This window comes from Massilia sp. MP_M2 (genome assembly GCF_039123635.1).
GTDB lineage: Bacteria > Pseudomonadota > Gammaproteobacteria > Burkholderiales > Burkholderiaceae_D > Telluria.
The window spans coordinates 910,582-1,083,982 of the sequence record NZ_JBCHJF010000001.1 but is presented as its reverse complement, the minus strand read 5'-3'; the positions used below and the strand labels follow the sequence as shown (position 1 = coordinate 1,083,982).

At 62.4% G+C, this 173,401-nt stretch carries 153 protein-coding genes, 2 rRNA genes, 5 pseudogenes and 1 riboswitch (1 of these 161 cut by a window edge); of the genes and pseudogenes, 91 read left to right on the top strand and 69 right to left on the bottom strand.

The genetic code is table 11. From position 1 onward, the window contains the following. A 23S ribosomal RNA gene (locus tag RCH14_RS04885) occupies positions 1-81 on the top strand; the annotation flags it as partial. 154 nt (positions 82-235) lie between these two features. Continuing rightward, positions 236-348: ribosomal RNA gene (rrf, locus tag RCH14_RS04880) — 5S ribosomal RNA — on the top strand. Between the two features lie 174 nt (positions 349-522). Here the strand turns inward: rrf and RCH14_RS04875 are convergent. The 5 genes from RCH14_RS04875 to RCH14_RS04855 form a co-directional block, all read right to left on the bottom strand. Continuing rightward, entirely contained in the window at positions 523-864 is a 342-nt protein-coding gene (locus RCH14_RS04875) for a DUF1840 domain-containing protein (RefSeq protein ID WP_343025009.1), read from the bottom strand. A 69-nt stretch (positions 865-933) separates the two neighbouring features. Further along, a complete protein-coding gene (locus RCH14_RS04870; protein ID WP_343025008.1) occupies positions 934-2,475 on the bottom strand; it encodes a putative ABC transporter permease subunit in 1,542 nt (513 codons plus the stop codon). Further along, positions 2,472-3,206: an ABC transporter ATP-binding protein gene (locus RCH14_RS04865; RefSeq protein WP_343025007.1), complete on the bottom strand. Its 735-nt coding sequence runs from the start codon at positions 3,204-3,206 to the stop codon at positions 2,472-2,474. The genes RCH14_RS04870 and RCH14_RS04865 overlap by 4 nt, the downstream gene beginning before the upstream one ends. Before the next feature lie 8 nt (positions 3,207-3,214). Next, positions 3,215-3,721 carry a hypothetical protein gene (locus tag RCH14_RS04860; protein WP_343025006.1) on the bottom strand — a complete coding sequence of 169 codons (507 nt, stop codon included), beginning with the start codon at positions 3,719-3,721 and terminating at the stop codon, positions 3,215-3,217. A gap of 40 nt (positions 3,722-3,761) precedes the next feature. Next, positions 3,762-4,355 carry an ATP-binding protein gene (locus RCH14_RS04855; RefSeq protein ID WP_343025005.1) on the bottom strand — a complete coding sequence of 198 codons (594 nt, stop codon included), beginning with the start codon at positions 4,353-4,355 and terminating at the stop codon, positions 3,762-3,764. A gap of 116 nt (positions 4,356-4,471) precedes the next feature. Between RCH14_RS04855 and RCH14_RS04850 the strand changes: the two genes are divergently transcribed. The 5 genes from RCH14_RS04850 to RCH14_RS04830 all read left to right on the top strand — a co-directional run bounded on the left by RCH14_RS04850 (position 4,472) and on the right by RCH14_RS04830 (position 9,498). Continuing rightward, on the top strand, positions 4,472-5,623 hold the full coding sequence (locus RCH14_RS04850; protein ID WP_343025004.1) for a tyrosine-type recombinase/integrase: 1,152 nt from the start codon (positions 4,472-4,474) through the stop codon (positions 5,621-5,623). 20 nt (positions 5,624-5,643) lie between these two features. Further along, entirely contained in the window at positions 5,644-6,699 is a 1,056-nt protein-coding gene (locus RCH14_RS04845) for a hypothetical protein (RefSeq protein ID WP_343025003.1), read from the top strand. 72 nt (positions 6,700-6,771) lie between these two features. Further along, positions 6,772-7,305, top strand: a complete 534-nt coding sequence (locus tag RCH14_RS04840; RefSeq protein ID WP_343025002.1) for a hypothetical protein — start codon at positions 6,772-6,774, stop codon at positions 7,303-7,305. A gap of 10 nt (positions 7,306-7,315) precedes the next feature. Further along, a complete protein-coding gene (locus RCH14_RS04835; RefSeq protein ID WP_343025001.1) occupies positions 7,316-9,103 on the top strand; it encodes a tyrosine-type recombinase/integrase in 1,788 nt (595 codons plus the stop codon). A 2-nt stretch (positions 9,104-9,105) separates the two neighbouring features. Next, positions 9,106-9,498, top strand: coding sequence for a hypothetical protein (locus tag RCH14_RS04830; protein ID WP_343025000.1), 393 nt, complete (start codon positions 9,106-9,108; stop codon positions 9,496-9,498). Positions 9,499-9,582: 84 nt separating this feature from the next. Here RCH14_RS04830 and RCH14_RS04825 read toward each other — a convergent pair whose 3' ends face one another. Beyond that, positions 9,583-10,050, bottom strand: coding sequence for a hypothetical protein (locus tag RCH14_RS04825; protein ID WP_343024999.1), 468 nt, complete (start codon positions 10,048-10,050; stop codon positions 9,583-9,585). A gap of 156 nt (positions 10,051-10,206) precedes the next feature. Between RCH14_RS04825 and RCH14_RS04820 the strand changes: the two genes are divergently transcribed. Then, positions 10,207-10,701, top strand: a complete 495-nt coding sequence (locus RCH14_RS04820) for a helix-turn-helix transcriptional regulator (RefSeq protein WP_343024998.1) — start codon at positions 10,207-10,209, stop codon at positions 10,699-10,701. A 233-nt stretch (positions 10,702-10,934) separates the two neighbouring features. Here the strand turns inward: RCH14_RS04820 and RCH14_RS24035 are convergent. Together RCH14_RS24035 and RCH14_RS24030 are read right to left on the bottom strand one after the other, a co-directional pair. Beyond that, positions 10,935-11,252, bottom strand: a pseudogene (locus tag RCH14_RS24035) (transposase); the annotation flags it as partial. A 442-nt stretch (positions 11,253-11,694) separates the two neighbouring features. Next, positions 11,695-12,348: a hypothetical protein gene (locus RCH14_RS24030; protein ID WP_407070055.1), complete on the bottom strand. Its 654-nt coding sequence runs from the start codon at positions 12,346-12,348 to the stop codon at positions 11,695-11,697. A gap of 1,345 nt (positions 12,349-13,693) precedes the next feature. Between RCH14_RS24030 and RCH14_RS04815 the strand changes: the two genes are divergently transcribed. Genes RCH14_RS04815 through RCH14_RS04800 form a run of 4 tightly spaced genes read left to right on the top strand, consistent with a single transcriptional unit; the run spans position 13,694 to position 19,115 of the window. Beyond that, positions 13,694-15,622 (top strand): S8 family peptidase, encoded by a 1,929-nt coding sequence (locus RCH14_RS04815; protein ID WP_343024997.1) that lies wholly within the window; start codon positions 13,694-13,696, stop codon positions 15,620-15,622. A gap of 19 nt (positions 15,623-15,641) precedes the next feature. Further along, a complete protein-coding gene (locus tag RCH14_RS04810) occupies positions 15,642-16,934 on the top strand; it encodes a hypothetical protein (RefSeq protein ID WP_343024996.1) in 1,293 nt (430 codons plus the stop codon). 50 nt (positions 16,935-16,984) lie between these two features. After that, positions 16,985-17,527: a hypothetical protein gene (locus tag RCH14_RS04805; RefSeq protein WP_343024995.1), complete on the top strand. Its 543-nt coding sequence runs from the start codon at positions 16,985-16,987 to the stop codon at positions 17,525-17,527. A 25-nt stretch (positions 17,528-17,552) separates the two neighbouring features. Next, the gene (locus RCH14_RS04800) at positions 17,553-19,115 is read left to right on the top strand and encodes a hypothetical protein (protein ID WP_343024994.1); all 1,563 of its coding nucleotides are present in this window, start codon (positions 17,553-17,555) and stop codon (positions 19,113-19,115) included. 106 nt (positions 19,116-19,221) lie between these two features. Here the strand turns inward: RCH14_RS04800 and RCH14_RS04795 are convergent, their stop codons facing one another. The 6 genes from RCH14_RS04795 to RCH14_RS04770 all read right to left on the bottom strand — a co-directional run bounded on the left by RCH14_RS04795 (position 19,222) and on the right by RCH14_RS04770 (position 26,048). Beyond that, positions 19,222-19,848, bottom strand: a complete 627-nt coding sequence (locus tag RCH14_RS04795) for a hypothetical protein (RefSeq protein ID WP_343024993.1) — start codon at positions 19,846-19,848, stop codon at positions 19,222-19,224. A gap of 757 nt (positions 19,849-20,605) precedes the next feature. After that, positions 20,606-20,986 (bottom strand): hypothetical protein, encoded by a 381-nt coding sequence (locus RCH14_RS04790; protein WP_343024992.1) that lies wholly within the window; start codon positions 20,984-20,986, stop codon positions 20,606-20,608. A gap of 535 nt (positions 20,987-21,521) precedes the next feature. After that, on the bottom strand, positions 21,522-22,289 hold the full coding sequence (locus RCH14_RS04785) for a hypothetical protein (protein ID WP_343024991.1): 768 nt from the start codon (positions 22,287-22,289) through the stop codon (positions 21,522-21,524). 536 nt (positions 22,290-22,825) lie between these two features. Beyond that, a complete protein-coding gene (locus RCH14_RS04780) occupies positions 22,826-23,413 on the bottom strand; it encodes a hypothetical protein (RefSeq protein WP_343024990.1) in 588 nt (195 codons plus the stop codon). Between the two features lie 507 nt (positions 23,414-23,920). Beyond that, the gene (locus RCH14_RS04775) at positions 23,921-24,934 is read right to left on the bottom strand and encodes a hypothetical protein (protein ID WP_343024989.1); all 1,014 of its coding nucleotides are present in this window, start codon (positions 24,932-24,934) and stop codon (positions 23,921-23,923) included. A gap of 124 nt (positions 24,935-25,058) precedes the next feature. Then, the gene (locus tag RCH14_RS04770) at positions 25,059-26,048 is read right to left on the bottom strand and encodes a hypothetical protein (RefSeq protein ID WP_343024988.1); all 990 of its coding nucleotides are present in this window, start codon (positions 26,046-26,048) and stop codon (positions 25,059-25,061) included. Positions 26,049-26,251: 203 nt separating this feature from the next. Between RCH14_RS04770 and RCH14_RS04765 the strand changes: the two genes are divergently transcribed. Next, positions 26,252-26,641, top strand: coding sequence for a hypothetical protein (locus tag RCH14_RS04765; RefSeq protein ID WP_343024987.1), 390 nt, complete (start codon positions 26,252-26,254; stop codon positions 26,639-26,641). 343 nt (positions 26,642-26,984) lie between these two features. Here the strand turns inward: RCH14_RS04765 and RCH14_RS04760 are convergent, their stop codons facing one another. The 8 genes and pseudogenes from RCH14_RS04760 to RCH14_RS04725 all read right to left on the bottom strand — a co-directional run bounded on the left by RCH14_RS04760 (position 26,985) and on the right by RCH14_RS04725 (position 34,991). Continuing rightward, positions 26,985-27,314 carry an H-NS histone family protein gene (locus RCH14_RS04760; RefSeq protein ID WP_343024986.1) on the bottom strand — a complete coding sequence of 110 codons (330 nt, stop codon included), beginning with the start codon at positions 27,312-27,314 and terminating at the stop codon, positions 26,985-26,987. Between the two features lie 205 nt (positions 27,315-27,519). Continuing rightward, positions 27,520-28,141 (bottom strand): annotated as a pseudogene (locus tag RCH14_RS04755) (tyrosine-type recombinase/integrase). Between the two features lie 851 nt (positions 28,142-28,992). Beyond that, a complete protein-coding gene (locus RCH14_RS04750) occupies positions 28,993-29,562 on the bottom strand; it encodes a hypothetical protein (protein WP_343024985.1) in 570 nt (189 codons plus the stop codon). Positions 29,563-30,081: 519 nt separating this feature from the next. Further along, positions 30,082-30,972, bottom strand: a complete 891-nt coding sequence (locus RCH14_RS04745) for a YDG/SRA domain-containing protein (RefSeq protein WP_343024984.1) — start codon at positions 30,970-30,972, stop codon at positions 30,082-30,084. Positions 30,973-31,103: 131 nt separating this feature from the next. Continuing rightward, entirely contained in the window at positions 31,104-31,703 is a 600-nt protein-coding gene (locus tag RCH14_RS04740; protein ID WP_343024983.1) for a hypothetical protein, read from the bottom strand. A 178-nt stretch (positions 31,704-31,881) separates the two neighbouring features. Continuing rightward, positions 31,882-32,685, bottom strand: coding sequence for a hypothetical protein (locus RCH14_RS04735; RefSeq protein WP_343024982.1), 804 nt, complete (start codon positions 32,683-32,685; stop codon positions 31,882-31,884). A 504-nt stretch (positions 32,686-33,189) separates the two neighbouring features. After that, entirely contained in the window at positions 33,190-34,152 is a 963-nt protein-coding gene (locus tag RCH14_RS04730; RefSeq protein WP_343024981.1) for a deaminase domain-containing protein, read from the bottom strand. 152 nt (positions 34,153-34,304) lie between these two features. Continuing rightward, positions 34,305-34,991: an ankyrin repeat domain-containing protein gene (locus RCH14_RS04725; protein WP_343024980.1), complete on the bottom strand. Its 687-nt coding sequence runs from the start codon at positions 34,989-34,991 to the stop codon at positions 34,305-34,307. A gap of 19 nt (positions 34,992-35,010) precedes the next feature. Here RCH14_RS04725 and RCH14_RS04720 point away from each other — a divergent pair, with 19 nt between their 5' ends. Next, the gene (locus tag RCH14_RS04720) at positions 35,011-35,751 is read left to right on the top strand and encodes a hypothetical protein (RefSeq protein ID WP_343024979.1); all 741 of its coding nucleotides are present in this window, start codon (positions 35,011-35,013) and stop codon (positions 35,749-35,751) included. A gap of 74 nt (positions 35,752-35,825) precedes the next feature. On the opposite strand, the pseudogene RCH14_RS04715 reads toward RCH14_RS04720, so the two are convergent. Further along, a pseudogene (locus RCH14_RS04715) lies at positions 35,826-36,779 on the bottom strand (YifB family Mg chelatase-like AAA ATPase); the annotation flags it as partial. Between the two features lie 236 nt (positions 36,780-37,015). Here RCH14_RS04715 and RCH14_RS04710 point away from each other — a divergent pair. After that, a complete protein-coding gene (locus tag RCH14_RS04710; RefSeq protein ID WP_343024978.1) occupies positions 37,016-37,954 on the top strand; it encodes an ABC transporter ATP-binding protein in 939 nt (312 codons plus the stop codon). A 9-nt stretch (positions 37,955-37,963) separates the two neighbouring features. Further along, positions 37,964-41,545 (top strand): M1 family aminopeptidase, encoded by a 3,582-nt coding sequence (locus tag RCH14_RS04705; RefSeq protein WP_343024977.1) that lies wholly within the window; start codon positions 37,964-37,966, stop codon positions 41,543-41,545. Positions 41,546-41,775: 230 nt separating this feature from the next. Here the strand turns inward: RCH14_RS04705 and RCH14_RS04700 are convergent. Continuing rightward, positions 41,776-42,009 (bottom strand): annotated as a pseudogene (locus RCH14_RS04700) (accessory factor UbiK family protein); the annotation flags it as partial. A gap of 261 nt (positions 42,010-42,270) precedes the next feature. Here RCH14_RS04700 and RCH14_RS04695 point away from each other — a divergent pair. The 12 genes from RCH14_RS04695 (at position 42,271) to RCH14_RS04640 (ending at position 53,646) form a co-directional block, all read left to right on the top strand. After that, positions 42,271-43,005, top strand: a complete 735-nt coding sequence (locus RCH14_RS04695) for a TorF family putative porin (protein WP_343024976.1) — start codon at positions 42,271-42,273, stop codon at positions 43,003-43,005. Between the two features lie 19 nt (positions 43,006-43,024). After that, the gene (glnK, locus tag RCH14_RS04690; RefSeq protein ID WP_292030538.1) at positions 43,025-43,363 is read left to right on the top strand and encodes a P-II family nitrogen regulator; all 339 of its coding nucleotides are present in this window, start codon (positions 43,025-43,027) and stop codon (positions 43,361-43,363) included. Positions 43,364-43,377: 14 nt separating this feature from the next. Then, positions 43,378-44,778: an ammonium transporter gene (locus RCH14_RS04685; RefSeq protein ID WP_343024975.1), complete on the top strand. Its 1,401-nt coding sequence runs from the start codon at positions 43,378-43,380 to the stop codon at positions 44,776-44,778. A 160-nt stretch (positions 44,779-44,938) separates the two neighbouring features. Next, the gene (gene gshA / locus RCH14_RS04680) at positions 44,939-46,240 is read left to right on the top strand and encodes a glutamate--cysteine ligase (RefSeq protein ID WP_343024974.1); all 1,302 of its coding nucleotides are present in this window, start codon (positions 44,939-44,941) and stop codon (positions 46,238-46,240) included. Between the two features lie 87 nt (positions 46,241-46,327). Further along, complete coding sequence (gshB, locus tag RCH14_RS04675; protein ID WP_343024973.1) at positions 46,328-47,272, top strand: glutathione synthase; 945 nt, start codon at positions 46,328-46,330, stop codon at positions 47,270-47,272. Between the two features lie 4 nt (positions 47,273-47,276). Further along, the gene (locus tag RCH14_RS04670) at positions 47,277-47,678 is read left to right on the top strand and encodes a PTS fructose transporter subunit IIA (protein WP_343024972.1); all 402 of its coding nucleotides are present in this window, start codon (positions 47,277-47,279) and stop codon (positions 47,676-47,678) included. Positions 47,679-47,754: 76 nt separating this feature from the next. Further along, entirely contained in the window at positions 47,755-48,024 is a 270-nt protein-coding gene (locus tag RCH14_RS04665; RefSeq protein ID WP_343024971.1) for an HPr family phosphocarrier protein, read from the top strand. Between the two features lie 41 nt (positions 48,025-48,065). Further along, entirely contained in the window at positions 48,066-49,820 is a 1,755-nt protein-coding gene (gene ptsP / locus RCH14_RS04660) for a phosphoenolpyruvate--protein phosphotransferase (RefSeq protein ID WP_343024970.1), read from the top strand. 16 nt (positions 49,821-49,836) lie between these two features. Then, on the top strand, positions 49,837-51,057 hold the full coding sequence (locus RCH14_RS04655; protein ID WP_343024969.1) for a homoserine O-acetyltransferase: 1,221 nt from the start codon (positions 49,837-49,839) through the stop codon (positions 51,055-51,057). Further along, positions 51,054-51,671: a methionine biosynthesis protein MetW gene (gene metW / locus RCH14_RS04650; RefSeq protein ID WP_343024968.1), complete on the top strand. Its 618-nt coding sequence runs from the start codon at positions 51,054-51,056 to the stop codon at positions 51,669-51,671. Before RCH14_RS04655 ends, metW begins: the two co-directional genes overlap by 4 nt. Positions 51,672-51,815: 144 nt before the next feature. After that, the gene (locus RCH14_RS04645) at positions 51,816-52,700 is read left to right on the top strand and encodes a M48 family metallopeptidase (protein ID WP_343024967.1); all 885 of its coding nucleotides are present in this window, start codon (positions 51,816-51,818) and stop codon (positions 52,698-52,700) included. A gap of 7 nt (positions 52,701-52,707) precedes the next feature. Continuing rightward, the gene (locus tag RCH14_RS04640; RefSeq protein WP_343024966.1) at positions 52,708-53,646 is read left to right on the top strand and encodes a pseudouridine synthase; all 939 of its coding nucleotides are present in this window, start codon (positions 52,708-52,710) and stop codon (positions 53,644-53,646) included. Here the strand turns inward: RCH14_RS04640 and RCH14_RS04635 are convergent, their stop codons facing one another. Next, positions 53,647-54,417, bottom strand: coding sequence for an exodeoxyribonuclease III (locus tag RCH14_RS04635; RefSeq protein ID WP_183556665.1), 771 nt, complete (start codon positions 54,415-54,417; stop codon positions 53,647-53,649). Positions 54,418-54,684: 267 nt separating this feature from the next. Here RCH14_RS04635 and pyrE point away from each other — a divergent pair, with 267 nt between their 5' ends. Next, positions 54,685-55,356, top strand: a complete 672-nt coding sequence (gene pyrE, locus RCH14_RS04630) for an orotate phosphoribosyltransferase (RefSeq protein ID WP_343024965.1) — start codon at positions 54,685-54,687, stop codon at positions 55,354-55,356. A gap of 281 nt (positions 55,357-55,637) precedes the next feature. On the opposite strand, the gene gatB is transcribed toward pyrE, so the two are convergent. From gatB to gatC, 3 genes are read right to left on the bottom strand one after another with little or no spacing between them, the layout of a single operon-like run. Next, a complete protein-coding gene (gene gatB / locus RCH14_RS04625; protein ID WP_343024964.1) occupies positions 55,638-57,098 on the bottom strand; it encodes an Asp-tRNA(Asn)/Glu-tRNA(Gln) amidotransferase subunit GatB in 1,461 nt (486 codons plus the stop codon). A gap of 32 nt (positions 57,099-57,130) precedes the next feature. Further along, the gene (gatA, locus tag RCH14_RS04620; RefSeq protein WP_343024963.1) at positions 57,131-58,606 is read right to left on the bottom strand and encodes an Asp-tRNA(Asn)/Glu-tRNA(Gln) amidotransferase subunit GatA; all 1,476 of its coding nucleotides are present in this window, start codon (positions 58,604-58,606) and stop codon (positions 57,131-57,133) included. A 49-nt stretch (positions 58,607-58,655) separates the two neighbouring features. Continuing rightward, complete coding sequence (gene gatC, locus RCH14_RS04615) at positions 58,656-58,955, bottom strand: Asp-tRNA(Asn)/Glu-tRNA(Gln) amidotransferase subunit GatC (protein ID WP_343024962.1); 300 nt, start codon at positions 58,953-58,955, stop codon at positions 58,656-58,658. Between the two features lie 317 nt (positions 58,956-59,272). On the opposite strand from gatC, the gene RCH14_RS04610 reads away from it, so the two are divergent. The 6 genes from RCH14_RS04610 (at position 59,273) to RCH14_RS04585 (ending at position 66,305) form a co-directional block, all read left to right on the top strand. Next, the gene (locus tag RCH14_RS04610) at positions 59,273-60,316 is read left to right on the top strand and encodes a rod shape-determining protein (protein ID WP_183556678.1); all 1,044 of its coding nucleotides are present in this window, start codon (positions 59,273-59,275) and stop codon (positions 60,314-60,316) included. 99 nt (positions 60,317-60,415) lie between these two features. Continuing rightward, positions 60,416-61,597 (top strand): rod shape-determining protein MreC, encoded by a 1,182-nt coding sequence (gene mreC / locus RCH14_RS04605; protein ID WP_343024961.1) that lies wholly within the window; start codon positions 60,416-60,418, stop codon positions 61,595-61,597. Positions 61,598-61,603: 6 nt separating this feature from the next. Then, positions 61,604-62,122 (top strand): rod shape-determining protein MreD, encoded by a 519-nt coding sequence (gene mreD, locus RCH14_RS04600; protein ID WP_343024960.1) that lies wholly within the window; start codon positions 61,604-61,606, stop codon positions 62,120-62,122. A gap of 34 nt (positions 62,123-62,156) precedes the next feature. Beyond that, entirely contained in the window at positions 62,157-64,145 is a 1,989-nt protein-coding gene (gene mrdA, locus RCH14_RS04595; protein ID WP_343024959.1) for a penicillin-binding protein 2, read from the top strand. A 3-nt stretch (positions 64,146-64,148) separates the two neighbouring features. After that, positions 64,149-65,267, top strand: coding sequence for a rod shape-determining protein RodA (gene rodA / locus RCH14_RS04590; RefSeq protein WP_343024958.1), 1,119 nt, complete (start codon positions 64,149-64,151; stop codon positions 65,265-65,267). A gap of 18 nt (positions 65,268-65,285) precedes the next feature. Next, positions 65,286-66,305 carry a septal ring lytic transglycosylase RlpA family protein gene (locus RCH14_RS04585; protein WP_343024957.1) on the top strand — a complete coding sequence of 340 codons (1,020 nt, stop codon included), beginning with the start codon at positions 65,286-65,288 and terminating at the stop codon, positions 66,303-66,305. Between the two features lie 26 nt (positions 66,306-66,331). On the opposite strand, the gene RCH14_RS04580 is transcribed toward RCH14_RS04585, so the two are convergent. The 7 genes from RCH14_RS04580 to argS form a co-directional block, all read right to left on the bottom strand. Next, on the bottom strand, positions 66,332-67,105 hold the full coding sequence (locus tag RCH14_RS04580; protein ID WP_343024956.1) for a PEP-CTERM sorting domain-containing protein: 774 nt from the start codon (positions 67,103-67,105) through the stop codon (positions 66,332-66,334). Positions 67,106-67,310: 205 nt separating this feature from the next. Then, a complete protein-coding gene (locus RCH14_RS04575) occupies positions 67,311-68,036 on the bottom strand; it encodes an SPOR domain-containing protein (protein ID WP_343024955.1) in 726 nt (241 codons plus the stop codon). Next, positions 68,030-68,767: a type III pantothenate kinase gene (locus RCH14_RS04570; protein WP_343024954.1), complete on the bottom strand. Its 738-nt coding sequence runs from the start codon at positions 68,765-68,767 to the stop codon at positions 68,030-68,032. Before RCH14_RS04570 ends, RCH14_RS04575 begins: the two co-directional genes overlap by 7 nt. After that, positions 68,764-69,528, bottom strand: a complete 765-nt coding sequence (locus tag RCH14_RS04565) for a biotin--[acetyl-CoA-carboxylase] ligase (protein ID WP_343024953.1) — start codon at positions 69,526-69,528, stop codon at positions 68,764-68,766. The genes RCH14_RS04570 and RCH14_RS04565 overlap by 4 nt, the downstream gene beginning before the upstream one ends. Next, positions 69,525-70,322: an SDR family oxidoreductase gene (locus RCH14_RS04560; protein ID WP_343024952.1), complete on the bottom strand. Its 798-nt coding sequence runs from the start codon at positions 70,320-70,322 to the stop codon at positions 69,525-69,527. The genes RCH14_RS04565 and RCH14_RS04560 overlap by 4 nt, the downstream gene beginning before the upstream one ends. Positions 70,323-70,328: 6 nt before the next feature. Beyond that, positions 70,329-71,003 carry an SPOR domain-containing protein gene (locus RCH14_RS04555; protein ID WP_343024951.1) on the bottom strand — a complete coding sequence of 225 codons (675 nt, stop codon included), beginning with the start codon at positions 71,001-71,003 and terminating at the stop codon, positions 70,329-70,331. Positions 71,004-71,034: 31 nt separating this feature from the next. Further along, entirely contained in the window at positions 71,035-72,747 is a 1,713-nt protein-coding gene (gene argS / locus RCH14_RS04550; protein ID WP_343024950.1) for an arginine--tRNA ligase, read from the bottom strand. Positions 72,748-72,956: 209 nt separating this feature from the next. On the opposite strand from argS, the gene rsmB reads away from it, so the two are divergent. From rsmB to RCH14_RS04510, 8 genes are all read left to right on the top strand, one after another. After that, positions 72,957-74,558, top strand: coding sequence for a 16S rRNA (cytosine(967)-C(5))-methyltransferase RsmB (gene rsmB / locus RCH14_RS04545; protein ID WP_343024949.1), 1,602 nt, complete (start codon positions 72,957-72,959; stop codon positions 74,556-74,558). Positions 74,559-74,601: 43 nt separating this feature from the next. Next, entirely contained in the window at positions 74,602-75,177 is a 576-nt protein-coding gene (locus tag RCH14_RS04540) for a DUF4390 domain-containing protein (protein WP_343024948.1), read from the top strand. A 4-nt stretch (positions 75,178-75,181) separates the two neighbouring features. After that, positions 75,182-77,482, top strand: a complete 2,301-nt coding sequence (locus RCH14_RS04535) for an ATP-binding protein (RefSeq protein WP_343025046.1) — start codon at positions 75,182-75,184, stop codon at positions 77,480-77,482. A gap of 196 nt (positions 77,483-77,678) precedes the next feature. Then, entirely contained in the window at positions 77,679-78,449 is a 771-nt protein-coding gene (locus RCH14_RS04530; protein ID WP_343024947.1) for a response regulator, read from the top strand. After that, a complete protein-coding gene (locus RCH14_RS04525) occupies positions 78,449-78,907 on the top strand; it encodes a GTPase (protein WP_343024946.1) in 459 nt (152 codons plus the stop codon). The genes RCH14_RS04530 and RCH14_RS04525 overlap by 1 nt, the downstream gene beginning before the upstream one ends. A gap of 121 nt (positions 78,908-79,028) precedes the next feature. Then, positions 79,029-79,286 (top strand): DUF3567 domain-containing protein, encoded by a 258-nt coding sequence (locus RCH14_RS04520; RefSeq protein WP_343024945.1) that lies wholly within the window; start codon positions 79,029-79,031, stop codon positions 79,284-79,286. 80 nt (positions 79,287-79,366) lie between these two features. Continuing rightward, entirely contained in the window at positions 79,367-80,155 is a 789-nt protein-coding gene (locus RCH14_RS04515) for a class II glutamine amidotransferase (RefSeq protein ID WP_343024944.1), read from the top strand. A 97-nt stretch (positions 80,156-80,252) separates the two neighbouring features. Continuing rightward, entirely contained in the window at positions 80,253-81,533 is a 1,281-nt protein-coding gene (locus RCH14_RS04510) for an HDOD domain-containing protein (protein WP_343024943.1), read from the top strand. Positions 81,534-81,792: 259 nt separating this feature from the next. Here RCH14_RS04510 and metH read toward each other — a convergent pair whose 3' ends face one another. Then, positions 81,793-85,563, bottom strand: a complete 3,771-nt coding sequence (gene metH, locus RCH14_RS04505; protein WP_343024942.1) for a methionine synthase — start codon at positions 85,561-85,563, stop codon at positions 81,793-81,795. A 271-nt stretch (positions 85,564-85,834) separates the two neighbouring features. Here metH and RCH14_RS04500 point away from each other — a divergent pair, with 271 nt between their 5' ends. Further along, the gene (locus RCH14_RS04500; RefSeq protein WP_407070054.1) at positions 85,835-86,029 is read left to right on the top strand and encodes a BrnA antitoxin family protein; all 195 of its coding nucleotides are present in this window, start codon (positions 85,835-85,837) and stop codon (positions 86,027-86,029) included. 97 nt (positions 86,030-86,126) lie between these two features. On the opposite strand, the gene fmt is transcribed toward RCH14_RS04500, so the two are convergent. Further along, complete coding sequence (gene fmt / locus RCH14_RS04495) at positions 86,127-87,074, bottom strand: methionyl-tRNA formyltransferase (protein WP_343024940.1); 948 nt, start codon at positions 87,072-87,074, stop codon at positions 86,127-86,129. Next, complete coding sequence (gene def, locus RCH14_RS04490; RefSeq protein WP_343024939.1) at positions 87,074-87,613, bottom strand: peptide deformylase; 540 nt, start codon at positions 87,611-87,613, stop codon at positions 87,074-87,076. Before def ends, fmt begins: the two co-directional genes overlap by 1 nt. Positions 87,614-87,896: 283 nt before the next feature. On the opposite strand from def, the gene RCH14_RS04485 reads away from it, so the two are divergent. The 4 genes from RCH14_RS04485 to RCH14_RS04470 all read left to right on the top strand — a co-directional run bounded on the left by RCH14_RS04485 (position 87,897) and on the right by RCH14_RS04470 (position 93,768). After that, the gene (locus RCH14_RS04485) at positions 87,897-89,018 is read left to right on the top strand and encodes a LysM peptidoglycan-binding domain-containing protein (RefSeq protein ID WP_343024938.1); all 1,122 of its coding nucleotides are present in this window, start codon (positions 87,897-87,899) and stop codon (positions 89,016-89,018) included. Positions 89,019-89,025: 7 nt separating this feature from the next. Beyond that, positions 89,026-90,165, top strand: a complete 1,140-nt coding sequence (gene dprA / locus RCH14_RS04480; RefSeq protein ID WP_343024937.1) for a DNA-processing protein DprA — start codon at positions 89,026-89,028, stop codon at positions 90,163-90,165. Between the two features lie 213 nt (positions 90,166-90,378). Continuing rightward, positions 90,379-90,837: a DUF494 domain-containing protein gene (locus RCH14_RS04475; protein ID WP_343024936.1), complete on the top strand. Its 459-nt coding sequence runs from the start codon at positions 90,379-90,381 to the stop codon at positions 90,835-90,837. A 243-nt stretch (positions 90,838-91,080) separates the two neighbouring features. Continuing rightward, entirely contained in the window at positions 91,081-93,768 is a 2,688-nt protein-coding gene (locus RCH14_RS04470) for a DNA topoisomerase III (RefSeq protein WP_343024935.1), read from the top strand. Positions 93,769-93,839: 71 nt separating this feature from the next. On the opposite strand, the gene RCH14_RS04465 is transcribed toward RCH14_RS04470, so the two are convergent. Genes RCH14_RS04465 through RCH14_RS04455 form a run of 3 tightly spaced genes read right to left on the bottom strand, consistent with a single transcriptional unit; the run spans position 93,840 to position 98,591 of the window. Beyond that, positions 93,840-94,046: an addiction module protein gene (locus tag RCH14_RS04465; RefSeq protein WP_332532557.1), complete on the bottom strand. Its 207-nt coding sequence runs from the start codon at positions 94,044-94,046 to the stop codon at positions 93,840-93,842. Between the two features lie 43 nt (positions 94,047-94,089). Next, positions 94,090-97,695, bottom strand: a complete 3,606-nt coding sequence (locus tag RCH14_RS04460) for a M1 family aminopeptidase (RefSeq protein WP_343024934.1) — start codon at positions 97,693-97,695, stop codon at positions 94,090-94,092. Between the two features lie 2 nt (positions 97,696-97,697). Next, positions 97,698-98,591: an ABC transporter ATP-binding protein gene (locus RCH14_RS04455; RefSeq protein WP_343024933.1), complete on the bottom strand. Its 894-nt coding sequence runs from the start codon at positions 98,589-98,591 to the stop codon at positions 97,698-97,700. A 230-nt stretch (positions 98,592-98,821) separates the two neighbouring features. Here RCH14_RS04455 and RCH14_RS04450 point away from each other — a divergent pair, with 230 nt between their 5' ends. Continuing rightward, complete coding sequence (locus tag RCH14_RS04450; RefSeq protein WP_343024932.1) at positions 98,822-99,253, top strand: hypothetical protein; 432 nt, start codon at positions 98,822-98,824, stop codon at positions 99,251-99,253. Between the two features lie 15 nt (positions 99,254-99,268). Then, positions 99,269-99,913: a 2-polyprenyl-3-methyl-6-methoxy-1,4-benzoquinone monooxygenase gene (gene coq7 / locus RCH14_RS04445; RefSeq protein WP_343024931.1), complete on the top strand. Its 645-nt coding sequence runs from the start codon at positions 99,269-99,271 to the stop codon at positions 99,911-99,913. A 9-nt stretch (positions 99,914-99,922) separates the two neighbouring features. Here the strand turns inward: coq7 and RCH14_RS04440 are convergent, their stop codons facing one another. The 4 genes from RCH14_RS04440 to RCH14_RS04425 form a co-directional block, all read right to left on the bottom strand. Further along, positions 99,923-100,345 (bottom strand): OsmC family protein, encoded by a 423-nt coding sequence (locus RCH14_RS04440; RefSeq protein ID WP_343024930.1) that lies wholly within the window; start codon positions 100,343-100,345, stop codon positions 99,923-99,925. 61 nt (positions 100,346-100,406) lie between these two features. Then, positions 100,407-101,591 (bottom strand): ABC transporter permease, encoded by a 1,185-nt coding sequence (locus tag RCH14_RS04435; protein ID WP_343024929.1) that lies wholly within the window; start codon positions 101,589-101,591, stop codon positions 100,407-100,409. Next, positions 101,588-102,319 (bottom strand): ATP-binding cassette domain-containing protein, encoded by a 732-nt coding sequence (locus tag RCH14_RS04430; RefSeq protein WP_343024928.1) that lies wholly within the window; start codon positions 102,317-102,319, stop codon positions 101,588-101,590. Before RCH14_RS04430 ends, RCH14_RS04435 begins: the two co-directional genes overlap by 4 nt. 14 nt (positions 102,320-102,333) lie before the next feature. Further along, positions 102,334-103,773 (bottom strand): alpha/beta fold hydrolase, encoded by a 1,440-nt coding sequence (locus RCH14_RS04425; protein WP_343024927.1) that lies wholly within the window; start codon positions 103,771-103,773, stop codon positions 102,334-102,336. A 108-nt stretch (positions 103,774-103,881) separates the two neighbouring features. Between RCH14_RS04425 and RCH14_RS04420 the strand changes: the two genes are divergently transcribed. The 5 genes from RCH14_RS04420 to erpA all read left to right on the top strand — a co-directional run bounded on the left by RCH14_RS04420 (position 103,882) and on the right by erpA (position 106,714). Then, a complete protein-coding gene (locus RCH14_RS04420) occupies positions 103,882-104,013 on the top strand; it encodes a hypothetical protein (protein ID WP_343024926.1) in 132 nt (43 codons plus the stop codon). A 24-nt stretch (positions 104,014-104,037) separates the two neighbouring features. Continuing rightward, entirely contained in the window at positions 104,038-104,466 is a 429-nt protein-coding gene (gene rplM / locus RCH14_RS04415) for a 50S ribosomal protein L13 (RefSeq protein ID WP_183556744.1), read from the top strand. A gap of 9 nt (positions 104,467-104,475) precedes the next feature. Next, positions 104,476-104,868: a 30S ribosomal protein S9 gene (rpsI, locus tag RCH14_RS04410; RefSeq protein WP_183556746.1), complete on the top strand. Its 393-nt coding sequence runs from the start codon at positions 104,476-104,478 to the stop codon at positions 104,866-104,868. Between the two features lie 164 nt (positions 104,869-105,032). Further along, complete coding sequence (gene argC, locus RCH14_RS04405) at positions 105,033-106,070, top strand: N-acetyl-gamma-glutamyl-phosphate reductase (protein ID WP_343024925.1); 1,038 nt, start codon at positions 105,033-105,035, stop codon at positions 106,068-106,070. Positions 106,071-106,345: 275 nt separating this feature from the next. Further along, on the top strand, positions 106,346-106,714 hold the full coding sequence (erpA, locus tag RCH14_RS04400) for an iron-sulfur cluster insertion protein ErpA (protein WP_183556750.1): 369 nt from the start codon (positions 106,346-106,348) through the stop codon (positions 106,712-106,714). Positions 106,715-106,813: 99 nt separating this feature from the next. Here erpA and RCH14_RS04395 read toward each other — a convergent pair whose 3' ends face one another. Beyond that, positions 106,814-107,911 carry an anhydro-N-acetylmuramic acid kinase gene (locus RCH14_RS04395; protein WP_343024924.1) on the bottom strand — a complete coding sequence of 366 codons (1,098 nt, stop codon included), beginning with the start codon at positions 107,909-107,911 and terminating at the stop codon, positions 106,814-106,816. Positions 107,912-108,000: 89 nt separating this feature from the next. Next, positions 108,001-109,365 carry a M23 family metallopeptidase gene (locus RCH14_RS04390; RefSeq protein WP_343024923.1) on the bottom strand — a complete coding sequence of 455 codons (1,365 nt, stop codon included), beginning with the start codon at positions 109,363-109,365 and terminating at the stop codon, positions 108,001-108,003. 180 nt (positions 109,366-109,545) lie between these two features. Between RCH14_RS04390 and tyrS the strand changes: the two genes are divergently transcribed. The 13 genes from tyrS to RCH14_RS04325 all read left to right on the top strand — a co-directional run bounded on the left by tyrS (position 109,546) and on the right by RCH14_RS04325 (position 123,035). Next, positions 109,546-110,775, top strand: coding sequence for a tyrosine--tRNA ligase (gene tyrS / locus RCH14_RS04385; protein ID WP_407070049.1), 1,230 nt, complete (start codon positions 109,546-109,548; stop codon positions 110,773-110,775). Then, positions 110,772-111,230 (top strand): D-aminoacyl-tRNA deacylase, encoded by a 459-nt coding sequence (dtd, locus tag RCH14_RS04380; protein ID WP_343024921.1) that lies wholly within the window; start codon positions 110,772-110,774, stop codon positions 111,228-111,230. The genes tyrS and dtd overlap by 4 nt, the downstream gene beginning before the upstream one ends. A gap of 46 nt (positions 111,231-111,276) precedes the next feature. After that, entirely contained in the window at positions 111,277-111,942 is a 666-nt protein-coding gene (locus RCH14_RS04375) for a YbhB/YbcL family Raf kinase inhibitor-like protein (RefSeq protein WP_343024920.1), read from the top strand. 42 nt (positions 111,943-111,984) lie between these two features. Next, on the top strand, positions 111,985-112,659 hold the full coding sequence (locus RCH14_RS04370; RefSeq protein WP_343024919.1) for a histidine phosphatase family protein: 675 nt from the start codon (positions 111,985-111,987) through the stop codon (positions 112,657-112,659). A gap of 321 nt (positions 112,660-112,980) precedes the next feature. Further along, the gene (dusB, locus tag RCH14_RS04365) at positions 112,981-114,006 is read left to right on the top strand and encodes a tRNA dihydrouridine synthase DusB (protein ID WP_343024918.1); all 1,026 of its coding nucleotides are present in this window, start codon (positions 112,981-112,983) and stop codon (positions 114,004-114,006) included. Positions 114,007-114,122: 116 nt separating this feature from the next. Then, on the top strand, positions 114,123-114,356 hold the full coding sequence (locus RCH14_RS04360) for a helix-turn-helix domain-containing protein (protein ID WP_005667930.1): 234 nt from the start codon (positions 114,123-114,125) through the stop codon (positions 114,354-114,356). A 91-nt stretch (positions 114,357-114,447) separates the two neighbouring features. After that, positions 114,448-116,034: a bifunctional phosphoribosylaminoimidazolecarboxamide formyltransferase/IMP cyclohydrolase gene (gene purH, locus RCH14_RS04355; RefSeq protein WP_183556791.1), complete on the top strand. Its 1,587-nt coding sequence runs from the start codon at positions 114,448-114,450 to the stop codon at positions 116,032-116,034. Positions 116,035-116,191: 157 nt separating this feature from the next. After that, positions 116,192-116,731 carry a crossover junction endodeoxyribonuclease RuvC gene (gene ruvC / locus RCH14_RS04350; protein WP_343024917.1) on the top strand — a complete coding sequence of 180 codons (540 nt, stop codon included), beginning with the start codon at positions 116,192-116,194 and terminating at the stop codon, positions 116,729-116,731. A gap of 16 nt (positions 116,732-116,747) precedes the next feature. Beyond that, a complete protein-coding gene (gene ruvA / locus RCH14_RS04345) occupies positions 116,748-117,326 on the top strand; it encodes a Holliday junction branch migration protein RuvA (RefSeq protein ID WP_343024916.1) in 579 nt (192 codons plus the stop codon). A gap of 13 nt (positions 117,327-117,339) precedes the next feature. Further along, a complete protein-coding gene (gene ruvB / locus RCH14_RS04340; protein ID WP_343024915.1) occupies positions 117,340-118,416 on the top strand; it encodes a Holliday junction branch migration DNA helicase RuvB in 1,077 nt (358 codons plus the stop codon). A gap of 131 nt (positions 118,417-118,547) precedes the next feature. Continuing rightward, on the top strand, positions 118,548-120,872 hold the full coding sequence (locus tag RCH14_RS04335) for an ATP-binding protein (RefSeq protein WP_343024914.1): 2,325 nt from the start codon (positions 118,548-118,550) through the stop codon (positions 120,870-120,872). Positions 120,873-120,876: 4 nt separating this feature from the next. Further along, the gene (locus RCH14_RS04330; protein ID WP_343024913.1) at positions 120,877-121,344 is read left to right on the top strand and encodes a response regulator; all 468 of its coding nucleotides are present in this window, start codon (positions 120,877-120,879) and stop codon (positions 121,342-121,344) included. After that, on the top strand, positions 121,335-123,035 hold the full coding sequence (locus RCH14_RS04325) for a response regulator (RefSeq protein ID WP_343024912.1): 1,701 nt from the start codon (positions 121,335-121,337) through the stop codon (positions 123,033-123,035). Before RCH14_RS04330 ends, RCH14_RS04325 begins: the two co-directional genes overlap by 10 nt. A gap of 17 nt (positions 123,036-123,052) precedes the next feature. Here the strand turns inward: RCH14_RS04325 and RCH14_RS04320 are convergent, their stop codons facing one another. The 7 genes from RCH14_RS04320 to RCH14_RS04290 all read right to left on the bottom strand — a co-directional run bounded on the left by RCH14_RS04320 (position 123,053) and on the right by RCH14_RS04290 (position 130,477). Next, on the bottom strand, positions 123,053-123,427 hold the full coding sequence (locus RCH14_RS04320; protein ID WP_343024911.1) for a hypothetical protein: 375 nt from the start codon (positions 123,425-123,427) through the stop codon (positions 123,053-123,055). A 59-nt stretch (positions 123,428-123,486) separates the two neighbouring features. Then, complete coding sequence (locus RCH14_RS04315) at positions 123,487-126,585, bottom strand: efflux RND transporter permease subunit (RefSeq protein ID WP_343024910.1); 3,099 nt, start codon at positions 126,583-126,585, stop codon at positions 123,487-123,489. 6 nt (positions 126,586-126,591) lie between these two features. Then, entirely contained in the window at positions 126,592-127,719 is a 1,128-nt protein-coding gene (locus RCH14_RS04310; protein WP_343024909.1) for an HlyD family efflux transporter periplasmic adaptor subunit, read from the bottom strand. A 1-nt stretch (position 127,720) separates the two neighbouring features. Then, positions 127,721-128,281: a hypothetical protein gene (locus RCH14_RS04305; RefSeq protein WP_343024908.1), complete on the bottom strand. Its 561-nt coding sequence runs from the start codon at positions 128,279-128,281 to the stop codon at positions 127,721-127,723. Continuing rightward, positions 128,278-129,522: a TolC family protein gene (locus tag RCH14_RS04300; RefSeq protein ID WP_343024907.1), complete on the bottom strand. Its 1,245-nt coding sequence runs from the start codon at positions 129,520-129,522 to the stop codon at positions 128,278-128,280. Before RCH14_RS04300 ends, RCH14_RS04305 begins: the two co-directional genes overlap by 4 nt. A 79-nt stretch (positions 129,523-129,601) precedes the next feature. Continuing rightward, the gene (locus RCH14_RS04295; protein WP_343024906.1) at positions 129,602-129,988 is read right to left on the bottom strand and encodes a hypothetical protein; all 387 of its coding nucleotides are present in this window, start codon (positions 129,986-129,988) and stop codon (positions 129,602-129,604) included. A gap of 81 nt (positions 129,989-130,069) precedes the next feature. Then, positions 130,070-130,477, bottom strand: a complete 408-nt coding sequence (locus RCH14_RS04290; protein WP_343024905.1) for a hypothetical protein — start codon at positions 130,475-130,477, stop codon at positions 130,070-130,072. Positions 130,478-130,773: 296 nt separating this feature from the next. Between RCH14_RS04290 and RCH14_RS04285 the strand changes: the two genes are divergently transcribed. From RCH14_RS04285 to RCH14_RS04275, 3 genes are read left to right on the top strand one after another with little or no spacing between them, the layout of a single operon-like run. Next, positions 130,774-132,585 (top strand): CIA30 family protein, encoded by a 1,812-nt coding sequence (locus RCH14_RS04285; RefSeq protein WP_343024904.1) that lies wholly within the window; start codon positions 130,774-130,776, stop codon positions 132,583-132,585. Between the two features lie 16 nt (positions 132,586-132,601). Then, complete coding sequence (locus tag RCH14_RS04280) at positions 132,602-133,723, top strand: sensor histidine kinase (RefSeq protein ID WP_343024903.1); 1,122 nt, start codon at positions 132,602-132,604, stop codon at positions 133,721-133,723. Beyond that, a complete protein-coding gene (locus RCH14_RS04275; RefSeq protein ID WP_343024902.1) occupies positions 133,720-134,325 on the top strand; it encodes a response regulator transcription factor in 606 nt (201 codons plus the stop codon). Before RCH14_RS04280 ends, RCH14_RS04275 begins: the two co-directional genes overlap by 4 nt. Here RCH14_RS04275 and RCH14_RS04270 read toward each other — a convergent pair. From RCH14_RS04270 to RCH14_RS04255, 4 genes are all read right to left on the bottom strand, one after another. After that, a complete protein-coding gene (locus RCH14_RS04270) occupies positions 134,292-134,816 on the bottom strand; it encodes a hypothetical protein (RefSeq protein ID WP_343024901.1) in 525 nt (174 codons plus the stop codon). The genes RCH14_RS04275 and RCH14_RS04270 overlap by 34 nt on opposite strands. Before the next feature lie 61 nt (positions 134,817-134,877). Then, positions 134,878-135,219 (bottom strand): SMR family transporter, encoded by a 342-nt coding sequence (locus RCH14_RS04265; protein WP_407070048.1) that lies wholly within the window; start codon positions 135,217-135,219, stop codon positions 134,878-134,880. A 39-nt stretch (positions 135,220-135,258) separates the two neighbouring features. Next, the gene (locus RCH14_RS04260; RefSeq protein ID WP_343024900.1) at positions 135,259-135,711 is read right to left on the bottom strand and encodes a DUF2147 domain-containing protein; all 453 of its coding nucleotides are present in this window, start codon (positions 135,709-135,711) and stop codon (positions 135,259-135,261) included. A gap of 269 nt (positions 135,712-135,980) precedes the next feature. Further along, positions 135,981-136,175: a hypothetical protein gene (locus RCH14_RS04255; protein WP_183556826.1), complete on the bottom strand. Its 195-nt coding sequence runs from the start codon at positions 136,173-136,175 to the stop codon at positions 135,981-135,983. Between the two features lie 232 nt (positions 136,176-136,407). On the opposite strand from RCH14_RS04255, the gene RCH14_RS04250 reads away from it, so the two are divergent. After that, a complete protein-coding gene (locus RCH14_RS04250) occupies positions 136,408-137,889 on the top strand; it encodes an alanine/glycine:cation symporter family protein (RefSeq protein WP_343024899.1) in 1,482 nt (493 codons plus the stop codon). Positions 137,890-138,011: 122 nt separating this feature from the next. Further along, positions 138,012-139,082 carry an MBL fold metallo-hydrolase gene (locus RCH14_RS04245; protein ID WP_343024898.1) on the top strand — a complete coding sequence of 357 codons (1,071 nt, stop codon included), beginning with the start codon at positions 138,012-138,014 and terminating at the stop codon, positions 139,080-139,082. Here the strand turns inward: RCH14_RS04245 and RCH14_RS04240 are convergent, their stop codons facing one another. The 6 genes from RCH14_RS04240 to RCH14_RS04215 all read right to left on the bottom strand — a co-directional run bounded on the left by RCH14_RS04240 (position 139,083) and on the right by RCH14_RS04215 (position 146,974). Beyond that, positions 139,083-139,766, bottom strand: coding sequence for a transglycosylase domain-containing protein (locus RCH14_RS04240; protein WP_343024897.1), 684 nt, complete (start codon positions 139,764-139,766; stop codon positions 139,083-139,085). It abuts the gene before it with no gap. After that, positions 139,766-139,918 (bottom strand): hypothetical protein, encoded by a 153-nt coding sequence (locus tag RCH14_RS04235; protein ID WP_343024896.1) that lies wholly within the window; start codon positions 139,916-139,918, stop codon positions 139,766-139,768. Before RCH14_RS04235 ends, RCH14_RS04240 begins: the two co-directional genes overlap by 1 nt. A gap of 32 nt (positions 139,919-139,950) precedes the next feature. Beyond that, on the bottom strand, positions 139,951-142,080 hold the full coding sequence (locus tag RCH14_RS04230; protein WP_343024895.1) for a TonB-dependent receptor: 2,130 nt from the start codon (positions 142,078-142,080) through the stop codon (positions 139,951-139,953). A gap of 8 nt (positions 142,081-142,088) precedes the next feature. Then, complete coding sequence (locus tag RCH14_RS04225; protein ID WP_343024894.1) at positions 142,089-143,651, bottom strand: M23/M56 family metallopeptidase; 1,563 nt, start codon at positions 143,649-143,651, stop codon at positions 142,089-142,091. After that, the gene (locus RCH14_RS04220; protein ID WP_343024893.1) at positions 143,648-144,028 is read right to left on the bottom strand and encodes a BlaI/MecI/CopY family transcriptional regulator; all 381 of its coding nucleotides are present in this window, start codon (positions 144,026-144,028) and stop codon (positions 143,648-143,650) included. Before RCH14_RS04220 ends, RCH14_RS04225 begins: the two co-directional genes overlap by 4 nt. A gap of 147 nt (positions 144,029-144,175) precedes the next feature. After that, positions 144,176-146,974, bottom strand: a complete 2,799-nt coding sequence (locus tag RCH14_RS04215; protein WP_343024892.1) for a valine--tRNA ligase — start codon at positions 146,972-146,974, stop codon at positions 144,176-144,178. 246 nt (positions 146,975-147,220) lie between these two features. Here RCH14_RS04215 and RCH14_RS04210 point away from each other — a divergent pair, with 246 nt between their 5' ends. From RCH14_RS04210 to RCH14_RS04170, 9 genes and pseudogenes are all read left to right on the top strand, one after another. Beyond that, complete coding sequence (locus RCH14_RS04210; RefSeq protein WP_343024891.1) at positions 147,221-149,335, top strand: hypothetical protein; 2,115 nt, start codon at positions 147,221-147,223, stop codon at positions 149,333-149,335. 134 nt (positions 149,336-149,469) lie between these two features. Further along, the gene (locus RCH14_RS04205) at positions 149,470-149,763 is read left to right on the top strand and encodes a hypothetical protein (protein ID WP_343024890.1); all 294 of its coding nucleotides are present in this window, start codon (positions 149,470-149,472) and stop codon (positions 149,761-149,763) included. A 57-nt stretch (positions 149,764-149,820) separates the two neighbouring features. Beyond that, a riboswitch (TPP riboswitch) is annotated at positions 149,821-149,933 on the top strand. A 77-nt stretch (positions 149,934-150,010) separates the two neighbouring features. Further along, on the top strand, positions 150,011-151,936 hold the full coding sequence (gene thiC / locus RCH14_RS04200) for a phosphomethylpyrimidine synthase ThiC (protein WP_343024889.1): 1,926 nt from the start codon (positions 150,011-150,013) through the stop codon (positions 151,934-151,936). Next, the gene (thiS, locus tag RCH14_RS04195) at positions 151,937-152,140 is read left to right on the top strand and encodes a sulfur carrier protein ThiS (RefSeq protein WP_183556875.1); all 204 of its coding nucleotides are present in this window, start codon (positions 151,937-151,939) and stop codon (positions 152,138-152,140) included. 80 nt (positions 152,141-152,220) lie between these two features. After that, positions 152,221-152,997: pseudogene (locus RCH14_RS04190) on the top strand (thiazole synthase); the annotation flags it as partial. Positions 152,998-153,062: 65 nt separating this feature from the next. Continuing rightward, positions 153,063-153,803: a bifunctional hydroxymethylpyrimidine kinase/phosphomethylpyrimidine kinase gene (locus RCH14_RS04185; RefSeq protein WP_343024888.1), complete on the top strand. Its 741-nt coding sequence runs from the start codon at positions 153,063-153,065 to the stop codon at positions 153,801-153,803. Between the two features lie 15 nt (positions 153,804-153,818). Beyond that, positions 153,819-154,433: a thiamine phosphate synthase gene (thiE, locus tag RCH14_RS04180; RefSeq protein ID WP_343024887.1), complete on the top strand. Its 615-nt coding sequence runs from the start codon at positions 153,819-153,821 to the stop codon at positions 154,431-154,433. A gap of 38 nt (positions 154,434-154,471) precedes the next feature. Beyond that, complete coding sequence (locus RCH14_RS04175) at positions 154,472-155,185, top strand: potassium channel family protein (RefSeq protein WP_343024886.1); 714 nt, start codon at positions 154,472-154,474, stop codon at positions 155,183-155,185. A gap of 59 nt (positions 155,186-155,244) precedes the next feature. Further along, positions 155,245-155,769, top strand: coding sequence for a GNAT family N-acetyltransferase (locus tag RCH14_RS04170; protein ID WP_343024885.1), 525 nt, complete (start codon positions 155,245-155,247; stop codon positions 155,767-155,769). Here the strand turns inward: RCH14_RS04170 and RCH14_RS04165 are convergent. Next, positions 155,764-156,891, bottom strand: a complete 1,128-nt coding sequence (locus RCH14_RS04165) for a metallophosphoesterase (RefSeq protein ID WP_343024884.1) — start codon at positions 156,889-156,891, stop codon at positions 155,764-155,766. The genes RCH14_RS04170 and RCH14_RS04165 overlap by 6 nt on opposite strands. A 254-nt stretch (positions 156,892-157,145) precedes the next feature. Here RCH14_RS04165 and RCH14_RS04160 point away from each other — a divergent pair, with 254 nt between their 5' ends. The 4 genes from RCH14_RS04160 (at position 157,146) to hpaR (ending at position 160,482) form a co-directional block, all read left to right on the top strand. Next, on the top strand, positions 157,146-157,532 hold the full coding sequence (locus RCH14_RS04160; RefSeq protein ID WP_343024883.1) for a hypothetical protein: 387 nt from the start codon (positions 157,146-157,148) through the stop codon (positions 157,530-157,532). Between the two features lie 75 nt (positions 157,533-157,607). After that, a complete protein-coding gene (locus tag RCH14_RS04155) occupies positions 157,608-158,714 on the top strand; it encodes an S-(hydroxymethyl)glutathione dehydrogenase/class III alcohol dehydrogenase (protein ID WP_343024882.1) in 1,107 nt (368 codons plus the stop codon). A 209-nt stretch (positions 158,715-158,923) separates the two neighbouring features. Next, positions 158,924-159,769 (top strand): hypothetical protein, encoded by an 846-nt coding sequence (locus tag RCH14_RS04150; protein WP_343024881.1) that lies wholly within the window; start codon positions 158,924-158,926, stop codon positions 159,767-159,769. 224 nt (positions 159,770-159,993) lie between these two features. Next, positions 159,994-160,482 (top strand): homoprotocatechuate degradation operon regulator HpaR, encoded by a 489-nt coding sequence (gene hpaR, locus RCH14_RS04145; RefSeq protein WP_343024880.1) that lies wholly within the window; start codon positions 159,994-159,996, stop codon positions 160,480-160,482. Between the two features lie 30 nt (positions 160,483-160,512). Here the strand turns inward: hpaR and RCH14_RS04140 are convergent, their stop codons facing one another. Next, positions 160,513-161,058, bottom strand: coding sequence for an SRPBCC family protein (locus RCH14_RS04140; RefSeq protein ID WP_343024879.1), 546 nt, complete (start codon positions 161,056-161,058; stop codon positions 160,513-160,515). Between the two features lie 248 nt (positions 161,059-161,306). On the opposite strand from RCH14_RS04140, the gene RCH14_RS04135 reads away from it, so the two are divergent. Further along, entirely contained in the window at positions 161,307-161,735 is a 429-nt protein-coding gene (locus RCH14_RS04135) for a hypothetical protein (protein WP_343024878.1), read from the top strand. A 72-nt stretch (positions 161,736-161,807) separates the two neighbouring features. Then, positions 161,808-164,120, top strand: a complete 2,313-nt coding sequence (locus RCH14_RS04130; protein ID WP_343024877.1) for a UvrD-helicase domain-containing protein — start codon at positions 161,808-161,810, stop codon at positions 164,118-164,120. A 50-nt stretch (positions 164,121-164,170) separates the two neighbouring features. Here RCH14_RS04130 and RCH14_RS04125 read toward each other — a convergent pair whose 3' ends face one another. The 3 genes from RCH14_RS04125 to RCH14_RS04115 form a co-directional block, all read right to left on the bottom strand. Continuing rightward, complete coding sequence (locus tag RCH14_RS04125; protein ID WP_343024876.1) at positions 164,171-164,956, bottom strand: BPSS1780 family membrane protein; 786 nt, start codon at positions 164,954-164,956, stop codon at positions 164,171-164,173. Beyond that, on the bottom strand, positions 164,953-165,936 hold the full coding sequence (locus RCH14_RS04120) for a homoserine kinase (protein WP_343024875.1): 984 nt from the start codon (positions 165,934-165,936) through the stop codon (positions 164,953-164,955). The genes RCH14_RS04125 and RCH14_RS04120 overlap by 4 nt, the downstream gene beginning before the upstream one ends. Positions 165,937-166,003: 67 nt before the next feature. Then, the gene (locus RCH14_RS04115) at positions 166,004-166,543 is read right to left on the bottom strand and encodes a hypothetical protein (RefSeq protein ID WP_343025045.1); all 540 of its coding nucleotides are present in this window, start codon (positions 166,541-166,543) and stop codon (positions 166,004-166,006) included. 194 nt (positions 166,544-166,737) lie between these two features. On the opposite strand from RCH14_RS04115, the gene polA reads away from it, so the two are divergent. From polA to RCH14_RS04100, 3 genes are all read left to right on the top strand, one after another. Next, a complete protein-coding gene (gene polA / locus RCH14_RS04110; protein WP_343024874.1) occupies positions 166,738-169,512 on the top strand; it encodes a DNA polymerase I in 2,775 nt (924 codons plus the stop codon). A gap of 193 nt (positions 169,513-169,705) precedes the next feature. Beyond that, entirely contained in the window at positions 169,706-172,642 is a 2,937-nt protein-coding gene (locus tag RCH14_RS04105; protein WP_343024873.1) for a PAS domain-containing protein, read from the top strand. A gap of 78 nt (positions 172,643-172,720) precedes the next feature. Further along, positions 172,721-173,401, top strand: partial view of a dienelactone hydrolase family protein gene (locus RCH14_RS04100; RefSeq protein WP_343024872.1) — the 5' portion only. Its footprint extends 204 nt past the window's final position; the window shows 681 of its 885 coding nt (coding positions 1-681); its start codon is at positions 172,721-172,723; the stop codon falls past the right edge of the window.

The window sequence follows — 173,401 nt, the reverse complement described above, 5'->3', positions numbered from 1 at the left end:
CCAGGACGTTGATAGGCTGGGTGTGGAAGTGCAGTAATGCATTAAGCTAACCAGTACTAATTGCCCGTACGGCTTGTCCCTATAACCTTGGTAGTCCAGGGTTGCAAGAGTTCAGCTGTTGTTGATACAAATACGACCCCACAAAAAACTACTTCTTCCAGATTCAGAATGTCACCTGACGCAGGGTGGATGGCTATGCCGTCCACGCGTTCAAGCGACATTCGTACAAGTTATGCCTGATGACCATAGCAAGTCGGTCCCACCCCTTCCCATCCCGAACAGGACCGTGAAACGACTTTGCGCCGATGATAGTGCTGCAACCAGTGTGAAAGTAGGTTATCGTCAGGCTAGTTATATAGAAAAGCCCCACTCAGTGATCTGAGTGGGGCTTTTCGCTTTGGGGGGACAGTATTCAACCGGTTGGAAGATCACTGCCCCTCAAGTGACCCGACGTATAAAAAAAGCCCGCTGACTCACATCAGCGGGCTTTTTGCAGACAGTCAAAAATAAGCCTGAGTCTGCTTACACACCCCAAAGGATATCGGTCTTGTTGTCACGCGCCGAACGCAGCATTTCCAGTAATGGATACATGCGGGTCGAGAAACTGACGACCTCGATTGCCTGATGCTCATGGTCGTCTTCGTCGCGGTGGTGCGCATGCACGTCGTGCGCCACCTGATCCGATACCTGATGCTTGCGTGACTCTTCGATCTCATCCTCGACCAGCGAAATCACCTGCGTGGCTTCGGCTGAAGTGATTACGCCGCGTTCAGGCTCCTTGTGCAGCAGCTCAAGGATACGTTTGGCATGTTCCTGATACATCAGAACTTCTGGATACGTTTTGCATTTAAATGTAATCAACATAGCGATCTCTTGGTTTTGTTAGTAATTAAACGATATCACGACTCAGACACCTTCACAGTGCGCTCACGCTCACATCGGCCTGGGCCGCAACATCCAGGCCATGCAGGGTACCGCAACAGCGAGAAAAGCAGCCCCTGCTGCTGCGAGCATGCGCAGGTCGTCCAATGGTTCAAGCGTAGCAGAGGACAGCAGCCATCCCAACGCGCCCCATGCCAGGCTGTTGCACAATTCGAGCACGTTCATGACGAAACCACCCTTGCCGCGCCCCTTGAAATTGCTGCGCACGCCAGGCCGCCCACACCAGAACACGACAAGGCCAGCGCCCACGACGGCGCCGCACACCACGAGGCAGCCCACCAGCCCGGCCGCCGGCAGCCGCACTGTCAGCCATAGCAGGGGAACAGCCACCAACCCCAGGACTGGCAGCATCGCCGCTGCCAGCTTGGCGCGCCGCACGGTGTGCTGGGACGCAGGCGATGCCAGCAACAGATCCGGTGCATCCTCGGCCGACAAGGCAATCCATGCCAGCGCGCCGGTCAGTGAGCTGCACAGCAGCGCCAAGCCTGCACCGATGGCTTGCACCTGCACGTCGGCGCGCTTGAATATCAGGAAGAATAACGGCAGCAGGAACAGCACTTGCAGCATCACCTGCGACAGCAATTGCGGATCGCGCACGATCAGGCGCCATTCCTTGATGACCACCGTGCGGAACAAGCTGCGTCCGAAGCGGGGCCGCGCCGGCGTCGCCGAAGCCTTCCCCGTGGCGGCAGCCGGTGCCGAAGCGGCCAGTTGCAGCCCGCGTGCAAAAAAACGGTGCGTGCCCCACGACGTCAGCATGAACATGCCGCCGGCGAGTGCGCCGAGCAGCAGCACCGGCAACGGCTCGCCCAGCATCGCCCGCGCCGGCAGCCAGAGCGGGTTGTCCGCTGCGCCCTCCGTCTGCACCACTCCGAGCACGGTATCGCGGATGCGCTCCTGCGTTTGCCGGGATGCGAGCGCATGAAGCTGTGACGCGATGACCAGCAATGCACCTGCCAGCGCCCCGACGATCTGCGCCACGACGCGCGTGCGGCGCGCACCTAGCATGCGCACGAGACCAAGTGTGAGCAGCATGGCGCCACAGCTGCACAGGACCGCAAGAGCGATCACGCCGGGATAGATCCCGAGCCAGCGCCATTGGCCCTGCAGCAGTCCCGCATGCGCGAACGGCGCCAGGAAAAACAGGTACAGCGCTGCCGTGCTTGCGCACACGCCAAGCAGCCGCACCGTGAAAATGCTGCGCGAGGGCAGGGGCGACGACAGCAGCAGATCGAGGTCGCTGCGTTCGAACAGCACCAGCACGCAGGCCTTGATCGCCGACGACAGCATGAACGTCGTCGCCACGATCAGCAGTGCGGAAACCACCAGCAGGATGCGCGGATCATCGCCCGGCACCCCGGCCAGCTGGCGCACGGCAAACCAGCCCAGGACATGCATGGCGATGCAGCCGGCAATCGCCAGACCGAGCGCCATATTGCCTGGCCGGCGCCGTCCACCGGCGTCCTCATTGAACCAGGCAAGCCGCAGTTCGTGCCGCAGCAGCCAGCCAACACTGCCCGGCGCCAGCATCATGGCGCGGCCATCAGATGCAGGAACATGTCTTCCAGGCTGCCGCCCTGCGTGCGCTCGCGCAGCTGTGCCAGCGTCCCTTCGGCAATCAGCCGGCCCTGGCGAATGATGCCGATGCGGTGCGCCAGGCGCTCGGCCACTTCCAGGATGTGCGTCGTGAGGATAACGGTGCCGCCATTGGCCACGTGCGCCAGCAGCAGGTCTTTCACCTGGCGCGCTGCTGCTGCGTCCAGACCCGTCAGTGGCTCGTCGAGGATCAAGAGTTCCGGGTCGTGGATCAGCGCGCCGGCCAGCGCGAGCTTCTGCTTCATCCCACGCGAAAAACCTTCGGTCAGCTCGTTTGCATGCTGGCTCAGGTCAAGCCAGTCGAGCAGTTCGCGCGCGCGCGGTTCGGCGTCCTGCGCCGTCACGCCCCACAGGCCCGCGACAAATTCCAGGTACTCGAACGGCTTGAGCTTCCCGTACAACATCGGCTCGTCCGGCAGGTAAGCCAGCTTCGCTTTGGCCGCCGCGGGTGCGGCAGCCAGGTCGATGCCCAGCACCTCGATCGTGCCAGCGTCCGGGGCCAGCAGGCCCGTGACCAGGCGCAGCGTCGTCGTCTTGCCAGCGCCATTCGGCCCGAGCAGCGCATAGAACTCGCCGCGCCGGACCAGAAGGTCGAGGCCATCGACGGCAGGACGGCCGAACTGCTTGCGCAGTCCGACCAGGCGCAGGGCAGGGAGCTGGTCATCCATCGGCGACCTCACAAGCGCGTGAAGGAGGTGAGGAACTGCTCGACCTGTTCCGGCGGCGTCTTGCCTGCGGGGCCAAGCACGATCACCTGGTAGAAGCGGTTGCCGTTCGCCGCGAAGCGCCCGCTCAGGTGCATCGGCGCGCCCTGGCCAGCGCCCGTGATGTCCACGTTCAGGTCATCGGTGGCCGCAGCGTCGGGCGCGCCGATATTGCGCAGCAGCGCCAGGCGCATGGCCGGCAGCGCCGCCTGCGCGCGCGCGGGATCGGGCGCTACGCCTGTGCCCACGGCGAAGGTGGTGTTGTCGACCTTGGCCGCCGTCATTGTCATCTCGACGTGCAGGCCGTTCAGGTCCACCGTGCGGGTCAGGGTAGCGGGTTTGGCTGGAAACAGCACCTTGAAGCGGCCATCCTCGCTCGTGTAGTCACGCCAGTTATAGGCCGGATTGCAAGCGGCCAGCAGCGCGCTGGCCAGAAGGATAGGGACAATCTGCAGGGCACGCACGATAGAGGGTCGCATGCGTCGATGGTACCAGCAGCGCCGCAGAACGCAAGACCTGCTAATCGCCCTGCAGCGCGCGCCGGTACCCGATCGCCTCGGCCACGTGTCGGGCCGCCACGTGCTCGCTGCCAGCCAGGTCGGCCACCGTGCGCGCCACCTTGAGCACGCGGTGATACGCACGCGCCGACCAGTGCAGGTGCTGCGCTGTCGCGTGCAACAGGCGCCCTCCGGCGTCGTCAGGCGTGCAGTAGCGGTCGATGTCACCCGGGCCGAGGTGGCTGTTGGGCCAGCCCTGGCGCGCCACCTGCACCCCACGCGCCTGCGCGACCCGCACTGCGATCACGCTACTCGGTTCCCCGTCTGCGCGTGCACCCATGCTGTCCGGCCCCAGCGCCGCTACCGGCAACTGGATATCGATGCGGTCGAGCAGGGGCCCCGAGATACGGCTTTGATAGCGCAGCACGGCGGCCTCGAGGCAGCGGCACTTGCCGCTGACATGACCGAGCCAGCCGCACGGGCACGGATTCATCGCCGCAATGAGCTGGAAGCGTGCCGGAAAATCGGCCTGGTGCGCGGCGCGCGAGATCGTGATCTGGCCCGACTCGAGCGGCTCGCGCAGCACCTCGAGCACGCGCCGGTCGAACTCGGGCATTAGGTAAGTCTAGTTGTCTGTCCGTTTTAGACACTCAAATTGTGGTGTATTCTCTAATCGATTTTGACAGATGAGCAACGTGTAGCCGAAAGCGAGACCACGCCGGAGAGACCACCATGCGCAGACCTACCTATTTTTCATCAAAGATTTTAAAAAACATTGAACCCTACTCATTTGCTGATTTATGTAAGATTGCAGGAGTCGAAAGAGAAATTGATATAAGCGTCGATCGCCGTTTCATAGATATCCCGGTATTGGCGGTCGTACTCAATGAACTAGGCCTTCCTATGTATGCGGCAACAATGTTTCTTGCCGAGCGCGCGGTAATGGCAAGAAGCATGACTGGCGCAACTGTCATAACGTATGCCGAGGGATTAGTATGCTGGCTACACTTTCTCAAAAATAAGACCTTAGAGCCGGAACAAGCAACTGAAGAGACACTCGGACTATTTCGCGCATCGCTCGCAAACGGAAAACAGCGTAACAACAGTATGCGCTATGCTAGCAGTACTGCTAATTTACGAGTTGTGATCGTCGCGATATTTCATGAATGGGCTCAGAAGACGGGAATATTAACTTCTCCGCTTGGGATGCACCTGATAACGTACGGAACAAGTTCTACATATAAGCGCAATTTTGTTCGAATTGTTCGACGTCATCCGAGAGTGCTTAGTCAAGAGGAAATATCGGCAATCCTTGCGATTGCAAGACAACCATATCGGTTGATGTTTCAGTGGGCACTTACAACCGGAGCCAGGCGTTTTGAAATATGCAATCTTACGCTCGATCAGTTGCCCGCTAGTGAAACGCTTGGATATGCACCAAACGATTTAATTTCTATTCCGATATTACGTAAAGGTGGGCGAGATCTTCCTTTAATTGTTCCCGTCCACTTGCTAGAGCGCACGCACTGGTATTGTCTCACGGAACGGCCTCAACAGAATAGCGTCACGCCGCAGAATATATTCGTTAATAATCGGCGAAAAAAAATTCAGCCTGTAGCGTTTACGAACGAATTTCGACGTTGCGCGAGGTTGGCTGGATCAGATGCAACACTTCATTTTCTCCGGCATACATATGCAACAAAAGTTTTAGATTTCTTGCAGCGCTCGGAGCAGGACGGAAACGTTAGCAATCCTCTTAAAACGTTGCAAGTATTGTTAGGCCACGCAAAAAGCGAAACGACGCAAATTTACGTTCACTCGCTTTCTATTAATAGCCCAGCAGTGTATGGGGCCTTGTCATTTCTATATGGGATGGCAGAGTGAGAACATCGATAACGCAAATAATGAATGAAGGTGTGCTTCAGCTTTGCACGCCTAGCGGCCGAGTGCTTTCCGAATTTAATTTCAATACGCTAGGTTTAAGTAGCAACCAGACTGAGCTACTTTCAAAAGCATTTATTCCACTTGCAGGTCATACATCGTTAGAGTCGCAGCGGCAATACTGGCGGTCGATAAGGAAATTCGCTCAATGCAGGGTCCGATTAGGACATGCGAGCGACTTGAGCTTTGCAAAAAACGTGGTCGCAGAATTTGCTGATTTTCTAATTGCAGAAGACCTATCTGCAAGTACGTGCCAATCACATTTTAATACTGTAAAGAACCTGCTGGCGTGGGGACAGCGCAACTATCCCGGATTATTCAAGAACGGCATAAGTGTAGTTGCTAGAAAGTTCAATAGAGACGAGCCAAAACCGCGCAACTATCTTGATGAGATTCAACAAAAAATTGTACTACGCGCCTGTTACGCCGAAATGAAAGAGGTTGAGGCTAGGCTGCAAGGCGGCGCGCGGTTTTTTTCTGATGCCGAGTTACTCGGTTCTGAAAAAGAGCTGGCTCGACTAATAAAAGAATTAACTGTAATCGGAAATGGTTTTCTCCCGACGCAGAAAACTCTTAACGCGACAGGGAATTATTTACAAAGACAGCTTGCTAAAGTTGGAGGTCTACGTCATTTGAATAGACTATTGTGGATGACACCGGAAGCTATGTTTCCATACTATTTGGCGATTGTAATTCAAACAAGTGGCAACCCTATGGCTATTAAGGATTTAAGTGTGTCTTGCATTAGATCCCATCCTTTGCGTGACGATATTGAGCGTCTTGTATGGGAAAAGCCTAGGGCGCGATCTGAACAAATCATAGATTTTCCTAAGGGTAAGGAGCGGACTGCGCCGAACCTAGTTCGGCGCTATGCGAACCTTGTCCTGAATCTACGTGGTCACTGTGCCGAAGGAGAAATAGACCGTCTGTTTATATGCTTACAGTTGACCCCTAGGAAAGTAGCAGTGCCATGTATGCAGTTGATGCACTTGATGCTAGATTCCTTTATTAAAAAGTAAGATCTGCCAAACTTTGATTTTCGTGACATTCGTATAAGTGGAGCCAGATCTCATCATCGTGCTGGGCGCAGTTTGGAATCTGCACGCCTGAGGCTGAATCACAAAGACGCTCGTACTACCCAGATATATACCCCATTAAGTGATCGAGCCGACGAACACGCAAAAGTTATCCGTAAATACCAAGGCCAGCTAATAAAGATGAGTCTAGAGTACGGTAAGAAAGATGATGGGCCTCATAATAAAAACTCCGAAGATAAGCCAGCACAAACCGTCTTTGGATTTGGGTGTAAAGATCCGTTTGCCGGTATTGCGAGAGAAAGTGCTAAAGGAAAATTGTGCATGAATTTTGCTGGTTGCGCGACTTGCCCAGGTGCAATAGTTGTACTTGACGATGTTAATTCAGTAGCGCGACTTCTGGCGTCGCAACAAGCCTTGATCAATGCACGTATAAGAGCACTCAACCAGGGGTGGTGGCCCCGGTATAAAAGCCTTTACGCCGACACCCTCAGAATTATTGAGAGCGATTTACTCCCGCGGATTCATCCGGATATAGTTGAGCTGGCGTCAAAAATCTCAAAAAATACTAGCTTGCCACATCTCGATTAATTAATTCATCATGAAAATTAAGAGTGCGAACCGAAGTAAATGGGTCTTTGAGTCCACTGCATTATATGATAATCAGGATAGCACTATTGTCTGGGCCAATCTCATTCCATTATCAATGGGGACTAAACATCAACGAAACTATCTCATGAAAAGCATGAAGGGATTCTTCGTTGCATCATCTATTTCGATGGTAACTGGTGCGCAATACGATCAATCTACCCTACAGGTAAGGTATCGATACATCGTTACCTTAGTCCGCTGGATGGTTGCTAAAAATCTGTGGAGGCTCTCTGCGCTAACGACGAGCGACTTTGTGGATTTTATGCAGGGGCGCCGCGGAAAGTTTCACACGCATCGACCTGCAGAATCAAGCATCGAAAACTGGCTAACGGTGGCAGAATTAATGTGGCTTCACCGTCAACAATATGTGGGATCGATTCGCTTTTATCCGACAATACTAAGGGGCGAAATCTATGCTAGATGTAGGCCTACTACTCCCAGACCCTTCAAGGCAATTCCAGAAGAAGCTGCTCTTCCGTTGATTCAGGATGCGCTAGTGTGGATTGAAAGATATGGTCCGTATGTGACGAGCTTAACTGCTCAATTCTGGGAGGCTAAATACGCGCAAGTTGGCCTATCCCGTAAAGAAAAATATACACGTTCCAAAGAATTTTTTGACAGTTTAGAGAGTGATAAAAACTTCATTTCCATCAAAAATATGCTAGCGCCGGATATGGTGAAGGGCTATGACATATTAACAAAAGCAGTCATGCATACGCAGGGCGCGACGATAGTTGTTTTGCTCTTCGTCCTTGGACTTCGTAACCGAGAATTGGTTAGACTGGACAGTAACTGCATAAGCGTCGAGCACGAACTGAGTGGAGATGCTTATTATATTCACGGTATTGCGGCAAAGAAAGGTGGGCAGGCAAGAAAGTGGGCCATTTTTGAACCAATCGTCCAAATCGTGCGAAACATAATAGAGCAGTCTGCTCTGCTAAGAAAGTATAGCGGTAGCAAAGCGCTGTTTTTGCACGGAAGTAGGCCTTTATCTTCCCCAAGATTGAAGGGAAAGCGGATTGAGCCTTTGTCAGTAGCTAAGCGGATGCGGCTTTTCGCGATCGCGCCGTATCGTAGCGAACGGCCCATAATTTCACGGCTTCATCCTCATGCAGCGCGAAAGACTTTCAGTCGGTTTGCTGTAAAGCGAGATAAAAACGCGCTAGAGCCAATGGCCTGGCAATACGGACATGCTTACGCTCAGTTCACTGATGGCGTGTATGTTGGTTCCGATATCGAGCTCGTTGAGATGATGCATGAGGATGATCGCGCTGAATTAGCTCGCTCGCTTGAGTCATTATTGCGTTCGGAAAGAATTGGAGGAAAAGCTGGTGTGGCTCTTGAAAAAGCTCGTGATGAGTTCTGCCAACATCTTAGATTTAAGGGGAAGGCTGCACTGCGTACGTTAGTGAAGCGTTTGATCGCCGAAAAAGTACAGATAGCACCGTGTGACTGGGGATTCTGCGTGTACTCGATGCCATTATCGGCGTGTGAGGGGAGTGAAACGGGACCAAATATTGCTAAACGATCGCCAGAGATATGTGCAGGATGCACGAATTTTGTTGTATCCGAGAAAAATGCATTTTGGTGGAATTCTCGCATCGTGAGGGATGAGCGATATCTAAATGAGTCGAATCTCCCGGAACAAAGCGTGGCTTTAGTATCGCGTCGCCTATCGATAAGCCGCCGTGTGCTCGCCTCGATCCAAACATCTCAGCACGTGAAGGAGGAAAAATAATCTTGACTGCTACGCCAAGTAATTCATTAATGATTAAAACGCGGGTTGCAGCTGCGATTTTAGCTCATAAGGAGGAACATCAATGTGCCCGGATGAGCGTAAGCGCAATATGCCGAGCTGCAGGTATAAGTCGCGCAAATCTTTATGTAAATCACCCCGATCTGGTGCGAGAGATCCTTGATTGGGGATTAAATGATTCTCCTGCTTGTAATGAGAAAGTAGCGCGAAGCGACCGGCTAGAATCCGCTGTACGCGGAAAAAAAGATCTGCAGGAACGTTTCAACGCTTTGTTGACAATATGTGTCGAGTTGCAAGCAGAAGTACGTATGTTGAGAACACAAATTGAAAGAGAGGCTAAACGTAGGCGCCTGCCCCGTAATCGACAAGATGTGTAGCATTAGCTAATTATATTTGTTTAATTGATGCCATTTTTTTATGAAGTAGCCGTTGCTAACACCCCTATGCTGAGAGAGGCTCAATTAATCTGTGCTTTCACGGAAAGCATACGCATTTGCTCTGGCATCATATAAAGCATGGTGTTCCGGCAAGCCTTGTTCCCTAAAAAAATTTTCATGTAACAATAATGATATCCGGTATTCTATATTTCGCAGATCAATCCAAGTCGGTATATTTTTCATAACTTTCTTGAAAAGTATTATATCTGTATTATGATCCGCGCAAAGTTCAATAATCTGATCTTTTGCTTTAACAATTTTTAGCCAAGAAATTATGGTAAGTGGTAAGGTATCCCTGTCGATCAGAGCATGAACATCTTTCCCGACCAACGGGATTACGGTATGTCTTACGAAATCACTGCATCGATGTAAATCAAAATCGGTTTCAAAGTAAGCTTCTTCCCCTGTTTCTGCTACTAGTCCTATGCTTATTAGGTCGGGAGACTCGAAATTTGTAAATTCGACGTCAAAAAATACCCTTAACGGTTTCATCTGGATTTGGGCCGGTTGGGACGTGCGTTAAAACAGGAACGGACAATTCTGCACAGCGGCGAATTCGGTGAGAACAGTCATACAGAGGCTTGCCAAGACGTTTCTTACCGGAGTCGATCAGCGGATCTCGATAGCCTAGTTATTTTGGCATCAAGCATGTCGTCAAGAATTTGCACAATTAAGCAAGGAACGCTCACATTTTTACGATTGACGAGTGTTGCCGCTGCCGACAAGTTCAACAGGTCGTCGTACATCTTAACTGGCATACGGATGAAGACGCCTTTTTTCGTTGTTTCGCCGCTCAAGGTCTCTCCTTATAAAAAAATCAATTTAGGGGTGCTGACACCAAGGCTGAAATGGGCCGCAAATGCCGTGGCCTATTGTGCACGAAGATTAGACGATGCTGCAATGAAAAACGCATCGCTAGTTGACGACGCTGCAACCCTCCGCTCCTTGGGTGTGGCAATACGAGCGCTGAGGGCAGAGCGAGAGCTTTCCCAGGAGGAGTTAGCTTATTTGTGTTCGCTTGACCGGAGCCACATGGGGCGCATCGAGAGAGGCGAACGTAACGTAAGTATCCTTAACCTTGTACGCATAGCGCACGGCTTAACATGCTGTCCTTCTGAAATTTTGATACGAGCAGGCCTATGAAGTGCTCGCGTGTCAAAGCCTATAGTGATGCTGAGAAAAATCACCGTTTTCCCCCTGTAGCGTGCCCCGCGTCATACGTCGATAATTGCGCTAATCCGTGCGTCACTTAGAGCTCCTAACAAAACCGCTCGACATAGTCGCCAACATATGAGCGAGCAAGCGAGCGGAAGGAATGTCTAGTGGAAGTCTGCTCGCCGTTCGGGTCGAATGCGCAGTCTGCGAAAGCAGTATAGCTATACTGAGGTGCGCTCAACGAGCCAACACCATCGACCGATTCTCTCAACGGACTCCGCGCCGTATCGTGTGATACGTGCTGCGATACCGCGTCGGCGTAGCCAAGTGCGATGTGCTTTTGAAGCGTACGCTCGATCATCGTGCAGCTTCCTGGACATCACGCGCACGGCTGTAAAGCCCTCTACCGCAGGGATAGCCTCCACGAGTGGAATAAGAAAACCCGAATCATGCACTTCGGCCCCAGAGATTTTGGCGACCAGCGGCAAGCCACGTTGATCTACGAGCAACTGGTGTTTGAGGCCGAGCTTGCCACGACCGGTTGGTTTTGGCCCATATGTTCGGCACCTGCAGGGGTAGGCATACTAGTAGCGTCAACGCAGAGGACTGCCTCGTGGACGCGCTGCTAAACGCCAGTTTTCATCCATTCGTGGAGCCGGCGCCAACAACAGGCCATTGCCGCAGCCGAGTTCGCGCGGCAAATATTCCTACGGTATCCTGGTCGTGAGCACAACCGGATCCAGGTTAGGGTTCCGAGATCGTTGATCCGCGGCCGTCCGCCCGCGGTGATCTGCTATGGGTCGGGATGTGAGCTGCTACGAGCAACCAAAAGTCGTTGGGGAGAAGTACTTGGACCATGGCATCAGTCCGTCTTAGACACGGCCGCCATCTTAGCTGCCGAACCACGGCCGTCCACGTAGACTATCGACCCAAGCGGAAGTTTGCCGTCGCTTCGCATTCAGGCTGCAACACCTGAACCCATCAGTCGCACACCTTGCGGCATATTGCCGCCTTCCGCGTCCTAATGCATTCAGCCTCTCCGCATGGCTGCGAGGGCATGCAATGAGACCCGGCACCGGGAACACTCCGCTGGCGAATCGCCTCAACGTGGGCTGCCGACAACGGAGAGCAGGCCTCGCCGTGCCTTCCAGGTTCAAACGTTCTCTCGAACCAGCTAACGAGTTCCTGCAAAAGAGGGCTCGGTAGATCCGACCGAAATCCGGGACCGCGCTTCTCCAGGCTAGCACTGCGCAAGCTCGAGGGAAGCTTAGATAGTCCAACGGCTTCACGTCCGAAGTAGAAAAAGTGGCGCGAGACCAGGGCAAACTTGTTGCCTTGCCCCTCATTAGAATGATCCAACCTCCCGGTGAAGCGCGTATCCCGCAGATAGTGACCAAAGTCCAGCTTCTCGTCCACACGCATCAAGTAAATGATGCGGCCGTTGCCCGCGCTGTCTGAGCTTTGCCCCCCGGTTCCTAGAACCCAATCGCCCACGTTAGCCATCTCGACCAAATTCCGTTTGTTGCCGGGCTTAGCAAACTTGCAATGCACCAACGTACAGTACATCCCGTACGGGTTGGGCGCGAAACCGTGATCGTGGTCGATAACGTATGAGTAGAGCTTTGACGTGTTCATGATGCCTAACGTAAAAATTAACCGACTGCCAGAACGCAGAGCGGTCCAACGTTTTTTACGACAAGAGAGCTTCCGATCTATTATGCGGTCGATGGCCGCTTTTGGACGAATCCTGACGCGATCTCGCGGCATGGCCATGCAATAAGGTTTTTGCTCTGTGGATTTGATTTGAGTCATGGCAGTTACTCATCGGTCTTCTAGCATGAACTGATGACTACTCAATATGACGCAAATCTCTTCCGCAATGCAAGGTTACTTGCAGCGGCTGTGCAGCTAAGGAGCACGCACGGCTTGCTCTATGCAATGAGATTTCTTGAAGAGCACAATTTTAGTGTTGAGGTCATTTGGGAAGTGCTGAATCTCATTCCTCCTATCGTGTGTCTCGCATCTGTAGATTGCTGAACACGTCCTGTTTTGCCGCAGTTGATAGGAACGAACAAGCAAGCGTCGCTGACTAGTCTACGAACTGAATCGCCACGACTCTAATAGACACTCGCAACACCGCTTTCTACGTTTTTGTTGGCTCGCCGATCTCGTTCTGGGCCGTGCCCTAACGGATGACGTCCGGCTGCTGGTCGAGCGCGCCCAAGCCAAGGCGGCACGAGTGAAAGTCGGCGGCGCAAGTCGCCGCGTCTGGCCAAGCCGGGCGGCGCGGGCCGCACGCTCAGCCCCACTGCCATCGGGGCAGGCCGCGACAGCTGAGCGGAGAGCTCACTGCGCAGTTGCGCAGGCGCGCTTCCCGGCATGCAGCGCCCATGTCAGAAAGGGCGGGTCTTTCGCATTCCGATTCTGTAGTGGATCCGCCAGTGTGTATCCGTTGCCGCTGCACCGGGTTGCCGGCCATCATCCCGGGATGCATGCCAGCGTGAAAACCACGTACAAGTTGAGCCGGTAGCTGTCGGGGTCGGCGAGCGGCAGCAGGGAATCGATCAGTGCGGCAACCATGCGCGGGCCATCGGGCGGGTAGAGCTTGATCAGTGCGTTGCCGACGTCGCGCCGCTGTGCATGTCATTGAGGCGTTCTGCGCGTGCCAGCGCCTTGTCCGCTGGTCCGGGGAGAGACGCTCCGCGTCGATGGCATAACGTTAGAGATCCATGACCAGCTTGGTGATCGACCTACTCCTTGGTCACTACGTTTCCGATCAAGTAGATATCGACAAACGGCCAAAGGCTGGCGCTCCATCGTAAGTCACGGTTAGTCAAAACCCCAAGCGCCCTCTCTTCGGTGTGCTTATTCGGCAACAGTTATGCAAAAAGAAATCCAACGGTGGTAGTTGGTATAGGATTACATCACGTAGGAGATTTCCGAAAAAAAGCACGGACATTCTTTAGGGAGCTCGATTCTTATGGACATCGATATCAGCGATACTCCTGGTGCCCGGTCGCTGGGATCGGCCATGCTGCGCTCGGTCATTGCGAGGCCGCTGCAGGAGCGCATTCAATGTGAGCTCGAGCTCGGCAAGCGACTCGAAAAACTCCCTGCGGCTTTCAGGAAGCCCGACCGCACTGTCATCCTTCTCAACGACAAGTTCGAGGGCGGTATCACGGCAGCGCGCCGCACGGTTGAGCGGATGCTGGCGCAGGAATCGCGGCGCGGCGGGAGCGACGGCAAGGCGGCATTCGCCGCTGCCCATCAGCAGAAAGCCCCTGATCTCATGCTCAGTTCCCTTGAGCAGGACATGGTCGAGTATCTGCAAGCGCTCAACGCCAACTTCGCCGGTCCGATCCGCTGCATCCTGCCGTCGCGCTGGGATGTCATCATCGACATCAACCTGAAATTTCGCGCTTTGCCTGATCCAAATGCCCCGGCTCCCCGCGTCAGCACGGACGGGGCCAAACGCAGCAATCCTTTCAGTTCCGATCCGCGCCAGGCAGCCAAGGAAGTGATCAGGGAATATATTGACACGGCAAAAAGCAACTGCGTGGTGACAGACCCCGAGCAGGGCATTCAGGAATACAAGACCAGCCTGTCGAACCAGTACGTGTTTGCCCGGCTGGAAGGCAAGGTGCTGGTCGAGTTGGCCCGCATCGACCACAACAGCAGCCTAGAATACTCCCGCCGTGACCGGAACGCGCACAAAGACGCGCGGATCTACCGCGTGATCCATCAGATCTGGCCGGATTTCGAGCTGCGCAACTGCACCCATCGTTCGGTGCGCACAGTCAAAGCGGACGCCGCGCAGAACGCATTTAGCGCTTATGGCGAGGGCATTACCTGGGCCGTGATCGACTCCGGCATCGACAGCCGCCACCCGCACTTCGCCATGCATGCCAACATCGACCCGGCATCGCCCTATCATTGCGACTTCACCGACGCGATCAATCCCGATCCGCTGATCGACCAGAAGGGCCATGGCACCCATGTGGCGGGCATCATCGCGGGCCAGCAGCTGGAGACGCAGGCGCCGGCGGCCGCCGATGTGCCGCCGTATGAGACCGCATGGCGCATGGCCGGCGCCCAGCATGAGCGTGCCTCCGGCAGCATCGACGATTCGGTCGTCTCGGTGGTCGAGACGCAGCTGACGGCCATTGCCGGGATCGCACCGAAGTGCAAGCTGGTCAGCTTGAAAGTGCTCGACAAGTTCGGGCATGGCAAGGCCAGCAACGTGATTGCCGCCATTGCCCACATCCAGCTGATCAATGGACACGGACGCGACCTGAAGATCCACGGAGTCAACCTGAGTCTGGGCCACGACTTCGATGCCGAGTGGTTTGCCTGCGGCCACAGCCCGCTGTGCGTGGAAGTCAATCGTTTGGTCAAGTCGGGCGTCGTCGTGGTGATCGCCGCGGGCAACTCTGGCTACGGCAGGCTGAAAGCGGCTGGTGGCGACCGCGATACCGGGCTGGGACTGTCGATCAACGACCCTGGCAATGCCGAGCTGGCCATCACTGTCGGCGCCACCCACCGCGACGCCCCGCACATGTATGGCGTATCGTATTTTTCGTCGAAAGGCCCGACCGGTGACGGCCGCTGCAAGCCCGATCTGATCGCCCCTGGCGAGCGCATTATCTCCGCAGCGGCGGCCGACAGCCGCATGGTGACGGAATTCGGCCGCGGCGCCCGGTTCGCCTATTTTGAATCGACCGGCACCAGCATGGCCGCGCCGCACGTGAGCGGCGCCGTGGCCGCCTTCCTATCGATCCGCAGCGAATTCATCGGTGAAGCCGAGAAGGTCAAGAAAATCTTTACCTCGACCGCGACCGATCTCGGTCGCGAGCGGTATTTCCAGGGCGCGGGACTGGTCGATCTGCTGCGCGCCATTCAATCGGTGTGATCCCCTAACAGGAGGCGACATGGACAGCATTGCAGGCATTCCCTACAGCACGGTGGAATTCAATCAGGATGGTGATCGAATCAAGGAACCCGATATCCCGGTCGACGCGCGCCAGGTGCTGATCGTGTCCCATGGCTGGAAGAACGACCGGGGCGAAGCCGATCACATGTACCGCGACCTGTTCAAGAACTTCGCTGCCGTGCATGCGGAAGGCACCGACGGCTTGGCCATTATCGGCGTCATCTGGCCGTCGAAAAAATTCGATTTCGACGGCGATGGTATGGCCGCGCGTGAGGAGGGTGATGAGGGCAAGGATGGAGACATGCGCGCGGCCGGTCTGGACGATGGCAGTGCGGCCGCCGTCAACGCGGAAATCGAGCGCGAATTCAGCCGCTTCGAAGAGTTTTACGCCGATGCCGGCAAGGAAAAGCAACTGGCTGCGCTGCGTGAAGCATTGCCACAACTTGAGCAGCCTGCCGCCAAGAAAGCGTTTGTGATCGGCCTGCGCGAGCTGCTCGGCACGCCCGATGAAACATCGAGACTGGACGGTTCGGAATTCTTCTTCGAACTCGACGATCCGCAGGCCATCTTCACCAATGCCAGTGGGGAGTCAGCCGAAGTGGACGATGCCCCCAATGGTGGTGTGGGCGACGTCACCGGGCAGGGGCTCGGCAGTGCGTTCAAGAAGATCGGCAATGCGGTCAGCTCGCTATTGAACGTGACCACGTATTACGAAATGAAAAAGCGCGCCGGGACCGTCGGCACACTCGGTCTGGCGCCGTTGATCATGGAACTGGCGCAGCGCGCATCGATCGAGCGCATCCACCTGATCGGCCACAGCTTCGGTGCCCGCCTGGTCAGCGCAGCAGCGATGCATGTGGAAACGCCCAAGCTGCACAGCCTGTTCCTGCTGCAGGCAGCCTTTTCGCACAGCGGCTTTGCACCGTTTGGCTACTTCAAGGACGTGGTGGAAAAAAGCCGCGTCTCCGGACCGATCGTAATTACCCATACCCCGAACGACAAGGCGGTCGGCAAGGCGTATGCGATTGCTTCGCGCATCGTCAAGGATTTCGCCAATGAGCTCGGCGACGCCAACGACAAGTACGGCGGCCTGGGACGCAACGGCGCCGTCAACGTGGATAGCAAGTACGTAGCGCCGGCCTGCAAAGCCCTGTTGGCATCTGGATCCGCCTACGACCTGCAAATGGGATTGATACACAATCTCGAGAGCTCGGCGTTCATCCGCAATCACGGCGATGTGGAAGGCAGGGAAGTGGCCTGGGCGATCAGCCGGGGCGTCGCGCTGGCCTGATTTTTTGACGAGGAGCGCCGGAAGCGTCGGCGCGCAAGTGGAGGGGCAGTGTGAGTCAACATCAGTTTTCCGAGAAGATCTTGAACGTTGGCTTCATTGCTGCCCTGGTACTGGCGGGCGTGGCGTTTTGCCTGGCTGGCTTTTATCTGATCGAGTTTGCTGCGAGCACCCAGCAAGCTGTGGCGCTGGTGCTAAAGGCGGCCCAGGGTAAGCAGAGTATGGGCGTTGCCAATGTCGAGTTGATGCAGAACGCCCTCGGCGTGCTTGCGTATGTGGCCAGGGTGCTGCTGATCTCGTGCGGCATGTTCGTGGGGCTGGCCTTCGGATTCCTCGGCTTCGCTCTGTTTTTGGTGGGAGCCGGCGGCAGTTCGGATATCAGTGGCGAATTCAGAGGAGTCAAAGCCACCATCAGTGCCCTGGCCCCGGGGACGCTGGCACTGCTGGCCGCCACGGTTCTGGTGGTCGTTTGTGTGAATAGGCCCCTGCCGGCCGAAATTTCGCTAGGTGGTGCGACGCCGACGCATTCTATGGTCTCCGATACAGTAACCGAGCCTGCGGAAGGTGATCCGCTGCTGCGACCGCAACAGGAGTAGACCCTTGCGATCCCACACGTCTTCCATGCGTATTTTTTCCTCCACAGTCGCCTTGCTGATTTCAATCGTGTTGGCTAATGATGCGTGGCCGGGTGCCCCGCAGGAGGATGCCGGTGGAGCCCATCTGGCAGTGTCGCTCAAGCAGGACGTGGAACTACAGGTGGCCAAAGCGTTCGCGCTCTATGCGCGCGAGCGAGCCGAGCCGAAGGCGGCCTTGAAAGCCGATTTGCGCAGGCAGCGGGCAGAGGCGTTCGCGCTGGCGGCGCTCTGGCAACACCGCGATATCAGCGAATCATTCGACAGCGATCAGCGCCTGTCGAACCTGTATGCGCTTGAGCTGTTCAAGTATGCGCTATACCTCGAATACGCGGCCGATGTGTGGAAAGCCCGGGCGTATTTTTCGCACACGAGGGAGATCCTGATCGAAAACGTCAAGTCGACCGATGCGGTCCCGCCCAAATACAACGGCGTGTCCATCCTGCGGCTATGCGATCGCGAGCTTCAGCGCTTGAGGCTGCAAGGCCATGCCCTGGGACCGCGACCGACAAGGGTCAGCATCCTCCAATCCTTCGATGAGCTCGGTCCGGCGGAGTTCCTGCACAGTATCGACCGAGCCGGGGTGCAGCAACTGGTCGAGGCGCGAGATATCGAAGCGTATTATGCGTATCTGCAGGCGCTCGACATCGCTACCGACAAGGGGGCGCGCCCACGAAGGAAGGACATCGGCCTGGACGTGATCGGCGCGCTGGCGCGCCGTCGTTCCTTGCGCGTCACGCAAGCCGACGCTGGAGGTCCGCTGGTGATCGGGATAGGAGCCTCGCCGGAATTGGTCTATTTCATGGCCGCCCAGGTGCGCGCCTATCTCGGCTTGATCGCGCGCTGGTATGGCCGGTCGCAGGTGCAACGGGGCTTGCCGATACTTGTGCTGCGTGATGGCGGCACCCCGGCCGATTGGGCGTTTCTGACCGCGGCGTTGAACGAGGGCGCCGCCGTTCCCGGCCAGCGTCCGTTCGCGGCGAAGGAGATCGGCGTCTATCTCGCTCCCGAAAGAAGCGAGACGGCGGACGGTGGACTTGCGCTCGTCGACAGTTACATCGTCTTCACCAGTAGTTTCGCTGTCCCGGACGATGGGCCCGAATGGCTCAACTGGACTTTCATGGCGAACGATGGCGAGGGGGCATATGCGCTGCGCCGGCTGCGGCGCTTGCTCGCCGCGGGACGCCAGGGATGGAGCTCCTTGCCTAGTGTTCCGCTCTACCCGATGCCGCGCGAGCTCAGCGCGGCGCGCGTCTACCTGCTGCAGGCGGGGGCGTTCCTACGCTTCCTAAACGGCTTGCCGGCACCAGGCAAGCCCGCACGCAGTGTGCTGGCGGCGCTCATGCAAGGTCGGCAGAGTTTGAGTGGGGGCGATCTGGAGCAGAACTGGCAGGCTCTGGAAGCGGCCAGCGGGCTGCAGCGCCCCGAGCTGCAGGCCGCATTTGACAGCTTCATCGTGCGGCTGGAACACGCCGGCCCGGCCGATGGGCAGGGCTCGGTCGAGATCGATGCGGCCGTGGCCGCCGCATTCAGAAAGGCTTACGCGAATTAGACGGTGTGGCTTGAGCCGGTAAGCGCGCCGACTCGGGCTACCGCACAACGCTGCGGGCGGGGCGCCGGTGTACATCGATGCCTCCGCCTGCTGATCCGATCGGAAATTAATCCGCAACTTGGCCGAATAACGCGGTCCCGAAGCAAACCAGGCCCGCCCCTTCATGCCGATATGCTGCTGCATGGTCTGCTTGAAGATGGGATCGGTCATGTTGGTGCCGTCCAAGCCCCAGGTCATGTTCTGGTTGATCTTGTAGAACAGGGAGACATCGACCGGGCCATACTTGTCCGTCCATACGGGCAGGCTCCAGTTTAGGTTGCTTGCCGAAGGTGGCGCTGGCCGGGGTGGTGTCGAGCGCATCGCCTCCGCGCGTGCCGCCGGGCGACAACAAGCTCTTCGATCGCCACGAATATGCCAGGCGTGCCGAACATGGCCCCTTGTCGTACATGAACGCCAGGTTGGCCGCCTGGCGCGACAAGCCTTCCAATGGCAGGTTGCCGAAGGTGCGGCCATCGGTGTCGCAGCCGTTGATGGCCAGGTTCAGGTTGGCCTGCGTGCTGTCGCTCGAGCAATACTCCGGGTAGACCGGGTTGTACAGGGTCTTGTTGCTGTCGACGAACGTGAAGTTGGCCTGCACGCCGAAGCCAGACAGCCAGCCGGGCAGCTTATCGAAGTGCTGCTGGTACGCCACTTCGAAACCGCGCGCATTGCCTTGCGCGCCGCTGATACGCAAAGCAACGCGATCAAGCTTTTAAAGTTATAGACGAACACGTGCAGGCTCATCTCGGCCTTCACACGCTCGAGTCCCTTTATCAGGAAGTGCATCGCCCCTTTCCAGGACTTGATGGTCCCGAACGGATGCTCGACTGAGCAACGCCGGATTCGCATGGCGTCACGATTGTTTTCAAGATACAGCTGCATGTCGTCAAGCACGTCCTGATGCTCCCAGCGTGTCATAGGCGCCCGCCGGAAAGTTCAGCTGGACCGCGATCTCAATCCGTTGGGAGGTCCCGAGATCGGCGCAGAGTATGAAATTGAGCAACTTGTCCGACGCCACATGCGGTGACCAGGCCCGGACATTGGTGCCGCCCGGGTCAGCGAAGAACACCGCCCCAGTATGGTGGCCTGCAGGATATGTGACTTTCTGAAATAGATGCGACGAAAGGTGGTGCTGCACCGGGCTGCGCCCACGAGATTTTGCTAATAGCTGCGACGAATTTTCGCTGAATAGCTGCGACTGACCTGTAGGGATATCGAAATAGCTGCGACCCACTCCGTCCATGACCTCACAACGCTGTAACGCCACCAACAGAGGTAGGGACCGGGACCGGCTGCTTCCGACCCAATGCAGACGTTAGAAATATTGAGCAAATGGTGAAATCGCAACAATAAATCTTTCAACTTTGACTTTTTTAAGTATCCTCAGAATCGCGAATAACTCGCAAACTGCGTCACAGAGACTGGTGTTAAATGTTTTAAGTGGTCTCCCATCATTGCGTGGGCAGTGTTGAACCTATTGTGCCGTCGTCCTGTACAACCCACGTATTCAGGAGCCGTTCTGCGGCTGGCATTGCCAGATGCAGTTTCTGCAATACCTTACCACTGCCCAAGTCGAACATACCGGCGGCGCCCGGGCGCCAGTACCAGTAACCTCGGCAGGAGTATTTCACTTCAGCTTCATGCACGTTATCGACGCCGACCTTGGCGAAGTAGTCGGGATTGCATGTGACCGAATAAGGAGGATGCTTCTCGTTGACGACTTCAAAGCGCGGTTTATACGGCAAGGTACGCAGAGGCTGGTGATTAGCGGAGACCTTAAATTGGGGACACATGCGCAGCTCGAACTCAGGATAATTGAACTGCGGATGCATGCCTTGCAATATTCCCAATTGTCTGGACTGACCATATCCTTCGGGGGCTTGAAATCGAGCATGATGACGAGTGAGTCGTACTGTTCAGGCACTTTGAACTCGGGCGGCGCGAGGAATTCTCCACCTTGCTGAACTGGGATAAGCCTGCCGGCATCCCACGCAAACACGAGTCGGATGTTTGTCAGTTTGCAATCCTGATCATACTGGTCCGGTCGGAGTGACCCGCTCGCCCACTTCGGAACGACGATGCTAAACCCAGCTGCCGTGCGGTAAACAAAATTTTTCCCAGAGCTTTTCCTGCAGTCGTAATTGAGTCGTGTAGCACGGGCTTCAAGCTCAGCGACCGTTTCACGTTTATGGCACCCGGTGGAGAAACCGAGCAGCAAGGCAATCGAAACGAGACACAAGGAATTGGTTAGCATATGTATTCAGGAGGAGCACTCATGACCGGAAACGACCCATAGCAGACGGACGGTATGGCTCAGTGTACGAGTATGTTGACTCCATATCGAATAACAGGCTTTGCCATGCGTTGCTACTCTGGCCAGTGTGACGGAAGTTCGTAGAGAGTCGCCAAATCGGTCCCAGGTATACTCACCAACCTTTCGTCTTCGATCTTCTTAGTGGGCATACCTTGCAGCCGAGTTGGTGGGGGAAAGTTCGCCCAAGGGTTCACATATAAAGCGTTTTTACACTTTGCAAGGGTATAGGGGCCTAGATTATTGAAAAACCAAACTGCAGAGATTCGACAGTTTTCTGGGCCGTTGGGGCCATACCATGCGCCATTTGGTCTGCGATGCATTTCACCTGCTCCTTGGCCGCCGGTCATTTTGACAGAGTAGTATTCTTCGCCGTAGAGGGCCTGGACTTCGTCAATTTCATCCAGATGGAATACATCGGCATTTACTGCGACGACATAAGGCTTTGTCACGTTGCCATAGCGAGTTGCCTTTTTCTTCACTGCGCGCCGGAGGGGTTCCCATGTGTTTATTATTCGAGCTCCGCTTTCTGACATTCCGATGAGGCGGGAAGATCGTCCCCTCCGTTCTTCAGAAAGTGGAATAGCCCTAATTGTCAGCTCCCAATCCTCGTGAATCCAGATCATCGACGGCATGGCATGAAACCCCACGACCACCAGGTGTTCTCTCAACGTCTGCGGGTCGAGCGTGTCGAGCCACCTATGCACGCACCTGATTAGGTCCTTACTAGAGGGTTGTGTACACGGGTCGCCTTCGCTAGAAATATCGAGCATAAACCCCTGATGCGACGCAGCGTCAAGGCGTCCAAGCGTAGCTTCTTTCATGGCCTCAGCAGCTGGATAGCTGCCGTCTTCTTCGGATGCGAGGACAGCCTCAAGGAAGAATTCTTCGCCGGCCGAATGGCTAACTAGGAAGTCAGGGCGCTTAGTTGATCCCGTACCTGGATCGGGATGGCAAGAAACTTGATATCCGAGCCGTACTAAGCCTTCGTGCAGAAATAGCTCAAATGTCGAAGACCTGAAGTGCTGCTCGTTGCCTGATCGCAGGCGTGAAATAAGCTCAGCTCGATCACTCGCTGGATAGCGGCGAAGCGCGTCGGCGAGATAAGATCGGACGCGCTCAATTTCAGGTCGCGACGATCGATCCAGAAATTGATAACTTGACTCTCCTGCGCGCTTATAAGCTGCATCGGTACGTTCTCCTTCTCGGAATGGAATGAAAATTCCTTAGTGGCCCGGCTTGCCAGGCTTTGTACGTATTACGACTTCCGCTTTCAGCACGCTGAACAGAATTGCCATATTCTAGAGCTTCGATTGGATGTATGGTGGCGCGGACGCTAATTAGAGAAAATTGCGCAAAACTAGACAATCAAAAGCGATTTATGTGCATGTGCTCGGCGTAGCGCTTTTCCCAGAGGTGTCATGTCGTAATGGATTTCGCCGTCGGTATTGTAAGTGGTTCCGCCCGCAGGGCGAGATAATCCTGCTATGGATATTGCTTCCATCCATGGTGCGCTTCGATCATCGAAGTCCGCTTCAAGGAACGTCCTCAAATCGTCAACAAAAGAGAGATTAACCGCTTGGCACAGCCGACGCAGTTCGACATCCGAAATCACATTGTCAGCGTAACTAATAAGGAGACGCGCGAGCATTGCTGGCTTGTCCATGTCAGTTACCTGCTCAAGAATTAAAATCAATGTTTCCCCGACTTTGGACGCTTCTTGAGGAGACTTCCTCACCTTGGAGCGGATTACCTGCTTCTCTCGATCCGTTGCCTCGTTCAGATTAGATATGAACCGAGCTAGTTTTGCCGCAAATATCGTTTGCCGTACCTCGTCTGCAGCACGGCACAGCTTTAGCGCGGTGCCGATTACTGGTACATCAGCCCAGATAGCGCCGTCGGAAAGGACGTCGATGATGACTTCGCTCGTCTCGAGGCCGGCTTCCATTGGAGTGCTGCTGTCTTTTCTAGGCATGAGAGGATAGGAGTAAGTGGCTCTTTGCATCTAATAATAAACAGATCTGCGTTCTAGCGGAAGTTGAATTTTTAAGAAATCAGCTATCGGGATCTTATTGGCTTAAATATGCGATATGTAGAAATCGAACGTGCGCTTCTGGCCAAGCTCGGCCGTTTGCCGCAGCTTAGTAGGTCGCCGAGCTGAAAAGTCACTGACTATCTCGACCGGCAGCTGTCGACCCGAACCGGACGTTGCCTTGTCAATCGACCTAAAGCGGACGGAGTGGAGACGATGCTACTTCTAATTTTTGTTGCCGTCATCTGTCCCGTCCGCGTTAGTTGTGCGGGCATCTAGGATGCTACTACGCTGTTGCAGAGTGTTATCGATAGGGGAAAAGCATCTTTCACCGCCAGTCTTAAGCAACAGCTGTACAGGCTAGTCAATTCTGCGAGAAACACAGTAGGTTTCGTTAAGCGTTCGTATTTGCTCATTCAATGGCTATAAAATTTTTATTTTATGTAAGGATACACTCTTGAACAATAGAGGCGAGAGCGAAGCAAGCCGATCAATGGCGCGCGCCTGATGATATTTGAGCTTATCGCCGCGTTTAACTTCGACGAGCGCTAGGCCCTCTGGACCGAACATTGTCAGGTCAGGCCACCCATCAATAGGAATTGTCCCTGACATCATGCCGTCCGCGATTTTTACTAAAGTACCTATGTCCATGTATTGAAGGAGTTTCCGCTCCTGATCAATGCCGGCAAGAGTGTTGGGGCCACCGTTGCCGCGACTTTCGACTTCCTCACAGTAGATGGCGTAGCCGGTTTCCAGTCGCGCAGGCGTGAGTCGGGAGACAAGGTCGAGTAACACCGCCTTACTAGCTGGGCTGTATGCCATTTCACCATCTACCACGCAATCAGCATACCCCATCATGAATAGGCTGCCAGGCATGAAGTAGCGGCCTTCCCTCATGAATGGTTTGCGATACAGTAGCTCCTTAAGCAAGGGAACATCATTCATCCATGACATGAGAATCAGGCGGTGAATCGCACTACCTTCATCGTGTAAACCAGACCATCCGTTTCGCTTGAGATGAGATAGCGCGTGCATCTCCGTCGTCATGCCGTCGCAACGATCCGCTATGGATGTGGTCAACTGCACGTCAAGCATGGCAACTTGTTGCTCGAAACGCGAAGCCTCCACTAACTTATAAAATGCCGCACGAGTAAATTGGTGCAACTGATCTACTAATCCGAGCCGTGCCAGAACTGCAAGGATCTTTGTTTCGATGGAGCGGCCATAATAAAGATCTTCGAGGTACCCAATCCATTTGCTACCGAGTTTAGTGCGATAAAGGAAGAGGTCTGTTCCCGCAGGGGTCAATGTATCGTCACGTAGGTACGGTACGTGATCATCGCTACCTGGAAACGGCTCGGAACCTCTGCTGAACCATTGCGTGAATGCAGAGTCGTCTCCTAGAAGGAGCTGGTCAGGAATATCTTTAAACGTCATTTTCTCTTGATTGTGTAATGATATAGATTACTTATGTGGATATTAGCGAAAGTCTCTACGGCTCAGCACAACCGGATATTTCCTCTAAAGTAACCAACCCGCTGTGTTGCGCAGAACAAGATGTTCATTCCTTGTCCAGATAGCCCGGCATGGTTTCAATCGACAGTGGGATGTCAACGCTCACCCGTCCATCATCGTGCTGTTGAAAGTACACTCCGCCGTCTGACACTAAATCCTCTGCAAGCTGTCGCAGTTCGTCGAACGGTTCGCTGCTGCCCCAAGCGCCAAAATCAGCGGCGATCGCTTTGCAAGCTTTATTGAGACGCTCAAAGTACGGAAGGAACCAATGATCTGCTAGTGCATTTGCCGTACTCGGTACCGTACGCCAGTCCACTCCCAGCCCATGCAAATTCCCCAAGTGATACGCAGAATACTTAAGCAGATCGCTATATAGCCGGGTTGCCTCATGCAATACTTTTCGGATGTCTTCGTCAGTTCGATATGCGATGATCGCCGCGTTCGCGGCGACCCGGTTCTGCTCTAGTGCCGGAAGGAACCCGGATTCGTAGGCTAGAAGCTCTGAAGGCCCGAATTCTGCGCTGCGCCAGCATGCACCAAACTCAGTCCAACACGCTAGCATGCATTGTGTCCGAAATCCGTCGAGAAAGTTTTCTTGCGCTCGGAGTAAGTATCCAGGAAACGCTGCTTCGTATAGCTGGTCAAGCTCCACATGGGCGCATTCATGAGCCACTGTGTTCACGACTAGGTCTCCGCGCTTCGCCTTTAACATGGAGAAGATCGAATTCGCACTTAGGACGATATGGGTTTTGAGTTCACCATCGCGTAATACCCTAGTAGACATCGCAATACCAACGCCATGATCATCCGAAGGTGTCAACTTGTAATCTGTTTTACACCCCCTGTCCAGATCGAGCAGCGCTTGATGATAGTCGGCCGCAAACGTGACCCCATCCAAAGTTGCAAGATTTATTTTCGCGCCGGCCGTCCTCAGTATGGAGTGTAGAAATTCCCGCACCTCTTCAGCGAGCTCTTCATCTATACCGATGGTCACAACGTTTACGTTTTCTAGTACAGACGCGGGCGTTGCGGTCATGCTTTCGTCCTCAGTGATGTAATGATCGGCAGTGGGTAATCTGCTGGTACCGTAGGCGAGTGATGCAGTTCCACAGTGACCAACTTAACTTGACAAAGCCCAAGCTTGGAAATTGACACAATTTTTGCGCGACCATCCACAACTGCTGGAAGTCCGCTCCTGGCCGAACCCGGCCGTTTGGCTGAGCATATCAGGTCACCGAGATGGAAAAGTCGCGGACTGTCACGATAGGCCGCTACCGACCCGAAGCGGACGGTGCCAGCGATGAACTCACGTTCGCATCAGTTGGAAAGCAGAACCTTGATCGCTGCATTGAATTGACCAGCGAGCAAAGCTATCTCAGCGGGGATGACAACCTCGCTCCAAGACAATTTCGCTTCGACGGACACCACCAAATAAAGCTCGTGATAGCGCCCGTCCAATTCGGTCCTGACCCAAGCAAGGGTTCTTCCAATGGCATCAAGGGTTACTGGGATAGAGATATACCTGCTTCCGTCAGTGGGGCGCATGCCGCCACGACGACATTCGAAGTGGACGGCCATTTGTTCGAAGGTCTGAACGTCAATTCCATGCACGACAACGAAACAGGCTAGTCGATCATCTTGGTTGACCGTAGTAATCATGGGTTGAAGTCCAGTGCATAGGCAATCCGTCATTAATGTTAGAGCAGATAAGGTCCGCTGTTGGCCGACTCCTGCCTGTCACGCCCGGCAGCTTTCGTCCCAGGCCGTGTAAAAACGCAAGTTAGGCGTCGGCTTGACGACAATCGACCCCTTAAATCGCTCGCTACGGCGTTTTCTCGTGGTCGGGAATGGTATAGGGACCCCTGAAAACACGCCGATCGCGCGTTTTTACACAGCCTGGTCCGAAAGCTGCCTATTTGGCAACTGCTGCCAGTTGAGCCAGCTTGAACAGTACACCTATGAACCTTTGAAATTAGATCCTAAAGTCTGCCAGTTGCTTACCGCCAGCAATGCCTTCCGCTATCCATTTTGGCTGGCGCCCACGGCCGGTCCAAGTTTGACCTTTATCAGCTGGATTGTGGTACTGCGGCTCTACCTTCTGCCCTTTGCCCTTCGACGACTTTTTCGAATTTACCGTGAGCAATTCCTCGACTGTCACGCCTACGTCCTGTGCAATCGAGAGAATTTGCTGACGTGCTTTTGCTAAGTCGCCTTGTTGGCGGTTCTTGATCTCCTGGTCGATGCCATGCTGGAGTTCCTTTAGTTCGCTAAGGTTGTAGCTTGACAGGTCGATCTTCGTCATTTTGTTTCCTTTTCAATGAGTTATAACGTTCTGGTGCCGATTCTACTATGTGCTCATCAATTTACATGTCTTACGAAGCACCGTCAGCGATCTTCTAAAGGGCCTGAACAAAGAATGCGGGACGATTTGAGCTATCTGCCCTACTACGTGGAGCAAAAAGAGCAGGCCGACAGAATACCCCCGACATCAGCCGGCGGAAGTAGGTCTAAGCCTCAGTTTGCTCGGAAATTTCTAATGCGTCATCAACTTCGATGCCTAGGTATCGAACTGTGCTTTCGAGCTTGGTATGCCCTAGCAGAAGTTGAACCGCACGAAGGTTCTTGGTCCTTCGATAGATGAGTGTTGCTTTCGTTCGGCGCATGGTGTGGGTACCGTATGCTGCGACATCAAGCCCTATTGAAGTGACCCACCGTCTGACAATGCGAGCGTACTGGCGCGTGGACAAATGGGGCGAACGCGTGACTCTGCTTGGGAAGAGGAACGCGTTGTTAGAAAGTTTGGCTTGCTCAATCCATGCCAACAGTGACTGCCTTGTCATGTCAGTAACTTCAAACTGTACAGGACGCTGCGTTTTACGTTGCATGACTATCGCACGATGCACGATGCACGATGCTGCGCCCATGTGCGATGTCGCTGACTTTCAAGCTCAGCAGGTCACAGCCACGCAATTTGCTATCGATCGCCAAGTTGAATAGGGCAAGATCTCTGACTTGTTCAGTCAACTGAAGGCGAATTCGGATAGACCATATCTCTTTCAACTTCAAAGGACTTTTCTGGCCAACAAGCTTCCCCTTATTCCAGGCAGCTTGATAAGCCGACGTCTGCATGCACGGTTTCATGAGGTCCTCCTTAGGAATCGGACCTTATTTTGGCGTACTCATGCTGTAGTAATAGACGGAGTCGGACGTCACCCGACCCAACGCGGTCTTCGCATTAGCGACCTGCTACCGCGCGAGCTGACTGGCTCTCCCTGGCAGGATCATGCGACCGGCAATAGCCGGTGTGATGTACGACACCAGCGAGCCTACCTTCCGCGTTAATGGTTACGGTCAGGGTGAACTGATCACCCCATTGCGGCTTGCAATAGATGATCCTAGGCCAAGGTGGAGGTGCGAAGTCGAGTGTGATGTGTGCTGACGTGATTTCCTCAAGTCGGACACGCGAGACGTCTGCCAACTTTGCAAGGAGGCGGCGATAGTGAGCCAATACAGGCGCGAACTCAGACGACGACGGCTGAATGGATGATGTCAACAAGTCGAGTAACACCGTGGTCCGACCATTCCATTCGCCCAGCGAACGTAGTTTGCCGATTGACCAGTAACCATCCAAATCGTTGTTCCGGCTAGCGAATGAGCCGCACAAACCGCTGGCGATATTTGTCAGGCGCGTCCCTCTAGGCATACGTCAGTCCCTGTTCACTTAGCTTGGTCCACAATGTCGAGCCGCGACCGAGCCATTTCTGCCAAACTCGGCCGTTCGCGTCAGCGTCGCAGGTTGCCGGGCTAAAAATTCACCGACTGTCTCGACAGGCCGGATTCGACCCGAAGCGGACAGTCACTTTTCCGGCAATTGTGGCAGCGGTTGGACTTGCTTGAACTTCCTCGCCGGACGACACGGATTCTCGCAAACGTTCCGTTCAAGCGAACTGGTATAGGGGCGCGACAACTTAGAGCTGCAATTAACCCAGAGGCTGCCAGCCTTGCTCCGTCTTATGTAGGGTCATTTCGCCCTGCAAGTCGATCTCAGTGCGTTTGAAGAAGTCTGCTTGGTTTGCGACCCCTTTGAAAATTCCACCAATCAGGCGGACCACTTGGTAAGGGCAGCCCTTGATGTAGAAAGCGCCCATTTCTTTACCGATGTCGTGCGGATCGCGGAAGGTTCGCTGCGCGGGACGCCCATGGGTATCAAACCAGTTTGCTTGGAGTTGGGCCAGTTCGGCCTTAGGTTGCCCGATCAGTGTCTCAAGCTCTGCCTCCCAGCCTTGCCGCGCTGCCTCGTATGACGCCTCTTGTTCGTAGGAAAGCGACAGGCCACGGCCTCCGCTGAAATCTTGCATACTTGGTCGTGGCGTGGAGTCATTTAACTGCCGCCGCAAGTCTTCAATCCTTCGCTTTAGTTCATCGCTCTTTTGATTGAACGCGGTGTACTCCGTATTGAACTTTTCATAAGCCGCGCTTTCTTGCGTGTAGAGGTTGCCCAGTTCTTCAAGCTTGTCCGGATCGACCTTGACCGTGAAGCTATATGACACGTGATATCCGTCGGTTTTGCCGTGTCCATTTGTCTTGTTGACCCCGTCCAAACTCATGTTGCTGCAAGAAGTAAAAGAAGATGCGAGTGCTCGTTCGATATCGCTGTCACTTGGACTGGAACTGCAGCCAACTAGGCTAAACATAACGCACAGAATTAACGGTATCTTCATACGACAAATGTTCTTTCAGAAATTTTTGCTCAATAAAAAAGGTTGCATCACATAAATATCTGACGCAGTTCGATCAGCATTTGAACGGCTGCTTCTGGCCGAAAGCCGACTTGGCTGAACGTCTGCAATCGACCCTAAGCGGATTTCAGCTTTTCCATCCGTCCAGAAGAAACGTACCCGACCTTGCTTCCCGGAAGTTCCTGGGCAAGACGGTCGCATAGTTCTCCGCCTCCGGCCGAACGCGGCCGTTCGCCGCAGACAAGCAGAGAAGCAGATAAGCAGAGAAGCAGAGAAGCAGACAGTTCACTATGTTTTCGGTTAAAAGCGAATCGTTAATAGCAACTGTAACTATTTTACCTCATAAAAACGGTCTCGATGGTATTCGAGGTGTGCCGGCCTAATGCTGTGCTTATCGTGTACGTGTAAGGTTCCGTCGATACCAATTAAAGTAAAGTCATTAGCAATCGCGAATATCCCCAAGTCGAACATCGTATGGTGATTTGGGCACAAACAGATAATATTGTCAGCCGTGTCGGGGCCGTCGTGTGGCGCGCCTAGTGGACGTATGTGCGCGGCTTCGGCATATGGCCCGGAGTTAGTCGATATCCGCAGGCTGCAGACCTGGCACGAGTAGTCGTACTGCTTCTTCACTTTCCGGGCTAACGCAGTGTCGCGGACGACCCGCTGGACGGTTACAGTCGTACGCTTTGTCGGCCCTTTATCTGGACCATTTGGCCCTCCGGGTTCAGGCTCATCGGGTGTGCCAGGCGAATCTGGAGGCACCACCACATCTTGTATAAGCTTAAATCGCCAAACCTTGAAGCCCGCGGCACCGATTTCATGCCAGTGGCTTTCAATTCGGAAGAGCCCGTCGTAGCGATATCCTGATGTTGGAGCGAACGTGTTTCGTCTATCTGCACCTCGCACGACTCGCACAGGTAGCCCATCTAGCTGGCTTCGAACGAGTGCAAGGTTGCCTTTCAAAAGCTCCTGATCTTTAACGTGCCGGCCATTTTTATCACGGCCCCCATGCCCGGTATAGATGATCACCTTGCCTTGGTCAATGTCATCTTTATAGCCACCGGATACTACTATCGAGTCTGCCCCGTCTTCCGGCGTTCCTGCAATACCTGCTTGCGTATGTCGATGTACTCCGGCAAGGTACAGCTCATACCTGTCCGGGTAAGTTGCTCCCGTCGCCACGCCAGGTATCTCTCCAAAAATTCGTTCCTTGGCCATCTTTTTCACTCAAATTTAACGATGGCTGTAGTGTAGCGACAAAAAGTTAATACACCTATACTGCCGCGTGTTTTTTGCTCGACCGACACGCCTAGACTCTGTACAGCCCTGATAGGGAAAACCTTCATTCACTACTCGCCATCATCCTCTGGTGCGTCAATAACGGCGGCACTTCCCGATAAAGCTGCCCACTTTGTGCCTTTCACATGCCACGGCAGTGCGGGCTGTCTTCTCACTTTTACATGGCGACCATTTTTGATGTAATGACTTTGTACGTGGTCAAAGTGGCGCCGGCGACTATGGAAGGAATACGTGACAAGGATTGCGATTAGTGGTTTGTTGAGTGCTCCCCAAGTTTGAGTAATCTTGGCGAGGTTCTCCTCATGATGCTCGGCACTGCTGTAGCCAATGAAAATGAAAGCGTCAGCCTCGTGATGGGCGCTGGCCAACTTATGAATTTCGTTGACTCTATCTTGCTTCGGCTGATACCACTCCCACTCAACCTTCGCCCAAGCTTGGCGATTAGAATTCTGGATTACTGCATCAGTTCTTCCGCCGCTTTCAAAGCAAGTGAACAGGCCCATTAGGTCACTACATTGCTTTACAGTAGAAGCGATATGCGTCGTCCAAACAGCACGCTTTCCAAGGTCCTCATGGCCAGGAATCACAGGGAAATCTTGATACCAAAGTGCGTTGAACAGAGCAATAAAGTCGCGCTCGCGTCGTTTCATATAATTTTTCGGATTCTAATGTATGTCTGCTTGTTGCCGAACCCGGCCGTTCAAGCCAGCATAGCAGGTTGCCAGGCTGAAAATCCAGCGGTGGCCGCGACAGGCCGGAATCGACCCAAAGAGGACCTTCACTGACGTAGAGTAGAGGTAAGGTAGGTACGATCTAGTCAAGTAAGCGTTACTCACAGGCAGGGATGCGTTCGCCAGATTTCTCAACGAATTCGTACACGAAAAAGCGACCGCTATCATCCGATTTGAACTTTGTCCTTGCGGTGTAAAGCGCAGGCAAGAAATCAGTAGCTGGGCTTCGTTTGTAAGTCGGAGGCTCGACTAAAGAAACGCGCATTTTAGGAGTGTCTCCATGGACAGGGAAAATCGGTAACATTCCACCGCGCGTAAGCGAAAAACTTGGATGAGGGCTGTAGCCGGGCGGGATCATCGAAATTGGAGCAAGCCAACCACTAAAAACTCCGACTGGAATTTCCTTAGGCAATGTGTACCAATACTGCGTAGCTTCGTCAGCCTTTGTCTCCTTGCCCCGTATGAGGACAGCGAAGGCGACGAGTTCACTGACCGGCTGTGTGAAGCCTTCTTCGAACACCGGTTGATCCGCTATAGTCGAATCTTCCAGACTGATTAGTCGCCTGCCAATGCTGAATCCAGAACGCTTTCGAACTTGCTCGTACGGAAGCAGGGGGCTATCGATGGCGCGAGGACTCTCAACAGGTACCATGCGACGGACTGTCTTCGGCGCGATCTCAAGTTCAGCCTGGGAATAAGGACGCTGTGGTGACGTAGGATGATTCTCTAATCGATTAAGTACCAAGTCCTCAAACTTGACGACTTTGGTTGGAAGACATACCTGAATCCTGACATGCTTAGTGCTGCTGGCTTTCCATGGGTTTGCCTGCTCCGCGGTGTTGCATCCTTGTAAGATCAAAATGCCGCACAACCCAACGACTAGTGAAGCGGATTTAAACATCTTGTGCTTCTCTTTCCCAGACTATTAAATTCAAAAATATAGAGTGCTTTTTCGCAGTCGTTTGTCCGGTGCACACTGCGCAAGTTGATGAATTCCGAGTGATATTCGACTTTGGATTCCGTCACATACGAGGGATCGCAGTTTTACCGAGTCGATTGCACAGTCGCCTCTACGGAACTAACTGTTCGACGACCTTCACGAATCAGCGCTGTCGGAGGCGGCCCAAGATCCGCTTTTGGCCGATCTCGGCCGTTCAGCTCAGCATAGCAGGGCCCCAGGTGCCAGAATTCGCAAACTGGCCGATAGCGAAAGTTCAGCCAGTATATGGCAGTGTTGCTTCTTTGCAATAAACTGCTTGCGATCTGCTCCTTGTCGACAGATTAGACTGCGAACCCGGTGGAGTGGCTGGCAAAGCGTCGGCAACTACCGCCGCCACCGGCTAGGGATAGCATGGACTGAAGGCCAGGCGTCACCAATCCTCATGACGAAAAGATTATGCCGTGCCTATCCACTTGGTGTAACAGAGGTTCCTCTGGCGCGGCCGAAAACATGCGCACTTGCATCCATGCTCTCGGCCATCTTCCGTACATGGTCCGATAGAGCGTGATGAGGTGTATCGCTTCCGATCCGGGTAAGGTCGGCGCCAGTCTTATGCATTGCTCCCTTATAGAGACGGATATTGGCAGGTAGGTTGGGATTAATCAGCGAGGCGGGATTACGCTTGAACGTTTCGTAGAAATACACCACGTTGCAGCGGAAGCGGCGATAGGTCGCCGCGAATTGTCGAAGGACCTCGAAGCAGTACTTGCATGGAATCCTCTCGGTCAGCAGAATCAATTCGCCCTCGATATTGTTCCCGTAATGCGGCAAGATCTGTGCGAGGAGATTTAGCAGTAGAAATTCCGAGTCATGTCGACGCCCGCCCGCGTCAAAGGTCGGTTTCAAGTTGGGATACACAATTCCATCCCGGGTAAGCCGGATGTCTCCGTCTATTTCGTGCCAAGACAGGATGATGGTGCCATCAGCACGGGCCAGCGCATCTTTCAAGGCGTGGGGCAGCGCCTTGAACGATGGAGCAATGCACTCGAGTCCGAGGAGAGGCGGTAATCCTCCGAGCGTGAATGCCATCCGCCCCAGGTTGCCGATGTCCGTCAGGCAGTGTGCGATGTGCAGCAAGTCGGTTTGACTGATGTTCCTAGAAGAATTATGCATCCCGGGTGGTCGGTCAGCGTGCACCTGACCACCCAGTAAGATGACCGCGTCGACAAACGCCTGCGAGACCGTTGTCGTAAGATCGGGATCGTAAATGTTCACCGATAAACCGGTCGGTACCGATGGGACCCAATTTTTTGGACGCCATGGCGCCCTATCGTCATCTATCACTATGGTTTCGCCGAACAAGTTATTAAGAGCGTCCAACAAGATTCTGTAATTGCTCATCAGGCAACAGCCGAGCGCACTGAGCATTACCGATCGTCCGCTATTGGCCGAACCCGGCCGTTCAAGCCAGCATAGCAGGTTGCCAGGCTGAAAATCCAGCTGTGGCCGCGACAGGCCGGAATCGACCCATACCGGACGTTCGCTAGTAAGCGTGTATCGACCGAAAATGGCTACCAAGACTAGTCAAAATTGATGTCTGGATAGTAATTTTCAAGAATTTTTCGCATCTCGAGCTTTCCCGAACAGCGTGCTCTATCGCGGGCCTCATGAATGATGTTTCGACCACGCCAATCCGTCACGATCACGTCTGCCTTGTAGCGGCAAAGCACGTCGAGTACTTCCAAGTCGGCGGGCTCTGCTTTAAAGGTGCACATGATTGCCGTAGTACCGTCAGCGCCCACCCCGTTGACATCAGCTCCTGCTTCAAGTAGCGCCTGGACAATTGGAACGAACCTTCGATTCGCTGCCCATGTGAGAGGCGTGTAGCGATTGTCATGTGTGTCGGCAGGAGGAAGGGGCTCGTTTGGATCCTTGTTGGCAGCAAGCAGCATCCGGACGACCGCAAGATCTCCCGCCATTGATGCATGGGCGAGCGAGCCGTCACCTGGTCGCATTCCTCCACGCCGGATGAATTCACGTACTAGCATTGGTCTGCGTTTGTTGATCGCGGCTACGAGTGGACTCCCGCCCCATTCGTCGCGTGCTCGCACCAGAACACGCTGACTACTAAGGCGAAGCGCTTCTTCATCAGTTCCACTTTCTATCGCGGTAAAAATCGTGTGGCGAAAAATTCGCCTGAATCGCTCCCGTAGCCGATAACCGATCTTCCCCCAACGATATGGGTCTTTTAGTAGCACGAATGGCATTATTTACTCGACTTGTAAGATGTCCGCTCTTGGCCGAAACCGGAAGTTGGTCGCGGCCAGTGTAACTCAGCAAAAAGCTGTGGAGTTCGCTACTTCACGCTCAGTGGTCGCAGTGATTTTCAAAACGTCGCATCTATTTCGGAAAGTCACAGTTGAAGTTGATGACAAATTTATGCCAACTGGCGTAGTTCTGAAGGGCTACTGGTGGTGGGCATTTGATTGGAAAAACTTTCGACTAAGTTCAATGCACTCTAATCAGAGGCGAGTTGACATCACGACTGTAGGTGGGAAGGCAGACTACTTCCCGGTCGTAGGTGCGCGAGCAGTAGAGCTTACCGAATATGATTTCTGTGAAGAAGAAATCTTGCCGTTAGATCCGTGTAGGCGGGCAGATACCAACTTACTCTGGTTTGATTCGGACGGGGTGCCGTCCTGTTCTAACTGGTGCAGAAAGACGACGCTTGAGGACGAATTACGAGTACGCACTTCAGTGTGGTTGTACCACTTAGACAAGCAAGAAATCGTATCACGCCGCAGGGCTTATATGGAAGAGATGCGCGTGTTACTTCGAACTGCTGACATTAGTTACAAGTTTTGGAAGCGAAAAGGCAGCGTCGCGCATTCAAATCAATTTGCAAGACAAATCGCTGATATCGAACGCAGGTTGGCGGAAACTGAGCGTTTTTCAAGAGCGAAACGAGCTGCTGTTTGTGCTGCAGCTGCCGAGTATTCCTGGATCGTCGAAGAAGGGTTGGTATGATCGATGTTGACCGTGTGGCGAACCGAGTCCTTTTTGTTCGCTTAGCCGAGCAGACAAGATGAAACTTACCTAACGGGGAGCTCGTCCAGGAACAATACCCCATGATGCGCGAGCGAGACCTCACCGGGCCGCGGCACGCTGCCGCCGCCCACCAGGGCCACGCCGGATGTCGTGTGATGCGGGCTGCGAAACGGCCGCTGGCGCCAGCGCTGTGGCGAGAAGCCGCCGGCCAGGGATTGCACGGCGGCCGATTCGAGCGCTTCGGCGTCGCTCATCAACGGCAGCAGGCCTGGCAGGCGCGCCGCCAGCATGCTCTTGCCCGCGCCGGGCGGGCCGACCAGCAAACACGAATGCGCGCCGGCCGCAGCCACCTCGAGCGCGCGCTTGGCATGCTGCTGGCCCTTGACCTCGGCGAAATCGGGATAGCACACCGCCTGCGCAAGGGCCGGCCCCGCATGCCGAACGAGCTTGGGCGCATCGGGCGCGTTGGCGAAGTGCGCGCAGACCTCGAGCAGCGTGCGCGCCGGCAGGATCTCGGCGGCTTCGACCAGCGCCGCCTCGTCGGCATTGGCCAGCGGCAGGATGAAGGCGCGCGGCTGCAGGTCGGTCTGTAAAGCAGATTGTGCAGAATCCGTGCGCACCATCGCAAACGCCATCGCCAATGCGCCGCGGATCGGCCGCAGCTCGCCCGACAGCGACAGCTCGCCGGCGAACTCATAGCGCTCCAGCGCATCCCCCCGAATCTGGTGCGATGCGGCCAGGATGCCCAGCGCGATCGGCAGATCGAAGCGGCCGGATTCCTTGGGCAGATCGGCTGGCGCCAGGTTGATCGTGATGCGGCGAGCGGGGATATCGAAGCCCGAATTCTGCAGCGCGGCGCGCACGCGGTCCTTGGCTTCGCGCACTTCGGTGTCGGGCAGGCCGACGATCGTCCAGCCGGGCAGGCCATTGGCCAGATGGACTTCGACATTGACGGGCGGCGCTGCCATGCCGGCCAGCGCGCGGCTTTTCAAGACGGCGAGACTCATTGGATTCCTTCCGCATGACGCCAGGGTGCCCCATCCTAAAGCGCAGATCGCACCACCGTTTGAGAGCGGACAGGCGTGCGCGCCTGCCCGTTCATGACAGGTGCATATACCGGTCATTTTGTCGTTCATGCCGGGATTCATACCGTCTGTCACAAAATGCTGACATTGCTTTTTATTAACGCTACATTGATCGTGAACAACAACGACAACCGCAACCGTCCCCGGAGAATCAGTCCATGCTATCGATCAAGCAGCTCAACAAGACCTATGCCAACGGCGTCAAGGCGATCAATAACGTCAGTCTCGAGATCCCGAACGGCATGTTCGGCCTGCTCGGCCCGAACGGGGCCGGCAAGTCGTCGCTGATGCGCACCATCGCCACGCTGCAGGACCCCGACAGCGGCAGCATCGATTTCAACGGCCTGGATGTGTTGAAGGATAAAGAAGGCCTGCGCCGCCAGCTCGGCTACCTGCCGCAGGATTTCGGCGTCTACCCGAAGGTGAGCGCCGAAAAACTGCTGAACCACTTCGCCGTGCTCAAGGGCCTGACTGCCAAGGGCGAGCGCAAGGAGATGGTCGAGGCATTGCTGCACCAGACCAATCTGTGGGAAGCGCGCTCGCGCGGCCTGGGTACGTTTTCGGGCGGCATGCGCCAGCGCTTCGGCATTGCGCAGGCGCTGCTTGGCGCGCCGCGCCTCGTCATCGTCGACGAACCGACCGCTGGCCTGGACCCCGATGAACGCAATCGTTTTCTGAACCTGCTGGCCAAGATCGGCGAGAAGGTGGTCGTGATCCTGTCGACCCACATCGTCGAAGACGTCACCGACCTGTGCCCGCGCATGGCGATGATCGCGAAGGGCACGGTGCTGCTGCAGGGCGAGCCACAGGCCGCGATCGACACCCTCAAGAGTCGCGTGTGGCGGCGCACCGTCAGCCAGGACGCGCTGGCCGACTACCAGCGCGATTTCAATGTGCTCTCCACGCGCCTGGTGGCGGGGCGCCCGCAGATCAACGTATTTGCCGAGTCGCAGCCGGACGACGGTTTCGTCAGCGTCGAGCCCGACCTGGAAGACGTCTACTTCCTTCAGATCCGAAACGCCAACCGCGCGGCCGCTTCGGCGACCGGTGCGGCGACTGGCGCGACGCCCGCATCCACCGCACCGGTCGTGGCGTAAGGAGCCGGCATGCTACGCGAATTCTTCAAGTTCGAGCTGGGCATCCAGCTGCGCCAGCCGCTGTTGTGGGTATGCGCGCTGATCTTCGGCGCGCTGGCCTTTGGTGCGACCACGACCGATGCGATCCAGATCGGCGGCAGCATCGGCAACGTGAATCGCAATGCGCCGGTCGTCGTCGCGCAGCTGCTCGGCGTCTTCAGCCTGATGTCGATGTTCGTCGTCACGATCTTCATCGCCGGCTCGGTGCTGCGCGATGGCGACGTCGGCATCTCCGACATGCTGTTTGCCACGCCGATGAAAAAGCACGACTACCTCGTCGGCCGCTTCCTGGCAGGCCTGGTGGCCTGCATGGTGATCTTCGCGGTGATCGTGGCGGGCATGATGCTCGGTCCCCTGATGCCGTGGATCGACGCCGAGCGCATCGGCCCGTTCCCCGGTGCGGCCTACCTGTGGGCGTTGTGCGTGCTGGTCGCGCCGAACCTGCTGTTCATCGGCGCCTTGCTGATGCTGCTGGCCGCGACCACGCGCTCGATCATGATGGTGTATGTCGGCGTGATGGCATTCTTCGTGCTGTGGATCCTCGCCGGCAGCTTCACCAGCAATATCGACAACGAGTGGATCGCCGTGCTGGTCGACCCGTTCGGCCTGCGCGCCCTTGGCCGCGCCACGCGCTACTTCTCGACTGCCCAATCGAATGCCGGCCTGCCCGACATCGGTGGCTATATGCTGGCCAACCGCCTGTTGTGGAGCGTGGTCGGGCTGGCGCTGCTTGGCCTTACGCTGGCCCTGTTCAAGCCGCAGCGCGCCGGCACCGGCAAGCGCCTGTTTGGCAAGGCCAGGGCGGCAGTGCCGGCAGCCGCGATGCCGGCGCACATCGCCCTGCTGCGGATCGCACCGCGCTTTACACGCGCCACGCGCTGGCGCCAGTGCTGGCATATCTTCGCCTTCGACGCCGTGGCCGTGTTCAAGAGCGTGCCGTTCCTGGTCATGCTGCTGTTCGGCGTGCTCAATATGGTGGGCAGCTCGAGTCAACTGGGCCAACTGTTCGGCACCGACGTCTACCCGCGCACCCACCTGATGATCGAGCTGCTCAAGGGCAGCTACAACTTCCTGCTGCTCATCATCGTGATCTTCTACGCCGGTGAACTGATCTTCAAGGAGCGCCAGGCCGGCATCGCCGACGTGAACGATGCGATGCCGATGCCAAACTGGGCGCCGCTGGTGGCGAAAAGCCTGGCCCTGGTTGGCGTGGTGCTCGCCTTCTTGTTTGCCGGGATCGTGACCGCGATCGCCATCCAGTTGTACAAGGGCGGCGCGCCGATCGAACCAATGGTGTACCTGCAGGGCGTGTTCATGGCGGGCACCCCGTACATCCTGATGGCGCTGATCGCCGTCGCGCTGCAGGTTGTGACGAACAACAAGTTTCTGGGTTACCTGCTCATGATCGTGCTGATGGTGGCGCAAATCGTCCTGTCGGTGATGCACTTCGATCACAACCTGTACAACATCGGCCTGCTGCCCGAGACGCCGTACTCGGACATGAACGGCTTCGGCCACTTCGTCGCGGGCTGGTCGTGGTTCGCGCTGTACTGGACCCTGTTTGCCGTGGCGGGCCTGATCGTGGCCCAGGCATTCTGGGTACGCGGCCTGTCGGTCGAGTGGCGCACGCGCACCCGCGAAGCAACGCGGCGCCTGCGGAGTGCTTCTGGCGTTGCGCTGGCCGCCTGCACGATCGCGTTTGCGCTGGTGGGTGGCTGGATCTTTCACAATACCGTCACGCTCGGCCGCTACGAAGCGCAGAACGTGGCGATGGACAAGCAGGCCAGGTACGAAACGACCTACCGCAAGTACAAGGACCTGCCGCACGCGAAAATCGTCGACGTGCGCGCGGCGGTGGACATCTATCCGGCAGAGCGGCGCGTTATGGTCAAGGGCCGCTACGTCTTCGAGAACAAAACCAGCGGGCCACTCGACACGCTGCGCCTGCAAGTCAATCCCGATGTCGTGACCACCTTCGCCGGCCTGCCCGCGCACACGGTCGTCCTGGACGACAAGGTGGCGGGCTTCCGGATTCTCAAGCTCGCGCAGCCGACGGCGCCGGGTGCCCGCCTGGCGCTGGACTTCACGGTCGACGTGCGCCGCCCCGGTTTTTCCAACGCCGGCAAGGGAGACACGCTCAACCTGAACGGCACGTTCTTCAACAACCGCGAGTTCTTCCCGCTGGTTGGCTACCAGAGCGAGTTCGAACTGCTGGACCGCAACGAGCGCCGCAAGCGCGGCCTGGGCGAACCGGAGCGCATGGCCAAGCTCGAAAACCAGGCCGCGCGCGCCAACACGATGTTCGGGGACGACGCCGACTGGATCAGTTTCGACACCACCGTCTCCACCAGCGGCGACCAGATCGCCCTGGCGCCGGGCTACCTGCAACAGGCATGGAAGGAAAACGGCCGCAACTACTATCGCTACAAGATGGACCAGAAGATGATGCCGTTCTTTGCCTACCTGTCGGCCAACTGGCAAGTGAAAAAGAGCGACTGGCGCGGCATTGCTATCGAGATCTATCACGATCCGAAGCATGCCTACAACGTGGACCGGATGATCGCCGGGACGCAAAAGTCGCTCGACTACTTCACGACCCAGTTCACGCCCTACCAGCACAAGCAGGTGCGCATCCTGGAATTCCCAAATTACCAGAGCTTCGCGCAATCGTTCGCCAACACGATCCCGTTCGCGGAGTCGATAGGCTTCATCGCCGACCTGCGCGACAAGGAAGACATCGACTACGTCTTCTACGTGACCGCGCACGAGATGGCGCACCAGTGGTGGGGCCACCAGGTCACGGCCGCGAACGTGCAGGGCGCGAGCATGCTGATCGAGTCGCTGGCGCAGTACTCGGCGCTGATGGTAATGGAGAAGGAATACGGGCCGCACAAAATGCGCCGTTTCCTGCGCTATGAACTGGATCGCTACCTGAGCTCGCGCGGCGCCGAAAAGATCGAGGAACTGCCGCTGGTGCGCGTCGAAAACCAGGATTACATCCACTACCGCAAGGGCAGCCTGGTGTTCTATCGCCTGCGCGACGAGATCGGCGAAGCGGGGCTCAACCGCGCCCTCAAGCGCTTCCTGCAAGACAAGGGTTACCAGGAGGCGCCGTTTGCGACATCCGCCGAACTGGTGGACTACATCCGCGCCGAAGCCCCTGTCGCCAAGCACGCGCTGATCGCCGACCTGTTCGAGCGCATCGTGTTCTACGATAACCGCGTGACCGAAGCAAAGGCCGTCAAGCGCCCGGACGGGCAGTGGGACGTGACGATGAAGCTCCATCTGGCCAAGATGCAGGCCGACGGCAAGGGGCAGGAAACACCACGCACCTATGATGAGGCGGTGGAAATCGGCGTGTTCGCGCGCGCGAAGGATGCCAAGGAATCGGACGAGCGCGTGCTGTTATTGGAGAAGCGGGTACTGCGGGGCGAGAATCCGACCGTGACAGTGACGGTCAAGGAGCAGCCATTCGATGTGGGCGTCGACCCGTACAACAAGCTGATCGACCGCGTGGCGCGTGACAACCGGAAGGAAGTCAGCATCGATTGAGGCCCGGGCAGTAGCGTGGGCGGGTTTCCCGCCCACGCGTTCAAGCAGAAGCTGGTGACTGTTTAATGCTTGTCGAGCGTTGGCGGCACAACAATCGTCGGATCTTCCGGTGCAGCCGGGAACGGCGCGGTGGCCGACGGTGCGGCGCCCGGCATCGGAATCGCCGAGCTACCTGATGTCGCCGATGCTGCTGCCGCCGACGTTGCCGACGGTGCCGTGCTGCCGCCTGCACCCAGCTTCGCTTCCAGTTCACTCACGCGCAGTTCGAGCGCCTCGAGCTTGGTGCGGGTCTTGGCCAGCACCTGGGCCTGGATATCGAATTCCTCGCGCGTGACCAGATCGAGCTTGGAAAAGCCCGACGTCATGGCTGCTTTCACATTGCGTTCGATGTCCTTGGCCGGACCACTCTCGAGCGCCTGGTTGATCTTGCCCTGCAAGTCACTGAAGAAGTTGCTGTTACTCATATCCATTTCCCTTTCTGCCGAGGCCGCACGCTCCATGTTGGTGCAATGTGACCTGATGTAGTGCGCCGAACGGCCGTCTGGGTGCCGTATGCGGTCCGTTGTGATAGTGCAAGACCGATGTGGGGCGTGTTTACCAAAAAAACAAGGACCTTTTTCCCGTTTATGGGCTGGCACGCATCCTGCTAAATAAAGCGTAGGTAAAGAACATCACAAGGATTCACTAGCAGTCATTTTTCATGTTGTTCATCAAGGGGGTTTGTCATGAAGTGCAAAGCAAAATTCAGCGCAATTGTTCTGGCAGTTCTGGCAGTCGCCAGCGTGCCGGGCATGGCACAGGAACAACCCGCCGAACATCAGGTGAGCTACAACGCGAGCATCACCAGCGACTACCGTTACCGCGGTCTGTCGCAAACAGCCCTCGACCCGGCCCTCCAGGGCGGCGTCGACTATGTACATGGCCCATCCGGCTTCTACGTAGGCACCTGGCTTTCCACCATCAAATGGACGAAAGACCTGGGCGGCGACGGCAATCTCGAATGGGACGTCTATGGCGGCAAGCGCGGCCAGTTGATCGACGCGGTCAGCTATGACGTTGGCGGCCTGTATTACTACTATCCGGATAACGGGTTGAACCCGAGCGCGAACACGTTCGAGCTGTACGGCAAACTCGGCTACGGCCCGGCCTATATCAAGTACTCGCACTCGACGACCAATCTGTTCGGCACCGCCGACAGCAAGCAAAGCGGCTACCTGGACCTGGGCGCCGACATCGACGTCAGCAACGGCTTCATCCTGAACCTGCACGTCGGGCGCCAGAAACTGAAGAACAACAGCGCGTTTTCGTACACCGACTACAAGGTCGGCGTCACCAAGGACTTCGGCGTCGCCACCGTGGCGCTGGCGTGGCACAAGGCGAATACCGACGCCTACCTGAGCCCGGAAGGCAAGAACCTCGGCAAGTCCGCCGCCGTGCTGTCCGTCTCAAAAACTTTCTGATCGCAAAAGAGGCAATACCATGAAAATGATCACCGCCATCATCAAGCCCTTCAAGCTCGACGAGGTGCGAGAGGCGCTGTCGGAAATCAACGTGCAAGGCATGACGGTGACCGAAGTGAAGGGTTTCGGTCGCCAGAAAGGCCACACCGAGCTGTACCGTGGCGCCGAGTACGTCGTCGACTTCCTGCCCAAGATCAAGATCGAAGCCGCGGTCGACGATGCCATCGTCGATCAGGTCATCGATGCGATCCAGGGCGCTGCCCGCACCGGCAAGATTGGTGACGGCAAGATCTTCGTGGCCGACCTGAGCCAGGTCATCCGTATCCGTACCGGCGAGACCGGCAACGACGCACTGTAAGAGGGAATGTTTTCATGAAGCGTATAACTACAACGATACTGACCGCCTTGCTGGGCCTGGGCGTCGCCCTGCCGGCCATGGCGGCGCCGTCCATCAACAAGGGTGATACGGCCTGGATGTTCGTCGCCACGCTGCTGGTGATCCTGATGACCATTCCTGGCCTGGCGCTGTTCTACGGCGGCCTGGTGCGCGCCAAGAACATGCTGTCGGTGCTGATGCAGGTGATGATGGTATTTGCCCTCGTCATCGTGCTGTGGTGCCTGTACGGCTACTCGCTGGCCTTCACGCAGGGCAACGCCTTCATCGGCGGCTTCGACCGCGCCTTCCTGCAAGGCATCTGGGATCCGGTCGCCGGCAAGTTTGCGATGGCCGCGACCTTCAGCAAAGAGACGATGATCCCCGAATTCATCTTCGTCGCCTTCCAGGGCACTTTTGCGGCGATTACCTGCGCGCTGATCGTTGGCGCCTTCGCCGAGCGCGCCAAGTTCGCGGCCGTGCTGGTGTTCGTCGTGCTGTGGTTCACCTTCGGCTACCTGCCGGTGGCGCACATGGTCTGGTTCTGGGCCGGCCCTGACGCCATCACCGACGCTGCGTCGCTGCAAACCGTCACCGCAGCTGCCGGCTATCTGTGGCAGCAGGGCGCGCTCGACTTCGCGGGCGGCACCGTGGTGCACATCAACTCGGCCGTGGCCGGCCTGGTGGGTGCCTACGTGATCGGCAAGCGGATCGGTTATGGCCGTGAATCGATGGCGCCACACTCGCTGCCGATGACGATGGTCGGTGCATCGCTGCTGTGGGTCGGCTGGTTTGGCTTTAATGCCGGCTCGGCGCTCGAAGCAGGCGACGTGGCGGCACTGGCGTTCCTGAACACGCTGCTGGCCACCGCCGGCGCGGTGCTGACCTGGGTGCTGGGCGAGTGGATCTTCAAGCACAAGCCATCGATGCTGGGCGCTGCATCGGGCGCCGTATCGGGCCTGGTGGCGATTACCCCGGGCGCCGGTTTTGTCGGCCCGATGGGCGCACTGGTCATCGGCCTGCTGGCCGGCATCGTCTGCCTGTGGGGCGTGACGGGTCTGAAGCGCCTGCTGCGCGCTGACGATTCGCTCGACGTGTTCGGCGTGCACGGCGTGGGCGGTATCCTGGGCGCGATGCTGACCGGCGTATTTGCGTCGCCGGCACTGGGCGGGCAGGGCGTGTGGGATTACACGACCAATGCCATGAACACGAGCTACTCGATCGTCGGCCAGCTGTGGATCCAGGCCCATGCGATCGGCGTGACCGTCATCTGGTCGGCGGTCGTCGCCTTCATCGCCTTCAAGCTGGTCGATATCGTGATCGGTCTGCGGGTGCCCGAAGAAGAAGAGCGCGAAGGTCTGGACATCACGAGCCACGGCGAGTCGGCCTACCGTTACTGATCCGTTCAGTCGTCGCTAGTCCTTGAAAACGTCGTCTCCGCGCAAGCGGGGACGGCGTTTTTTGCATTCTGCGCATTGCCCTTTAAAATAGCCGGACCAACCCCATATGCGACTCCCAACTTATTAACAACAAGAAGCGCACAACAAGGACGTCCAATCAATGGTTCCGCACCTCGTCACCGCCCAGACCGGTCCCTTGCTGGACCTGGAAAAGAAAATCCTCGAAGCCACGCCCGCCATCGAGCGCTGGTTCCGCCTCGAGTGGCAGGAGCACACGCCGCCATTTTATTGCTCGGTCGATCTGCGCAACGCCGGCTACAAGCTTGCGCCGGTGGACACCAACCTGTTCCCGGGCGGCTTTAACAACCTGGCCAGCGAGATGCTGCCGCTGACGGTGCAGGCGGCCATGGCCGCCGTCGACAAGTATTGCCCGGACGCGCGCAACCTGCTGCTGGTACCGGACGCCGACCGGCGCAGCCCGATCTACCTGCAGAACGTCGCGCGCCTGATGCAGATCTTCCGCCAGACCGGCTTGCATGTCCGCCTTGGGACGTTTTCGCCCGACATCACTGAGCCGACGCCGCTGGCGCTGCCTGACGGCAATATGCTGGTCCTCGAGCCGCTCGTGCGCTCGGCCAATGGCCGCCGCGTCGGCCTGCCCGACTTCGACCCGTGCACCATCCTGCTCAACAATGACCTGTCGGGCGGCATCCCGTCGATCCTCGAGAACGTCCACGAGCAAGCCTTGCTGCCGCCGCTGCACGCCGGCTGGGCGCTGCGCCGCAAGAGCAACCACCTCAAGGCCCTGGACGAAGTGGCCAAGAAGTTCGGCAAGCTGATCGACATCGACCCGTGGCTGGTCAACCCGCTGCACAGCACCTGCGCCGAAGTCGACCTGCGCGAGAACGTCGGCACCGAAGCGCTGGCCGACGACGTCTCGGCGCTGTTCTCGAAGATCAAGAAGAAGTACAAGGAATACGGCATGAAGGAGCGCAAGCCCTTCGTCATCCTCAAGCCCGACGCTGGCACCTATGGCATGGGCGTCATGACGATCAAGGACGCGAGCGAAGTGCGCGACCTGACCCCGGCCCAGCGCGCGCGCATGTCGGTGGTCAAGGATGGCGTGGCCGTGACTGACCTGATCATCCAGGAAGGCGTGCCGACCTTCGAATCGATCGACGACGCCGTCGCCGAACCGGTGGTCTACATGATCGACCGCTATGTCGTGGGCGGCTTCTACCGCGTGCACGCCGAGCGCGGCATCGACCAGAACCTCAATGCGCCCGGTTCGCAGTTCGTGCCGCTGGCGTTCGCGCAGCAGCACGCGATGCCCGACCCGAAAGCCAAGCCGGGCACCGCGGCGCCCAACCGCTTTTACGTCTACGGCGTGGTCGCGCGCCTGGGCATGCTGGCGGCATCGCTGGAACTCGAACGCACCGATCCGAATCCCGAAGTCTACTGACGCACTGCATCCGGCAAACCTCGGGCCCTAGCCGCGAGGTTTGTCGTTTCGGGCTAAAATCAAGGTATTACATCGATTGGACGCCCCATGAAAATCGCTTTTCTCGCCGATCCGCTGTCCGGATTCAAGATTTACAAGGATTCGACCTTCGCCATGATGCGCGAGGCGGCCCGGCGCGGTCATGCCCTGTACTTCTTCGAACAGCGCGACATGGTGCTCGAAGAAGGCATCGTCAGCGCGCGCGTGGCGCAGATTCACCTGACGGGCAAGCCGGATGTCTGGTACACGGCCGATGCCGCCGTCGATGTGAAACTGTCCGAATTTGACGCCATCATCGAGCGCAAGGACCCGCCGTTCGACATGGAATACGTCTACGGCACCTATCTGCTCGAACTGGCCGTGCGCCAGGGCGCCTGCGTGATCAACAGCCCGTCGGCGATCCGCGACCACAACGAAAAACTGGCGATCGGCCAGTTCAGCCAATACACGTCGCCAACCATGGTCACTTCGGATGAAGCGCGCCTGCGCGCCTTCCACGCCAAGCACGGCGACGTGATCTTCAAGCCGCTCGACGGCATGGGCGGCGCTGGCATCTTCCGCGTGAAGAGCGACGCGCTCAATCTGGGTTCGATCATCGAGACGCTGACCGCCAACGGTCGCCACACGATCATGGCCCAGAAATTCATCCCGGCCATCGACAAGGGCGACAAGCGCGTGCTGGTCATCGGCGGCAAGCCGGTGCCGTTCGTGCTGGCGCGGATTCCGCAAAACGGCGAAGTGCGCGGCAATCTGGCCGCTGGCGGCATCGGCGTGGCGCAGCCAATCGGCGAGCGCGATCGCGAGATCGCCGAAGCCCTCGGGCCGTTGCTGGCCGAGCGTGGTCTGTTACTGGTAGGATTGGACGTGATTGGCGAGAACCTGACCGAAGTGAACGTGACCAGCCCGACCTGCTTCCAGGAGATCTTCGACCAGACCGGTTTTGACGTGGCCGCGATGTTCATCGACGCGGTCGAACAGAAAGTACTTGGATAACGACATGGTAGGCATCCTGCTCCTGACCCACGCACCGCTGGGCCAGGCATTCATCGCCGCAGCAGCGCACGTGTTTCGCGGCCCCACCGAGCGCGTCGAGGCAATCGACGTGACGGCCGACCAGGATATCGGTCAGATCAACTGCCTGGCCAAAGAGGCCATCGCGCGCCTGGACGACGGCGACGGCGTCCTGGTGATCACCGACGTCAAGGGCGGTACGCCGTCGAACTGCTGCAATTCGCTGGCCGACGCGGGCCACGTGGAAGTCATCGCCGGCATCAGCCTGCCGATGCTGCTGCGCGCGATCACGTACCGGCGCGACTCGCTCGACGTGGTGGTGGAAATGGCGCTGGCTGGCGCGCAGAACGGGGCAGTGCGGGTGGATAACCGGATCCGGGTGGGCTAGCGTCCGGCAGCGATGGCGATGCGCGCGAGGAGATACCGGGCGCAGTCCGACACATGACAAAAACGATAAAGCGACTATGATTCAACAAGAACTCGAAATCATCAACAAGCTGGGCCTGCACGCACGGGCCTCTGCCAAGTTCACGCAACTGGCCGCCAAGTACAAGAGCGATGTCTGGCTCACCCGCAATGGCCGCCGCATCAATGCCAAGTCGATCATGGGTGTCATGATGCTCGCCGCCGGCAAGGGCGCCAAGGTCACGCTCGAAGCCGATGGCGCCGACGAAGAAGCCGCGCTTGCCGCCCTGACGGCGCTGGTCAATGACAAGTTCGGTGAAGGTGAATAATGCCGCGTGAAGCGGTCCCCTCGCGTTCAACGGATTCTCCCATGGCTTCCTTTCTCCTTCACGGCATTCCGGTTTCGCGCGGCATCGCGATCGGCCGCGCGCACCTGCTCACGCCGGCCGCACTCGACGTCAAGCATTACCTGGTCCCTGAAGAACAGGTCGAGGCCGAAGTGCAGCGCCTGCACGATGCGATCGTCGCCGTCCACCACAATCTGCAGGAACTCTGGGCCGGGCTGCCGAAAGATGCCCCGACCGAACTGGGCGCCTTCATCGACGTGCATGCGCTGATCCTGTCCGACCCGATGATCTCCGAAGCGCCCAAGGGCATCATCCGCGCGCGCCATTACAACGCCGAATGGGCGCTGGTGACGCAGATCGATGAATTATCAAGCCAGTTCGACGAGATCGAAGACGCCTACCTGCGTGAGCGCAAGTACGACATCCAGCAGGTCGCCGAGCGCGTGCTGAAGGTGTTGACCGGCACCGCACTGAGCGTCGCGCCGGTGTTCGCCGACGAAGACCAGCCACCGCCGCAAATGATCGTCGTGGCCCACGACATCTCGCCGGCCGACATGCTGGCGTTTCGTGACAGGTCGTTCATCGGCTTCGTCACCGACGTCGGCGGCCAGAATTCGCACACGGCCATCGTCGCGCGCAGCCTGGACATCCCGGCGGTCGTCGGGATGGACCAGGCGTCGCGCCTGGTGGAGCAGGACGACTGGCTGATCGTCGATGGCGACGCCGGCGTCGTCATCTGCAATCCGAGCCAGCTGGTGCTGGAACAGTACCGCGCGCGCCAGCTCACGATGGCAAAAGCGCGCAAGCGCCTGCTCAAGCTCAAGAAGACGCCGGCCGTCACGCGCGACGGCACCACGATCACGCTGCTGGCCAATATCGAACTGCCCGACGATTGTCCGGCCGCCCTCGAAGCCGGTGCCAATGGCGTGGGCCTGTTCCGCTCCGAATTCCTGTTCATGGGCCGCGGCGCGCAGGCGCTGCGTATTCCCGACGAAGAAGAACAGTTCGAGCAGTACCGCAAGGCGGTGCTGGCGATGAAGGGCCGGCCGGTCACGATCCGCACGCTCGACGTGGGCGCCGACAAGCCGCTCGACCAGACCGACCACACGGCGCTCAATCCGGCGCTCGGCCTGCGCGCGATCCGCTATTGCCTGGCCGAGCCGCAGATGTTTTTGGTGCAGCTGCGCGCGATCCTGCGCGCGTCGGCCTTTGGCAAGGTGCGCATCCTGATCCCGATGCTCGCGCACGCGTTCGAGATCGACCAGACGCTGGGCATGATCGAGCAGGCCAAGACCCAGCTGCGCGACGAGAAGGTCCGTTTCGACGAAGGTATCGAGGTCGGCGCCATGATCGAGATCCCGGCGGCAGCGCTGGCGCTGCCGCTGTTCGTGCGCCGCATGGATTTCCTGTCGATCGGCACCAACGACCTGATTCAATATCTGCTGGCGATCGACCGCGTCGATTACGAAGTGGCGCACCTGTATAATCCGCTGCATCCGGCGGTGCTGCAACTGATCGCCTCGACCATCGCCACGGGCCACAAGGCCGGGCTGGATGTGGCGGTGTGCGGCGAGATGGCCGGCGACGTCAAGCTCACCCGCCTGCTGCTGGGCATGGGGCTGCGCGAGTTCTCGATGCACCCGGCGCAGCTGCTGGCGGTGAAACAAGAAATTTTGAATACCGACCTGGGCGTGGTCACGACCCGTACCCGTCGCATCCTGCGCGCGATGGAGCCAGGCGAAATCGCCAGCGCCGTCGAGCAGTTGCAGACCCTGTGAGTCGGCCGCCGTTGCCATGCCCGGCAACGGCGCGACCACCGCATCATCAATCAGACCACACAGTCCCATGGGATCTCTAGGAATAGTCACACCGCAGGCGATGCACTTCGCCGAGCCGCTGCGCCTGCAAAGCGGCGCCCAGCTCAGCAACTACACGCTGATGTATGAAACCTATGGCACGCTCAACGCCGACAAGTCCAATGCGGTGCTGGTCTGCCACGCCCTGAATGCATCGCACCATGTCGCCGGCCAGTACGACTCGCCCAAGAGCGCCGGCTGGTGGGACAATATGGTCGGCCCGGGCAAACCCGTGGACACCGACCGCTTCTTCGTCATTGGCGTCAACAACCTCGGCTCGTGCTTTGGCTCGACCGGCCCGATGCATGTCAACGCCGCCACCGGCAAGCCGTATGGCGCGAGCTTTCCCCTGGTGACCGTGGAAGACTGGGTGACCGCGCAGGCGCTGCTGGCCGACCGTCTGGGCATCCATCAGTTTGCCGCCGTGATGGGCGGCTCGCTCGGTGGCATGCAGGCCCTGTCGTGGAGCATCAAGTTTCCCGAGCGTCTGCGTCACTGCATCGTGATCGCCTCCACGCCGAAGCTGTCGGCCCAGAACATCGCTTTCAACGACGTCGCGCGCCAGGCGATCCTGACCGACCCCGACTACCATGGCGGCGACTTCTACGAACATGACGTGGTGCCGAAAAACGGCCTCAAAGTGGCGCGCATGATCGGCCACATCACGTATCTGTCGAACGACGACATGGCCGAGAAGTTCGGGCGCAAGCTGCGCAATGCCGCAGAAACGAACGATTACAACTTCGACTTCGGCGTGGACTTCGAGATCGAATCCTACCTGCGCTATCAGGGCGACAAGTTCTCGGAATACTTCGACGCCAATACCTACCTGTTGATCACCAAGGCGCTTGATTACTTCGACCCGGCGCGCGAGTACGACGGCGATCTCGAAAAGGCGCTGGCCGGCACCAAAGCGCAGTTCCTGATCGCGTCGTTTTCGACCGACTGGCGCTTCTCGCCCGAGCGCAGCCGCGAGATCGTCGAAGCCCTGATCAGCAACCGGCGCCGCGTGACCTACGCCGAGATCGACGCGCCGCACGGTCACGATGCCTTCCTGCTCGACGATGCGCGCTACATGAACGTGGTGCGCGCGTACTACAACCGCATCGCCCTCGAACTGGCACCAGGCGCCGTCACTACCGCCACGGAGGCCGCATGAATTTCGCCGACCTCAATACGCTGCGGCCCGACCTGGCCTTCATCGCGCACTGGGTGGGCGAACGCGCCCACGTGCTCGACGTCGGCTGCGGCGACGGCGCCATGCTGCGCTACCTCGAATCGGGCAAGCGCTGCTCGGGTTACGGCATCGAGATCGCCGACGACAAGGTATTGGAAAGCACCGCGCGCGGGATCAACGTGATCCAGCACGATATGGAAAAAGGCCTGGGCCTCTTTGGCGACAACACGTTCGATACCGTGCTGTGTCTGAACTCGCTGCAGATGATGCAGCAGGTCGAAGGCCTGCTGCGCGACATCGTGCGCGTTGGCCACGAAGCGATCATCTCGTTTCCGAACTTCGCGCACTGGCCGCACCGCCTGGCGCTGCTGCGTGGGCGCATGCCGGTCTCGCGCGCACTGCCGTACCAGTGGTACGACACGCCGAACGTGCGCTGCGCCACGATCTATGATTTCCAGGAACTGGCGGTGGAATGCGGGCTGGAAGTGCTGGAATGCGTGGCGCTGGCCGACGGCAAGGTGGTCAAGTTCTTGCCAAACCTGCGCGGCAGCATGGCGGTCTTCCGCCTGCGCAAAAAAGCGCCGCCGGCAGTGTAAGGCAGGGCCGGGTTGCGACTTATGTGCGTTGGCGGCTTGAGCGCGGCCGGTACATACGGCATGATCACGTCGATTCTGCGCGGGCGCGTTGCCCATTTTTAAACAATTTTGAGAGGCAGGCTGCCAACAACAGCTGCCGGAGCCATGATGAAACTGAAACAACTCGCCGTTTGTCTGACCCTGTTCGCTGCGACCGGCCTGGCCACGGCGCAAGAGGCCGGCGTCGTCGTCCAGGATGGCATCGAGGTCAAGCCGCTCTCGCGCATGCGCGTGCTGGCGCCTGAAGAGCAGGTCAACGAGGCAGCGCGCCTGCAGTACACCGAAATGATGAGCCAGGCCAAGGAGAAGGGCTTGCTGGCGCCGGCCACCGACCCGCAGCTCAAGCGCCTGCGCACGATCGCCCAGCGCATCATCCCGTTCACGCCGCGCTGGAATCCGGTGGCCAGCAAGTGGGACTGGCAGGTCAACCTGATCCAGGCCGACGAGGTCAACGCGTTCTGCATGCCGGGCGGCCGCATCGGTTTCTACACCGGCATCCTCACCAAGCTGCAGCTGACCGACGACGAAGCCGCAGCCATCATGGGCCACGAGATCGCGCACGCACTGCGTGAACACGGGCGCGAGCGCCTGGCCAAGTCCAATGTCACCGCGCTGGGCGCGCGGGTCGGCGGCGCGCTGTTGTCGGGCATTTTCGGCGTCGACCCCAACCTGACCGCCACGGCGGCCAATGGCCTGGGCAGCATGCTGGTGCTGAAATTCTCGCGCGACGAAGAACGCGAGGCCGACCTGGTGGGCCTGGACATCTCGTCGCGCGCCGGTTACGACCCGCGTGCCGGCATTGCGCTGTGGCGCAAGATGGCCACGCTGAACCAGAGCGCGCCGATGGAAATCCTGTCGACCCACCCGGGCGGCGACACCCGCATCAAGGACATGGAAGCGCACATGAACGTGCTGCTACCGCTGTATGCGCGCGCCAAGAAGACGACGGTCGCCAAGCTGCCGGCCTACAAAAGCACCGCGTTGAATTGAGGCGTTGATGGGCAGTAGCGCCAGGGGCCGCCAGGCCGAAGCCAATGCGCTCGTCCCGCTGCCCCTGCGCGACGGCGTCGCGCCCAGCTATCTGTGGCTGACCGAGACGCGCGCCGGGGGTATGCTGCGCTTTTTATGCGAGCGCTTTCCCGACGTGCCGATGCAATCCTGGGCTTCGCGGCTGGAACGCGGCGAGGTCGTCGATGCCAAGGGCGCGCGGGTGGCGTTCGATACGCCGGTGCGCCAGGGCATGCGCATCTGGTACTACCGCGAGCTCGAAGTGCCCGAGCCTTTGATCCCGTTCCAGGAGGCGGTGCTGTTCCAGGATGAACACATCCTGGTCGCTGACAAACCCCATTTCTTGCCGACGATTCCGAGCGGGCGCTTCTTGAGAGAGACCCTGCTGGTGCGCCTGAAACGCACGCATGACTTGCCGCACCTGGTGCCGATCCACCGGCTCGATCGCGAGACGGCGGGCGTGGTGATCTTCTCGCACAATCCCGCGTCGCGCGGCGCTTACCAGTCGATGTTCCAGAAACGGGTGGTGACGAAGACCTATGAAGCGATTGCGCCACTGCTGCAGGGGCGCACCTTGCCGTTCACGTACCGCAGCCGCATGCAGGATGCGGCGCAGTTTTTTCTCAGCGAAGAAGTGGCGGGCGAACCCAATTCGGAAACCCTGATCGAATTGATCGAGAGGCGCGGGCTTCTCGCGCGCTACCGGCTGCATCCGCACACCGGGCGCAAGCACCAGCTGCGCCTGCACCTGGCGTCGCTCGGCGCGCCGATTGTCGGCGACAGTTTTTATCCGGTGGCGCGGCCCTGCGGCAGCGACGATTTCAGCGCGCCGCTGCAGTTGCTGGCGCGCGCCATCGCATTCGACGATCCGCTCACGCGCGAGCCGCGCAGCTTCGCCAGCCGCTTTGATTTGCGCTGGCCGGCCTGATTACAGGTCGTAATCGATGATGAGCGGGGCGTGGTCCGAGAACTTCACGTCCTTGTAGACCGAGACGGTTTTGGCGCGCGCCGCGATGCCGGGCGTGGCGACGTGATAGTCGATGCGCCAGCCGACGTTCTTCGCGTAGGCCTGGCCGCGGTTGCTCCACCACGTGTACTGGTCGGGGCGCGCATCCAGGCCGCGGTGCACGTCGACCATCCCCAGCTCGTCGAAGATGCGCGTCATCCAGGCGCGTTCTTCGGGCAGAAAGCCCGAGTTCTTCAGGTTGCCCTTCCAGTTCTTCAGGTCGATCTCCTTGTGCGCGATGTTCCAGTCGCCGCAGATGACGACTTCGCGGCCCTCGGCCTGCAGTTCCTGCAGATGCGGCAGGAAGACTTCCATGAAGCGGAACTTGGCCAGCTGGCGCTCGGGCGACGAGGAGCCGGACGGGCAGTAGACCGAAATGACCGTCAGGTTGCCGAAGTCGCAGCGCGTGTAGCGGCCTTCGGCATCGAACTCGAGGCAGCCGAACCCGATGCGGTGCTGGTCGGGTTCCGTGCGGCTGTAGACGCCAGTGCCCGAGTAGCCCTTTTTCTCGGCGTAGTGGAAGCGCCCGTGGTAGCCGTGCGGGCGCAGGAAGTCCTCGGTCATGTCGGCTTCCTGGGCCTTGAGTTCCTGGACGCAGATATAGTCGGCATCCTGCGTGGCCAGCCAGTCAAAGAAGCCCTTCTTGTGGGCGGAGCGGATACCGTTGAGGTTTGCAGAAATAATTCGTGGCATGGAGATGATCAAGCAGATGAAAGAGGGCAGGGCGCACCGGCAAGCGCGTCGATAGCCGGCAAGTGTAGCGTGTTTCGATGCTGCCCGTCATGCCCACGGCGGTTGCCATCGTGCGATCGACGAGGCTGCGCGGCGCCGATCCAGCCGTAGCGGCCATTGGCGGCCAGTTGTGCGGGCCCGGTCATGCGCAGCATCGACAATCAAGAAGGTATCTCGGCGGCGCGATACGTTCTAAAATAGCCGCTTTCGACATTCAGGGACAAGCATATGACTGATCTGCGCCAGCAATTCATCGGGTTTTCGGTCGAGGCCGAAGTATTGAAGTTCGGCCAATTCACGACCAAGGCCGGGCGCCTGTCGCCATACTTCTTCAACGCCGGCCTGTTCCACGACGGCGCCACGCTGGGCAAGCTCGCCCAGTTCTACGCGCAGACGCTGCTCGACTCGGGCGTCGAATTCGACATGCTGTTCGGCCCGGCCTACAAGGGCATCACGCTGGCCTCCGCGACGGCGGTGGCCCTGGCCGCGAAAGGCCGTGACACGTCGTACGCGTACAACCGCAAGGAAGCGAAAGACCATGGCGAAGGCGGCACCATCGTCGGCGCCAAGCTGCAGGGCAAGGTCGTGATCATCGACGACGTGATCAGCGCCGGCACGTCGGTGCGCGAATCGGTCGCCATGATCCGCGCCGCCGGCGCCGAGCCAGCGGCCGTCCTGATCGCACTGGACCGCATGGAACGCTCGGGCACCGACGACGCACTCTCCGAACTGTCGGCAGTCCAGGAAGTCGCGCGCGAATTCAACATCCCGGTGATCTCGATCGCCAACCTCGCCGACCTCTTCACCTACCTCGACACCCACACCGCCGACCCTCGCCTGTCGCAACACAAAGACGCCGTCTCCGCCTACCGCACCCGCTACGGCATCCAAAAGCAATAACCCAACAATTAGGGTCAGAGTAGATTTGTTGGGCAATTATCCAATGTTGTCAAAGAATTCGACTCTGACCCTAATTTAGATTGGCGGAAAGTCTTGCAAATTAATTAGGGTCAGAGTCGACTTATTGGGCAATTGCACGCGGTGGCCGCGCAATTGGGGACCGAGTCGCTGCGCTGGGCAATTGCTGTGGGTAGAAATGAATCAGGGTCAGCGTCGAATCGCTGGCAATTGTGGGCAATTGCTCAATAATTCGACTCTGACCCCAATTGGGGTGGGGCGGGTTAGCTGGCCAGCTTTTTCTTCAGCAGTTCGGTCACTTGCGCTGGGTTGGCTTTGCCTTTGGAGGCTTTCATGGCCTGGCCGATCAGGGCGTTGATGGCGGCTTCTTTGCCGGCGCGGTATTGTTCGACGGATTTGGCGTTGGCGGCCAGGACGTCGTCGACAATTGCTTCCAGTGCGCCCGTATCCGAGATCTGTTTCAGGCCTTTCTGGTCGATGACCGTGTCGGCCAATCCTTCGTCGTCCGATTTGGCGTCCCACATTGCTGCGAAGACTTCCTTTGCGGCCTTGTTCGAGATCGTGCCGTCGGCGATGCGCTTGAGCAGCAGCGCCAGTTGGGCGGCGCTCACGGGCGAAGCCTGCAGCTCGACGCCTTCGCGGTTCAGCGTCGACGACACGTCACCCATCATCCAGTTGGCGGCCGACTTTGCGTTTTCCTTGCCGGCGGTCGCTACTACCGCTTCGTAGTACGTTGCCATCGTCTGCGACGAGGTCAGCACCAGGCTGTCGTATTCCGGCAGACCGTATTCGCCCGTGAAGCGTGCGCGCATGGCGCCTGGCAGTTCGGGCATCTCGGCTTTCACGCGGTCGATCCAGTCCTGGCCGATCGCCAGCGGCGGCAGGTCCGGGTCGGGGAAGTAGCGGTAATCCTGCGCGTCTTCTTTCGTGCGCATCGAGCGCGTCTCTTTGCGGTCCGGGTCCCACAGGCGCGTGGCCTGGATGACCTTGCCGCCGTCTTCGATCAGTTCGATCTGGCGCCGCACTTCGTAGTGGATGGCTTCTTCCATGAAGCGGAACGAGTTCAGGTTCTTGATTTCGCAGCGCGTGCCGAATTCGTGCTGGCCGACCGGGCGCACCGAGACGTTGACGTCGCAGCGGAACGAACCCTCTTGCATATTGCCGTCGCAAACGCCCAGCCACATCACCAGCGAGTGCATCGCCTTGGCATACGCCACCGCTTCGGCGGCGCTGCGCATTTCGGGCTCGGACACGATCTCGAGCAGCGGGGTGCCGGCGCGATTCAGGTCGATCCCGCTCATGCCCGCATAGTCTTCGTGCAGCGACTTGCCCGCGTCTTCCTCAAGGTGGGCGCGGGTCAGGTTGACCGTTTTCATTTCGAGCTTGCCGTCTTTTTCGTAGGCAAAGGACAGCGTGCCGCCCTGGACCACCGGATCGGCGAACTGGCTGATCTGGTAACCCTTCGGCAGGTCGGGATAAAAGTAGTTCTTGCGCGCGAAGACCGACTCCGGCGCGATGGTGCCACCGACCGCCAGGCCGAAACGGATCGCGCGTTCGACCGCGCCGCGGTTCAGCACCGGCAGCACACCCGGCAGCGCCAGGTCGACCGGGCTGGCTTGCGTGTTCGGCTCGGCGCCGAAACGGATTGCGCTGCCGCTGAAGATTTTCGATTGGGTCGTGAGCTGCACGTGGTTCTCAAGACCGATGACGACTTCCCATTGCATAGTGTTCTCTCTTTGTTCTGTGTCGGCGCGAATCAAACGCCGTCCGGCGTGCGCGTATGCCAATCGGTCGCGAGCTGGTACTGGTGCGCGATATTCAGCAGCTTGGCTTCGGCGAAGTAGTTGCCGATGATTTGCAGGCCGACCGGCCGCTTGCCATTCTTCTCGCCGGCGCCGAAGCCGCACGGGATCGACATGCCGGGCAGGCCCGCCAGGCTGGTCGAGAGCGTGTAGATGTCGGCCAGGTAGTTCGCCACCGGATCGTTCGACTTGGCGCCCAGGTCCCACGCCACGGTCGGCGCAACAGGGCCCATGATCACGTCGCACTGGTCGGCAAACGCGGCCTGGAAGTCGTCGGCGATCAGGCGCCGGATCTTCTGAGCCTGTACGTAGTAGGCGTCGTAGTAGCCATGGCACAGCACATAGGTACCCACCAGGATGCGGCGCTTGACCTCGGTGCCGAACCCTTCGGCGCGGGTTTTGCGGTACATGTCCTGCAAATCCTTGTATTCGCTGGCGCGGTGGCCGTAGCGCACACCGTCAAAGCGCGACAGGTTCGACGAGGCTTCGGCCGGCGCGATGATGTAATAGGTGGGGATCGACAGCGCCGTCTTTGGCAGCGAGATGTCCACCAGCGTCGCACCCAGTTTCACGAACTGTTCGAGCGCCGCGCGCACGGCAGCTTCGACGTCGCTCGCCAGGCCTTCGCCGAAATACTCGGCCGGCACGCCGATGCGCAGCCCGGTCAACGGCTGGTTCAGTGAGCGCGTGTAGTCTTCGGCGACGTTGCTCTGTTCGACCGTCAGGCTGGTCGAATCGCGCTCGTCGAAGCCGATCATTTCGTTGAGCAGCAGTGCGCAATCTTCAGCGCTCTGGGCGATCGGGCCGCCCTGGTCGAGCGACGAGGCAAATGCGATCATGCCGAAGCGCGATACGCGCCCGTAGGTCGGCTTGATGCCGGTGACGCCGCAGAACGCCGCCGGCTGGCGGATCGAGCCGCCGGTGTCGGTGGCCGTGGCTGCCGGCGCCAGGCGCGCAGCGATCGCCGCCGCCGAGCCGCCCGACGAGCCGCCCGGCACCGCCGTCGTGTCCCATGGATTCTTCACTGCGCCGTAGGCCGAGTTTTCATTGGCCGAGCCCATCGCGAATTCGTCGAGATTGACCTTGCCCAGCGTGACCATGCCAGCGTCGCGGAAGCGCTTGACGACGGTCGCGTCGAACGGGCTGACATACCCTTTCAACATCTTCGAGCCGGCCGTCGTGCGCCAGTCGCGCGTGACGAAAATATCCTTGTGCGCGATCGGCACGCCGGTCAGCGGACCGGCCGTGCCGGCGGCCAGACGCGCGTCGGCGTCGGCCGCCTGCGCGAGCGAGCGCGCGTGGTCCACGTGCAGGAACGCGTTATGCTCGCTGGCGTCGATGCGGCCGAGATAGTGGCGCGTCAGTTCGGTGCTCGAGATCTGCTTCGAGTGCAGGAGCGCGGACAGCTCCTTGAGGGTCTTGTTATGCATGTGCGTGTCGATTCTAAAAGCGGATTCGTGAGCGATTCAAAAGCCGGGATTACTCGATGACCTTCGGCACCAGGTACAGGCCGTCCTGCACTTTCGGGGCCGGTGCCTGGTAATCGTCGCGGTGGTTCTCTTCGGTGACCACGTCATCGCGCAGGCGCAGTGGCAGGGCGAGGATCGCCGACAGCGGCTGGGCCAGCGGCGCCACGCCGGTGGTGTCGACCGCCTGCATCTGCTCGGCCAGCGCGAAAATGCCGTTCAGCTCGGTCAGCGCGATCTCGGCCTCGGCGTCGTTCATTTCGAGCTGGGCCAGGTTGGCAATGCGTTTTACGTCAGATAGGGTCAGGGACATGGCAATGTGGCGCGGCCAGGGCCACGCAGAATGTGATTAGGCGAATAAAGAATGTTAGCAAGTTGTCAGCGAAAAGCATTTTAAAGTTGATAAAAACCCTTCAAATATCGCGCAAACCGCTTGCAATTCGGTGGGGAAATCCACCTGTATTGGGCATGTAAACGACAAATTATAAGGTAGAATGGCGGGCTAATGCGTTGTCGTGCCGAAAGCTATGGCTCCCGCGCAATGAAAGTCCGCGGTGCCCTCGGTTGGCAGGTGCGGCACAGAATCCCCGATCAATGTTTAGGCGCACATTGATGCGCATCAGGACACCCATGTTTGGTTTTTTACGCAGCTATTTCTCGAACGACCTCGCCATTGACCTCGGTACCGCCAATACGCTGATTTACGTGCGTGGCCTTGGTATCGTCCTGGACGAGCCGTCGGTCGTGGCGATCCGCCAGCAGGGCGGGCCAAATGGCAAGAAGACGATCCAGGCAGTCGGCAAGGAAGCCAAGCAGATGCTGGGCAAGGTGCCCGGCAATATCGAGGCGATCCGCCCGATGAAGGATGGTGTGATTGCCGACTTCACCGTCACCGAACAGATGCTCAAGCAGTTCATCCGCATGGTGCACGAGTCCAAATTCTTCCGCCCGTCGCCGCGCATCATCATCTGCGTGCCATGCGGTTCGACCCAGGTCGAGCGCCGCGCGATCCGTGAATCGGCCCTTGGCGCCGGCGCATCGCAGGTGTACCTGATCGAAGAGCCAATGGCTGCGGCCATCGGCGCCGGCCTGCCGGTTTCGGAAGCGACCGGCTCGATGGTGGTCGACATCGGCGGCGGCACCACCGAAGTGGGCATCATCTCGCTGGGCGGCATGGTCTACAAAGGCTCGGTGCGCGTGGGCGGCGACAAATTCGACGAAGCCATCGTCAACTACATCCGCCGCAACTACGGCATGCTGATCGGCGAGCAGACCGCCGAAGCGATCAAGAAGGCGATCGGCTCGGCGTTCCCGGGTTCGGAAGTCAAGGAGATGGAAGTCAAGGGCCGCAACCTGTCCGAAGGCATCCCGCGCTCGTTTACGATCTCGAGCAACGAGATCCTCGAAGCGCTGACCGACCCGCTGAACCAGATCGTCTCGGCCGTGAAGAACGCACTGGAACAGGCCCCGCCCGAACTGGGCGCCGACATCGCCGAAAAGGGCATGATGCTCACCGGCGGTGGCGCGCTGCTGCGCGATCTGGATCGCCTGCTGATGGAAGAAACCGGCCTGCCGGTGCTGGTGGCCGAAGACCCGCTTACCTGCGTGGTGCGCGGTTCGGGCATGGCGCTGGAACGGATGGACAAACTCGGTTCCATCTTCTCGTACGAATAAGGCGCACGTGGTCTTCCAGGACGGGCAGGGCGTGCGGTCACAAGCTGCGCGGGCCTGCCCGTCTTGATATGAACTCCCGCGTTACCACCACCAGAGCTCATGGAATATAGTCCTCCGCCGCTGTTCAAACAAGGCGCGCCCGCGCGTGTCAAGGTGACGGTGTTCGCGCTGATCGCGATCGTTCTGCTGGTGGTCGACGCCCGCATGGGGCTTCTTGCCGGTGTGCGTACTGTCGCGGCCACCGTGCTGTACCCGATGCAGGTGGCCGCCATGCTGCCGCGCGATGCCGTGGGCAATATGGGCACCTACTTCTCGTCGGTCTCCACGCTGCAAAAGCAGGTCCAGGCGCTGAAGAACCACGAGCTTGCCCAGGCCCGCCTGCTGCAGCAGGCGCAGTTCCAGATGGCCGAGAACATCCACCTGCGGCGCCTGATGGACGGCAAGCAGCAACTGCCCGTGCAATCGCAGATGGCCGAAATCCTGTACGACGCGCGCGATCCGTCGACGCGCCGCATCGTCATCAACCGCGGTTCGCGCGACGACGTCACGCCGGGGTTGCCGGTGATCGACCATGCCGGCGTGGTCGGCCAGGTCACGCGTGTGTTCCCGTTCACGTCCGAAGTCACGCTCCTGACCGACAAGGACCAGGCCATTCCCGTGCAGGTGCTGCGCAGCGGACTGCGCAGCATCGTGTACGGCCGCGGTCACTCCGGCCAGCTCGATCTGCGCTTCGTGGCCCAGGATGCCGACATCCAGGTCGGCGACGTGCTGGTCACGTCGGGCCTGGACGGCATGTACCCGGCCGGCCTGGCCGTGGCGCGCGTGACGCAGGTCGAAAAAGCGACCGGCTCGTTCGGCCGCGTGGTCGGCCTGCCGCTGGCCGGCATCGACCGTAACCGCCAGGTGCTGGTGATCATGTCGAACCACGCCTTGCCCGCGCGCCCGCCGCAGGAAGCGCCACCAACCGGCAACCGCCGCAAGCTGCCGGCAATGGTGCCGGTGCCCGCGCCGCCATTGGCTGCCTCGCCGTTGCCGGCCGCCGGTGTGCCGACCGCCCTGCAGGCGCCGGTTGCGCCGGTCACGTCGGGCGCTGCGCCAGGTACGGCGCAGACGCCGACGCTGGCGACACCCGTGCCGGCTGCAACGACGCGCGCCGCCACTGCACCCGTCGTACGGACGCAGCCAGCACCGACGCAGCCCGCACCGACGCCGGCTGCACCTACGCCGGCTGCACCTACGCCGGTCGCACCTACGCCGGCCGCTCCGTCCCCAACCCGATAAGCCACCATGCCAGGTAACCGTCCGCATTACATCCTGCTGCCTGTCAGCCCGCTGTTCATCACGTTCAGTCTGGTGTGCGCCTTCATGCTCAACCTGATGCCGTGGGGCCGCTGGCTCGGCGCGCCGGATTTCGTCGCGCTGGTGCTGGTCTTCTGGGGCATCCACCAGCCGCGCAAGGTCGGCATCGGCGTCGCCTTTTGCATGGGCCTCTTGATGGACGTGCACGATGCGAGCCTGCTGGGCGAGAATGCGCTGGCCTACACGCTGCTGTCCTATTTCGCCATCATGATCCACCGCCGCGTGCTGTGGTTCCCGACGCTCACCCAGGCCATGCACGTGTTCCCGCTGCTGTTGATGGCGCAGGCGATCCAGCTGATCGTGCATTTCGTCGTCTCTGGCCGCTTCCCGGGCCTGTTGCAGTTCATCGAGAGCGTGGTGGCAGTGATCCTGTGGCCCGTGATCACCTGGCTGCTGCTGGCGCCCCAACGCCGCGCGGTCGACCGCGACCATACCCGTCCGATCTGACGATCCGAATCGACCTGAATCGACCCATAAGCGCATGACCGAATTCAAAGACAGCGATCGCGAGATCCACCAGTTCCGGATGCGCCTGACGGTGCTGATCGCCCTGGTCTTCATATGCTTTGCCCTGCTGGTCGCGCGCGTCGTGTGGCTGCAGGTGCTGCACCATGACCAGTACGCGGCCCAGGCCGAGGACAACCGCATCGCACTGGTGCCGATCGTGCCCAACCGCGGCCTGATCGTCGACCGCAACGGTGTGGTACTGGCGCGTAATTATTCGGCTTACACGCTCGAACTGACACCGTCGAAGCTGCAGGCGAACATGGAATCGGTGATCGACGAACTGGCCAAGCTGGTGCAGATCGAGCCGCGCGACCGGCGCCGCTTCAAACGCTTGCTGGAAGAGTCGCGCAGCTTCGCCAGCGTGCCGCTGCGCACGCGCCTGACCGATGACGAAGTCGCGCGCTTTACGGCCCAGCGCTTCCGCTTTCCGGGCGTCGAGGTGCAGGCGCGCCTGTTTCGCCAGTATCCGATGGGCGAGGCGGCATCGCACGTGATCGGCTACATCGGCCGCATCAATCAGAAAGAATCGGATGCGCTCGAAGAGAGCGACGACGCCGCCAACTACAACGGCACCGACCATATCGGCAAGGAAGGCGTCGAGAAGCGTTACGAACGTCAGTTGCACGGCCAGACCGGCTACGAGCAGGTCGAGCGCTCCGCCGGCGGCCGCGCCATTCGCACGCTGCGCCGCACGGCCCCGACGCCGGGCAGTAACCTGATCCTGTCCATCGACATCGAGCTGCAAAAGATCGCCGAAGAAGCCTTCGGTGACCAGCGCGGCGCGCTGGTGGCGATCGAGCCGGCCACCGGCGACGTGCTGGCCTATGTGTCGCGCCCCGGGTTCGATCCGAACCTGTTCGTCGACGGCATCGACACCCAGAGCTGGAACGAGCTCAATACCTCGCTCGACAAGCCTTTGATGAACCGGCCGCTGTCGGGCACCTATCCGCCTGGTTCGACCTTCAAGCCGTTCATGTCGCTGGCGGCGCTGGAGCTGGGCTTCCGCCGGCCGCAGGATGCGATCCGCGACCCGGGTTTCTTCATGCTGGGCGGGCACCGCTTCAACGACGACAAGCCGGGCGGGCACGGCATCGTCAATATGTACCACTCGATCGCCCACTCGTGCGATACCTATTACTATCAGTTGTCGAACGAGATGGGGATCGATAACATCTCGAAGTTCATGCGCGAATTCGGCTTTGGCCAGCCGACCGGGATCGACCTCGATTACGAGAAGACCGGCGTGTTGCCATCCAAGGAATGGAAGGCCGAGCGCTTCAAGCGCAGCCCGGCGGCCCAGAAGTGGGTCGGCGGCGATACCATTTCGGTCTCGATCGGGCAGGGCTTCAACAATTACACGATGCTGCAGCTGGCGCATGCCACCGCGATCCTGGCCAACGACGGCGTGGTGATGAAGCCGCACCTGGTCAAGATGATCGAGGACGGCGCCACGCGCGAGCGCACGCTGACCGTGCCGAAGGAAACCCGGCGCCTGACCATGAAGCCCGAGCACATCGCGTTCATCAAGGATGCGATGGCGGGGGTGATCCGTGAAGGCACCGGTCAGAAAGCCTTTGCTGGCGCCCTGTATACCGCCGGCGGCAAGACCGGCACCGCCCAGGTAATCGGCCTGCGCGGCAAGAAATACAATGCCAATGCAATCGATGAACGCCACCGCGACAATGCGCTGTTTACCGTGTTCGCACCAGCCGAGCAGCCGCGCATCGCGCTGGCGATGGTGGTTGAAAATGCCGGCTTTGGTGGCGCCGTGGCCGCGCCGATCGCGCGCAAGGTGCTCGACTACGCCATCCTGGGCAAGCGCCCGGCGCCGCCGCCCGAACCAAAGAAGGGCGAGCGTCCCGTCACCGTCAAGAAGAGCGCGCCAGCGCCAGCTATAGCGCCAGCACCCGTGACTGCACCGCTCCAGACGGCCAGCGCGCCCGCCGTCACCCGAACCGAGTAAACCATGGCCCACATTCCAGAACGACGCTCGCTGCGGCGGCGCCTGCGCCCCTATTTCACGGTGTTCGACTTGCCGCTCACGCTCATCCTGGCGGTCCTGGTCACGATCAGCATGGTCACCATGTCGTCCGCCGGCGCCGACTTCCCGGACCGGGTCGAGCACCAGATCCGCAACTTCCTGCTGTCGTTTGCCGTGATGTGGATTGCCGCGAACATCGCTCCCCAGATGCTGATGCGCCTGGCCGTGCCGATCTATACCATCGGTGTGGCGCTGCTGCTGGCGGTGGCCATGTTTGGCCTGATCAAGAAGGGCGCGCGGCGCTGGCTGCACATCGGCGTGATCGATATCCAGCCGTCCGAGATCATGAAGATCGGCTTGCCCCTGATGCTGGCCTGGTATTTCCAGACGCGGGCCCAGGTCGCGGGCTGGAAGAATTACCTGGTCGCCGCGGCGCTCCTGATGATCCCGGTGGCGTTCATCATGAAGCAGCCCGACCTTGGCACGGCGCTGCTGGTGGCGTCATCGGGGTTGTATGTGATCTTCCTGGCCGGCCTGTCGTGGAAGGCCATCGCCGCCGTGTCGGTGTTGGGACTGGCCGGCCTGCCGGTGGGCTGGTCGATGATGCACGACTACCAGCGCGAGCGGGTGATGACGCTGATCGATCCGACCTCCGACCCGCTGGGGAAGGGCTTTCACATCATCCAGTCGATCATCGCGATCGGCTCCGGGGGCGTGAGCGGCAAGGGCTATATGAAGGGCACGCAGGGGTACCTGGAATTCGTGCCCGAGCGGACCACCGACTTCGTGTTCTCCGTGTACTCGGAAGAATTCGGCCTGATCGGCAACCTGTTCCTGCTGTTCGTGTACCTGCTCCTGATCGGGCGCGGCCTGATGATCGCGGCCAATGCGGCCAACACCTTCGGGCGCCTGCTGGCCGGGTCGATCTCGATGATTTTCTTTACCTATGCCTTTGTCAACATGGGCATGGTGGCGGGCATCCTGCCCGTGGTCGGCGTGCCGTTGCCCTTCATGAGCTATGGCGGCACGGCCTTTATCACACTCGGCCTTGGCGCCGGCATATTGATGAGTATTCAAAGACACCGTAAACTGGTGAAGACTTAACTAGCAGGAGGACTGCCGATGGGCGCTCGCAACAACATCCCGGCGGTCGTGGCGGTGGCCTTTCTTGTCACGGCATGCAGCAGTACCGGTGAACACAAACGCTTGTCGCCATTCCCATGGCCGAACAAGCCGACCGCCAAGCATGGCGCGGCGCCCAAGCTGCCGGCCGCCAATTCGGGACGGGGCGGCTACTACAAGGACGACGGCCCGGGTGAGAATCCGCCCGACGGCCTGCTCGAGACGCCCGATGCGGTCGTCGTGGCCGAACCGTACAACAAGTTCACCAGCCGCCCCTACACGGTGCTGGGCAAGACCTACACGCCGCTGGGCAACGATGAACGGTTGACCCAGCGCGGCATCAGCACCTGGTATGGCAAGAAGTTCCATGGCCAGCGCACGGCGTCCGGTGAGCTCTACGACATGTACAAGATGACCGGCGCGCACCCGACGCTGCCGATTCCATCGTATGTGCGCGTGACCAGCATGGACAGCGGCCAGTCGGTCGTCGTGCGCATCAACGATCGCGGTCCGTTCCACTCCACGCGCATCATCGATGTGTCTTATACCGCAGCGCTGAAACTGGGCCTGCTCGGCAAGGGCAGCCACGAGGTGGAGATCGAGCGCCTGTTTCCGGGCGACCCGATCGTCGCACCGGCGCAGATTGCCGCCGCGCGGCGCGCAGCGACGTCACAGGCACAATCGGCGCCGCCCGAGATTGCCGCGCTGATGCTCGAAGACCGGGTGCAGTCCGACAGCGGCGCCGTCGTACGTCTGGTGGAGCCGGCGGTGCCGGCCGCGCGCGCCACCACGGGCGAGTACTACATCCAGCTTGGCGCCTATGGCCGCACCGGTACCGCCGAAGCGATCAGCGACCAGATCGCGCGTGCTGGCGTTGACGTGGGCACGCTCGAAGTGGTGAAGGTGGGGGCATTCAATCGCCTGTACGGCGGGCCGTATCCGACGCGGGCCGAGGCAATCGAGGCGATGAACGCGCTGCCGGCTTCGTTGGGACTCAAGCCGATCGTCGTGCGGCGCTGAGGCCGCGCCGCCCATTCTGACCTGTCTTATACCGCCGCGCGCTTGCTGCGGCGACGCACTGCGCCCAGCCCGGCCAGACCGGCGAGCGCCAGCAGGATGCTCGATGGCTCCGGCACTTCGGCAGCCGTCACGACCTTCGTGTAGTCCAGCAGCAGCTGCGAATTGGTCAGCACCAGGTCGCCCGCGACTTTCAGGTTCAGCGTCAACTGGTCGCTGCGCAGCAGTTCGTCGATGATCGACCCGTTCGAGATGATGCCGCTGATGGTGAAGGCGCCGGTGCTGTCACGGGTGATGGTCGTGGTCTGGGTCGAGCTCTTCGTGTAGAAATGGTAGCAGGCGTAGTAGCAAGACCAGCCTTCGTACGTGGCCATCAGCGGGCTCGAGCTGGTGGTGCTCGATTCGCTCCACGTCGTGCTGCCGGTGCCGAGGGCAACGCCACCGATCGACAGGGCAGCGCTTTCCTGCTGGCCGGTGCGCTGCACCGTCTCATAATTGGTCTGGTACTGCGCATAACTGATCGACGTGTGCGGCATCCAGCCCGTCATGGTGCTGTTGGTCAAGACTGGCGCCGACGTCGTGAAGGTATCCGATGCATCGTCACGGAACGAGAACGAGTACGACATGCTGTTGACCGTGTAGTCGGCCGGCAGGAACGATTTGCCACTGAACACGGCGCTGTAGTTGTTGTTCGCCAGGTCGCTCGAGGCAAATGCACCGGTCATGGCGATCGGTGTAGCCAGTGCTGCAGCGGAGATGGTGCACAGTGCGGTCAACAGAGCGGTGGTGATCAGTTTTTTCATGGCAAACCCTTGTTTTGAATTTAAGAAACGATAATTTGTATATAGCAATACCTGTGCCACCAAAGCAACTGGTTGATTATAAACAAGTTTATTTCCTTGAGAGAATCAAGTGTAAAGAAATTCGACACTCTTTGGCGTGCGCGCAACACGTACGGACGAAAAAAAGCGCACCCGCAGGTGCGCCTTTGTTGATAGGCAAACAAGATCAGCTGCAGCGGGTGACTTCGGCGCCGTTGTAGTTCTCGGCAATGCCCGTCAGGCGATCGTGCTCGCCAGCCTCGATCTGGCGGTACTGATAACCGGCGCGCGTCAACTGCGGGCCGCGCGGCAGGATGCGCACACCGCGCACGCCCTGGCGCTGCAGGTCGGCCACCAGCTTTTGCGCCGCACCGTCCGACTTGAAAACGCCCAGCGAAATCGCGTAGCGTAGTGGCGACGTGTCGTTCTGCATGATGAAGAAGTTGGTCACGCCGCGTTCCTTCAACTCGGCGACGCGGCGCTGAGCGCCTTCGCGGCCCCCGTTCGGTGGCAGGTAGACCAGGCGGCTCGTCACTTCCTGGAACGGTATCTCGATGCGCGACTGGCGCGGCGCCAGGCCAAGCCGTGCGACACGTGCCTCGAAGCGGCGCGCGTCGGCCGTGCTGAACGGACCGGCCTGCACGCAGGCGACCAGATTCGGGGTCACCGGCGTTGGCGCAGGCAGGGGCGCAGGTAGGGAAACGGGCGCCTCGGCTTGCGGCGCCGCTACCACGCTCGCCGCAGCCTGCCTGGCCTGCGCTGGCGTGAGCTGCTGCATGCGCTCCGGCGCGAGCTGGTTTTTCAGGCGCGCCGGCTCGTGCGCCACATCGCCCGGCTGGCCGAGCAGACCCTGACCATACGCAAGCAATACCCCATTGGCGCCCAGGAGCGCCCAGAACACGAATTTCAGCACCGCATATCTCCCGTCGAGCCGGTGGCTGCTGCATGCAGGCCGACCAGTACGATGTTATCGACCACTTGGTGCGCGACCTTGAGGGCCGGCGCGATATGGGCAGCAGCGCCGCCCGAGACAATGCAGACGGCGCCGCCCAGGCCTGCCACCGCGCGCTCGATCGCGCCGGCCTGGGCCGAGAGCAGGCCGGACAGGATCGCGTCATGCGTGTTGTCGCCGAACAGCGGCGGCAGCGCGCCGGCATCGACCTGCGGCAGTTGGGCCGTGTTGCGCGCCAGGCTCGAGCCCATCAGGGCCAGGCCGGGCAGGATCATGCCGCCGATGAAGCGGCCGTCGGCGCGTAGCGCGTCGATTGTGGTCGCGGTGCCGCAGGTGGCCACGATCAGGTCGTGGCCGGGCGCCAGTGCGCGCGCGCCGATGGCGGCGGCAAAGCGGTCGCACCCGAGTCGCGCGGGTTCGCGATAGCCGTTGGTGACGCCTGCGCGCTGTGGCGTGGACGCGAACCACTCGACCTGCGCGCCGGCCGGCAGCAGCGCGGCGATGCGCGCGGCCAGTGCAGGTCCCGCGACATTCGACACCAGCACGCGCGTGGCGCCCGCCCAGTCGGGCTGCAACCCATCCAGCCCCGCATGCGCCACCGCACCACTCGCCAACCAGATGCCAGGCGCCGCGCTGTTCTTTGCCAGCGCCCACTTGACGCGGGTATTGCCGGCATCGATCAGCAGCATCATGCTTTCACCCGCAGCGAGACGTCGCCGGCCATCACGGTGATGCGCCCCTCGGGGGTATCGAGCAGCAAGCGCCCGCTGTCGTCGACACCGGCCGCGCGGCCTTCGTGCCGCACGACACCCCCGTCGAGCAGGACGACGGTCTCGCCCTGCCATGCATGGCGCAGGTTCCAGCGCGCGCTGAAGGCGGCAAACCCACGCGCGGCAAACTCGCGCAGGCAGTCGGCCAGGCCGTCGAGCAGCGCCGCCATCAACGCGTCACGGTCCATGCGCGCCAGCCATGGCATGCCGGCTGCGCTGCGGCCCAGCTGCGCTTCCATTGTGTCCGGCATCAAGAGATTCAGGCCGATGCCGATCACGGTCCAGGTCCCGCCGCCAGGTGCGGACTGGGTTTCGATCAGGATACCCGCCAGTTTGTCGCCATCCTTGAGCACATCGTTCGGCCACTTCAGGTGCACCTGCTGGCCCAGCGCGCCGAGCGTGTCGGCCAGCGCCACGCCGACCGCCAGCGGCAGGCCAAGCAGCGCCTGCGGCCCGCCGTCAAAGCGCCAGGCCAGCGAAAACGTCAGCGAGCCTTCGGGCGACGACAGCCAGCTGCGGCCGGCCCGCCCGCGACCTGCGCTTTGATGTTCGGCCACCAGCAGCAGCGGAGCGGCAAGTGTGCTGGCGCGCGCGAGCAGGTCGGCATTGGTCGACCCGGTCTGCGCGACGACTTCGATGGCGACTTTGGTGCGCGACAGGGCGGCGATGGCGGCGGCGTTCATGGGTGCTCCCGGCGCGGCTTGGTCGGCGCGCGCGCAAAGAGACGGTCGAACAGGGCATTGGGCATCAGGCGCAGCAGCTTGGCGACGACGCCCATCTGCCACGGCAGCACGCGGAAACTGTCGCCGCGCGCGATTGCAGCAACAGCCTGCGTGGCGAAGCGTTCGGGGGGCATCAGGAAGGGCATGGGAAAGCGGTTGGCACGGGTCATGGGGGTATCGATGTAGCCGGGCGCGATGGTCACGACGCGAATGTTCGAAGGCCGCAATTCCACCCGCAGCGCCTCGCAATAGCTGTGCAGCGCGGCCTTGCTGGCGCAGTAGGCGCCGGCGCCGCGCATGCCGCGAATCCCGGCCACGCTGCCGATGCCGACCAGGCGGCACGGGGTCGACTGGGTCTTCATGGCGGCGATGAACGGCGCGAACGTCGCCACCGTGGCATTGACATTGGTGGCGAAGACAGCGTCGAACACGGCCAGATCATTGGTCAAATCGTCGGCCTGTCCGGTCAGCGTGCCTTGCGAGATGCCGGCGCAGGCGACGACGATATCGGCGCCGCCGTTGACGGCGATAAAGTCGTGCGCGGCAGCCGTGAGGGCCGCGCGATCGAGCACGTCGACCGCATACACCTGGTGGCACGAGGGGGCAGGGAGCGATTGGCGCAGTTGGTCGAGTGCTTCGCCACGCCGGCCCAGCAAGCCAAGCGTGGCGCCGCGCGCGGCATACGCGCGCGCCAGCGCGGCGCCGATGCCGCTCGAGGCGCCGGTGATGAAGACGCGCTGACCCGGCAGCGACATGCCGGATCAGCGCTGGTTGCGCACGATGGCGACGTCGATGCCGCTGTCGAGCAGCTTGGCGCGCGCGCGGTTGACGGCTTCGACCTGCGTGAACGGGCCAACGCGCACCCGGTGCAGCACGCCGCTGTCGGTGCTGCGGTCGGTGATCGCGGCCTCGAAGCCCAGCAGGGCCAGTTTGGCGCGGGTGTTTTCGGCGTCCGACATTTCGCGGAACGCGCCCGCTTGCAGGTAATAGATGTAGCCGTCAGCGACGGCAGCTGTCGCCGGCGCTGCCGCGACGGTGTTGACGGGCGCCGCTGTTGGCGCAGGGGCCGGGGCGCGGCGCGGTTCCTGCATGCCGGCGATTGCGGCGCCCAGTGGATCGGTGTCCGCTGGCGCTGCAGCAGGCGCCGCAGGCGCGGGCGCCGGTGCCCCAGCCGGTGCACCTGGCGCCGGCTGGGGCGTCTCGCGCACCGGTGTGCGGGTGCCGTACAGCGGCTTGTTCGGATCGTTGGCCTGGCTCGGCTCGAGGTCGGCCGGCCGTCCCATTTTGTTGGAGCGATCGGTGAAGGGCGAGGCGCCCTTGGTGATCACGAGTGCGACCGCCACTGCGATGCCCAGCCCGATGATCAGGCCGATAATGATGCCGGTCAGGGTGCTGCCGCGCTGGCGGAGGGGCGAGAAGGATCGAATGGCGGTCATGACGCTTTCTGGTTGGGCGTTGGATGCAGTTTTACATTTTGTCCGGCGCCGACACGCCGATCAGCGCGAGGCCGTTGCGCAGCACCTGGCGCGTGGCCGCGGCCAGCGCGAGGCGGGCCAGCTTGAGCGGCTCGTCGTCGTCCAGCAGCCACTTGTGCGCGAAGTAGTAGCTGTGCAGGTCGCCGGCCAGTTCGCGCAGGTAGAACGCCACCTGGTGCGGGCCCAGTTCGCCCAAGGCGCGCTCGAGCACTTCAGGGTACGACGCCAGCTTGGCCAGCAGTTCGAATTCCTTCGGCGAGGTGAGCGGCGACAGGTCGACGCCGGCGAGCGAGGCGACATCGCCGCCCCAGTTGGCCAGGGCCGAGCAGATGCGCGCGTGGGCATACTGGACGTAGTACACCGGGTTCTCGTCGCTTGTTTCGAGCGCGACGTTCACATCGAACACGAACTCGGTGTCGGCCTTGCGCGAGATGAGGAAGAAGCGCACCGCGTCGCGGCCACGCGTGACGTCGCCCGCGCCCGACCAGTCGATCAGGTCGCGCACAGTGACGTACGAGCCGGCGCGTTTGGAAATCTTGACCTCTTCGCCATCCTTCATCACGGTGACCATCTTGTGCAGCACGTAGTCGGGATAGCCTTGCGGGATCCCGATGTCCACGGCCTGCAGGCCGGCGCGCACGCGCGCGATCGTGCCATGGTGGTCACTGCCCTGGATATTGATCGCCTGGTCGAAGCCGCGGCGGAATTTCTGGATGTGGTACGCCACGTCCGGCACGAAGTACGTATAGGTGCCGTCGGACTTGCGCATCACGCGGTCCTTGTCGTCGCCGTAGTCGGTGGTCTTGAGCCACAGCGCGCCGCCTTCTTCATACGTTTTGCCCGAGTCGACCAGCGTCTTGACGGCGGTATCGACCTTGCCGTCGGCGTATAGCGACGATTCGAGGTAGTAGTTGTCGAACTTGACGCCAAATGCCTGCAGATCCTGGTCCTGCTCGTTGCGCAGGTAAGTCACGGCAAAGCGGCGGATCGATTCGAGGTCGTTCACGTCGCCGCTGGCGGTGGCCGGCTCGCCATCGCTGGCCGAGACGGTCTTTTTGGCCAGGAAGTCGGCGGCGATTTCGGCGATGTAGTCGCCGTTGTAGGCCGATTCGGGCCAGTCGGCTTCGCCCGGCTTGACGCCGCGCGCACGCGCCTGCACCGAGTTGGCCAGCGTGGCAATCTGCACGCCGGCATCGTTGTAATAGAACTCGCGCGTGACGTCATGGCCCTGCGACAGGAACAGCGACGCCATCGCATCGCCCAGCGCGGCCTGGCGGCCATGGCCGACATGCAGTGGGCCGGTCGGGTTGGCCGAGACGAATTCGATGATCACGTGGTGGCCGGCGCCGCTGACGCCACTGCCGAAGGCCGCGCCCTGTTCGAGCACGCTGCGCGCGACCGATTGCTTGGCGCTGGCAGCCAGGCGCAGGTTGATGAAGCCGGGGCCGGCGATGTCGGCGGCGTCGATCAGGCCTTCTGCGCCCGGTGCGGCCAGCAGGGCAGCGACCAGGCGGGTGGCCAGTTCGCGCGGATTGGTTTTCAGTGGCTTGGCCAGCTGCATCGCGATATTGCAGGCGATGTCGCCATGCGACGGGTCGCGCGGCCGTTCGAGCACCACGTTCGGGGTGAGATCGGTACCGGCAACGATCGGCGCGAGGGCGGCCTGGAACAGGGCAACGATTTGTTGTTTTTGTTGGGCGAGCATGGGAATGGTCGAAAATGTAATGAGGCGGCGCCTGGAGGTCAGGCAAACAGTGATCATTATACTAGCTTGACGGTGCGCTTTGGCGGGAGGCGGCACCACCGGCCAGTGGCGCAACCATGTTCATGGTTACCACAGCGGCCACTATATTAAGCGTCGTCAAAGGCATAACCGTTACAATGGGAGCCCATTTTCGCAACATTTTATTCGCCATGACTGACAAGCGTACAACGCTCTCCCTGAAACCCAAGGCCAAGCCGGCCTCCGACCGGCGCGGCGCCAGCGCGGCAGGCCGCAAACCGGCCCAGACCGCCGAGCGTAGCCAACCACGCGGGCAGGGGCAGGGTGGTCAGGCGCAGGGTGGCCAGACGCAGCAAGGCGAACGCGCACCGGCCCAGCCGGCATCGGCGTCCGGCTATCAGTTGAAGCACCACGTTGCGCGCCCGCCGCGCGAAGAGCCGCGCCTGCGCGCCAGTCATGAAGTGAAGGTTGCGCCGCAGCGCGACTACAAACCCGACCTGAAATCCGACTCGCTGGCCCTGGCGCTGCTGGGCGCGGCGAGCGCCGTCGCCCGCGTGCAGGGCGGCATGGCGCTGCCGCAGGCCTTGTCGATCGTGTTCGGTGACTATGACGTCACGCCGCAAACGCGCGGCGCGATCCAGGACATCGCCTACCGCACCATGCGCCAGCTGGGCCGCAGTGAAACGCTGCTGGGCCTGATGACGAGCAAGGCGCCCGAGCCGCCGATGCTGGGCGCCTTGCTGTGCGCGGCGCTGTCGCTGCTCGACCCGCCCGAGGGCATGCCGGCGCCGTACGAAGCATTTACCGTGGTCGACCAGGCCGTCACCGGCGCGGCTGCGCACCCCGATTTCGCGCACGCCAAGGCGATGGTCAATGCGGTGCTGCGCCGCTTCCTGCGCGAGCGCGCAGCGCTCGTCGAAGAAGCGCTGCGCACGCCGCTGGCGCGCTGGAATTATCCGCAGTGGTGGATCGACACGGCGCGCGCGGCCTACCCGCGCGACTGGGAAGCCGTGCTTGCCGCTGGCAACGCGCATCCGCCATTGACGCTGCGCGTGAACTGCCGCCGGCAAGACGTTGCCGCCTACCTGCAGTCGCTGCAGGATGCGGGCCTGGACGCCGAGCAGGTCGGGCCGTACGCGGTGCGCCTGGCGCAGGCGATCAACGTGAGCCAGATCCCCGGCTTTGCCGAAGGCGTGGTGTCGGTACAGGATGCCGGCGCCCAGCTGGCCGCGCCGCTGCTCGACCTGCACGACGGCATGCGCGTGCTCGACGCGTGCGCGGCGCCCGGCGGCAAGAGCGGCCATATCCTCGAGACGGCGAACGTGGAACTCACCGCCGTCGACACCGATGCGCTGCGCCTCGGCCGGGTGGGTGACAACCTCGGTCGCCTGGGTCTTTCGGCGCAGCTCGTCACGGCCGACGCCGGCGCGACCGACTGGTGGGATGGCCGTCAATACGATCGCATCCTGGCCGACGTGCCATGCACGGCATCGGGCATCGTGCGCCGCCACCCGGATATCCGCTGGTTGCGCCGCAAGTCGGATACATCCCAACTTGCAACACTTTCAGCCAAAATACTCGACAACCTTTGGCAGATGCTGCTGCCGAATGGTAAATTGCTATTCGTGACATGTTCGCTCTGGCCCCAGGAATCGGAGGCGCAGGCGGCTGCCTTCGCGGCCCGCCACGACGCGGTCCGCCTCGATGCGCCGGGCCAACTGCTGCCCGTCGGTGGCGCCGGACAGGATCATGACGGTTTGTTCTACGCCCTGTTCCAGAAGAAAGCGGCGTGAAGTTCTTTTCACTACGCGCATTATTTAAGGCCCCGGCTCCCCCGTGACGTTACGATTTTTCCGCCTTTTCGCCTGTCAGTTGCTGCTGGCGATCGCGTGCGTTGCCATGGGCACGCCGGCGCAGGCGGCCGACGACATCGAAATCACCCGCGCAACCATCGAAGCGAGCGACGATGGCTACCGCCTCAACACGGCCTACAACTTTGAACTGAATCACGGCCTGAAGGACGCGATCCAGCACGGGGTCCAGCTGCACTTCACCACCGAGATCGAGCTCACGCGCCCGCGCTGGTACTGGCGCGACGAAAAGGCCGTTTCGCTGAAACGCACCATCCGCATTTCGTACGACGTGCTCACGCGCCAGTATTACGTGGTCGTGGTGGGCTCGTTCCAGGAACGCTTCCAGACCTTCGAAGACGCGATGTTCATGATCCGGCGCCCGACGCGCTGGCTGATCGCGCCCAAGGGCACGCTCAAGGCCGGCGAAGTCTATGAAGTCTCGCTGCGCATGTTCATGGACCGCGAGTATCTGCAAAAGCCGTTGCAGGTCAATGCCTTCAACGACTCGGACTGGCGCTTGAGCTCCAGCCGCAAGACCTTCACCTACCGTGCGGAGTGAAGTGATCAGCGGTGGGGTGCGCTATGCGCTGATCGTCGGTGGCGCGATCGTCTCGATCCTGCTGTTCCTGCTGGCCGGGGCGTCCGACAACTCGGGCTTCTTCGGCCGTTATTACAGCTGGTTGCTGGGCCTGACCGCCGCGATGGCGTTCCTGCTCCTGATCGTCGTCGTCGTGGCGCTGGGCCGCCTGTATTCACGCTACAAGGCCGGCAAATTCGGTTCCCGATTAATGGCCAGGCTGGTGCTGCTGTTTGCCGGCATCGGCATCCTGCCCGGCCTCGTGATCTTCATCGTGTCGGTGCAGTTCGTGTCGCACTCGATCGACTCGTGGTTCGACGTCAAGATCGAATCGGCGATCGAATCGGGCCTGAACCTGGGCCGCGCCGCGCTCGACGAATCGCTGTCCGAACTGGGCGCCACCGCGCAGACGGCCGCCGCCACGCTGGCAGGGCAGAGCGACATGACCGCGCAACCGGTGCTGGCGCGCCTGTTGGCCGACACTAGTGGCCTGCAAAGCGTGATGCTGGTCGACGCCAACGGCGCCGTGCTGTCGGCCGCCACCGAAGACCGTGGCGCCAACCTGGCTGCCGATGCACCCAATGAACGCATGCTGCGCAGCGCCGGGATGCCGGGCGGGTATGCCCAGGCCGAGGGCGGTGTCGGTCCCGCCGATACGGGCGAGGACGCCGCAGAGGGCGCCTCGAATGCGCTCGACGCCGTGACCGGCCTGCGCCTGCGCGTGGTGATGGCCGTGCCCGAACCACCTGGCGTGCAGCAGCGTTACCTGCAACTGCTGCAGGCGGTGCCGGTGGGCCTGGCCTCGAACGCCGAGGTGCTGCGCTCGGCCTCGACCGAATACCGGCTGCGCCTCGAAGCGCGCACCGGCCTGCGCAAGATGTACATCGTGACGCTGACCCTGACGCTGCTGCTGGCGATCTTCGGCGCGATCGGCAGCGCCTTCCTCATCGCCGGCAACCTCGCGCAGCCGCTGCTGGTGCTGGCCGAAGGCACGCAGGCGGTGGCCGAGGGTGATCTGTCGCCGCGCCCGATCGTCGAGACCAACGATGAACTGGGCACGCTGACCAGGTCGTTCAATGCAATGACGGGCCAGCTGTTCGAGGCCAGGAGCGCCGTGGAACGCAACCGCGCCGCGCTGCAAAGCGCCAAGGCCCACCTCGAATCGGTGCTGGCCAATATGTCGGCCGGTGTGATCGTGCTCGATGCCGAAGGCCTGGTGGTCAACTCGAACGACGCTGCATACCGCATCCTGCAGCTCGAGCCGGGCGCGATGGCCGGGCCGCTGAACCGCATCGCCGGCCTCGAAACCTTTTCGAATACGGTCGCCCGCTCGTTCTCGGCGCAAAGCGCCCACGTGGCTGCCGAGCGCCGCAAGCGCGCGCACTGGCAGCAGCAGATCGAGATCCCGCGCGACGCCCAGCGCAAGACCGGCGCGGCCGATGAACAGGAGCACGATATCGTGCTGCTGGCGCGCGGCTCGCGCCTGCCGGTGGGCGCCGACAGCGGCTTCATCGTCGTGTTCGACGATATCTCGGACGTGATCACTGCCCAGCGTTCGGTGGCGTGGGGCGAGGTGGCGCGTCGCCTGGCGCACGAAATCAAGAATCCGCTCACGCCGATCCAGCTGGCGGCCGAGCGCATGCAGATGAAGCTGGCCGAGCACCTGCCGCAAGCGCAGGCCGACCTGCTTCAGCGCGGCACGACCACGATCGTCAACCAGGTCGACGCGATGAAGCGCATGGTCGACGATTTCCGCGACTATGCACGCACGCCGCCGGCGATGCTCGACCAGCTCGACCTGAATGGCCTGATCGCCGAGATCCTGAGCCTGTACCTGGCCGACGACGGCAGCGACATCATTCATGCGAACCTCGCGCCGGACCTGCCGCGCGTGATGGGCGACGCCACCCAGCTGCGCCAGGTGATCCACAACCTGGTTCAGAATGCGCAGGATGCGCTGGTCGAGCGTGGGCCGGATGCGCCGGCCCCGCGCGTGGACATCACGACCGAAGCAATCCAGTACATGGGCACCGGCGGCCTGGCCGGCACCGCAGTGCGCCTGGCGATCGTCGACAATGGTCCTGGTTTCGCGCCCCGCATCCTGGCGCGCGCGTTCGAACCGTACGTGACGACCAAGGCGCGCGGCACGGGCCTTGGCCTCCCGATGGTCAAGAAAATCATCGACGAACACGGTGGCCGGATCGATGTCGGGAACCGCAGCGATGGAACTGGCGCAGCAGTGTCGATTTTACTGTTAAAGTTAGCTCCCGAAGCAAGCTTGGCTTAAGGACAACTGAACAAGCGGCTGCGTGTTGCACTGCCAATCGCACCGCCCGGCAGTACACTGCGCCGTGTTGTTCAGTACAGTGCGTTTTTCCGGCCGATCGTGGCTCCGCTCGTAATGGTTTTTCGAACTCCCCTTCGGTGCAAAAAACTTATAAAATTGCACACACGTCGGGTAGAAGATCAGGAAGGTAGAAGAGATGGCGAACATACTGGTAGTTGACGATGAAATGGGAATCCGGGAGCTGCTGTCCGAGATTCTCGGTGACGAAGGTCATGCCATCACCCTGGCCGAGAACGCGCAGCAAGCGCGTGAGGCGCGCGCGGCCGGCGCCCCGGATCTCGTGCTGCTCGATATCTGGATGCCTGACACCGATGGCGTCACGCTGCTCAAGGAATGGCAGCGCGACGGCCTGTTGACCATGCCGGTCATCATGATGTCCGGTCACGCGACCATCGACACCGCAGTCGAGGCAACGCGCATCGGCGCGCTGAACTTCCTCGAGAAACCGATCGCGCTGCAAAAGCTGCTCAAGGCCGTGCAGCAGGGCTTGAGCCGCGCGCAGGAAGTCGCACGTGCGCCGCTGGCGCCGCCGCGCCCGATCGCGCCGAGCGTGCCGGGCATGGGCCTCGATGGCGGCGGCGCCGCATTGGCGTCGGCATCGCCATCAACGCCGATGTTCGCGTCGGCCAATGCACAGCCGGGCGCCGGCGCGGCCCTTGGCAACGGGGCGCGGCTGGTGCATGCAATGTCGCAGGGCGAGGGCACCGGCTACACGCTGTCGTTCGACCTGCCACTGCGCGAAGCGCGTGACGCATTCGAGCGCATGTACTTCGAACACCACCTGGGCCGCGAAGGCGGCAGCATGACGCGCGTGGCCGAAAAGACGGGCCTGGAGCGCACCCACTTGTACCGCAAGCTCAAGCAGCTGGGCGTCGAGCCGGGCAAGCTGGCCAAGAAAGGGGGCTGATGGCCCGCGCGGCCACCAGTCTCGTTACCGGTTCGACGGCGGCGGCGCGCGAAGGGGCCATTGCAGCAGCGTTGGCCGTGCCCTTCGATGCGGCGTCTGCGTCTTCTGCATCTTCTGCATCCGTCAGCGGCCTCGCTGCTGACAGAGCAGCCTCTCCCGCAAGCCGCCTGCCGGCGCCTGCCATCCCGTTCGACGCCGTCATCCTCGAAGGCCTGGGCGTGGCGTCCACGCCGCTCGAATCCGGTCCCGGCCTGCAGGTCATGCGCATTGCCCCGGGCTGCCTGTGCTGCGACGGCAATCTGGTTTTGCGTGTAACATTGAATCGTCTGCTGCGCCAACGCCCTCGGCGCCTGTTCATCGGTCTGGCGAGCAGCGAACACCTTGATCAGTTGCGATCGTGGCTTGCAGCACCGCCATACGATCAGCTGTTGGCCCTGGAGCCGACCGTGCACGTCTGAGCTTTACGGGTGCGTTCACTTGAAATCCAGCTGGCCAGCCCCACCTCTTAATCGAAGTGAACAGCCTGTCATGCGCCGCCACCGGCAGGTTGGCACCAACTTTCTGATCGAAGGAGTCAACATGAACATGATCTACAACAGTGAACAGTACAGCGTCGTCGAATTCGGTGTCGACCGTGAACTCGAAGCACTGCGCTTTGGTGGCTTCGAGATCGTCGACAAGACCGGCCGGCGCGAAGCGTTCATCGGCGGCCGACTCGCGCAATCGTTCCGACGCGATGTCAACAACCTGATCGCCAGCGAACCAACGATGGAAGAAATCGACGAGTTCCTGGGCGAATACGACACCCTGATGAGCCAACCGGTGGTGCTGCATTAAGCCGGTTCTGAAGTACCTGCCGCGCCATTGCCAACCAAGGTGATGGCGCTTTCGTTTCGGTAGCATACAAAGCTGTACCCATGTGCCAGTTACTTGGAATGAACTGCAATGTCCCTACTGACATTGTCTTCTCTTTTACCGGCTTCGCCCATCGCGGCGGCCATACCGATACCCACCATGACGGCTGGGGCATCGCCTTCTTCGAAGGTACGGGCGTGCGCCACTTCGTCGATCACCAGGCAGCGGTTGCCTCGCCGATCGCCGAGCTGATCAAGCGTTACCCGATCAAATCCACCAACGTCATTGCCCATATCCGCAAGGCCACTGTCGGCCAGGTAGCGCTGGAAAACTGCCATCCGTTCGTGCGCGAGTTGTGGGGCCGCTATTGGGTGTTTGCCCATAACGGCGACCTCAAGCAATTTGCGCCTGTGCTCGATGGCGCATTCCGGCCCGTCGGCACGACCGACAGCGAACTGGCTTTTTGCTTCCTGCTGCAAAGCCTGCGCCGCGAGTTTGGCGATACAGCCCCGACGCGCGCGGCAATGGCCGGTGCGCTTGGGCGCATCATTCCCGGCATCGCCGCCCATGGCACCTTCAATATGATGCTGTCCGATGGGACCGCGCTCTATACGCATTGTTCGACCAAGCTGTGCTATGTCGTGCGCAAGCACCCGTTCGTGACGGCCTGCCTGTCGGACGAAGACCTGTCGGTCGACTTTTCGCAGGTGACGACGCCCGATGACCGGGTCGCGATCATCGTCACTGAACCGCTGACGACGAACGAGGGATGGACCCACTTCGCGCCGGGCGAGTTGAAGGTGTTCGTCGATGGCTTGCCGCAGGATGTGGCGGCCTTGTCAGCCAGTTGATCGTTCCCCAACATTCTCACAAAAAATTTATGCTGGGAAACCCAACTGTCATTGGGATGCGGTAAAGTAGATCGGTTGCCGCGATATTGAGAATGACATGACCGATACAGCCCGCCTCCTCGACGAGGCATCCCAGCCACTGCGCATGCGCAATTTTTTCTTGGCGCGCCAGCCAGTGCTGGACCGTAACCAGGCATTGTATGGCTACGAATTGCTGTTCCGTGGCAGTGCTCAGGGGCCGGCGGAGTTCGAGTCCGGGCTGTCGGCCAGCGCCAGCGTCATCCACCATGCGTCCCAACTCGGCTTGCCGCGCGCGATTGGCGATGCGACCGCGTTCATCAATGTCGACAAGGACGCGCTGATGAGCGATATATTCGCATTCATGCCACGCGAGCGCACGGTGCTGGACATCGTCAGCTCGGTCGAGCCCGATGTCGACGTGATCGATCGCATGACGCATCTGGCGTCGCACGGTTTTCGTTTTTCTGCCGAGGCCTCGGCCCACGGCGCGGCGCTGTCGCGTTTTCTGCCGGTAATCGATTTCGTCAAGATGGACCTGCGCACGCTGCCGCTCGTGACGATGCTGTCGCTCGCACCGCGCCTGCGCAACACCGGCAAGCGACTGGTGGCTGCGAAGGTCGAGAACCTCACCGAATACCGTACCTGCCTTGATGTCGGCTTCGACTATTTCCAGGGCTATTATTTTGCCAAGCCATCGGTGATCGCGGGGCGCAAGTTGTCGCCGTCGCAAACGACGGTGCTCGACCTGATGAACCTGATCACGTCGGACGCCGACAATGCCGAGATCGAGCAGGTGGTCAAACGCGAAGTGACGATTGGCCTGAACCTGCTGCGCCTGGTGAACACGCCCGCGGTCGGGGCAGGGCGGCGCATCGAATCGATCAGCCAGGCCTTGACCCTGCTGGGCCGGCGCCAGTTGCAGCGCTGGCTGCAGATCCTGCTGTTTGCCGAGCCCGACGTGCGCGGTCACAGCCAGAGTCCGCTCCTGATGCTGGCCACGACGCGCGCGCGGCTGATGGAGTTGCTGGCCCAACGCATGCGCCCGGCGCAGCGCAACGTCGCCGACATCGCGTTCACGGTTGGCATGATGTCGCTGATGGACACGCTGTTCTGCATTCCGATGCGCGACATCGTCGAACAAATCCCGGTGATCGACGAAGTGCGCACCGCGCTGTTGAATCGCACGGGTTTCTTTGGCGAGCTGCTCAAACTGGCCGAATCGATCGAGCGCATGGACGACGAGCAGGACGATATGCTGGCGGGCCTGAAGTCACTGGCCTTCGATGGCGACGACCTGGCCGAGCTCGAAGTGGCCGCGTTCGAATGGAGCGACAAGGTCGTACGCTACGCCATCTGACGCTGCCAGCGACATCACCCCGACCGGGCCGCCAGGACAACCTGCCGGCCCGTTTGCATTCCCAGCCCCATAAAAGCAATTGCCTTCCAATTAGGGTCAGAGTCGAATTGTTTGACAACTTTTCTAATCTGCAAGGCCGGGAATGGCCCAGTCTGCTATAGGCAGGAGAAATTGTTCAATAATTCGACTCTGACCCTAATTAAAATTGCTGATTTTAGGAAAAATTACTTATTAATTCTACTCTGACCCTAATTGGGGGTTAGGAGAGGTTGGGGGCCAGGTGGCGTTCGACTTCTTGTTTGTCCATGTGGCGGCGGGTGGCCATGTCGTCGACCTGGTCGTTGGCGATTTTGCCCACGACGAAGTACTTTGAGTCGGGGTGGGCCAGGTAGAAGCCGGAGACGGCGGCGCCGGGGTACATGGCGTAGGACTCGGTCAGTTGCATGCCGATTTCTTCGGCTTGCAGCGTGGCGAACATGTCGGCTTTGACCGTGTGTTCCGGGCAGGCCGGGTAGCCTGGGGCGGGGCGGATTCCCAGGTATTTTTCGGCGATCAGCGCTTCGTTGCTCAGGTCTTCGCCGACGGCGTAACCCCACAGGTCGGTGCGTACGCGTTCGTGCAGGTATTCGGCGAAGGCTTCGGCCAGGCGGTCGGCCAGCGACTTGAGCATGATCGACGAGTAGTCATCGTGCGCCGCTTCGAAGCGCTGTTCGTGCTTTTCGATGCCCAGGCCGGCCGTCACGGCGAACATGCCGATATAGTCGGCGATGCCGCTGTCTTTCGGCGCGATGAAGTCGGCGATGCACTGGTTCGGGCGCTGCTCGCCATTCACCATTGGTTTCACGCCCTGCTGGCGCAGGCCGTACCAGGTCAGCGCCACTTGCGAGCGCGATTCGTCCGTGTAGATTTCGATGTCGTCGTCATGCACCGTGTTCGCCGGCAGCAGGGCGATGACGCCGTTGGCCGACAGCCAGCGGCCTTCGATGATCCGCTTGAGCATCGCCTGGCCTTCGGCAAACACCTTGCTCGCGGCGTCGCCCACCACGTCGTCGGTCAGGATGGCGGGGAAGGGGCCAGCGAGGTCCCAGGTCTGGAAGAACGGGCCCCAGTCGATGTAGCGCGCGATCATGCCGAGATCGACGTTCTTGAAGATGCGGCGGCCAATGAACTTCGGTTTCACCGGTGCGAATGCGAGGCGCGCCTTGTTGGCGCGGGCCTGCTCTAGCGTGAGCATCGGCAGGGCCTTCTTGCTGGCGTGCTGGATGCGGATACGCTCGTAGTCCTGCGCCAGTTCGATGATGTAGGCATCGCGCGTGTCGTCCGTGACCAGCGACTGGCCGACCGACACCGAACGCGACGCATCCGGCACGTACACCACCGGGCCATCGTAGAACGGCGCGATCTTGACGGCCGTGTGCGCGCGGCTGGTGGTCGCGCCGCCGATCAACAGCGGCATCTTGCGGTCGCGGAAATACGGATCGCGCTGCATCTCGCGCGCCACATGCGCCATTTCCTCGAGCGATGGCGTGATCAGGCCCGACAGGCCCACCATGTCGGCGTTTTCTTCTTTCGCACGCGCGAGGATGTCGGCGCACGGCACCATCACGCCCATATTGACGATCTCGAAGTTATTGCACTGCATGACGACCGAGACGATGTTCTTGCCGATGTCGTGCACGTCGCCCTTGACGGTGGCGATCACCATCTTGCCCTTCGGCTTGGAGACGATGCCGGTGCGCGCTTCTTCGAGCGCCTTTTCTTCTTCGATGAACGGCACCAGGTGGGCCACGGCCTGCTTCATCACGCGCGCCGATTTGACCACCTGCGGCAGGAACATCTTGCCCTGGCCGAACAGGTCGCCGACGATGTTCATGCCGTCCATCAGCGGGCCTTCGATCACGTGGATCGGGCGGCCGTTCGAGGCCAGCACCTGCTGGCGCATTTCTTCGGTGTCCTCGACGATCCACTGCGTGATGCCGTGCACCAGCGCGTGCGCCAGGCGCTTTTCGACTGTCGCTTCACGCCATTCGAGGTTCTGTTCCTGCTTGTTGCCGCCGGCTTTCAGGGTGCCGGCGATCTCGATCATGCGTTCGGTGGCGTCCTTGCGGCGATTGAGCACGACGTCCTCGACGCGTTCGCGCAGTTCGGGCGCCAGGTTGTCGTAGACGCCGACCATGCCGGCGTTGACGATGCCCATCGTCAGGCCCGCCTTGATCGCGTGGTACAGGAACACGGTGTGGATCGCTTCCCGCGCCGGATCGTTGCCGCGGAAGCTGAACGACACGTTCGACACGCCGCCCGAGATCTTCGCGTACGGCAGATTGTCGCGGATCCACTGGCACGCTTCGATGAAGTCGTTCGCGTAGTTGTCGTGTTCTTCGATGCCGGTGGCGATCGCGAAAATGTTCGGATCGAAGATGATGTCTTCGGGCGGGAAGCCCACCTGTTCGGTCAGCACCTTATAAGCGCGCGCGCAGATCTCGGTCTTGCGCGCGAACGTGTCGGCCTGGCCCTGCTCATCGAACGCCATCACGATCACGGCCGCGCCGTAGCGGCGGCACAGGACTGCCTGGCGAATGAATTCTGCTTCGCCTTCCTTCATCGAGATCGAGTTGACGATCGCCTTGCCCTGCACGCACTTCAGGCCCGCCTCGATCACCGACCACTTCGACGAGTCGATCATCACCGGCACGCGCGAGATATCGGGCTCCGATGCGATCAGGTTCAGAAAGCGCGTCATGGCCGCCTGCGAGTCGAGCATCGCTTCGTCCATATTGATGTCGATGACCTGGGCGCCGTTCTCGACCTGCTGCCGTGCGACCGACAGCGCCTCGTCGAACTGCTCGTTGAGGATCATGCGGGCGAACGCTTTTGATCCCGTCACGTTGGTGCGCTCGCCGACGTTGACGAACAGCGACGACTCGTCGATCGTGAATGGCTCCAGGCCCGACAGGCGCATCGCCACCGGGATCTCGGGGATCGTACGTGGCGCGTGCTGCTCGAGGATGGTCGCGATCGCGTTGATGTGCTCCGGCGTCGTGCCGCAGCAGCCGCCGGCGATATTGATGAAGCCCGCGTCGGCAAATTCGCGCAGCAGCGCGGAGGTGTCTGCGGGCAGTTCGTCAAAGCCCGTATCGCTCATCGGATTGGGCAGGCCGGCATTCGGGTAGATGCAGACGAACGTGTCGGCGATGTTCGACAGCTCTTGCGCGTACGGGCGCATCAGCGCAGCGCCCAGCGCGCAATTAAGGCCAATGGTCAGCGGCTTGGCGTGGCGCACCGAGTTCCAGAACGCCGGCACGGTCTGGCCCGACAAGATGCGGCCGGATGCATCGGTCACGGTGCCCGAGATCATCAGGGGCAGGCGCGGCACGTCCGGGTGTTCGTCGAAGTACAGGTCGATCGCGAACAGCGCTGCCTTGCAATTGAGCGTGTCGAAGATCGTCTCGACCAGCAGCAGGTCGGCGCCGCCGTCGACCAGGCCGCGCACCTGCTCGTGGTACGACGCGACCAGCTGGTCGAAGGTCACGTTGCGCGCCGCCGGGTCGTTCACGTCGGGCGAGATCGAGGCCGTCTTGGGCGTCGGGCCCAGAGCGCCGGCGACGAAGCGCGGTTTCTCGGGCGTCGAATACTTGTCGCAGGCGGCGCGCGCCAGTTTGGCAGCCTGCACGTTCATCTCGTAGGCCAGATGCGCCATGTGATAGTCGTCCTGCGCCACGCCGGTGGCACCGAACGTGTTCGTCTCGAGCAGGTCGGCGCCGGCGGCCAGATAGCGCTCGTGGATTTCCTGGATGATCTGGGGCTGCGTCAGCGTGAGCAGCTCGTTGTTGCCCTTGACGAACAGCTCGCGCGCGCCAACGCGTTCGGGCGCGGCAAAGGTGGCAAACCGCTCGCCCCGGTACGCCGCTTCATCGAGCTTGTACTGCTGGATGATCGTGCCCATCGCGCCATCCAGGATCATGATACGGCGCGCAAGAATGTCGCGCAGCTGGGTTTCGATCGGCGAGATGGCGTTGGCGCGGGCGTTCATGGTGACGTCTTTCGAGGAGGGAGGCTTAAAGAAATTGCCTGTTGGGCGGTCTGCGATTATACGCCAAGCCGTTGATATCGCTGAAAGCCAGGTCCGTGTATGTATCCTTTTGTATGTAACGCCGTATGTGTTACATGGAGTTACAATTCGCGGCTTTGCAGCAATCTTTACGTTACATGTTGGGACGACAATCAAGTCAAGCCACGGCGAGTGGCGTGAACAGATGGGATAACGCATGAACAAAGAGTATCGACCGGACTGGGATCAGCCGATGGACCGCAACCCGGAGCCAGCGGCATCGTCGAAGCCGCAAGTCGCCAGCAATGGTGTGAAACAGATCGTTACGATCCGTCTGGATGTGGATATGCTTGAATGGTTCAAGGCCGCAGGTCCTGGCTATCAGACCCGCATCAACCAGGTTCTGCGTGAACATATGGATGCCGAGCGTGAATCGCAGGTGGATTAAGTCATTACAAGGCGCCCGCGAGGTGCCTTTTTTGATGGTGTAAAGACAAAAACGGCAGCCCGCAGGCTGCCTTGGCATATTCAGAGCGCGCGCTTGCTTAGCTGAACCTCAGCCCCGCCAGCGCAAACCCTTTCAGGAATTCGGCGGCCGCCAGGCGTTTGCCACCCGGTTTCTGCAGCTCGGTCAGGCGCAGCGCGCCAGACCCGCACGCCACCACGATCCCGCCCGCGTCCGCCTGTAGCACCTGGCCCGGCGCGCCGCCGCCCTCGACTGCGCCGGCATGCCAGATTTTCACTGCCACGCCATCGACCACACCGTTCGCACCGGGGAATGGATTGAACGCGCGGATCTTGCGCGCCAGGACGCTCGCCGGCAGCGCGAAATCGAGCTTCGCTTCTTCTTTCGTGATCTTGGCCGCATAGGTCACGCCGACATCTGGCTGCGGCCTGGCCACCAGCTGGCCCGCCGCCATCTTGTGCAGCGCCTCGACGATCATGCGCGCGCCCAGCGCCGCCACCTTGTCGTGCAGCGTGCCGGTGGTGTCCGTGGCGTCGACCGGCAAGCCTTCCATCAGCAGCATCGGGCCGGTGTCGAGGCCTTCTTCCATTTCCATGATGGTCACGCCGGCGTCAAGATCACCTGCTTCGATCGCGCGATGAATCGGCGCAGCGCCGCGCCAGCGCGGCAGCAGCGAGCCGTGAATATTGATGCAGGGGCGGATGTCGAGCGTGCTGCGCGGCAGGATCAGGCCATAGGCCGCCACCACCATCACGTCGTAGTCCAGCGCCAGCAATTGCGCGTGGGCCGCGCGTGCCTGCTCAGCGCGTTCGGGATCCTTGCTGTCGGTACGCAATGACAGCGGCTGCGCCACCGGCATGCCGTGCGCCAGCGCGTATTGCTTGACGCTGGAGGCCTGCAACTGCATCCCGCGCCCGGCCGGGCGGTCGGGCTGGGTCAGCACCAGGGGGACGGTGAAACCGGCTTCGTGGATCGCACGCAGGGCGATGGCGGCGAACTCCGGCGTGCCGGCAAAGACGACCTTCATCAACGACGCGCGCCGCGCTGGGCCGCTTCGCGCGCCAGGCCGCGCTCTTCTTTCTGCAGTTTGGCCTTGATGCGGTTGCGTTTCAGCGGCGACAGGTATTCGACGAATACCTTGCCCATCAGGTGATCCATCTCGTGCTGGATGCAGACGGCCAGCAAGCCATCGGCATCGACCGTGAACTCCTTGCCGTCGAGATCGAAGGCGCGCACCTTGACGCGCGACGGCCGCTCGACGCCGTCGTACACGCCCGGCACCGACAGGCAGCCTTCGTCGTACACCGCGCGCTCTTCGCTCGACCAGGTGATTTCAGGATTGATGAGGACCATCAGGTCGTCCTGCGACTCGGTCACGTCGATCGTGACGACTTGCTCGTGCACATTCACCTGGCTCGCAGCCAGGCCAACGCCTGGCGCTTCATACATGGTGTCGGCCATGTCGGCCACCAGGGTGCGCAGGCGCTCGGTGCCGAATTCGGTCACGGGCGTGGCAATCGTGTGCAGGCGTGGGTCGGGATAGCGAAGGATGTCGAGTAGGGCCATGATCAGTTCGGATTTCGAGAGGGTGGGTAGCAGTTGACGGGGTGCTGGGGCGCGGGCAATTTTGGACAGCAAATGCGCCACACGCCCCGCAGCAGAAACGCCGGTTTGTCTTGCTAGTTCAGGCAATTGTGTGCAGAATTTGATTCTATACAGCAACCCTTCCGTGGGCGGGGAGCGGTACGTCGTGATGCTTCTGGCGCCGCGGCCGGGCGTACTGCGCGCGCGGCCTGCAATTGTATTCGGATTTACGCTGTCTCAACGCCGGACTTAACGGACGTCTTCAATGAAAAATTTTAGCACAGTCATGGCCCATGCTGCAGCGGTGGCCTTGCTGGCCTGCGCCGCGAGCGGCACCGCCGTGGCCCAGACGAATGCCGCCGGCCCGTCGGCTGCCTGCGCGTTCCGTCCCGACGCCCCCGACAAGCACGTCGTGGTCAAGCGCGACACCCTCTGGGACATTTCGGGCAAGTTCTTGCGTAACCCATGGTGCTGGCCGCAGGTCTGGGGGATGAACCGGGATGAAATTCGCAACCCGCACTGGATCTATCCGGGCCAGGTGATCTGGTTTGATCGCGCACGCGGCCGTCTCTCGTTCGAACGGCCCGGCGAGGGCGGCGATGGCCGCGGCCAGCCGCCATTGACGCGCCTGTCGCCCCAGGTGCGCAGCGAAGGCACGGGTCAGGGCGCGGTGCCGTCGATCCCCGCCGGCGCGATCGAGCCGTACCTGACCCAGCCGCTGGTAGTCGAAGCCGATGAACTGGCCGGCGCGCCGCGCATCGTCGCCTCGCAGGAAGGCCGCTTCTATCTCGGCATGGGCGACCGCGTGTATGTCCACGGCGCGCTCACGAGCGACACGGTGTACCAGGTGTTCCGGCCCGGCACCGTGCTGCGCGATCCGCAGACCGGCAAGGTGATGGCGCATGAAGCGGCCTTCCTGGGCAGCGTCAAGCTCGTCACCCCGGCCGGCCCCGGCGTCGATGCGCACACCTTCCAGGTCGTCGACACCGTGCGCGAGATGGGCGTGGGCGACCTGCTGGTGCCGCAGCCACCCACGCCGGTGCGCAATTACGTGCCGCATGCGCCGCTGCAACCGATCGATGCGCGCGTGATGTCGATCTACGCCGGCGTGACCTATGCCGGCCAGAGTCAGGTCGTCACTGTCAACCGGGGCGCGGTTGACGGACTCGATGTCGGCGCCGTGCTGCAGCTCTATCATGTCGGGAAGACTGTGGCCGACCCGGCGAGCCGGGGTTTCCTCGGCATGGGGCGTGCCCAGTTGAAAATGCCTGACGAGCAAAATGGCAGCCTGTTCATCTTCCGTGTGTTCAAGAACGTCTCGTACGGCTTGATCATGACGGTGACAGCGCCGGTGCAAGTGGGCGACGTCGTCAAATCACCGGAGTAACCCCGCCGTGCAGGCCACGGATCCCCGCCCAACGCCGCAGCAGCACGCCACCCCGCTCGCCGACTGGCTGCGCCTCGAACAGGCCGACGGGGTAGGGCGCCGCAGCGTGCATGCGCTGCTGTCCGTGTTCGGCACGCCCGGCGCCATCCTGCGCGCTGGCCCGGCAGCGCTGGGCGCCCACGTCACCCCCGCCCAGGCGCGTGCCATCTGCGCCCCCGTCACGCCCGCGCTGGCGGCCCTCATCGAGGCCACGCTGGCCTGGCTGGCCGCGCCTGGCCACCATCTCGTCACTTTCCAGGATCCACAATATCCGCCGGCGCTGGCGGAGATTCCCGATCCCCCGCTGCTGTTGTATGTGAGCGGTCGCATCGAGTTACTGATCCAGCCGCTCGTCGCGGTCGTGGGCAGCCGCAATGCGAGCGTGCAGGGCAGGGTGGATGCCGAGTCGTTCGCCGCCGCGCTGTCCGGCGCCGGACTGTGCGTGGTGTCGGGGCTGGCGCTGGGGATCGACACCGCAGCGCACGAAGGTGCGCTGCGCGGGGGCGGCTCGACGATCGCGGTGGTCGGCACCGGCCTGGACCGGGTCTATCCGGCACGCAACCGGGCGCTCGCGCACCGGATCGCCGCGCAAGGCTGCATCGTCAGCGAATACGCGCTGGGCACGCCACCGCTGGCCGCCAACTTCCCGCGCCGCAACCGCATCATCAGCGGCCTGGCGGCCGGGGTGCTGGTGATCGAGGCGGCAGCGCAGTCCGGCTCACTGATCACGGCGCAGATGGCAGCCGAGCAGGGCCGCGAGGTGTTCGCGCTCCCGGGCTCCATTCATTCGGCGCTGACCAAGGGCTGCCACCGCCTGATCCGCGAAGGCGCGCAACTGGTCGAGACGGTGGACGATGTATTAACGGCAATGCGCATGTCGCCGCTGGCAGGGTTGCCGCAAGCTGCTGCTGCTGCTGCGTCTGCCCCTGCCGCGCACGATGACGCCATCCTGCTCGGCGCGCTGGGCCACGAGCCGGTCGCGCTCGACGCGCTGCTGGCCCGTCTGGCGATCGATCCGGGGGCGCTCGGCGCGCGCCTGCTCGACCTGGAACTGGCCGGCCTCGTGACCCGGTTGCCGGGCGGCCGGGTGCAGCGCATCTGGCGCTGACAGCGCGGTGGCAGACGGTGTTTATGACCGATAATGACAAGCCGGCCGTGCTTTCCAATCCGCTTTATGCGAATTGTATGTGCTTGTTTTTAATCGTTATTAATAAGCTGGCTTATTGAACAAGGCTTGGATACAACGGTTTTTCCACGACGCGGCGCGGCTGGCGTGCTCCACTTGTGCCTCACGAAGTTTAGCTGCTACAGTAGCGTCATTATGTTCGACATCCTGGTCTATCTCTACGAGACGTACTACCGTCCCGACGCCTGCCCCGAGCCGGCAGCCCTGGCGCGCAAGCTCTCCGCCGTTGGTTTCGATGACATCGAAATCACGGAGGCGCTCGACTGGCTGGGCGGGTTGACCGACGCGCCGCTGCCCGAAACAATTGACGCGTCCACGGGCACGCGTTATTACGTCGATGAAGAATACATCGAGCTCGGCAGCGCAGCGATCGGTTTCATCGCCTTCCTCGAAAGCGCCAGGGTGCTCGGCCCGATCCAGCGCGAAATCGTCATCGAACGTGCGCTGGCCTGCGACGAATCGCCCATTGCATTGAGCAAACTCAAGATCATCGTCTTGATGGTGCTGTGGAGTCAGGGCAAGGAACCGGACGCGCTGATGTTCGACGACCTGTTCAGCGATGACGACGAGCAGGAGCCGCGTTTATTGCACTGATTCAGTGTAATAATAGTAACAATCAAACGGGGCTGCGCGCCCCGTTTTGTATTTCCGGCATACCGGCCTGAATGCACCAGCGTGGGGCGGCCCCTTGCCGGAAGCGCGAGAACCCGCTTATCATTGGCCGCTTCATTCAGGACGTTACCAAGCTGGCATGATGGCCAGAATTTCACCGGGGCTGGCCCGAGCATGTATGATGCGCAAGCCCCACACTATATAGACAGTACGACGAGAAACACTATGACAAAATCCCTCATCATCGCCGAGAAGCCGTCGGTCGCGAACGACATCGCCAAGACGCTGGGCGGCTTCACCAAGCACGATGAGTACTTCGAATCGGACGAATTCGTGCTCTCGTCGGCCGTTGGCCACCTGCTCGAAATCGCCGTGCCCGAAGAGCACGACGTCAAGCGCGGCAAGTGGAGTTTCACCCACCTGCCAATGATTCCGCCGTACTTCGCGCTCAATCCGATCGCCAAGACCGAATCGCGCCTGAAAGTGTTGAATCGTTTGATCAAGCGCAAGGATGTCACGACGCTGATCAACGCATGCGATGCCGGGCGCGAGGGTGAACTGATTTTCCGCCTGATCGCGCAGAACGCGAAGGCCAAGCAACCGGTCAAGCGCCTGTGGCTGCAGTCGATGACGGCCGGCGCAATCCGCGACGGTTTCGCCAACCTGCGCAGCGACGAGGAAATGCTGCCGCTGGCCGATGCCGCGCGCTGCCGCTCCGAAGCCGATTGGTTGATCGGCATCAACGGCACCCGCGCCATGACGGCGTTCAACTCGAAAGAGGGTGGCTTCTACCTGACCACCGTTGGCCGCGTGCAGACGCCGACGCTGTCGATCGTGGTCGAGCGTGAAGAAAAGATCAAGAAATTCGTCTCACGCGACTACTGGGAGGTGCGCGCCGAGTTCGTGTGCGCCGCTGGTATCTACGAAGGCCGCTGGCTCGACCAGAAGTTCAAGAAGGACGAGAACGACCCCGAAAAGCGCGCCGAGCGTCTGTGGAGCAAGACCGCAGCCGACTCGATCGCCGCCGCCTGCCGCGGCAAGCAGGGCGCCGTTACCGAAGAATCCAAGCCGACCACGTCGATGGCGCCAGCGCTGTTCGACCTGACGAGCCTGCAGCGCGAAGCCAACGGCCGCTTTGGTTTTTCGGCCAAGAACACGCTGGGCCTGGCCCAGGCGCTGTACGAAAAGCACAAGGTGCTGACCTATCCGCGTACCGATTCGCGCCATTTGCCCGAAGACTATATCGCTACGGTCAAGGAAACGCTCGTCGCGCTGGCCGAGACCAATAACTACAATGGGTTCGCCAAGCAAGTGACCAAGGGCGGCTGGGTCAAGCCGAACAAGCGTATTTTCGACAACACCAAGATTTCGGATCACTTCGCGATCATCCCGACCGGTATCGTGCCGAAGAACCTGTCCGAGCCGGAACAGAAACTCTACGACCTTGTCACGCGCCGCTTCCTGGCCGTGTTCTTCCCGGCCGCCGAATTTTTGGTCACGACGCGCTTTACCGAAGTCTCGGGTCACCAGTTCAAGACCGAAGGCAAGGTCATGACCAATCCCGGCTGGCTGGCCGTGTATGGCAAGGACCTGGGCGACGACAAGGATGGCGCCAATCTGGTACCGGTGGCCAAGGGCGAAAAAGTCCTGACCGAGAAGATCACGGCCAATGCGCTGGTCACCAAGCCGCCTGCGCGCTACAACGAAGCAACGCTGCTGTCGGCCATGGAAGGCGCGGGCAAGCTGATCGACTCGGACGAGTTGCGCGACGCGATGGCCGGCAAGGGCCTGGGCACGCCGGCAACGCGCGCTGCGATCATCGAGGGCTTGCTGACCGAGAAATACCTGCTGCGCGAAGGCCGCGAGCTGATGCCGACCGCGAAAGCATCGCAGCTGATGACCTTGCTGCGCGGCCTGGGCGTGAATGAACTGACCGCCCCCGAGCTGACCGGTGAATGGGAGTTCAAGCTCTCGCAAATGGAAAAGGGCAAGATCTCGCGTGAAGAATTCATGCGCGAAATCGCCCAGATGACCCAGATCATCGTCAAGCGCGCCAAAGAGTACAGCAACGACACGATCCCGGGCGACTACGCGACGCTCACGACGCCGTGCCCGAACTGCGCGAGCGTGGTCAAGGAAAACTACCGCCGTTTCGCCTGCACCAAGTGCGAATTCTCGATGAGCAAGACGCCGGGCAGCCGCCAGTTCGAGATCAGCGAAGTCGAAGATCTGCTTGAAAAACGCACGATTGGCCCGCTGCAAGGTTTCCGCTCAAAAATGGGCCGCCCGTTTGCCGCCATCTTGCGCATCGTGCGCGACGAAGAGATCAAGAACTTCAAGCTCGAGTTCGATTTTGGCCAGGACGATGAAGGCGCCGATGGCGAAGGCGTCGACTTTACGGGCCAGACGCCAGTCGGTCCGTGCCCGAAGTGCGCCGGTGGCGTGTTCGAAATGCCATTGGCCTATGTGTGCGAACACAGCGTGGCCAAGCCCAAGACGTGCGACTTCCGTAGCGGCCGCATCATCCTGCAGCAAGAGATCCTGCCTGAACAGATGAGCAAGCTCCTCAATGAAGGCAAGACCGACCTGATGCCGGGCTTTGTGTCGCAGCGCACGCGGCGCGCGTTCAAGGCGTTCCTGGTACGTGGCAAGGATAACAAGATCAGCTTCGAGTTCGAAGAACGCAAGGCCAAGCCGGGTGCCAAGGTCAAGGCGGGCGCCGCTGATGGCGCCGTGGATGCCGAGGCAGCGGTGGACGGCGCAGCCGCCCCGGTGAAGGCGGCGCGCAAGGCGGCCGCCAAGCCAGCGGCCAAGAAAGCACCTGCGGCCAAGAAAGCACCTGCGGCCAAGAAAGCAGCGGCCAAGAAGCCGGCGGCCAAGAAGGCGCCTGCCAAGAAAGCAGCGGCAAACTAAGACAGCGCCGACCAGCGTAAAAAAACCGCGGCATGCCGCGGTTTTTTCTTTGTCGGACGGGACAAATGCTGTCAGTCCTGCCATTCCTTTAACGCGCGGATGGCTGCTTCGCCATTGTGAATGGCCTGCACCCGCCGCACGACTTCGTTGCGCCACGCTTCATCGGCGTCCTGATCGGGCCCGTCGATGTCCTGCAGCAGCATGTGTAGCACTTGCTGTTTCTCTGTTGCGTTCAGCATCTGGATTTTTTCGGTAATTTCCGTGACCAGGTTTGACATGACGCTTCCTCCCCCAAATTTTGATTTGATCATAGCGCGAGAACTACGGCTTGTCGACTGCAAGCATATTGTCTCGCGGTTTTCGATCGATCAGCTTGTTATCGGGATCGATGCCGGCACGCCCCGGAATGCCATCGACCACCAGCGTAATTTGCTGGTCAGCCCGATTGACGAGACGCCGTTCGCGCACCAGGGGATTGCCATCGCTGTCGTCCACGCCGAATTCGATGAAGTCGTGTAGCGGCATCGGCTGCTCTTCGCCCTGGTCGGTGGCGCGCATCTTGCCGGCGCTGGCGCGGATCGTCACCTCGTACTTGCCATCGGCGCGCCGGCGCGCCGTGGCGCTGTCGGCCCGGTTCTCGTACAGCACGATCGATTCGAACAGGTCGTCGACCAGGTAGGCCTTGGCCGGCGGCGTGACGGCGCGCAGGCCGTCGATGAGGCTTGACGCGGTCGGGTAGGGCGGGCCCTGGTAGCCGTGCCGGTCGATCAGGCCGCGCAGCACGCCGTTGACGGCATCCTCGCCCAGCATGTCCTGCATCAGGTACAACGCCAGTGCGCCTTTCTGATAGTGGATGTAAGGCTGCTGTTCGTTGAGCGCCAGCGGCGCTTCCTTGCGCTGCTCGCCCGCGCGGCCCCTCAGGTAGTGGTCGAGGTTATAGCGCAGGAAGCGCCGCATCTTGTCCGGGCCGTAGGCGCGCTGCATGACCATCAGCGCCATGTACTCGGACAAGCCTTCGCTGAGCACCGTGCTGCCGCGCGTGTTGGCGCCGACGAGCTGGTGCCCCCACCACTGGTGCGCTGTCTCATGCGCGCTCATGTAGAACGGGTAGTCGAGGTCTTTCGGCGAGCCGGGGTCGATGCGCGCAATGAAGCCGGCGCTTTCCGAGAACGGGATCACGCCCGGGTAGGCGTGGGCCCTCCTGCTGTAACGGGGGAATTCGACGATGCGCAGTTCGCGCAGCGGATAGCGCCCGAAGTTGCGCGCGCCGTAGTCGAGGCCCGCCTGGGCACCGCGCACCATGCGCTCCACGTTGGCTTCGTGGCCCGGGTGGTAATACACGTCGATCGTCACGTCCTGCCAGCGTTCGTGGCGCACTTCGTAGCGTGCCGAATGGAAGGCATAGCTGTTGAGCATCGGGCGGTCCATCTTGTAGCGGAAGTAGCGCCGTCCGTCCTGGCTCCATTCGCGCACCAGGGTGCCTGGCGCTATCGCGATCTGGTCTGCGCTCGTGCTGACGGTGGTCTCGAAGTCGATCCAGTCGGCATCCACGCCCAGCAGGTGGTTGGCGCGCGCCGCCGGGTCGTCGCGGGCGGCCATGCGCGCGCGCGGGGCCAGGCCATGGCGGCGGCGATCGCGGTCGTCGCGCAGTTCCACCGCCGGCTGGTAGCCGATGCGCGGCATGACGTCATCTGTAAAGAACGTGCCGTTGCCCACCACCGGCGTCTCGCTGCCCAGGCCAAGCAGGCCGCGCGGCGCGTAGTCGACGGTGAAGTCCAGCCCCATGCGCGCGCCCGGCGCCATTGGCGCGGCCAGGCGGTAGCGATAGAAGCCGCGCTCGGGGTCGCTTGCCGCCAGCGTTGCCGGCTGCGTGAACGTCACGTTCAGGCGCGCGCCGCGCTGCTGGTACAGCACCACGTCCGACAACGGCCGGCTATTGCGGTTCTCGAGCAGATAACGACCCTTGACCTGCAGGGCGCGCGCGGCGGGATGGATGGCCGTGTCGAGCTTGACGGCCGTGATGCGCGGCTGCGGCAGGAAAGCAGCGCGGTGATAGCGTTGCTCGTAGTCGGCGCGCAGTTGTTCGGCCTGGCGCGCGCTCAGGTAGCCGCCCTGCGCCATTTCCCAGGCCAGAAAGGCGCCGCTGCCCGCGAACACGACGGCGCCGGCGCCGATGGTGGCCAGCACCGGGAGGCTCAAGCTGCGCCGCGCCAGCTGCAGGCGCTCGCGCCAGCCGCTATCGACGCCGCGCGGCCACAGCGCGCGCGCCGCGCCCAGCAGCATCAGGGCCGCGCCGCCCCAGTACAGCAGATAGAAGCGCTCGCGCAGCAGGTAGTGGCCAAAGCCGTTCATCGCCGAATAGGTCAGGTCGGGCCAGACCGCGTACAGCACCAGCGGATGATCCAGGCCCGCACCGTTGAAGGCGAGCGCCGCCAGCACCCAGCCGATCATGACGAAGTTGGCCAGGTATTTGTGGTTGACGATGACTTGCACCGCAATCGCCAGCACCGCGAGCAGCGCCAAGTGGGGCAGCATGATCGAGAACAGCGCCCGAACGTAGAGGCCCGGTTCGAGCTGGAAGTAGCCCTTGAACAGCTGGATCAGCATGGCCGTGACCATGGCCACGAGCAGCAGGCAGGCTTGCAGCCCGACCAGTGCCAGCGTCTTGCTGGCCAGCGGCAGCCAGCTTGGCACCGGCAGCGCATCGAGGATCTGGCTGGTGCGCATCTCGCGCTCGCGCCAGACCAGTTCACCGGCATAGAAGATGGTCGTGATGATCACGAACAGGCCTGTCACATCCCGGATCAGTTCCAGCATCATGTAGGTGACGGGATACGTCGGCGTGCCATACATCGCGCCCAGATCGAGCGCGCTGGCGATCAGCGCAAGCACGCCGGCCGTGGCCAGCGCCAGGAAATACGCGTTGCGGGTCGATTCGCGCAGCTCGCCCCAGCTCGATTTGACGAGCAGCGCGGCCAGGCTGCGGGCCGCGAAGTCGGGCGGCGTGCTGGTGTCGCGCGCCGCGCGCGACAAGGCCGGCGCCAGGCCAGGCGGCAGTCCGGACGGCAGTTCGGGCGCCAGCTTGCGGCGCGCGCGTGTCTGGCCTTCGGTCTCGCCGACCGTCTGGAAGCGCCAGTAGCCAAGCAGCAGCACCAGCAGCGAGAAACCGGCCCAGAGCAGGCGGTTGATCAGGTACACATCGGTCAATGCGATCAGGCGCACGTTGCGCTCGGCCAGCGGCCAGTATTCGGTCAGGCGGATCAGGGCCGTGGTGCCGAACGGGTCGATCAGTGCGGCCAGCGTCTTGAAATCGAGGTCGCGCGCCAGCGATGGGGCAACCGTGTACCCGAGCGTCATGATCACGCTGGCCACGTACACCGGCAGCATGCGCCGGGTGAGGGCAGCGAGCACGAAGAAGATGGCGCCAAAGATGAACAGGTTGGGCAGGAGCGTGAACAGATAGGGCGTGAGCCAGGCCGCCAGCGGCGCGCCGCCGAGCCGGTCGGGTGCGATCCCCGGCAGGAAGGTGCCGAACCACAGGCCCAGCACGATGCCGGCGAAGATCACGGCCAGCGTGGCATACGCGCCCAGGAAGCGGCCGAACACGTAGTCACCCTTGCGCAGGGGCGCGCTGAAGAAGAAGTGGTGCATCTCGTGCTCGAAATCCTGCTGCACCGCGCGGCCCATGACGGCCGCGGCGACGATGACACCGAGGCTGCCGAGCATTGCCACGGCCAGCGCGATCTGGCGCGGCCCGTCGATCGCAATGCGGGTGCCGAACGTGATCGACAGCTCGCGAAACGCACCACCCGATGCCGCCATCCACAGCATCCCGAGCGCCAGGAAGCCGACGAAATACACCCAGGTGGACAGCAGCCGCAGGCGCTGCCTGGCCTCGAAACGGGCAATGACGAGCAGCGCGCGCACGGTCAGCAATCCCCGGCGGCGGGATTATGACGGCCGGCGATGGTGGCGAAGTACACGTCGTCCAGGCTGGCGCGGGCCGGCTCGAAGCCGTCGCCCGGGTCGTTCTCGGCATACACGTGGATCAGCGTGCGGCCACTGAGCAGGCGGCTCGAGATCACGCTGTGGCGCGCCTGGAAGGCCGGCAGTTCGGCCTTGGTGACGAAACGCGCCCAGATGAAGTCCTCGATGCCGTAGATGAGTTCTTGCGGCTCGCCGCACAGCAGCACCTGGCCCCTGTTGATGATCGCCATATTGGCGCACAGGTCGGCCACGTCGGACACGATGTGGGTCGAGAGCAGCACGGTGCGCTCTTCGCCGATGTCCGACAGCAGGTTATGAAAGCGCACGCGCTCCTGCGGATCCAGGCCGGCCGTGGGTTCGTCGACGATGATCAGGCGCGGGTCGCCCAGCAGGGCCTGGGCGATGCCGAAGCGCTGGCGCATGCCGCCCGAGAAGGTGCCCAGGCGCTGCGCGCGCACATCCCACAGATTGGTCTGCTGCAGCAGGCCGTCGACGACCTCGCGCCGGCGCGCCCGGTGCGACAGGCCCTTGAGCTGCGCGAAATGATCGAGCAGGTCGTAGGCCGTGACCTTCGGGTACACGCCGAAATCCTGCGGCAGGTAGCCGAGCATGCGGCGCACGGCGTCTTTTTCGTCCAGCACATCGATATCGTCGAGGAACACCGAACCGGCGTCGCATTCCTGCAGCGTGGCCAGGATCCGCATCAGTGTCGATTTGCCCGCGCCGTTCGGACCGAGCAGCCCGAACATCCCGGCCGGGATGTTCAGCGTGACACGGTCGAGCGCGACCACGCCGTTGGCGTAGGTCTTGGACAAATTGCGGATCTTTAATTGCATGACAACTCCTGGCTGCAGTGATGTATTTACATCGCAGCTACTCTTTTTTCACACTGGCATTGTATTCAATCGTCACGGCCAGGACAGGCACGGTGCGATGCACGGGCGAAAGCGGGCCCCAGGCTGCATTATCCGGTGACAGGGTGCATGCCGGGTTTCTTTCTATAAATTTGTTGTGCCGCGCAACGGGTGTGCAGCCCGCGCCCGCTCAATTTATGGATAATGGCAACATGGATGCCGCCACCCAAGACAAACTGCTGGTCCTGATGCGCGAAGGGCGCAGCCGGGCCGAATCGACCGACTGGTTGCGCGTCGGCCTGGGCCTGGTGTACCTGGCCGGCCTGATGACCAAGGACGAAATCGACTTCAAGACGGTCGACCGCGAATTCAACCGCTTCATCTATCACACGCTGGGCAAGGGCCACACGATCACCAGCGTGCTGCAGTTCATGAGCGGCGAGAAGGTCATGCCCACCGTGGAGTCGGCCCGTTTTCTGGATGCGTTTGCCCGGCACTGTCCCGGCGTTCCGCTGGTGTCGGTACCGTACCTGCTCGAACTGAACCTGGGCGTGGCCAAGAACATCTCCGGCATCGGGCCGGACGGCCCGCTGGTCGAGTGGATCGCACGGACAAAGGCATATAATGAAGGCCTCAGCGACTAGACCACCAAGCCAGCCATGACCGCGAATCGTTTCATCAGCCCCCTGGACCACCTGATCGTCGGCCTCGACAAGGCCTTGCGCGTCGTGGGCGGCGTGACCGCCATGTCGCGCCCGAACCCGGCCACGCATGCCCCCGACAGCGAGCTGTCCGACACCGAGCGCCGCCACAGCGCGGGTCTGATGCGCGTGAACCATGTCGGCGAAGTGTGCGCCCAGGCTCTGTACGATGCGCAGGCCAGTTTTGCCCACACGCCGCAATTGCGCGCGCAGTTCGAAGAAGCCGGGCAAGAAGAAGAAGACCATCTGGCCTGGTGCGCGCAGCGCTTGACCGAACTGGGTTCGCAACCGAGCGTGCTCAATCCGCTGTGGTATGCCGGCGCCTACGTGATGGGCGTCGTGGCGGCGAAGGTCGGCGACCCGGTCAGCCTGGGCTTCGTGGTGGAGACCGAGCGCCAGGTCGAGGCGCACCTGAACAGCCACCTCGAACTGCTGCCGCAGCAGGACGCCAAATCGCGCGCCATCGTCGACCAGATGCGCATCGACGAAATCGCGCACGCCGACGCGGCCCAAAGCATGGGCGCGGCCCCGTTGCCGATGCCGGTCAAGGCGGCGATGCGGGCGATGGCCAAGGTGATGACCACCGCCGCCTACCGCATCTGAGGCTGCGTTTTAGCTTTCGACGATCTCGATCGAGTGCGTGATTTCGGCCGTCTTGGCCAGCATGGCCGACGCCGAGCAGTATTTGTCATGCGATAGCTGCACCGCGCGTTCGACCGCCGCCGGCTTCAGGTTGCGACCCGTGACCACGAAGTGGAAGTTAATCTTCGTAAATACCTTCGGATCGGTCTCGGCGCGCTCGGCCTGCAGCGTCACATCGCACCCGCGCACGTCTTCGCGGCCACGCTTGAGGATCAGCACCACGTCATACGCGGCGCAGCCGCCGGTGCCGATCAACACCATCTCCATCGGGCGCGGCGCCAGATTGTGGCCGCCGCCTTCCGGCGCACCATCCATCGCCACCATGTGGCCGCTGCCCGTCTGGGCCCGGAAGCTCATGCCCGACGGGCCGTTCCAGCTGACTTTTACATCCATGTTCTGCTCCGCTCTGCTGTGTTCTTGAAAAGGGGCTTCGATTGTACGTTGTACGGCGGTATCACACACCCAGCACGTATTTCTCGCTCTTCATGCGCCAGCTCGCGAACGCCACCACCAGCAGCGCCGGGAGCAGGGCGCACAGGAAGGTCAGCACGAACGGCAACGGGCCAATGTCGCCGGTCTTGGCCAGTTCCTTCACCAGCGTCTGGTTCGACAGCATCGGCACCAGGTACATCCAGGTGGCGGTCTTGAGTTCCATGAACGAGATCACGAAGCCCGGAATCGCGGGAACGATCGTCACGAAGCTGACCGTGGTCTGGGCTTCCTTGAAGGTCTTTGCGTTCATCGCCAGGCCGATGAACAGGGCGCTCGAGAGCAGCGACAGCGGCACCGTGACCAGGCACACGAGCATCAGCTCACCCCAGCCCAGGTTCCACGACATGCCGATTTCCTCAAGCGGCAGCCAGCGCAGGATCGCGTGCGCGACGCACAGGACCAGTGTAACGCCCACCACCGACGGCACGCTGGCGGCCAGCCATTTGCCGACCACCAGTTCCCAGCTGCGGGCCGGCTGCGCCATTAGCACTTCGAGCGAGCGCCGTTCGCGTTCGCCCGCCGTGCTGTCGACGGCCGCCGACAGGTTCAGGAAGAACGCCGGCAGGAACAGGATGCCGATGATGCCGCCGATGACCATCGCCGAGCGCGAGGCATTGGTGCCGGTGTCATGGCGCTGCAGTTCGATGGGCGAGAGCGTGGCGGGCGAGACGCCGTGCGCGAGCAGGCGCGCGCTGGCGATATTGCTGCTGTAGGCCTGCAGGATCTCTTCGACGTCGCGCCGCTGCTGGCCGCTTTCGGTGGACGAATCGAACCACAGCTCCAGGCGCGCCGGACGCATGGCCTGGTAGTTGTCGATGAAGTCGTCCGTCACGCGCAGCACGGCGACGGTCTGCTTGGCGCGCAGCAGCTCGCCAATGGCGTCCTCGCCCATCGGCGTGGCCTCGGTGACGGTCACGCTGCGCTCGCGCAGCTGGGCCATCAGGGTCGGCGCTTTCGCGCCGCCGATGACGACCATCTCGATGCCTTCACGCTCGGTGCGCGTGTTCCGCTCGATCATCTGGTTCAGCAGCAGGCCGATGATGGCCGGGTACATCAGCGACGCGGCCAGCAGGAACATCAGCGTGCGGCGCTCGCGCAGCATTTCGCGCAGCTCTTTCAAAAACACGATCCGGATCTTGGACTTCATGCGATACCTTCTTCGGTGCCGACCAGGCTGACGAAGGCGTCTTCCAGGTTGGTGATGCCGGTGCGCCGGCACAGTTCTTCGGGCGAGCCCTGGGCCACGGTATGGCCCCCGGCGATGACGACCACGTCGTCGCACAGATGCGTTACTTCCTGCATCACATGGGTGGCCATGATCACGCAGCTGCCGTCTTCGCGCAGCGCATTCAATGCCGTGCGCAGCGCGCGCGTGCTCATCACGTCCAGGCCGCGGCTCGGTTCATCAAGCAGCAGGTGGCGCGGGCGGTGCAGCAGCGTACGCGCCAGCGCGACCTTGATGCGCTGGCCCTGCGAAAAGCCCTTGGCCCGGCGATCTATGATGTCCTCCATCCCGAGCAGCTCGGCCACTTCGCCGATGCGCGTGCGTAGTGCAGGGGCCTGCATGTCATTGAGTTCGCCGAAATAATGGAGGTATTCGCGGGTGGTCAAGCGTTCGTACAGCCCGAACTGGTCGGTGAGAAAACCGATATTGCGGCGCACCGTCATCGGGTCCTGTTCGGGGTCGACGCCGCCGATCAGGATGCTGCCGTGGTCGCGTTTGAGCAGGCCGACGAGCGTGCGCAGCAGGGTGGTCTTGCCGGCGCCATTGGGGCCGAGCAGCGCGGTGATCTGGCCATCGCGCGCAGTGAAGGAAACGCCGCCCAGCGCCTGGACGGCGCCGAAGGCCTTGCGTACATCGTGAACTTCGATCATGGCGTGTCCGAATCTTAGGGTTGCGGCCCGGCGCTGCCGAGCTGGAAGGTGGGCGCCGGGATCTCGGCCATGCAGGCCGCGTCGAGCTTGTCCTGCGGCCGGTCGAGGAATGCACGAATCAGGCGCGGCGCGCAGCCGAGTTGCGAGACGCCGTGGCCAGCGTTGGCCACCACGATCTGCTGGGCGTGCGCCATCGACCGGGCGGCACTCGCGGCGCGGTGCGGCGGCGTGACCGGATCGAGCGCGCCCGAGAGCAGCAGGGCCGGCGCCTCGATGCGGGTCGGTTCTGCATACGGCACGGCCGGCACCCGGATGTCGTCCTTGCACAGCTTCGGCATCATCTCGGCCAGCGGCCGCGCCAGCACGGCGGCATCGAGCTTCATCAGTTCGGGCGTAAAGCGCGGCACGTCTTCGGCGCACACCACCGCGAAGTGCAGCAGCATCGACACGCTCGCGTCGTTGCCGAAGTCGCCGGCCAGGTTCTGGCGCGCGATGAACGGCTGCCAGCGCCCGCGGCTCGCGTTATGGATCAGGAAGGGCAGGCGCCGCGCATCGGCCGGCGCATACAGGATGTTGTGCACGGTGCCCAGGAAGCGGTCGGACGACATCGTGAAACTGGTCTCTTTGGCCGTGCGTGGATTGGGCAGCGACAGGCGCAGGTCGCCCGCCTCGAGCCGGGTGACCAGGCCATCGAATTCGGCGCGCAGGTTCGGGTACGCCTTGTGGCAGGCGGCGTCGCGGGCGCAGGCAGCAAACACGCCGTCGAGCGCGGTCTGCGAGTCGCGGCCCCCGGCCGGGATCACCTGGTCGGGCGCGGCCACGCCGTCGAGCACGAGCGCGCGCACGCTCGAAGGGTAGGCGCGTGCATAGGTTTGCGCCAGGCGCGTGCCGTACGAGCCGCCCCACAGATTGACCTGGCCATAGCCCAGCGCAAGGCGCACGCTTTCGAGGTCGCGCGCGGCGGCCAGCGTGGTGTAGGCGCTCAGTGGCGAGGTGTTGGCTGCGATGCAGGCGCGCAGTTCGGCCATCAGCTCGGCGTCGCCCATGGTTTCGTGTTCGGGCTTGCTGACGCAACCGAGCTTGCCCGAGCGGCCGGTGCCGCGCTGGTCGATGAAGACGATGTCGCGTGTGGCGCGCACGCGGTCGAACGCGGCCTTGAGCAGCAGCAGCACATCGCTGCCCGCCTGGCCCGGGCCACCGGCCAGCACGAACAGCGGATCGCTGCGGCTGCCCTGGCGGAAGGCCGGCGCCACGGTCACGTGCAGTGCCAGCGTCGGCCCCTGCGGCTGCGCATGGTCGAGCGGCACCGTCACGCTCACGCAGCGCAGCGCCTCGACCACGCCGGGCAGATGGCAGCTGCGCTCCGTCATGGCCGGTGCGGCGGCGCTGGCGCTACCCGCCGCCAGCAGCAGCGGGAGCGCCAGCAGGGCGGGCAAAATCTTGAATATCGTCACGACATCTCCTCAGGTTGCAACGATGATAAGTTCGCGTTGTTTCTATGGTCAACCGATTGTTTCAACAACGCATCAAGGCATGCGGACCGGGTCAGGACTGTGGCAGCAATGGCCCCTGAAAATCACCAGATGGCGATTGACGGCAGTGCCGGTGCAGGTTATGATCGTCGGCTTTCCGTTTGCTCAGGAAAAGATAACAAGGCCGAGTCCGCTGAAGTACAGGGCGGAACCACCATTTGAGCAATTTTTTATTTTGGAATAAACATGAAAACTTTTTCCGCTAAGGGCCATGAAGTCCAGCGCGACTGGTTTGTCATTGACGCGACGGACCTGGTCCTCGGACGTGTTGCCAGCGAAGTGGCACTCCGACTGCGCGGCAAGCACAAGCCGGAATTCACCCCGCACGTCGACACCGGTGACTTCATCGTTGTGATCAATGCAGGCAAACTGCGTGTGACCGGTACCAAGGCCACCGAAAAAACGTACTACCGTCACTCGGGTTACCCGGGCGGTATCTACGAAACCAACTTCCTGAAAATGCAACAGCGTTTCCCAGGTCGCGCACTCGAGAAAGCTGTCAAGGGCATGCTGCCTAAAGGCCCACTCGGCTACGCAATGATCAAGAAGCTGAAAGTGTACGCGGAAGGTTCGCACCCACACGCTGCTCAGCAACCACAAGCACTGACCCTCTAAGGAACTGACATGATCGGTAACTACAACTACGGCACCGGCCGTCGCAAGAGTGCAGTCGCTCGCGTGTTCATCAAAACTGGCACCGGCCTGATCATCGTGAACGGCAAGCCTGCTTCCGAATACTTCTCGCGCGAAACTGGCCTGATGGTCATTCGCCAGCCACTGGAACTGACCGGCAACGTCGAGCGTTTTGACATCAAGGTCAACGTGCACGGCGGCGGCGAGTCGGGCCAGGCTGGCGCCGTCCGTCACGGCATCACCCGCGCTCTGATCGACTACGACGCAGCACTCAAGCCAGATCTGGCCCGTGCTGGCTTCGTCACCCGCGATGCGCGTGAAGTCGAGCGTAAAAAAGTTGGTCTGCGCAAAGCACGTCGCGCAAAGCAATTCTCGAAGCGTTAATTCGTTTCTGCCGGCGCCTTCGGGCGCTGTGCCGAAAAAGCCGTCCGCCGCAAGGTGGGCGGCTTTTTTGCTTTACAGAGCAGTACGCCCCGCATTTCGGGGGCTGTTAAAATGCACCTTCGTCCTGAAATCAGGGCCTTTTTACCATTATTGAGGAACAGAACATGATCAAAGTTGGCATCGTTGGCGGCACCGGATACACGGGCGTGGAATTGCTGCGGCTGTTGGCCGTGCACCCGGATGTGCAACTGACGGCGATCACGTCGCGCAAGGAAGACGGCCTGCCGGTGGCCGACATGTTCCCGTCGCTGCGCGGGCGCGTCGACCTGGCGTTCTCGAGCCCCGATAAAGCCGACCTGAAAAGCTGCGACGTCGTGTTCTTCGCCACCCCGCACGGGGTGGCCATGGCCCAAGCGCCCGAGCTGCTCGCTGCCGGCGTGAAAGTGATCGACCTGGCGGCCGACTTCCGCCTGAAAGACCAGGCCACGTTCGAGAAGTGGTACAAGATCGACCATACGGCGCCCGAGCTCCTCGAAGAAGCCGTGTATGGCCTGGCTGAGCTGAACCGCGACGCCATCAAGGGCGCGCGCCTGATCGCCAATCCTGGCTGCTACCCGACCACGATGCAGCTCGGCTACTACCCGCTGCTCAAGGCCGGCATCATCGACGCGGGCAACCTGATCGCAGACTGCAAGTCGGGCGTCTCGGGCGCCGGTCGCAAGGCCGAGATCGCCACGCTGTTCTCCGAGTCGAGCGACAACTTCAAGGCCTACGGTGTCAGTGGTCACCGCCACACGCCGGAAACCACGGCGCAGCTGGCGCGCTTCACCGACCAGAAGGTCGGCCTGATCTTCACGCCGCACCTGGTGCCGATGATTCGCGGCATGCACGCAACGCTGTATGCGCGCCTGACGCAGGAGATCGACGACGCTGCGCTGCAGGCCCTGTTCGAAGACGAATACAAGGACAGCGAATTCGTCGACGTGATGCCGTTCGGCTCGCACCCCGAGACCCGTTCGACCCGCGGCTCGAACGTGCTGCGCCTGGCGCTGCACCGGCCGGATGGCGGCGACACGGTCGTGATCCTGGTGGTGCAGGACAATCTGGTCAAGGGCGCATCGGGCCAGGCCGTGCAGTGCATGAACCTGATGTTCGGGCTGGATGAGGCGACTGGTCTGAAGCAGATCGCGCTGCTGCCGTAACAAAGTAGTTCCTTGCATTGCGGCTGAATGGCCGCATATCCAAGGTGTCGCTTAGGAGGTAGGGTGGGCGGCTATGCCGCCCACGCGGTGAGTGTTGACAGCCAGATCATGCGGAAATACAACGCAGTCGATCGCGATCCCCGCGTGGACGGCGCAGCCGACTCGGCGTCCCCGTCCACCCTATGTCTCATCTGGCCGACTTTCCCCGAGGGTCGGCAGCATGAGTTCCCCCAACCGTCTATAATGGGCCGAGTTTGATTATCCAGGAGCATTCCATGACCGCAGTCGCCGAAGTAGTAGATTTCGACACGATTCCCGTACCAATCAACTTCACTGACAGCGCGGCACAGAAAGTGGCCCAGCTGATCGAAGAAGAAGGCAACCCCGACCTCAAGCTGCGCGTCTTCGTGCAGGGCGGCGGCTGCTCGGGCTTCCAGTATGGCTTCACCTTCGACGAGATCATCAACGACGATGACACGACGATGGAAAAAGCCGGCGTCCAGCTGTTGATCGACTCGATGAGCTACCAGTACCTGGTCGGCGCCGAGATCGATTACAAGGATGACCTCGAAGGCGCGCAGTTCGTGATCAAGAATCCGAACGCCACCTCGACCTGCGGTTGCGGTTCGTCGTTCTCGGCGTAAGTAACACAGCGCTGCCCGGCAATTGCCGGTGCATCAAAAAGGCCCGCTTCGAGCGGGCCTTTTCACATTCAGGCCCGCGTCAAGCGGGCCTGTTTGCGTTCACGCAGGGTACAGCGCGCCCAGAACGCGCAAGCCCCGCGCCCCTGTCACGGCCGGCAGGTTGCCCGGCGCGCGCTGCGTGAAGCGCCAGCCCAGCCAGGCGAACGCCAGCGCCTCGACCCGGTTTGGCGCCACCCCCAGTTCGGCCGTCGACGCGACCTTGGCGCCATCGAGTTCGGCGCTGATGGCGCGCAGCAGCGCGCTGTTATAGGCGCCGCCACCGCACACGTACACGGCGTCCGGCGCGATGCCCTCGGCGCGGATGGCGCGCGCGATCGTCACGGCGGTCAACTGCGTGAGCGTGGCCTGGACGTCGGCCGGAGCGACATCGTGAAAGGCGGCCAGTCTGGCATCGAGCCAGGACGCATGGAACAGGTCGCGCCCCGTGCTCTTGGGCGCCGGCAGCGCAAAGTACGGCTCATCGAGCAAGGCTGCCAGCAATGGCTGGTGGACGGTCCCGCTCGCGGCCCAGGCGCCATCCTCGTCGTAGGCCCGGCTCTGGTGGCGCGCGATCCACAGGTCCATCAATACATTGCCGGGACCCGTGTCAAAACCGGTCACGCGGCCGTCGCCATGCAGCACGCTGATATTGCCGATGCCACCGATATTCACGACCACGCGCGCCGCGCCCGGCGCGCCAAAGGCAGCCGCATGGAACGCCGGCACGAGCGGCGCGCCCTGGCCGCCGGCGGCGACATCGCGGCTGCGAAAGTCGGCGATCACGTCCAGGCCGGTGAGTTCGGCCAGCAGCGCCGGATTGTTGGTCTGGCGCGTAAAGCCCAGTTCGGGGCGATGGCGGATCGTCTGGCCATGCACGGCCACGGCAGCGACCTTGCCGGGGCTGGACGGCAACAGCGCGCGCACGCAGTCGGCGTAGGCCAGCGCCAGCGCGTTGGCGGCCAGCGCCTCGCGCTCGAGTTCGTTGTGGCTGGCCGCCTGCAGCGCCATCAGTTCGGTGCGCAGGTCGGCAGGGAAGGGCGTGAAAGCGGCTGCGATCGTGCGGATTGCGCCATCGGAGAAGTCGGCCAGCACGCCATCGACGCCGTCGAGGCTGGTGCCGGACATCAGGCCGATGAAAAGGGAAGGTGTCTCGGTCATGGTGTTATAAGAAAATCAGGCCATACAAAACAAAACGCCCTCCGGCATCGAGATGCAGCGGAGGGCGTCGGGACAGTGGCGAGGCTGGCTTAGCGGGCGGCCATGGCCGAGCCGCTTGGACCCAGCAGCGAGAAGCGGTGATTCATCTCGGCAGCAGCCATACGGAAACGACCCAGTTCGGCCTGGCTCAGCGGTTGCTGTGCCAGCGACTTGTACTGGTTCGGGTCCTTGGCCACGCCTGCCACACGGAATTCGTAGTGCAGGTGAGCGCCGGTCGACCAGCCGGTCGAGCCGACGTAACCGATGACCTGGCCCTGGTTGATCTTGGCGCCCTTGCGCAGGCCCGGTGCAATACGGCTCATGTGCGCGTAGGCGGTGCTGTACGCCGACCAGTGCTTGAGCACGACCATATTGCCGTAGCCATTGCCGTTGCCGGCGAAGTCGACGGTGGCGTCAGCCACGGCGCGGATCGGGGTGCCGGTCGATGCTGCGTAATCGACGCCCTTGTGCGCTTTCCATTTGCCCGACAGCGGGTGCACGCGCATCGAGAAGCCCGACGAAATACGCGAGTACTCGAGTGGCGACTTGAGGAAGGCCTTTTTGAGTGCCTTGCCGTCGAGGGTGTAATAGCCGCCCTGTTTGGTGATCGGATCTTCGTACCAGACCGACTGGTACGCCACGCCGCGGTTGACGAACTCGCCAGCCAGGATGCGGCCGGTCTTGACTTGTTCGCCGTCGAGCCAGAAGGTCTCGTAGACCACATTGAAGCGGTCGCCGCGCTTGACGTCGGTGCGGAAGTCGATATCGGTCGAGAACATCTCGATGATCTGGCCGACGATCGAATCTGGCAGGCTGCCGCCGTCGACGTTGGAGTCGGTGGCTGCATACAGCGACGAAGCGATGTCGCGCGAGCGCATTTCAACGCGACGCTCGAGCTTGGCCGGCGCTTCGAGGGCGACGAAGGATTCGCCCTTGCGCTCGACGCTGATCGTGCGTGCGTTGCCGTTCTTGCCATCGATGACGGTGGCGCGCATCGACAGCAGCAGGCCGTTTTCATCGGTCTCTGCCTGGATGCGCTTGCCGGTCTGGAGCGAGAGCAGGCGACGTGCCAGCTTGTCGGAGCGAACGAATTTCTGGGCCTGTGCATCTTCGATGCCAAGGCGGGTGAAGAGCGAGCCGAGCGAATCGCCGCGGCGGATGCGTTCTTCGTGGATGAATTGCTGCTCGTCTTGCTGGAGTGCGGCGATCTGGGATGCCAGATTTGGCAATTCCAGGTTCGTCGCGACCGAGGTCACGGGCAGGTCGGAAGGATCGCTGACGATCGGTGCGACACCTACTGCGCCGAAGGCGCACATGCTGAGGAAGACGGCGCCGGCGCTCAAAACGCGGGCTTTGCGGGTCTTCGGCACCAGCTGCAGCAGTGTCTGACGGGTAATTTTCTGTATAGGGTTCATGCAATCAGTTAAAATTTGCGGCTGAACTTTCAAGGGCCATGTTCGTAACGTTTAACAAAGTTTTCTTTGGGAAACGAAAACAGGATCGTGAATTATACCAAAAGATGTGGTCCTACAACCGTTTTAGCCAATTTCCTACACGAATTTATGACCTCAACCGCAGTTCCTGGTGGCAATTCCATGGTAAATCCGCCCGTGCGCCTTCCTCTTACCGACCATGTTCTCGAGTCCCTCGCCATAGCGAAAAGGGGCGTTGACGAGCTGCTGATCGAGGCCGATTTTGCGCAAAAGCTGGCGCGGTCCGAACAAACCGGCGCACCGCTGCGCATCAAGCTGGGTTTGGACCCGACAGCGCCAGACTTGCATCTGGGCCACACTGTGGTGCTGAATAAGTTGCGTCAACTACAAGATCTGGGTCACCAGGTGATTTTCTTGATCGGTGACTTCACGTCGATGATTGGCGACCCGTCGGGCCGCAATGCCACCCGGCCGCCGCTGACGCGCGAGCAGGTCGAAGAAAACGCGATGACGTACTTCCGTCAGGCCTCGCTGGTGCTGGACGCCAGCCGCACCGAGATGCGCTACAACTCGGAGTGGTGCGACCCCCTCGGCGCGCGCGGCATGATTCAGCTGGCGTCGCGCTATACCGTGGCGCGCATGATGGAGCGAGACGATTTCACCAAGCGCTACAAGAGTGGGACACCAATCGCGGTGCATGAGTTCCTGTATCCGCTGATGCAGGGCTACGATTCGGTCGCGTTGAAGTCCGACCTTGAGCTGGGTGGAACGGATCAGAAATTCAACTTGCTCGTTGGCCGCGAACTGCAGAAGGACTACGGCCAGGAGCCGCAGTGCATCCTGACCATGCCGCTGCTCGAAGGCCTGGATGGCGTCGAAAAGATGTCCAAGTCGAAAAACAACTACATCGGCATCACCGAAGCACCGAACACCATGTTCGGCAAGCTGATGAGTATTTCGGACGACATGATGTGGAAGTACTTCAATCTGCTGTCGTTCCGCTCGCTGGACGACATCGCCGGATTGAAGGCGACGATCGACGGCGGCGCCAACCCGCGCGACGCCAAAGTGGCGCTGGGCAAGGAAATCGTGACGCGCTTCCACTCGGCCCAGGCGGCCGACGATGCGTTGGCCGACTTCGTCAACCGCTCCAAGGGCGGCATCCCCGACGATGTGCCGGAAGTGACGCTGTCGGGCGCCCCGATGGGCGTGGCGCAGTTGCTCAAACAAGCTGGCCTGTGTGCATCGACGTCGGAAGCCATGCGCATGGTCGACCAGGGCGGCGTGCGCATCGATGGCGCCGTCGTGGCCGATAAAGCGCTGCAGGTGGCTGCCGGTACGCTCGTGGTGCAAGTGGGCAAGCGCAAGTTCGCGCGCGTGACGCTGGCATGATCGGCTTGCTGCAACGCGTGAGCGAAGCGGCAGTGCGCGTCGACGGCGCGACCGTCGGCGCCATCGGTCCCGGCTTGCTGGTATTGCTGTGCGCCGAAAAAGGCGACACCGAGCGCGAAGCCGACCTGTTGCTGAGCAAGCTGCTGGGCTACCGCGTCTTTTCGGACGCGGCGGGCAAGATGAACCGCAGCCTGGCCGACGTCGATGGCGGCGTGCTCCTGGTGCCGCAATTCACGCTGGCGGCCGACACCAAATCGGGCACGCGGCCATCGTTCACGCCGGCGGCAGCGCCGGAAGACGGCCGGCGCCTGTTCGACCACGTGGTGCGTCAGGCGCGTGCGCGCCACGCCAAGGTGGAGACCGGCGTGTTCGGTGCCGACATGAAGGTGTCGCTCATCAACGACGGCCCCGTGACATTCTGGCTGCGTGTTGATCCGGTCGTAGCAACCCGCTGAAACCCCGGCTGGCTCCAGGTGTCAAAACCAGTAGCCGGGAGGAGCGATGCGAATCTGGAGCAATTCATTTACCAACGGGGCGGCCATTCCCGCTGCCTGCGCGTTCGCCGTGGGCGACCCTGCCACCCACGTCAGGCTGTCGAGCAACCGCAACCCGCACATCGCCTGGGATGACGTGCCCACCGGCACCGAATCGCTGGTGCTGTTCTGCCACGATCCCGACGTCCCGCGCGATGCGCGCCGCGTCAATCTCGACGGCTGCACGGTGCCGCTGACGGCGCCCCGTACCAACTTCTTTCACTGGACGCTGGCCGATATTCCCGTGTGTCTCACGGCGCTGGCCGAAGGCAGGTTTTCCCATCGCGTCACGCCGCACGGCAAGACGGGCCCGCTCGTGCCATTCACCGTCAAGAACGGCACCGAGCACCAATTGCGCCATGGCATCAATGACTATACGGACTTGTTTGCCGGCGCCCCCGGCATGGCGGGCGAGTTCTATGGCTATGACGGCCCGTGCCCGCCCTGGAACGACGAGCGCGTGCACCACTATGTCTTTACCCTGTATGCACTCGATATGCCGCGCCTGCCTCTTGCGGGCCGTTTTACCGGGCTCGAGGCGCGCATGGCGATCCATGGCCACATCCTCGACGAGGCGTGCATCTTCGGCACCTATGCGCTCAATCCCCACGCCGTCGCCGATCTGCCAAAATAGCGCTTCCATCCGATCGCCCCGAGGTTCGGGCACAAGAACCTCATGACCCTGACCACGGCGCCCCAGGGCGCGACCACGATCCTGCTCATCCGCCACGGCGAAACCGCCTGGAATGCCGAACGCCGGCTGCAGGGCCATCTCGATATCCCGCTCAATGCCGAAGGCGAGCGCCAGGCCGCGCTGCTTGGCGCCGCACTGGCCGGTGAACCCATCGATCACGTGTTGTCCAGCGACCTGGGCCGTGCCCGGCAAACCGCCGAGGCGATCCTGCACGCGCGCGGCGCAACAACCGCCTTGCAGGTCGATCCGCAATTGCGCGAACGCTGCTACGGCGGCTTTGAAGGCTTGCTTTATAGCGAGATCGCCGCCCGCTATCCGCTGGACTTTGCCGCCTGGCAGGCGCGCAACATCGATGCGACCCTGCCGCCGGGCAAAAACCAGGGTGAATCGTTCCGCGCCTTTTTTGACCGCGTCACGACGGCGATCATGGCCCATGCCGCACAGTATCCGGGGCAGACGCTGGCACTGGTAGCGCACGGCGGCGTGCTCGAATGCGCCTACCGCGCCGCGCTCGGCCTGTCGCTGGACACCCCACGCGACTTCAAGGTGCATAACGCCAGCATCAACCGCTTCGTGCTCGAGCAGGGCAAGCTGCGCCTGACGAGCTGGGGCGAAGTCGAGCATCTGCGGCAAGTGGCGCTGGACGAGTTGCCGTAGGGTGGAAGGCTCCGCCTTCCACGCGGTGATGGTTGGCGGTGGAGTGCTACGCCCGAAACCGGCACCGATTGGTTGGCGGTGGGGTTTGCTGCGCACGAAACCGGCGCCATGTCTCCCGCCAGATCACCCCGCGCATGACCGGCACCGATAGCGATCGCCGCGTGGACGGCGAAGCCGTCCACGCTACGTGATAGCTCTCATCCCCCACTTCCTGGCCTTGCCAATATCGCACACACAACAATTTCAAAAATTGTGCTGATAATTTGAGCAGCGCTTGAGGTAAAATAGCAGGTTCCCGTGTCACTTTTGAGTCTGCCAGCTGTGCAAATAGGTCCTTATCTCCTGCGTAATAACGTCTTTGTCGCGCCGATGGCTGGTGTGACGGACCGTCCGTTCCGGCAACTGTGCAAGCAGCTCGGCGCGGGCTATGCGGTGTCCGAGATGGCCGCGTCCAATCCGCGCCTGTGGGCCAGCGAAAAGACGTCGCGCCGGATCGACCACGCGGGCGAGATGGAGCCCAAGGCGGTGCAGATCGCTGGCGCCGATCCGAAAGACCTGGCCGATTGCGCGAAGTTCAACGTCGAGCGCGGCGCGCAAATCATCGACATCAATATGGGTTGCCCGGTCAAGAAGGTCTGCAACAGCTGGTGCGGGTCGGCCCTGTTGCAGCACGAAGACCTGGTCGAGCGCATCCTGCACGCGGTGGTCGAGGCGGTCGACGTGCCGGTCACGCTGAAATTTCGTACCGGCTGGGATCGCCAAAACAAGAACGCGCTGCGCATCGCGCGTCTGGCCGAACAGGCCGGCATCCAGATGCTGACCCTGCACGGCCGCACCCGGGCCGATGGCTACAAGGGCGACGCCGAGTACGACACCATCCGCGCCGTGAAGGCGTCGGTGGGCATCCCGGTGGTGGCCAATGGCGACATCACCACGCCCGAAAAAGCCAAGTTCGTGCTCGACTACACGGGGGCGGACGCCGTCATGATCGGCCGGGCGGCACAGGGCCGGCCATGGATCTGCCGCGAAATCGACCACTTCCTGCGCACGGGCGATCACATGCCGGCGCCGCTGGTGGAAGAAGTGCGTGCATTGATGCACGAGCACTTGCCGGCGCACTACGCCTTCTATGGCGAGTTCATCGGTGTGCGCACCGCGCGCAAGCACATCGGCTGGTATGTGCAGGATTTGCCGGATGGCGAGGAATTCCGTCAGCGCATGAATCTGCTGGAATCGACCGCCGAGCAACTTGCTGCGATGGATGAGTTCCTGAAATCCCAGCACCGCCATGGCGAGCGGTTACAATACCGCCCCGCGCTTCCCGCCGTGGACGCAATCGCGGCGTAGAACACCAGCACGACAAGCGACAAGAAGAACAATTGGGGACGCGCTGCCCATAGATGCAGCAAGCCAGTGCAGCAAGCTGGGCAGCAATCACACAACCAGGATGAAGCAGCAAAGACATGAGCAAAGAAAGTATCCAGGAAGTCGTCCAGAAGAGTCTTGAAGACTATTTCAACGATCTCGGCGAGCAAAAACCGACCAACATCTACGACATGATGGTGTTGACCGTCGAAAAGCCCGTCCTTGAAGTGGTCATGTCGCGCGCCGACGGCAACCAGTCGCATGCCGCGCAGATGCTGGGCATCAATCGCAATACATTGCGCAAGAAACTGCAAGAGCACGGGCTGCTCTAAGCGTTGCCGGTTGGCTGCGCTTCCTGCGCGGCCTCGGAGACCCAGCGGTCTCCACGTCCGGCGCCAGGAATTCTCAACCATAGGCCTCACCATGATCAAACAAGCTCTCATTTCCGTATCCGACAAGACCGGCGTGCTCGATTTCGCGCGCGCGCTGAACCAGCTGGGCGTGAACATCCTGTCCACTGGCGGCACCGCCAAGCTGCTGCAAGAAAATGGCGTGCCGGTCACGGAAGTGGCCGATTACACCGGTTTCCCGGAAATGCTCGATGGCCGCGTCAAGACGCTGCACCCGAAGGTGCACGGCGGCATCCTGGCCCGTCGCGATTTTCCCGAGCACATCGCGAAACTGGAAGAGCACAATATTCCGCAGATCGACATGGTCGTGGTGAACCTGTACCCGTTCCAGCAAACCGTCGCCAAAGAACAATGCTCGCTGGAAGATGCGATCGAGAACATCGACATCGGTGGCCCGACCATGCTGCGTTCGGCCGCCAAGAACCACCGCGACGTGGTCGTGGTCGTCGATCCGGCCGACTATGGCGTCGTGCTCGCTGAAATGAAGGGTTCGGGCGGCGACGCCGGGCCGGTCAGCTACGAGACCAAGTTCCGCCTGGCCAAGAAAGTGTTTGCGCACACCGCCCAGTACGATGGCGCGATCACCAATTACCTGACCAGCCTGGGCGAGGACCGCGCGCACGCGACCCGCTCGAACTTCCCGGCAACGCTCAATATGGGCTTCGAGAAAGTCCAGGAAATGCGCTACGGCGAAAACCCGCACCAGGGCGCCGCCTTCTACCGCGACCTGGTCACGATCGACGGCGCGCTGGCCAACTACCGCCAGTTGCAGGGTAAAGAGCTGTCGTACAACAATATCGCCGATGCCGATGCGGCCTGGGAATGCGTCAAGTCGCTCGGCGGCCTCGGTCAGGCGGCCGGTTGCGTGATCGTCAAGCACGCCAATCCGTGCGGCGTGGCAATCGGCGTCGATGCACTGGACGCCTACTCGCGCGCGCTGCAGACCGATCCGACTTCGGCCTTTGGCGGCATCATCGCCTTCAACGTCGAAGTCGATGGCAAGGCAGCCGAGGCGCTGGCCAAGCTGTTTGTCGAGGTGTTGATCGCGCCAAGCTTTACCGCCGAAGCGCGCCAGATCATGTCGGCCAAGCAGAACGTGCGTCTGCTCGAGATCGCGCTGGGCGCCGGCCAGAATGCCTACGACGTCAAGCGCGTCGGTGGCGGCCTGCTGGTGCAGTCGCCGGACGCGAAGAACGTCGGCATGGAAGACCTGCGTGTCGTCTCCAAGCTGCAGCCATCGCCGCAGCAGCTGCAAGACCTGATGTTCGCCTGGCGCGTGGCCAAGTTCGTCAAGTCGAACGCGATCGTGTTCTGCGGTAACGGCATGACGCTGGGCGTCGGCGCCGGCCAGATGAGCCGCATCGATTCGGCGCGCATCGCGTCGATCAAGGCCCAGAACGCCGGCCTGAGCTTGACCGGCTCGGCCGTGGCGTCGGATGCGTTCTTCCCGTTCCGTGACGGCCTGGACGTCGTCGTCGATGCGGGCGCGACCTGCGTCATCCACCCGGGTGGATCGATGCGCGACCAGGAAGTCATCGATGCCGCCGACGAGCGCGGCGTCGTGATGCTGTACACGGGCACGCGTCACTTCCGTCATTAATCGCAACAATCCGAACGCGTCATCGTAGGGTGGACGGCTACGCCGTCCACGCGTTCAATCCGCGTATGATTCACCTGTAGGCCAAGCAAACGCCGATCCCTGTGTTTTTGCACAGTATTTTTCCCACGAACACCCCCAGCCGGGGTAACATTCCAGCATGATTATTCTCGGCATCGACCCGGGCCTGCGCACGACGGGGTTCGGCGTCATTGAAAAACACGGCACGAAGCTGCGCTACATCGCTTCGGGCACCATCAAGACCGGGCTGGAAGGCGCCTTGCCGCCACGCCTGAAAGTCATCCTGCGCGGCGTCAGCGAAATCATCGCGACCTACCAGCCAGCCTGTTCGGCCATCGAAAAAGTGTTCGTCAACGTCAACCCACAATCGACCCTGCTGCTGGGGCAGGCGCGCGGCGCGGCCATTACGGCGCTCGTGGGCGCCGATCTCGAGGTCGCCGAATACACGGCGGTGCAGGTCAAGCAGGCGGTCGTTGGCACCGGCCGCGCGGCCAAGGCGCAGGTGCAGGACATGGTCGCGCGCCTGCTCAAGCTGCCAGGCCTGCCGGGCAGCGACGCGGCCGATGCGCTTGGCGTGGCGATCTGCCATGCCCACTCGATCGACACGCTGGCGCTCTTGGGCGCCATCGCGCCCGACATGCGCGCTCTGCACATGAAAAACAGCCGTCTCGTCTCATAACAAGGAACCACTCCCGATGATCGGTCGTCTCTCCGGAACCCTGCTCGAAAAAGCGCCGCCGCACGTGCTGGTGGATTGCAATGGCGTTGGCTATGAAGTCGATGTGCCAATGAGCACCTTCTACAACCTGCCACACACGGGCGAAAAAGTCGTGCTGTTTACGCACCTGACCGTGCGCGAAGATGCGCACCTGCTGTTCGGCTTTGGCAGCGCGTCCGAACGCACGCTGTTCCGGCAACTGATCAAGATCACGGGCGTGGGCGCGCGCATGGCGCTCTCCATCCTGTCGGGCATGACCGTGGCCGAGCTGTCGCAGGCTGTCACGCTGCAAGAGACGGGCCGCCTGGTCAAGGTGCCCGGCGTCGGCAAGAAGACCGCCGAGCGCCTGCTGCTCGAACTCAAGGGCAAACTCGGCGCCGATATCGGCATGGTGGCCGGCGTGCCGCGCGACGACACGCAGACCGACGTACTCAACGCGCTGGCCGCGCTGGGTTACTCCGACAAGGAAGCGCTGCTGGCGATCAAGAACATGCCAACCGGCGCCAGCGTCTCGGATGGCATCAAATTCGCGCTCAAGGCGCTTTCCAAAGCCTGACCGGATGTAAGCGATGAGTATCCAGACCGACAACTTTACCGAACAGCGCGTGATCGACGCCGCGCCGGCCTCGCCCAACGAAGAGGCGATCGAGCGCGCGCTGCGGCCCAAGCAGCTCGACGAATACGTCGGCCAGGAGAAAATCCGCGACCAGCTCGAGATTTTCATCACGGCCGCGCGCAACCGGCGCGAAGCGCTCGACCATACGCTGCTGTTCGGCCCACCGGGCCTGGGCAAGACGACGCTCGCGCACATCATCGCGCGCGAAATGGGCGTGAATCTGCGCCAGACCTCGGGCCCCGTGCTCGAGCGCCCGGGCGACCTGGCGGCATTGCTGACCAACCTCGAACCGAACGACGTGCTGTTCATCGACGAGATCCACCGCCTCTCGCCCGTGGTCGAGGAAATCCTGTACCCGGCGCTCGAGGATTACCAGATCGACATCATGATCGGCGAAGGCCCGGCCGCGCGCTCGGTGAAACTCGACCTGCAGCCGTTCACGCTGGTGGGCGCGACCACGCGCGCCGGCATGCTGACCAATCCGCTGCGCGACCGTTTCGGCATCGTGGCGCGCCTGGAGTTCTACAACGTCCCCGAACTGACCAAGATCGTGCTGCGCAGCGCCGCGCTGCTGGTGGCGCCGATCGACGAAGACGGCGCGCGCGAAGTGGCCAAGCGCGCCCGTGGCACGCCGCGTATCGCCAACCGGCTGCTGCGCCGCGTGCGCGACTTCGCGCAGGTGAAAGGCAATGGCGACATCACGCGCGACATCGCCGACCGCGCCCTCAAAATGCTCGACGTCGACAGCGTGGGCTTCGACGTGATGGACCGCAAGCTGCTCGAAGCGGTGCTGTTCAAGTTTGCCGGCGGCCCGGTCGGCATCGGCAACCTGGCCGCGGCCATCGGCGAAGCGGCCGACACGATCGAAGACGTGCTGGAACCTTTCCTGATCCAGCAAGGCTATCTGCAGCGCACCCCGCGCGGGCGCATCGCCACGCCACTGGCCTACCAGCACTTTGGCGTGACCGCGCCGCGCATCAGCCCGACGGGCGACTTGTGGGACAGTCTGCCGCCAGGGCAGGGCGGCTGACCGCGCCCGGCAATCTTGTCCGAAAACTATTGGTTTTGGGGTCCGCACGACGGTTATTTACCCTGTTTTCATGTTAGTGCTACTCTTCGCCTCTTCGTTTAGCAAACGGCCATGCGATAAAGAGTCACTGAATGAGTCGCAGCACCCTGCCGTTCCCGTATAGCATCAAGCGCCATGGCGTCTCGCTGTCCAACTGCGATGACGAACCGGTACGGACACCCGGCTGCATCCAGGCGCACGGCTTGCTGCTGGCGCTCAGCCCCAATGATCTGGTCGTGCGCCAGGCCAGTGAAAACTGGCCGCAGCGTACCGGCCTGGCCATGGACCAGGTACTGAACCAGCCCCTGGCCGCCGTCATCGGCCCGGATGCGGTGCAGCGCATCGTGCACGCGATGCGCACCGAGGTCCTCGAACGCAATGCCTTGTACGTGCTGACGGCGCCGCTGCCCCATGCGGCTTGCCGTGATGTCGCGATGGACTTTTCGGTGCACCAGACCGACGGCGTCCTGATCGTCGAGATCGAGCCGGCCAGCCGGCCGGGTGACACGGTCGTGACCGACAGCGACTATTATTCGATGGTGAAAACGACGCTGGTGCGCCTCAAGTCAGCGGGCAGCCTGAGCGCGTTCTGCGAGATCGCCGCCCATGAGGTGCGGCGCACGACGGGCCTGGATCGCGTGATGATCTACCGCTTTCACCGCGATGACACGGGTGAAGTGATTGCCGATGCGCGCCGCAGCGACCTCAATTCGTGGCTCGGCCTGCGTTATCCGGCCAGCGACATTCCGGTGCCGGCGCGCGCAATTTTCAAGCGCATCGGCGTGCGGCCCTTGCCGGACGTGAACGGCGCGTTGATGGAAATCGCGCCGCTGCTGAACCCGGTGACGGGGCGGCCGCTGGACATGACCTATTGCGCGCTGCGCGGCGCGTCCGTCATGTACACCGATTACCTGCGCAATATGGGCGTGGCCGCCACGCTGACGATGCCGATTCTGCGTGATGGCCATCTGTGGGGCCTGATCGCCTGCCACCATTACGCGCCGATCGCGATGCCCTATACGCTGCGCGCGGCTGCCGAATTTCTCGGTCAGATCACGTCCCTCGAAATTGCCTCGGCCGAGGGCAGGGAGCATCTGGAATACCGCTTGAAACTCGACACCGCCCACCAGGCCGTGCTGGGACAGGCGCTCGCCGACGGCAATTACGCGGCGCTGACCCAAGGTGCGCCGTCCCTGCTCGATGGCATCGACGCCGGTGGTGTGGCGGTGTCGGAGAACGGCCAGTGGAGCATGGCCGGCGCCACCCCGGATGCAGAGCAGCTCACGGCGCTGGCGGCCTGGCTGACCCTGAACAGCGCGCGACTGGCCGATGGCAGCAGCGTCATTGCACTGGACGAACTGGGCCGCGATTATGCCGACGGCGTTGCCTGTATCGACTGCTGCAGCGGCGTACTGGCGTTTCCGGTGTCGCAACGCAGCCACGGCGACTGGGTCATCTGGTTTCGCCCGGAACAGCTGCAGACCTATCAATGGGGCGGTAACCCCTACGAGGCCGGTAAGGCCACCGGGGCGCACGGCACACGACTGACGCCGCGCCAGAGCTTCGCCGTGTGGCAGGAAGAAGTGCGGGGCCGCGCCGAACCATGGAAGCCGGTCGAGATCGAAGCGGCCAAGAACTTGCGCCTGTTGATGCTCGACGTCGTCGTCGCGCGCGCCGAGCAGCTGGCGGCGCTGAACACGGACCTGGTGCGCAGCAACGACGAACTCGATGCGTTTGCCTATGTCGCCGGCCATGACCTGAAAGAGCCGCTGCGCGGCATTCACAAGTACGCGCACTTCCTGCTCGAAGAAACGAAGGCGGGGCGCCCGCTCGACCAGCATGGCCTCGAACGCATCGACGCCATGCTGCGGCTGACGGTGCGCATGGACAACCTGCTCGACGCGCTGCTGCACTTTTCGCGCGTCGGGCGCCTCTCGCTCGAGCGCCAGCCCATCGCGCTGGGTGACGTGGTGGCCGAAGCGACCGATATGCTCGGCGCGCGCTTGCTCGAACACGCCATCGAGGTGCGCATTCCCCGGCCGCTGCCAACGATCTCGTGCGACCGCATTCGCGTGCGCGAAGTGTTCGCCAACCTGATCTCCAACGCCGCCAAATACAACGACAAGTCGCGGCGCTGGATCGAGATCGGCTATCTCGATCCGGTCGATGGTGCCGCCGTTTCCACCTTCTACGTGCGCGACAACGGCATCGGCATCGATGCCAGGCACAGCGAGCGCGTTTTCATGATGTTCAAGCGCCTGCATACACGCGACGCCTATGGCGGCGGCAGCGGCGCCGGCCTGGCGATCGTCAAAAAACTCGTCGAGCAGCACAATGGCCATAGCTGGTTCACGTCTGAAGTGGGTGTGGGCACCACCTTCTGTTTCACGCTGATCGGGCCACCATGCAACAGGTGAATCTGTGAAGCCGCTGGTGCGCAGCGATTTGCCACCCATCCTGGTTGTGGATGACAGCGACGACGATTTCGACACCGTCTCGATTGCCGCGCGGCGGGCCAGGATCAGCAATCTGCTGGTGCATGCAAGCGATGCCGACGAAGCCAGGCGCCTGCTGTTCGCCGCGCCTGCCGTCGCCTATGCCTTCATGCTCCTGGACTGCAATCTGCCGGGCGAGGATGGCCTGACGCTGCTGGAAGAAGTGCGCCGGCATCCGCAACGTCAGACCATGCCGGTGATCGTGCTCACAGCCAGCATCAACCCGCGCGACCGGGATGCGTTCTACGCCGCTGGTGTCAATGCCTACCATGTCAAACTGGTCAATTTCGAGGAAGGCCTGGCCAGTCTCGAGAGCGTCTTTCACTATTGGCTCACGCACGTCGTGCTACCGGGCGCGGACACCTCATCGACTGGAAAACACCAATGGCTGTAGCTCACGACACCGATCGTCCCTGGCGCATCCTGCTGGTCGATGACAATGAACTGGACCGCGCCGAAGCGAAAGCGGCGCTGCTGTGCGGTCATCATCGTCATTACCAGTTCGTCGAAGCGACATCGGCGAACGAGGCGATGCACCTGTGCGCCAGTTCGACGCCGTTCGACTGCATGATCCTCGATTTTTTCCTGCCCGATGGCGACGCGCTCGACGTGCTGGCACGCCTTCCGTGCGACGCCGACAAGATCCCGCATCTGCCCGTCGTGATTCTCACTGGCGTGGCCGGCACGGCCAGCCGCGCGTCGCTGCGCCACGGCGCCCAGGATTTCGTGGGCAAGGCCTGGCTGGGCCGCGAGAGCCTGACCTGGGCTGTCGAAAATGCCATCGAGCGGCGCAAGATCGCGCGCGAAGTCATGGCCGAACGTCACGTGATGGACAGCCAGCGCCAGTACCTGTTCGAGGCCGAGCGCACGGCGCGCCTGGAAAGCGAACGGGTGGCCTTGCTCAAGGACGAATTTCTCGCCACGCTCAGTCATGAACTGCGCACGCCGCTGGCCGTGATCGTCGGCTGGGCCGGCGTGCTGCAGCGCGCGCAGGACAATCCCGATACTGTCAGGCGCGGTGTCGACGTCATCGCGCGCAATGCCGGCCTGCAGGCCAAGCTGATCAACGATCTGCTGGACATGAACCGCATCGTGACCGGCAAATTGATCCTGGATCTGCAGCGTGTCGACCTGGGCGCGCTGCTCGATTCGGCCGGCGAATTTTTGCGCCCGCTGGCCATCGCCAAGGGTGTCGACATCAGGATCGACATCCGTGATGGTGCGCCGCTGGAGCTCGATGGCGACGCAGTGCGCCTGCAGCAGATTTTCGCTAATTTGTTGGGTAATGCACTCAAGTTCACGCCCGGTGGTGGCGCGATCGTCTTGACTGCGCGGCGCCGCGACGACGGGCAGGTCGCAGTGACGGTGCGCGACGATGGCGAAGGCATCGATGCACGGTTCCTGCCACAGTTGTTCACGCGCTTCAGCCAGGAAAACAGCAAGGCCGCGCGCGTGCACGGCGGGCTGGGGATCGGCCTGTCGATCGTCAGGCAGCTGACCGAGCTGCATGGTGGCACCGTCAGCGGCGCGAGCGCGGGCGTGGGCAAGGGCGCGACGTTCACGGTGCTGCTGCCGCTGCGATCGATCGACGTGGTGCGCGAAGGGGCGGGCGACGACACGGCAGGCATTGTCATGGATGCGGATGCCCACCAGCTGATGCTGATCGACCTGCGCGGCGTGAGCGTACTGCTGGTCGACGATAACGAAGACATTCTGGAACTGAGCCGGCGCGTGCTGGAAGAGCGGGGTGCCGGTGTGGTCGCGGTCAATTCGGTGGAGGCGGCGCTCGCGCAGTTACGCGACGCACTGCCGCAGGTGCTGGTCAGCGATATCAGCATGCCCACGCTGACCGGGTACGACCTGATTCGCACGGTGCGCAACGACCTGCGCCTCGATGCGCAGAAGCTGCCGGCGGTGTCGATGTCCGCGTTCGCGCGGCCACTGGATCAGCAGCGGGCCTTGCAGGCGGGGTATCAGGCGTATCTGATCAAGCCGTTGCAGCCGCATCTGCTGATCCGGGCGGTGGCGCAGCTGGTGGGGCGGGGCGAGGTCTCGCCCCTCGTCCCGGCTCTGCAACGCCACTGAACCTGCCCGGCAAGATATTACTTGATCGAGAAACGAACGCTGACAGTCTTCTTGTCGGCGAACGTGACCGCTGCGACGGCTTTGCTGCCGGCCGCAAGCTTTGGGTCACCCTTGACCACCAGCGTGTTGTTGCCGCCGGCCGCAAGTGGCAGTTCGGTCTTTTCGGTCCCTTTCAGGACGGTCAACGTGCCGGTGGCACCGGCGGTTGGCAGGTCCTTGCCATGGTCGTCGACGTAGATGGTCGCGGCGCCATTCTTGGCCACCAGCTCGAACGACAGGTCGCCCGCGCTCTGCACGATGCCGCCATGCTTGGCTTTCGCGCCATGCGCATGGACGTTACCCGACAGGATGACACTGGCCGTGAGGGCCGCTACTGCAAAGATACTTTTCATTGTTTGCTCCAGAAAACGCTGGCGGCTCGGGATGGGCGCCGCCATATGGCCCATGTCAATCACATCATGTCGCCACGGTCGTCAGCCAGCAAGCGCTCCAGCGGTCGCCGGCCGACCTTCCAGAAGATGAGCGGTGTCAGCAGCGAATCGAGCAGCGTGGAACTGATCAATCCGCCAAAGATGACGACGGCAACCGGGTGCAGGATTTCCTTGCCCGGCGCATCGGCCGCCAGCAGCAGCGGCGTCAGGGCAAACGCCGCCACCAGCGCCGTCATCATCACGGGCGTGAGGCGCTCGATCGAGCCGCGCACGATCATCGGCCAGCCAAACTGCTCACCCTCGAACTTGCACAGATTGATGTAATGGCTGACCTTGAGGATGCCATTGCGGGTGGCGATGCCGGCCAGGGTGATGAAGCCGACCATCGATGCCACCGACAGCGAGACGCCCGCGATCCACATGGCGATGACGCTGCCCACCAGCGCAAACGGGATATTGCCCATGATGACGAGGGCCAGCGTGGTCGACCGGTAGCGTGAATACAGCACCAGGAAGATCAGCACCAGCGACGCCAGCGACAGGCCGGCGATCAGTTGCTGGGCCTGTTCCTGCGCCTGGAACTGCCCTTCGACGCTGATGAAATAGCCGCCCGGGAGCGTACTGGCGGCCACCGCCTGGCGCACGTCGCCGATTACCCGCGCCATATCGGCGCCATCGGTATTGGCGTAGACGACGATGCGGCGCCGGCCGTTTTCACGCCCGATCTGGTTCGGCCCGTCGCCTTCCTCGACCGTTGCCACTGCAGACAACGGAATCGGTCCTGCCGGCGCTGTCAGCATGATCCGCGCCAGATCCTGGGGTGTGCGGTCGGCGTCCGACAGGCGCACGACCAGATCGAAGCGGCGCGGACCATCGATGACCTGGGTCACGCGCGTGCCTTCGGCCAGTGCCTGCAAGGCCTGCAGCACATCGCCCGCCGCCAGGCCGTACTGGGCCGCCTTGCGGTAGTCGATCCGTACCTTGATCTGCGGGATCAAGACCTGCCGCTCCACCGACAGGTCGACCAGTCCCGGCACGCTCGCCAGACGCGTGCGCAGGGTCTCCGCCAGGCCCCGGAGCGTGTCGATGTCGTCGCCGTAGATCTTGAGCGCCACCTGCGCGCGCACGCCGGAGAGCAGGTGGTCGAGCCGGTGCGAAATCGGCTGGCCGATCGCCACCGAGGCGGGGATCACGGCGAGCTGGTTGCGCATGCTCGCCATGATCTCTTCGCGGCTGCGTCCGGATGGTTTGAGATCGACGTCGATCTCGGACGAATGCACGCCTTCCGCATGCTCGTCCAGTTCAGCGCGCCCGGTACGGCGCCCGACCCGGGTTACTTCCGGCACCTGGGCGATCAGGGTTTCGGCCAGCGCGCCCATGCGGTTGGCTTCGGCCAGCGAGGTCCCGGGCGTGAAGGTCATCCCCATGACCAGCGAGCCCTCGTTGAAGGCCGGCAGGAATGCGCGCGGGAAGAACGGCACCGAGGCCGCCGCCGCAAGCACGGCGACGAGCGCCAGCGACAGCAGCATGCGGGTGCGCGGCAGCGACCAGTGCAGCGCCGCTGTGTCCCACTGCTTCATGCGGCGCACGACCGGGCTGTCGCCACGATGCAGGCGCTTCATGCGTGGCAGCAGGTAATACGCAAGGGCGGGCGTGACGGTCATCGACACCAGCATCGATGCCAAAATCGACGTGATGTAGGCGATGCCCAGGGGCGCGAACAGGCGGCCTTCGATGCCGGGCAGCGCGAACAGCGGCACGAACACGAGCACGACGATGACGGTGGCGTAGACGATGCCCGAGCGTACTTCGACCGAGGCGTGCCAGATCACGTCCAGTACCGACTGGCCCGACTCGCTGCGCTGCTTTAACCTGCGCACGATGTTTTCCACGTCGACCACCGCGTCGTCCACCAGTTCGCCGATGGCGATCGCCAGGCCGCCCAGCGTCATCACGTTGATGGACTGGCCCAGCAGGTGAAACGCCAGCGCCGTGACGGCCAGCGACAGCGGAATGGCGACCAGCGAAATGATCGTGGTGCGCACGCTGAGCAAGAAGGCGAACAGCACGATGGCGACCAGGATCGCCCCGTCGCGCAGCGCTTCGACGACATTGCCGATCGACGCGTCGATGAAATTGGCTTGCCTGAACAGGACCACCGGCGGCGCGATGCCGGCCGGCAGTCCCTGCTTGAGCTCGGCCAGCGCCGTCTCGATGGCCTGCGTCAGCTTGACCGTGTCACCTGCGGGCTGCTTCTGGATGCTCACGATCACGGCCGGCTTGCCGTTCAGGCCCGCGTCACCGCGCTTGAAGGCGGCCGCATAGGTGACGTTGGCGACCTGTTCGAGCAGGACCGGCGCGCCATTGCGGTACGCGACAGCCAGGCCTTTCATGTCCTCCAGGCGGTTGGTACGGCCCAGGTTGCGGATCAGGTATTCGCGATTGTTCAGGTCGACGAAGCCGCCGCTGGTGTTGGCGGCAAACCCGCGCAATGCGTCAGTGACCTGCGCGAGCGAGACACCGAATTGCGCCATGCGCGCCGTGTCCGGCTCAACGCGCAACTGGCGCACCTCGCCGCCGATCGGAATCACCTGCGACACGCCCGGGATCGACAGCAGGCGAGGGCGCAGCACAAAATCGGCGTACTCGCGCGCCTTCATTGGATCGGTTTTGCCGGTGTCGATCGGCAGCGCGATCAGCATGATTTCGCCCATGATCGAGGACACCGGCCCCATCACGGGCGAGATCGAACCAGGTAGCTGCTCCTTGACGAGCGTGATGCGCTCGGAGACGAGTTGCCGGTTGCGATAGACATCGGTACCCCAGTCGAACTCGGCATAGACGATCGACAGGCCGACGCCCGACACCGAGCGCACGCGTGTCACGCCAGGCATCCCGTTGAGCGCCGTCTCGATCGGGAACGACACGAGCTGCTCGACTTCTTCGGGCGCCATGCCGCCGGCTTCGCTCAAGACCGTGACCACCGGCTTGTTCAGGTCGGGGAACACATCGACCGGCGTGCGCGCTGCGGTCATCGCGCCGTAGATCATCAATAGAAGGGCGGCCGCCAGGACAAACAGGCGGTTGTGCAGGCTGAAACGGACAATGGCATTGAACATCGCCGCTCACCTGATCTGGTTGATCAGGGAGGTCCCGCTGATCACCACCCTGTTGTCGGGACTGAGCCCCTTTGTCACGATGACGGTGCGTGCGTCGAGCACCGTGGTCTCGACCGGCAAGGCAATGAAGCGCTGGGCGCCGGACTTGATCCAGACCACCGTCTCATTGGCCGGATTGCGCGCCAGTGCGGCCGCCGGTAACGCAATGCCCTTGATCGTCGTGTCGAGTTTGGCCAGGACCGTCACCGGCTGCCCCAGCGCCAGGTCGAGCGCGGCGCCGCGTGCGCGGAAACTGATCGGTACGGCGCCATCGCGCAAGCTCAGTGAACCCCCGAGCAGCGTCAGTTCGGCATCCGGGGCGTCGACCAGCGTCGCGCCGCGGATCTTGCGTGCGATCGATGCGTCGGTCGTCAAGGCCTCGATCACCATGCGCTGCGGATCGACGATCTCGAACAGGATGTCGCGCGACTCGACGATCTGGCCGGTCAGCACCGCAGCACTGGCGATGACGCCGCTGGCCGGCGCAACGATCGCTTGCGTGCCGTTGATCGAGTTGGCGACGGCGCGCTCCTGGCCGATGGTGCTGTTCAGTTCTGCGTGTGCGGCTTCGATCTCCCTGGCAGGCACCACGCCTTCCAGCAAGGCCAGGCGCTGCACCCGCTTTTCGAGCAGGGTGCGGCTGGCACGCAGCGCGGCCAGCTGCGCCGCCTGGTTGCCACGCTCGATGGCCGCGCCGACAGGGCGCAGTCGCGCCAGCAGCTGGCCCTTGACGACACGCTGACCGGCGACCGGCAGGCCCTGCGGTCCGGGCGCGATCTGGCCGGCGAACGGGGCTTGCACGCGGCCGCCGGCATTCGGGTCGATGGCGACGCGCCCGTTGAGCGTCACGCTGCGCGCGAACGTGCCTTCCTTGACCATCAGCGTGCGCACGCCCATGCGGCGCTGCGCGAGCTTCGGCACGTTGACGCTGCCATCGGGCAAGCGCGCCAGTCCACCGACGGACTGGCTTGCCCCGCCGTCAAGATGCTCGCCGTTCGGACCATGCGCGCCTGGCGCGGCCAGGGGGGACGTGGCCCAGGCGGCGGCGATGATGCCGCCGATGATGCCGGCAAGAGCACGGTGAGAAATCGTCATGTCAGGCTCCCTTGCGTTGGCGGCGACGGCGCGCCAGGAAGACCGCGGCCACGGCAACGAGCACCACGGCGGCAGCTGCCACCAGCCACCAGCGGCGGCCTGCGGCATGTTCATGGTCGTGATCATCGGCCGGCGCGGCGACTGTCAGCACGCCTTCCAGCAAGTCACTTTCGTCCCCAGCGACCAGCGTAAACAGCAGCGGGTGGGCGCCCGGTGTCGAGATCGCGGCCAGGAAGGCCGGATCGTCGACCGCGTAGTCGCCCTGGTCGGCGTGGAAGGTTGCCTTTGCCTTCAGTTGCTTGTACTGGACCTCGAGCGCGCCGTTCAAGACCGGCTCGTTGGTCTCGTAACGATCGATCATGATCGACAGCTCGCCACCGGACAGGTGGCCAAGCAGCTCGAAGGATTCGGTGAATGTTTCGATGCGCGGCACCGACGCGATGGCGCCGGTGGCCGTTGCCTGGCCATCCAGGTGCTCGCCGTTGGGGCCGTGGGCGCCGGGGCTGGCACAGGCGGACGACATGACCAGCATGGCGATCAGCAGCAGATACAGGTGTTTCATGGAAGGATTCCCAAAGCTTGGTTGAGGGAGGCATGCGCCAGGCCGAGCGCAACGCGTTGCTGCGCCACGGCGACGTCGGCCTCGTGTGTCAGGGCATGCGAGCGCAGCAGGTCTGCAAGGCCACGTTCGCCATGCTGGAACGCCTTGGCAAACAGCGCCGTGTGTTCATGCAGCGCGACCGCGCGTGCGTTGGCGGTGGCAAGGGCAAGGCGGGCGTTCGACAGGCGCTCCCGCGCGACCTCGATGTCGGCGGTGGCGCTCGCTTGTACCTGCGCTGCTTCGGCCGCCGCTGTCGCGATGACGGTGTGGGCCTGCGCTTCGATGCTGCGATTGCGTCCTGCGCTACCGAACGGGATCTGCAGGGCGACGCCGATGCTGCGCACGGGTTCGCGCAGGGCCCGCTCATCTTCGCGTCGCACCGACAGGGCCACCGTCGGCGGGGCTGCGCGGCTCGCTTCAGCCAGGCGCAGTGACGCCCGTGCACGCCCCTCGGACGCCTGCGCAGCCTGCAGCCTCGGATTGGCAGGCGCATCGGTGTCGTGGAGCTGCTCCGGTTCGAGCGCGGGCAGCTCGGGCAGGCCCGTCAGGACCTGATAGCGCGCCAGCGCGTCGGCGGCGGCGGTGCGCGCATGCAAGACCTGGACCCTGGCGGCGAGCACTTCCTGCTCTGCCAGCAGAGCGTCGCTACGGGCCAGGTCGCCCGCGGTGACGCGCCGTTGCACTTCTTCGGCAAGTTGCTCCAGATGCTGCGCATGGCCCTGTCGTTCATCGAGCATGACCCTGGCCGCAGCCGCTTCCCACAGGCGAGCGCGCACCAGGCCGGCAATCTCGAGGCGCGTGGCGCCGATGTGGGCGGCCACTTCTTCGGTGCTGCGCTCGGCGAGCGCTTCGCGCGCCCGCTTCTGGTGCGGCAGCCAGATCGAGGTCGACACCGACAGGTCGGATTCACGCTGATCGCGTCCGGAAGCGCCGGTGTCATTACGCTGCGCCAGTCCGAGGATCGGATTGGCGGCCAGCCAGGACCCGGCCAGGCCGCGGGCCGCGGCGGCTTCATCCTGCCGCGCTTCCAGGGTCCGTGCAGTGGGGGCACGTTGCCAGGCGCTGTCGACGGCTTGTTTCAGGGTGGTGCCGATCAAGATCGGCATCGGCGCCGTCAGCGGCGTTGCCGGTGCTGCGCCTGCCACGCATTGAAGCGCGAGGCCGGCACCGGCAATGTAAAGCGACACGCGAATCATGCGCATGTGTTCTCCATCGAGTGATAGTGACGATCACCGAGGGCGGGCACACCAGCGCGACAGGCGTCGCGCCGTTATCTTGCGATCATGCGTGCAGCGGCCCCCCGGCAGCTTGGCCGGGGGCGGGGGAAGGCGGTCTTGACGGACCGTCGAGGAACGGCTCGGGAACCCACTGGGTCACATGCGAAACGAGCTTCGAGACCAGCGGTGCTGGCGCGACGGGTAACTGCGGCAGGCCAAAGCCTGCGCTCTGGGGCGGTGACGTATGGTCTTGCGCGTGGTCGCGCGACGCATCGGAATCGTCGTAGTGGATGCTTCCGTCGTCGGCGTGGTGGTGGTGGGAAATACCCTGGTCATGTTCAAGCGCATGCGCCAGCGACGCTGCATTGCCGGTCGACGGCACGCCGCCCTGCATGGCGAAGCCATACAGGGGCAGGCACAGCAGCAAGAGGATGTGAAGAATCCGACGCAAGGCAATCACCAGTGGGTTTCGCAAAATTATAGCAGCAGGATTGCCGCGCATCTGCGTCGGGACGACTTGGTCGCAATATGTTCACGGCAGCAACAACAGCTGCCGCGCAGCGTGCCAGCGCAGCAGTGCTTGCGTCTTCGCACGCAGCCCCGGATAGACGAACGTCAGGTACAGCGTCAGCGTGAAGCAGAGCAGCAGCCCGGCCATCCACATGAAGACAGGCGCGGCGCCGCGCCACAACAATGCAGCGCAGAACGCGAGCGGCACCGCCAGCAGCAGTGCGGCCACTGCGCGCAGCAGGGCAGAGCGGCGCAGCAGATGGCCGGCCATCCCGATGACGAAGAAGGCGCACGCGCCAAGCACGAGGCACGCCAGTATTGCCGCCGCCTTGCCCGCGTCCGGCGTCATGGCGCCGGCCGGCAGCACGATCGCCGGCGCGACGAGCACCAGCATGCCGGCGGCAAGGCACAGCAGCCGCAGGATCGTCATGGCGATTCCGTGTGCAGCAAAATTGACAGGGGTGGTGTTCTGGCTCATACGAGATCGATTGCAAGATTCAGCCAGCACGGCAGGGCGATAAAGATAGCATACAGGCAATATTGGGATCGTCATAGATGTCTTTGGGGCGCGACAGATTTGTCCTTGTTTTGCCGTGAATGCGTCCTCCAAATGTAGCGCGCGCGCGGTCGCACATGACAGATGTCACCCCATATCGGTGGCAAGTGCGCCTGTCGGCCGACCCGCATGATCGACATACTGATCTCACACCAACCCGTGAGGAAACCATGTCCACCATCGTTGCAGAAGCGGCACTTGCGGCCGCCGGTCTGTCCATCTCCTGCCTGGCGCTGGGCGCCGCCACCCTGGTCCAGGACGTGCGCGTCTTCGACGGCAAGGCCGTGCACGAACGGCGCTCGGTGCTGTTCGACGATGTGCGCGTCGTCGATGCCGATTTTCGCGGACCGGTCCCGGCAGGCGCACGCATCGTCAAGGGCGCCGGGCGCACGCTGCTGCCCGGCCTGATCGACGCCCACACCCACGCCTTCAGGCAGCTCGACCTGCCGGTGCTGTTTGGCGTGACGACCCAGATCGACATGTTCAGCGCCGTGCCGGTCATGCAGGAAGCCAGGCGCAGCATGGCTGCAGGCCGGCATGCGGGCCAGGCCGACCTGTTCTCGGCCGGTATCCTGGCCACCGCGGCGGGCGGCCACGGCACCCAGTTCGGCGTGCCGATCCCGACCCTCGGCAGCCCTGGCGAAGCGCAGGCCTTTGTCGATGCCCGCATTGCCGAAGGCTCGGACTTCATCAAGATCGTGCTGGAAGCGGGCGGGCACGGCGCCGGCAACATGCATTCACTGGACATCGCGACCGCCACCGCGCTGATCGAGGCGGCGCACCGGCGCGGCAAGCTGGCCGTGGTCCATGTCAGTACCGAACACGATGCCCGCGCCGCGCTTGAGGCGGGCGCCGACGCGCTGGTCCATTTGTTCCTGGGCGCGGTGCCCGAGGCCAGCGCGGTCGACAGCCTGGCCAAACTGGCCAAACGCAAGAATGTCTTCGTGATCCCGACCTTCACCGTGATGGAAAGCATGGCCGGCGTGCGCAGCGACGACTTGCTGGGCGATGCGGACCTGGCGGCGCTGGTCGAACGCGAGGGCGCGGCGACGCTCAAGGCGCGCTACGGCCAGCAGGCGCGGCCCGAACTGCTGGCGATGCCGAAGGCCGTCACGGCGGCATTGGCCAGGGCGGGCGTGCCGATCCTGGCCGGCACCGATGCCGGCAATGCGGGCACGCTGTACGGCATCAGCATGCACCGTGAACTGGCCGCGCTGGTCGAAGCCGGCTTGAGCCCCACCGCCGCGCTGACCGCCGCCACGAGCGCGCCGGCGGCCGCCTTCAGGCTGGGCCAGCGCGGCTGCGTGGCCAAGGGCTGCAAGGCCGACCTGCTGCTGGTCGAGGGCGACCCGACACGCGACATCACCGCCACGCGCCGCATCGTCGAGGTGTGGAAGGACGGGCAAAGCGCGAACGCTCTGCGCGACGCCAAGCGGCAACTGGTTGCGCAAGAGCAGAGCGGATCGACACGCCAGGGCTTGCCGGCCGACGGACGCATCAGCCAGTTCAGCGCGGCGCGACTCGGCAGCCCGTTCGGCAGTGGCTGGATGCCGTCGACCGACCAGTACGCCGGTGGCAAGTCGACCGTCAAGCTCGACGTGTTGCCGGCGTTGGCCGACGGGCAGATCCCGCTGGCGGTGCAGGCCAGCGTCGCGCCCGGCCTGCCGTATGCGTGGTCGAGCGTCGCGTTCATGCCCGGTGCGCAGCCGATGCAGCCGGCCGACCTGAGCGCGGCCAGGGTCTTGCGCTTCAAGGTGCGCGGCGACGGCAAGACTTATCAGGTGATGATGATGGGCGCCGCCAATAGCCGGCCGATCAGCGTGCCATTTGTCGCCGGCAAGGAGTGGGAAGACATCAGCATGCCGCTGTCGGCCTTTGCCGGCATCGATCCGGCGGCGGTTGCCATGCTAGCATTCAGTGCCGGACCACAGCCGGGCGAGTACCGCTTCGAACTCGCCGACGTGCGCCTGCTGGCGCAATGACCATCACGGAGTGAGCATGACGATGACCTTCAGGCAGATGCTGGCGCAACCGTGGATGCCGGCCGACTACGGCAAGCTGCAATACATGTGGCTGCTGTCGCTGGGCTACCTGTTCTGGAAGTTTTACTATGTGGCGCCCGGCGTGCTCGAGGCGGTGCTGCTGGCGCTGACCATCATCCTGTTCGTGCCGCTGTACTGCGCCAGCTTCTGGCCACGTGGCTGGCGCGTGGGCGTCTGCGTGGTGGTCACCTGCCTGATCGGCGCAGCCTGGGCGCGCTTCAATCCCGGCGCCGCCTGCTTCTTCATCTTCGCCTGCGCCATGTGCGCCCGCATTCCCAGCGCGGCGCGGGCCGTGGGCGCGATGCTGGCCGTGATCGCCGGCGGCGCGCTCGTTGCCATGCTGATTCCGCAGATGCGGATGGTGTTCCTGATGCCGATCCTGATGGCCGGCGTGCCGGTCGGCCTGTCGTGCATCATGGATGCCCGGCTGCGCGCATCGCGCACGCTATTGATGCGCAAGCAAGAAGAGGTCGAGCACATGGCGCGCATCGCCGAGCGCGAACGCATTTCGCGCGATCTGCACGATCTGCTTGGCCACTCGCTGTCGATGATCGCGCTGAAGGCCGAACTGGCGCGCAAGCTGGCGCGGCGCGACCTGGCTGCCTGCGAGCGCGAAATCGCCGACATCGAAACCAATGCGCGCGAAGCGCTGGCCGAGGTGCGCGCCGCCGTGACCGGCTATCGCCACAGCGGCCTGGTGCAGGCGCTGGCCAGCGCCCGCGCCAGCCTGCTCGCGGCCGACGTGATCCTCGACGAGCGCATCGAGCGCATCGACCTGGCGCCGGCGGCGGAACACGTGGTGGCGCTGGCCGTGCGCGAAGCGGTGACGAATATCGTGCGCCATGCCGGCGCGTCGCACTGCACCTTGAGCCTGGTGCAAGTGCAGCAGGATGGCCGGGCGCACGCCGTGCTGCGTGTGCTCGACGATGGCAAGCTGCGCAGCATCGATGGTCTGCAGCATGGTAATGGCCTGGCCGGTATGCGCGAGCGGGTGGCAGCGCTGGGCGGGCGCTTGTCGCTGCAGGCCGGCGCCGGTCTGGCGCTCGAACTGCACGTGCCGGCAGGAGCATCGGCATGATCCGCATCCTGATCGCCGAAGACCAGGCGCTGGTGCTGGGCGCGCTCAGCGCGCTGCTGCGGCTCGAGCCCGATTTTGATGTGGTGGGCGGCGCCGCCGACGGACGCGCAGCGCTGGCGCTGTGCGAGCGCCTGGTGCCGGACATCGTGCTGACCGATATCGAGATGCCGCACATGACGGGCCTCGAACTGGCGCAGGGGCTCGCACAGCGCAAGCTGGCCTGCCGCGTCGTAGTGGTGACCACGTTTGCGCGCAGCGGCTACCTGCGCCGCGCGATGGAAGCCGGCGTGCGCGGCTATCTGCTGAAAGACGCGCCGGTCGACGCGCTGGCCGCCGCAATCCGCATCGTGCACGACGGTGGCCGCGCGATTGCGCCCGAACTGGCGCTCGAGAGCTGGAGCAGCGGCAGCGATCCGCTGACCGAGCGCGAACGGCAGGTTTTGCGACTGGCAGGCGAAGGACGCAGCAGCGGCGAGATCGCGCGCCAGGTGCATCTGTCGGAAGGCACGGTGCGCAACTACCTGTCCGAAGCGATCAGCAAGCTGGGGGCCGGCAACCGCGTCGAAGCCTACCGGTTGGCGCGCGATGCCGGCTGGTTGTAGTCGTCGGCGTTGCGGCGCGGCCGGCTCAGCTGGTTCCAGGCGACCGTCTTATTGGCGCGCCGGGGCGGCGCGGGTGGCTGCGGCACGTGCATCAGCGGATAGATGAAACTGCAGTAGAGCAGGATCGTGTGGACCAGGAAGAACGTGCACAGGTACACCATCAGCATATTGCTGCCATGCCAGATGACGATGCCGCTGGCGCCGAAGGGCACCATCAGCAGCAGCGCCGCGAACGAGCGCAGCATGGCGTCGCGCCCCATCCGATGGCCGGCCATCGCCACCAGGAAAAACCCGCCCGAACCCAGCGCCACGCCCACCAGCACGATGTACGGCTCAAGCCAGTCCGGGATGCCGTGCGCCGTCGAGGCCAGCAGCGCGGCCGGCAGCAGGATGGCGAACACGCCGGCAGCCATGCTCAGGAGCCGCAGCACGCGCATTTCGCGCCCGCGAAAGACGGGGCGTGCGGTACGCGTGATCGGGGTGGGGGTCATGGTGCGAATGAGCGGGATGGGGCCGGATGTAACGTCCGGGCGCAGGGCGCGGTTGACATGGTCAGTGCCCGACGCTTTTTGAAAACAGGTTGATGACCAGCACGCCGGCGATGATCAGCGCCAGGCCGGCAATCGCCGCCAGGTCGAGGCTTTGCTTGAAATACAACCAGCTGACGATCGAAATGAGCACGATGCCCACGCCCGACCAGATCGCGTAGGCGATGCCCGTTGGCAGCACGCGCAGGCTGAAAGTGAGCAGGTAGAACGACAGGGCGTAGCAGCCGACCGTGATCAGGCTGGGCAGGGGGCGGGTAAAGCTGTCGGAGGCTTTGAGGGCCGTGGTGCCGATCACTTCGGCAACGATGGCGAATCCGAGGTACAGGTAGGCGAGGTTCAGGGTCATGGAAAATGAAAACGGCCCGTCGCCGGGCCGTGCTAACGATTACTGCTCGCGCTGCCAGGTCTGGGTGCGCCCGAACATCGGCGCGCCGATGTAGCCGCGCACTTCGAGCTTGGTGCCGTTGTCGGCCAGCGTGGCCTTGCTCTTGTAGGTCTTGCCGGCAGCCGGGTCGAGGATTTCGCCACCGGTGTAGTCGCCGCCGTCTTTTTTCAGGCCAGACAGGATGGTCATGCCGATGATCGGCTGGTCCTTGCGCGCGTCGCTGCATTTCCCGCACAGCGGGTTTTGCTCTTCGGATGGCGCGCGGTACAGTTTTTCGATCTTGCCGGTCAGGACGCCGCCTTCTTCGGTGATCCGCACCAGCGCCTTCGGCTTGCCGGTTTTGTCATCGATGGTCTTCCAGGTGCCGACAGGCGAGGTGGCCTGCGCCCAGGCGGCGGCGGGCAGGGTGAGCATGGCGGCGGCGATCAGGCTTGCTTGCATCAGGTGGCGCATGGTGGTGTCTCCAGTGTTGTTGTAGGTACGGTGCCAGTGTAGCCTACCGCTTCGCCCGTGTGACAGGTTGACATCCGAGGATGTCTTCCAATCGCGCAGCAGGGGGCTAGGGAAGCACTGATTGATTCATGGAGGCGGACTTGGCGCGGAAAATAGCCACCCTGCGGCGTTGCAAATTCTCGCAATAGCCCGCTATTGCTGCGATTTGCGCCTTGCATGGCGGCTTTTTCCGCGGCCAATTCCATCCCCCAGAATAAATCAGTACTTCCCTAGGGCGCGTTGCGCACGTCTTCGGGTGTGACCTGATGGCGCCGCTCGGCCGGTCGGGTCAGTACCCGCAGGCTCACTTCGAGAGGCACGCCAAGCGTGGCCAGTTCGCGCGCCGCAGGGCGGGCCTCGATCGACACGTCGTGCAGCACGGCGTCGATGAGGAGGGAGGTCTTGTAGTCGCTTCGTCGGTCCATGGTGCGATCGTAACATGGCCACCAAGCTTCAGATCGCCAGCAATTGGTGCAGCGCCGGGCGCGCCCGCACCAGCGGCGCCCATTTCCTGCCCATCCCTGCGTCAGCCCGGCGCATGCCGCCACAGGGCAGAGAAAATGATGTTAATTCCCTACGGAATCATGTAACTTGTGCGACTTCATGGCGGCGAAATGCCTGCCTTCCTGAACCCCTCAACGCAGGAGTCGCACCACCATGCTCGACCTGGTCAACGCTGTCAACGGTATCATCTGGAGCCCCATCATGATTGCCCTGTGTCTCGGGGCGGGCCTGTACTTCTCGATCCGCGGCCGCTTCCTGCAGGTGCGGCACCTGCGCGAGATGCTGCGCCTGATGCGTGAAGGCAAGAGCTCGGAACAGGGCGTGTCCTCGTTCCAGGCCCTGGCCATGACGCTGGCCGGCCGGGTCGGCACCGGCAATATCGCCGGCGTGGCCACTGCCATCACGTTCGGCGGCCCGGGCGCCGTGTTCTGGATGTGGGCCGTGGCCTTCCTGGGCGCCAGTTCGGCCTTCGTCGAGTCGACGCTGGGTCAGGTCTACAAGGAGCAGATCGGCAACCAGTACCGCGGCGGCCCGGCCTTCTATATCGAAAAAGGCCTGGGCATGAAGCGCTACGCCTGGACCTTCGCCATTGCCACGCTGTTCGCCACCGGCCTGCTGCTGCCGGGCGTGCAGGCCAATTCGATCGCCGAAGGCCTCAAGACCGCGGCCGGCATCGATCCGCTCTACACGGGCATCGCCCTGGCCGTGGTGCTGGCCGCGATCATCTTCGGCGGCGTCAAGCGCATCGCCCATTTCGCCGAGATCGTGGTGCCGTTCATGGCAGCCGCCTACATCCTCGTGGCCGTGGTGGTGGTGGCGATGAACATCGAAGCCCTGCCAGGCGTGCTGCGCCTGATCGTCAGCTCGGCCTTCGGCCTGGACGCGGGCTTCGGCGCGATGCTCGGCATGGCCATCCAGTGGGGTGTCAAGCGCGGCATCTATTCGAACGAAGCCGGCCAGGGCACCGGCCCGCACGCCTCGTCGGCGGCTGAAGTGAGCCACCCGGCCAAGCAGGGCCTGGTGCAGGGCTTCTCGGTGTATATCGACACGCTGTTCGTGTGCTCGGCTACCGCCTTCATGCTGCTCGTGACGGGCCAGTACAACGTCGAGAATGCCGACGGCACGGCGCGCTTCGTCGGCGTGCAGGGCGTGGCGTCGGGCCCGGGTTACGTGCAGACGGCGCTCGAAAACGTGCTGCCGGGCTTCGGCGCGCTGTTCGTCGCGATCGCGCTGCTGTTCTTTGCCTTCACCACGATCGTGGCCTACTACTACATCGCCGAAACTAATATCGCCTACATGGACCGCCATAACCGCCATCCGTGGCTGGGCGTCGTCCTCAAGCTGTGCATTGTTTCTGCCACCATCTACGGCGCGGTCAAGACCGCCGACGTGGCCTGGGGCCTGGGCGACATCGGCGTCGGCCTGATGGCCTGGCTGAACATCGTCGCGATCTTCTTGCTGCGCAAGGACGCCTTCAAGTGTCTGCGCGACTACGAGGCGCAGAAAAAGGCCGGCAAGGAGCCCGAGTTCGATCCGGTCGCGCTCGGGATCAAGAATGCGCATTACTGGGAGGGGCGTGCTGCTGCGCTCAAATTGAAAGCCGACGGCGGGCGCGACGTGCCATCGGTCAAGTAGATGCGCGTGGCGGCCCGGCTATCCAGGTCGGGCCGCCTGCCGGATCGTCTGCCACCCGCACCCGCACCAGCGCCAGCAAGTCCGGATCGGCCCTGGTAGACTTTGATCGAATCGACGAGTTCATGCGTACGCTTATCGGCATCATCCTTCTGGGAGCCTTCGCTACCATGGCAATCTTCACCTCTGTCTCGGCAACGGCGACCGCGCCAACCTCGCCCCAATACCACGACGGCAAGTACCGTAATCCGGTCGCCATGCACAAGTTGGGCCCCAGCGGGATTGCCAAGCTGTGGTGGGCCTTCGCGTTCCACAAGCCGGCCGGGACCACGCCACAGCAGGCAGTGCCCGTGCAGAGCCTGACCCGTGCGGCCCTGCTGGCCGCGCCCGACAACACGCTGTACCGCCTCGGCCACTCGACGATGCTGATCAAGCTCGGCGGTGAGTTCTACCTGACCGACCCGGTGTTCTCGAAGCGCGCATCGCCCGTGCAGTGGTTCGGCCCGGCGCGCTTTCATGCGCCGCCGATCTCGATCGACGAACTGCCGCCCATCAAGGCGATCATCCTGTCGCACGACCATTACGATCACCTTGACTACGCGGCGATCATGGCGCTGGCAGCAAAGACGTCGGTGTTTCTCACGCCTTTGGGCGTGGGCGACCGGCTGGTCGACTGGGGCATCGATCGCGCCAAAGTGCGCCAGTTCGACTGGTGGAAGGACGCCGAGATCGATGGCGTGCACTTCGTGGCGACGCCAGCCCAGCACTTCTCGGGCCGCGGGCCGCTCGACGGCAACTCGACGCTGTGGGCGTCATGGGTGATCCGGCACGACGACCTGCGCCTGTTCTTCAGCGGAGACACCGGTTATTTCAAGGGCTTCAAGGAGATCGGCGCCAGGTACGGGCCGTTCGACATGGCGCTGATCGAAACCGGCGCCTACGACAAGCTCTGGCCGGACATCCACATGCAGCCTGAAGAAACGCTGCAGGCCTTTGTCGACCTGAACGCAGCCTGGCTGCTGCCGATGCATAACGGGACCTTCGACCTGGCGCTGCACCGCTGGCAGGAGCCGCTCGACCGGATCGAGACGCTGGCCAACGAGCGTGGGATCAAGCTGACCACGCCGGAGATGGGCGAAGCGCTGAACCTGACGCAGCCGCAGGCCGGCGGGCGCTGGTGGCATGGTCTCAAATGATCACGAGCCGCACTGCGCCAATGTTGTATCGAACCAGCCTTGAGCCTTGCACGTGCCATCCACCAGCGCACGCACCCGTGCCACGCGCGTCGCATACGCTGCGGGCTGCCTGACAGGATGGTACGCGTTGGGCGCCTTGATCATGGCGACCAGGCCAATGAATTCTTCTTCGCTGGTCTGTTCCAGCGACTTGCCGAGATAACTCCGGGACGCCGCTGACAAGCCCATGACCTGCCTGCCATTGTGCGTTCCCAAATAGACGCGGGCCGTGTACAGCGCCAGTTGTCGCGCCTTGGAGAGCCTGGCGTCGAGCACCACGGCCATCGCATCACGGCCCAGATCGATCCGTTTGCAGCAGGCGAAGACGCCGCGGTACAGTCCCTGCAACGCGCCGCCAGCCCCGCCCAGATCCGCGCCTTCGAGGTAGACGTCGCGCGCGACCGCGCCCGAGACCGTCGCAAAGCCCTGGCCGCTGGTCAGGCTCACGCCGTGGTGGACAAAGAAGGCAGGATCTTCGACGCGCAGCAGGATCTGCGTCTGCCGCGCGGACAGGGGCGCATCAGCGATTGCAGGCATGTGCGCAGTGACAGTGTCGAAGGTTGCCCATGCCCAGATGGCGACAAGGAGCAGATAGCCCGCCACCATCGCGGGCAGGATCGACAGCCAACGGGTTCGTCGTCGCATCACACGCCTTTGACGGGCGCCTGCCCCACGGGTGGTCTGCGCTGCAAACCCAGATGCACGGCGCCGTGTTCGAGCAGGATCGCCAGGCTGCGCAGGCAATCGATGCCGACGTTGCGCTGCGCGGCTTGCAGGTGGGGGAAGGAAGTCGTCATGCGGTGCTTTCCATGGTGATTGCTGCCATCGTCTACAGGGAGTGCTCCCATACCAGGCGCCAGGTTGCGCGCACCCGATACGTCGTTGCGCGCAGCAACGGCGCGTTGCCTTCGAACGTGCGCCGTTCGAGAACGTCTTGCTGCAGCAGGTCCGAGACCGACAGTCGCAGGCGCGATCTTGCATCACGCTTCCACAGTGTGTAAAGGTCAAGCTGGCGTTTCATGCTGTCTGCATCGACGATCGATGCGCTGCTGCGGCTGACAACGCCGCTGGTGTGGGTATAGCTGCCGCCGACGTCGATGCGCCCACTCGCGACGCTGTAATCCAGCCCGAGATTGCCGCTGTACGCCGGCTGCCCGGCGATGCGATTGTCTGGCCCCGACACGTTGTCGACGCGCGACCAGTTGCGCGCCAGGTTCATGCGTACCGCCAGCCGGTCGATTGTGGCCTTGCTTTCGAATTCGATGCCACGCACGGTTGCCCTGCCCGCGTTCACCGGCGTTGCGGTCCACACACCCAGGTTTTGCGTAATGTCGATGAGCGTGATGTCGCGGATGCGTTTGTGGAATGCGCTCACGCTGGTCATGCCGCTTTTGCCAAAGGTGCGCTCCCAGGCCACGTCGACGCCGAGCGCGAGTTCCGGGCGCAGGCCCGGATTGCCCTGCTGATCGGGGTTGGTGGCGCTGTTGTTGTTGTCAACCGTGTAGCGGCGCGGCATCAGCTGGATAATGTTCGGCGCCTTGTAGGTGCGGCTCACGGCCAGCCGAACACCATCGCGCGGCCCCGTGTCGCCGTCCGGGCGCGCGCGCCGGTACAGGGTCTGGAAGACCGGACTCCAGGCCCCGGCATCGACGTCTACCGGGGCTGCCGCATTGCCTTGGCCGGTCGTGCGCAGGTCTTCGCGGCGCAAGCCGACGTAGGCCGACCATGACGGGTCGATGTCCCATTCGTCCTGGACGAAGAAAGCGCTGCGCGTAACCTGCGCGCGGTAATCCTCGTCGCTGGTCAACAGCTGCGTGCCGCTGCCATCGACCTGGCGCTCGCGCCGGTACTCGGTGCGCGTCTTGCGGCCGATTTCCCAGCCTGCGGCCAGTGTGTGGCTGCCCCACAGCGGGCGGCGCCAGCTTCCGCTGCCGGTCCATTCGCGTTCCGTCGGGCCGGAGGCGACTGCATTCGTGCGCAGCAGCGTTCCGTCAAGACTTCTGCCGCGATAGAGGAAAGCGGCATCGCGCGTTGTATGGAAACTGGACAGCTTGAGCGCCAGCCGCGCGCCGGCATCGAGCTTGCGGTTCCAGGCCAGGTCGGCGTAGCCATGCAGCGGGTCGGTCCGATAACCCTGGTCGGAACGCGGGTAGGCGGTCGGGTTGCCAAGCATGGTCGACTCCACCTCGCGCTTGGCGTTATCGATGCGGCGTCGGCGCAGATAGCTTTGCGAGGTGATGCTGTCGCGGCTATTTGGTTGCCAGGTCAGGCGAGGTGCCAGTTCCAGCACGTCTTCGACCTGGTGCTCGAACCAGTCGGTGTCGCGCAGCAGGGTAGGGTGCATGCCTTCTTCCCGCGTGACCGCCTGAATCGGATTGCGGTTGCGCCTGAGCGTCGCCGACAGCGAATACGCGAGCGGACCGAGGCGGGCGCTGTGCTGCGCCAACAGTTGCGCGGCGGCGTAGCCGGCAATCAGCGCGCTGCCGGCTTTGATCTCGTTCGTGCCGGCACTGGCACGCCGCAGGATGACATTGATGGAGCCTGCCACCGCCTGGCTGCTGGTCTCGGCCGTGGCCACGCGCCCGATCTCGATGCGTTCGATCAGGCCGGGCTCGAGCGACTCGAGCGAAAAACCGGCCGGTGCCGGAACGCCATCGAGCAGGATGGCGACGTAGTCTCCGCCCAGGCCGCGCATGCGGATGGTGGGCGGCGCACCGGGACTGCCGCCGAGCGTGATGCCGGGCTGGCGTTTGAGGACGTCGGCCAGGCTGGTATCGCCATGGCGCACGATGTCCTCATGCCGGATCACGATCGCGGTGGTTGTGGCCTGCGTGCGCAAGGTGTCGGCGTCGGCCTTGACCATCACCTGCTGCATGGGTGCAGGTGTGGTTTGGGCCAGCGTTGCGGCGTGCGCCGCCAGCAGCAGCGCGCAAGCGCTGCCGTTTCGGATGATTCGCATGGGATGTCTTACCGGTCGGTGGGGACGGGGTTGCCTTGTGCCTCGCGCCGGGCGATGGCCTTCCTGGTGGTGTGCTGCAGCAGGTCGGGCAGCATTTTCACGGGATCGAGGCGCTGCCGGCCTTCCCAGTATTCCAGGTGCAGGTGCGGCCCGGTTGCCTTGCCACTGGCACCCGAGGTGCCAAGCAGGTCGCCGGCCTTGACGCGCTGTCCGGGAGTCACGTCGATACGATCCAGGTGAATCAGTAATGAGCTGGTGTCGGCCCCGTGATCGACGCGTACATAGTTGCCCCAGGCTGCATGGAAGGCCGCTTCCAGTACCGTGCCAGCGGCGACCGCCAGGACCGGTGTGCCGCGCGGGGCTGCCAGGTCGATGCCGTGGTGACCTTTTGGCACGCTAGGACTGACCACGCCGTACAGGCTCGTGACGCGTGGCTGGTCGAGCGGATAGCGCCACGTTTCAAGCGATGCATGCGACGCGATCGACGGCGCTGGAGCGAGGGAAGGAACGCTTGACGAGAAGGCCGGTTGCAGCGCTGCACCGAACAGTGCGAGTGCGGCAACGCCGCCGCCGACAAGCATGCGGCCCTGTCCCGACAGGCGCGGTGGCCGGGCGGCCTGCATCCGCAGCACGCGACCGACGATGCCTAGGCTGCCGAATGCCACACCTGCTTGCCATCCGGGTTTCCAGCCCGCCTGCCATCCCGCTTGCCGCCGCAGTTGCGCCACCAGTGCGCTCGCATAGCCCTGGCGTTCGCTGTTCGATGCGCCGGAGAGCACAGCATCATCGCAACCCAGTTCCACCGCCTCACGCAGCGCGCCGTCCAGGCTTTGATACGGCCGGTTGAACCAGAACAGCAGGGCGAGCACGCCCGAGACCGTGAGCCACAACGGATCGGCGCGGCGCCAGTGGGTCAGCTCATGCTCGACGATCATCTGCTGCTGCCTGACGTCAAGCGCCGACACGTGCGCCGGCAGCAGCAGGGATGGACGCCGCACGCCATGGAGCATGGGAGAAATCGGGAGGTCGATCGTGCGCACCGTGAGGCGACCGGCGACAAGAGCACGCTGGGCCGGCGTCATGCCGGGCCAGGCGCGCAGCTCGGCATCGCCAACGCGGCGCGTCTGGCGCAGCAGCACCGTCCAGTAACGCTGCATGCGCAGGCGCTGCACCGCGTGAAAAGTCAGTCCAGCCAGATACGCGGCCAGCCAGGCGACAGGCAGATAGCGCCAGACCGTGTCGAACGGGTCCTGTGCCGGCGCCGGGGGCAGCGCCAGGGTTGCCTGCGTCAGCGGCGGCAGCACATCGGGTTTGGCCGTCAAGGCTTGCTGGGTCGCAGGCGCTGGCAGGATCAAGGCTGGCGCGATGGCGCTGCGCGGCAGTGGTGCAATGGCCAGCATGAACACCAGCACCACGGCCGCTTGTCCGCCCAGCCACACGCTGCGGTGCGCCAGCAACGCCGGCCAGCGCCGTGCTGCCAGACGCAGCATCATCGACAGGGCGAACGCGAGCACCAGGCTGCCTGCGCAAGCCACGGCAAAGTGCACCATCAGCCATGACCCGGTCATCATGCTTCGTCCTCGGGCCAGTCCTGCAGCAGGCTGTCGAGGCGTTCGAGTTCGTGCTGGTCGACCAGTTTGCTACCGGTGAACATCGATGCGGTCAGCGGCGCATCCATCTCCATCACGCGCCGGCTGAAGTCATGCGCAAACGCGGCCAGCGTGCCGACCTTTTCCAGCAGCGGGTGGTAGACCTGCAGGCCGCCGCTGGTCTCCTGTGCCACCATGCCCTTGTCGAGCATGCGCTCCAGCGTTTTTCGGGTCGATGAAAACGACCATGCCAGTTCGTCCTCGACCTGTGCATGCAGTGCGCGTGCACTGAGCGGTGCGTCGCGCCACAGCGCTTTGAGCAGGCATAATTCAGTCGGTGATGGAATCGCAGCAGTCATGGAGTCTCCTTGTCGTGAGCGATTATGCGACACTTGTCACATGAGCGGCAAGCAGTTTTTGTGACACATGTCGCACGCATGAAAACGGCGGCGTATACGAACAACGCGGCCACCCGGGCCGCGTTGTTCGTATACACCGTCAGCTGATTACGCCGCTGCCAGCTTCTCCAGCTGCTCCTGCATCTTGCTGAGCGTGGCCGAGAAGTTCGCCACGCGTTCCTGCTCCTGCGCCACGACGGCGGCCGGGGCACGCGCCACGAAGCTCTCGTTCGACAGCTTGCCGTTGGCCTTGGCGATTTCGTTGGCCACGCGCGCGATCTCTTTCGACAGGCGCTCGCGTTCGGCGGCGACGTCGATCTCGACCTTGAGCATCAGCTTGGTGGTGCCGACGATCGACACGGCCGCTGGCGATTCCGGCAGCGCATCGACGATCTGCACCTCGGCCAGCTTGCCCAGCAGCTGGATGTACGGTGCGAACACCGCCATGTCAGCGCGGCCGGCGTCGCTGGCTGGTTCGACGATCAGCGGCACGCGCAGCGACGGCGCCAGCGACATCTCGCCACGCAGGTTGCGGGTGGCGTCGACCAGCGCCTTCAACTGCTCCATCCAGGCTTCGGCGTTTGCATCGATCTGCGTCGCATCGGCTTGCGGATACGGTTGCAGCATGATCGTCGGCCCGGTCTTGCCGGCCAGTGGGGCGATGCTCTGCCACAGTGCTTCGGTCACGAACGGGATGATGGGATGCGCCAGGCGCAGGATCACTTCCAGCACGCGCAGCAGCGTGTGACGCGTCGCGCGTTGCTGCGCTTCGCTGCCTTGCTGGACCTGAACCTTTGAGACTTCCAGGTACCAGTCGCAGTACTCGTCCCAGACGAACTTGTAGATGCTATTGGCGATATTGTCGAAGCGGTAGTCGGCAAAGCCCTTGGCGACATCTTGCTCGACGCGGTTCATCAGCGAGATGATCCAGCGATCGGCCTGCGACAAATCTTCAGGTGCTGGCGCGCCGCAATCCTTGCCTTCGGTGTTCATCATCACGAAGCGCGTTGCGTTCCACAGCTTGTTGCAGAAGTTGCGATAGCCTTCGGCGCGGCCCAGGTCGAAGTTGATGTTGCGGCCCAGCGACGCGTAGCTTGCCATCGTGAAGCGCACGGCGTCGGTGCCGAACGCCGGGATGCCGTCCGGGAATTCGCGGCGCGTGGCTTTGCCGATCTTTTCGGCAGCGCGCGGGTCCATCAGGCCCGTGGTGCGCTTGGCCACCAGCGTCTCGACGTCGATGCCGTCGATCAGGTCGATCGGGTCGAGCGTGTTGCCCTTCGACTTCGACATCTTCTGGCCTTGCGAATCGCGCACCAGGCCGTGCACGTAGACGGTCTCGAACGGCACCTTGCCGGTGAAGTGCGTGGTCATCATGACCATGCGCGCGACCCAGAAGAAGATGATGTCAAAGCCCGTGACCAGCACCGACGAGGGCAGGAACATCTTCATGTCGGGCGTTTCTTCGGGCCAGCCCATGGTCGAGAAGGGCACCAGTGCCGACGAGAACCACGTGTCGAGTACGTCGTCGTCGCGACGCAGCGGGCCTGCGATGCCGGCAGCTGCGGCCTTGGCCTGCGCCTCGGCGTCATCGCGCGCGACGACGATCTGGCCGTCTTCGGCGAACCAGGCCGGGATGCGGTGGCCCCACCACAGCTGGCGCGAGATGCACCAGTCCTGGATGTTGCCCAGCCACTGGTTGTAGGTCGTGCTCCAGTTGTCGGGCACGAACTTGATCTCGCCGCTGGCGACTTTTTCGAGTGCCACGTCGGTGATCGACTTGCCCGGATTGAACGTGCCTTCCGGGGCCGGCTTGGTCATCGCGACGAACCACTGGTCGGTGAGCATCGGCTCGATCACGACATTGGTGCGGTCGCCCCGTGGGACCATCAGCTTGTGCGGCTTGATCTGTTCCATCAGGCCCAGTGCTTCGAGGTCGGCGACGATCTGCTTGCGCGCGGCGAAGCGATCCAGCCCCTGGTACTGGGCCGGGCCGTTTTCGTTGATCTTCGCGTCGAGCGTGAAGATGCTGATCGGCGCGAGACCGGCGCGCTGGCCGACTGCGTAATCGTTGAAGTCGTGGGCCGGCGTGATCTTCACGCAGCCGGTACCGAATTCTTTATCGACGTAGCTGTCGGCGATGATCGGGATTTCACGGCCGGTCAATGGCAGCGTGAGTGTCTTGCCGTGCAAATGGAGGTAGCGTTCATCGGTCGGATCGACCGCGACGGCGACGTCGCCCAGCATCGTCTCTGGCCGGGTGGTGGCGACCGTCAGGTGGCCGCTGCCGTCGGCGAGCGGGTACTGGATGTACCACATGAAGCCGTCTTCTTCGGTCGAGTCGACTTCGAGGTCGGACACGGCCGTGCCCAGCACCGGGTCCCAGTTCACCAGGCGCTTGCCGCGGTAGATCAGGCCCTGCTCGTACAGGCGCACGAAGACTTCGACCACCGATTTCGAGCGCGGCTCGTCCATCGTGAAATATTCGCGCTGCCAGTCGGGTGAGGTGCCCAGGCGGCGCATCTGGCCGGTGATGGTGCTGCCCGATTTTTCCTTCCACTCCCAGACTTTTTCGAGGAACGCGTCGCGGCCCAGGTCATGGCGCGAAATCTTTTGCGCGTCCAGCTGGCGTTCGACGACGATCTGCGTGGCGATGCCGGCGTGGTCGGTACCCGGGACCCACGCCGTGTTGTAGCCGCGCATGCGGTAGTAGCGCGTCAGGCCATCCATGATCGTCTGGTTGAACGCGTGGCCCATGTGCAGGGTGCCGGTGACGTTCGGCGGCGGCAGCTGGGTGCTGAAGGAGGGCTTGCCCTCGTCCATGGTCGCGGCAAAGTAGCCGCGCTGTTCCCACTCGGCGCGCCAGAACTGTTCAATATCGGCTGGCTCGAAAGACTTGGCTAATTCCATGATGTGGTCGTGTGTGAATTTTGCGAAAGAAACCATTATAGGTCACCTTCCAGCGCCAGCCTATCCTGGCAGCGTCGCTGAATTGCCATCTGTTGTCCAGCTCGTTTGAATCCTTCTTTGTTTGCCCCAGCTCCTTGATCTACCTCCAAATGTGCCAGTGATTCCTCTGAATATCTGCAGCCTCGACGAACCATCACCCCTACTGCGCTGGTCGAACGAGGGCACATCCACCATGAGGAGAACACCATGTCACAACTCGACCCAACCGGGATCGACAACGCAAACGAGGATGCGATCGGCGACACCGGCGTGATGACCTATGAAGAAGTGTCCGGACTGTCCAATGGCGACCTGGGGATTCCCGAGCCGTACGACACAGGGCCTACCGGCGCCGCGCCCGGGCTCGCTGCGCAGCCGGCCATTGCGCCTGCCCAGCAGGTGCCCCTGCCGATCCCCACGCTTCCCATCCCGTCCATACCTGGCATCAAGAAGGCGGTCAGCGGTTGCTACGCGGCCTCGCTGGGCAGCTTCCAGCTCGACCTGCGGGTCGACGTCGACCGCAACCGGCCAATGCGCCGGGTCAGCGGCGACTTTTACCAGACCAGCGGCAAGACCAAGTCGTACTTCGGCTCGTTCGTGGTCGACAGCCCCACCGTGACGGTGTCGACCACCCGCATTGTCGTCAAGGGCATGGGCCGCTTCACGTTCGCGGCCGGGGCGCCGGTGATCCAGGTGACGATCCCGCGCGTAAACATTTTCCAGCCGCAGGCCGCGGCCACGCTGCAGTTCTTCACGGTCAACAATACACCAGGGGCGTCCTATCACTGCCCCTTCTCTTCACTGCATTTTCGCACTGTGCGCATCGAAACCGACAGCGTGTCCGACGTGGCGACCACCCCATTTACTAGCTACAACACGGGGGCGCTGCCTTCGGGCGGCAGCGCCCGCACGGTCAACGTGGTCAGCGCCTTTGGCGAAGCAGGCATCGGCATGGTGCCCACTGCCGGCAACAATGTCATCGATGTCAGCGCCGCCGGGGGCAACGCTACCTGGAGCAATGCCGAGCTGCACGCGTCGATGCAGCAGCATTTTTCGCTGTGGGGCGACCTGCAGCAGTGGTGCGTATGGCAGCTGGTGGCGCAGCAGCATGACCTCGGCACGGGTCTGTACGGCATCATGTTCGACCAGCAGGGCAAGCAGCGCCAGGGCTGCGCCGTGTTTCACGCCGGAATCGGCGGTTCCACGGCCGAGCAACTGCGGCTGCAGCTCTACACCTACGTGCACGAACTGGGGCACTGCTTCAACCTGATGCACTCGTGGCAGAAATCGTATGCCAATCCGCCTAAGCCAAACCGCCCCGAAGCGCTGTCATGGATGAACTACCCGTGGTACTACCCGAACGGCGGCGCGCCAGGCTATTGGAGCAGCTTCGACTTCCGCTTCGACGACGAAGAGCTGATCCATCTCCGCCACGGTTTCCGCAACGACGTCGTCATGGGCGGCAACAGCTTCACGAGCGGCGCCTCGCTTGGGCGCGACGTGATGGCCGATCCGATCTCGGACGAATCCGGCCTGGTGCTCGAGATATCGACCCACCAGCGCAGCTTCGCGCTGGGTGAGCCGGTGGTGCTCGGGCTCAAGCTGCGCGCCACCGACACGCGCGGGCGCCGCGCCCATACCTGGCTGCATCCGAACTATGGCCTGGTGAAGATCGTCATCGAACAACCTGGCGGCCGGGTTTGCGCCTACGAGCCGATGATCGACCACCTGGTCGGCGAACGCCAGACGATGCTCGGGGTGGACAACCCGGTTCAGGACAGCGCCTATATCGGCTATGGCAAGGATGGTTTCTATTTCGGCCAGCCGGGCCAGTACCGGGTGCGGGCCGCGTATGCGGCGCTCGACGGTTCGCAAGTGCTGTCCGATATCCTGACAGTGCGCGTGCGCTATCCGGTCAGTACCGACGACAACGTGCTGGCCGACCTGTTCATGGGCGACGACCAGGGCGCGCTGTTATACCTGCAGGGGTCGGACAACGCTACGCTGCGCTCGGGTAACGCCGCCTTCGACGAGGTGCTCGACCGCTTCGACATGCATCCGATGGCCGCCTATGTGCGCATGGTCAAGGGCGTCAATGCTGCCCGCGCGTTCAAGACAGTCAATGCGGGTGACGGCAAGCCGCTGTTCGTGCGCGCAGCGCGTCTCGACGAGAGTGTCGCATTGCTCTCGAGCGCCACCCAGGCCAGGGTACTCGATCCGGTGTCCCAGGGCGATTTGCTCACCTGCCTGGCCACGGTTCAGGGCGGTCCTGCGGCGGGCGCCGCGACCGGGCCGGGCACGCGGGTGCACCGCAAGGCATGACCGATGCCCGATGGTCGGCGCCGCGTCGGGCAATCGGGCTGGCCATGCTGGCGTTACTCTGTTCCGGCCAAGCCTGCTTTTCGGGGGGCTTGGCCGGCAAACCTGTTGCAATTAAAGGAAAGGCGAGGCAAGCGATGACGTTACGCGTGAGGTTGGGCGAGGGATTTCAAGACAACACAGTCAGCGTGCGGGTCGACGGCAAGCAGGTCTATGACCGTCCGAACGTGAGTACCGACCTGACAATTTCGCGTGCGGATTCGTTCGATGTGGCGGTGGGCGAACCCAGCGTGCAGCTCGAGGTGGCGGTGCAGGGCGGGCCGACAGTGCGCCGTGCGGTCGAGCCGGCGCAGACGCCGTTCGTCGAGGTGCGTTTCATCGACGGCGTGCTGCAATTGCTGCCGTTGCCGGCCGAGCCGCCGATGTTGTAACCATGATGCCCCATCCAATATCCGTTCGGCTATAATCCACCCGCTGCCATCACTGGCAGCAAACGCTAGGGGTCCTGCACGTCGTTGCTGTTGTAACGATGCGTGGGTGAGAAATACCCTCCGAACCTGATCTGGATAATGCCAGCGAAGGGAAGCAGCCGATTCGTGCGGCCGTGCGCAGTCTTGCGCCCGACCTTGCCGCACCCGGTAACTCCTTTGCTGGCTCTCATGCACGCAAGGGAGCCACATGAACGCACCTCCGAAGTCTTCGCAACTGTTCGATGCCGCCACCGCCACGGTGGACCAGGCGGCCATCGCATCGCTACCAAACTCCCGCAAGGTCTATATCGAAGGCAGCCGCCCCGATATTCGCGTGCCGATGCGCGCGATCAGCCAGTCGGCCACGTCCGACAGCTTTGGCGGCGAACCCAATCCACCGCTGTTCGTCTACGACACGTCCGGGCCGTACACCGAACCGGCGACCGCGATCGATATCCGCAGCGGCCTGGCGCCGATGCGCCAGCCATGGATCGACGGGCGCGGCGACACCGAGCAACTGGCCGGGCCGTCGTCGCAGTATGGCCAGCAGCGGCTGCACGATCCGGCCTTGACCGCGCTGCGCTTTGACCTGCAGCGCGCGCCGCGCCGCGCCTTAAGCGGTGCCAACGTCACGCAGATGCACTACGCGCGCCAGGGCATCATCACGCCCGAAATGGAATTCATCGCGCTGCGCGAAAACATGCAGCGCAAGGAATACATCGCGTCGCTGCATGCGTCCGGCCCGATGGGCAAGCGGGTTGCCGACCTGATGGGGCGCCAGCATCCGGGCCAGTCGTTTGGTGCCAGCATCCCCGCTGAAATCACACCCGAATTCGTGCGCTCGGAAGTCGCGCGCGGGCGCGCCGTCATCCCCCTCAACATCAACCACCCGGAAATCGAGCCGATGATCATCGGCCGCAACTTCCTGGTCAAGGTCAATGCCAATATCGGCAATTCGGCCGTGACCTCGTCGATTGGCGAAGAAGTAGAAAAAATGACCTGGGCGATCCGCTGGGGCGCCGACACGGTGATGGATCTGTCGACCGGCAAGCATATCCACGAAACACGTGAGTGGATCATCCGTAACAGCCCGGTGCCAATCGGCACGGTGCCGATCTACCAGGCGCTGGAAAAGGTCAATGGCAAGGCCGAAGACCTGACCTGGGAGATCTTCCGCGACACACTGGTCGAACAGGCCGAGCAGGGCGTCGACTACTTCACGATCCACGCCGGCGTGTTGCTGCGCTACGTGCCGATGACGGCGAATCGCCTGACGGGCATCGTCTCGCGCGGCGGCTCGATCATGGCCAAATGGTGCCTGGCGCACCACCGCGAATCGTTCCTGTACACCCATTTCGAAGACATCTGCGACATCATGAAGGCGTACGACGTGACGTTCAGCCTGGGCGATGGCTTGCGCCCCGGCTCGATCTACGACGCCAACGACGAAGCCCAGCTGGCCGAACTGAAAACGCTGGGCGAACTCACGCAGATCGCGTGGAAGCACGACGTGCAGACGATTATCGAGGGCCCCGGCCACGTGCCGCTGCACCTGATCAAAGAGAACATGGACCTGCAGCTCGAACAGTGCCATGAAGCGCCGTTCTACACGCTCGGGCCGCTCACGACGGATATCGCGCCCGGCTACGACCACATCACGTCCGGCATCGGCGCGGCCACGATTGGCTGGTACGGCACGGCGATGCTGTGCTACGTGACGCCCAAGGAGCACCTGGGCCTGCCTGACAAACAGGACGTCAAGGACGGCATCATCACGTACAAGATCGCGGCCCACGCGGCCGACCTGGCCAAGGGCCATCCGGGCGCGCAGTTGCGCGACAACGCGCTGTCGAAGGCGCGCTTCGAGTTCCGCTGGGACGACCAGTTCAACCTGGGTCTGGATCCCGACAAGGCGCGCGAATTCCACGACGAGACCCTGCCCAAGGATTCGGCCAAGGTGGCCCATTTCTGCTCGATGTGCGGCCCGCATTTCTGCTCGATGAAGATCACGCAGGAAGTGCGCGCCTACGCCGCCGCCAATGGCGTGGGGGGCGAAACAGCCTTGCAGCAGGGGATGCAGGAAAAAGCGATCGAGTTCGTGCGCAATGGCGCCCGACTGTACCGGGAGGTCTGAATGACATCCATCGAAGTCAATGGCGCGCCGTGTGGCGTGCCACCGGGCCAGACGCTCGCCGGCCTGCTCGAGCAGCTGGACCTGAGCGGGCAGGGCATGGCGCTGGCCGTGAACCGCGAGGTGGTGCCGCGCCAGCAGTGGCCGACGCGCCGCCTGCAGGCGCAGGACCGGGTCGATATCGTGCGCGCCATCGGTGGCGGCTAAAGGAGAACAGGATGAATGTCATGAACCAACTCATGCAGCAAGAAATACAGCAAGACATGCAGCAAGACATGCAGCAAGACATGCAGCAAGACGTGCTTACCATCGCCGGGCGTGCCTACCACTCGCGCCTGCTGGTCGGCAGCGGCAAGTACCGCGACCTGGCACAAACGCGCGAGGCCACGCTGGCGGCCGGTGCCGAGATCATCACGGTGGCGATCCGCCGCGTGAACATCGGCCAGGACCCGAACGCGCCCAGCCTGCTCGACGTGCTGCCGCCGTCGGAGTTCACCATCCTGCCCAATACGGCCGGCTGCTTCAATGCCAAGGATGCGGTCTATACGCTGCAGATGGCGCGCGAGCTGCTGGGCGGGCGCAACCTCGTCAAGCTCGAAGTGCTGGGCGACGCCACCACGCTGTTCCCGCACATGCCCGAGACACTCAAGGCCGCCGAAACGCTGGTGCGCGACGGCTTCGACGTCATGGTCTACTGCAGCGACGATCCGATCCAGGCCCGTATCCTGCAAGAGATCGGCTGCGTGGCGGTGATGCCGCTGGCGTCGCTGATCGGCTCGGGGATGGGCATCCTCAACCCCTTGAACCTGTCGCTGATCATTGAGCAGGCCACGGTGCCGGTGCTGGTCGACGCCGGCGTGGGCACGGCGTCGGATGCGGCGATCGCGATGGAACTCGGCTGCGACGGCGTGCTGATGAACACCGCGATCGCCGGCGCGCGCGACCCGGTGCGTATGGCGCGCGCGATGAAGCATGCGGTGCTGGCCGGGCGCGATGCCTGCCTGGCGGGGCGCATGCCCAAGCGTTTCGCGGCGTCGCCATCGTCGCCGGTCGAGGGCAAGATCACGGGGAACGTCACCGCTAACGCCACCGCTAACCTCACCGGTAATCTCACCAGCAACGTCGCCGCATGACACCCTGCGTGCTGGTCTTCGCCGGGCTCGATCCCGGCGGCGGCGCGGGCCTGGCGGCCGACATCCTGGCCATTGCGGCGCAGGGCGCGCATGCGCTGCCGGTGGCCACGGCGCTGACCTGTCAGGACAACAACCGCGTGTTCGAGGTGCAGCCGGTCGACGCCGGCCTGGTCGCGCGCCAGGCCGCGCCGCTGGTCGCGGCCTTCGATATCCGCGCCGTCAAGCTGGGCATCCCCGGCAACGCGGCCAATGCGGCGGCAATCGCGGCCATCATTCGCGGCCTGCGTGCGCAGCGCCCCGATCTGCCGGTGGTGCTCGACCCGGTGCTGGCCAGCGGCCATGGCGACGCGCTGGGACAGGGCAACGCCATCGCTGCCTTGTCCGATCTGCTGGCGCTGGCGACGATCGCGCTGCCCAACCTGCCGGAACGCGAGGCGCTGGGGGCAACGAGCCCGGCGCAGATGCTCGTCACGGGCGGCCACGCGCCGGGCGATACGGTCGTCAACCGCTGGCTGCGGGACGGTCAGGCGCTGCGCGAGTGGCGCTGGCCGCGCCTGCCCGATACCTACCACGGCAGCGGCTGCACGCTGGCCGCTGCGCTGGCGGCGCGCCTGGCGCTGGGCGAGTCGATGGACATCGCCCTCGAGCACGCCCAGGCCTATACACATGCCGCGCTGGCGCAATCGTTCGCGATTGCACCGGGCCAGCGCATCCCGCGCCGCCTGTATCAACCATAACGAAGGAATTCCACCATGCAGGGCCTGTATCTCGTCACACCGAACTGGAACGACACCGAGCGGCTGCTGGCCGCCACCGACGCCGCGCTGACCGCCGGTGCCGCGCTGGTGCAATACCGCCACAAGGATGCCAGTGCATCGCTGCGCCTCGAACAGGCCACGGCGCTGCTGGCGCTGTGCCGCCGCCACGGCTGTCCGCTCGTCATCAACGACCACCTCGACCTGTGCCAGGCGATCGATGCCGACGGCGTGCATCTGGGCCAGTCGGACAGGGACATTGCCATTGCGCGCGCGCTGCTGGGCCGGGACAAAATCGTCGGCGCCTCGTGTTACGGCGACCTGACGCTGGCGCGCGCCGCGCGCGACGCCGGCGCCAGCTACCTTGCCTTTGGCGGCTTCTATCCGTCCCCCGTCAAAAAATACACCTTCGTGACGGCGCCGGCACTGCTCGGGCAGGCGCGCGCCGAATTTGCGCTGCCCCTTGTCGTCATCGGCGGCATGACGCCGGAAAACGCCGCACCACTGGTCGCGCGCGGCGCCGACATGGTCGCCGCGATCACGAGCGTGTACGGCGCGGCTGACCCGCAAACGGCTGCGCACGCATTCGGGAGCCTGTTTTCGGCCGGCTGAACCTACAATGGCAGTACTTACGACTTTGTCCTGCCATCATGTTCGCTCCGCGCCTGTTCATCCACACCCGCCGCCATCCCTCCGCCATCCTGTTACTGGTGCAGTTGCTCGGCATGCTGTCCTACCCGTTCATCGAAGGCACCCCGGCCGGCCAGGTGGCCTTCAACTGCTTCGGCATCGTGGTGCTGGCCTTTGCCATCCGCATGGTGCGGCGCACGCCCGGCGAGGTGCGTGTGAGCTGGGCGCTCGCGGTGCCGATCATCGGCCTGCTGCTGGCGCAGATCGTGTTCGGTTTCAATCACTTGCTGGCCTGGTCGTCGGGCCTGGAGGCGCTGTTCTACTTCTACGCGGCTGGCAGCCTGATCGCCTACATGATGGACGACGAACTGGCCACGACCGACGAACTGTTCGCGGCCGGGGCCACGTTCACGCTGCTGGCCTGGGGCTTCACGCACCTGTATATCCTGCTGCAGGAACTCCATCCCGGCACCTTCGCCGCCGCCGTCAATGCCAGTGCGCCACGCACCTGGACCGAACTCAATTACCTGAGCTTCGCGCTACTGTCGAGCACCGGCATCGGCGACGTGATTCCGCTGACCGCCCCGGCGCGCGCGCTGGCCAGCGTCGAGATGCTCGTTGGGTTGATGTACCTGGCGGTGGTCGTGGCACGTTTGATTGCCTTCACCACGCGCAACCGGATCGCGGTTGGCCGCGCACGCAAGCCCAGGCTGGAAGAGTGGGAACAGGATTGAGCCACACGGTTGATATTGCTTGCTAGAATCGTCGTCCGATTACCAACAGGAGCACCTGCATGGCGCACCAACTGGCTGCCTACACGATTCGCAATCTCGCGCCCGACGAATGGCCCCTCTACCGCACGATGCGGCTGCGCGCGCTACAAGACGCGCCCGATGCCTTCGGCAGCACGCTGGCCACCGAGTCCGATCGCTCGCCTGAAGAATGGGCGGCGCGCCTGGCCCGCGCGGCCACGTCCGGCATCGACCATGCACTGGCCGCAGAAATCGCAGGCCAGCCCGTCGGGCTGGCCTGGGCGAAGGTCGACGCGGATGCCCCGGCCCTGGTGAACCTGTTTCAGATGTGGGTGGCGCCCGAGGCGCGCGGGCAGGGCGTGGCCGCCGGCTTGCTGACCGAGGCGGTGCGCTGGGCGCGGGCCCGGGGCGCGACCGCCATGCAGCTTGGTGTCAATTGCGCCAACGATGCAGCAGTGCGCCTGTATGCGCGCGCCGGCTTCGTTGCGACGGGATGGCGCGAGCCGATGCGACCCGGGTCGGATCAGGTCGAGCAGCGCATGCGGCTGGTCATCGCAGGATCATGAACTCGCGGCCTGGCGCCGCAGCGTGATGCGGGTCAGTTCGGACGGCACGCCCAGGCGCAGTGCGAAGCCCGGCCACAAGGCGGTGCCATTGTTCAGGTACAGCGTCATGCCATCGACCTCGTAGCGGCCCGACACGAAGCCGTTGTTGGCGCGCGCCACGACCCGATCGAGCCCGACGATCATGCCGCCATGGGTGTGGCCGGACAGTTGCAGCGCGACGCCGCGGCTGGCAGAGTGGCGGGCATTGCGCGGCTGGTGGTCGAGCAGGATCACCGGCGCGCCGGCTGGCGCGCCGCGCAAGGCTGCATCGAGGTCGGGCGGCGCCGCGCCGGTCTGCGGCGCGGTCACATCGTTGACACCGGCCAGCACCAGTTGCCCGGCGCCGCGCTTCAGAACGGTATGGCTGTTGTCCAGCGGCGTCATGTTCAGGCCCGCGAAATACGCCATCCACGCCTTGTGGCCGAAGAAATACTCGTGATTGCCGGGAATGACCCAGACGCCATCGGGCGCGCGCAGGTCGCGCAGCGCTGCCACGTCGCGTTCGCGGTGCGCGATATTGCCGTCGATAAGGTCGCCGGTAATGACGATCAGGTCGGCGTCCAGCGCATTCGCGTCGTCGACGACCTTGCGCGTCCAGGGCGCGTCGAACAGGCGGCTGATGTGCAGGTCGGTCAGGTGCACGACCTGGTAGCCGTCGAATTCGTGCGGCAGGTTCTTCACCTCGATCAGCACATCCTCGAGCGATGGCGACTTGATTGCCTGGTTCACGCCCAGCGCTGCCAGCAGCGCGGCGGCGACAGCGATGCCGTAGCGCAGGCGCGGCGCAATGGCCACGCGCCTGCGCCGGATCGCCATCGCGACCAGTGCGCCGGCATCGACCAGCAACTGGAACACGGCCAGCAGCAGGATCGCGCCAAAGCCCCAGTTGAACAGGATGATCAGCCCTTTCGGGAATTCGGGCGAGAACACGCTGCCCGACGACAGGCGCGACCACAGGTGGTATTGCGAAACCAGCACCAGCATGACGGCGCTGGCCACCTTGGACTTCGTGGACAACGGCAGCGGCCAGAGCCAGCGCACCAGGACCAGCAGGCAGGGAAGGCTGAACATCAGATGAAACATCAGCTACGCTCCGTTCGTGCCGGGAAGCGGCCTGCAGTTGCTGGGGTGGTGCGTGGGCGCGTCGTGACGCCCACGGAATGGGAAGCGTAAATATGCATCGTGCGGTCTGCCTGAATAATCCAACCGGCAAGCATAGCCTAGATTCGTCGCGGGCACAGGCGGCCTGGCCGGCATCAGCGGGGCGCGGTATAGTCATCCATCGAACGCCAGTACTTTCTCGAATGCTGGCGCAGCGCCGATCACCATGGATGGCCATGCAGAAAATAGATTTCACAAATTTGATGTGCCTGGCGCAGGCGTCGGCGGCAGTCACGACGCCATGCAGCTGTACCGAGGTGTCCTTGAGCGCCTGGATGGCGCAGCCGTTGACGCTGGAGCTCGACCACTTTGAAGACATCGGCACCTTGCTCGATGACCCATACGACGAGCCGACTTTCACCGAATACCACCCGGCCGGCACGCGTTACGAGAGCGTGGATGCGCCGATCGCACCAAGCTTCTATCCGTATAACCGCTGCACGGTTGCGCGCTGCACGACGTGTGGCCGGTATTACCTTCGCTACAACGAGGCCGGCGGCTACTTTACCGAGTGGCGCATCCGCGCGCTGCAGCCCGCGTTGCTGGTGGCCGCGCGGCCTTGATGCCCCAAGCTTGTTATCATGGCGTTTAGCCGCGCGCCTGTGCGCACGGGTCCATTCAAGCAACGGGAAAACGACATGAAAACCAAGGCAGCAATCGCGTGGAAGGCGGGTCAGCCGCTGACGATCGAAGAAGTGGAGCTCGAAGGCCCGAAGGCCGGTGAAGTGCTGGTCGAAATCAAGGCCACCGGCATTTGCCATACCGACTACTACACGCTGTCGGGCGCCGACCCGGAAGGCATCTTCCCGTCGATCCTGGGCCATGAAGGCGCTGGCGTGGTGGTCGATGTCGGTCCCGGTGTGACCAGCCTTCGTAAAGATGATCACGTGATTCCGCTGTACACGCCGGAATGCCGCCAGTGCAAATTCTGCCTGTCGCAAAAGACCAATCTGTGCCAGGCAATCCGCTCGACGCAGGGCCGCGGCCTGATGCCGGATGCAACGTCGCGCTTCTCGATCGACGGCCAGCCGATCTATCACTACATGGGCACGTCGACCTTTTCGAACTACATCGTGGTACCCGAGATCGCCCTGGCAAAAGTGCGCAACGACGCGCCGTTCGACAAGATCTGCTATATCGGCTGCGGCGTGACCACCGGCATCGGCGCCGTGATCTTCACCGCCAAGGTCGAGGCGGGTGCGAATGTGGTCGTGTTCGGCCTGGGCGGCATCGGCCTGAACGTGATCCAGGCGGCCCGGATGGTGGGTGCCGACAAGATCATCGGTGTCGATCTGAACCCGGAACGCGAAGCGATGGCGCGCAAGTTCGGCATGACCCATTTCATCAATCCTACCCAGGTCGAAAACGTGGTCGACGCCATTGTTGGGCTGACCGATGGCGGCGCCGACTACAGCTTCGAGTGCATCGGCAACGTGAACACGATGCGCCAGGCGCTCGAGTGCTGCCACAAGGGCTGGGGCAAGTCGATCATCATCGGCGTGGCTGCTGCCGGGCAGGAAATCGCCACCCGCCCATTCCAGCTGGTGACCGGCCGCGAATGGAAAGGCTCGGCCTTCGGCGGCGCGCGGGGTCGCACCGACGTGCCGAAGATCGTCGACTGGTACATGGAAAACAAGATCAATATCGACGATCTGATCACCCATCATCTGCCGCTCGAGCGCATCAACGAGGGCTTCGACCTGATGAAGTCGGGCGAATCGATCCGCTCCGTGGTCGTCTATTGATCTCTGCAGGCGTCAAAGCCTGCGCTGTGTGCATGTATACAACGCGGCCTTCGGGCCGCGTTGTCGTTACCGGCCTCGATTGACGGTCTGCTCCGCGATTTCGACGGTCTGTCGCAGCGGGCTGGCTCGTGACGGGACCGGCGGCTAGAGTGATCTCATCGCCGGCGCGTCCGGTCCGTTGTCATCGTTCCTGGCCCAAGGAGAACCCCATGCAGCATTCCACACAGATCACGCGCCGACTGGCGCTTCCTTTCATCGGCCTGGCGCTGTGCGCCGCGTCGCTGGCATTGACCATGCCGGCGCAGGCCACGGCGCAGGATGCCAAGCGCGCCGTGCGCGTGACGCAGGGTGAACCGTACGCCGTCGTGCGCGGCAAGGAAGGCAGCTTCAATATCAGCGGCAGCAGCGACGACTGGCCGGCGGTGAAGGCAGCCCAGCGTGCCATTCCCGGCGAATTCATCTGGTTCCGTGAAGACGGGCGCGATTACGTGATCCAGGATGCGGCAGTCATGGCCCAAGTACGCACGGCCTGGGCGCCGCTGGATCGGCTGGGCGCGCGCATGGACGTGCACAGCAAGCAGATGGATGTCCATAGCAAGAAAATGGACGAACTGGGGCGCCAGATGGACCGGGTTGCCGTCAACAAGGACAATCTGCCGAGCGAGCGCGACATGCGCGAGATCGATGGCGGCATGCAGGCGCTGAGCCAGCATATGGAACGCCTGAGCAGCCAGATGGAAAGTGCGCGTGACCAGACCGAGCGCGAGCGCCTGAGCCGAGAGATGGCGGCGACCGGTGCGCGCATGAACAACGCGGCCCGGCAGATCGGCCAGGCCTACGACTCGCCACAGATGCGCAAGTCGCACGCGTCGATGGAGGCGATTGGCCGCCAGATGGAAGAGGCCGGCAAACCGATGCATGTGCTGGGCGAACGGATGGGCGTGCTGGGCAAGGAAATGGAACGCGAAAGCAAGATCGCCGACAAGACGGTGCGCGCGTTGATCCGCGAAGCACGCGCGAAGGGATTGGCGCGACCGGCCCCGGCTGCGAGCTGATGCGATCCCGATGAAGCGCAGAGGGCGGCCACCGAGCCGCCCTTTTTTGTGCTTCGGCATGGCTGCGGTAATATCTGTTCACAAAAAATTCGCGTGGAATGGGCTGTGTGAAGCGAAATCCACCGGGCTGGCAAGTATATTAGTCAGCCAGGCACGATTGCCGCGCTCGTTGCGCAGCCGCCGATGCAGAACCAGAGACAGAATTACCTATTACGGAGCATTCCTTGGCCCGCCGGATTACCCACCGCAATCTTCCCCAGCTTTTTCTGAAGGCACGCGAATCCTTGTTGCTGCACTTCCGTCCCATCCTCAACCATTTTGGCGTGACCGAGCAACAATGGCGCATCCTGCGCGTGCTGGACGAGCACGAGCAACTGGAACCACGGGAGATGTGCGAACTGTGCCAGATTCTGAGCCCGAGCATGACGGGCGTGCTGTCGCGGATGGAAGAGCTGGGGCTGATCGAGCGCGAGCGTGTGGCAACCGACCAGCGCCGCATCTGGGTGCGTCTTGCCCCGAAGGGCGACCGCCTGATCGATGACATCGCGCCGCTCATCGAGCGTCAGTACAAACTGATCGAGACGGCCTACGGCACGCAGATCGTTGCTGATCTGTCGCTTGCGCTGGAAGGCTTCATTGCTGCGCAGACGACGGCGGTCGAGCGGGTGGCGCTGCCGGCGTCGATCAAGCCGGTCAATAGCCGCCGGCCGTGACCGGCGTGCCTGTGCCAGTGCGCGCGTCGATCAATGCTGCTCGACCTTGCCGCGCCACGCACCGGTTTCGCCCCCACGCTGCTCGAGCAGCTCCTTGAAGTTGGCCAGGTTGGCGCGCGCTTCCATGCGCACGGCACCCAGGGCGTCGCCCAGGGTTTCCAGCGCGCCTTCCGGCTCGTAATCCATCTGCAGCGCAATGCGCGTGACGGTGTCGGAGATCTTGTGGAAGGTGACGACGCCGCCGTTTTTCACACCCGTGACGCTGCGCCAGGCGATGCGCTCGTCCGGAATCTGCTCGGTGATCTCGGCATCCCATTCTTTCTCTTCGCCGGCGACGTTGGCGCGCCAGTGCAGGTGCTGCTCGTCGAGCTGGCGGACTTCCTTCACGCTTTTCATGAATTGCGGGAAATCTTCGAATTGCGTGAACTGGTTATAGGCAGTTTGAACGGGCACATTGATCTCGATGGTTTCGACGATCCCCGAGCTGGCACCGAAGCCGTTGTTTCCCTTGAATTTTTTCGACAGCATCACGCCGCCAACGGCCAGTGCGGCCATGATCACTACGCGTCCTAGCATGATCATTCTCCTGGTTAAGATTTTCACGAGTTTGTCGCAACGTTGGGTTGACCATAAGGCAAATGCGCAACGCGGGGCGCGCGCTTGGGATGCGCTTTGTACGAAATTGCGCGAAGTTAATGGGATTTCTGAAATGAAATGCCCGGGGTTGCACTTCATGCAGTCCACATTGAAATACTGGCACGAAAGTGGGACGATGGTTTCTTGCCGGCATTGCAGTCGGCCGCTTGCCTCATAAGGAATCCGCCATGCCCATCTCATCCGCCACCAAACGGCGCCGTCTTTGCCTGGCTCTGCCAGCCGTCATCCTGGCCGGCGCAACCAGCGCCGCTGCCCAGGCTCAATCGCGGCTGGGCATCACGCCGGCCCGTATGCTGGGCGTCGGTGGCTATGACGTGGCGCTGAGCGTGGATCTGTTCGGCGAGTCGAGCCGGCACGTCGTACGGGCCTGGAACACCGAACGCGTCACGGTCAGTGGCAGCCACAGCGATACGCCATGGCACCTGGAATTCATCATCACGCGCTTCAAAGACGGCGAAAAACTACTGGTGAGTACAAAGCTGATGAGCGGCGCCGATGTGTTGGCTGCACCGGTGCGCACCAGCGACTTCGGCCAGCGCGTGGTCGTACGCGCCGACGAGGCGATGAATGTGGCGCTGGTGATCAAAAACGTTTGATGCAGCCGGTGATGGTACGTACGCCACGAAACTGGATGGGCATACAGTATATCGCGGCGGTATAATGGCCGGATGCTGAAACTCGACACCCTGAATCCTGAACAATTTGCCGCCGTCACCTTGCCGGCGCAAAGCGCCCTGATCCTGGCCGGCGCCGGCTCGGGCAAGACGCGCGTGCTGACCACGCGCATCGCCTGGCTGATCCAGACCAACCAGGTCTCGCCTGCCGGCATCATGGCGGTGACGTTCACGAACAAGGCTGCGAAAGAAATGCTCACGCGGCTGTCGTCAATGCTGCCGATTAACACGCGCGGCATGTGGATCGGCACCTTCCACGGCCTGTGCAACCGGTTGCTGCGCACGCATTACCGCGATGCCGCGCTGCCGCAGACGTTTCAGATTCTCGATTCGCAAGACCAGCTTTCGCTGATCAAGCGCATGCTCAAGGCGCATAACGTCGACGATGACAAGTACCCGGCCAAGGCGCTGATGTACTTCATCAACAACGCAAAAGACCAGGGCCTGCGCGCCTCGCAGGTCGAGGCCTACGATCCGATCGAGCGCCGCATGGTCGAGCTCTACGAGCTCTACGACCAGCAATGCCAGCGCGAAGGCGTCGTCGATTTCGCCGAACTGCTGCTGCGCTCCTACGAACTTCTTGCACGCAATACGCCGCTACGCCACCACTACCAGATGCGCTTTCGCCACATCCTGGTCGACGAGTTCCAGGATACCAATGACCTGCAATACAATCTGCTGAAGTTGCTGGCAGGGCAGGGCGAATCGGGCGGCGGCGCCATCTTCGCTGTCGGCGACGATGACCAGAGCATCTATGCCTTCCGCGGCGCCAACGTCGGCAATATGTCGGCGTTCGAACGCGACTACCAGGTCAAGAACCTGATCAAGCTCGAGCAGAATTACCGCTCGCACGGTCACATCCTCGACAGCGCCAACTTCCTGATCGCCAACAATGCCAAGCGTCTGGGCAAGAACCTGCGCACGGATGCCGGCCAGGGCGAGCAGGTACGCGTCTATGAGGCTTCGTCCGATCTCGAAGAAGCGCAGTGGATCATCGAAGAATCCAAGAGCCTGATGAACGAGGGCATGGGCCGCAACGAAATCGCGATCCTGTACCGCAGCAATGCCCAAAGCCGCGTGATCGAGCATGCGCTGTTTGCGGCCGGCATTCCCTACACTGTGTACGGCGGCCTGCGCTACTTCCAGCGCGCCGAGGTCAAGCACGCGATCGCCTACCTGCAGCTGATGGACAACCCGCACAACGATTCGGCCTTCATGCGCGTGGTGAACTTCCCCACGCGCGGTATCGGCGCGCGCTCGATCGAGCAGTTGCAGATGGCGGCCGACAGCTACGGCATTTCGCTGTACGCGGCCGTGCCGTACATGACAGGCAAGGCCGGCACCGTGCTGGGGAACTTCGTCAAGCTGATCGAAGGCGCACGCTTCGAGACCCAGCAATTGCCGCTGCCCGAACTGGTGCGCGTGGTGCTCGAGCGCAGTACGCTGCTGTCGCATTACGGCAACGAAAAAGAAGGCGCCGACCGTATCGAGAACCTGGAGCAGATGGTCAGCGCCGCGACCCAGTTCGTGCAAGAAGAAGGGTTTGGCACGCAGGCGCCGGCCCATCTCGGGCCGCCGGCACAGGCGCAGGCCGGTGAATCGGTCGTGTACCAGGATGGCATCGAGATCCTCGACGGCGGCGCGCCGCTGCCCACCGTGATGTCGCCGCTGTCGGCGTTCCTGTCGCATGCATCGCTCGAAGCGGGCGACGCCCAGGCGCAGGCCGGGCAAGAGGCGCTGCAACTGATGACGGTGCACTCGGCCAAGGGCCTTGAATTCGACGCCGTGTTCATCACCGGCCTCGAAGAAGGCCTGTTCCCGCACGAGAGCAGTTCGCGCGAGCTTGACGGTGTCGACGAAGAACGGCGCCTGATGTACGTGGCGATCACGCGCGCGCGCCGCCGTCTGTACATGAGCTTTACGCAGCAGCGCATGCTGCATGGCCAGACCCGCTTCAACATGAAATCACGCTTCTTCGACGAACTGCCCGAAGAATCGATCAAGTGGCTCTCGCCACGCGTGCAGGGCAACTGGTTCGGTGGGCGCAAGTCGACCACGGCATGGGACGACGCCAAGTTCCGCGAAGGCGGCAGCGACAACAAGATCGCGCAGCAGATCACGCAAAAATCGGGCAACGGTACCGGCTGGCGGGTGGGCGAGAGTGTAGCCCACGCCAAGTTCGGCGAAGGCGTGATCGTCAATATCGAGGGCGGCGCCGGCGCGGCGCGGGCCCAGATCAACTTTGGTTCGGCGGGCGTGAAGGTACTGGATCTGTCGATCGCGAAGCTGGAACGGCTGGGCCGCTAAGGGGGCAGGTCACGTTGGCGGCATGGCCGCCAACGTGTACGGATCGTTACTTACCGCTGCTTGTCGAGGCTGACCTTGTTGCCGGGCTCTGCTGGCGGCTTGCCGAAGATCTCGCGGTAACCCACATACAGCGCGCACTGCAGCAGCAGGATGAACAAAAAGATCACCCACATGATCACCACGCGCGCGATGCTGCTGGCGCCCAGGATGACGGCGATCACCATGCACACGGTAAAGAAGATGCCGAACCACGCCAGCAGCATCACGACGAAAATGCCCGCGCTGCGCTTGACGGCAAAGAAGCTGTAGAACACGGCCTTGAATGGCGGCATTTTCTGCCAGTACGTCAGCGGCGCCGCAAAGCACAGCGAGATCAAGGCCACCACGTCGAGCGCGAAAATCAGAAACATCGCCAGCACGTCCTGTCCGGCCAGCACGGCCGGGGTGCCACTGGCGCCCTGGGCCTGCACCTGCGCCCAGAAGTCCGGTTGCACGGCGAAGCGCGTGATCAGGGCCAAGATCAGCGACACGCCCAGATAGACGATGCCGACCTTGCACAGCTCGCGCAGCACCGGCTTGCGAAAACCCGTGAGCGCCACGGCCGGCGTGACGCGCTGGCCGTTCTCGATCATCGAGCAGGCCATCATGAACGCCATCGAGAACGAGGGAATCAAGACCACCGCCACCATCGCGCCCAGCAGCGGCACGGCGCTGATCAGGATACTGACCAGGATATTGGCGAACAGCAGCGTGGTCAGCGCGGCCGGTTGTTGACGAAACAGCAGGGCGCCGTTCTTGAGCCAGGTCCAGCCGGTAGATGCAGGTAGTTTGTTCATGTAAGGACAGTGGTGGGCAAGCCCGGCGCGGGCCGCGCAATGCGCTCGCGCAGAATACGTTCGAAATGGGTGGGGTCGTGCGGCGTTAGCAGCTCGGCCGCGCGTGGAAGGTGCAAATCATACAGGCGCGACAGCCAGAAGCGTAGTGCGCCCGCGCGCAGCAGCGGTTGCCAGGCTTCGCGCTCGTGGTCGGTAAACGGCCGCACCGCGTGGTAGGCATCGAGCAGGGCGCGCACGCGCGCTTCGTCGAGCTCCCCCGTGGCCAGGTTGACGCACCAGTCGTTGACGGTCACGGCCACGTCGTACAGCCAGGTGTCGATACCGGCAAAGTAAAAGTCGAAACAGCCGCTCAGGCGCTCGCCCTCGAACATCACGTTATTGCGAAACAGGTCGGCGTGCACGGGGCCGCGCGTCAGGCTGGCATAGGTAGCGCTTGCGGCAAAGGCGGCCTGGTACGCGACCTCGTCCTGCAGCAGCGTCGCTTCGGCCTCGCTCAGCAAGGGGGCGACCTCGGGCGCGGTCGCCGTCCACCAGTCGATGCCGCGCAGATTCGGCTGCTGCAGCGCAAAATCCTGCGCCGCCAGGTGCATCCGCGCCAGCATGCGACCCACTTCGGCGCAGTGCACCGGCTGGGGAGCAAGTTGCGAGCTGCCCTCGAGGCGGCTGACGATGATCGCCGGCTTGCCGTGCAGACTCACGATCAGTTCGCCGTCGTTGTTGGGCACCGGCGCCGGCACGGGAATGCCGCGCTCGGCCAGATGGCGCATCAGGTTGACGTAAAAGGGAAGCTGGTCGAAGCGCAGGTTCTCGAAGATCGTCAGCACAAAATGACCAGACTGCGTACCGTGCTCGGTATTCAGGAAGAAATTGCTGTTGTCGATGCCGGAGGAAATGCCTTCGAGCCCGACGGCTTCGCCGAGGGGAAATTGCTTGATCCACTGGTGAAGGTCATCCAGTGAGACCGCGGTAAAAACTGCCATGAGCTAGCAAGAAAGAGAAGTGGACGATGGCCGCGACACTGCCGCGCGAACGCGGCAGGCGGGATCATTATTTGGTGGTTGGCGCGAGTGCGGGCGGCGGCGGCACGTCGGCGCGGGCCGGGACTGTCCCGGCTGCACCTGCACGGGCTGGCGCTGCGGCGGCCGGCTGCTCGTCGGCGTTCTGTTTCTTGGGATTGCCAAAATCAAATTCCATCACTTGCCATTGTGGGGCGCGGATGCTGCTGCCCGAGATGTCGCCTGGTTGGGCATTTCCCGGTGCAACGTTGGGTTTCATGGTGTAGCGGCTTGGGCCAGCTTGGACTTCGACTTCGTTGACCTTGCCATCATTGCCGCGCTTCTCGGTAATGACCGTGCCTTTACGCGGCGGGATTGTCGTGGCCGGCACGTCGCTGCCCGGTTCGATGCGCTCGAGCTGCGGTGGCGCGTCGCTGGGCCGTTGTTGCTGGGCTGGCGAAGCTGGCGTCGTGGCGCGTGGCGCAGGCTGGGTCTGTGTTTGCGGTGGTGTGGTCGGCTGCGCCGATGCCAGACCCGCGTGGGCGAACAGGCACAGCGTCAGGAGGGCAAAGCGTGGTGTCGAGCGCAGCATGATGGTCACCTAATGTCGTTTAGTCCATTGTAGCAAACAGTACCACCTCCCTGTGAAACGTGTGCCACGTCCCATGATTGCCGCGAGGAATTGAGACGCTGGAGCAGGCGCTGCTCATCGTGCGGATTCTGCGATAATGGCAGCAACCCTGGCGCCACTCTGGACGCCGCATGCTTACCTGATTTTCGCCCCCTATGGACAATACCCTTCTGCTCGTCGACGGTTCCAGCTATCTCTACCGTGCCTTCCACGCATTGCCCGACTTGAGGAGCCCGGACGGCTTCCCGACCGGCGCCATGCACGGCATGGTCAATATGCTGCGCCGCCTGCGCGCCGACTTCCCGGCCGCCTACATTGCCTGCGTGTTCGATGCCAAGGGCAAGACCTTCCGCGACGATCTGTATCCCGAGTACAAGGCCACGCGCGCGTCGATGCCGGAAGACCTGGGCAAGCAGATCGAGCCGATCCACGAAGTGGTGCGCTATATGGGCTGGCCGATCCTGATGGTCGACGGCGTCGAAGCCGACGACGTGATCGGCACGCTGGCCGTGCAAGCCGCCGCGCGCGGCATGAAGACGGTCGTCTCCACCGGCGACAAGGACCTGGCCCAGCTCGTCAACGACAAAGTCATGCTGATCAATACGATGAGCAACGAGCGCCTGGACGACGCCGGCGTACTGGCCAAGTTCGGCGTGCCACCGAACCGCATCATCGATTACCTGACGCTCGTCGGCGACACCGTCGACAATGTGCCCGGCGTGCCCAAGTGCGGCCCCAAGACAGCCGTCAAGTGGCTCACGCTGCACGGCTCGCTCGACGGCGTGATGGAAAACGCCGGCAGTATCGGTGGCGCCGTGGGCGAGAACCTGCGCGCGGCGCTCGACTGGCTGCCGAAAGGCCGCGAGCTGATCACCGTGAAAACCGACTGCGACCTGGTCGAGCACGTGGTGTCGTTCGAAGAAACGCTCGTCGGTCGACCAGAGAACGCCGACGCGCTGCGCGACTTCTTCAGCCGCTACGGCTTCAAGACGATGCTGCGCGACCTGGGCGGCGCGAAACCGGGCGACGGCAGCGTGCGGCCGGCCGCCGGCAGCGCGCCGGGTGGCGGCCCGCTCAATTCGCCCGAAGGCGCGCAGGCCACGCTGGACGGCATGCCGGTCATCAAGGGCGAGTACGAGACGATTCTCACCGACGCGCAGCTGGACACCTGGCTGGCGCTGATCGACGCGGCCGCACTGACGTCGGTCGACACCGAAACCACATCGCTCGACCCAATGACGGCGCAGATGGTCGGTATCTCGCTGTCGGTCGAACCGGGCAAGGGCGCCTACATCCCGCTGGCGCACCGCTACGCCGGCGCGCCCGACCAGCTCCAGCGCGAACACGTGCTCGAAAAGATGCGCGCCTGGCTGGAAAACCCGGCCAAGCCGAAGCTCGGCCAGAACCTCAAGTACGACATGCACATCTTCGCCAACCATGGCGTGACCCTGAAGGGCATCGTGCACGACACGCTGCTGCAGTCGTACGTGTTCGAGTCGCACAAGCCGCACGATATGGACACGATGGCCATGCGCCACCTGGGCTACAAGACGATTCCGTTCGTCGACGTGTGCGGCAAGGGCGTCAACCAGATCTGTTTCGATCAGGTCGAACTGGGCCGCGCCACCGAATATGCGGCCGAGGATTCCGACATCACGCTGCGCCTGCACGGGTCCATGCTGCCGCACGTCGACGCCGACAAGGGCCTCACGTACATCTACCGCGACATCGAGATGCCGACGATGGAAGTGCTGCACAAGATCGAGCGCAATGGCGTGCTGATCGACAGCGAGCTGCTGGGCGTGCAATCGAACGAATTGGGCAAGCGCATGCTCGAACTCGAGCAGCAGGCCTATGAGCTGGCCGGCGGCCCGTTCAATCTGGGTTCGCCGAAACAGATCGGCGAAATCTTCTTCGTCAAACTCGGCCTGCCGGTGATCAAGAAGACCGCCACGGGCGCTGCGTCGACCGACGAAGAAGTGCTGCAAAAGCTGGCCGAGGATTACCCGCTGCCAAAGATCCTGCTGGAGCACCGCGGCATGTCCAAGCTCAAGTCGACCTACACCGACAAGCTGCCGAAGATGGTCAACGCCAGCACGGGGCGCGTGCACACCAACTACTCGCAGGCGGTCGCGATCACGGGCCGCCTGTCGTCCAATGAGCCGAACCTGCAGAACATCCCGGTGCGCAATGCCGAAGGGCGCCGCATCCGCGAAGCCTTCATCGCGCCGCCCGGTAGCTTGATCGTCTCGGCCGACTATTCGCAGATCGAGCTGCGCATCATGGCGCATATCTCGGGCGACGCTGCAATGCTCAAGGCCTTTGCCGATGGCGAAGACATCCACCGCGCGACGGCCGCCGAGATCTTCGGCATCCCGCCAGCGGACGTGCAGAGCGAACAGCGCCGCTACGCCAAGGTCATCAACTTCGGCCTGATCTACGGCATGAGTGCCTTCGGTCTGGCGGCCAACCTGAACATCGAACGGGGCGCGGCGGCCAATTACATCGAGCGCTATTTCGCACGCTTCTCGGGCGTCAAGCAGTATATGGACGAGACGCGCCTGCAGGCCAAGGCGCGCGGTTACGTTGAAACGGTGTTCGGCCGCCGCCTGTGGCTGCCCGAGATCAATTCGCCGAACGGCCCGCGCCGCGCCGGCGCCGAACGGGCCGCGATCAATGCGCCGATGCAGGGCACGGCGGCCGATCTGATCAAGCTGGCGATGATCGCCGTGCAAGAATGGATCGAAGGCGCCGGGCTTGCCACGCGCATGATCATGCAGGTGCACGATGAACTGGTGCTCGAAGTGCCGCAGGCCGAACTCGACCTGGTGCGCGTGAAGCTGCCCGAACTGATGGCCGGCGTGGCAACGCTGAAGGTGCCGCTGGTGGCCGAAACGGGCGTGGGCGAAAACTGGGAAAAGGCACACTAAACCGTAGAGTGGACGGCTACGCCGTCCACGCGTTCAACCGCGCGTGGAGCAGCGTTGAACGCGCTTCGCATACCCATCACCACCAGAAACCCCTCCTCATCAGATGTGCGGCATCGGCACTGGCACGCAGCTGTCCCGCAAAATCCGTTGCAGAGCGCGTATTTTTCTCGCAATTTATATGTGAGAATAAGTAATGCCTACGCAACCCGATTACGCGGCACTGTTCGCGGCCTCGCCGTATCCTTACCTGCTCATCAACCGGGCCTTCACCATCATTGGTGCGAATCCCGCCTATCTGCAGTCGACCGGGCGCACTGCGCAGCAGATCGTGGGCAAGCATATCTTCGAGGCCTTTCCGGCCGATCCAAACGACCCGGAATCGACCAACCTGGCCGAAGTGCGCATCTCGATCGAACAAGCCTTCGCCACGAAGCAGCCGCACACCAGCGCGCTGCTGCGTTACGCGATACTGCGCGAGACGCCTGATGGCAGCGTGTTCGACGAGCGTTACTGGAGCGCGATCCACACGCCGGTATTCGACGCTGACGGCGACGTGGCGTTCGTGTCGCAGAACGCCATTGACGTAACGGACCTGTACCGCTTCGACGTCGACACCCACAATTACTACCTCAAGCAGGGTGTGAGTGCGGTGCCGTACATCCCGCAGATGAACCGGCCGCAGATGCACGAGGCAATGACGCGCATCCTGAGCCTGGAGCGCAGCCAGTTGCAGAAGATGTTCAACCAGGCCCCGAGTTTCATTGCGGTGCTCACGGGTGCGCAGCATGTGTTCGAGATGGCCAATGAAGCGTATTACCAGCTGGTCGGGCACCGCGAACTGATTGGCAAGCCCTTGCTCGAAGCAATACCCGAGGTGGCGGCGCAGGGCGTGCATCGCGTGCTCGATGAGGTCTTCGCGAGCGGCGAGCCGGTCGTGCTGCGCGACTCGAAGGTCTCGCTGCAGCGCCATCCTGACGGCCCACTCGAGGACCGGTACATCGACCTGCTGTACCAGCCGATCGTCGACCAGGACGGGCGGGTGACAGGCATCTTTGCCCAGGGTAGCGACGTTACCGGCGCCTATCACGCGGCGCAGGCGTTGTCCGAGAAAGTCCAGCAGCTCGAAGAGGTCCGCGAGAATCAGGCCTTCCAGCTGGCGCTGGCCGACCGCATTCGCCAGTTCGATGACGTCGATGACGTGACCGGGGCGGCGTGCGCGCTGCTGGGACAGGCGCTGCAGACATCGCGTGTGCTGTATGCCCAGATCGACGACGACAAGGGCAACGTCGCGATCGTGCGCGACTGGACCGCCGAGGGTTTTCCAAGCCTGGCCGGCAAAGTCATGGTCATGGACGATTTCGGCCCGCCGATGATCGCCGCGCTGCGCGCCGGGCAGACGGTCGTCAACCACGATGTCACGCAAGACAGTCGCACGGCGGGCAATATCGGCATCTATGCGGCGATCGGCGTCGGCGCCGATCTGCTGGTCCCGTACATCAAGGCCGGCAGAATGCTCGTCGTGCTGACGGTGCAGAATGCCACGCCGCGCCGCTGGCGCGAGGCCGAGATCCGGATGGTGCAGGAAACCGCCGAGCGCACCTGGTCAGCGGTCGAAGCAGCCCGTGCCCGCGCCGCGCTGCGCCGAGAACGCGATCAGAGCCAGAGCATCTTCGACAGCATGGGCGAAGGCTTCGCCGTGCTGGATAAACACTGGACGATCCTGCGCATGAACGCCGAAGGCCTGCGCCTGACCCAGTGCCGGGCCGAGGACGTGATCGGCCACAACCACTGGGCCGTCTGGCCCGAACTGCTGGGCACCTCTGCCGAGACCGTGTTCCGGCGTGTGATGGACACCGGCGCCACCGAACTGATCGAGCTGGCCCATCGCTTGCCGGACGGACGGCAGGTATGGATCGAGACCCGCACCCATCGGTCGTCCAGTGGCGGCATTGCGTTCTTCTTCCGCGACGTCACCGAGCGCCGTCAGGCGCAAGAGCAACTGACCGTCGCCGATCGCCGCAAGGATGAATTCCTGGCGATGCTGGCGCACGAGCTGCGCAATCCGCTCGCGCCGATCGGCGCGGCTGCCGACCTGCTGCAACGGGCGCGGCTCGATGAGGCGCAGGTGCGCAAGACCAGCCAGATCATCGGCCGCCAGGTACGCCACATGACGAGTCTCGTCGACGACTTGCTCGACGTCTCGCGCGTGACGCGCGGGCTGGTAGCGCTGCACACCGAGCGCCTGGACCTCCGGCATATCGTGAACGACGCGATCGAGCAGGTCACGCCCCTGATCCACACCCGCCGCCATCACCTGGCACTCGAACTGCCGCCGCAGGCGCCGCTGGTCGAGGGCGACCATAAACGCCTGGTGCAGGTGCTGGCCAACCTGCTCAGCAATGCGGCGAAGTACACGCCCGAAGGTGGGCACATCACATTGAGCACCGAAGTGCGCGCCACGCACGTGCTGCTGCACGTGAAGGACAACGGTATCGGCATGGCGCCTGAACTGGTCGCGCGTGCGTTCGAGCTGTTTTCGCAGGCCGAGCGCTCGTCGGATCGCTCGCTGGGCGGCCTGGGTCTGGGGCTGGCGCTGGTGAAAAGCCTGATCGACCTGCATCACGGCAGCGTCACCTGCCAGAGCGAGGGGCAGGGCAAGGGCAGCACCTTCACGGTATGCCTGCCGTGCATGCATAGCGAGACGCCGTTCGCCGAGTCGCCGGCCGCTGGCAAGATGGACGCAGCGGCGCCATCCGACCAGTTGCGCATCATGGTCGTGGACGATAACGTGGACGCGGCGGCGATGCTCGCGCTGCTGCTCGAATCGAACGGGCACGAGGTGCACGTCGAACATGCCGCGCTGCCGGCACTGTCCGCATCCGAGCACGCGGCCCCGCATGTGTTCCTGCTCGATATCGGCCTGCCCGACATCGATGGCATCGAACTGGCCAGGCGCCTGCGCGCGCGGTCCAACGCGCAGCATGCGGTGCTGGTGGCGATCACCGGCTACGGCCAGGAGCAGGATCGCGCGCGCACGGCGGCCGCCGGCTTCAACCACCATCTGGTCAAGCCGGTCGATATGCAGAAGCTGTACGCGATCCTGGACGACGTGGTGCCTGCGCACACGTAGCGCAGTGTGCGCCATGTGCGCCCGGCGCAGGCGATGCTAAACTCGCAAGCCTGTCCACCACTGTTCGAAGGGATGACCATGAAAGACCTCGTCAACGACGCCGGCAGCCTGCTCGGCGCGAGCGCATACACCGATGGCGTCGGGCGCCGCGACTTCATCCGGGCCGCCATCGGCACCGGCTTTGCCGCCAGCGCGCTGCCAGTCATGGCGCAGACCCAGATCCAGACCGATACCGACGGCCTCGATGCCGGCGACACCATCCTCGTCATCGACGGCCAGGACGTGCCGGTCTATCGCGCCCAGCCCAAGGGCAAGACGGGGGTGCCGGTGATCCTGGTGATCTCCGAGATCTTCGGCGTGCACGAATACATCAAGGACGTGGTGCGCCGCTTTGCCAAGCAGGGTTACATGGCGATCGCACCCGACCTGTTCGTGCGCCAGGGTGACGCGACCAAGGCCCCGAGCACGGCCGAACTGATGAAGAACATCGTCTCAAAAACGCCCGATGCGCAAGTGATGTCGGACCTCGACCGCGTGGTCACGTGGGCCAAGCAGCGCGGCGGCGACACCGAGAAACTGGCCATCACCGGTTTTTGCTGGGGCGGGCGCATCACCTGGCTGTACGCGGCGCACAACCTCAAGGTCAAGGCGGGCGTGGCCTGGTACGGCCGCCTGGTGGGCGAATCCACCGCCACGTCGCCCAAGCACCCGATCGATTTTGCCCAGAACCTGAAAGTGCCGGTGCTGGGCCTGTACGGC

Excerpts from the sequence above, each read along its gene's own strand:
- RCH14_RS04455 (WP_343024933.1), bottom strand. The coding sequence starts at position 98,591 with ATGCAATTAAAGATCCGCAATTTGTCCAAGACCTACGCCAACGGCGTG.
- RCH14_RS04810 (WP_343024996.1), top strand. The coding sequence starts at position 15,642 with ATGGACAGCATTGCAGGCATTCCCTACAGCACGGTGGAATTCAATCAG.
- RCH14_RS04525 (WP_343024946.1), top strand. The coding sequence starts at position 78,449 with ATGGCCCGCGCGGCCACCAGTCTCGTTACCGGTTCGACGGCGGCGGCG.
- RCH14_RS04150 (WP_343024881.1), top strand. The coding sequence starts at position 158,924 with ATGCAGCATTCCACACAGATCACGCGCCGACTGGCGCTTCCTTTCATC.
- RCH14_RS04780 (WP_343024990.1), bottom strand. The coding sequence starts at position 23,413 with ATGGAAGCCGGCCTCGAGACGAGCGAAGTCATCATCGACGTCCTTTCC.
- argS (WP_343024950.1), bottom strand. The coding sequence starts at position 72,747 with ATGCTCGCCCAACAAAAACAACAAATCGTTGCCCTGTTCCAGGCCGCC.
- coq7 (WP_343024931.1), top strand. The coding sequence starts at position 99,269 with ATGACCGCGAATCGTTTCATCAGCCCCCTGGACCACCTGATCGTCGGC.
- RCH14_RS04725 (WP_343024980.1), bottom strand. The coding sequence starts at position 34,991 with ATGCCATTCGTGCTACTAAAAGACCCATATCGTTGGGGGAAGATCGGT.
- RCH14_RS04730 (WP_343024981.1), bottom strand. The coding sequence starts at position 34,152 with ATGCTCAGTGCGCTCGGCTGTTGCCTGATGAGCAATTACAGAATCTTG.
- RCH14_RS04655 (WP_343024969.1), top strand. The coding sequence starts at position 49,837 with ATGCCCGGCAACGGCGCGACCACCGCATCATCAATCAGACCACACAGT.
- RCH14_RS04130 (WP_343024877.1), top strand. The coding sequence starts at position 161,808 with ATGCTGAAACTCGACACCCTGAATCCTGAACAATTTGCCGCCGTCACC.
- fmt (WP_343024940.1), bottom strand. The coding sequence starts at position 87,074 with ATGAAGGTCGTCTTTGCCGGCACGCCGGAGTTCGCCGCCATCGCCCTG.
- RCH14_RS04570 (WP_343024954.1), bottom strand. The coding sequence starts at position 68,767 with ATGATGCTGCTGATCGATGCCGGCAATACCCGCGTCAAGTGGGCGCTG.
- RCH14_RS04435 (WP_343024929.1), bottom strand. The coding sequence starts at position 101,591 with ATGAAGTCCAAGATCCGGATCGTGTTTTTGAAAGAGCTGCGCGAAATG.
- RCH14_RS04320 (WP_343024911.1), bottom strand. The coding sequence starts at position 123,427 with ATGAAAAGTATCTTTGCAGTAGCGGCCCTCACGGCCAGTGTCATCCTG.
- RCH14_RS04300 (WP_343024907.1), bottom strand. The coding sequence starts at position 129,522 with ATGCGCATGATTCGCGTGTCGCTTTACATTGCCGGTGCCGGCCTCGCG.
- RCH14_RS04235 (WP_343024896.1), bottom strand. The coding sequence starts at position 139,918 with ATGACGACTTCCTTCCCCCACCTGCAAGCCGCGCAGCGCAACGTCGGC.
- RCH14_RS04665 (WP_343024971.1), top strand. The coding sequence starts at position 47,755 with ATGATTCAACAAGAACTCGAAATCATCAACAAGCTGGGCCTGCACGCA.
- pyrE (WP_343024965.1), top strand. The coding sequence starts at position 54,685 with ATGACTGATCTGCGCCAGCAATTCATCGGGTTTTCGGTCGAGGCCGAA.
- RCH14_RS04775 (WP_343024989.1), bottom strand. The coding sequence starts at position 24,934 with ATGACGTTTAAAGATATTCCTGACCAGCTCCTTCTAGGAGACGACTCT.
- RCH14_RS04205 (WP_343024890.1), top strand. The coding sequence starts at position 149,470 with ATGACGTTACGCGTGAGGTTGGGCGAGGGATTTCAAGACAACACAGTC.
- RCH14_RS04230 (WP_343024895.1), bottom strand. The coding sequence starts at position 142,080 with ATGCGAATCATCCGAAACGGCAGCGCTTGCGCGCTGCTGCTGGCGGCG.
- mrdA (WP_343024959.1), top strand. The coding sequence starts at position 62,157 with ATGACCGAATTCAAAGACAGCGATCGCGAGATCCACCAGTTCCGGATG.
- def (WP_343024939.1), bottom strand. The coding sequence starts at position 87,613 with ATGGCCCTACTCGACATCCTTCGCTATCCCGACCCACGCCTGCACACG.
- mreD (WP_343024960.1), top strand. The coding sequence starts at position 61,604 with ATGCCAGGTAACCGTCCGCATTACATCCTGCTGCCTGTCAGCCCGCTG.
- rodA (WP_343024958.1), top strand. The coding sequence starts at position 64,149 with ATGGCCCACATTCCAGAACGACGCTCGCTGCGGCGGCGCCTGCGCCCC.
- RCH14_RS04270 (WP_343024901.1), bottom strand. The coding sequence starts at position 134,816 with ATGACCCCCACCCCGATCACGCGTACCGCACGCCCCGTCTTTCGCGGG.
- tyrS (WP_407070049.1), top strand. The coding sequence starts at position 109,546 with ATGGTAAATCCGCCCGTGCGCCTTCCTCTTACCGACCATGTTCTCGAG.
- rplM (WP_183556744.1), top strand. The coding sequence starts at position 104,038 with ATGAAAACTTTTTCCGCTAAGGGCCATGAAGTCCAGCGCGACTGGTTT.
- RCH14_RS04845 (WP_343025003.1), top strand. The coding sequence starts at position 5,644 with ATGAATGAAGGTGTGCTTCAGCTTTGCACGCCTAGCGGCCGAGTGCTT.
- RCH14_RS04430 (WP_343024928.1), bottom strand. The coding sequence starts at position 102,319 with ATGATCGAAGTTCACGATGTACGCAAGGCCTTCGGCGCCGTCCAGGCG.
- mreC (WP_343024961.1), top strand. The coding sequence starts at position 60,416 with ATGGAATATAGTCCTCCGCCGCTGTTCAAACAAGGCGCGCCCGCGCGT.
- RCH14_RS04500 (WP_407070054.1), top strand. The coding sequence starts at position 85,835 with ATGGACCGCAACCCGGAGCCAGCGGCATCGTCGAAGCCGCAAGTCGCC.
- RCH14_RS04765 (WP_343024987.1), top strand. The coding sequence starts at position 26,252 with ATGGAAAAGTCGCGGACTGTCACGATAGGCCGCTACCGACCCGAAGCG.
- RCH14_RS04370 (WP_343024919.1), top strand. The coding sequence starts at position 111,985 with ATGACCCTGACCACGGCGCCCCAGGGCGCGACCACGATCCTGCTCATC.
- RCH14_RS04175 (WP_343024886.1), top strand. The coding sequence starts at position 154,472 with ATGTTCGCTCCGCGCCTGTTCATCCACACCCGCCGCCATCCCTCCGCC.
- RCH14_RS04735 (WP_343024982.1), bottom strand. The coding sequence starts at position 32,685 with ATGTTTAAATCCGCTTCACTAGTCGTTGGGTTGTGCGGCATTTTGATC.
- RCH14_RS04825 (WP_343024999.1), bottom strand. The coding sequence starts at position 10,050 with ATGAAACCGTTAAGGGTATTTTTTGACGTCGAATTTACAAATTTCGAG.
- RCH14_RS04740 (WP_343024983.1), bottom strand. The coding sequence starts at position 31,703 with ATGAAACGACGCGAGCGCGACTTTATTGCTCTGTTCAACGCACTTTGG.
- RCH14_RS04115 (WP_343025045.1), bottom strand. The coding sequence starts at position 166,543 with ATGCTGCGCTCGACACCACGCTTTGCCCTCCTGACGCTGTGCCTGTTC.
- RCH14_RS04565 (WP_343024953.1), bottom strand. The coding sequence starts at position 69,528 with ATGAACGCCGCCGCCATCGCCGCCCTGTCGCGCACCAAAGTCGCCATC.
- RCH14_RS04135 (WP_343024878.1), top strand. The coding sequence starts at position 161,307 with ATGCCCATCTCATCCGCCACCAAACGGCGCCGTCTTTGCCTGGCTCTG.
- RCH14_RS04510 (WP_343024943.1), top strand. The coding sequence starts at position 80,253 with ATGACCGATACAGCCCGCCTCCTCGACGAGGCATCCCAGCCACTGCGC.
- RCH14_RS04520 (WP_343024945.1), top strand. The coding sequence starts at position 79,029 with ATGAACATGATCTACAACAGTGAACAGTACAGCGTCGTCGAATTCGGT.
- RCH14_RS04760 (WP_343024986.1), bottom strand. The coding sequence starts at position 27,314 with ATGACGAAGATCGACCTGTCAAGCTACAACCTTAGCGAACTAAAGGAA.
- ruvC (WP_343024917.1), top strand. The coding sequence starts at position 116,192 with ATGATTATTCTCGGCATCGACCCGGGCCTGCGCACGACGGGGTTCGGC.
- RCH14_RS04865 (WP_343025007.1), bottom strand. The coding sequence starts at position 3,206 with ATGGATGACCAGCTCCCTGCCCTGCGCCTGGTCGGACTGCGCAAGCAG.
- RCH14_RS04160 (WP_343024883.1), top strand. The coding sequence starts at position 157,146 with ATGCAGAAAATAGATTTCACAAATTTGATGTGCCTGGCGCAGGCGTCG.
- RCH14_RS04275 (WP_343024902.1), top strand. The coding sequence starts at position 133,720 with ATGATCCGCATCCTGATCGCCGAAGACCAGGCGCTGGTGCTGGGCGCG.
- metH (WP_343024942.1), bottom strand. The coding sequence starts at position 85,563 with ATGAACGCCCGCGCCAACGCCATCTCGCCGATCGAAACCCAGCTGCGC.
- RCH14_RS04610 (WP_183556678.1), top strand. The coding sequence starts at position 59,273 with ATGTTTGGTTTTTTACGCAGCTATTTCTCGAACGACCTCGCCATTGAC.
- RCH14_RS04560 (WP_343024952.1), bottom strand. The coding sequence starts at position 70,322 with ATGTCGCTGCCGGGTCAGCGCGTCTTCATCACCGGCGCCTCGAGCGGC.
- RCH14_RS04360 (WP_005667930.1), top strand. The coding sequence starts at position 114,123 with ATGAGCAAAGAAAGTATCCAGGAAGTCGTCCAGAAGAGTCTTGAAGAC.
- polA (WP_343024874.1), top strand. The coding sequence starts at position 166,738 with ATGGACAATACCCTTCTGCTCGTCGACGGTTCCAGCTATCTCTACCGT.
- RCH14_RS04265 (WP_407070048.1), bottom strand. The coding sequence starts at position 135,219 with ATGACCCTGAACCTCGCCTACCTGTACCTCGGATTCGCCATCGTTGCC.
- RCH14_RS04280 (WP_343024903.1), top strand. The coding sequence starts at position 132,602 with ATGACGATGACCTTCAGGCAGATGCTGGCGCAACCGTGGATGCCGGCC.
- glnK (WP_292030538.1), top strand. The coding sequence starts at position 43,025 with ATGAAAATGATCACCGCCATCATCAAGCCCTTCAAGCTCGACGAGGTG.
- RCH14_RS04685 (WP_343024975.1), top strand. The coding sequence starts at position 43,378 with ATGAAGCGTATAACTACAACGATACTGACCGCCTTGCTGGGCCTGGGC.
- RCH14_RS04670 (WP_343024972.1), top strand. The coding sequence starts at position 47,277 with ATGGTAGGCATCCTGCTCCTGACCCACGCACCGCTGGGCCAGGCATTC.
- RCH14_RS04705 (WP_343024977.1), top strand. The coding sequence starts at position 37,964 with ATGCTACGCGAATTCTTCAAGTTCGAGCTGGGCATCCAGCTGCGCCAG.
- RCH14_RS04835 (WP_343025001.1), top strand. The coding sequence starts at position 7,316 with ATGAAAATTAAGAGTGCGAACCGAAGTAAATGGGTCTTTGAGTCCACT.
- RCH14_RS04285 (WP_343024904.1), top strand. The coding sequence starts at position 130,774 with ATGTCCACCATCGTTGCAGAAGCGGCACTTGCGGCCGCCGGTCTGTCC.
- RCH14_RS04515 (WP_343024944.1), top strand. The coding sequence starts at position 79,367 with ATGTGCCAGTTACTTGGAATGAACTGCAATGTCCCTACTGACATTGTC.
- rpsI (WP_183556746.1), top strand. The coding sequence starts at position 104,476 with ATGATCGGTAACTACAACTACGGCACCGGCCGTCGCAAGAGTGCAGTC.
- RCH14_RS04465 (WP_332532557.1), bottom strand. The coding sequence starts at position 94,046 with ATGTCAAACCTGGTCACGGAAATTACCGAAAAAATCCAGATGCTGAAC.
- RCH14_RS04745 (WP_343024984.1), bottom strand. The coding sequence starts at position 30,972 with ATGGCCAAGGAACGAATTTTTGGAGAGATACCTGGCGTGGCGACGGGA.
- ruvA (WP_343024916.1), top strand. The coding sequence starts at position 116,748 with ATGATCGGTCGTCTCTCCGGAACCCTGCTCGAAAAAGCGCCGCCGCAC.
- RCH14_RS04185 (WP_343024888.1), top strand. The coding sequence starts at position 153,063 with ATGACACCCTGCGTGCTGGTCTTCGCCGGGCTCGATCCCGGCGGCGGC.
- RCH14_RS04395 (WP_343024924.1), bottom strand. The coding sequence starts at position 107,911 with ATGACCGAGACACCTTCCCTTTTCATCGGCCTGATGTCCGGCACCAGC.
- argC (WP_343024925.1), top strand. The coding sequence starts at position 105,033 with ATGATCAAAGTTGGCATCGTTGGCGGCACCGGATACACGGGCGTGGAA.
- RCH14_RS04645 (WP_343024967.1), top strand. The coding sequence starts at position 51,816 with ATGATGAAACTGAAACAACTCGCCGTTTGTCTGACCCTGTTCGCTGCG.
- RCH14_RS04585 (WP_343024957.1), top strand. The coding sequence starts at position 65,286 with ATGGGCGCTCGCAACAACATCCCGGCGGTCGTGGCGGTGGCCTTTCTT.
- RCH14_RS04155 (WP_343024882.1), top strand. The coding sequence starts at position 157,608 with ATGAAAACCAAGGCAGCAATCGCGTGGAAGGCGGGTCAGCCGCTGACG.
- RCH14_RS04450 (WP_343024932.1), top strand. The coding sequence starts at position 98,822 with ATGGATGCCGCCACCCAAGACAAACTGCTGGTCCTGATGCGCGAAGGG.
- RCH14_RS04815 (WP_343024997.1), top strand. The coding sequence starts at position 13,694 with ATGGACATCGATATCAGCGATACTCCTGGTGCCCGGTCGCTGGGATCG.
- RCH14_RS04530 (WP_343024947.1), top strand. The coding sequence starts at position 77,679 with ATGGCGAACATACTGGTAGTTGACGATGAAATGGGAATCCGGGAGCTG.
- RCH14_RS04785 (WP_343024991.1), bottom strand. The coding sequence starts at position 22,289 with ATGAAAGAAGCTACGCTTGGACGCCTTGACGCTGCGTCGCATCAGGGG.
- RCH14_RS04255 (WP_183556826.1), bottom strand. The coding sequence starts at position 136,175 with ATGGACCGACGAAGCGACTACAAGACCTCCCTCCTCATCGACGCCGTG.
- RCH14_RS04140 (WP_343024879.1), bottom strand. The coding sequence starts at position 161,058 with ATGCTAGGACGCGTAGTGATCATGGCCGCACTGGCCGTTGGCGGCGTG.
- RCH14_RS04820 (WP_343024998.1), top strand. The coding sequence starts at position 10,207 with ATGTCGTCAAGAATTTGCACAATTAAGCAAGGAACGCTCACATTTTTA.
- RCH14_RS04210 (WP_343024891.1), top strand. The coding sequence starts at position 147,221 with ATGTCACAACTCGACCCAACCGGGATCGACAACGCAAACGAGGATGCG.
- RCH14_RS04225 (WP_343024894.1), bottom strand. The coding sequence starts at position 143,651 with ATGATGACCGGGTCATGGCTGATGGTGCACTTTGCCGTGGCTTGCGCA.
- RCH14_RS04875 (WP_343025009.1), bottom strand. The coding sequence starts at position 864 with ATGTTGATTACATTTAAATGCAAAACGTATCCAGAAGTTCTGATGTAT.
- RCH14_RS04635 (WP_183556665.1), bottom strand. The coding sequence starts at position 54,417 with ATGCCACGAATTATTTCTGCAAACCTCAACGGTATCCGCTCCGCCCAC.
- RCH14_RS04555 (WP_343024951.1), bottom strand. The coding sequence starts at position 71,003 with ATGACCGCCATTCGATCCTTCTCGCCCCTCCGCCAGCGCGGCAGCACC.
- dtd (WP_343024921.1), top strand. The coding sequence starts at position 110,772 with ATGATCGGCTTGCTGCAACGCGTGAGCGAAGCGGCAGTGCGCGTCGAC.
- RCH14_RS04245 (WP_343024898.1), top strand. The coding sequence starts at position 138,012 with ATGCGTACGCTTATCGGCATCATCCTTCTGGGAGCCTTCGCTACCATG.
- RCH14_RS04220 (WP_343024893.1), bottom strand. The coding sequence starts at position 144,028 with ATGACTGCTGCGATTCCATCACCGACTGAATTATGCCTGCTCAAAGCG.
- ptsP (WP_343024970.1), top strand. The coding sequence starts at position 48,066 with ATGGCTTCCTTTCTCCTTCACGGCATTCCGGTTTCGCGCGGCATCGCG.
- gshA (WP_343024974.1), top strand. The coding sequence starts at position 44,939 with ATGGTTCCGCACCTCGTCACCGCCCAGACCGGTCCCTTGCTGGACCTG.
- RCH14_RS04105 (WP_343024873.1), top strand. The coding sequence starts at position 169,706 with ATGCCTACGCAACCCGATTACGCGGCACTGTTCGCGGCCTCGCCGTAT.
- RCH14_RS04305 (WP_343024908.1), bottom strand. The coding sequence starts at position 128,281 with ATGAAACACCTGTATCTGCTGCTGATCGCCATGCTGGTCATGTCGTCC.
- erpA (WP_183556750.1), top strand. The coding sequence starts at position 106,346 with ATGACCGCAGTCGCCGAAGTAGTAGATTTCGACACGATTCCCGTACCA.
- gatC (WP_343024962.1), bottom strand. The coding sequence starts at position 58,955 with ATGTCCCTGACCCTATCTGACGTAAAACGCATTGCCAACCTGGCCCAG.
- RCH14_RS04310 (WP_343024909.1), bottom strand. The coding sequence starts at position 127,719 with ATGACGATTTCTCACCGTGCTCTTGCCGGCATCATCGGCGGCATCATC.
- RCH14_RS04315 (WP_343024910.1), bottom strand. The coding sequence starts at position 126,585 with ATGTTCAATGCCATTGTCCGTTTCAGCCTGCACAACCGCCTGTTTGTC.
- RCH14_RS04260 (WP_343024900.1), bottom strand. The coding sequence starts at position 135,711 with ATGCGCCACCTGATGCAAGCAAGCCTGATCGCCGCCGCCATGCTCACC.
- RCH14_RS04120 (WP_343024875.1), bottom strand. The coding sequence starts at position 165,936 with ATGGCAGTTTTTACCGCGGTCTCACTGGATGACCTTCACCAGTGGATC.
- ruvB (WP_343024915.1), top strand. The coding sequence starts at position 117,340 with ATGAGTATCCAGACCGACAACTTTACCGAACAGCGCGTGATCGACGCC.
- RCH14_RS04420 (WP_343024926.1), top strand. The coding sequence starts at position 103,882 with ATGGCCCCTGAAAATCACCAGATGGCGATTGACGGCAGTGCCGGTGCA.
- RCH14_RS04240 (WP_343024897.1), bottom strand. The coding sequence starts at position 139,766 with ATGCGACGACGAACCCGTTGGCTGTCGATCCTGCCCGCGATGGTGGCG.
- RCH14_RS04800 (WP_343024994.1), top strand. The coding sequence starts at position 17,553 with ATGCGTATTTTTTCCTCCACAGTCGCCTTGCTGATTTCAATCGTGTTG.
- gatB (WP_343024964.1), bottom strand. The coding sequence starts at position 57,098 with ATGCAATGGGAAGTCGTCATCGGTCTTGAGAACCACGTGCAGCTCACG.
- RCH14_RS04375 (WP_343024920.1), top strand. The coding sequence starts at position 111,277 with ATGCGAATCTGGAGCAATTCATTTACCAACGGGGCGGCCATTCCCGCT.
- RCH14_RS04710 (WP_343024978.1), top strand. The coding sequence starts at position 37,016 with ATGCTATCGATCAAGCAGCTCAACAAGACCTATGCCAACGGCGTCAAG.
- RCH14_RS04170 (WP_343024885.1), top strand. The coding sequence starts at position 155,245 with ATGGCGCACCAACTGGCTGCCTACACGATTCGCAATCTCGCGCCCGAC.
- RCH14_RS04695 (WP_343024976.1), top strand. The coding sequence starts at position 42,271 with ATGAAGTGCAAAGCAAAATTCAGCGCAATTGTTCTGGCAGTTCTGGCA.
- RCH14_RS04335 (WP_343024914.1), top strand. The coding sequence starts at position 118,548 with ATGAGTCGCAGCACCCTGCCGTTCCCGTATAGCATCAAGCGCCATGGC.
- RCH14_RS04640 (WP_343024966.1), top strand. The coding sequence starts at position 52,708 with ATGGGCAGTAGCGCCAGGGGCCGCCAGGCCGAAGCCAATGCGCTCGTC.
- RCH14_RS04860 (WP_343025006.1), bottom strand. The coding sequence starts at position 3,721 with ATGCGACCCTCTATCGTGCGTGCCCTGCAGATTGTCCCTATCCTTCTG.
- RCH14_RS04470 (WP_343024935.1), top strand. The coding sequence starts at position 91,081 with ATGACAAAATCCCTCATCATCGCCGAGAAGCCGTCGGTCGCGAACGAC.
- RCH14_RS04475 (WP_343024936.1), top strand. The coding sequence starts at position 90,379 with ATGTTCGACATCCTGGTCTATCTCTACGAGACGTACTACCGTCCCGAC.
- RCH14_RS04870 (WP_343025008.1), bottom strand. The coding sequence starts at position 2,475 with ATGATGCTGGCGCCGGGCAGTGTTGGCTGGCTGCTGCGGCACGAACTG.
- RCH14_RS24030 (WP_407070055.1), bottom strand. The coding sequence starts at position 12,348 with ATGAACACGTCAAAGCTCTACTCATACGTTATCGACCACGATCACGGT.
- RCH14_RS04125 (WP_343024876.1), bottom strand. The coding sequence starts at position 164,956 with ATGAACAAACTACCTGCATCTACCGGCTGGACCTGGCTCAAGAACGGC.
- metW (WP_343024968.1), top strand. The coding sequence starts at position 51,054 with ATGAATTTCGCCGACCTCAATACGCTGCGGCCCGACCTGGCCTTCATC.
- RCH14_RS04580 (WP_343024956.1), bottom strand. The coding sequence starts at position 67,105 with ATGAAAAAACTGATCACCACCGCTCTGTTGACCGCACTGTGCACCATC.
- thiE (WP_343024887.1), top strand. The coding sequence starts at position 153,819 with ATGCAGGGCCTGTATCTCGTCACACCGAACTGGAACGACACCGAGCGG.
- RCH14_RS04485 (WP_343024938.1), top strand. The coding sequence starts at position 87,897 with ATGAAAAATTTTAGCACAGTCATGGCCCATGCTGCAGCGGTGGCCTTG.
- RCH14_RS04790 (WP_343024992.1), bottom strand. The coding sequence starts at position 20,986 with ATGCATCCGCAGTTCAATTATCCTGAGTTCGAGCTGCGCATGTGTCCC.
- RCH14_RS04770 (WP_343024988.1), bottom strand. The coding sequence starts at position 26,048 with ATGACCGCAACGCCCGCGTCTGTACTAGAAAACGTAAACGTTGTGACC.
- RCH14_RS04290 (WP_343024905.1), bottom strand. The coding sequence starts at position 130,477 with ATGACGATCCTGCGGCTGCTGTGCCTTGCCGCCGGCATGCTGGTGCTC.
- RCH14_RS04850 (WP_343025004.1), top strand. The coding sequence starts at position 4,472 with ATGCGCAGACCTACCTATTTTTCATCAAAGATTTTAAAAAACATTGAA.
- RCH14_RS04215 (WP_343024892.1), bottom strand. The coding sequence starts at position 146,974 with ATGGAATTAGCCAAGTCTTTCGAGCCAGCCGATATTGAACAGTTCTGG.
- RCH14_RS04250 (WP_343024899.1), top strand. The coding sequence starts at position 136,408 with ATGCTCGACCTGGTCAACGCTGTCAACGGTATCATCTGGAGCCCCATC.
- RCH14_RS04440 (WP_343024930.1), bottom strand. The coding sequence starts at position 100,345 with ATGGATGTAAAAGTCAGCTGGAACGGCCCGTCGGGCATGAGCTTCCGG.
- gatA (WP_343024963.1), bottom strand. The coding sequence starts at position 58,606 with ATGCATAACAAGACCCTCAAGGAGCTGTCCGCGCTCCTGCACTCGAAG.
- RCH14_RS04165 (WP_343024884.1), bottom strand. The coding sequence starts at position 156,891 with ATGTTTCATCTGATGTTCAGCCTTCCCTGCCTGCTGGTCCTGGTGCGC.
- RCH14_RS04325 (WP_343024912.1), top strand. The coding sequence starts at position 121,335 with ATGGCTGTAGCTCACGACACCGATCGTCCCTGGCGCATCCTGCTGGTC.
- purH (WP_183556791.1), top strand. The coding sequence starts at position 114,448 with ATGATCAAACAAGCTCTCATTTCCGTATCCGACAAGACCGGCGTGCTC.
- RCH14_RS04390 (WP_343024923.1), bottom strand. The coding sequence starts at position 109,365 with ATGAACCCTATACAGAAAATTACCCGTCAGACACTGCTGCAGCTGGTG.
- rsmB (WP_343024949.1), top strand. The coding sequence starts at position 72,957 with ATGACTGACAAGCGTACAACGCTCTCCCTGAAACCCAAGGCCAAGCCG.
- RCH14_RS04855 (WP_343025005.1), bottom strand. The coding sequence starts at position 4,355 with ATGCCCGAGTTCGACCGGCGCGTGCTCGAGGTGCTGCGCGAGCCGCTC.
- RCH14_RS04720 (WP_343024979.1), top strand. The coding sequence starts at position 35,011 with ATGTCCGCTCTTGGCCGAAACCGGAAGTTGGTCGCGGCCAGTGTAACT.
- gshB (WP_343024973.1), top strand. The coding sequence starts at position 46,328 with ATGAAAATCGCTTTTCTCGCCGATCCGCTGTCCGGATTCAAGATTTAC.
- thiS (WP_183556875.1), top strand. The coding sequence starts at position 151,937 with ATGACATCCATCGAAGTCAATGGCGCGCCGTGTGGCGTGCCACCGGGC.
- thiC (WP_343024889.1), top strand. The coding sequence starts at position 150,011 with ATGAACGCACCTCCGAAGTCTTCGCAACTGTTCGATGCCGCCACCGCC.